The sequence below is a fragment of the Dongshaea marina genome (assembly GCF_003072645.1).
GTDB lineage: Bacteria > Pseudomonadota > Gammaproteobacteria > Enterobacterales > Aeromonadaceae > Dongshaea > Dongshaea marina.
In genome coordinates, this window is the sequence record NZ_CP028897.1 from 1,166,839 (window position 1) to 1,396,157 (window position 229,319).

Consider the following 229,319-nt stretch of genomic DNA (forward strand, 5'->3'; position numbering starts at 1 on the left):
AAGTTACACATAGGGCGTATATCAGAACAAAAGCATTTTGATAAATATGATTTAGAAGTGTTACCAATTGATACTCCTGACTCATTTCTTCCTGAAGTGATTTGGATGGCCTCATACTGTGCTGGTTGTGGTCAAAGAAAAATCGGTGCTAATAGACTTTACCTTTTAAAAGATTATATTTGGCTAAAATATAGAGCAAATATTGAAATTAACGTGGATAATTACAATATTTCATTTCTAGAGCGAACGTTCATTAAAATGAAAGCCGTATCTATTTTTTCTTTGAACAGGTTTATGGTGACACTGCTAATTTCGGCGAGATACCTCTTTTCAAGAAGAAAATACTACGATGCTGATTGAGACTTTCTTGTTTTTGTTATTGTTTTCAAAAGTTAATGTTCTTGTTTCTTCTGTAGTGCAAGCATTGTTTTTGATTACAGTAGTTATATCTTATTTTATTTTAACTCCAAAAACCACATTTAGGACACTATTATTTCAATTTTATTTGATAAGTTGTATTCTTATTGGTGTGGCTATTAATCATGCTTCTATTATATTTGCATTGAAAAATGCAGCATATATTTTACTATTACCAATTTTGAGATATATAATAAAATTAGATTTTTTTGAAAAAAAAATCATTTTTCTATTATGTATAACTGCGGTTGCTGTTATTTGGTTTTCTTTATCACCTAGTTCATATGTTTCAACTGATTTTGGTGGTCGGTCAAGAATGGTGGGCTTTGGTGTAAACCCAAATGTGTGGGGACTAGTTTGCGTATTATTACTTTGTAACTTTAGAAGTTGGTTGGCTGTAAATTTTAATTGTGGACTATTATTATCTTTTTTATTAACGATTTCGATTTTTTTGTCTGGATCTCAGACTGCGATTCTTTTTCTGCCAATTTGTTTCACTTCCAAGTTTAAATGGATTTTTTCTTATTTCATATTACTTTTCCTTTGTTTTATATATTTGTATTTCTTTGAGTTCGATATCATCGTTAGCCATGCTCCATCATTAATTGCTCGATTTGATTTGTGGAAAAAAGGTTTTGATGTTTTCACTGTTAATGATATTTTATTCGGTAAAGGATACAGTTATTTTGGAGCGGGTTTTTCTACAGTAGATAAAAACGATATAAGAATTATTGATTCATTCTATATATCGTCCTTTATATCAGGGGGGGTGTTTATTTTTGTTCCTGTTTTATTTTACTACTTTATTTATCCTCTTTTTATAGGAATAAAAAATAATAATGTACTTTTAGTTAAGATTGTCTTGATATTCATGATAGCAAACTCAACTGGAAACTTTATAGAAAATGGATTTCCTTCTAATGTAATATATTGGATCATGGTCTTGTCTATGTTAAATCGTTATACTAACCTTATTAGGTTTTAAAATAGGTGAAATGTATGATTATATTTTTTAGCTTGGGAAGTCACTTTAGTGGTGGAGGGATAGTGCTACATCAAATAGTCAGTAATCTTACGGATAAAGGTGTTAAAACTAAGATATCTCAACCACTTATATTCTCTAAGGGGGGCAGGGTTACTCGATTCATGATAAGAATAATACAGATTATCTGGTTGCTGATTTGGCCGATATTTACGTTTAGTAGCAAGAAAAAATATGTTATTACACATTCACTATTTTTATGCAATCCTTTTGTTTTCTTTATTCCAAAGAATAGGATTTATTTCCTATGCCAAGGTGAGGAGCTAAACTTAATTCAAGGGGCTATAGGGTGTATATTAAGGCGTATATATGATCTTAGTATAAAAAGATTCCTTTTTTTATCAACAAACGAGTATCTGTATTCTACAATAAAAAACAAAGGTTGCGATGTGATTAGACCATCTGTCTATCTAGGGCCAAAGGATGTGTTTTATTCAAATGAATCTCATGAAATAAAAGCTCGGAAGGTAATAGTTTTCGCTCGTAGCGGGCATAATAAAGGCCTTATTGATGCATTGGAAGTTGCTGATAACAGTGATTCAAATATTGATTTTACTTTTATTACACCAGAAAATAAGATTTATAATAATCTAACTTCAAAAGGCTACAATTGCGTTTGCTCTATAGATGCCTCAGTTATCCAGTCTATCATTTCTAAGTCGTCACTACTACTTTTGCCTAGTTTTTATGAGGGCTTGTCTCTTCCTCTTTTAGAAGCATTGGCCATGAAAGTTGAAGTTATTACTTTTTCAAAGGGATTTCCAGAGTGGTTTTCGAAGACTAATAAGCATGTTCACTTTATTTCGAATAGAAACCTAAAGGTGACAGTAGATACAATCAGAAAATTAATGAATAATAATGTGAGTTATTATGAGCCTTTTATATCAAGTAATAAGTATTGCTTCGAACGATATTGCAACGAAGTTTCAGAGATCTTATCTAGTTAATTTATATTGAGCCCATTATGAAATTCTTAATAAGCGGTGGTGCTGGATTTATTGGTTCAGCTGTTATTCGTCATATTATATTGAATACTGAAGATCTTGTTCTTAATGCAGATAAGCTTACCTATGCGGGCAATCTTAAATCATTGACTGAGATTTCACAATCAGAGCGCTATCAGTTCGCTCATCTTGATATCTGCGATCGCAATGGACTTGATACGCTTTTCGCAGAGTATCAGCCTGATGCTGTGATGCATCTAGCGGCGGAGAGTCATGTGGATCGCTCGATCTCTGGGCCTGCCGATTTTATCGAAACAAACATCATTGGTACCTATACCCTGCTGGAGGCTGCTCGCAGCTACTGGAATCAACTATCTGGCGAGCGCAAACCTAGCTTTCGTTTCCACCATATCTCGACCGATGAAGTGTATGGCGATCTCCATGGTACCGATGATCTCTTCACGGAAGAGACGTCCTATGCGCCGAGCAGTCCCTACTCTGCCTCTAAAGCATCCAGCGATCACCTGGTTCGGGCTTGGCAACGTACCTATGGGCTGCCAACCATAGTCACCAATTGCTCGAACAACTATGGACCCTATCATTTCCCTGAAAAGCTAATTCCTCTGGTGATCCTAAATGCGTTGGAGGGTAAGGCTCTGCCTATCTATGGCAAGGGTGATCAGATCCGGGATTGGCTTTATGTTGAAGATCATGCCAGAGCACTCTATCAGGTGGTGACCCAGGGTGAAATTGGTGAAACTTATAACATCGGTGGACACAATGAGAAGCGCAATCTTGAGGTGGTTGAAACCATTTGTGATCTTCTGGCTGAATTGTGTCCGCTAGCAGAGAACCCTTCAGCCCAACATCTTGATTCATACCGGGATCTCATCACCTTTGTTGCGGATCGACCCGGTCATGATCACCGTTATGCCATTGATGCCTTGAAGATTGAACGAGAATTGGGCTGGGTGCCCCAGGAGACTTTTGAGTCAGGGATCCGTAAAACCGTAGAGTGGTATCTAAGTAATCAGAAGTGGGTCGAGGATGTAAAAAGTGGCGCCTACCAGAGCTGGATTGATACAAATTATGGAGAGCGCAACTGATGCATATTCTGCTGCTGGGGTGTAATGGCCAGGTTGGTTGGGAGCTACAGCGCAGCCTGGCACCTTTTGGTCGGATGACAGCTCTGGATCATGACTCCGCTGCTGTATGTGGCGATCTAAGTGACCTGGTAGGGCTGTCACAAACCATTCGGGATTTGAAGCCAGATGTGATTGTCAATGCAGCTGCGTATACAGCCGTTGATAAAGCAGAATCTGAGCCTGAGTATGCAGTGCTATTAAATGCAGCTGCTGTTGAAGTGCTAGCAAAAGAGGCCGAGGCGATCGGGGCATGGCTGGTTCACTACTCAACCGATTATGTGTTTGATGGTAGGGGTGATAAGCCATGGGAAGAAACAGATACACCGGAGCCTCTGAATGTGTATGGTAAAACTAAGCTTGCAGGTGAGCTGGCGATTCAAAACCACTGCTCCAAATACCTGATTTTTCGTACCAGCTGGGTTTATGCTGCCAGGGGCAATAATTTTGCGAAGACAATGCTGCGTTTAGGACGGGAAAAAACAGAGCTGTCAGTGATTAATGATCAATTCGGTGCCCCGACGGGAGCTGAACTTCTGGCTGATTGTACTGCACATGCCATTGTTGTGGCTCGGGAAAACCCTAAACTAGCTGACCTCTATCATTTGACGGCATCAGGTACTACCAGCTGGTATGAGTATGCTTTACTGGTGTTCGATTGTGCCAGAAAAGCTGATGTTGAGCTCGCTATGCAAAAGCTTCATCCTGTTGCAACCAGTGCCTTTCCGATCCCAGCAACACGCCCGCACAACTCTCGTCTGAACACAGATAAGTTTCAGAAGAGCTTTGGCCTAGTGCTTCCAGCTTGGCAACAGGGAGTGAAGCGCATGCTAGATGAGATTTTAGGAGAGTAATGATGACAACACGCAAAGGGATTATTCTTGCCGGTGGCTCTGGGACAAGGCTTTATCCGGTGACCATGGCTGTTAGTAAGCAGCTATTACCTATCTATGATAAGCCGATGATCTACTACCCGCTGACGACGCTCATGCTGGCCGGAATTCAGGATATTCTGATCATCAGTACTCCCCAGGATACGCCACGTTTTGAAAAGTTGCTTGGAGATGGCAGCCAATGGGGAATTAACCTGCAATATGCGGTACAACCATCACCGGATGGGCTGGCACAGGCATTTATCATAGGTGAAGAGTTTATCGGGGATGATTCTTGTGCCCTGGTATTGGGAGATAACATTTTCTATGGCCATAACCTGCAGCAGCAGCTTGAAGAGGCTTCTAATAGTAGTGGTGCCACTGTCTTTGCCTACCATGTCAAAGATCCTGAGCGCTATGGTATTGTTGAGTTTGATGATGAAGGGAATGCGCTGTCACTTGAGGAGAAACCTGCGCAGCCGAAGAGCAACTATGCCGTCACCGGGCTCTATTTCTATGACAGCCAGGTTGTTGATATCGCTAAAAGCCTTAAACCCTCGACACGTGGGGAGCTTGAAATCACCGATGTGAATAGTACTTATCTAAAGCAGGGAGAGCTATCCGCTGCCATGATGGGGCGGGGCTATGCCTGGCTCGATACTGGAACCCATGAAAGCCTGATTGAGGCAACTAACTTTATTCAGACCATAGAGCATCGTCAGGGTCTCAAGGTGGCTTGCCCGGAGGAGGTTGCTTACCGTAAAGGGTTTATTGATGCTCAGCAGGTTCGTCAATTGGCAAAACCTCTGGCTAAGAACGCCTATGGCCAATATCTACTGGATATGATTAAGAGCTAACAAACAGATGAATATTATAAAGACAGCTATCCCAGAGGTGCTTGTTATTGAGCCTCCTATATTTGGTGATGACCGGGGATTCTTTTTTGAGAGCTTTAACCAGAAGCAGTTTGAGGATGTGGTTGGACAGTCGCTTGAATTTGTTCAGGATAATCACTCTAAATCTTCCAGAGGCGTGCTGCGGGGCTTACACTATCAATTAGCTCCGCACGCCCAGGGAAAGTTGGTACGCTGCGTTGCTGGTGAGGTGTTTGATGTTGCTGTCGACATTCGTCAGGGCTCTGTAACGTTTGGCAAGTGGATTGGAGAGCATCTTTCCGCTGAAAATAAGAAGCAGATGTGGATTCCAGCAGGCTTTGCTCATGGTTTTGTGACTTTAAGTGAATCAGCCGAGTTTTTATATAAAACAACAGACTATTATGCGCCAGTTAGTGAGCGATGCATCGCTTGGGATGATCCGACTCTTAATATTAGTTGGCCCTTTGATTTTGAGCCTCTGCTGGCTGAGAAAGATAGGCTTGCTCCAGCGCTTGATAAAGCTGAGCTTACTTAATATTTTGATATAGGTTTTACTAATGCCTCAAGTTTTTATGTCAATAATATCGCATAATCACGGCGACTTGATTTGCAAGTTAGATTGCATCTCTAAACTTTCTAATAGATTTAATATTATTGTTAAGTCAAATGTCCCTGATGATATAAGATTACAGAGCTATTGCAGAGGAGCAAAAATCACCCTCCTAGATCAGAATTATGGACTGGGGTTTGGGCATAATAACAATTATGTTTTTGATTATTGTGTTGATAATAAAGAACTAAGTGATGATGATTATTTTATTCTTTTGAATCCAGATGTGGTAGTTGATGATTTGAATTTGCATTTGTTAGTCGAAAGGATGACAGAGTCAAGCATAGATATAGCTACAATAAATCTTTATAAGGATTGTAACTACCAAGAGTATGACAAATCAATTCGTCATTTCCCTAAGCTTATCGATTTTGTGAACTCATTTCTGGGGTGGGGTAATCCTACTGAAATAGATAAGAATAGTGTTAAAGAGCAATCCGAAGTTGATTGGTGTGCGGGTTCATTTATGGCTATTAGAGCGTCTCACTACAAGAAGCTAAGAGGTTTTGATCAAGGATATTTTATGTACTGTGAAGATATCGATATATGTTATCGCTCATCTGGTTTAGGTAAGCGGGTTACATATTTCCCTGATATCCAAGCTGTTCATTTGGCAAAACATGCCAATAGAAAAATTTTTTCAAAGCACTTCTATTGGCATGTAATGAGTGTGTTTAGATTTTTGCTAAGTAGGTATGGATTAACAAAGATGAAATCAATAATTAAACCTTGATAACTTAAAACACTCTTTTGTAGGGTTTAACCGTCACATTGGCATAAACTCCGGCTTCGACATAAGGATCGGCGGCGGCCCAGCTTTTGGCTGCTTCTAATGAATCGAACTTGGCGATGACAGTGCTACCAGTGAAGCCTTGTTGAGCTGACTCAGGATCATTGCTAAAGGGCATGGGGCCAGCGGTGATCAGGCGGTCTTCTGCCTGGAGTTGTTCGAGGCGAGCAAGATGCGCTGATCGTACACTGAGGCGCTTTTCAAGGGAGTTTGGGGTGTCTTCTGCGAAAATAACGTAGTGCATTTGAAAATCCTTCTTGTCTTATTAAAAAGCCGGAGCAGTGTTGCTCCGGTTTTTTTGTTTATGCTTCGATTTTTTTGACGCCATCTTTGGTGGCGAGCAGCAGGGTATTTGCCGCACGGTGGGCAAACAGGCCATTGGTGACCACGCCTACTATGCTGTTGATCCGTGATTCCAGTCCTTTGGCATCGGTTATCTTAAGTTCGTGGACATCCAGGATGTGATTGCCGTTGTCGGTGATGGTGCCATCGCGATGGATTGGGGTACCACCTAGCTTTTTCAGTTCACGAGCCACATATTCACGAGCCATAGGGATCACCTCAACCGGCAGGGGGAATTGACCCATGACTTCTACCTGTTTGCTGGCATCGGCGATGCAGACAAATTTATCGGCGACGGCCGCAACAATCTTTTCGCGAGTCAGGGCTGCACCGCCGCCTTTAATCATCTCCATCTGGCTGTTTACCTCATCGGCGCCATCCACGTAAACACTTAGGGATTCAACTTCGTTTAGGCTGATTACTGGAATGCCGATCGCCTTGAGGCGCTCACTGGAGGCTTCTGAGCTGGATACGGCAGCCTTGATCTCATCTTTGATGGATGCCAGGGCATCGATAAAATGATTGACGGTTGAGCCGGTCCCGACGCCAATCACACTGTTGCGTGGCACATACTCCAGTGCGGCCCAGCCTACGGCTTTTTTCATTTCATCTTGGGTCATCGTCTTTCCTTTATTCACGATCAGTTATTGATATTGCTGCTGTAAAAAACTGTATAGAGCCGCCATCGCCTGGTGGTAACTGGCTATTTTTTGATAGATCTCCAGTGCCAGCTCTTCGCGGTAGGTATGGGAAGTAAGATTTCTATCTTTGAGCATGCCAAGCCACAGGGCTTCATCATCGAACCAGCCGGCTTGATAAGCGGCGCTTAGGGCCTGACGGGGTGTTGCAACCTGTTCACCTTCAGCTTCAAGGATTTTTTTCAGGACTTTCCAGGTAAGCTCAATGCAAAATTCAAAGCGCTGAATTGTCGCATCCAGGACTAATGAGTCTTTTTCTGGGGAGCGCTGGAGTGCTTCTTTGAGCCGCTCAAGTGTGAGTCCGAGAGAGGTGAAGCTGTCTGAGGCATTCGCTTGATTAAGAGTCAGTTTCATCGGCGTAGATCACCTGCATATCGTTATTGATATTTGTGCGTAACGGGCTTTCCGGAGACAGGGTATCATAGCGTACGCAATCGATAGGAAGCAAAGTATCGGCTTCTTCGATAATCTCCAGGATTTGCTGCCACTGATTCTCGGATGCCAGGGGACAATCAACGGCTATATCAATATCGGCGCGCTCGGCATGATTTTCCCGGGCTCTGGAGCCAAAGAGGAAGATGCCTCTGACGAAGGGAAGAGCCGCAATTTTTTGGACAAATTCATATTGAGTGATGGATTTTGGCATTTTTGTGAGTGCGAGGCGCGGTGGCTCTGATTGTGGGACATTATCTATTGAAGGTGGCCGCAAGGCAAACTAGAAGAGGGCCCCATCCTTATAGGGATGGGGCCTTAAAGCTATTTACGCTGGTCTGCCGGGATATGTTTGTAGAGGTAAACACCGGTACCCAGGGTGAACAGCAGTGTCAGGCCGAGCAAGCCAAACACCTTGAAGTTGACCCAAACGCTCAGTGGCAGCCAGAAGGCCACGTAGAGGTTGATGGCACCACAAAACAGGAAGAATAGCGCCCAGGCCAAATTGATCTTGTTCCATACCGGCTCGGGCAGGGTGATCTCTTTGCTTAGAAGCTGCTTGATGAGCGGCTTGTTGAAGCCGTATTGGCTAACCAGCAGGGCAATGGCAAACAGCACATTGACTGCGGTCACCTTCCATTTGATGAACACATCATCGTGGAAGAAGATGGTGAGTCCGCCAAAGAAGGCAACCAAAACAAAGGTTACCAGAAGCATCTTTTCGACCTTGCGATAGCGGATCCAGCTGATCGCCACCTGAACTGCGGTGCAGATCACCAGGGCTCCGGTTGCGTAGTAGATGTCGGCAAACTTATAGACCGCAAAAAATACGATCAAGGGGATAAAATCGTAAAACTGTTTCATCGGCTTGATTTGTTCCAAAGCTGTTAACACCGCAAGTTTAAACGTTGTGCAGTGGATCGCCAAGAAAAAGTGGTTACTAACTTAATAGTGGTAACGGCAGGAGAGGATGGTGAGATAAAGATCATCAACGATGTAAACCAGGCGATGCTCATCTGTAATACGCCGCGACCAGCAGCCACTCAGGTTTTCTTTAAGCGGCTCAGGTTTTCCGATTCCCTCAAATGGACTGCGTTTGGCTGCATCTATGAGTTTGTTGATCCGCTTGAGAGTCTTTCTATCTTGACCCTGCCAGTAGATGTATGAGTTCCAGGCTTCATCAGTCCATGCCAGTTGTCTATTCATCGTCGAGAAGATCTTTTACTTTGGCCTGACCTGACTTGTACTGAGCCAGTGAGCGTTCTAAATGAGAAGCATTGGCTGGAGACTTGAGTAGATGGACAGTTTCCATCAGGCTGTTAAATGATTCAAGAGACATAACTACGGCATCATCAGCATTACGGCGTGTTATCACTGTGTAATCAGCATCTTCGACCACATTGTCTAAGACCTGCTTGAGATTGCCTCTGGCATCTGTATATGAGACTACCCGCATAATTCCCTCCCCTCTAAAATTGTACATAATATTGTACAGGTTAGCATTTGCTACAGGAACAAGCCAACAGAAAAAAGCCCTGCTCAATGAGCAGGGCTTGCGGGAGATTACTTGATTCTCACCTCGGGCTCGATCTTGGCGTAGGTCTTTTTACCAATCCCCGGGATCTTCATCAGCTGCTCTTTACTGGTGAAGGGGCCATGTTGCTCACGATATTCGATGATCGCCATGGCGCGTGTTTTCCCAATACCGGGGAGTTGGCTGAGTTGTTTTAGGTTGGCCTGGTTAAGATCGAGTGCATTGATCTCGTTGACCGGTGCTACTTGCTTGCTGGGGCTCTTACCTACAATCTGAGGCTGTTTGGCCCAACTTTGGCTGCTCAATCCCACCAAAGCCGCTAAGACCAGGCTGATAGCACCGTACTTGAATGTTTTCATGTACAGCTCCTTGTTGTGACGTGACATCAATGTCACCTCCTGCTGAGGTCACGGGTGAGTCTTAGGGTCAACCCGTTTTTCGGCAGGTGACTTTTAGTTTAGTTGGCTGGTTTATTTTTGTGCGGATCCGAAGGTGTTTTGTGCAGCTCTCTGGGAGTATTGAGAGTAACGCCCTGAGCAGAAAAAGAAAAAATAATGATCAGCGCTTATTCGTCTCAAATAGCTTATTGGTAGATCTGTACCCAGAGGAAGCTCTCAGCCTTGGGTTAAGAGCTCCACTTAAAGCAAGCCTGGGCTGTGTTATTGGGCTAGTGCAGCTAAGCGTTATTATCCTTACCGCTTATGCTGATGATCTTGGTTTGCCTCACAGCAGCAAACCCTGTCGGGGGCGCCCGACGACGCCCTACTTTTGGATCGTCAAAAGTAGGTAAAATCTTACTTCGCGCGATGAGTCCCTCCATCGAGCTACGTGGTTCGCCATCCATGGCTCAGGGAGTTCATAGTACAGTTAAGTGGTCAAGATAATTCAGCTATGTACTATTAGGTGCTTAAGGATGAGCTTTGCTATCGCTTCGGGTTGCTCTATCGGGCTGGCATGACCGTCGGTGAGCATTTCAAACGTCGCTTCCGGAATGTGTGAAGCCAGATACTCAGACTCAAGAGGTAGAGTTAACCTATCTTCCTCGGCGCCAATCACCAGAGTTTGATTGGTTATCTCTTTCAGATAGCTTGTTGAGTCAAAGCCTTTGAGGGCTGCGAGCTGACGTTTTTGATCGATAAGGCTTTGTGGGTAAGGGTCGGAGAGTATTTTGTCCAGGTGTTCTTGTTTAAAGGCTGGATCGCTCAGAACCCGGCTGCCAAACACCCAAGCTTGAAGCGATTTAATAATAATCTCGGGAGCAAGAGTAGCTTCAACCATATTTGTGAGCGACTCGATGGCCTGTAAAGTAACCTGATTGAACTTGGCGCTGGTATTGGCAAGAACCAGTTTGCCAATCTTATGGCCGTGGTTGTGGGCAATGGTTTGGGCGATGGCGCCTCCCATGGATTGGCCGATGATGTTTGGATTTTTGAGCTTAAGAGCCTCAATGAGGGCCATGGTTTGATCGGCCATCAGCTCTATACTGAGAGGCTGGCCATCACCCTGAGTTTGCCCGACGCCTAAATTATCGAAAGTCAGGACCTGATAATGCTCGGCCAGAATAGGGGAAACAAATTGCCAGAAGCTATGGTCACAGCCATAGCCTGCAATCAGTACCAGAGGCTCGCCAGAGCCTTGGAGCTCATAGTAGAAGTTGGTTTTTTCAATTCGTAGGGTGCTCATGGATAGTGTTCTTCCTCATCAGTGATGGCGAGATTCTAAATATTCGTGCTCACTGAAACAACGAACAAGGGTGTTAGTAAATTAATGAAAGCTATTTGGTATAAGTGTGATGGCTAAACGAAATTTATCGCAGGCAAGCTCCTGTCCCTTTGAGCTGGCAATGGATCTGGTTGGAGGCAAGTGGAAGGGAGTGATTTTGTACCGGCTGATGGATAAGCCTAAGCGCTTTAGCGAGCTTAAGCAGTCGATTACAGGGATCAGTGATCGCATGCTCAGTTTGGCTCTTAAAGAGCTGGAGCTGGAGCAGGATAGATTACTGCTAAAGGATACAGAAGCCCGCTGTTATCAGCTTTCAGAACTGGCTGAGTTTTTAAGGCCCGCTTACCTTGCGATGGATGAGTGGGGGCGGCAGTATCAGCAGCGGTGCGCTGAATGCGAATAATTGTTACTATCAATCGCTTTGCTTGTGGCCTTGAGTATAAAATCGACTGAATTCATTTCAGAACAGAGAGTCGCAGATGTCTAATCGCCAGTCTTTAGAAATTGTAACCAAGCGAATTGAACAATCCGAAACCCGGGTGACCAAGGCAATTTTTCCTTCGATCAGCAATCATCATAACACCCTATTTGGTGGTGAGGCGTTGGCCTGGATGGATGAAACCGCTTTTATTGCGGCGACCCGCTTTTGCCGTAAGCCTCTGGTCACAGTGAGCAGTGATCGCATCGACTTTAAGAGGGCTATTCCACAAGGTTGCCTGGCTGAGCTGGTGGCTCGAGTGGCTGAGGTTGGAAATACTTCGCTCAAAGTTGAGGTGAATATCTATCTGGAAGATATGTATCGGGATGAGCGTGAGCATGCGATTCGCGGGATGTTTACCTTTGTTGCTTTGGATGAAGAGGGTAACTCGACCAAGGTGTGGACTGAGGATTTGAGCTGATAAGGCTCACAGCTGAATTGGAATAAGTTTATATGGCAATGGCTAATCTTTGAGTTTGCTTCATACCGCTGGCTCTTGGTGTTAAATGGTGGGGCAGTACCTAGATATGGTAGAGCCATAAAAAGCTGATAGCCAATTAAGTGTTGAGACAGGTGATATTTTTGTGAGTCCAGAGGGGCGGATAAGCCCCTCTGGCTTTCAGGTTATTTCTGAATTGTTGCCTGTTTCATCCGTTGTACAAACTTAGCTAACTCATCCAGCATAGCTGATGGATGAGCTCGGTTTCTCTCGATGATTTTCACCACCGCAGAGCCTGAGATCACTCCATCGGCGCCGGCGGCAATCGCATCCCGAACCTGCCCGGGCTCAGAGATGCCAAAACCGAGGACGCAGGGTGGGGCATCGTACTGGCGAAGGGTTTGCAGCAGGTGATTAACAGGCATCTGTGCCTTGACCTCTGCTCCTGTGACGCCGGCTCGACTCAGGAGATAGGTATAGCCTTTTCCAAGCTCAGCAACTTGCCTGAGAGTCGCTTCATCGGCATTGGGTGGCGCGATGAAAATGCTATCGATCTCAGCCTTATCTGCGGCAGCCTTGAAGGGCTGACACATCTCAATCGGCACATCGGCAACCAGCACAGAATCCACGCCCGCGGCTTTAGCCTTTTCATAGAATTGCTCAATGCCACCATGGTTCACCAGGTTTGCATAGAGCAACAGGCCGATTGGCAGCTCGGGGTACTTGTCGCGGATCGCCTTGAGCATCAGCAGGCAGCCCTCGGGAGTGGTTCCGGACTCAAGAGCGCGCAGGGTCGCGTTTTGAATGGTTGGGCCATCGGCCACAGGATCCGAGAAGGGGATCCCGAGCTCCAGGGCATCGGCGCCGGACTCAACCAGGGTGTCGATGATCTGTAAAGAGAGCTCAGGGGTTGGGTCGCCCAAGGTAACAAAGGGAATGAAGGCGCCCTGGTTTTGAGTATTCAGGCGATCGAAGCAGTTTTGATAGCGTCCCATTACAGCGCCTCCTGTGGGTTAAGAATATCGGCTACGGTGAAGATGTCCTTGTCGCCTCGCCCCGAGAGATTGACGATCAGGATCTGCTCTTTTTCAGGCTCACGCTTGGCCATTTTCAGGGCATGAGCCAGGGCATGAGCAGATTCCAGAGCTGGCAGAATACCCTCCTCTTTACAGAGCTTCTGGAAGCACTCTAACGACTCATCATCTGTGATGGAGACGTAGTCGGCGCGGCCAGTGGCTGCCAGGTGCGCATGTTGGGGGCCGACCGATGGGAAGTCGAGCCCGGCTGAAACAGAGTAGGACTCCTCAATCTGGCCATGCTCATCCTGCATCAGCGGGGCGCGCATCCCAAAGAAGATCCCGGTTTCACCATGACCCAGCGGCGCACCGTGCTCCCCGGTTTCAATTCCTTTTCCTGCAGGCTCCACGCCGATCAGGGCAACCTCTTTCTCCTCAATGAAATCGGCAAACATGCCGATGGCATTGGAGCCTCCACCCACACAAGCGATCACCGCATCGGGCAGGCGGCCTTCGGCCTCCAGCACCTGCTGCTTCGCCTCTTCCCCAATCATCTTTTGAAACTCACGAACTATGGTCGGGAAGGGGTGGGGGCCGGCGGCGGTACCCAGCAGGTAATGGGCGGTATCATAGTTGGCAGTCCAGTCGCGCAACGCCTCAGAGCAGGCATCCTTGAGAGTAGCAGAGCCATTGTGGACCGGGATCACCTCGGCACCCATCAGTTTCATCCGAAACACATTGGGTTTTTGCCGCTCACAATCCTTGGCGCCCATATAGACTCGGCATTTAAGGCCTAGCAGGGCACAGGCCAGAGCGGTGGCGGTGCCATGCTGACCGGCGCCGGTCTCGGCGATGATCTCGGTTTTACCCATCCGCTTGGCCAGCAGTGCCTGCCCTAACACCTGGTTAGTCTTGTGGGCGCCACCGTGCAGCAGATCCTCGCGTTTTAGATAGATCTTGGTTTTGGTGCCGCGAGTGATGTTCTTACATAGGGTCAGAGGAGTTGGGCGTCCGGCGTAGTTTTGCAGGAGATCATCAAACTCTTTTTGAAACTCAGGATCCTGCTGGGCCTCGACGAAGGCTTTTTCCAGCTCAAGAAGAACGGGCATCAGGATCTGCGGCACATACATGCCGCCGTATTCACCGAAAAATGGGTTCAATAGGGTCATTCTTTTATTACTCCTTTCGTTATCAGAGCGATTGGCTCTGAAAATTAATATTGGTCAAAGAGCTCCAGAAAAGAGGATGGAGTCACCGGCCCGCTCGACCTTTTGCAGCAAGGATGCTGCAATAGAGCATCCAGGGACGGACTTGCTGCGTGTCGACGGTTGGTGGCGTCAGCCTCCGGTTTTTCGATGCTCTTTATTTACGTCCTCGGGCCTTTACCCTGGCAAGCTCTGCAAAAGCCTGATTGATCTTGCCTTGATCTTTGATGCCAGGAGCGCTCTCGACACCTGAGTTGATATCAAGACCAATGCAGCCCACTTCACTTGCCTGACGAATATTCTCTGGGGCAAGGCCACCTGCCAGCATCAGGGTGCTTTTGTCTAATCCTTTTAAGAGTTCCCAGTCAAAGCTTTGGCCTGTGCCACCGGTTTGTTGACCTTTCACATCAAGCTGCTTCGCCGGCTTTTTATCCAGGACATAGCGGTCGACGGCCAGCTCAAGCTGTGGTGCTTCTTCTCCGACGAAGGCCGCTTTCCAGATTTCACAGTTTTCGCCAAGCTGTGGGCGAAGATCCCGGATATAGGTATCGTCTTCGACGCCGTGGAGCTGTACCGCGGATAATCCAAGGGTATTGGCAAGCTCAGCGACCCGCTCGGGGGCTTCATTGACAAAGACTCCGACATAGCGAAGAGGTGCTGCAGCCATCACAGATCTTGCCTGTTCTTCACTGACACAGCGGGGGCTCTTTTGGGCAAAGATGAGGCCGCCAAAGATAGCGCCTGCCTCATAAGCGGCTCTTGCATCCTCGGGGCGAGTCAGGCCACAGACCTTGTTTTCACCATAGATAAGCTTCCGGCAGGCTTCGCCAAGGTTATCTTCCGCCATCAGGGAGCTACCCACCAAAAAGCCGTTGGCATAGCTTTTTAGCTTTTTCACATGAGCGTGATTCAAAATACCTGACTCACTGATGACGATGCGATCGGCTGGGATCGCTTCAGCCAGCTGAGGAGTTCGCTCCAGGTCAATGCTGAGATCGCGAAGGTTACGGTTATTGATCCCGATGACCCTGGCATTGAGAGCGATGGCCCGGGTTAGCTCTTCCGGGGTGCTAACCTCGGTGAGGATCCCCATCTTGAGTGATTGAGCCACCTTGGCGAGGGTTTGGTACTCTTCATCGTTAAGGACAGAGAGCATCAATAGCACAGCATCGGCCTGGTAATGGCGTGCAAGATAGATCTGGTAAGAGTCGATAATGAAGTCTTTGCACAACACCGGCTGATTTAGCTCCTGGCGGACTCTTGGCAGAAACTCAAACTCGCCCTGAAAGTACTCACTATCGGTGAGCACTGAGACCACATCGGCATACTCTTTATAGGTGCGGGCGATTGCCTCGGGGCAAAAATCCTCACGGATCAGCCCCTTGGAGGGAGATGCCTTCTTACATTCCAGAATAAAGGCCGGGGTCTCTTTAGTCAGTGCCCTCTCAAAGCTACGATCAGATGGGATCAACAAATCGATAAAAGCTTCAAGGGGTTGAGCCTTTTTACGAGCCTCAATCCAGCTACGCTTGCTGGTAACAATCTTATCTAAGATGGTAGGAAGACTCATCGGCTGGCCTCCAGCATGGCATCAAAGTGACGAATGACCTGGCCGGAGCGCAGGGTTTCCAGCGCTATGCTGGCTCCCTGCTTAAGGGACTGCGCTTTTCCTGACATCAACAGAAGGGTTGCCACATTGGCGGCAATCGCAGCCTGTTGTGCCTTTGTTCCCTCACCGCGTAGCAGTGCCTTGGTGATCTCTGAGTTCTCGGCGGGGGTTCCGCCTTTGAGATCCTCCAGAGGGTATTGCTCTAATCCAAAATCTTCGGGGGTGACCTGGTAGCGGGTGATTTGACCCTCTTTAATCTCGGCTACCTCGGTTGGGCCGTGAACAGCCACCTCATCGAGCCCTGCGCCATGCACCACCATGCCGCGCTTTAGGCCAAGCTCAAGCAGGGCCTTAGCTATGGGGTCGATGAGCTCAGATGCATAGACGCCTACCAGCTGGAAGGTGGGGCGCGCCGGATTGAGAAGCGGGCCTAAGCAGTTGAACAGGGTGCGGGTCTTAAGAGCCTGACGCACAGGCGCTGCGTGCTTGAACCCCTGGTGGTAGTGGGGGGCAAACAGGAAACAGAAATTAAAGGTATCCAGGCTGTGGCGGGCCGCTTCGGGGGAGGCGGTGAGATCGATACCCAGCTCTGCCAGCAGATCGCTGGAGCCCGACTTGGAAGAGGCACTGCGGTTGCCGTGTTTGGCGACCTTGACGCCGCAGCTGGCGGCAACCAGGGCCGAAGTGGTTGAGATATTGATGGTGCCCTGACCATCGCCGCCGGTGCCGACAATATCGCAAAACTCATACTCGGGAGTCGGGAAGGGGCGAGCTGCTGCGAGCAGAGCACTCACGGCGCCGCTTATCTCTTCGGGAGTTTCACCTTTTATCTTAAGGGCGGTTAAGAGAGAGCTTAAAACTATGGGGTCCATCTCGCCCCGGATCACCCGCTCAAACAGTGAGTGCGCCTCACTGCGAGTCAGGGCCTGACCCTGGTAAAGTTTTTCGAGGAGTTCATACATTTTGGGTTACCTCCCTGGTAATAAATTCAAGGCCCTGGCGCAGCAGCTCGGAGCCGCGGGCGGTCATGATTGATTCGGGGTGAAACTGCAGTCCAAGCATTTTGTCTATCGGGTGCAGAGCCGACATCGGCATCCCCTGATATTCGGCAATCACCTCGAGTGATTTTGGCACCTGGGTGGCAACCAGGGAGTGATAGCGAGCCACCTGCATCGGGTTGGGGAGATTTGCGAAGATCGCTTCATGCTGGTGGCTGATTAAAGAAGCCTTGCCGTGAACGATAGCCTCGGCGGCGCCAACGCTTCCGCCATAGTGCTCAACGATCGCCTGGTGTCCCAGGCAGATCCCAAGTACCGGGTAGAGGCCCTGACACTTTTTGAGAAGTTCGGGCATACAGCCTGCGTCTTTGGGGTGGCCGGGTCCTGGAGAGAGAAGTAGCACGGCGGGCTTGTCAGATTGCTCCATCTGGGTCAGCAGGTAATCAGGGCAGATATCATTGCGGTAGATGGTGACCTCACAATCTAAGATCCGTAGCTGATCGACCAGGTTATAGGTAAAGGAGTCGAAATTATCCAGAAGGAAAATATGGCAGTTCATGCTGAAGCTCCCTGAGTCTGGCTTGTCTTGATTGCGCTTAGAACCGCCGCTGCCTTATGACGGGTCTCATCGGCCTCAGCCTGAGGCACTGAGTCGAGGACAACACCGCCCCCGGCTTGCACATGGGCGATGCCATCACGAACCAGCGCAGAGCGGATCACGATGCAACTGTCGAGATCGCCGCTGCCGTTGAGATAACCGACCGCCCCTCCGTAGCTGCCGCGACGCTGCTGCTCGGTTTGGCGAATCAACTCGGTTGCGCGGATCTTGGGGGCTCCGGTCAGGGTGCCCATGTTCATACAGGCCTGGTAGGCGTGCAGTGCATCCAGATCCCTTCGCAGAACTCCGGTGACTCGTGAGACCAGGTGCATCACATGGCTGTAGCGGTCTACCTTGAGTAGCTCTTTGACCTGGCGGGTGCCGGGCTCAGAGATCCGGGCGATATCATTGCGCGCCAGATCGACCAGCATCAGGTGCTCCGCCTGCTCTTTTTGATCCAAACGCAGTTCAAGCTCGATGCGCCCATCCAGATCCAGGTCGATACCGCCGTCGGCACTCTTGCCGCGGGGGCGGGTACCGGCGATGGGATACATCTCGACGGTGCGGCTGTCGGCGGTGAATTTGACCGCGCTCTCGGGGGAGGCGCCGAACAGTTCAAACTCTCTGTCTTTGAGGTAAAACATATAGGGACTTGGATTGGTGCGCTTGAGCTCCTGGTAGGCAAGGAGAGGCTCGGGGCAGGGGATGCTAAAGCAGCGCGATGGCACCACCTGGAAGATCTCCCCGGCGACGATCGCCTGCTTAAGGGTCTCTACCTTCTGTTTGAAGGCCTCATCTTCACAGCTGATACTGACCTCAGGCTCTGTGCTTAATCCCTTGGTTTGGTTAAGAGGCTGAGTAGGTTGCTGGCACTGACTGATGAGCTCGCTTAGCTGGCGGCTGGCTTCAAAGTAACGCTCGGTACTGCCTTCGCCGCCAAACACCAGGGTCATCAGGCGGCTCTGGCGACGCTTGTGGTCGATGATGAGCAGTGACTCAGCAAGATAGAAGCAGTAGTCGGGGCAGTTGTTGTCGCTCTCTTTCACCTCTGGCAGCGGCTCCACGCTTGCCAGCAGATCAAAGGCGAAGGCGCCACCGAGGAACAGCGCCTGCGGATTATCCGGGCATTTGATCTCGTTGAGTAGGCTACGCAGCAGATCCAGAACCGAGCGAGCCTTTAGGCGAGAGTCCTGATCCAGCCGGTTATCAAGGGGAGGATAGGACAGGATTAGCCGTGAGCCGGCTCTTTGCTGGTGGATCTCGATTGGTAGCTTGTCACTCAGGTAATCAATCACCGCCTGCCCATTTGGGGTGAGGGGCTCAAGAGTTACCTCCTGTCCCATACACTGAACTCGCAGGCAGGCATCGATGAGTAAAATACTCTGAGTGCCTGCCTTGCTGTCGATCTCTGCCGATTCGAGCAACATGCACTGCGCTCGCTCCTTGCTCAGGGCCGCAAAGAGCTCTAATGGTTCGCTGATATAGCTGCAGTCACGCTTGAGGGCAACTGCTTGTCCCTTGGCTACCTGCATTAGAGGGTTCTCCCGGCAGCTTCAACAAAGGGGCGTAACTCGTTTACCAGCTGGGCATACTGCTCAGGAGTCAGTGATTGGTGGCCGTCTGATAAGGCTTCTGACGGGTTGGGATGGGTCTCGACTATAACTCCATCGGCGCCAACGGCGGCAGCCGCGCGGGCCAGTGGGATCACCAGCTCGCGAATGCCGGTGCCATGGCTTGGGTCCACCAGAACCGGCAGGTGAGACTTTTGCTTGAGCAGGGCGACGGCGTTGAGGTCCAGTGTGTTGCGGGTAGCGGTCTCATAGGTACGAATGCCGCGCTCGCACAGGATGATCTGGTTGTTGCCGGCGTTACTGATATATTCGGCGGCCAGCAGAAGCTCTTCGATGGTGGCACTCATGCCGCGCTTAAGCAGCACAGGGGTGTTGGTTTTACCAACGGCTTCCAGCAGGCGGAAGTTTTGCATGTTGCGGGCCCCGACCTGCAGGCAGTCAACATAATCACACATCATCTCGACATCGTTGGCGTCAATCACCTCAGAGATGGTGGGCAGCTGATACTCGCGATTGACCTCTTTGAGGAGCTCTAGTCCTTCTTTACCCAGTCCCTGGAAGGCGTAGGGGCTGGTTCTTGGCTTGAATGCCCCGCCACGAATGGCGTGGGAGCCCTCGGCCTTGAGCAGTTTGGCAACCTCATGCATCTGCTCGCGATTCTCAACGGCGCAGGGACCGCCAATCAGGGTAAAGTGATTGCCACCCACCGTGGTGTTACCGATCCGTACCAGGGTATCGTGGGGTTGAAATTCGCGGCTGACCCGCTTGTACTTGGAGAGAATAGGCTTTAATGAGTCGACACACTCGTGGGAGTCCAGATGAAGTTTTTCCAATATCCGTTCATCGCCGAGGGCTCCCAAAACAATTCGTTCGGTGCCTGGCATGTAGAGGGGGTTAGACCGCTCTGCTCTATCTTGGCCAGAAGTTGTTTGGCATCTTGTTCGGTGGCTTGTGGCTTGAGCACGATAATCATAATTGAGTTCCTTGTGTTTAAGTGACTTGGGTTGTTATTTCGCTTCAGGTCACATTCGCCATCGTTGCTGTGTCATTTGTGGTTTCATCAAAGTCTCTTTTCACCGATAATAAAAAAGCCCGCTATCGCTAGCGGGCTTTTTTGGGTTTCGTCTGTCTGGTATTTACTTAGGACATGGCAAAACGGAGCGCCCGCAATTTTGAGGGTACCCACCACCAGAAAAATTCAGTTTTGAATTGTGAATTTGCCATATCGTTTTGCTAAAAGTCTCGTTTCAAGTTACCCCTAAAGTAGAACGATAAATTGGGTCCTGTGTCAAGAAAAAAAATAGGGAAGGCTAAATGATCATCGATCTGCATTGCCATAGTAGTGCATCCGACGGGCGGCTGGAGCCCGCAGAGCTGGCGCGTTACGCGGTCGAAAAAGGGGTTGGGATCTTGGCGCTCACTGACCATGACACCACGGATGGCATTGAGATTGCTCAATCTTGTATCCAGGATGAAAAGCTTCCTTTGACTCTGGTTCCCGGGATTGAGCTCTCGACTCGCTGGCATGGCTTTGAGATCCATGTGGTGGGATTAAATATCGCTCCTGAAAACCCGTTACTCAAGACCTTTGTGGCCGAGCAGCAGAGATTTCGAAGGCTGCGCAGTGAAAAAATTTGTGAAAAGTTGTTCAAGGCCGGCTTTACCGGTATCCATGAGGCGATGCAGCCCCTGATGGATAAGCAGATGGTGACCCGGGCCCACTTTGCTCGCTATATCAAAGAATTAGGTGTGGTGAGTAATATTCAACAGGCGTTTGATCTTTATCTGGGGCGTAAGAAGCGCTGCTGGGTATCACCACAATGGCCGGAGATCCCGGCGGCAATCGAGGCGATTCACCAGGCCGGAGGCTCTGCGGTGCTGGCGCATCCGGCAGGCTATGATCTCTCGGGCAAGTGGATTCGCCGTCTGGTTGATACTTTTAGCCAGGCCGGGGGGGATGCGATGGAGGTGGTCTCTTTGCAGCAGGCACCAAACACCCGGCAGTATCTGTGTGAGCTTAGCCAAACCTTTGGGCTCAAGGGCTCTATGGGATCGGACTTTCACTATGTTACCCCCTGGATAGACCTTGGCAAGACACTCTATTTACCGGAGAATATACCGCCCGTCTGGAATGATTGGGACGCGTATCGCGACATTTTTATGGAGGACGCATGAGCCAGTTTTTTATATACATCCGGATAATCCTCAGCAACGCCTGATCAGTCAGGCGGTGGCGATGATCCGCAATGGCGCGGTAATCGTTTACCCAACCGATTCCGGATATGCGCTGGGTTGCCTGCTGGGGGATAAGCAGGCCCTGGAGCAGATCTGCCGCATTCGTAAGATTGAAAAAGATCATAACTTTACCCTGGTGTGCCGGGATCTCTCTGAGCTCTCTTTGTATGCCCGGGTGGATAACCAGGCGTTTCGCCTGATCAAGAACGCGACCCCCGGTCCCTATACCTTTATCTTGCAGGCGACCAAAGAGGTGCCGCGGCGCCTGATGAACCCCAAGAAAAAAACCATAGGGATCCGGGTACCGGAAAACCAGATTGCCCAGGCTTTGCTGGAGGCTTTGGGTGAGCCACTGATGTCGACCTCGCTGATCCTACCGGGTAGCGAGATGGCTGAGTTTGATCCCGAAGAGATCCGCGAAAAGCTCGAGCATCAGGTGGGGTTGATTATTCATGGCGGTCACCTGGGCGAGCATCCAACGACTGTGATTGATTTCTCCGAAGGTGATGCGATTGTTCGCCGGGTGGGTGCCGGCGATCCGAGTGCGTTTGAATAATGGATGATTGCACTGCGCCATTGGCGTTAGTGGCAGGAAAGCCTTATCTCGAAACGCCCAAGGATCTGTTTATTCCCCCGAGGCCCTCAAAGTTTTTCTGGAGATCTTTGAGGGGCCCTTGGATCTGTTGCTCTATCTCATTCGCCGTCAGCACCTGGATATTCTGAATCTGCCGATCGCTAAGATCACCGAGCAGTATATGGAGTATGTCGAGCTGATGAATCAGCTCGATCTGGAGCTGGTGGCCGAATACCTGGTTATGGCGGCCTGGCTGGCGGAGATCAAATCCAGGATGCTGCTTCCCAAGCCCCCGGCCGAGGAGGATGAGGAGACAGAGGATCCCAGGCTGCTGTTAATTAAACGTCTGCAGGAGTATGAGCTCTTCAAACAGGCGGCAATGGACTTAGACGAAGTGCCACGGCTGGAGCGGGATCATTTTGTCGCCCGGGTGCAACCCTGTAAGCAGGTTGAGGGGATGGTGGTACTGGCTCCGGATGTCGCCCTCAAGGAGCTGGCTCTCGGGATGGAGCGGATGCTGGAGCGGATAGCTCAGCTTGAGACCCATCAGGTCAGTCGTGAGCAGCTCTCCACCCGGGAGAAGATGAGTGAGATCCTGTCACTCCTCAAGCCGGGCAGCCTGTTTGAGTACCAACAGGTGCTAAAACCAGAGGAAGGACGACGGGGAGTTGTGGTAACCTTGCTCGCCTTGTTAGAGCTGGTGCGCGGGGAGTTGATCCAGGTGATGCAATCGGAGCCCTTTGGTCACCTTCATTTCGGATTAGTGGATAAACATGAGTCCTGAGCTATCGAGAATCAAGGCGCTGATCGAGGCGACCCTTTTTGTCGCAACTCGTCCGATGAGTGCTGAACAACTAGCCAAAACCGTGCTGGCAGATTACTCTGTGCCGGTTAAAGCCATTGAATCTGTACTGCAGGAGCTCGGCGATGATTATCGGGATCGCGGCGTCTATCTGCAGCAAACTGCATCCGGCTACAGATTTCAGACTCAACAAGAGCTTGCCGGCGATCTCAGTCGTTTATGGCAGGAGAAGGCGCCCCGCTACTCGCGGGCGACCATTGAAACACTGGCGCTGATCGCCTATCGCCAACCCATCACCCGGGGCGAAATCGAGGCGGTGCGGGGCGTGAGTGTCAGCAGCACCATTATGACCACTCTCAAGGAACGAGGCTGGATCCGGATCGTGGGCCATAAAGAGGTGCCCGGTCGGCCGGCACTCTATGCCACCACCAAAACCTTTTTAGACTATTTTAATATGCAACAGCTGGAGCAGTTACCAGAGTTGGATTCTGAAATGCTCGCCAAGCTCTCTGCTATTGAGCAGAGCGCTGTGAGTGATAGCTGATAAACGTAGGCAAATAAACCTGATGAGTGAAAAGTTACAGAAAGTGCTGGCACGTGCCGGCCATGGCTCGCGTCGTGAGATGGAGGCCTTGATCGCTGCAGGTCGGGTCAGTATTGATGGTACGGTTGCTAAGTTGGGCGATCGGATCGAAGAGGATGCCCTGGTGCGCATCGATGGTAATAAGGTTCCTCTGCAAAGCCGCGAAGAGGTGGTTTGCCGGGTCCTCGCCTACCACAAGCCGGAAGGGGAGGTCTGTACCCGCAGCGACCCTGAGGGGCGGCCTACCGTGTTTGACCGTTTGCCTAAACTCAAAGATTCCCGCTGGGTTTCTGTGGGGCGCCTGGATATCAACACTTCAGGCCTGTTGCTTTTCACCACGGATGGTGAACTGGCAAATCGCCTGATGCACCCGAGTCATGAAGTTGAGCGTGAGTATGCGGTACGGGTGTTTGGTGAGATCACCGACCAAGACTTTAAAGGCCTGCTGAAAGGGGTTCAGCTTGAAGATGGCATGGCCTCTTTCAAGACGATCCGCGATGCCGGAGGTGAAGGTCTCAATCACTGGTACAATGTGACCCTGACCGAGGGGCGTAACCGTGAAGTGCGTCGCCTGTGGGAGTCGATTGAAGGGGTCAAGGTAAGCCGATTGATCCGGGTTCGTTACGGTGATATTGGCCTGGATCGCACCCTGCCGGTTGGTGGCTGGGGAGAGCTGACACTGGAGCAGGTCAACTACCTGCGAACCAAAGTTCAGCTGGGTAATGAGACCCGGACCAAGCTTGAGATTGATTCAGATAATAAGCGCAAGCGCTACAAGCAGGCTGCGCAGATCCGCCGCTCGGTGCGTCGCCATCAGCGCGCTCGCCAGCAGGAGCGTTCACGCACCAGCCAGCGCAAGCGGGTGCGTAAGTAATTTTGTGAGGGGGCTTTCGCCCCCTTTTCTTTGCCAGCGATTCGTCCACTTTTAAATCACGTCGACTCTCTTCCTCTCATTTACCTTTAAGGGCTTTGAGCCAATCGAGAAGGTTCACTATAAGGGGCACCATGTGTTGGTGATGGCTGCAGAGCTTAGCTGAGGCTATAGCTCGGATCCGCTATACTTCTTTTTTCTCATTTTTCAGGAAGAATCATCATGAGTCAGACCGTCGTATGTGTCGCAACTTTTATCGCAAACCAGGGGGAGGCAGCCTCCCTTCATCAGGCACTACAGGCTCTGGTTGAGCCGACCCGCAGCGAAGCAGGATGTCAGAGCTATGTTCTGCATCAGGGGATTGATAATCCCGGACTATTCACCATGATTGAGCATTTTGAAGATATGGCCGCTTTTGAGCTTCACTCAAGCCAGCCTTACCTTGAGAGCTTCAAGGCTCAGTGTGGCGAGTGGGTGGAATCAGTTTCGGTGAATCTGCACCGGATTGCAGATCCTACGTCGGCGTAAAGGCATTGGCGATATCTCGCTGATGATTTAGCGAGGCTGAATGATTTGACCTGCGGTCAGCTTTTGTGCCTATGACACAACTGTCCGGCCGCGGGCTTCGGGTCAGGGGGACTGCTCACCCAGTCCCCCTACCAACCCTGAGGGTGCCCCTCGATTCGTGGAAATCCTGAAAATCACTTACTCTTTGAAGCTCAGCATAGACACGCCGTCCTTGGCGTGGCTATGCACTCATGGCGTCCTGCCATTCGGCTTCACTCGTATTATGATTTTCAGGCACGAATCAAAAGGGGGAGAGAGCCTGTGAGTTAGCGCAGTGATGATATCTACAGATTTATTCTATTCAGGGTCTTTGCTCTGAGAACATAAATAGGCAGGAACTTCTTAATATTATCACTGATGCTGAGTCGAAGAGGGAAGTTAACTCCCCCGTGAGCGAGCCTTGGGTGAGCTATATAGGTTTGTTGTTTCATCTCGAGGCAGGATGCCGAGCCACGCAGGTCGATGTCGGGAACATCGTTCCGAAGTGAGTTTTTGATTACTTTTGGCGATACAAAAGTAATGTGCAGCCGGCACCCCGGCGAATGCAGCGCAGCTGCAAGAAAGCCATCCGTAGGATAAAGATCGACGTAGTTTGACCTACGGTCAGCAGTTTTGTGCCTATGACACAACTGTCCGGCCTCGGACTGCGGGTTAGGGGGACTGCTCACCCAGTCCCCCTAACAACCACGAGGGTGCCCCCTGATTCGCATTACTCCTCAGAATAACTGGTTCTTTGTGGTACGCAGATACGGGCGCCCCTGCCCGGTTCTGCTTTCAGGATATCCATATCCTTCACCCTTAAATCCCTGCGCGATTCTTCTGTGCGAATTAAAGGGGAAGTTAAACCCCGTGAGTGAGCGCTGAGGTGTGCTATTTTTCTGGGAATTTGTTCCTTTCGAGGCAGGATGCCGAGAGGCGCAGCTCTGCGGAGGGACTCGCAGCGCGGAGCGAACTTTTGGTTACTTTTCTTGACAGAAAAGTGACTCGCCGTTCGGGCGAGACCGACAATTGCCACGTAGTGGCAAAAAGCTATCCGCAGGATATAAATGGTTCACTTAGCTACAAGCGAACCAAGCAGCAAACTAGCCGCTCCACTGCTAAGTGGGGGGATGGGGAGTCCTCCCCATCCAAGCTTCTTACGCAGGATATGAAAATAGCTGTAGCTATGGGCGTAGCTCGTCTCATCCCAGCACGCAAGCAACGATCCTGGTGTTGAGTGGGCTAAGCGATGTTTAGTCCAAAGAGCTAAGTTTAGTCAGAGTGTCGTGTGTTTGCTTATCTAGCATAATGTTTTCAGCTGCAATATTGTCATTTAGATAGGCTAAGGTACGGCTACCCGGTATAGGGATAATATCTATAGGTTGATCTTGTAGAAGCCAGGCTAAAGCTAATTGCGCTGAGGTATGCCCTGTTTCTTTTGATTGTTTGAGCAGATGTGCTATCAGATTTTTGTGGGTCTCTAGCCTGTCTGTATACCCTGGTAGAGCTAGACGAAGGTCATCCCCATTTAGCGATTGGATGTCAGAACATTGTCCGGTGAGTGCGCCACGCCCTAATGGGCTATAGGCAACAAAGCCGATTCCCAGCTCTTTCAAACAGGGGAATAATGCTTGAGATTCAGGGGCCCAGAGTGAGTACTCATTCTGGATCACTGTGATGGGGTGGATTTCATGAGCACGCTTTAGCATATCCTCATCAAGCACGTTAGACAGCCCAATATATTTAACTTTTCCAGCTTTCACCAAGTCACTTAAAGCTTGCATGGTTTCTTCAATTGGTGTTTTGCCATCATGACTGTGTAGATAATAAATATCCAGGTAGTCAGTTTTCAAATATTGCAAGCTTTGATCACATGCTTTCTTAAGGTATTCGGGGCTGGAGTCAAAACGCCACTGTGAAAAGTCAAGTGGAGCCCTGACTGTATCATTACGGATAATGCCCCCTTTAGAGCAAAGAATCATCTTTTCACGCATATCTGTGGTAAATGCTGACAGCAAAGATTCATTGAGGCCGTTACCATAGATATCGGCAGTATCGATTAAATTGATACCACTATCTAGAGCATGGCTAATGGTTTTGAGAGCTTCTTTTTTATCTGAAGGGCGATAAAACTCTGAGAAACCAGCACAACCTAAACCGATACGCGAGACTTCTGGGCCATTTTGTCCAAGCTTAATTTTTTGCATGTTTTAGTCCTTTTAAATCGTACAAATAACTCCTTGTGGTAGGAGTTATGAAAGGGAAGGTAGGGCAATGATGTTGTCGGCAATAGGCCCGATTTCTGGGCTGCATTTACCTTTTCTTGGAGCGAGAATTCTACCAAAAGAAATGTATACCGAGTAGAGAAAGTTTGGTGACACAAGGGGGTAGTATCCCACTTGTGTCACCAAGGTTCCGGGAAGGAATGGGGAGCCCTCCCCATCAAAAAAGCTTACTTCCCCATCCAAGCTTCTTACGCAGGATATGAAAATAGCTGTAGCCATGGGGATGGAGCAGGCGCAGCTGATGCTGGGTCTTGCGAATGAGGATCTCATCACCCGGCAGCACGGTCAGGGCCACCTGGCCATCACAGCTTATCTGCATCTCATCGGCTCTTGAGTTGGGGGAGACGACCAATTTGATCTCACTGTCGGAGTCGACCGCAATCGGGCGACAGCTGAGAGTATGAGGGTGCATCGGCACCAGGGCGATGGCGTTGAGGGAAGGAGTCAGGATCGGGCCTCCTGCCGACATCGCATAGGCGGTGGAGCCGGTGGGGGTGGTCACTATGATGCCATCGGCCCGCTGGCTATACATGAAGGCCCCGTCGATATAGACCTCGAATTCGATCATCGGGCCTATCTTCCCAAGGTGCAGCGCCGCTTCATTCATCGCGCTGTTACTGGCCTTGAGCTCATCGTGGCGATAGACTTGGGCTTCAAGCAGGAATCTGTGCTCGGTCTGGTACTCTCCTCGCAAGATCTCGGTGAGCTGAGTCTCAAAGTCACAGGGGGAGAGGTCGGTCAGAAAACCCAGGTTACCCCGGTTGATCCCGACGACCGAGATATCAAAGCGTGACAGAACCCGGGCGACTCCCAGCATATTGCCATCGCCGCCGACCATGATCGCCAGATCACACTTCTGGCCTAGAGTCACGAGATCGCGGGTACTATCGGGAGAGACTCCCAATTCATCTGCAATACGCTCTTCAACCAGAACGCTCAGCTTATGCTGTTCCAGGTAGTGCATCACCTTATGCAGAGTTTGCTTGGTCTCAGGGTGATTCAGCTTACCGATCAGGGCTATTTTTTTAAAATGCTGGCTCATAGTGTCTTAGTGCTCAATTGTGAACGGGCAGTATAGCGTGTTATTTACCTGAAAATAGATGATTTGAGGCACATATGGGTCAAATTTATATTTTTCGTCCATTTTGCAACTCCTTAGCCCTTGAAACCCGATATTGGATCCCCATAATAGCCTGCAATAGCATGTGAATTTGAACGGAGAAACCATGAGCGCTGAAGAGCAAAAAGCACAGCAGCAGAATGTCGAAGCCGAGCAGGCTGCAGCCACTTCTGAACAAGAGGTTGAGCAGCCTCAGGTTGAAGTTAGCGATGAGCAGATGATGCTTGATCAGCTGGCTGCCCTGAGCAGTCAGGTAGAAACCTTGCAGCAGCAGGTATCCGAAGAGAAGGATCGTGCGCTGCGTGCTGTCGCCGAGCAGGAGAATATCCGTCGCCGGGCGGCTCAGGATGTTGAGAAGGCCAACAAGTTCGCCCTGGAGCGTTTTGCCAATGAGCTGCTGCCGGTTATCGATAGCCTGGAGCGAGCGATTGAGCTGGCCGACAAAGAGAATGATGAACTCAAGCCGATGCTTGAAGGAATCGAGCTGACCCTGAAATCGATGCAGGGCGCGGTTGGCAAGTTTGGGGTTGAGGTTGTTGATCCAACGGGACAGAGCTTTGATCCAAATCGTCACCAGGCGATGAGCATGGTTGAGAATGCAGATGTTGACCCGAACACGGTTCTGCATGTGATGCAAAAGGGCTATGAGCTCAATGGTCGGGTGATCCGCCCTGCGATGGTGATGGTCTCTAAGGCTCCCGCGACCGATAAGTCTGAGTCTTAAGCAAGACTTAGGCTCTGTTATGTCAATAGAGCCTGGGATTTAGGTTACAAGGACCGTAACCGGGGGAACCTGGTTACGGTTTTTTATTAGCCGACAGACATCCGGCTAGTGCCAATTATGAAAGAAGAGTGATCAGAATACGCTGATAATCCATGAATCATTTGCGCCACGCAGCAAGTACATCCTGTATGCTCGATGCCAGCATCCATGCTGGCAACGGGCTAAATGACTCACAGATTATCCAGATTAGTATGAGTAGCATTCTGGTCACCTATCTACTGGGATTGGTGTAACGGCTATCCGACACCTTGTGGATTCATCCCTTAAAACTCTACTGTAGCTTCCCTGCTACAGAAGGTCGGCTAGCAGGCCACCTGAATGACGGCATTCATGCGGTCAACGCGTTTGAATTGATCTCAAGCAGGCGCACAAAAGGCCCCATCCCGCCAAGTTTGTGCCAAGAGAAGAGAGATTAGGAATTTTTTTTCAATTTTTTTATCTCTAACGCTTGAAGAGCAAAAATATGCCCCCATCTACTGGGTAACGGTAAAAAAGAATCTCGCTAAGGTGCCTCGTCGGAACATTTCCCTTATACGGCATCTGCTGGCGGTAACAGTTTAGAATTGATTTTCGGAGAAATTAGCACATGGGCAAAATCATTGGTATTGACTTAGGTACAACGAACTCGTGTGTTGCTATCTTGGATGGCGACGCGCCTCGTGTAATCGAGAACGCCGAGGGCGATCGTACGACTCCTTCTATCATCGCATACACTGACGATGGTGAAACTTTGGTAGGTCAGCCTGCAAAGCGTCAGGCGGTAACCAACCCTAAAAATACTTTGTTCGCTATCAAGCGTCTGATCGGTCGGCGTTTTGAAGATGCCGAAGTTCAGCGTGATATCGAAATCATGCCTTACAGCATCGTACGTGCCGATAACGGTGATGCCTGGATTGAGGCAAAAGACAAAAAGATGGCTCCACCACAGATCTCTGCAGAAGTTCTGAAGAAGATGAAGAAGACTGCAGAAGACTATCTGGGTGAAGAAGTAACTGAAGCAGTTATCACTGTTCCTGCTTACTTCAACGACTCTCAGCGTCAGGCAACTAAAGATGCGGGCCGCATCGCGGGTCTGGACGTGAAGCGTATCATCAACGAGCCAACTGCCGCAGCCTTTGCTTACGGCGTAAACAAGACGACCGGTGACCGTAAGGTTGCGGTATATGACTTAGGTGGTGGTACTTTCGATATCTCTATCATTGAAATCGATGATATGGACGGCGAAAAGACTTTCGAAGTACTGGCGACCAACGGTAACACTCACCTGGGTGGTGAAGACTTCGATAACCGTCTGATCAACTACCTGGTTGAAGAGTTTAAGAAGGATCAAGGCTTTGACCTGCGTAACGACCAGCTGGCTCTGCAGCGTCTGAAAGAAGCCGCAGAAAAGGCGAAGATCGAGCTGTCTTCAGCTCAGCAGACAGACGTGAATCTGCCATACATCACTGCAGACGCGACCGGTCCTAAGCACCTGAACATCAAGGTGACTCGTGCCAAGCTGGAGTCTCTGGTTGAAGATATGGTCAAAGACTCTCTGGAGCCTGTTCGCATCGCACTGCAGGATTCTGGTCTGTCTGTATCTGACATCGATGATGTCATCCTGGTTGGTGGTCAGACTCGTATGCCTCTGGTACAGACCGAGGTTGCCGGCTTCTTCGGCAAAGAGCCACGTAAAGACGTGAACCCGGACGAAGCGGTTGCCATGGGTGCTGCGATTCAGGGGGCGGTTCTGTCTGGTGACAAGAACGACGTACTGCTGCTGGACGTAACTCCTCTGTCTCTGGGAATCGAGACCATGGGTAGCGTGATGACTTCTCTGATTGAGAAGAACACCACCATCCCAACTAAGAAGTCTCAGGTATTCTCAACTGCTGAGGACAACCAGTCTGCGGTAACCATTCACGTACTGCAGGGTGAGCGTAAGCGCGCTTCTGACAACAAGTCTCTGGGTCAGTTTAACCTGGAAGGCATCCGTCCTGCACCACGTGGTCTGCCACAAATCGAAGTAACCTTCGATGTAGACGCCGACGGTATCCTGAACGTATCCGCTAAGGATAAGGACACTGGGAAAGAGCAGAAGATCACCATCCAGGCATCTTCCGGTCTGTCCGACGACGAAGTCGAGCGCATGGTTCGCGAAGCGGAAGCGAATGCCGCTGAAGATAAGAAGTTTGAAGAGCTGGTTCAGACCCGCAACCAGGCTGATGCTCTGGTTCACGCCACTCGCAAGCAGGTAGAAGAAGCTGGTGAAGCACTGCCTGCAGATGAGAAGAGCAAGGTTGAAGATGCGGTATCTGCTCTGGAAACTGCCATCAAGGGTGAAGATAAGGCGGAGATCGAAGCCAAGCAACAGGCTCTGATCGAAGCATCTTCCAAGCTGATGGAGATCGCTCAGCAGCAGGCACAGGCTCAGGCAGCTCAGGGTGCCGATGCAGGTGCAGAGCAGCAGCCAGGCGCAGAAAAAGCGGCTGACGACAATGTTGTTGATGCCGAGTTTGAAGAAGTGAAGGATGACAAGAAGTAAGTTGTCCCTTCCTTAGGAGCTATACGGGCGTTGGGTGACCAACGCCCGTCTGCATATCTAAAAGATGCGTTTATCTGGTTGTTAGAGCATGTCAAAACGAGATTACTACGAAATTCTGGGCCTGGATCGTGATGCGGACGAGCGCGCCATCAAGAAGTCCTACAAGCGCTTGGCGATGAAGTATCATCCGGATCGCAATAAAAATGATGCGGGTGCAGAAGAGAAGTTTAAAGAGGTCAAGGAAGCTTACGAGATCCTCACTGACCCTCAAAAGCGCGCGGCCTACGATCAGTATGGTCATGCCGGTGTTGATCCTAACCAGGGTGCCGGCGGCTTCGGTGGAGGCGGCTTTGGTGGCGCGGATTTCGGTGACATCTTTGGCGATGTATTTGGCGATATCTTTGGTGGCGGCCGTCGTGGCGGCGGTCAGCAGCGTGCAGCCCGGGGCTCGGATCTGCGCTACAACATGGAGCTGACTCTTGAAGAGGCGGTCCGTGGCGTTAGCAAGAAGATCAAGGTTCCAACTTACGATAGTTGTGATGTCTGTCATGGTAGCGGTGCCAAGAAGGGCTCTAAGCCTCAGACTTGTCCAACTTGTCATGGTAGTGGCCAGGTGCAGATGCGCCAGGGCTTCTTCGCGGTTCAGCAGCCTTGTCCTCACTGTCACGGTAAGGGACAGATCATCTCCGATCCATGTACCAAGTGTCATGGCCAGGGACGTTATCAGACCACTAAAACCCTGTCAGTGAAGATCCCTGCGGGTGTGGATACAGGCGATCGGGTTCGCTTATCCGGTGAGGGTGAAGCGGGTGAAAATGGTGCTGCGGCGGGCGATCTGTATGTGCAGATCCATGTTAAAGATCACGATATCTTTGTCCGAGACGGCAATAACCTTTACTGCGAGGTGCCGATTAGCTTTACGGCGGCGGCTCTGGGTGGTGAAGTGGAAGTTCCAACCCTGGATGGTCGGGTGAAGCTGAAGATCCCCGGAGAAACTCAGACTGGCCGGATGTTCCGGATGCGTGGCAAAGGGGTTCACTCTGCTCGCAGCCGTGCGGTTGGCGATCTCATCTGTAAGGTGGTTCTTGAGACTCCGGTACGCCTCAATGAGCAGCAAAAAGAGCTGCTACGCCAGTTTGAGGAATCACTGGAAGGCTCTTCGCCTAAGCGTCACAAGCCAAAATCCACCGGATTTTTTGATGGTGTAAAACGCTTTTTTGATGATCTGACCAATTAAAAGATCGTGTTTTCCCTGTAAAAAGCCCACCTTGCAAGGTGGGCTTTTTTTATTTGATAAGCCGGTCGCTATTTTATAGGTCCATCATAACTCTATGTATATTAGTTGTTTATTGTAACCGTATGTTTTGATTAAGGCTTTCATGGATCTGTTATTTGAAAGGAAAAACGCGGTTTCCAAAAACTGTCGCACCGATGCGACAGGTTGGTGCATTTTTAATCGGACAAAATCTGTCCGAACCTCTTGTTAGTCTCATCATCGAGTCAGTCAAAGCTTCGCAAGCAGGAGCATTCGGAGCGACTGAATCTTTTAAAGCTGAAGGGATAGATACCCCTATCTGTATTGAAATACCTGATTTGTGAGTCCTTATCTTTTTGCTTGTGCCTTTCCGCAGGAGAGCATTTAGCTGTTTTTTATTCTATGCAGATCTTGAGCTTCAGCCCTTAAACCATCAATAGATGAGATATTGAGATGAAATCATTCAAGGTGAAAAAGTTAGCAGTGGCAATGGTTGGTTTGTCTGGTCTGGCTATGGCCAGTGGCAGCGCGTTTGCTGGCGCCCCGCAATGTATTAATGTGAGCTTTGATAATGAGTGCGTTTTTTGGTCCATCGCGATCACCCAATAAGATCGATAGCGATCACTGAATAATATCGATCGCGATCGCTCAATAATATCGATGGCGATCACTTTTGAGTTTTATATTATTGGGTGATCGGCATGAATATTATGCAGTCCCGACCGAAATGTTATTCATTTCAACTCCCGTTTCGCAGGTGTTTTTTTAACCGGCTATGCTCTCTGTTTGACCTCGAGCGGAGAGCCAGCCATGCCAACGGTGCATATCACCATGCGAAAACTCAAAGAGATCCTCAGACTCAAGTACCAAGGCGGCCTGAGTCACCGCCAGATCGCAAGCAGCCTGTCTGTGTCTCCGTCGACTGTGTCCAATTACTGCAAAAGGGCCCAACAGATGGGGCTATGCCAATGGCCTCTGCCTGCTGAGTGGGATGAAGAGCGGCTGCGCCGTGAGTTCCTTGAGACCCGGATCACGGTTCGTCAGACACCTCCTCTGCCGGATTGGGCCGTGGCCCATCAGGAGCTCAGACGCAAAGGGATGACGCTACAACTCCTGTGGGAGGAGTATGCTGAGCGACATCCCAAGAACCACTACAGCTATAACCATTACTGCATGCGTTATCGTGAGTGGCGTAAATGCCAGTCTCCCTCAATGCGTCAGAGCCATAAAGCCGGTGAAAAACTGTTTGTTGATTACTGCGGTCCAACCGTGCCCATCGTGGATCCGAGGACTGGGGAGGAGCGTCGGGCTCAGATCTTTGTCGCTGTGATGGGTGCATCCAGCTACACCTACGCCGATGCAACCTTGAGTCAGGGGCTGGAAGACTGGGTGATGAGCCATAAACGGGCCTTCGAATTTCTGGGGGGAGTACCAGAGATGATCGTTCCGGATAATCTCAAAAGCGGAGTCAGTAGAGCGTGTCGCTACGAGCCAGATCTCAATCCTACCTATCAGCAGCTGGCTGCACACTATGGTGTTGCAGTGCTTCCTGCCCGTCCTTACAAGCCCAAAGATAAAGCCAAGGCTGAGGTGGGCGTGCAGATCGTTGAGCGCTGGATCCTGGCAAAACTGCGCCATGAGACCTTCTTCAGTCTGGCTCAGCTAAACCAGCGGATCGGGGCTCTGCTCACCGAGTTGAACAATCGCCCGTTCAAGAAGCTGCCGGGAAGCCGTAAATCACAGTTTGAATTGCTAGACAAACCGGTGCTCAAATCGCTGCCTCAAAACCCCTATCAGTTCACCCGGGTGAAGGCGGTTCGGGTTCATATCGACTATCACATCGAGCTCGACAAGCACTACTACTCGGTTCCCTATACCCTGCTCAAACGCAAGCTTGAAGCGCATATCTGCGACAACCTGGTACGGATCTATCATGGTGGTCGCTGTGTCGCGACACATCCACGCAGCTATCAGCAGGGAGGGCAAACCACCCACCCCGATCATATGCCGGTCGCACACCAAAAGCAGATGCAATGGACCCCGGGACGCTTTCTGAACTGGGCTCAGGAGATAGGCCCCTCCACGCTTGCGGTGATCAAACAGCTGCTCTACCGAAAGTCCCACCCGGAGCTTGGATATCGGGCCAGCCTTGGGATCCTCAACCTGGAAAAGCGATATGGACGCCCCCGCTTAGAAGCGGCCTGCCAGCGAGCAGACCGAACGGGCGTTTACTATCAGAAAGGGATCCGCTCCATCCTGGAAAAGGGGCTGGATGGCCAGCCACTGCCCGAAACTCAGCCGGATCGTCTGGCGGAGCTCACTCACCTCAATATCCGTGGCTCAGGCTACTATCACTAAGGATCAAAGATGACAGAACAACTCAAACAGCAACTTCGGGAGCTGAAACTAAGTGGTATCCGGGATGCCCTGGAAAGGCAACATCAGCAACCCGGGCACTACCAGGAACTCGGGTTCGAAGAGCGACTCAGCCTGCTGCTGGAGCAGGAGCTGACGGATCGGTCTCAGCGGCGGATCGAGCGCCTTATCAAGCAGGCCCGATTCCGGCTGCAGGCAAATCTGGAGCAACTGGATTATCGAAGTGATCGCGGCTTGCATAGAGCCCAGATCCGCTCACTGGCAGAGGGATACTGGCTTAGCCTGGGGCAGACTCTGATCCTGACCGGGGCGACCGGGTGCGGGAAAACCTATCTGGCCTGCGCCCTGGGCCATCACTTCTGTCTGCAGGGACTCGGGGTTCGCTACTTCCGGTTTAAAGAGCTGCTGGAGCAACTGCAGCTGGCTCAGGCTGATGGCAGCTATCGAAAGCTGATGGTTCAGTTGAGAAACACGCCGCTTCTGATCCTCGATGACTGGGGACTGGAGTCGCTGAATGCGCTTCAGCGTAGCGATCTACTGGAGTTAATCGATGCTCGCCATGGTCACGGAGCCACACTGATCGGCAGCCAGCTTCCGCTGGAGCACTGGCACACAATGATCGGTGAATCAACCCATGCGGATGCGATCCTGGATCGTCTGGTTCATGGAGCGATCCGTGTAGAATTATGCGGAGAATCGATGAGAAAAATCACCGCAGAGTTGACGGATGCCGATCACTCAGGGTAAAAAATAACCCAGTCTGTGAGACGGGATGTTGAGGTGATCGACATCATATTATTCGGTGATCGCCATCGCGATAATACGCAATAATGAGTCGGGGCAGACCATGTATGCGACGCTTCCTGATACCAGTGGAACGCAAATTCAGTTACCCCAGGGGATAACTAAAAAGTGCTTATCTACTTCATCTGATTTTAAGACAGGGCGAATCTACTTTAGTGAAAAGCAGGATGGAACATCTAAAGATGATGAAGCCTTTGTTGAGATGGGCGATGGATGGAATGTGGTGTGGAATCTGACCAATGTCGATAGCTTCATTCTCCCGATGCAGCTGCAGATCAACTATGACAACGGAACCACTCAGACGGTTGGTATCAAATCCGGAAATACCCGGGATGGGATGATCCATAAATTAGAGATTGAGATGAAGGCTGCGGGCGATGATTATCCTGCTAGCTCCTTCTTTAAAGGTAACAAGGTGATTGCTCCTGGAAAGGTAAGCTATTCGGGGGATGACAAGCTCTGGAGCAGCGCTATCCAGGATGGGTTGAATAGCCTGGTGAAGCTTGGTCAGAACTTTAGCATTACCTATGGTCCGGAAACCTACAAAAACTTCCAATCCATAGGCGGAGGAAAGTACTCGGTCGATCTCTATTACAACGCAAATCTGGTGCAGACTGTAACTATCTGGGGTGTGAACAGTTATAACGCCGCGGCAGGGGAGATCCCATCCGATGAAAAAAATATCAGTGATAAAGAGAAACAGGGTCATCGATTTGCAGCACTTATAGGTTCAGCGATTAACCGTGGAGTATTGGGAACTCCATCATCCTGGAGCAATCAGGATGACTATTTCCAGGGCTCCAATCGGGGATATAATGTTTACGCTAAAGTTATTCATGAAAACTCGATTGACAAGAAAGCCTATGGCTTCTCCTACTCTGACTACTATGGACACGCGGCAGCTCTTTCTTTAGGTGATGCTAACCCAGGTAGCGTTACTCTTAGAATACTGCCCCTGAGTAATGCAAACACCGTCAGTTGGGATAATCCAAATCTAACGGTTCACTATGATCAGGCTCCCGATCAGGGCAAGGGAACGGCAAGCTTCAATGGGAATGCATCCTATCAACAGGATCATATCTCCTATAGCTGCAGCATCAGCGATGGGCAAAAAACTATAAGCTCTGCGACTTGTACGGTTAGCAGTGATAATTCGGGTCTGAGTTTTTATAGTCAGAGCGCAGAGAACCTGGCTGGTGATACCCTGAAAGTCACGGCTCGGGATGATTCTAACCCTGACATCAAGCCTGTGACGGTCGAGGCAATTATTCCCGGGAAGAAACCAACGCCTCCCGTCTCTGATACACCCTGGTATCGGATCTGGTCTCAGGGTAAGCGAGCAACTGTGGTGAAGGGAGTCCAGACCAAGACTGAGTCGGTTGGTTCAATTACTCACCAGGATATCCAGGTTGCCAATGGTCAACTGGAAGTTCAGATCCCGGGGGGGCTGTGTGCCAGTATGATTTGAACACTTACACACTAGGCACTTTTACCGATCCCGGCAAGTCAGTATGTAATGAGCTGGTGAATTCAGGCAGTGGATCCGGATCCCAAAGTGATCCGTACAACATTAACCTCGGCGGTGATATGTAACCTCCTGAAAGAGTTTTACCAATGTCAGCTGAAGCCCTGCAACGCAGGGCTTTTTCATGGTTGTTAGATAATCAATTGCAGATCTGATCAGAGCTACCCCTTGGCACAAAAATCGAATGTCACTCCCTTGCGTGTCAAAAACACATTGCTGTAGCGGGCGGTAAAGACCCATCAAACAGCAAGAGCTATCAATTTTTGGGAGAGTGTGATGACCAAGATATATAAGTTTAAGATTTGCGTAGTCGCAGCCTTAGTGCTGATCTTTTGTGGTCATGGAGCAGTTGCATCTACAGTGCAGGTAAATATTGACCTGAGTCAGGTAAACAACCAGGCGGTCAATTTAGATAGTGTGTATTTGCTGGTCAGCGGAAAGTGTTCACAGGATTCCCCTTACCCGGGGAAGCCTTGTTATATAAGCTTTGATCAATCTGGAGAACCAACTTACAAACCAGCTTCGAGCGTGAAAAGCTCTAAGGATGAGTCGGTGCTGCTGTCTAAGCTTCCTAAAGATGGCAAACAAGCTTATATCAAGGTACCTCATCTGGAGTCCGGGCGGATCTGGCTATCTATCGGTAAACCTCTGGATATGAAGACGAATAAGGACGGCTCAATAGAGCAACCCAATGTGACGCCGGATGTACTTAATGCCATGAACGCCAATAGTGCTATCTTGTACGATAAATTTGAGTTTACCTTTGGGCTAAAGGACGGTGGCTATAAGACGGTTATTAATACCACCAGTGTCGATTTTGCATCCCTTCCCTACATGATTCATCAGAAAGATACGGTGCCCGTCATGCCTGCGGCTGGCTATGGTCGGGGTGGAGATATGTTAGCACAGATGGAAAAGCTTGTTCCGGACTGGAGCAGTTCCTCCTGGGCTAAACTGGTCCAGTATGAATATATTGATAATCAGCCTCAGGTTGGTAATGGGGCAACGGATGCAGCCGCTAAAAATTTACTGAGGATCCACGCTCCGGGCCGGGACTCAATGAAGCAGTATTGGCCTAAGGACTATCTGGTTCCCTATCTTGAGAAGATTCAGCAGCATTATACCGCTCAGAATAAACAGGGCCTGAGGGTCACTATTAATACGGATCAATCGACCTGGTATGGGACTTTCAGCGGCTCGGTTCTTAGCTTCAACAAGTATTCTGCGAAAGGCAATATCATTGCAACCGAGAGCTTTGATTTCTCTGATGACTCAGGGCACTCGGTGAGTGACTCCATCTTTATGGGAGCGGAAGGTATTTTTTCGGCATCGGGCCAGAATCCTCCGACCGCCAAAGATGAGCTCGCCAAGGCATTGACCGCGACCATTCAGGCCGGACTTCTGATGCGTACTAAAAGTGTGCTACCTATTATCCCGCCGGGAAAAGATCAAATCAGTTATACGGATCTTTCTCCAGAGGTGGTGAAGCGCGTTGAGCGCAAGTATCTCTATAATCAGGGGGGAAATTTTGTCTCAGGATATACCCCGAATATTTGTGGCACCGGTGGTGAGCCCTGTACCAATATCTACGCTGCGGCAATGCATGCATTCGGCGATGCCGTTACATATCCAAACGTTTATGGCTTCGCTTATGCAGATTATCTGGGGCTCGATAGTACCGCAACATCAAGTAATTTCTCGCCAGCTACTGTGATCATTAGCTTCGGTGATATGCAGGGCAGAGTTGTTGAACACCCGGGGAAGGTCAGGATTCAATCGGCCATAGACGGTACTGTGACTCTGGTGAGAACCGAAGGGACCAGCGGTAAGATAGATGCTGAGCTCAGGGTGATTGGCGCGAATACGGCCTTAGCTTTCTCTTTTGCCGATGGAGAGGGGGGCAGGATCAGCCCAAGGTGGTGAGCTTTGGGAAGCAGGGGGACCAAATACAACTCGTTGATCTTGCACATCCGGACTATGTTGATTCGGATCCGGTGACTGAAAGTGGAGCCATACCGGCCTGGTATCAATTTACTACGGCGAGCACAGCTGCTGGCAAAAGCACATCAATCAATGGACAGAAGATTCCCGGAGCAGCCGCAAGCCCCTCTTTGATGCTAGGTGATGGAAAGTTGATGACTCTTTCTGTCACTTCAAGTGGTCTGTCATGTCAATACATTCTCGATAAGGGCCTGGTTACTTATATATCAAAAGAACCCCTCTGCTGGCAGCTCCCTGCAAAAGCTGATAGTGGCAGTGGAACCAAAGAGAGCCCATTCCACTTTGGGCTGGGTGGGGACCTATGAGCAGAGACTGATGCTCCTTTCAGCCAGATGCCAGCCCTGGGGCTGGCATCGATTTGCAAGCGTCCATGTTATCCCAGTAGCTGAAGTAGCTCGGAGTCATCAAACCCTATGGTAATCGCCTCTGCATTTGCCAACACACTGCCTTCAAACTGTGGGCCCTGAATATAATTGAGGAGCACACCTGCGACCTCCTCCAGGGCAGATGTTTCATTGGCAAAGGAGAAGCTTTCAAGGCTGAGACAGCCATTTTCCGGGGTGTAATCCTCATCACAGGCCCAGTTATCATCCGTGGGATCATAACTGGCTGAGCCCATCAGGTAGAGCTGATATCCCTGGGGGCTTTGAAACATCCCGAAATTAAAGGCGATGATGTCGGAGTCGGCTTGTTCGGTGATTTGAGCTAACCACTGGTGAATGGTCTGTTCGAGAGAGGGCATTGAGGTTCTCCTGTGTCCTGGTCTTCCACATGGTACTGGAAATAGAGGTGCATGCCCAATCATAGCTCTTGAGCTGATTACAACTGCTAAAATTACAACACGGATCAGGGATAGAGGGTAGCTTATGAGATGGCTCATCCTGCTCGGAGCAATGGCAGGCATAATCTTGGGTTCGACTGCCAGCCAAGCGGCAGCGCAAAAAGTGATTATCTATGGTGATGAAGACTACCCACCCTATAGCTTTATGGAGGGAGGAGAGGCTAAGGGGATCTATACAGAGATCGTGAAACGCGCCTTCTCCCGGATGAAAAACTATGATGTGAGTATTCGCCTGGTTCCCTGGAAGCGTGGATTGAAGATGATCGAAGATGGAACCGCTCTCGCACTGTACCCCCTTATCTTCATATCTACAAACGCCCCTATATGTGGCCCTACTCTATTCCCATCATCTACGAGCGGGTCTCGGTCTTCTGCCATGAGGATGTGCTTGCCCAATCCCTGAGAGCCCGTTGGCCGGAAGATTATTATGGACTGATTATCGGCAATAATGCTGGCTTTGCTATCGGTGGAGATAAATTCTGGAAGGCGGTGAAGAAGGGACGGATCAAGATCCAGGAGGTAGGAGGGACCCGGCAGAATATTCTAAAAATGGGGCTTAAGCGAATTGATTGCTATATCAATGACAGGATCTCTATCCTCTGGGAGCTGAAGAAGCTCAAGGCCACTGGTGAGTATCAGGAGGGAGTCCGCCACGCCAAACTGCTGGAGGGGGCAACCATCTCCATTGAGCAAGGTTTTCTTGGATTCACCGATAAAGATAAGGGCAAGTTTCCCTATAAGACAGACTTCATCAAGGAGTTTGATACAGTGATCTATAGTATGCGCCGCACCGGTGAGTTGCAGGAGATCATTGAGAGTTACGTCCGTTAATGGGGCACCATGGCTGGTGACAGGAGCACTGAATGAGAAGATTGGGCGTGTTTTTGTGCCTGATGGCGCTTTGCATCGGTTACAGTGCTCAGGCTAAGCTCCAGGAGGTCATTGTCTACGGAGATGCAAACTACCCACCCTACAGTTATCTGGAGAAGAATGAGGCGAAGGGGATCTATACTAAGCTGCTGCGCAAAATTTTTTCTCAGATGAAAGGGTACAGGGTGGAGATCAAGCTGGTACATTGGCGACAAGGCTTGGAGTTGCTGCGTCAGGGGACGGGTTTTGCTCTCTATCCGCCTTATTTGCGAGTCAAGGATCGTCCCTATATCTGGCCCTATTCTCTGCCACTACTCCAGGAAACAGTGGTGACCTACTGCCGTGAGAAGGTTCTGGAGAGCTCGTTACGACCCCGTTGGCCCAAGGATTATTACGGCTTGGTGATAGGTAATAATTCGGGTTTCTTGGTGGGAGGCCCTGAGTTTTTTGAGGCGGAACGCCAGGGAAAGCTTAAGATCACAGAGGCGCGCAGTGCCCGGGAAAACTTGTTGCTACTAGGGATGCGTAAGACCGACTGTTATATCAATGATCGCCACTCGATCTTATGGGAGCTGAAAAAGCTTAAAAGCAGTGGAGAGTATCTTCCCGGAGAAAAGGGTGTCCAGATTTTTGAGGGGGCAACCATCTCCACCGAACAGGCCTTTGTCGGCTTTACCAACCGGGATAATGGTAAGTTCTCTTTCAAGCAAGACTTTCTCCGCCAGTTTAATAGCATTCTCTATGAGATGCAGCGCAGAGGTGAGCTACAACAGCTACGTGAAGAGTTTGTTCGTTAGTTATACAGGAGACTACCGAAGAAGCTCTGCGATTGCCCTTTGATGTATTAAGCCAGCTGTCTCAGGTGAGGCATAAGCGGTCTCACCTGAGACAGCTTAGATACTTAGGCTGACGGAAATTGCATGCCAAGTTCATTTGATCGGCCTGTCCGCATTCAGCCTGAACATGAGTAAAAGGTCTGAGGGCCAACACTATTTTAGCAACACCTGAGGGGCATGAGTTAAAATATGAACTCGGTATGAAAATAAAATTATAATTTGAATGTGGATTACATGGATAAAAAAATAATATATAGCATGGGAATAAGACAGCTTGAGCTATTTCTGAGAATCTATGAAACTCAAAGTATTTCAGAAGCCGCAGTTATCTGTAACCTAACCCAGTCTGCTGTGACCAAGAGCCTCAGAAAGCTAGAAGAGCTACTAGGCTTGACTCTTTTCTATCGGCATACCAGGGATGTATCTGCAACTGAAGCGGCACATATATTATATCCTTATGCATTAAATATATTTACAGAATCATTGAGTTTTGAAGAAAAGTCGATTCAGCTTAGAGATGGAGCTGAGGGCTCTGTGAGAGTCGGATTTGGTCCTCTGGTCTCATATCTATTTAGCTCAAGATTGGCCAGGGTTATATCATCACAAAACCCTAATGTGGATGTAAATTTTCTCAGTGGTCATTTTGAAGAGCTTAAGAGCAAGTTATTCAATCATGAATTAGATTTCTTTATCTGTGACTCACGGTCTATTAATCACATTCCTGATCCGGAACGGTTCGTTACAAATAAAGTAGCAACATTTCCTCTGATATCAGTCACATCTCCAGATGCACCATTCCTAACAGCTGGGGTGGATCTATTATCATGCCCCTGGGCGCTTCCAAAGATTGGTTATCAGTATATGAATTACATTCCGGAGCGTGTATTCATGATGCTGAAACAAATTGGAAAAATCCGTTATGGGATCGATGACTTAAATACTTGCATCGAACTTGCTAAGTCTGGGCAGGCATTGACAATAACAACAAGGTTTATGGTCAAAGATGAAATAGATAATGGTGAGTTAATTGAGTTTTCTTTACCTTTAGAGCAGTTTAGAGAGCATAGTCTCTCTATTTATTCGCTACGCTCCAGGACATTGTCTCACACTGGGAAGGAGATGCAGGCTTTCCTCAAGAGTTGTATTTCATCCTGGTTTTGTGATTTGGAAAGTCAGTTATCTACAACCTGCTGATACACAGATGGGTTGTCTGATGGTGTTTTATTTATAACTGAACACGATTAATATATTCCTGGAGTTAAGGTGCTAATCCACCTTATGATAAGGCGTACATTTTTACATATTTCAGCTCCGGGGAGTTATTATGGCGGATTATGAAAATGGGTCAGAAACCCTCTCATCTTCCAATGGTGGATTCGGATGGGGAGATGCTAACATTTCAATAACAGCTCAAAATAAGTGGAGTATTTACAATGGAATAAATCAGAACCTGACAGCTGGCTTCAAGTCCATGAGCGTGTTTGGTTTGAATCATAGCCTTAATTTGGGTGGTGTCCTATCCATGGGGACTAATATAAAACTCACAATGCATGCGGGTTATAAATATACTATGGATAAATACTCCTTTGACTTGAAGGTAAAGGACGAAAGAGCGATTGCTGAAGAGTTTGAGACAAAACTACAGAGCTCCGTACTAATAAGCGAGTTGACAGAGTTTACGGCTGAGCGAAGTCAGATAGCACTTAGTGAAATAAATAGTATAACTAGTCAGGTAAATGCTGTTAATTTGAATGTTGAGACTAATTTTCAGAAAATAGAAGATGACGTCAATAGCATAAGAACTGTGGTGTCGGATATTGAAGAGGTTACCTCGTCAATTGAGAAAAAAGATATGCTAGTTCAAGAAAATATAAGTGAAATTAAAAACACTGTATCAAAGATAGAGGAGGTGACTAGTAAGATAACGACAGTTGATATGGATCTTAAAGATGCTCAAGTAATCTTAATAGCTTGATATTTTTAGTGAATATCTTCTTGAGAAAAATAATCTGCTCTCGACAGATCTCTAAATATTGAGTTGGCTATACTAGCGTTGCTACATCTGCGAGAGTTAGCTGAGTCCTATCGTTACTATTTGAATAGTCAACTCTGCTATGGCTATTGAGGCAAATTTACACCTTTAGCTGAGCAGCGATGATGTTAAGAGCCTGTATGTTGACATTAGCAATCTAAGTTTGTTTTTCTGGAGGGAGTGAAACCGAGTCGGCAAGGTTTTTTATTTGGGCAAAAAGAGAGGGCAACCGAAGCGAGCACTTCGATTGCCTTTTTATGGTTAAGCCAGCTGAACCGGGATGTCGTAGCTGGTACGCTCGATCTGGTTGTCAGCGTTGAGATAAACAAGCTTGGGCTTGTGGGTCTTGACCTGTTGCTCGTCCATGGGGGCGTATGCACAGATAATGATCCGATCGCCTACGGCGGCCTTACGGGCAGCTGCGCCGTTCAAAGAGAACATGTGTGAGCCACGCTCGCCAGAGATGGCGTAGGTTGCAAAGCGCTCACCATTTTCGATGTTATAGATTTCGATCTTCTCATACTCGACGATCCCTGCGGCATCCAGCAGATCCTGATCGATGGCACATGAGCCTTCATAGTTGAGGACGGCATGAGTAACGCGAGCCTGGTGAAGCTTGCCTTTGAGCATGATTCGTTGCATATCTGTTTCCTGTTGATTTCAACCGCAAGGCGGGACTATAGCTCATTTTGTGGACAAAGGTCCACAACCATATTATCGATGAGGCGAACCTCACCCAGGTAAGCGGCCATCAGGATTACGGCCTGCTGGCTGGTTGGCTGGAGTGGCTCAAGAGTCCGGGCATCGACGATATCGATGGCGTCGGTTTTAAAGCCGAGTGAATCCAAAGTATCTGCCGCCTGCTTTGCCAGTGGCTCAGCCTGCCGCTCAGCTGCCAGCTCTTTGCTGATATTCCGCATCACTCGGGCCAGCTGAGGCGCAAGCTCCCGCTGCTCAGCAGTGAGCAGGGTGTTGCGCGAGCTCAATGCCAGGCCATCCTCAGCCCGAACCGTAGGGACGCCGATGATCTCTATCGGCAGGGCCAGATCTTCGGTCATGGTACGGATAAGAGCCAGCTGCTGGTAATCTTTCTGGCCAAAGCAGGCGATGTCGGGTTGTACCAGGTTAAACAGCTTGGTGACTATGGTGGACACGCCGCGAAAGTGGCCGGGACGCAGCGCCCCTTCAAGGAGCTCACTTAAACCCGGGACTTCCACAAAGGTGTGGTTTTCACTGCCTTTGGGATAGATGAGGGAGGCATCGGGCGTAAACAGCAGGTCGGCCCCAGCGTCTTGCAGTTTTAGCTGATCCTGTTCGAGGGTTCTCGGGTAGTTTTCCAGATCCTGTGAGTTGTTGAACTGCATCGGGTTGACAAAGATGCTGACAACCACACGCTCGGCATTTTGACGTGCCTTTTCCACCAGGGTCAGGTGTCCCTGGTGGAGGTTTCCCATGGTCGGGACAAAGGCGATTGTGTCCCCGGCTTGTTTCCATTCCCGGATCTGCTGGCGAAGAGCGGCTGTATTTTCAGTAATAAGCAAAATTCTTCTCCTTAGAGCACTTTCATTGAATCAGAATGATGACCCTGATGAAGGTCTCGTGTTTGTCCAATCCTCGTTTTAGTTAAGTCAACTTGTTGTGGCTCTGTCACAAGGTATCACCCTGTTGCTAGTCCACAAAAATCAGATGAATCCTATGGAGGATTGGATTTTTCTGTAAGCGCTCTAACTAAAGGAGTGCTCGGCTCCGGGAAACTCTCCACTGGCGACTTGGGCGACATACAGGGAGATTGCGCTCTGGATATCACCACTTTCGGCCAGGAAGTTCTTGCTGAACTTGGGGATATAACCCGAGGTGATCCCAAGGGCATCATGCATCACCAGGATCTGGCCGTCGGTCTCTTTGCCGGCTCCGATACCGATCACCGGAATAGTGATCGCCTGGCTGATCTTTTTAGCCAGTGAAGAAGGAACACATTCGAGAACCAGCAGCTGGATCCCGGCTTGTACCAGGGCGAGGGCATCCTGGTAGATCTCTTCGGCACGTTCATCTTCACGTCCCTGGATCTTGAAGCCTCCGAATACATTCACTGATTGGGGGGTAAGGCCTAAGTGGCCACAGACAGGGATACCATTGCGCACCAGGGTTGTGACACTGTCACATAGCCAGCGTCCTCCTTCCATCTTTACCATGCCGGCGCCAGCTCGCATCATTTTGGCGGCACTCTCGCAACACTGCTCGACGTTGGAATAGCTCATGAAAGGCATATCGGCAATCACCAGGGCATTTTCTGTGTTCGCGCTGACACAGCGGGTGTGATAGGCGATCTCATCGACAGTCACTGAGAGGGTGTCCTGACCCCCTGGATCACCATGCCCGCTGAGTCACCAACTAAAATGGCATGGATCCCCTGGCGGTCAAATAATCCGGCAAAGGTGGAGTCATAGGCGGTTATCGTCGCAAATTTTTGACCTTCCTGCTTCATTTTCAGCAGTTTTGAAGTGGTTATTCTGCTCATCACTATTCCTTGGATAATCGGTGAAAAGCCAATGCTGATCACTGATAGATAACTCAGACGTTGTCTTGTGTATCGCTTAGCCCAGTGGTCCCTGTGCAGAGCTCGTAGTAAAACTCAACAAAGACTGGGGTCATGAGTAAATTACTGTCGCGTGCAGGGATTATAAGCAAATCACAACAGCAGACAATCTGATTTAGGACAAGGGCTTGGGAATTAACCAGGATATAAGCAGGCTGTTTTGCCAGAGAAACCCTGGTTGACGGGGATTGTAGGGGTTATGCGAAACGCTGAAAAGGGCTCGAAAGATGACTCGACTCGCCAGTCTTAGGGCTTATGACTCGGTGGAGTCTTGGGGCACAAATCTCTGTAGACCGCCGCGATCGCAGGCTCTGAGTAGTTCTGACAGCCGGGTGCCACAGGGGAGTGTCAGCTGTGGCGCAATATCGGCCAGGGGATAGAGGACAAAAGCGCGCTCCTTCATTCCGTAATGGGGCACGGTTAATCTTGGTTGCTCAATCAGCTCATCACCATAGAGCAGCAGATCCAGATCCAGGGTTCGCTCTCCCCAGCGACGCAGCCGCTGGCGCCCCTGAGACAGCTCGATGCTTTGCAACGCATCCAGAAGCTGCAACGGGCTGAGCCGGGTGGTTATCTTGGCCACCGCATTCAGGTAATCCGGCTGATCGCTTGGGCCCATCGGTGGACTGTGGTAGATGGGTGAGAAGCTTTCCAGAGTAGTTTCAGGCAGGCTGGAGAGGGCTTTTTGAGCCGCCTCCAGCTGCTGCAGTGGTTGCCCTAAGTTACTGCCGAGGGCGATGTAGCAGGGGATCACTGCTGGGCTGCCCCTGAGGGCTTACGGCGCGGGGTACGGCGACGGGGCCGGCGGAAGTTACGGCGTGTACCTCCGGAGACCTCCCGAACCATGGCGCCCTGTTGGCGCTTATCTGCTTCTCTGAACGTATCCCACCACTGAACTAGGGGGGTCAGCTCACCGTCGATACGGGCACGCAGTGCCAGGAAGTCAAATCCGGCGCGGAACTTGTTATGCTCCAGCAAGCGATAGGCTTTTTTACCATTGCGCTGAGGCATTCTAAGTTGCAGAGACCAGATATCGCGGACGATCGCAGTGAAGCGGCGCGGGATCGAGATGGTTGTGAGCTGGCGCTCCAGCACATCGTTCATCGCGCACTGATAGGAGTCATATTCGTTAAACTCACCCTGGGCCTGGATCGCTTTGGCGGCCAGTTGCAGGGGACCCCAGAGCAGCGCGGCAAACATGAAGGCGGGATTAACCTGCTTATCTTCTGCAACACGCTTATCCGTATCTGCCAGTGACAGGTCGACAAAGCGTTGAAAATCCGGTCCATATTCGGGGTCTTCAAAGGCGGCCTCGGTCTGGGGAAAAAGCTGGCGGAACAGGTCATAGTCGCGCAGCATCGCCAGGGTGGCCACCCCATGGCCAGACAGAAACAGCTTATTGGCTTCTTCAAACATCCGAGCCGCCGGGATCTCTCTTAGTAGCTCGCGCAGCGGGTGGATCGGGGCCCGAGTACGCTCGGTGATCTGCATATCCAGTTTGCAGGCAAAGCGGATCGCACGCAGCATCCGTACCGGATCTTCACGATAGCGGGTCTCGGGATCACCGATCAGTTCGATGCGTCGCGCTTCGAGATCATGCAGGCCACCGCAGAAATCATGGATCGAATAGTCGCTGATATCGTAATACAGGGCGTTGATGGTGAAGTCACGGCGCTGGGCATCCTCTTCGATGTCACCATATACATTGTCCCGCAGCAGCATCCCCTCATCAGACTGCTTTGAGTGCTGAGGGTTGGTACCGTTGGAGTGATGACCACGGAAGGTCGCAACTTCGATCACCTCCCGGCCAAACAGGATGTGGGCCAGGCGAAAGCGCTTACCGATCAGTCGGCAGTTACGAAACAGTTTACGAACCGTCTCGGGGCGGGCATCGGTTGCAACATCAAAATCTTTGGGGGATTTGCCAAGCAGCAGATCGCGAACACCACCACCGACCAGAAAGGCCTGGTAGCCCGAGCGATGCAGGCGGTAGAGCACCTTGAGTGCCGGTTCACAGATCTGCTTGCGCGAGACGCTATGCTGCTCGCGAGGGATCACAACACGGTGGATCTGCTCAGCTTCTGGCTGGGATTTACCCAGCAGCTTACTGCAGCACCGTTTAATACGAGAAAAAATAAGACACCTCATTGTCATGTCGGTAGATATTTTGGCAGCGGCTATGATAGCTCAGCCGCCGGCAAATGAGAAACGCTATGCTTGCCGGGAGATATCACTGAGCTCAATCTCACGCTGGCAGGGAAGTTGAGCTGGGTTCCATTTTGAGCCAGCCCACTCGAGTTGCTCCTCAACGGGGGCCTGATGAAGCTCGAGGGGGGGCTTTAATCCCAAAAACTTCAGGGCTAGCCAGAGCTGAGGCTCGGGGTTGTCCAGGTCAAGTGCAGGAGCATGGTTCTGCTTAGAGAGCTTATGGCCATGACTCTCAACGGCCAGCGGTAGATGCAGGTAATCCGGCTCGGGCCAGCGCATCAGTTGATAGAGGTGGCGCTGGCGCACCGTGGTGCTCAAGAGATCGGCTCCGCGAACCACTTCGGTGATCCCGGCCTGGTGGTCATCAACGACCACAGCCAGGTTGTAGGCATAGAGCCCATCCCGGCGGCGGATAATGAAATCCTCTTCGGCCAGGTGGGGTTCGACGGCGATCTCGCCCTGCAGCTTATCGAAGAATCCGTCGAGGGGCTGATCGACCCTGACTCGGATCGAGCTTTGATCCGCCGAATTAGTGAGCTTGCGGCAATGGCCCAGGTAGATGCCACCGATCGCCTTGATCTCTTTGCGGGTGCAGCGGCAGTAATAGGTTAGCTGTTGCTGTTTGAGGGTCTCAATGATTGCCTGGTAGCGTTCAAAATGCTGGCTCTGATAGACAATAGTCTCATCCCAGTGCAGGCCATAACGTTCCAGGGTCTTGCAGATCTGGCTGGCGGCACCTGGAACAACCCGGGGAGTATCCAGATCGTCTATCCGTAACAGCCACTTTCCCTGCTGGCTCTTCGCTTGCAGATAGCTGCCGGTGGCTGCGATCAGCGAGCCAAAATGAAGAGGTCCGGATGGAGTGGGGGCAAAACGCCCGCGATAAGAGTGAGAGATGGGGCTAGATTCTATGCTTGTCATGGATATAGGAAAAGAGTAAAGAGAGCCGAAGCTCTCTTTGAATTGGGGAGTTACACACCACCCATCTGTTTTTCTTTGATCTCTGCAAGGGTTTTGCAGTCAACACAAAGATCGGCGGTAGGTCTGGCCTCCAGGCGACGGATCCCGATTTCGATACCACAGTGCTCGCAGTAGCCAAAATCTTCGTCATCAATTTTCTGGATGGTCTTTTCAATTTTTTTGATCAGCTTACGCTCGCGATCACGGGTCCTGAGCTCCAGGGCGAACTCCTCTTCCTGAGCTGCACGATCAACCGGGTCGGGGAAGTTGGCAGCCTCATCCTTCATATGAGTCACTGTCCTGTCCACCTCTTCGCGAAGTTGGTTGCGCCAAGCCTCAAGAATCTTTCTAAAATGGCTCAGCTGTGGTTCATTCATGTACTCTTCGCCTGGCTGCTCCTGATAGGGCTCAACGCCAGCGATGGCTAGAGGACCGAGTGATTTCCTAGTTTGGCCTGTTGGCATGCTTTATCTCCTAATTAGCACGATACAGTGTGCCCTCTAAATTTAAAAAGCGAGTATCTATAACAGAAAGATGCTCGGTTTAGCAATTTTTTCAAGTTTTTTTTGCTAAATCAGTACAACTATTCACATTTTTCCGTTCAAAAGGTACTGATTGGGCTAGCTTCAGAACTCCCGGTTCAAGATGGGCCCGATAACAGAGAATTTCAACCCCTTGCTCTTCAGCTTCCCCGATAAGGGTACTATATTTTGCATCAATATGTGCGGCGGGTCTTACTTTTGTGATACCTGTGTGCTGAACAACAAAGAGTAACACGGCCCGATTTCCCTGTCTCTTGATGTGGATTAGCTCCCGCAGGTGTTTTTGTCCCCGCTCCGAGACAGCGTCAGGAAAATAGCCACAGCCGTCGGACTCGAGCAGGGTGCAGCTTTTGACTTCCACATAGCAGGGGGGGCGAGACTCATCACTGAGCAGCAGATCGATACGGGAGTTCTCCTCGCCATACTTTACTTCCCGCTGGAGCTTCGAATACCCGCTGAGTTCATGGATCACTCCCTGCTCGATCCCCTCATAGGCAAGCTGATTGGCCCGCTGGGTGTTGATACAGATCACGCCGTGTTCGTTCTCGGCCAACTCCCAGGTATGGGGGTATTTGCGCTTGGGATTATCAGACTCGGAATACCAGACCCTGGAGCCCTCTATCGCACAACCTGTCATCGCCCCGGTATTGGGGCAGTGGATGGTGAGCTGCTCTCCCTTTTCATCATAGATATCGGTCAAAAATCGTTTATAGCGTTTGATAAGGGTGCCCTGCTGCAACGGTGGGGTGAACTTCATGAATGCTCCTGTAGGGGGTAGCGGGCCAGCTCCAGGTAGCGTACACCCTCTGGAAAGCTCCTGGACTCAAACAGTGAGAAAGCGTCTATCTTGACCCGGATTGGTGGGATCTCCAGCTCAGGGAGTGCGCCTTGCCACTTGCGATACAAGGTGGCGTGGGGGCGATAGGGGGTGCGCCAGTCAACATGGATCCCAAGCTCACTAATACGCCGGGCGAGGGTGCTGGCCAGCAGCTCAAGGGGGGCGGGCAGATCACCAGGTCCTATCCACAACACGCGTGCCTTTTTAAAGTGCCCCAGGGTATCGAGTGTGATTTCAAAGGGAGTGCCAGCGAGCTGTTTCGCCAGTTGATCAAGCTCTGCAAGCCGGTTCTCCGGGGTCATTCCCAAAAATGCCAGGGTCAGGTGAAAGTTGTCCGGGTGAACCGCCCGTCCGGAGGAGACAAGTTGCTTTTGCAGCAGCTGCAGGGGCCTGGAGATTTGGGAGAGTGATAGTCCAAAAAAGAGCCGCTTAGATCCACCAAGCGTAGCATCCGTGACAGATGAGGGTAAAATACGTGCACTCCCTTGTGACATAGAGATCCAGATTTGACTGATTTACCGGTGGCTGAGATTGTACCAGCCTTGCTGAGCGCATTAAAACAACATGAGCAGGTGATATTGCAGGCGCCACCTGGTTCAGGTAAATCAACCTGGCTGCCTTTGCAACTACTGGCCGATCCAAAATTCTCTGGTAAAAAACTATTGATGCTGGAGCCTCGGCGCCTGGCTGCCCGTGCCGTTGCCCAGCGCCTTGCTGAGCAGCTCGGAGAGAAGCCCGGCCAACAGGTAGGCTATCGGGTACGGGGTGAAACCCGGGTGAGCAAAGCAACTCGGTTGGAGGTGGTCACCGAGGGGATCCTTATCCGAATGCTACAACAAGATCCCGAGCTCGAGGGGATCGGCCTGGTGATTTTCGATGAGTTCCATGAGCGAAGCCTGCAGGCCGATTTGGCACTGGCGTTTACCCTGGAAGCACAGCAGGTGTTTGCACCAGAGCTTAAGTTGCTGTTGATGTCTGCGACCCTGGATGACGCACTGCTAAGGCGTTTACTGCCCGAGGCGCAGACCCTTAGCTGTGATGGACGGCTGCACCCGGTGACTCATCACTATCGCCCCTGGAATCGTCAGCAGCCACTGATCCCGGCGATTGGAGCTGTGGTGCTGGAAGCGCTGAACGCACTGCAGGGGGACGGTCTGGTCTTTCTGCCCGGTGAACTTGAGATTCTTCGGCTGGTGGAATGGCTGGAGCCCCGGGTTTCTCAAACCATCCTGCTTTGCCCCCTGTATGGGCGACTCCCTTTCGAGAAACAACAGCAGGCGATACGTCCCTGTGTGGAAGGGCGGCGTAAAGTGGTGGTGACCACCAATATCGCAGAGACCTCCCTGACCATAGAGGGGGTACATTGGGTGGTGGATAGTGGTCTGGAGCGTCGGGAGGCCTTTTCGGCCCGGGATGGGATAGCAGCTCTGGAGCAGCGACAGATCTCCCGCTCTTCGGCCCATCAGAGAGCCGGGCGCGCCGGGCGTCTGGGGCCGGGAGATTGCTACCGGCTGTGGGAGCAGCAACAGCATCAGCGGCTTGAGGCACAGCGCCCCGCCGCGATATCACGCAATGAACTTTGCCAGCTGGTGCTGGAGGCGGCTCTGTGGGGAAGCTCTGTTTGTGAGCTGCCACTTCCTGAGCAGCCACCCGGGGCACACCTTCAACATGCCCGGCAGCTCCTTGAGCGTTTTGAGCTGCTGGATAAGCGCGGTATCTTATCCTCCCTGGGACGACGAGTCGCGGCGCTTGGAGCCCACCCAAGACTCGGCTATATGCTCATTGAAGCCCAAAGCCGGGCCTCGGAGTGTCCGGGGATCCTGGGTGATGCCTGTTATCTTTTGGCGGCACTGGAGCTTGGGATCACCGGCAGTGGTGAGCCCCTGTCCGTCAGCATAGGTAAGCAACTACCCCGCCTGACACCTTATGCCCGGCGTTGGTTTGACAAGCTCGGGGTGACGACGAAGCGATACCGAGGCGAGTGGATCGCTCTTTTATTAGCGATCGCCTACCCGGACCGGATTAGCCGCCTTGCGCAACACAGGTATCAGCTGAGCTCAGGGATCCAGGGCGAACTCAGTCGGGATAGCGCTCTTCAGGGGAGCCCTGGCTGGTGGTGGCAGAGCTGCGGCGTAGCGGTGACTCGGTCCGTATCTTTGGGGCGCAACCGGTTGAGTTGGCTCTCCTTGAGAGTGAACTGCCGGCCCTTTTTAGTGAGCACAAGGAGCTGGGGTGGGATGCTCAGGCACAGCGGGTACGGGCTGAGGTTCAGCGCCGTCTCGGGCGGATCGTATTGCAGCGCAGGCCTTTAACCGAGCTGAACCCACAGCAGAAGGCCCAGTGTTTGCTGGAGGGGGTTCGTGAACTGGGCGAGTCGGTACTGCCCTGGGACACCCAGAGTCAGCAATACTGGCAGCGGATCTGTTGCGCTGGCGAGTGGCTTAGTGATCTTGGGTTTGAGGCCATGGCTGCGGATTCCCTGATGACAAAGGCTTGTGAGTGGTTACTACCGGCCCTGGATGGGATGAGCCGTCTGGAGCAGCTTAAATCACTCAAGCTTAAATCTTTGCTGCGTGACTGGCTGGGCTGGCCGCTGAGCGCCCGTTTGGATGAGTTGCTGCCTGAGAGTCTTGAGACACCGACCGGGAGCAGGGCTCGGATTGAGTATCAGATGGGGCAGGCCCCGCTGGTGGCCGTAAAACTTCAGGAGATGCTGGGGCAGGTGGATAGCCCACGGATAGCCGAGGGACGAGTGGCCGTGGTGGTGGATCTCTTGTCACCTGCCCGCCGACCGCTGCAACGAACCTCAGATCTGCGCTCTTTCTGGCAGGGCGCCTATACTGAGGTGCGAAAAGAGATGCGGGGGCGCTACCCCAAACATTATTGGCCTGAAGATCCTCTGACTGCAGAGCCAACAAGGCGATTGAAGAAACATCTGGAGCAATCAAGTGGCCGATAGTAAGAAAAAAGCCCCGGTAAAACGAACCAAGGCTAAGGCAGCCCCGAAAAAGAGTTCTCGCCGCTCAGGCAAGGGGAAGAAAGGTAAGGGGAAGAATCCACGCAGTTTTAAGCGCCGCTTCTGGATGACCTGTCTGAAGTTAGCTGTGGTCGGGATCGCGGCGCTGGTGATCTATGGCATTTACCTGGACGGGCAGATTCGCCAGCGTTTTGATGGCGAAAAGTGGCAGTTACCGGCCCAGGTCTACAGCCGGGGGCTTGAGCTCTATCCGGGACAAAAGCTCAGTGTCCCACAGATGCTCAGGGAGCTTAAGCTTCTCAACTACCGTAAGGTTCGCACCCCGATGCGTCCCGGCGAATTCTCCGCATCCAGTACCCGGATTGAATTGTACCGGCGTCCCTTTACTTTTCCCGATGGCTATGAGCCGGGTCGGCGCTTGTTGCTGAGCTTTGATAATGATGAGTTATCGGCCATTCAGGACCCTAACAGCGGATCCCAGGTTGGCTATGCGCGATTGGATCCTGTGCTGCTGGCGCGGATCACCTTTGGTGAGCTTCAGGATCGGATCATGGTGCGCTTTAAACAGGTTCCCCCCATGTTAGTGAAAACCCTGCTAGCGGTGGAGGATCGAGACTTCTACCAGCATGGTGGGATCTCCCCCGAAGCGATCGCCCGGGCATTTTTGGCCAACCTCAGGGCCGGGCATACGGTGCAGGGGGGAGCACCCTGACCCAGCAGGTGGTTAAAAACTTCTTCCTGACCCGCCAGCGCAGCCTGTGGCGTAAATTTAATGAAGCCTACATGGCGGTATTGCTGGAGCACAGGTATAGCAAGGATGAGATCCTCGAGAGCTACCTCAATGAGGTTTACCTCGGGCAGAACTATGCACGTGGTGTCTATGGGTTTGGCCTGGCGTCCTACTTTTATTTTGGTCGCCCCCTGAGTGAGCTTGAGGTGCAGCAGATCGCGCTGCTGGTGGGATTGGTCAAAGGCCCTTCCTACTATGATCCCTGGCGTAATCCCAAGCGGGCGATTCACCGCAGGGATCTGGTGTTGCGTCTTTTGACCGAGCAGGGCGATCTGACCCCAGCTCAGTATAAGGCGGCGGTCGCCAAGCCTCTGGGGGTGATCGAGCGGGGTAAGATGGCGTTCTCCAAGACCCCGGGCTTTATCGATCTGGTCAAAGATGAGCTTTATAAATCTCTTGGGGATCGCTTCAAGGACAGCTCAGGATTGCGGGTATTTACCAGCTTGGATCCCATCGCCCAACATTCGGCCGAGCAGGCGGTGAGCAGCAAGATCAAGGCTCTGGAGAAGGCCCGGGGTCTTAAGAACCTGCAGGCAGCCATGGTGGTGAGTGATTGGCGGCGCGCCGAAGTGACGGCTGTGGTTGGGGGGCGTGATCCTCACTATGCCGGGTTTAACCGGGCACTGGATGCTCGCCGCCCCATAGGATCATTGATCAAACCTCTGGTGTATGCGACTGCACTGGAGAACGGTTATCGGTTATCTTCTCCCCTGCAGGATGAGCCCTTGGTGCTCAAGAGCAGCAGTGGGGGAGAGTGGCGTCCGCGAAATTATGATCGCAAGTTCCGTGGGCAGGTGCTGCTTTACGAGGCGCTGGCAAAGTCGCTGAATGTGCCCACGGTACGTTTGGGGATGGCGGTTGGAGTCAATAAGCTGGTGGATGTTTTGCACCAGCTTGGTGTTGAGCATTCGATCAACCCCTATCCATCCCTGCTGCTGGGTTCTTTGCCCCTGTCACCCCTTGAGATGAACCAGCTTTACCAGCCATTGCTGACCGGTGGCCTGTATCAGCCGCTGTCGGCCCTGAGGGAGGTGACCGACCGTAAGGGGAATGTGGTCTGGCAGCGCCATGATATTACCAAGCGGATCTTCTCTCCCCAGGTCTCCTTCCTGGATCTCTACAATATGACTGAGGTGATCAAAGAGGGAACGGGGCGTTATCTCAAGTGGCGTTTTCCTGGCAAGCGGCTGGCGGGGAAGACCGGGACCTCGGATAAGCTTCGAGACTCCTGGTTTGCAGGGGCGGATAATCGTGAACTAGTGAGTGTTTGGGTTGGCCATGATGATAATAAGAGTGTCAAGCTGACCGGAGCTGCGGGAGCGCTGCGTTTGTTTGCCGGTTATTTCAAGCTCAGGGGAGTGAGTTCGCTGGAGCTTAATGTTCCTCAGGGGGTGGAGTGGGCTCAGTTCTCTAAGGTGACCGGTGCCCATGTGGCTGCAGGCTGCTCGGACTCGGTGCGTTTGCCGGTGCGTAGCAGTAAGCTGGAGCCGGAAGTCAGCTGTGATGGCAGCTCGGCCCGCAGCTGGTGGAATAAGCTGTTTGGCTAACGGGCCATTCCCCGGTTTCTCGCTATAGAAACAGCCGCCAGTAGGCGGCTGTTTTTTATCCTGCGGATGGCTATCGAATGTGGCTTCGTGACAGGAGCCGGGGGGGCGGCAGCACATTACTTTTGTACCGCCAAAAGTAATCAAAAGCTGTCTGCGATGTGCTTCTGGCACAACAGTCCGCAGCTCACAAAGCTGGAATACACTTTTGATCCCGGATTAAAACGACGAAGCTTCAGGCTTGGGGAGCTTAACCCAGGCAACATCCCAGCTTGAGCCATCGGGTAAAGCGTATATACCTCCATAGCTATGTTGGCTATCTGAGCACCACTCGCTCACTATGCATTGGTAGACATTCGATTTATCACCCACATAGACATAATCCCCCGCCTTATAGGGTGCACTTCCATCGTAGGGGGTTGGGGTGAAATCACCTCGTACCGTGACCCTGCTAAAAGGGCTGCCTGTCGATTTTTCGAGATTGCTAATCGATTCATTGATCAGAGTGAACATCTGCTGGCGGCTTGCCTTATTGTTTATCTGGAACTTGTTCACCTCTGTGTCAATTAGGGCTTTTTGCGCCTGTGCGAACGCAGTCTTCGCCTGGGACTGGGTGATAAGTTGTAATTCTCCACTCGCCGGGTCTTTATAGGAGAGCTGGTCCATAACCTTGATAAAGACGCTCCGGATGTTATCCAGAGTAAATTGAATATCATTGGTCACCTTCAGGTTGTACGGGCTCAGATCTTTTCCATAGAGTTGATCGGCATAGAAAGAGACCTGACGAGTATAGCGATAGTAGGTATCTTTTCCGCGATCTTTATCTTTAGAGCCGATTGCGTCACGGTAATCCATCGGATCCAGGTTGTAATCATTCAAATGAGCCAGGGCATTGGTATTTTCGCTATCACAAACATCCAGATAGCTTTCCAGTGGAGTGCTATAGGAGCCAGCATTATAGACCACATTCATGACGACATCGGTCAGGCGATCGCCGTTGGTATTGGCCAGGGATGGGTCATTGATATTGTTAAAGCACTGAAGCCATTTCGCCTGATACTTATACCAACTATTACTTGCAAGGGTTTGCATCCGGTTAAGATCGTTAAAGTGGTAGAAGGCTGTTGCCATCGGCCCAAAATAGATATCATCCAGTGCGTCAGGACCTGTTTTATTAGTTTGAATCAAGTTGTCCTGATCATTAATGCTATAGCCCAGAGTGGTACGCACTGCATCGTAGTTAATTAAACCCAGAGAACCATCATTAGGATTATTATCGGGAAGGCGCTTGGCATAGTCATTAATTTGATAGGGGCCACCCTGACCCGAGGTCAAATAACTAGTTTTTTTAGATGGATTATTAATGGCCTGGGTTGCTGCATCCGGATTAAACTCGGTATTAATGACCTCATCACCCAAGCCGCCCTCCTGCAATAACTGTCCTAGTATGCTTCCATAGAGGTAGTCCTTATTAAATTCCAGTGTGGGGTGCTTTTCATGGAGAAGGTGGCCATACATCACACCTGCTATGAGGTTCGAGATGATGGTGGTATTTGCATACGGGGTTCCTAAATTAAACAGGTCGATGGATTTTTGATTGTCTGAATAATGGAAAGTGACATGATGAACTATCACATTCTCAGTTGGAATGGGCTGAGTTGTATTCACTGTTGCCCCCTTTGTTGCAAAGTCAAGTGTTTGATTTTCTTGGGTAGCCTGAGCACTTAAGGCAGAGGTGATACAGGCGAGACTCACCAGTGTCGGTAATAATAAACGCATTTGAATGATTCCTTTCAAAATATAATGCCATACGAGGGTTAACCAGAATGGACAAGCCCCATGTCAGATATAATGTGGTTAGAGTTTAAATTCGCACCTATAGAAAATTCACCTTGCGAATTAAGTGTTATTATTCTGTCGCACTCAGATTAAATCAATAGGGCTTGAGTTTAATTTAAGGATAGTGTGACTCATGTCAAATATATGGGAAAACCATAATTAATCTACAGTGTTGTTGTTTTTCCTCTATGGAAACATTCCCATAGATAGATACTTTCAATTTAATTGTATTTATTTTTAATGTGGTTCATCTATTATTATCAGGTTATTTTTATTGGATGATTTGGTTTATCTTTATGAGGTAATGTGGTGGATTAAAATATATCTTAATCTCCTAGTCTGTATTTTGATGAGTCACATATTAAAATTAATCTATTTAAGATTAAATAACTGTCCCAAGTAGTGGAACACTTGGGCAGCTGTTGAAGTGTGAATAAGCAGACCCTGTACGTCATGGATGACGTGGTGGAGCTTCCATGGATGGATTCATAGCGTGTCTGCGGTCACACATCAACAGATGTAGCGGTAATAGGGTCAGCTATTTAAAGCAATCTGTATTTCAGTAGGCAGCATAGCTTTTGAAACTCCGGGACAGCAACAAGCCATTGCTGCTGCGGTCCCGAATACCATTTTGCTTGTTATTTGTACTTCAATCCGGATCGCCTGAGCCATCCCCAGAGCGTGGAGATACCAACCTTCACCTGATAACTCTTTTGCAATCGTGCCTGTAGTTCGTAAAGGGTGATATCCGGCTGCTGTTGAATGAGGGCTGACAGGTAGTCATGATACTTGTCAAACTGAGAGCGTCGGTGTCCTCCCTGTTGGCGGGCTGACCACTCTCCGGTTTTAGCACGCCTTATCCACTTGACTGCCGCCGAGTGGCTGACTCCAAACCTGCGGGCTGCATCTGCTGCAGAGCTACCCCTTAGTCCGGCCTGGATGACTCTGTCCCGAAGATCCTGACTGAATGCTTTAGGCATTAATCCTTCCTTTGGTAAAGCTTCTAGGGTCTCACAAATAGGTTAGAGTTAAACTCAAATGAGTCTAATTATCCTGAAAATCTTTCAAAAATTTGAGGTCTGTTGGCCATCGATGTTTTCGAGGTGAGATACCAGGCTTGTCCAGGGTAAGGGGCAGGATAGGTTAGCTGTGTACTGGGAGGCTGATTGCCGATACATAGAACCTGGAGCAAGGGCATGCTCTGGGAGATGTGCCTTCGCATCAGCTTGCTCAGGCACATGAGTTCTTACAGAGATTTTTAGATCACATCGGCTTGAGGTTGGGAGAAATGATGAGCTCAGCCTCGGTAAGGGCCTGGATCTCCTCAATGCTGGTATCAGGGGCGATCTCAATGAGATGCATCCTTTCATCAATGATCTCAATCACTCCAAGTTCGGTGATCACTAGGTTGACCTGGCGGGCCGCGGTCAGGGGCAGGGTACAGTGCTTGAGGAGTTTTACCTTGCCCCGGGCACAATGCTCCATGGCAACGATCACCTTTCGGGCTCCAACCACCAGATCCATGGCTCCCCCATGCCCGGGACCATCTTCCCCGGAATGATCCAGTTTGCCAGGTTGCCATGCTGATCCACTTCCAGAGCGCCGAGCACGGTCACATCCACATGACCGCCACGAATAATCGCGAACGAATCGGCGCTGTTAAAAAAGCTGGCTCCCTGCCTGGCCGTGATCGGCTGACCTCCGGCATTGACTATGTGTTCATCGACATCCTCTCCCTCGGCGAGGGCATCGATGCCCAGCAGACCATTTTCAGATTGCAGCAGGATCTGGATACAGCTATCAACCTCATCGGCCACCAGGGCAGGCAGACCGATTCCAAGGTTTACTATGTCACCATCGTGGAGTTCTTTGGCCACTCGCTTTGCGATGCGCCGACGTATGAGTTGTTTATCTACTGCAGTCATAGCTCCTCTCCCTGATAGATGTGGTCGACATAGAGCCCCGGAGTGTGAACCGCTTCAGCCTGGATCCCCCCGTTTCAACTAACTCGCCCGCCTCGACAATGACCTTGTTGGCTGCGGTTGCCATCAGGGGATTAAAGTTCTGAGTGGTCCCCCGGTAAAACACGTTCCCACAGGGATCGACCTGGCTTCCCTTGATAAGAGCCAGGTCGGCAAAAAGAGGCGTCTCCAGAAGGTACTCTTTTCCCTCAACTCGCAGAGTCTGTTTTGATTCGGCGACCAGGGTGCCAAGTCCGGTCGGAGTGAGAAATCCACCTAAGCCGGCTCCGGCGCAGCGGATCCGCTCGGCCAGGGTTCCCTGGGGAACCAGTTCAACATGGAGCTCTTCGCTGTTCATCTGTCGCCCGGTTTCCGGATTCAGACCTATGTGAGAGGCGATGAGCCGGCTCACCCGCTTGGCGCTGATGAGTCGCCCCGATCCGATCTGTTCAAAGGCGGTATCCGTGCTGATCAGGGTGATCTCCCGGACTTTGGATTCGAGCAACAGATCGATCAGACCTTCCGGGGCGCCATTGCCCATGAAGCCACCGATCATCACCGTCATACCATCTTTGAAACAGGAGAATAGCTGCTCCTTATCGATTTGCTTATTCATTGCACCTCCGGGGGACAGCGTTTGATGATGAGAGCAACTCCCATTCCACCGCCGATACACAGGGAGGCGAGGCCATAATCGAGTTGGTTACGATGCAGCTGATAGACCAAAGTGGTCAGGATCCGATTACCGGACGATCCCAGGGGGTGACCCAGGGCAATGGCACCCCCGCTCAGATTGGTTCGCTCGAGGAGCCATTTTTCTTCGACCCCATGCTGCTCACTTAACTGCCTGATCACCCCGAGGGATTGGGCCGCAAATGCTTCGTTGAGCTCGAAGCAGTCGATCTCGTCGAGTTTGAGCCCGCTTTTTTCCAATGCCTTATGAATGGCAGGAACCGGACCGAGTCCCATGAGTTTGGGTGAGACACCCGCCTGGGCATAGCCCACCACCTCCGCCAGGGGAGTGAGCCCCTGCTGTCGGGTGGCGGTTTCAGAGGCCAGCACTATGGCGGAGGCACCATCACTGATAACCGAGGCATTGCCCGCGGTGATACTTCCATCCTCTTCAAAGGCGGGTCTTAGGGATTGAAGCGCCTGGAAGGTGGTTTGGGTCCTGGGTGCCTCATCGGTGGTTATCGTATGCAGCTTACGCCGGGCAGTGTAGGAAACGCTTGCCAGCTCTTGTGAAAAGTGTCCTGCCTCAATGGCGATGGCGGCTTTTTGCTGGCTTAGCAGGGCAAATCGGTCTTGCTCTGCCCGGCTTATTTGGAGTTCCCGGGCGATATTTTCTGCGGTGACTCCCATATGGTATTGATTGAACACATCGGTCAGGCCATCTTTTAACAGGCTGTCCAGGGCATTTTGGTGGCCCAGGCGAACGCCGCTGCGGATCGCAGGGCTCAGGATGAAGGGCGCCTGGGACATGCTTTCCATGCCGGCGGTGATGACCCGCTCGGCTTGTCCGCACTGGATATGGCCTGCTCCATCCATGACGGCCTTTAACCCGCTTCCGCATACCATGTTGAGGCTGTAGCTTGGAGTTTGTTCGGGGATCCCGGCGGCCATGGCTGCCTGCCGGGCAGGCCCCATGCCACTGCCGGCACTCAGCACGTGTCCGGCAATGACTTCATCAATACTTTGGGGATTAAGGCCACTTTGGGAGAGCGCCTCCTTAATGGCGACCGCTGCGAGCTCTGCTGCGCTTGGTGAGGAGAGGGCGCCGTTGAAGTTGCCCATGGGGGTGCGTTTGGCCCCCAGGATATAAACCTTTTCCATCCTGGAATCTCAATGTTAACTAAATGTTAATTCATTCTAGGTGGATAGAGTGCGCGCTGTTACCCCTAAAAATTCAAAGTCAGTTCTCAAAAATGCAAAGCACCTTATTTGTGCCGGGCGAGTAAGAACTCCTTGAAGTGGCTGGCGATGGGGAGGCCTTGGCTGGCGGGTGATAGTAAAGATTAAGGCTCCAGTCACTGGTCTCATACTCTGTGAGCAGGGGGATAAGGCTCCCGCTTTCAATCTCATCTTTGACCAGAAACTTCGGAAGGTAAGCGATGCCGGCTCCCAGCCTGGCGCTTTTCAGCAGCAGATCGCTGTCGTTGACCTCCAGTGACTTGGGAACCTTGATGATCTGAACCTCATCCTCCTGTTTGAAGATCCACTCATTGCTGCCGGTCAGGGTGCTGGCAAACAGACACTGGTGCTGAGCTAGCTGCTGCGGCGTCTTGGGAGCCCCACACCGAGCCAGATAGCTTGCAGCGGCGACCATGACAAAGGGCGAGCGCATGATCTCCCTGCGTACCAGGTGAAGATCTTTCTCCCGATAACCCTGGTAATTGGCATTGGCGCTGATCATCAGATCTGCCTCATCGGCAAGATCCAAGGCCCAGGGGGTGATCTTGAGATTGATGAGAACCTGTGGATGATCCATAAGATAGCAACTGACTTTCTCCATCAGGTAGTGGTTTGCATAGACCGGGGTGCAGATGAGGTTGAGTTGGCCTTTGTCATGGCTTTGATAGTCCTGCATGGCCCGGCAAAGCTGCTCTGATCTGTCCACCAGGGGAGAGAAGTCATCGAGCAGTTTCTGCCCGGCTGCGGTGGGAGTGAGTAAGCGGTTGCTACGCCGGCACAGGGACATCCCGAAGTGCTGCTCAAGTTCCCGGAGCCAGCGGCTTCCGGCAGAGACCGACAGCTCAAACTTACGGGCCGCGGCGGAGATGGAACCGCTGCGGATGGCGCATACAAAAAAAGCCATTTTATCTAACATCATGGAGAGACTCTTATTGAGTGACGAGCAGCTCGGTGATCATCTTGCCCGCTTTTCCCTGGGGACGGTCGTAGGGGTAGACAAGCTGAGGCGTAAAAGAGAAGCGGGAACCGGAGAGGAGGTTCAGCTCGACCAGCTCGCGGTTTCTTAGCTCCTGCTCTATGAGGTAAAGGGGCATCCAGCCAAATCCCATCCCCATCATCAGCGCCGTTTTCTTGCTCTGAAAACTGTGCATGTAAAAGACCCGATCTCCGCCAAATTGCAACTCATCGAGCTTTTGCTTGTGCGTATCGCCCGAGTCATGGATGGTGAGCTCGACATGACCCAGCAGCTGCTCCTGAGTCACTTCGGATAGCCTGGCCAATGGGTGTTCCCGGGAGACGGTTAGTACCACTGTCACCGGGGGAGAGGCAGGGCCTTAAGGTAAGGGGTCGGGTGATAATCCTTAACCAGCATCATGTCCGCTTCATCCAGGGTAAAGCGCATCTGGACGCCGCCCAGAGCCTCAACCTTGAGTTGGATTCGGGTTGGCACCTCCTGATCAGAGAGCCTCTTCAGGGCCCGCATGACGGGCTCCATGGGCAAAGACTCATCGATCACCAGCTCCAGGGTGGGCTCCCAGCCCTGGGTATAGTGTTTGGCGAGCGCTTCAAGGCGTTTGCTATGGCGGAGTATCCGCTTACTTTCATTCCAGATCGCCCTGCCGGCAGGGGTCAGCCGGGCCCGGTAACTGCTGCGATCGAAGATGGGGACATCCAGCTGCTGCTCGAGCTTTTTCATCTGGTAGCTCACGGCTGATTGTGCCTTATGCAGCGCGGTGGCAGCCTTGCCAAAACTACCTTCGCGGATCACCAGATCCAGTACTCTGAAGGCCTCGATATCAAAACGCATTTTGCTCTCCCGGCTTAAGGGCGAGGAGTAACAGCCAGAGATCTCCTCTCGTTCCAGTTTCTCGTACAAAATTCAGCTTCATCAAAGAATCAGATGAAGATATTCAAAACATTATTGTTTTTTTTGTGGGTGTTTGCAATTAGGTTAAATGCATAACAAATGATTAACATCTTGGGGCGTGATATGGATGCCCCTGGTCAACCTGGAAACACCCTATGCCCTTTTACGTGAAACAGGGAGAAATTCCCGGCAAACGTCATATCACCTTTTATAAAGAGGATGGTGAGCTATATCGCGAAGAGCTGTTTTCAACCCATGGCTTTTCCAACATTTACTCCAATAAGTACCACCATAATATGCCCACCAAGAGTCTGGCGATGGAGTCCTTCTCCATAGATCACGGGCAGGCCTGGAGCGATGCCCTGGTGCAGAACTACAAGCTCGATAGCCGGTTGGCCGATAGCGAAGGGAACTTCTTTACTGCGCGCAATAAGCAGTTTTATAACCAGGATCTGGCGATCTACACCGCCCGGGTGACAACGGATACCGAACAGTTTTATCGAAATGCCTATGCCGATGAGGTGGTGTTTGTTCATGAGGGGGAGGGGACCCTCTATAGCGAATACGGCACGTTGGAGATAAAGCGCTGGGATTATCTGGTGATCCCGAGGGGACCACCTATCAGCTTAAATTCAACAGCTATGCCAATGTCCGGTTATTGGTGATCGAATCTTTTTCCATGGTGGAGGTACCAAAGCATTTTCGCAACGAATATGGGCAGATGCTGGAGAGTGCCCCCTATTGCGAGCGGGATATCCGTACCCCAAGCCTGCAACAGGCGACGGTTGAGCAGGGGGCTTTTCAGCTGGTGCATAAGTTTGGTGACAAATACCAGGTTCAGACTCTGGAGTGGCACCCCTATGATCTGGTGGGCTGGGACGGCTACAGCTATCCCTGGGCCTTTAATATCGATGACTATGCCCCTCTGGTTGGTAAAATTCACCAGCCCCCCAGTACTCACCTGCTGTTTACCACGCAAAACTTCGTGATCTGTAACTTTGTGCCGCGCTTGTATGACTTTCACCCCGAGGCGATCCCGGCTCCCTACTATCACTCCAATATCGACAGTGATGAGGTGCTTTACTACGTCCATGGTGACTTTATGAGCCGCACCGGGATCGATGCCGGCTACCTGACCCTGCATCAAAAGGGGGTTCCTCATGGCCCTCAGCCCGGAAAGACCGAGGAGTCGGTCGGGAAAAAAGAGACCCATGAATACGCCGTGATGATCGACACCTTTGCTCCCCTTCAGTTAACCGAGCATGTCAAAAAAAGCATGGTCGCAGACTACAACCGATCCTGGCTTGAATCCCAATGAGCTTTTGGCGACTGACTTTTATGGAGAGAGACAGATGATAGAACAAGCGAATCCACTCGGGCTGTGTGGCATCGAGTTTACCGAGTTTGCGGCCCCCAAGGCTGATTTTATCCACGAGATCTTTAGCGATTTTGGCTTTTCACTGCTCAGGCAGTTTCGGGGCAAGGATATTCTCTACTATCAGCAAAACGATATTCACTTCTTGCTCAATCTGGAGCGAGAGGGGTTCTCCAGCGCCTTTGCCAAGGCCCATGGGCCAGCGATCTGCTCTATGGGATGGCGAGTAAAAGATGCCGACTATGCCTTTGAGCAGGCGGTGTTGCGTGGCGCGAAAGCTGCGGATGATTGCCGCAAGGATCTCCCTTATCCGGCCATCTATGGCATAGGGGATAGCCTCATCTACTTTATCGATAAATTTGCAGAGCGTGGAAGCATTTATGATGAGGATTTCGTGATGCTCGATGATCCCTGCCATGTTGAGGAGAAGGGATTTATCGAGGTCGATCACCTGACCAACAATGTCCATAAAGGCACCATGGATTATTGGGCGAATTTCTACAAAGAGATCTTTGGCTTTACCGAGATCCGCTATTTCGATATTCGGGGTCAGAAAACAGCGTTGGTCTCCTACGCCCTGCAATCCCCCTGTGGCAATTTCTGCATCCCGCTGAATCAGGGCAAGGATGATAAGAACAATCAGATCGATGAATATCTCGATGAGTATAAAGGCCCTGGGGTCCAGCACCTGGCGTTTCGCTCTCGGGACCTTTTGGATTCACTGGACAGGATGCAGGGAAGCAATATTGAGACCCTGGATATTCATGATGACTATTACCAGAGCGTATTCCAGAGAGTACCGAATGTGAGGCAGGACCACAGACGGATCCAGCAACATCAGGTGTTGGTGGATGGGGATGAAAAAGGTTACCTGCTGCAGATATTTACCCGCAACCTGTTTGGCCCGATCTTCATCGAGCTTATTCAACGAGAGGCGCATCAGGGGTTTGGTGAGGGGAATTTTCAGGCCCTGTTTGAATCAATCGAGCGGGATCAGGAACGGCGCGGTGTGATCTGACAAGGTTCAGCCGAAACAGAGGTTATCGATTCATTTTTGTGGTATCTCAATAAAGGAAGTCTAATGAAATTAGCCAGCTTAAAGGGAGGCCGGGATGGCCAGTTAATCCTGGTCTCCAGGGATCTTAAATCAGCAGTTCATGTCGGACAGCTGGTGCCAAACCTGCAGACCGCTCTGGATGATTGGAGCCATTATGAGCCTCAATTACAGGCGCTTTATCAGCAACTCAACACAGGCGAGCTCAGTGGTGCCTTTGCCTTTGATCCCAGGGCGTGCAGCTCTCCACTTCCCAGAGCTTATCAATGGGCCGATGGCAGTGCTTATGTTAATCATGTGGAGCTGGTGCGCCGGGCGCGTGGCGCCGAAGTTCCCGAGAGCTTTTACCAGGATCCCCTGATGTATCAGGGGGGCTCGGACAGCTTTATTGGCCCCTGTGATGATATCCCGCTGGGGAGTGAGGCGTGGGGAATCGACTTTGAGGGTGAAGTGGCTGTTATCACCGATGATGTTCCCATGGGGACGACTGCACAGCAGGCGGGCCAGCATATCAAGCTGCTGATGCTGGTCAATGATGTCTCTTTGCGCGGACTGATACCCTCTGAGCTACAAAAAGGCTTTGGCTTTTTTGTTTCTAAGCCATCGAGTGTGTTCTCCCCGGTTGCCGTGACTCCCGATGAGCTTGAGGATGCCTGGCAGGATTACAAGGTCCATCTGCCACTGAAGGTTGATTTTAACAATGAACCCTTTGGCAGGGCCGATGCCGGCAAGGATATGACTTTTGACTTTGCCGAGCTGGTATCCCATGCGGCCAAAACCCGTCCGCTGGGCGCTGGTGCCATCGTTGGCTCGGGGACAGTTTCAAATAAGCAGCCGGTCAATGCGGAGTCGGCGATCCATAATGGGGGGATTGGCTACTCCTGCATCGCAGAGGTGCGGATGATAGAAACCATCTATTCCGGCAAGCCGAGCACCCCCTTCATGCGCTATGGCGACAGGGTGCGTATTGAGATGCGCAACGCCCGGAATGAGAGCATCTTCGGGGCAATTGATCAGCAAGTGGTCTCCTATTGCGAATAATCTTCAAGGCCCTCTTTATATTCTTTGGCGTCCCCGGGGCGCCTTTTCCCGAAAGTGATAGCTATTTTGTCTTAAGGATGAGCCTGACTCGTCCCAATAAGGAAATGATTGGATGAAGACACTGTTAACCCGCTATGAAAACACCCCTTGTGAAATTGTCTTTGAATGGCATGACTCTCAGACCGAAGCCAAGGGGTGGATCGTCATCAACTCCCTGCGGGGCGGTGCCGCCGGTGGCGGCACCCGGATGCGTAAAGGGTTGGATCGCGCCGAGGTTGAGGCCCTGGCAAAGACGATGGAGATCAAGTTTACGGTGTCCGGTCCCGCCATTGGCGGGGCTAAATCAGGGATCGATTTTGATCCCAGTGATCCGCGCAAGTCCGGGGTGCTGGCGCGCTGGTATAAGGCGGTAGCGCCGATTCTTAAGGCCTACTACGGGACGGGTGGGGATCTAAATGTTGATGAACTGCATGAGGTGATCCCCCTGACCGAGCAGTACGGCCTGTGGCATCCCCAGGAGGGGGTAGTCAATGGTCATTTTAACCCGACTGCCAGTGAGCAGATCCAGAAGGTTGGCCAGCTCAGGTTAGGGGTTTCAAAGATTGTCGAGGATAGCCGCTTTACTCCGGATGCGAGCCGTAAATACAAGGTTGCCGATCTCATCACGGGTTGGGGGGTTGCCGAGTCGATTCGTCACCATTACGCCCTCTATGGAGGGGAGCTTACAGGTAAGCGGGTGATTGTGCAGGGCTGGGGGAATGTGGGAGCCGCGGCTGCTTATTATCTTGCCAAACTCGGGGCAAGTCTGGTCGGGGTGATCGATCGTGATGGGGGATCATTGAGTACCAGGGCTGCTCACAAGAGAAGGTTCAGGAGCTGTTTTTAAACAAGGACGGTAATCTCATCGCCAGTAAGGATCGCCTCGGGTTTGCCGAGATGAACGAGAAGATCTGGGGTCTGGAGGCCGACATCTTCCTGCCTTGCGCGGCTTCCAAACTGGTGACTCGTGAACAGTTGGATCGCCTGATCTCAGGAGGGCTGGAGCTCATCTCCTGTGGGGCCAATGTACCTTTTCGTGATGAGGAGATTTTCTACGGCCCTGTCTATGAATATGCCGATCAAAAGGTAAGCGTGTTACCTGATTTTATCGCCAACTGTGGGATGGCTCGCGCCTTTGCTTATCTGATGCAAAGCGACATTGATATCTCAGATGAGGGGATCTTTGGCGACGTGTCCGACACCATCTATCAGGCGCTGGCTCGTTGCGCTCGTCACTCACCCTCCAGGCAGGAGATCGCCAAGACGGCTTTTGAGCTTTCGCTGCAGTCCTTAGTCAATTACGAGCGATAAGACAGTGCCCGGGAGGCATGGGTGAGGCTTTATTGGCTGAGCTGGCCGATGGCTTCCGGGATAGGAGAGAACCTCAGAGGGGAAGAAGATGATTTTATACGGCTATTGGCGTTCCAGCGCGGCATACCGGGTGAGGATCGCCCTTAATTTAAAGGGGCTTAGTTATCAGCAGCGCAGCATCAACTTAGCTCAGGGGGAGCAGCATGATGCGGCATACAGGGAGCTTAATCCCCAGGGACTGGTTCCGGCCCTTGAGGATGGCGAGGTTCTGTTAACGCAATCGTCGGCCATCCTGGAGTACCTGGAGGAGAGCTACCCCCGGGAGCCTCTGTTACCCCGCGATCCTTTGGCCCGGGCCAGGGCCCGCGAAATCTCGGCTCTCATCGGCTGTGATATTCACCCTCTCAATAACCTCAGGGTTCTACAGTACCTGGAGGGCTCCTTAGGGATCTCTCCCGAGGGAAAGCTTGACTGGTATTTCCACTGGCTTGAAAAGGGTCTTGAGGTGATAGAGCACAAGGTCATGCCTGGCGGCCCCTATTGCCTGGGCCCACAGCTGTCACTGGCCGATCTCTATCTTATCCCTCAGCTATACAATGCGCGGCGCTTTGGTTTTGATCTTGAACGGTATCCTTATCTGACCCGGATCGAATCGAGTTGTAACCGGCTGGATGCCTTTGCCAATGCGATACCAGAGCAGCAGCAGGATGCACAGCTGGTGTCTTAAGTGGCCATCTTGTAACCCAATGATTTCAGGGAAGAGCCATATGTCTAAAGCGAGTAATTATGTTGCGAAAGAGCCGGATGAGAAGGGCCTTATCGCGTATACAGAGTCTGAAGATCAGATCTGGAGCTTTTTGATCACACGGCAGAACAGCCTGGTGGCAGAGCGGGCTTGCGATGAGTTTTTAGAGGGGTTAGATACGCTTAAGTTGCCGACTGAGCGAATTCCGCAGTTGGCTGAAATTAACCAGGTGCTGAGTCGCACCACGGGCTGGGGCGTTGCCAGAGTTCCGGCTCTCATCTCTTTTGAGTCTTTTTTTAAGCTGCTCGCCAATAAGAAATTTCCGGTTGCGACCTTCATTCGCTCCCGTGAAGAGCTCGACTATCTTCAGGAGCCGGATATATTTCATGAGATCTATGGCCACTGCCCGCTTCTGACCCATCCCTCTTTCGCTAAGTTCACTCATTGGTACGGACAACTGGGCCTGAATGCATCCCCAAAGAGCGTGCCTATCTTGCCCGTCTCTATTGGTTCACCGTTGAGTTCGGCTTGCTTAACTCCTCAAGAGGGCTAAGGATTTATGGTGGCGGGATCCTCTCCTCTGCATCCGAGACCCAGTCCTGCCTACAGAGCACTGGCGCAGTGCATCAGCCACTGGATATATTAGAAGCCCTGCGTACCCCATATCGGATCGATATTGTACAACCCGTCTATTTCGTGTTGGAGCAGTTAGCCGATCTCGAAAAATTTTGTAGTGGCGAGCTACTCTCTGAGGTCAATCGGGCGATGGCGCTTGGTTTGCGCACTCCGAGATTTGAAGCCGCCGAGCCAGTCACCAATTCATGATAAGGAGATAAAAATGTCGTTAAACACCCAAGAATGTGAAGCTTGCAGAGTCGGGGCTCCCAAGGTGGATCGCAATGAACTCGATCAGTTCCTTCAGGAGTTGCCCGAGTGGAAGCTGGTGGTAAAAGAGGGGATAGAGCAGCTTGAGCGGGTTTATCGATTTAAGAATTTTCGCCAGGCCCTGGCCTTTACCAACAGGGTTGGCGAGATGGCCGAGCAGGAGGGGCATCACCCGGGCCTTTTGACCGAGTGGGGGAAGGTCACAGTAACCTGGTGGACCCACAGCATCCAGGGGCTGCATAAGAATGATTTTATCTGTGCGGCTAAGTGTGATCTGTTATTGGATTGATGACTTCGGATGTGAGCCCACTTCGGATGAGTGTGGCTCACCGATTTGTCTGGTTTTTATCCGGAGACAATAACCTGTCTTGTGGATGGATGCTCTTGCCCATCAAATGATTCAATTAAGCCAAATTATCTGGGCTAGATCATTTTTCGAACCATCGACACTCTCATATTTGGCTCTGTTTACGTTTCAGATTTGCTTCTGTAGTTGGCAAGTGTTTCAGCCCGCAAGCCTGCTCTACTCTTCTATTTGACCTGCCTCTTCTCGCGACTAAGCTTTCTAATGGCTGCTCATCTTTGCTTTGCCAGTTTACCCCGCTCACTTCAGTGTTGCTTGAAATTAGCTCTAAAGAAACTTGAAATGAGCTTTGATAGTCTATACCATCAGTTTTCGAAAATTGATGAATCTCATGTTTTTGTCATGATCTGCTCCTGCCAAGGAGGGGATAGGAGACGACGTAGCCCGGGTGGAACAAGATAGTTGTTAGGACATCAGTCTGGAAGAAGGGTAAGTATGGCAAGGTTACCAGCCCTTTAGCTTTGTTTAAATTTTCTTGTTGGTAGCCCAATAAGGTCGCTTTTTATGCGTGAAAGGTACTTGCAAGAATACCTAAATTGAACTTAAGTGAATTTGTAAAATTACACCTATAGATAAAGGGTGAGGATGAAGATGAACAGCGTACCGAGTAAACAGCAAGAGCACTTTACTGAACACCCCGTTGTCATTGAGTTTATAAAAAGAATAGAGAAGGTCATGGATGAGGTTGTTCAGGGAAGGATGACGGTGAGTGAGGTGACTCACCGTTTTGAAACTATGAAAATGGATCTGTTCCAGCATACCTGAGACTTATAATTTGCTTATCATTTATTGAACTAACATACGACTGTACTTTAGATTATATCAGGGTGGTTGATTAAGGAAATCTAATCAATATTTGATTGGATCTAATCGATTTTTAATTCAGTGATTAAATAATGAATTGGATTAAAGAAAAAGAGTTTGGATGCATTCGCATATCCGAATCAGGACTCGTTTATACAGATATACAAGAGAACTCCCCTGATATTATAGGGGATATTCATTATGTACAGGATCTAAATGTCTATTTGTATAAACCAAAATCAGACATTCGACTTGATGCACATGAACTCAAGTGTATTCATTTCATACTGTCTAACTTAAACCAAGAAGCTAATGGATAAGGGAAATACCGATGAGTGAATTTAAAGATAAGGTAGTTGTTATTACTGGTGGTTCAAGTGGTATCGGTCTGGAGACAGCGAAATTATTTCACAAAGAAGGTGCCCAGGTTGTAATCATGAGCAGAACAGCCGAAGCGTTAGATAAAGCTGCTGCTGAAATCGGCTCTAATGTCATGGCTTTGAAGGTTGATGTTGCCAGTGTTTACGATCTGGAGCAAGCAGCCGCAACCATTAAAGAGGTTTATGGTCGTGTTGATGTCCTGTTCTCAAGCGCGGGTATTGCCCCGATGCTACCGTTTGAAATGGTTTCAGAAGAAATATTTGATGCTGTAGTCAATGCAAACTTCAAAGGCGCGTTCTTTACAGTTCAAAAGATTTCACCGCTAATGCCAGAAGGATCTTCAATCATCCTTACCAGCTCAACGGTTGCGAGCACCGGGGTTCCTAACTTCTCTGTATACTCAGCTAGCAAAGCTGCCGTCCGCTCGCTTGGTAGAACTTTGACGAGTGATTTGGCATCTAAGAAGATCCGCGTTAATACTATTAGTCCCGGCCCAATTGAAACGCCAATGCTGGACAAAACAGGGTTAACCAAGGAGCAGATGAACGGCTTCAAAGAAATGGCGGTCACGCAAACCCCAGTAGGACGATTTGGCTATCCGACCGACATTGCCGAGGCAGTCATGTTTTTTGCTTCTGAAAAGTCATCTTTCATAACTGGCGTAGAGTTGACCGTAGACGGCGGCAGAACTCAAATTTAACTATTTAGCCCCTTTTTATAAGGGGCTTTTTTAGAGGTTTTTATGAGAAAAATAGTGTTTTTTGCTGTTTGTGTTTTTGTGATTGCTGGGTTTTCATTTAATACGTTTGCGTCATCGAACAGCATTGTTTATGCTCGCTGCATTGACAAAGAGGGTCATTATATTTTCTGCCGTCAAGATAGTAGGACAAGTTATAGAAACATTCAACGCTTCATCATGCACGTCCACTGCCTTACTGGATTATGGAAAAAAGAGATAACGGTATCAATACCAGTTGGGGTTCAGAAAACATACTCCAAGACAGGCGGGTTGAATCTATGTGATTCCATGAGATTTGATTACACGCATACAACATTTGATGATGCTAACGGGGAGCAATACGACACGGGAGCTAAAGATGATTATAGTTATGCTTACCATAATGTTCTGATGATGTGGGATGAACATGCGAGAGATGGTAAAGGATGTTGGAAGGATGCTAGCCATAAAGATAATGGTCATGTTTCTTTTACTGATAAATGTGTGACCGTATTAAATAAAGGTTAATTAAAATGGAGAGGATACTTGTAAGGAGGCTGGTATTCATATGAAAATAAATTCAAGTATTCGGTAAAGTAACAATAAAAGTTGGGACATTATGTAATCTTCCATTACCCATTGTAGCATCCAAATCTGAGATTGTCAGAGCGATTAACTCAAGGGGAGAGCTCAAGTGGTGAGTGAAATAAGGACATGGGTGATGATTGATGTCCGTGCAACAGCAAAGTCTTACTATCTTACCTGAAGGCGTCATGCAGCAGAAGCGGAGAAGTTAGCTTGCCGCTAGCGATTAGTGTTGAAAAACTCCCCTATCAAGGCAAGCTCTTATAACAATCCCTGTAGTTAAGTGTTCAGGATGTAGCGAGTTCCTATTAGGATAATCTGTGAGTCATTTAGCCCGTTGGCGGCATGGATGCGGGCACCGAGCATACAGGATGTACTTGCTGTGTGGCGCATATGACTCATGGATTATTAGAGCAAACTGATCACCTTTCTTTCATGATTGATAATACAGGATGATAGCGTCTCCTGTCTGGTTTGAGTCTGCTTTTAGAGCCTTAATCGTTCTGACTTTTTGCTTAGGACTGCTTCCTGACAGGTGCCTTGATGTATCCGGATGCTACACAGGGGTTCGTGAACGATTGAGATGGAGGATTGACATACTGCTTCACTATCATGAACTTCTACTTTAGTCTGTGAGGTTTTAGGACGGTGGATTATAATTCATCGTCAAATCCTACTTTAAAATAACTTAAAATATGCAGTCTTTAGAGTGGGATTTACACCTTAGGTCAATAGAAAAACATAAAGTAGGAGTAGTAAGTGGATACTTTTTCTGACCGGTTGGCGGAAATGCTGGAGTTGCGGCACATGACACAGGCGGATCTCGCTAAAGCAGTCGGAGTGGGAACTGGGACTGTTTCGTATTGGATCAAAGGTGGGGCTAAAAAACCAGCTAAGTATCTACCTGCTATCTGTGCTGCCTTGCGTGTGACTGAGCTGTGGTTGGTTCATGGTGTGGGAGAGCCTGAAGGGGATGGAATCGAGCGAGTAGAGCAAGAGGTCCCTGTATCAGAGATAACGAATGATGGTTTTACAAGGCACGTTAGAATGCTTGATTACCAGAATTTGGAGCGGGATGGCGACTATCAGGGGTATATGCTGGTTGACTCAGAGATCCTTCAGGTAGGGTCGGTGATCATTGTTGACAGAAGGAAGACGGGGTCGGGGCTATACCTGTGTTGCAACGGCAAGGAAGTCTTTTTATCCCAACGAAAAGATAAGATCACGAGGGCTAGCTGGCATCATATTACAGATCAAAAAGTAAACCTGAACAATCTTGAGATCCTTGGTTACGTTTGCGGGCTCATTAACAATAGAGAATGGTAAATGCGGTATGCTGGAAATTATTTCAATTAAAAATGGAATAGTTCGCTGTAAGACCCAAAGTGGCAGGGAAGTTTCTTATAGAGATGTCGATGTTGTGAACAGCGGAGATATGATTTCATATTTCAATGAAGCAGACATCGAGCGGATCACTCGTTCGAGTAAGCAAACAGGCCTTGTGCTCAGAAAAGCAAATGGAAAGGCTGTCAGTTGTTACCAGTCAGATAATGTACAGCTACTCAGTGGGTTGAGTATCGCGTTCTCATTTTTTTCTCTGATTAGTGTGCTGGTCTCGTCCATGACCTCGATTACCTTGTTTGGGATCCACTTCCCTGCAGGGATCTTTATTTATCCGATCGGACTGATGCTGCTGGATGTGATTAATGAGAGTTTTGGAGCCGAACATTCAAGAAAGACGATTTACATCTCAACAGGAATCATCCTGGGAGCGGCTATTGTTATTGCTTGGCTTGTGAGCATGCCAAGGGAGTATATGAGTGACTACCAGGTGATTCAGGAAGTCTTCTCCAAGTCAGTTGGTTATCTGCTTGTGTTTTCGATCGCCTTTTTGATTTCTAACTACCTGAATGCGCTGGTATTTACTAAGCTCAAGTCGCTTTTTCTGGGCCGTTTTCTATGGCTTCGCTGTGTTCTGGCGGCGCTGGCCTGTCAGCTGATTATTTCATTATCGATAACGGTGCATCACTGGCTTGATCATGGGATCACGTATCGTTTCCTGTTGATCGTCTCGACTATGTATCTGTTAAAAATCGCTTTAGTAGCCCTGTTTTCACCCTGTACTTACCTGTTTGTTTGGTATTCGAAGGCTAAATTCAGGCAGGGAAACCCGATCCCCTCATAGAAGATTTCCGGTCACAAGGATGTGGCTGTTCGTGTTTTGGATACAGGACAAAGTGCATCAATGAGCGCTGTCTCGACTCCTGAACGTGGCATCTTTTGGTGTGATCCACCCAGGTTAGTGAGATGACCGAGTGGGGGAAGGTCACAGTAACCTGGTGGACCCACAGCATCCAGGGGCTGCATAAGAATGATTTTATCTGTGCGGTTAAGTGTGATCACCTGTTTGATTAGTCGCTGAGGGCTGTGAGTTGACTCTTTAAAGGAGGGCTCACAGCTCTATGGCCTGGCAGTGTAGCTCAGATTACTGAGAGCGTTTTAGTAGCTCTGGCAGGGTTTGCTGCAGCTCCTGGCAGGCACTAAGGTAGTGGGCTTTGAGCAGGCTTTCTGCTCTGTCTGGATCGCGTGCCAGCAGAGCATCCACCAGAGCGACATGCTCTTTTTGGTTCGCCTCAAAGACTGTGCTGCTTGCCATATTATGTTTAAGCCATAAATTTCGGTAGCGCGACGCTTTCTCATAGAGCTCCTGGTGGATGCGTAATAATGTTGGAGAAGCGCAGCCCCGAACAATCGCGTCATGAAACTCGTGATGGATCAGCTCCCAGCTCTCTATTTCCTGCTGACTTTTGCTTTGTAGATCACCGGCCTTTTTTAACCGGTGAGCCGCAGCCAGAATACCTGCCTCCCAGATATCATCACCCCGTTCGATCGCCTTACGTACGCATAGGCCTACTATATCGGCACGGATCTCATAGATATCTAGCATCTCTTTAAGACCGATGGGAGTGACCCTGAATCCCCGCTGATTTTCGACCTCGACAAGCTGCTCAGTGATTAATTGCGATAGTGCTTCGCGTAAAGGTGTGACACCTGCCTGGTAGCGTTCTTTAAGGCGAGCCATTTTAAGCTTTTCGCCGGGGGCGAAGTAGCCACTCAAAATATCTTTTTTGAGAAGCTTTAGGGCCTGACTCCCTGAGTTTTCGCTGGTGATAACCGATTGGAGTTGGGGCGTTTGCGTCATCTTATTCTCTTCATGGCTTACTTTATCGAGCGTATTTTAGCGGAATCGATGGCGCTAAGGCAAAAGGATTGTTGACAATGTGCAATAATGTCGACATTATTTTGCTCTGTCGCCATTATTGGTTTCGTATGACTCAAGGAGCAAAGTATGGATACTCTGGGTTCACCTTGTAAGCAGCTTGATGCACAAGGGTTTAAGGTTTCGACTTTTACAGATAATGAACGGTTGCAGGTCATCACTCTCAGTCACGACCTGGTTCAGAAGTTTCGTCAGGAGTGCCTGCAGTGGCCTGTCCAGGCGCTGGAATACAAGCCATTTTTACGTTTTGTCCTGGCTGAGCGGTTGGATGCTTTATCGAATTACGGCTTACGACTTACTTTGAGGGGGATCCTGGGTAGGCGTGAGCAGGGGGCTTTTCTGTTGCAGGTTGAAGAGAGTCCGTTGGAGTCTTTTGAAGGGCAAACCGAGTTTTATATCCAGCTTTCTACGGCCATCTCCCATCTTATCGGAATGCCAAATTTTGATGCCATGTATGGTAAATATTATGCGCGCTTTACGGTAAAAAACAGTGATGATAGTGATAGTTACCTGTGTCAGGCCCACCGCCCCTAGAGCTGCATAACGATGGGACCTATGTGGATGAGCGGACTGATTTTGTACTCATGATGAAGCTGGCAGAGGAAAATATGCTGGGGGGCGATTCCCGATTACTTCATCTGGATGACTGGCAGGAGCTGGAGAGGTTTTATCATCACCCCCTGGCGAAACAGGCGATTCCATGGGGAGCTCCTCCCAGTAAAAATGTAACCTGTAAGGTTGAGCATTCGGTTTTTTTTGAAGAGGACTGCCAGGGCAGGCCCCATATGTTGTATATCGATCAATTCGCGGAGCCGCAGAATTTAGCACAAGGCTTGTATCTGCACCAGCTGGGAGAGTCACTGGAGAATGATCCATATGTCTTTAATGTTCAGGTGCCGGTTGGATCTATGCTCGTGGTGCAGAATCACTGCTGGTTGCATGGTCGGGATAAGTTTATCGAAAGCCCTGGTCTACGCCGTGAGCTGTTACGGCAACGCGGACATTTTTGCTAATCAGTGAGGTGGCGGCTTGCCACCTGTTCTTTTAACGGAATAAGAAGTGGCACTCTATGGAGTTTGATTACATTATCATCGGTGGTGGCATTGTTGGGGTTTCAACGGCCTGGCAGCTTAAGCAGAAATACCCGGATAAGCGGATTCTATTACTGGAAAAAGAAGACCGATTTGCCAAACATCAGACGGGCCATAATAGTGGCGTGATCCATGCCGGGGTCTACTATGCGCCAGGAAGTCTGAAGGCCCAGTTTTGCCGTCAGGGACTGGCGGCGACCATCAACTTTTGTCAAAAGCATGAGATCCCTTATGAGCAGTGTGGCAAATTACTGGTTGCGACCAGCCCTCTTGAAGTCGAGAGGATGCAGGCTCTTTATCAGCGTTGCCTGAAAAATGGTATCGAGGCTGAGTTACTTACTTCTGATGAGCTTAAGGAGCGTGAGCCACATATTAATGGACTCGGAGCGATCTTTGTCAGACAGACCGGGATTGTTGATTATCGCAGGCTGACCACTCAAATGGCGGATTGTTTCATGGCGTTGGGAGGCGTGAGTTTTTTAAACGCGAAAGTCACCGGTCTTACTGAATGTAAGAGTCATATTGAAGTGTGTTACCAGCAGCAGGGAGAGCAAAAGCAGATCAGGGGCCGCTACCTCATTAGTTGCTCCGGCCTGATGGCGGATCGCATGACCAGAATGTTAGGGATCAAAACTGATTTTCAGATCATTCCTTTTCGGGGTGAATACTACCGTTTAGCTGCGCAGCATAATCATATTGTGAACCATCTTATTTACCCTATTCCAGATCCTGAGCTTCCTTTTCTAGGCGTTCATCTGACACGAATGATTGATGGCTCGGTGACCGTGGGGCCAAATGCGGTGCAGGGCTGGAAGCGGGAAGGCTATGGCAAGATTAATCTTAGCTTGCGAGACACCTGGGATATGCTTTGCTTCAGAGGGTTTTGGAGGGTCTTAAAGAATAACTTTTCGACAGGAGTTACCGAGACCAAAAATTCCTGGTGGAAACCCGGCTACCTCAAGCAGGTTCAAAAATACTGCCCCAGCCTCAAGCTTGAAGATCTTCGCCCTTATCCTGCGGGAGTTAGAGCGCAGGCGGTTCTCAGGGATGGTAGCCTGGTCCATGATTTTTTATTTGTGAATACCAAGCGATCACTTCATGTGTGTAATGCACCATCGCCTGCGGCGACCTCCGCGATACCGATAGGTGATTATATCTGTCGTCAGGTAGAGAAACATGGCGAGCTGCTATTTTAATTGACCAGTGAAAGGGGGACTCCTATAAGTTCTGGGAGTATTGACTCCAGTATTCTTGGGGGCCTGAGAGGGGAAAAGCGCGACTGGCACGAATGGATGGGGCTGACTAGGCTTAGTGAAGCGTTATCATCCTTCTCGATGATTGCTGTTTCGTAAGGAGTCGCTATGTCATTGCCGCTCACACAACCCAGCCTCCAGCTTCGCCAGCTGTTCGATCCTGAGTCCTGTGCCTATACCTATCTGCTGATTGACTCGGTGACAAGTGCGGCACTACTCATCGATCCTGTGCGAGAGCAGCTTGATCGTGATCTCAGGCTGATTGAGGAGCTGGGGGTTCAACTGATGTTTACTCTCGAAACCCATGTGCACGCCGATCATATTACCTCCTCGGGGCAGATCCGCCAGCAGACCGGAGCCAAGATTGGCTTTAGTGCGGCGGCGAATATTGCCGGGGCCGATATCTCTCTTAAGGAGGGCGATTCTTTGCCCCTGGGGCAGCATCAGATAAGAGCGATAGCCACCCCGGGGCATACCTCGGGGTGTACCTGCTACTATGTGGACGGCATGTTATTCAGCGGCGATACCCTGCTGATCCGGGGGTGTGGCCGAGCCGACTTCCAAGAGGGTGATCCGGGTGCCCTCTATGACAGTGTGACCAAAAAGCTCTTTACCCTGCCGGATGAAACCCGGGTGTATCCGGCCCATGATTACAATGGTCGAACCATGTCGAGTATCGGTGAAGAGAAGCGCTGGAACCTTAGGTTAGGTCAGGGGCGCTCCCGGGAAGCCTTTATCGAGATCATGAATCATCTTAACCTTCCCCTGCCAAAAAAAATCAAAGAGGCGGTGCCTGCAAATCAGCAGTGCGCCATGGATGAGCCTGCACAAGAAGGCGAGTGAGGTGCATCACCTCACTCGCTGTACCTGAGTTAATTAAAGCCTTCCAACACGATTTTGCCGATCGCCTTACCGGATTCTATATGGGCATGGGCTCGCCTGAGGCTGGTGGCATTGATGCTGCCATAATGTTCCCCCAGAGTGCTCTTGAGTATTCCCTGATCAAACATGGAGGAAACTCGGTTAAGGAGCTCCCGCTGTTTATCCATGTCGGCGGTTTGATACATGGAGCGGGTGAACATCATCTCCCAGTGCAGTGAGATCGACTTAGGTTTCAGCAACATGATATCCAGGCCGTTTTCAGGGTCGTCAATCAGGGCGAGCTTGCCACGAGGGGCCATCACTTCAACCAGCTCGGCAAAGTGTTGCTCTGTGTGGGTCAGGCTGATGACATGGGTGATCTCTCCGATACCTGCTTTCTCAAGCTCCTCACGCAGCGGGCGGCTGTGGTCTATGACATGATCGGCCCCCAGAGTCTTGACCCATTGCTGACTTTCGGGGCGGGATGCGGTTGCTATGATGGTGGCCGATGTCAGTTGAGCGGCTAATTGAGTCAGGATTGAGCCAACGCCCCCTGCGGCTCCGACGATCAATAGTCTGCACTCGGGATCTTTTGTTTGGGAGGGGTGATTTTTAAATTCCAGGCAATCAAACAGTAGCTCCCAGGCGGTAATGGCGGTTAGAGGGATCGCGGCGGCCTCTGCGTTGCTCAGTGATTTTGGTTTGTGTCCAACAATTCTTTCATCAACCAGCTGATATTCGGCATTGGAGCCGGGACGGGTCAGATCGCCTGCGTACCAAACCTTATCTCCAACCCGGTAAGCGCTGACCTCATCCCCGGTCGCGACCACCTCAGCAACCGCATCCCAGCCCAGGATCCCGGGATGAGCGAGATCAGGCTGTCGATTTTTTCGTACCTTGGTATCGACCGGATTCACCGAGACAGCTGCAACTTTTACCAGGAGATCGCGCCCGGCTGGCTGTGGGGTTGGCAGCTCAATATCGAGCAGTGACTTTAGTTCCTGGATTGGCAGGCAGTGTTGATAGGCAACGGCTTTCATTATCTTTCTCCTCGGTGAGTATGGATGACATTATCGGCCGAGCTATTTACACTAAAAAGAGGGTAATATTTAAAACACTATCAAAAAATATTTGATTATGAATGTCGAAGATCTGCAACTCTTTGTCTCTATCGCGGATACCGGCGGGATCAGCCGCTCGGCTCAGCTTCTGGATATGACTCCTGCTGCGGCCAGTGCCGCGCTCAAACGTCTGGAGCAGCAGCTCGGATGTGAGCTGTTTATTCGCTCGACCCGCCAGCTCAGGATCACCGCTCCGGGGGAGCGTTTTCTGGCACACTGCCGCACAGCTCTTGCCAGCCTGGAGCAGGCAAGAGCAGCCATTGATGAACCGGGTGGGGAAATGTCCGGTGAGATCCGCTTGTCGGTATCTTCGGATCTGGGGCGAAATTTTGTGCTGCCCTGGTTGGATCAGCTGATGGAGTTACACCCCAAGCTCTCATTGCACCTGAGCCTGGGTGATGCCCTGGTGGATTTTTATATGCAGCGAGTTGATGTGGCGCTGCGCTATGGCTGGCCGGAGGATTCATCGATGATTGCGCTGCCAATCTCTTCGATTGAGCGGGTGGTGTGTGCCTCCCCAGAGTATATCGCCCGGTATGGCGCTCCCGAGTATCCGGAGGAGCTAGAGGCCCATAATGCACTCTTGTACCAGCTGGGTAGCCGAACCCATGATCAATGGAAATTTCGTGACAACGAGGGTCACTATAAGATCAAGGTTGTGGGGAACCGGGTCAGCAATGATGGTGAGGTGGTGCACCGCTGGGCGTTGGCCGGCAAGGGGATTGCCTTTAAGTCAAAGTTGGATATCGCCGCGGATCTTAAAGCCGGGCGGCTGGTGCAGCTTTTGGGAAATTACCAGCAGGAGCCGACTCAGCTATACCTTATTTGCCCCTCAAGGGCCAAGGTGACCCCCGTGGTGTTGAAACTTCGGGATTATCTGCGTGAGCAGTGCCAGCTTTTGCTCGAATAGCTCCTGAGCACCTGCCCAGGCAGGTAGGGTTATTCGAGAAGTTGTTGCACCCGGCCGACCTCTCCGGTCTCGAGGCGAACCTTGATCCCGTGGGGGTGAGTCGGGGACTTGGTCAGCAGGGTTTGTACTACCCCTTCGGTCAGCTTGCCACTGCGTTGATCCTGTTTTTGAACAATCGCAACCCGGCTTCCGGGCTGGATCTCTTTTCTACCTGGTACGGACATAGTTACCCCTATCGTATGATGTCCGGGCATTATAGCCTAAGGATGAGGCTTTAACCGATTTTGCTTTTATCGCTGTTGTGAGTATGTGAGCTCGCCTCTTTGGTCAGCTTCAATTTAGCTATGCTAGGTGCTTGTGGCTTCATCACAGAGTCGGGGTCGAGTTGTAATTTCGAGTACGTGGTTACAGTTGAGGTGGGATGGATGCTCGGCTTAATCCAGTCCCATATTTTAAGGACTTCTAGGGAAAGAGAAAGGGCAAAACCTAAATAAGCAATGGCTCTAGTTTTGCTGAAATGATTAGCACTTATTGCGATCTGCTTTTCGGTATTGCGGTGTGCGATCAGTATTAATGAAGTTTCTAGGCCTTTCTCTGTGAGTGTGACTTTATCGACCCCAATCGTACTTACCACCTTTGCTCGCTCTCTGCTGACAAAGTCATACTCCAATAAGCGGGCTAATACACGCTCAATTGCAATCATGGTTTGTACTTCAGGCTCACTTTTACCTTTAGATGTGCAGTCAATAGCGGACTCCTCCGCAAAAAACGTCATCCGCCTGTAAACTTCAGGTCCGTGACGGTAGAAAAAATCTGTATCTTGTTGGAGCCTTAGGTTATCGGTTTGGGGGATATTGCCCTTAAGGTAGTCCCAATGTTTCTTTTCATGCCCACTTGGGAGAAACAGCTCCCCATATTTGTTTAGCGCGATCAGAGCACCATGCCACTCAATAGGTTTTAATTCATCGATGATCTTTTGCTCATCGTTCGATACGTCATCAGTCATGTTTCGCTGATCTCCTGCTAGCTATGGCCTGGTTGCGTTTGGATTCTATTAGAAGCGCTAATGTCAGGAAAGAAATTGCCGAAAATCGACAGTGCTTACAGTCGGTGGTTTGAACTGTGGTTGTCAAAGCGAGTCCTTAGAGGACACACGTTCTACGGATTTTGAAATAAAATTAGGCAACAAGGTGCCCTGGGCATGACTTTTGTATCAACTTGTGACAGAGCTCAAATTGAATAAATAGCAGTCGCCGCTGATACTGAAAGCAGCAGCCTGTATTGGGGAGCGGGGTCATGGCGCAAAAGATAATTCTGATTGTAGTGCTGTTATTGATATTTTTTGCAGTGCTATTTCCACCCTGGACGGCAAGTCCGGCGAATACCGATGCCGGAATGTTTCAGATCCATTTTGGCTTTATGCTGAGTATTCCCGAAGCAATTGAGCAGATGTGGGTGAAGATCGCCGTCAAGGTCTTGGCTCTGGAGATCATCGCGATCTGCTGCATTGGAGGAATCGCTTACTGTATTGCCAGCATGTTTGGTGGTGAGCCCAAGAAAAAGGCAGATGATGACGAAGATGATGAGGATGATCGCCGCCGCTAAAGCTGCTCAGGGCTAAGGAGTACCTCCAGAGCTTAGGGAGGTTTAGCTTGCTCCTGGCTCAAGTCATGGGGAGCTAGAGTTTCAAGCCTGGTATGTGAGTGATGACCCAGGGAGCCCCACAACTGTATCCGGGACACCGATGGAGCCACCCGATGTGTGGCTCCATCGCTTTTATCTCATCACATCAGCTGTGAGGCTTTATAAGAATTCCTGGAGCAGCCAGTAACTCACCGGGTTATCCGGACACTGATAGGGGCCGCACTCGATAAAGGTCATGATGAAGGTCAGGAGAACACTGATGATTGCCAGCAGGCATACCATCTTTGCAATCATCCCCATTTGCGGGGCGATGACCGGCTCATCGGTGGAGAGCAGGAGTAAAATGGCTGTACCCAGTATGGTCAGTGAAAAAATAACAAAGGCCCAAGTGTAATAGTGAAGGCCCAGGATGGCGCTGCCGTAAGGGGGAGTGCCTGGGATCACATGCAAAGAGATCTGGCGCAGGGCCACGGCGGCACCAAACAGGGCGGCAACCAGGATAAGACCATAGTGGCGTTTGCGGGGGCCCTCGACCACATTGAGCAGGAATCCAAACATCACGGCGGCAAATCCAACCCTCTGCAGCAGGCACAGGGGGCAGGGGAGCTCATTGAGGATAAACTGAAAGACCAAACCTGCGATGAGCACCAGGCTGAGCAAAAACAGGGCCAGAATATTCAGGGGGCGGGTCAGGATATCAAACATGATCAAGCCTCCTTAGAGCAAAATGGTCAGGGGATCGGTGGCATGATGGGCAAACCAGAACACCGCCAGGATCAGGCTCACCACAAACAGGAGGTACCCAATGCTAGTCTTTTTGCCAAAGACGGCGATCATGGCCAGGGCCTGGATCAAAAAAATTAACGACATCATGAGTCACACTCCTTGTCTCTCATCTCGTTGGGGATTTCTCTTGATTAAGTGTAGGAGTGAACTGAAAAGGTGAGGAGAATATTCCAAGATATCATGGCGATATTGGTTTGCTGTGCCCGAAACGAGTGAGGGACTCTCGTAGCAAGTCGATCAAATGGGAGCCTTCATCAAGTTTGCCATCAAACAGCCGGCTGAGTTTACCGGCTTAGGTTGCTCTCTGGAGCTGTATTTTGCTGGCAGCCTTCAGAAACTTCCAGTTCAGTATATCCGGTTTGCGGATCTGCGGCCCTGCTAAAGACAAGGTTCGAATAGCTATGGATTATCAGCTCGGCGGTGGTATCGACAATCGAACCTTCAAGCAGGTGCCCACCTAGGACCTCACCCTTTTCATTTGCCACAGAGATATGCAGATGCTGATTATGAGGGGTCAGGGTGCCCATCACAGAGACAATCTCAAGTGGGGCTGAGAGTTTGAGAGTCTGTGCGGCACCAGCCAAACGGATGTTCAGCCTGGATAAGCAGCCGGCGCATGAGGCGATGCTTCCTGCCCGGATCTGATGGCGGGTGACCAGCTGTTGAATGCTCTGTTTGAGATCTGCGCCTCTGGTCAGGCGGGTGGCAATAGGGGTGATCATGTAAAGCCTCGATGGAGTGAAGTTTCGGATTTTTTGCTACTTTTAAAACTGAGCGACTGTCGTGTCGCCCAGTTCAGTTAGGCCTGAGTCGCTATTGGCATTCGCCATGGATCAATTCGATGAAAAAGCGCATTCCGGTCTCGATCGCCGAGTCATCAAACTGATAATCCGGGGTATGTAATCCGGCACAGTTCTCGCCGTTGCCGATAAAGGCAAAGCAGCCGGGAATTTTCTCAAGATAAAATGAGAAGTCCTCGGAGAAGTTAAAGGGCTCGCTGAGCTCAATCACCTTATCTTCTCCAACAGCCCTGCGTGCAGCAGCCAGGGCGGTTTGAGCATTTTGCCGATGATTGACTGTGGGAGGGTAGCGCCGGGTGTAGCTCGCCTGAGCCTTGCAATGAAAGGCCTGGGCACTGGTATTGGCCAGCTCGATGATCCGCTGCTCCAGAATATCCCGGGTCTTTGGGGTGAAACTTCGGGCCGTACCACACAGGCTGACTTGAGATGGGATCACATTGGGGGCGTTCATATCCCCGCCATGAATATGGCCGACACTGACCACTGCTGCCTCACTGGCCGGAACATTACGGCTGGTGATGGTGTGCAGCATGGTGATGAAGTGGGCCGTTGCCAGGCTTGGGTCGGTGACCTTGTGCGGCATGGCACCATGGCCTCCACTTCCCAAAAACTCAACCTGCCAGGTATCTCCGGCGGCAGTCACGGCTCCCGAACGGGTCGCGATTTTTCCAACGACCATGCCCGGGAGATTGTGTAGCCCATAGATGGCCTGGATCGGGAAGCGCTCAAACAGACCCTCCTCTATCATCACTCGGGCTCCGGCCTCTCCCTCCTCTGCGGGTTGAAACAGAAAATAGACAGTCCCGGCAAAATCATTGTGCTCAGATAAGTAGCGGGCGGTGGCAAGCAAGATGGCGGTGTGGCCATCGTGACCACAGGCATGGCTGGCTCCCGGGATCTGAGAGCGAACACTGTGCTCAGCTGATTCTTCAATATTCAGGGCATCCATGTCGGCTCTCAGGGCGATGTTGGGACCTTCACCCCTGCTGCCTTTGAGGATGGCAACCAGCCCGGTCTGCGCAAGTCCCTGATGAACCTCAAGTCCTAACTCCTGGAGAAACTGACTCACCCGGGCACTGGTTTTATGCAGTGCAAAGCTTATCTCCGGATGTTGATGAAGCTGATGGCGAGTAAGGGTGAGTTCTGCGGCGATCGCTTTGAGACGGGAGGTATCGATAGTCATGGGGACTCCTGAATATGAAGGGCTGGAAGGAGTGTAACAGGTTCGTGATTATATCTGATGTTGATTTTAGGGCTCTTCTGCGTTGGTTTAGATTGTAGTGCCTCTATTTGTTAATAAATCTAACAAAATGGTCAGAATTAATTGATTCAAAACTAGTCAGTATACGCATAAATTACAAGGAGTTAATAGAACTGTCCCTAATGATAAATAAGGATTTTTTATGACTTCAATTACAAAACAATTGAGCTCTGATGAGACTGTACTGGCTGCCGGTTGCTTTAATGCGCTATCGGCACTGGCGATTGAGCAAGCGGGATTTTCCATGACCTATCTTTCAGGTGCCAATATCGCTTATCACCAGCTGGGACGGCCGGATGTGGGCCTGGTGAGTATGACAGAGGTTGCGGCGACCCTGGAGCGGGTTTGCGAACGGGTCGAAATTCCAGTGATTGTGGATGCCGACACTGGCTTTGGTAATGAGGTAAACACCCACAGAACGGTACGCCTGTTTGAGAAGATGGGGGCGGCGGCCATTCAGCTCGAAGACCAGGTGACTCCCAAGCGCTGCGGCCATCTTAAGGGGAAATCACTCATCTCCAGTGAAGAGATGCTCATTAAGCTTGATGCTGCGCTGCAGGCGCGGCGCAGTGAGGATACGTTGATCATTGCACGGACCGATGCGATTGCTGTTGAGGGGTTTGATGCAGCATTAGCCCGGGCTCATGCCTATGTTGAGGCGGGGCCGATATGTTGTTTGTTGAGGCGCCTGGCGATTTGGAGCAACTCAGGGAGATTGGTCGTGCCTTTTCAGGTAAGACTCGCTTGATGCTGAATCAGGTTGAAGGGGGAGTGACTCCGATTGTGTCACCCATACTCGCTCAGGAATATGGCTTTGATCTGGTGTTTTATCCCACGGCTCTGACCCGAGCATTCGGTTTTATGGCGCAGCAGTTTTTAACCACCCTCAAGGCTGAAGGGACCAGCAACTCGATGCGCGATCAGATGTTTGATATCCAGCAGCTCAACGAGATGCTGGAGACTCAGTCTTTCATGGCCTCCATTACCCCGAAACGTCAGGATATCCTGGCTCAGGGAAAGGCGGTTGAAGGGTTATAAGCGTGCTATCTCTCTCGGGCGCCATGTATCTCTTCTTCACGACTTATGAAAGTGCGATGCCGTGATTAGCGCTCTTACGCTGAAGACAGGCTGTGTTTATTCGGATCTTTTTGCTGAGGATGTGAGCAATGGATCTTGACTTCAGCTGTGTGATAACAACTTCAAACCAAATCGATTCCAAATGGAGATGAACATGGGGCAACATATAGTTGAAAAGATCCTGGCTCATGCCTCAGGTAAGAGTGAGCTTATTCCTGGGGAGATCATCGAGTGCCAGGTTGACTGCCTGATGGCGCATGACTCCAGTGGGCCGCGCCGCTGGTGGCCCAGGCTTGAGCTGCTCAATGCTCGCCCATGGGATCCCAAAAAAGTAGTTGTGATAACCGATCACTTCGTGACGCCCTATGATCGTGAGAGTGCTCAAATCGTGGCCACTGCCGGTGCTTTTGCTCGCCACTATGGCACCCGGTTACATGATCGTGAGGGTGTGTGTCACATCGTTCTTGAAGAACAGGGGTATATACAGCCAGGTATGTTTGCCGTTGGCGGTGATTCTCACTCGCCGACGGCAGGTGCTTTCGGGGCATTTATGTGTGGCTATGGTGATTTAGATACAACAGGTGTTTTGGTCAGCGGTAAAACCTGGGAGCGGGTACCTGAAGTGATCCGGCTGACGCTCAATGGCAGGTTACAACCGGGTGTATGTGCTAAGGATATCGCGCTCTACCTGGCTCGCACTCTGGAGATATCCTCAGATCAGGTCCTTGAATTTCAGGGAGCCGTTGTTGAGAGGTTACCAATGGAGGAACGCATGGTGTTAACGAATATGGCACCTGAGATAGGCGCGATGACAGCGATCATTAATCCCGATGAGGTCACTCACCACTATATGAAAGCCCAGGGGCATGATATCGATCCCTCCTATCTTGGCTGGGTGAGCGATTCTCACGCAGGCTATCACCAACAGATGGAGCTCGATCTGAGTGGACTTAAACCGCAAATTGCGCTTCCTGGCGATCCAAAAAATGCAGATGAATTGACCCATCACCTGGGGGCTCACTTGGATCAGTGTTACATCGGGGGCTGTACCGGCGCTAAGTTGGAGGATCTGAAGATGGCGGCCCGGGTGCTTGAGGGGCAGAAGGTTCATCCTGCAACCCGATTATTGGTGTGCCCGGCTTCGCAGAAGATTATGCGGCAGGCTGAGCAGCTGGGGCTGTTAAGAGTACTGCTTGCGTCCGGAGCACAGATATTACCTCCGGGGTGCGGTGCCTGTAGCGGTTATGGCGTCGGTGTGTTAGCCGATGAAGAGAGCTGCCTTTCAACCACGAACCGTAATTTCACAGGGCGGATGGGAAGCCCAAGCTCCAGGGTATGGCTTGCGTCACCCTATACGGTTGCCGCGAGTGCGATTCACGCAAAGATAAGTCCATGGGTTATTGAGCAAAGTGAGGTCAGCCATGGCTAAAGGAAGAATATGGCGCCTGGGTGCTGATATAAATACGGATCTTCTGGCTCCAGGCTATGCGATGAAATACCCCATTCCGGAGCTTGCCCGCTATTGCCTGGAAAGTCAGGTGACACGCTTTTCCGAGCGGGTTCAACCCGGCGATGTTTTGGTTGCAGATGAGAACTTTGGCTGTGGCTCGTCGCGGGCTCAGGCGGTCTATGTGCTAAAGCATTTGGGCATTCAGGCCGTGATTGCATGCTCTTTCAGCAGAATTTTTTACCGAAATGCTTTTAACTTTGGCTTGCCACTGTTGGTTTTGGAGGATAACAAGGGGCTGGAGGATGAGCTGCAAGTCAGTATCGACCTGGAACAGGCCATAATTTCTGTCCAGGGATCGGAGTTGGTATTTCAGGCTTCTCCTATTCCATCGAATCTAAAGACTTTGATCCGATCAGGTGGCTTGATGAATCTTTTGCAGCAGCAGGCTAAGGGAGCGTGATGCGTCACCAATTATCACTTTCTCTGATCCAAAGTGGATGCTGTGAACTGGATATTGATCAGCAGTGGTGTGCCCTCGAAGAGATGCTATGCATCGCAGCAGGACAGGGATCCGAGTGGGCGGTCTTTCCTGAACTATGCAATCTTCCTCTTGATTTCAGCCTGGCAGTGAACTTGGTGCAGGAGGAGGAGCTGGTGGTCTGTCGTCTGAAGAATCTTGCTAAGAGATACAATATTTGGCTGACGGGATCGTTTGGAGTGCGGGATAGAGCCTCAGGAAAAATGCGCAATCGTCTCTACTGCCTTGATCCGCAGGGGGAGCTCCGCGCCCGTTATGACAAGATTCATCAGATCCGCAGAGTCAATGAGCAGCAGTATTTTGTTGCAGGTGAACACCTGGTGATATGCCAGACACCCTGGGGCAGGGTGGGATTTGCTATTTGCTATGATATCCACTTTCCGAATATGTTTCGTGAGTATGCTTTAAATGGAACGCGCCTCATCATTGTTCCATCAGCGATTCGTCAACACAGAGTCGATAACTGGCAGCGTATCTGCCAGGTGAGGGCTTTGGAAAATCAGCAATATATGGTGATGATGAGCTCTTGTGGTCAAAGTGAGCATGGTGGCGACTTTTCATCCCTCGCCGGACGAAGCTCGATCATGACTCCCAGGGGAGAACGGCTGGTTGAGGCTGCCACATCATCTGAGATTGTCACCCAAACCATAGATCTCAGCTTGGTAGAAAAGGCGAGAGATGAGTATCCGGTTTTAGCGGCGACTGCGGGCCCTTTGGCGACTCGATTTTTTTAGCCCGCTGTCGGTTTTTGCAAATTGAACTTCCGAATCCTTATATAGATGTTCTTGACCTTATTCTTTGGTATCAATAGGTTATGGTGAAGCACTCATCTTTGCTTCGCTCTTACTTGAAATAGCGCTGTGGAAGCAGGATGCATGCTTTATCCTCTGCTACGCTCAACACAAGGGCATAGTCAGGGATGAAGCCATATGTTTGATGATCTCTCGTTACGCAAGAAGCTGCTGGGTGGTTTTTTGGCGGTGGTAGTGCTGTTTATTATTCTCAGCCTGTTTATCAGTCACCAGCTCCTGAGTATTAACCGACTCCAGCAGAGCTTTTACTCCCAATCGTTTCAGCTGACCCAGGCCCTGGGTGAGCTGGAGTCGAACCTTAAAGGAACGGCGCTGGAGATGCGGGAGCTGGATGCCGGTGTCCGCTTTGAGAGCCAGCCGCAGATTGATGGGGCAACCGCTGAGCTCAGGCGTTATGAAAAAGAGTTGCCGGATATTTTAGCCGTGATTAAGAAGCTCTCTTCGGCCGATCCTCAACTGGTCAATGACCTGATTAAGACGGCCCAGGCTTATAGTGATGCCCACCGAAACTATGCCAGGGGCGTGGAGGCAAAAGAAGATACCGGACCTATCTATTTTGAGCAGATCCTTCCGGCCCGTAAGGCGATCTGGCCACTGTTTATTCCGGTAAAGAAGCAGGCGTTTCAGGAGGCCGAAGAGATCAACCGGGCGATTGCCAAAGCAACGGCTCGCAGCAACAGTATCTTATTTAGCGCCCTGGTGGTCTTTATTGTGATCGCAGCCCTGATCGCGCTGTTTATTGCAGGAAGGATCACCACCCCCATCAATGCGGTGATGAAAACCACCCAGGATCTTGAGCAGGGGGATTTGAGTAAGACTTGCCCTATTGATCAGAAGGATGAAGCCGGACAGATGGCAAACTCTCTGAATCGGAGTATCGGCCGCCTGCAGGCGGTGGTGACCGATGTGCAGGGGATTGCGACTCAGGTGTTTGATAACACCAGTAATCTCTCCGGGGTAGTGGATACGGTTCACTCTTCAGCCGAACGCCAGCTTCAGGAGACCGATCAGGTGGCAACAGCGGTCGAGCAGATGACGGCGAGCTTGTCGCTGGTTGCAACCAATACCAATGCGGCAGCGGACTCATCGCAAAATGTGCATGACAAGGTCAATGAGGCCCTGGAGCATGCCAGCAACAGTAAAGAGGGCTACCAGCGGCTGGTGGAGGAGATGCAGGCCTCGTCCGATGCTATTGATGGTCTTAAGTCACTGAGCAACGAAATCGTCACCATCTTGGATGTGATCAAGGGAATCGCCGATCAGACCAACCTGTTGGCGCTGAATGCGGCCATTGAGGCCGCCAGGGCCGGTGAGCAGGGGCGTGGTTTTGCTGTGGTGGCTGATGAAGTTCGAAGCCTGGCCCAGAGAACCCAGCAATCAACCAATGAGATTGAGGAGATGCTCAACCAGCTCCACCAGGGGACAGATAAGGCGGTGAGCACCATTAAGAACAGCAGCCAGCAGGCGGAGCAGACCTCAACCTTTATTGAGCTCAGTAGCCAGAGCATGCAGGAGATCGCCTCTGCGATTGAGCAGGTAAACCAGATGATGGTCGAGATCTCAACCGCTACCGATGAGCAAAATACCGTCTCATCTGAGATCAACCGCTCGATCCATCAGGTGAACAGCATCGCGGGTAACACTCTGGAGCAGACCGTCAGTGCTCGTCAGTCAACGGATGAGCTGCTGGAGCAGGGCGAGAGGATGCGTCAGCAAATAGACTTTTTCCGTGTATAGCTTGTATGGCGTGAGTCGCCGGGCTCACGCCTGCCGCTTGGGCCACCCGGCCTGAGACGGGTTTTTATCTGGACTTGGCCAGTATCCTCGTGTGCCCGGAAGCTTGCTAAACTTTAAGGAACTTCACAGGATGATGATCATCTGATGATCCAGGCCAGCTTCGTTGCGTTTATTTGCCTATTATTGGTGGTTCTCTTTGTCCTCCCGGTCAGGGCCGGGCAGGATATGTGCGAGCTCCACTATGTGACCGAGCAGAGCCCGCCCTACAACTACCAGGAAGAGGGGGATCTCAAAGGGATCGCCGTTGATTTGCTGCGGGCGGCCTCACGGATTGGTTGTGATGACCCTGCAAGTTTAGATATCCGCTCCCACAGCTGGGCGCGTTCCTACAAGCTGGCGCGCAAGGTCAGACAGTATGTGGTGTTTTCGACGGTGCGAACCCCTCACAGGGAATCCCTGTTTCACTGGGTTGGCCCCATAGGCAACTCACCTAAGGTGTTGTTGGCTCTTAAACAAAATAGCATAGTGATCAATTCTCAGGTGGATATACTTCAGTATCGGATCGGGGTGGTTCGAAACGATATTGCAGAGGAGGTGTTGCTGCAGATGGGGGTTCCTCAATGGAAGCTTTATCGAAGTAATGATCCCTATAAGCTCATCGAGATGCTGAGTAAAAACAAGATCGATTTGTGGGCGGTAAACTATAACTCTGTACCTGCTTTACTTAAATCCTCAGAGCTATCACCGTCCGGGGTGACGGCGGCTTATACCCTGTTTAATAAGAAGCTGTACTTTGCCCTGAACCCCATGACACCCCCACAAATGGAGGAGAGTCTTCGTGACTCTATACACAAGATCATGAGCTCCTCGGAATATCCCCATATCCTTTCGAAATACCCAACTCTCTCTCAGGATTAAAGGTATTTTCAGCAGAGCATGATGCAGAGCAGAGTCTGAGAGTGTGATCCCCTTCCTCTGTGATGAGGTCATATCGTGAGAAAATTACCGGAGCTTAAGACTCGAACTGTGGGAAGCCAAATGTTTTTGAAATCGGGTTACATCCTGCTGCTGAGTATATTGATCAGCACCAGTGCTATGGCTCAATCTAATTGCCAAATTATCTATGATGCGGGAAGTAGCGGGACCCGGCTTTATATCTACCAGCAACAGGGAAAATCCTGGCTTGCCCACTCCGGCCCCAAGGTGGCGGCTCTTGCCGACCCGGTTCGGGAGCTCCGCGGTAAAAACTGGCAAGATGCGGATGCTGTGGTGGATGCAGTGGTGGGAGCCTTGGATGCGATTCGCCAGCCTGGCCCATTGAACTCTAAGGGCGATCCTCGCTGGAGCGCTTTTGACTGGCAAAAACTGTGTCGGGTGACCTCGGTCGAGGTTCTGGCCACCGCAGGAATGCGGATCGCCGAGCAGAGACACAGGGAGCGCAGCCGCGAGCTGTGGCAAAAGCTTAATCAAGGGCTTCAGGCAAAACTGGGAAAAGATGTTCCTATCCAAACCCGCACCCTGAGTGGCTTTGAAGAGGGGCTCTATGCCTGGATAGCGGTTCGACGCTCCCAGCCAAGTAATAGGTTTGGTATTGTCGAGATGGGAGGAGCTTCATCCCAGGTGGCGTTTCCCTGTCCGGAGTGCAAACAGGCTAAAACCGTTGAGATCCGCGGTAAATCCGTGAAATTTTATAGCTACTCTTACCTGGGGTTGGGCCAGGATGAGGCACCCAAAACCCTGGGCTTTCCTAAGATGTGTGCCTATGGGGTAGGGCTTGAACATCGGGATTGGCAGCCAGCAAACTGTCGCTCCAGGATCCGTATCAGGACCCCTCAGGGGATGTTCGATCCCTATAACCTGGGTGAGAAGGGCTATGGGACCTATCATAGTACCCCGATCGCTAAAGCGGATGTTGAGCGGTGGATCCTGACCGGGGCCTTTGAATATATGAAAAGTAGTGATATTCAGCAGTGCTGTGAGCAGCGCGGCAAGTGCTATCAGCCTCAAACGGCTTGTTACCGGGCGAACTATCTGCCTGAGTTTTTACAAAGCCTTGGGGTTCGCTCTAAAGAGATCGCCCGGGCCAGCTGGACTCTGGGGGCGGCTATCTGTAATGCAACCGATTGTCTGCGTAATAGCGGCAAGTTGCTATGCCGCTGGAGCAAGAAGGGATGCCTGAATCAACCCCTTCGGTGAGACACAGCGGCGATTATCAATGAAGCGTGCGGAATTGGTGAGACTTTGCTCCTCCATGCTCAAAAGAGGAAGTCGGTGACGGGGCCGATTCGAAAAGTAGTGGATGAAGGTGTATCTTCGAAGGTTCCTGGATCATCAAAGGACTATGAAGGAAGATATGATTTTTAAAGGACGATTTTTATTCATTGCTGCGTTGTTATTATCTATGGGGAGCATTCAAATGGCTAATGCCGCCACAGACAACAATATAGATAAGCAGGTTGTCATTAAATTTTTTGAGCAGGCTTATAATAAGCAGAACTATCAATACGTTCTGGAGCATTTTAAAAGGGACTATATTGAGCACAGCCCAAATGGTGCAAGGTCGAATCAGGATGCCGTCCATATTTTAAAAATGGCGCATAAAATATTTACCGACTTGACAGCACATGTGGATTCGGTTGTGGCTGATCACGGTGTGGTTGCAGTCAGAGTGACCTTTAGCGGGGTCAATACCGGTACCTTCTTTGGGGTTGGGCCGACCCATAAGAAAATCAGCTGGGAAGCGATGGAGTTTTTTACTCTGGAGCATGGGGTTATTGCTGAGTCATGGGGGAGCTGGCCAATCTACGATATGCTCAAAAAACTGCAGGCCTAGCTTTCATTAAAGATCTCTGCATATTCATAGAAAAACGCTCCTTAATCGGGGCGTTTTTGCTATCTTTTTTGTTTGGTAGTGACTTTACTCTCAGGGAGGGAGTCACAAGTGACAATCATGGCATCGAGTCGTTGATGCCAGCGAGGGCTATGGGTAGCGGCGGTAAGGTGCTGGAGCTGGTACCACGACCACCGGGCGAGGCGCTGGCCTTGCTACCGGGCGGCGTGGCCTGTGGACCCGGGGGGCACTGCTGCAGGCCGTGATGAATAAAGCGACACTGGCTGTGGTGAGAAGGAGACGGATACGCATTTTCTTATCCCTTGCTAGGCTTGACTCCCCCTTTGTACTGAAAACCATTCGCTGTGTCCAGCAAACCCCGGGAGCCTAGTACATCATTTCAGAGCATTTGACCTATGTTGTTTAACGATCCCTTCACGGGTGTCTGAAATATCATTTAGGCCCGTTGCCAGCATGGATGCTGGCGTCGAGCATACACGGAAGTATTCACTGCGTGGCCTCAAATGATATTCAGGCAGCGACAAACCAATTGAAACGATCTACTAGTCCTACGCCTCGTCCCGGGGCGGGATCAACACAAAGTTTCCGACATGCTTTTTCATCAGGAACTCTTTTTGCGCCTCAACAATCTCGCAAAGGGGAAAAGTTTTTGCGAGAAGAGGGATGATCTCTCCCTGCTCTATGTAGTTTACCAAATTCGGGAAAACCGCTTCATCCCAGGCTGTGGTACCGATGAGGCGGAGATCTTTCAGGTAGAGATCTCGCATATCCAGATCTACAATCGGGCCCGAGATAGCGCCCGATGAAACCAGTCTTGCACCGCGTTTGAGTAGCTTGATACGAGTAGCAAATCCATTACCCGCGACATTATCGACGATCAGATCGACCGATTGCTCTCCAAGCTCTGCCAGCAGGTTTGCTTCTCTGCCCAGCAGGAGATCGGCTCCAAGTTTAGCCATCATCGGGTGCTTGTCCCGACTGGCAATGGCGATCACCCTGGCGCCCCTGCGTTTCGCCAGCTGCAGGGTGGCCGAGCCAACTCCTCCCGAGGCTCCGGTGACGAGGACGGTTTCCCCTGAGGTTAAGCCGGCACGCTCCAGCATGTTTTCGGCGGTACCGTACGCACAGGGGATGGTTGCAAGCTCGGCATCACTCCAATCACAAGTGATGGGAAACACTTCATTGGCCGGGATCTTCAGGTATTGGGCAAAAGCGCCATTAAAGTCAGAAGCCATCCAGACGTGCTCCCAGGAATCAAATCCATAGCTTCGAATGCAGGGGCGGATCAATACCCGCTTACCCAACAAAGTTTGATCAACCCCCTGGGTGAGCTGAACCACCTCACCACAACAATCGGTTCCCTGGATGAGGGGAAACGGTGTTTTGTTATTCCAGCCACCATCCTGGGTTGTGGTGGTTTGACAAGCATCTTGTGAGCTCTGCTGGGTGGAGCTACTGACAGAGGAGGAGTACCAGCCCAAGCGAGTATTGATCTCGGTATTATTGATACCGGCAGCCAGAACCCTGACCAATACATCCCCGGGGTCAGCTCTGGGAGAGGGAGATCTGTATACAGGAGCTTATCGTAATCACCGTGACCTGTGGTCACCACGGCTTTCATCGTTGAGGAGGGCATGATCGGTTCTCTGTTAGGGCCTTGAGAGGCTTAGCTGTCTGGCAAACAAAGAAGGGTATCCCAGGGGGAGATTAAGTTCAAGTCTCAAGGTGAGGCCCGCCCGTCAGGGCGGGGGCTGTCATTGGTTACTGGCTATAGGTATGTTTCTTGTTGCGCAGATGGCGTAGCCAGCGTGAGCGAGCCAGGCGCTGCATATCCTTATGGGTATCGGTTTCATCGACGATCTCTTTGCCAAGAAGGGTTTCGATCAAATCTTCCATGGTGATGATGCCCTGTACCTCTCCATATTCGTTGACCACGGCTGCGATCAGATCATTGGCGGCGAGCAGGCGTTTATAGGCATGCAGGACACTGACACTGTCTGGCAGCATTAGTAGCTCCCGCTGATAGTTTGCCAGAGGCTGCGCCACCTCTCCTTTGAGGGCCGCATACATCAGATCCTGTTTGCGGACATAGCCGATGATGTTATCGGGATCTCCTTCATACAGAGGGATCCGGGAGAAGGGGCGCTCCATGTGCACCAGATACTGCTCAACTGTTTGTGACTGCTCCAGACGGTGAACTACGGCGCGCGGGGTCATCACCCGGGTGGCGCGGATCGTTTCAAGGTGTAGCAAATTGCACAATACCTGTGACTCTTCGGCCTTAAGAACCCCCTGTTGTTGACCCAGCTCCGCCATGGCGGCGATCTCGGCCCGGAAATTGGAGAGATCTTCCTCCTTGGCGATACGAGCGATGATGCGATCGCTCATCCATACGAAGGGGTAGAGAGCTTTGATCATCAGTGGCAGTAACCAGGATGCGAAAGGAGCGAGCTTACGCCAGTAGGTGACTCCCAGGGTTTTGGGAATGATCTCGGATAGTACCAGCACCAGTATGGTCATGATCGCCGAGGAGACCGCGAGATAGCTGTCGCCATAAAGGAAAGCGACCTGGGCGCCGACACCGGCGGCACCCGCAGTATGGGCTATGGTATTCAGGGTCAGAATCGCCGCCAGGGGCTGGTCGATACTGGCTTTAAGGCGCGCCAGCCTTCCTGCCACCTTGGGGTGGCTCTGCTGCTGGAGCTGAATGTAACTTGGGGTGACGCTCAGCAGCACTGCCTCCAGAACTGAACAGATAAAGGAGAACAGGATTGCCAGTAACAGGTAGATCAATAGTAGTAGCACGTTGGACCTTCATGTGATGTGTGTTGGCTAACGCTGAAAAAGCGTATATCGCATTTTTCGCATAGCAGAGCCGCGGTTGCAAGAGCTCTTTAAGTGCAATGAGAGCACTCCTTTGAGTGGGAGCAACTAATCACGAAAGAGCAACAGAGTTTGAGGAGGGTTTGCCCTGATTTGCGACACCGCCCTCTATTTCTCTCAAGCATCTGCCGCGGACTCTTGTCATAATGGTTCACCTGAGCTCTGGCAGGCCCTGACATAGGGCGGGTCAACAGGGCTAATAATTTGGATGAATCAGCCTTTTGGGAAAGATGGATGCAAAAGATTTTAATTATTGCCAATGGAGCGTCATACGGAACAGAGTCTCTGTTTAATGCCTTGCGTCTCGGGATTGCGCTCAAAGAGCAGGAGGAGAGGGCGGTTGAACTTAGATTGTTTCTGATGTCTGATGCGGTGACCTCGGCCTTAAGCACGCAACGTCCGGCTGAGGGGTACAATATTCAGCAGATGTTGGAGATCCTCTGTGCCCAGGATGTTCCGATCCGCTTGTGTAAAACCTGCGCCGATGCCCGGGGGATTAGTGAGCTTCCTCTGATTGAGGGAATCTCGATTGGTACCCTGCCGGAGCTTTGTGCCTGGACCCTGGAGGTGGATAAGGTACTGACCTTTTAGAGGGCGTCATACCAGTCATGAAAGAAAAGTGATCGACCTGTTCTGACAATCTATGAGTCATGTGCGCCATGCAGCAACTCCGGGCCTCTTCCATGAGGCTCCTTTCCAGCTCAGCGATACCCATCCATGGGCATCCTCCCAGTTCGGCATCCTGCCTCTCGTTCTATTGCTAAGAAGCAATTCCACCCTGCTTCGCGCGCGTTGCTCTGGATCAACTTAACCTTGTATGCTCGATGCCAGCGGCTACCATCCTGGTAGCCCTTTCCTGTTCCCAGTCCATTGCTCTCGCTACGTTGCGAAGCAACTACGCCCATGCTGGCAACGGGCTTAATGACTCACAGGCTATCCAGGTTGGAGTAAGCAACATCCAAATCACTTTACGATGAGAATAGGCGTTACTCAGGAGGCGTCTTGAGGTAGAGCTTCAGGCGCTTCTCAGGTTTTAGCTGTGCAAAGCTTTGCCGCCAGTGTTTGCGGATCAGCTGCTCCATTAAGCCGCTTTGCTTCGCTTTGAGCAGAGCCCTTTCCAGTAATCTTTGATGCTGACTCGCCTGAGGGCTCAGATAAAATTGATAGCGACGGTTGTAGATCAGCAACAGGTGTTGCTCTATCTCAAGATCCGGATGCAAGCTGGCTTCGGTAAGGATCTCGTTGAAGCCGCGGGAGAAGTAGTTGATCCCCCGGTCGATGGAGAGCATCTTGTATAGGGCGCGCCACTCGCCATCTTTGACATAGTAGGGTAGGCGGTTATAGCGCCATACCTTGATGTCATACCAGTTGGCACCAAAGCCGCCAACCAGACCACTGACTCTGAGATCGGCCAGTGAGTTGATCTTGCTGTAACTTGGCTGTGCTCCCTTAGGGATCAGAAAGATACGTTGTCCCATCATGCCATCGGTCAATGAGACAGGAATGGGGGTCAGCCGCTTATCCCGCTCCCGGGTCTGGAACTGCCAGAACAATGAGAGTTGATTATTTTCCACCATCTTGATGATGCGCTTTTGTGACAGCTTCTGGTAGGGGATCTCTATGGTCAGTGCGACATCCAACTTGGCCAGTGCTTGTGTGAGCAGCTCGTGGTAATAGAGGTGGTGTTTTTCCGCAATGGCAGGGAGCTTGAAAGTCAGCTTTGCCGGGGCGCCCAGAGCAATCGATGAGCTGAGTAACAGGCTGATCGCGATAGAGTATTTCATGGTGACTCCTGGACTCCTCTGAACTTAGGATTCGGGAGGGGTTTTAAGCTGGAGATTCAAACGTTTGTCGGGCTCTAACAGTTTAAAACTCTGCTGCCAGTATTTTTCGATGAGTTGTCGCATCAGCCCTGAGTCTTTTGCCTTTTGCAGGGCTCGCTCCAGTAACGCCTGATGGGAGCTGGCCTGTTTACTCAGGTAGAACTGAAAATCACGATCATAAACCAGCACCAGACGTTGCTCGATTTCAAGATTAGGGTGCTGCTGAGCCTCGGCAACTATCTCACTCAATCCCCTGGAGAAGTAATTGACGCCACCGGTTGCGGAGAGCATCTGATATAGGGCACGCCATTCGCCATCCTTAACATGATAGGGCAGACGGTTATAGCGCCATACCCTGATGTCATACCAGTTGGCACCAAAGCCGCCGATGAGGCCGCTATCTCTGAGGTCATCCAGGGTATGGATCCTGTTATAGGCAGGTTGCTGACCCCTGGGGATGAGGAGGATCCGCTGACCTATGAGGCTATCGGTTAAGCCTGTCCTGACCGGGGTAAAGCTTGCATCGCGCTCTGCGGTTTGGATCAGCCAGGCCAGGGATAAGCTGCCCAGCTCCAGCATCTGGACGATCCTCTTTTGCGGCAGGTGCTGGTAGGGTTGTTGAATGATCAGCCGGACGCCTTCAAGTTCCAGAGATTTCTCCAGTAACTCGTAATAGTAGCGGTGCTCCTGGCTTTTCATTGCGGGAAGCGTCAGGGTTAATGGCTGAGGCGCAGCCCAAAGCATGGGGATATAAAAAAGAAGAGGGGCAATCCTTAGCCACATGATCCTGAACTCCGGCTGAGAGCTTATGTTTAGTATAGCCCTGGAACAAATCGGCTTGTGGTTCTGTCTAGTTCAATAGGGGAAGAGGTGATAAAATCCGCCACCGGTTAGTCGATGAGAGGTTCCATGTCTCAAATTAAGCGAAGCGCGCTGGTGCTGTACAGTGCTGAGCAGATGTATCAGCTGGTCAATGATGTCCAGTCTTACCCGGAGTTTCTGCCTGGCTGTGTGGGGGCCGAGGTTCACGAGTGTACCGAGCATAGTATGACGGCATCGGTTTCGGTTGCGAAGGCGGGGATCCATAAGACCTTTACCACCACCAATGCGATGGAGAAGAACCAGCGGATCGGCATGGAGCTGCTGGATGGCCCCTTTCGTAAGCTGTGTGGAGGCTGGACCTTTACCCCTTTGGATGATGCGGCCTGCAAGGTTGAACTATCCCTGGACTTTGAATTTTCCAGCAAGCTGGTGGAGTTAGCCTTTGGCCGAGTCTTTAAGGAGCTGGTGAGCTCTATGGTTAAATCTTTTACCGAGCGGGCCCGCCAGGTCTATGGAGCCTAATGTGATCCGAGTTGAAGTGATGTATGCCCTGCCACAAGCGCAGCATAGGGAAGTATTGAGTTTGGCCGAAGGGGCAACCCTTGAGCAGGCGATTATCGCCAGTGGCTTTCTGGAACGTTTTTCTGAGCTTGAATTGGGTACGATACAGGCCGGAATTTGGGGCCGGAAGTCTGAACTGTCTCACCCATTGCAGCAGGACGATCGCGTCGAGATCTATCGCCCCCTGCTCGCTAATCCCAAGGAGCTGAGAAAGCTTCGTGCCAGCCGGGCCAAGGAGCAGGGGCGGATTGACCCCGTCACCGGTGGGCGTCTCAACCCCCTGCGTAAATCATCAAATTAGTGTTTCTGCCCCGGGCGGGAGCACAGACTTGGAGCCCGGATTATAGAAGGGCCTGGGAGGGGCTATCCCTCCCGCGGATCATCACTGCTGTTTTTGTGAGAACAGTGGACTGACAGGATAGTCTCCGGTCACCTTTTCCAGTTTGCCCTGCTTGTCGAAGTAGGCGCTCAGCTTTTTATTCAAAATCGAGCCATCTGAGCCGGATTTGCGATAGTGGATGTAATCCCAGCGGTTGGCATCAAAGGCGTTCTTGGTCATCGGAGTTCCCAGCACGAACTCCACCTGAGCTTTGGTCATCCCAAGGCGCAGCTTCTGTACCTGCTTAGCTTCGATGTAATTTCCCTGGGGAATATCGATCCGATGGACCAGGGAGCAGCCGCCCAGCAAGGTGGCGGTGACAAGAGCAATAATCAAAGATCGAATTTGCATAGTGTGGCAGTTATCTCAAGATTAACGGGCTAGGCGAAATCATAGCGACTCGCAGCAAGGATGTAAAAGCCCTTCGTGACCAAGTGTCATGCACGGGGTGACAAAGCGGTTAATCTCTTCCCTGAGGCGACTGCTATTCTTAGCAAAATTGCAGACTTTATCATCGGGCGATCTCCCGGGTGTGAAAAGTGTGATAGGGATCCTTTCATTGATTTGCCAATTCCAGGATAGTTGCCGTTTGGCCAAAAAGACCTGAAAAACACACTGTACCCGGGCTTTGGCATATAACAATAATGGTTTAATGGTGCAAATTTATAGGAGTTGCGAAATGGCGAAAATGTTCCACTTAGGTATTGATAAAGCGGATATTGGTGGTGCTACTCTGGCGATCGTTCCCGGTGATCCTAAGCGGGTTGAGCGGATTGCTAACATGCTGGATAACCCCAAGTTGTTGGCGAGTCAGCGTGAATTCACCGTTTATTCTGCCGAGATCGATGGCAAACCGATCGTCGTTTGTTCAACCGGTATCGGTGGGCCTTCGACTTCAATTGCGGTTGAGGAGCTGGCGCAGCTTGGCGTTGACACCTTCCTGCGTATTGGAACCACAGGGGCGATTCAACAGCATATCAATGTTGGTGATGTGATCGTCACCAATGCATCGGTACGCCTGGATGGAGCCAGCCTGCACTTTGCGCCTATGGAGTTTCCTGCGGTGGCTGATTATGCCTGTACCGAGGCTCTGGTCGCTGCATCACGTGAACTGGGTCTGAATACCCATATCGGGGTGACTGCATCATCCGATACCTTCTACCCGGGGCAGGAGCGTTATGATACTCACTCTGGTCGAGTGGTTCGCCGCTTCCAGGGCTCCTGTGAAGAGTGGCAGGCGATGGGAGTGCTGAACTATGAGATGGAGTCCGCGACCCTGCTGACCATGTGCACCAGCCAGAAGCTTCGTTCCGGATGTGTTGCCGGGGTTATCGTGAACCGCACTCAGCAAGAAATCCCTAACGAAGAGACCATGTCCAAGACTGAAAACAGCGCGGTCAAGGTAGTTATTGAAGCAGCACGTCGTCTGCTGAAATAAACACAGTGGGGAGCATAAGCTCCCCACTCTTTCAGGTTATTGCTGTTCGAGCTTTCCTTGCCCAGGGCGGGGCTCCATGGAACGGGTTTTCCAGAAGGATGCTCCGATAGCCAGAGTCAGGGTGACGATAATCACTGCCAACGACACCAGGGTTGGAATTGCCCAGGGAGTCTCCATCAGCAGCATCTTGACACCGATAAAGCTCAGAATAAAAGCCAGCGCCGGCTTGAGGTAGCAGAAACGCTCCAGCATCCCCTCCAGCACGAAATAGAGTGCTCTTAATCCCAGCAGCGCAAACACATTCGCACTGAATACCAGAAACGGCTCACGGGTCACCGCGAAAATCGCCGGAATCGAGTCCAGGGCAAAGATCACATCGGTAAAGGCGATGACCGGCAAGATAGCCAACAGTGGTGTAGCTAAACGCCTGCCATTGACTCGGGTAGTTAGCCTGGAGCCATCATACTCAGAGGTGGTCGGAACCACTTTCTGGACCCAGCGCATGATCCGTGAATCCTGTGGGCTTTCATCTCCGTGCTCTTTCTCTGTCGCCAGCTTATAGCCGGTATAGAGCAGGAACAGGGCAAACAGGTAGATCAGCCAGTGGAACTGATTGATCAGCTGAACGCCGACCGCAATCATGATCCCCCGCAGCACCAGGGCGCCTATGACTCCCCACAGTAGTACCTTAGGGCGAAGGGATTCAGGCATCCGAAACTGAGCAAAGATCACCGCAAATACAAACAGGTTATCGACACTTAGCGACTTTTCAAGCAGGTATCCCGTGATGTAGGCGGTCGCGGCCTGGGAGCCGTTGAGTTCACTGGTTGGTGCCAGTTGTGGCCAGAATAGGTAGACCACCAGGCCAAAGGCCAGCGCGAGAACAAACCAGCCCAGGCTCCAGTAGGCAGCCTTTTTGACCGGCATAGGGCCATCTTTGCTCTGCAGTAGATCGACCAGCAGCATCAGGGCGATAAGCCCAAGAAATATTAACCAGGTAGTGGTTGTCATTGGATTCTTCTTCCTAAAAATTAAGGCAGAAGCGTAGGACAGTACAACGGATCCTCTGCCAAACATGCCACACGAAGTGACAGCTAAGCATTGGTCTCGTCAAGTACCCAAAAGCCGGAGTGGCGAAGGTGGGACCCATGGTGCCGGAAGCGAAGCTTCGAAGTGACGACAGCCATGCCAGAGGTGACTACTCCCCAAAACAGCTCCAGTTTAACGCGATTTCGTGCAGATTCAACCCAAAATTTGTCAACGTTTGCTGATTGGTGGTCGGGACAGTGGGAGTTTATCGGGTGGGATGTGACCTGAATTGACGCTTCAGGTGATCAAAGATCCGGATTTTTTAAGTTGTCTTCGTCTGGCGCTGAGCCTTTCTGTGCGTGGGTATTCGCTGTTTTACATTGTGAAACCTGTTCATCTTGTCAGGTAGGAAAGCCTGTTAAGCACTCTAAGCTGAATCGAGCCTGAACAGGCTTTTTTCTCAAGGAGCGCGTGAGGTGCACTATGAAAATGAATGGTATACGGCGAGTTGTGATTTTAGGAACACTGTTTGCTTCCTCCGGAGCCCTGGCCTATCACACGGCTAATGGCAAAATCTATACGGAGCAGGGGGAGGAAGTTGTGATCAATGGGGTCTCCTGGTCGGGCTTGCAGGATGACTCAAAGCTAAACGGCCTGGCAGGCAATCCTTTCTATCAGGTGCTGCTCGGCCCCCAAACTCAGGGCAAGCTTGGGATGATGGAGACCCTGACTCATCCCTGGGATTATCCTGAAACCGGGATCACTAAAGAGCAGGGGGTTCAGTTTAAGACCATTCGATTGCCAATTCAGCCTGCGGTGATAGCTGATCCGGATGATTCGCCCTATGTGGTTCCAGCCAATTTCCAGGGGAATTATGCAGATAAGAACCACCCACAGCAGGGAAGTGGGGTGTTTTGCAAAACCTGGCAGCAGGATGGGGTGCATTGTGCGGTGCAGATGAATAATCGCGAGATGTTCTGGCAGACCCTTGAGGAGTTCAAAAAGAATAATATCCGGGTACTGATCGACTTTCATCATCATAGAGCCCTGGGGGATCAGCGAGATGGAAAGGTCTATGATCTCAGCCAATATCAGCAAGATGTGGCGACCCTGGCAAGAGAGATCAAGGCGCGTAATCTCAGCAATGTGCTGGGAATTGATATCTATAATGAGCCCTATAAGCTCTGGTGGTTTAAAGATCGCGGCTCAGTTGAGGAAGGGTATGCGGCCTGGGGCAAGGTGATTGCCGTTGCGGCCAAAGCTGTCTACGAAAATAATCCTGATCTATTGCTGTTTGTTGAGGGAACCGATACCGGCAGTAGCGGCGATCCGGCCCTTCATTCCAGCGATGGGCTCAAGATCTGTGTGGCGGGAGAGGTGCCGGTCGACCCCAATGGCTATAGCATCTCAACGGATCCCGCCTGTGTCGATGGCCAGAGGGTAGACTTCAAGGCTAACTGGGGAGAGGATTTTAGACCACTTCTCGATAAGCGCAAGGCGTTGCAGGGAATCGCATCTTTTGACCGTGCCGGCTTTAGTCAGTATTTAACAACGACACTCACCCAGACGGGAACCAGCACAGAGCGGGCGCAAGCCATTATTCATTGGCTACTGGGGGAGGCGGATGCCTCTCAAAGCCACCTGGTGATCTCTCCTCATGTCTATCCCAAGCAGATAGGTGGTTGGGAGACTGCACCGGGAAAACCCAGTCAGCTCAGATTTGACTGGAACTGGGGATTTCTTGGAAAGGCGGGTTATCCGGTGGTGCTCGGAGAAGCGGCCTGGAACAGAAACGGAGGGGTGGACTTTGTGACCAAGACCTTGCTGCCCTATATGAAAACCATTGGCTCCTCAGCCAGTAACTATTTTTACTGGGCGATCGGCTATCTTGGTGACACAACCAGTCTGATCGGCATGTCCGATGGAAAACTCGATCCCGGTGTTTATGCCGAGCTACACAAGGTTTTTGCGCCGGCTACCCCTTCGGGAGAGTTGGAGCTCAGATTCAACAGTAGCGGCGAACTTTCGGGGAGCCTTGAGATAAAGCTTAATGGCCAGCCTTATGAGTGTAGTTTGAGCAAGGGATGCCAGATAAGCCTGACTCCGGGAGAGTATTCGCTGACAGCCACTCCTGCTTATCAGATAGACAGGGGTAAAAAACAGATCATTGAGCTGACGGTGTCCCCTTCGGGATCACAAGTTGATATTGTGAAAGATAGAGTCACGGAACATAGCCTGGATCTGCTGGTGGCGCCATCGCAAGACCTGAAGCCGGTGAGCTATAGCTATAAGCTCAATTTTGTTGATGAGCAGGGCTCAGGTGTGGATACCGGGGTTAAACAGCCATTGACCCTTGAGCTTAGTTCCAAAGCAGAACCGTCCAATCACTATAGCTGTGTGGTGGCCAAGGGGGCGGATAGCTGCCAGACCCAACTCTACAACATGAACCTGGACCCTTCGAGCGGGAAGCTCAAGGCCGAGGACTTTGAGCTGAACTTACCCGAAACCCTCAATGCCAATGATGATAACTCCTATCAGCTGCAGGCAGTACAGTCCGATTTGAGCCTTGAATTGCAACCCGCAACGACCGGATCTATCTCTCAGCAGGGGATTTACCAATACAGCGCTGCTCCACCGGTGACGGATGGCTCAGTCACCCCGGTCTCTGGTGGTGGCTGGGCGGATATTCAGCAGTGGAAGCTGACCCTCAATAGCGAATCCTTAAAAGAGAAACCTTCAATCGAGCTCCATATAGTCGCCACTTTTGATGGGGCAGTTACAGGATGTTGGAGTCACTTTGGCGGAGCTGTGAGTTTTAGTGGTTCGCAATGTACCATTGAGGGGACTTACTGGAGTAATAGCGAGGCTGCCCTTGGGGTTCAGGCTAAAGGGAAACTCACGGCTCTGACGGTCAATGGTAAACCTTTCACGATTAACCCGGGAGTTTAAGTTGAAGGATAATTACCGGGAGCTGAGTTTTGCCTTTGTGAGAAACACTCAAATCCTGTAGCTAACAAAGATGCTTGATGTGACTTGGGTTCAGGCGCACAGATAGAGATTAAAGGCCTTCGCCACTGGTGAAGGCCTTTTTAGTGGGATATAAACGGCTCAGTGTTAAACAGTGAGCCAGGCATCAGATCAGACTCTTTTTTGTAAATTAGAATAATTTTCATTCGAATTCACTTAACTCATCCGCTATGCTTGCTGCTCTTATCGAGCAACAAGGAGATTGAAACGATGAGGCGAACCTCCCGGTTATGTGGGACATTTACGGCTTTTTTCGGAGCCCTGCTGTCTGCGGCGGCTCAGGCTGAGCCCGAGCAACTTAATGCCTGCATAGGGAATTTTAGTAAAAACTATACGCTGACCTCCCACCAGGGACCCGAATTAAAACCAACCGATGGCTATCAGCCGATGATTATTAAGCCGTTTAAAGGCCAGGGGGATGATGGATATCATGTGTTATCGGTACGCAGTAAGTATGGCGGAAACCTGGCGCATATGAACCTGGTTCCAACTCAGGCGAGTTGCAGCTCTCCCCTGGGAGTCAAGGGAGAAAGCTATAAACTCTATATTGGATCCGATGGCAAGATGCAGCGACGCCAGCTGTGCTTGTTTGATGATCTACAGGAGGGGAAAGTGAACCAGATAGAGTTTCTGGTAGAGAACAACAAGATGGAGATCCGAACCTTTCATTCCCACCGTTTGACCGGGGAGCAGGTGGTGGTTAATCGAGAGACTTTTACCCTGTAATCATGAGTTAAGCTGCTAAGCGTTTCGAAGTATCTCTCTTGGCAGGCAGAAAAAAGCACGCATCAATGCGTGCTTTTTTTGTTATATGAAGGGGCAATTTCGCTTTAATCAGGCGCTGGCTTCAGCCTGTTTTTGCTCCTGACTATTATTGATCAGACGGCGCAGCAGTGGGATCAGGATACCCAGTACAACCGCCAGGGCGACCGCGCTCCATCCCAGGTGGCCAAACACAGTGCTGTAGCCTGGGTTGGTCTCAAGGACGGTCTGACCCGCAGTGTGTTGTGGCATCAGTCCCGAGAAGTAGGAGGAGAGCACGGAGGCAACCCCTGTCACCATCATCCAGCTTCCCATCATCAAGCCCTGGTAGCGGCTTGGAGCGAGACGACCAATCATAGCGTAGCCGATGGGGGAGATCAGTAGCTCACCAAAGGACTGCAGTACATAGCTCCAGGCGATCCAGGAGAAGGCTACCATGCCGGTTGGTCCGGCCAGGGAGATCCCCATAGGCAGCAGCAGAAAGCCTGCACCGATCAGCAGCAAAGAGAGAGAGAACTGCAGCGGGATATCGATACGCCAGCCGCGCTCGCGCAGCTTGTTAAACAGAATCGTCATCAGCGGGCCACCGATGACGATCACTATGGTATTGATGTTCTGGATCCACTGAGGTGCTATGGTGATGCCCATTACGTGGCGATCAATGTTGTATTCGGCGAATAGCTCCAGTCCCATTGGCGCAAGCTGATAGAGGGACCAGAAAAGAAGCGAGCCCAGCGCCAGGATCAGGTAGGCCGCCATGCGCTTTTTCTCATCCAGAGGCTTGTGGCGCACGGTCAGGAAGATCAAAAACAGCAGTACCAGGATCCCCAGGCTAATCACAAAGGAGTTACTGAAATCTGCATGCTGGAGCAAAGAGCGGATCACCGGAACCAGCACGATCAGGATCAGGATGGCGATCCCAAAGCGGATACGGAATCCTGCCGATGATTGCTGTAGCAGGGGAGTGTCGGTATCTGCGATGACTTTCCAGCGCAGCAGAGCCAGTACTGTGGCGATCACGTTACCAATGGCCGCAAACATGAACAGGGCATGGTAGTTCTCACTAAGCTGATAGTAACCGGCCACGGCAAACCCGATAAAGAATCCGAGATTCATTCCGGCGTAGTTCCAGATGAAGGCGGTTTCCCGGCGTGGGTCTTCCGGGGTAAAGCGCTGGGTCAGCATCATATTGATGCAGGTGACGTTCAGGCCGCTACCGGTGAGAAACATCCCCAGTCCCCAGTAGAGGTTGGCCACCGTTCCGCTGGCGATCAGGGCACAACCGATCCCCTGGAGGATCATCCCAAAGATAAACAGGTTTCGGTTACTGAGAAAACGTCCGCCGAGGCAGCCTCCAAACAGATGCAGCCCGTAGTTGAAGGCGCCGAACACCCCCATGATCGCGGTGGCCTCTTTGGCGGTGAATCCGAGTTTTTTTGTGGTGTAGAGGACCAGGGTTGAATAGAGAACGGCGAACGCCAGGGTGGCAAAGATCTGAATAAAGAAAAGCGCTGCCGCGCCTTGAGGTATCCGCTCCTTAAGAGGGGGGCGGTTTGCTGTTGAAGCTAAGGACATAGAAGTACTACCTGTTTCCAGTAATCTGTCAAATGAAAAGAAAGAGTTGTTTGTTTTCTGTTGCGCTCTCGGATCAGCTTATGAATATGAATCGCAAATGCTACCTTGCTGTAAATCATCTGTATAAATTGCCTGAAGATCCGAACACAATTCGCTCACTTTGCCCTGCTGGCCAATGGCGAGCATTTATCAATAACAACTCCCTGAACTAAAATCAATATTCATTTTTTGTTTGGGACTATTCAGTTGTTGTGGTGCTGGGGAGAATATAGAAATAGAGCTGTCTTTTCGAAATTAAGCTCAAACGTAAAAGACCGGCATTAAAAGCCGGCCTTCGGAGTGATAGGTTTTATTGGTTTACTGTGGATAGAATCTCTTCTTTAATCGCGATCAGGCCGCATGGATCACCTTGTCTTTGGCCAGTGAGTCGGCTGGTTCTATCTCAACTGCATACTCTTCGAGCTTCTTGCTCAGGCGTTGATAGAACTCGCGTAGCGTCCGGTTCACCTCAAGTTGGTGCTTCTTGGGAATGGCAGCCTCTTTCCATTCACCAATTTCCGTGAGCTGGCCGAGCTTATAGTGATAGCTAAAGTGCTCCGGGGTTTGCTCCAAAATGAGCCACCATCCCCAGAATTCACGCTTATCCGGGGCTTTTTTGGCGCTTACACAGCAGGCAAGGCAATCAAAAAAGAACTTTTGTGGCTCACAATGCTCTTCCCTAAGGTAGGGCCCGAGCGCCATGAATTGACGTATCAGGCGATTATATGGCAAGTGTTCTGTCGACATCTCGACCTCCCTGTATCAGGCGCACAATAGTGCAGATGCTCCTGGATGATTGGATCATTCTTATTCGGGCATAAGATATAATTTAAGCCATTCTACGGTTTCACTCAAAGCTTTATCGTACAGATAAAACATGGGTAGCTTGTCAAAGACCAGTGCTTTCCCGCCCTGACTGGCTCTGGAGAGGCTCTGAATATCCTGCTCCGGACAGATAAAATCTTTGCGATGGCCGATGCTCAGTAGCGGAACCGTGGTCTTATTGCGTCCCATCAGGCCCTGGCGTTTCAAAGAGAAGGCGGTGCACTTGGTTTGCAGTAGGTGATGATCGGCGGCATCCTGCCCCATGCGGTTTGCAATGCTGTCCAGTAGCATCTGTGGCGCCTGCTCAAAGAGCTCAGGATGGGTGAAGAAGCTATCGATACCGCCACCAATACTCACGGCGGCTTTAAGCTTAAAGGGTTCCAGAAAAGCTAGTCTGGCGGCTACATTTCCGGCAATCCGAAAGCCAACCATGGCGATACGGCTGTCATCAACCCAGGGGACATGACGCATATGCTCCAGGGCGGCCTGATGGAGGCGGCTGGTATCCTGTACCAGCGGCCAGTTGGATGAGTAACCGATGCCCGGAATATCCAGGGTTAGCATGGCGATTTTTGCCGGTGCAAGGTAATCTTTATAAAAGCGGAAAAAATCGACCTGCAGTGACTCGATACTGCCGCTAACGATCACCAGAGGCACTATATGCTCCGTTGTCGGCAGGTGCAGATAGCCGCTGATGGTCTTTCCGCGAAACGGGATCTCTATCTCCTTGAGAGGAACCGGCAGCTGAGCCCCCAGCAGTTTGTAGTTGGTGTTAGCCAGTACCTGGGCCTGCTCCGCCAGATCATCTCGCTTGAGATGTGGGTAGCTGGCGATGGAGTAATAGCAGACGGAGCGCCACAGGGCGTCTATGCCATGCTTTTTATCTCCCTGATCCAGCATCTGCTGGCCGGCGAGGGACTCTTTGCCACCGAGTTGGCTCCATTCAAAGGTCCAGTTGCCCGGGATGAAGCCTTTGACCGTGTCCAGTAACAGTGGGTTGCTTCGCTGATGTTCGGAGGTTGCAATGCGTGCCAGTGTCTCCTCGACCACCACGGGATCCACGCCCTGCCAGGCCCACATCGGACGGCGCAGGGTCCTGTACCAGCTGGGATGGGATTGTCCATCGACCTGGAAGCACTCCGTATCACAGTGTTGCTCCAGGGGTTGTGAATTTGAGATTGTTGAGGTTTCGCGGATGCGGGCCTGGGGGATCTGGTTAAAGAGTTTCTCAGATAGATTTTCTTTGGGGATCTTTGCAGAGCTTGTCATCGTATCCTGTTACCGGTCTCATCAGCATCTATCTTTCCATTGTATGCAGCCGATAATAAAAAACCACCCGTTGTCGGGTGGTTTTTACCAGAGTTTGAGCTGTGTTCAGCTTAACTACAGGGAGTTTTCATCCATTTCACACAGAGGGGTCAGGAATTCCAGTGCCATATCCCAGGGTTGCTCGATCCAAGTGTCCTGTGGGATGGAGACTTCAAAGTCATCAACCAGGGGCTCCCCCTGAGGCTTGGCAAAGATGGTGATCATCTTAGCCTTAGGGTACATTTCACGTAGTACCTTGGCGGTTTCACCAGTGTCCACCAGATCGTCGACAATCAAATAGCCTTCGCCGTCCCCTTCGCAGCGCTTGAGAACTTTCAGGCTGGTACGATTATCATGTTCGTAGCTGGAGATACAAACCGTGTCTACGTTACGGATACCCAGCTCCCGGGCCATGATCGCAGCCGGAACCAGGCCGCCACGGCTGACGGCAATAATTCCTTTCCACTGAGATGCAGGCAGTTGGCGTGCGGCCAGGCGGCGGGCTTCTCTTTGCAGGTTATCCCAGGAAACATAGAACTTTTTCGGTGTCATGTGTAAAACCCCTATTGCGGATATGACTCATGGCCTATGACGGCAGGCGCATGGGCTTTATGTTTAATATCTGTGCTTCGGAAAATATATCGTTGACAGCGGGGTGTGGGGTATATACCATTGCAAGGTTGTCTTGGTGAAACTGTCTTGGCGGACATCTTTAGTTTCACCGATTGCATATACAACACACCATCGGGCTGCTTCTTGTCAGCTCGATGTCCACGACTATCTTCTCTTATTGAATCTCTGTTGCGCTCACGCCTTGGCGGGTTGCACTTTTGCGACGCAATTGTAGTGATTTTATCTGGGGCTGGCGAGCCTTTTCTGAGGTTTTTTATCTGGTCGGATGAGCTGGGCTGATTTCTCTGTGGCCTGAGTTGCTCGTGACGATTTTGTGGTTTTATAGGCTAATCTGTGCGAAAACATGCTTGCTTGGATCAACTATGGTGCCGAGTCAAGGAGGGGATGGCTGAGTGATTGTGGCTGGGGAGTGTCACTCTCAGTCAAAAGGGGTTTCACTCGGGTGAAACTCTTTCGACTGTGAGCTGGGATTGGCTTAGCGAGTGTAGCCAAAGAATGTTGGATAGTTAAAGCGATCTTGCTGCTTGTAGCTGTTCCAAACGATAGATGATGAACGAAACATAGGTTCCTCCAGTTCTTCTGTAGTTAAGAATTACTGCTCCCGGTTCCTTGGGGAAATCTCGATTCCTTGGAGGCTGCGACGACGAGCTTTTGCTGTCGATAGTGTGTATTTTACTCAATTTTGCCAGTGGGTCAATATTTTTGTGAGCTGCATCACATAAATTTGGGTGGGATGTCGGCCTATCAAAGCTGCATTGGCTATCAACCGGCGATCATTTGCCATCTTTTGGTAAGAGGATTTGAAAGCCGTCGCTCTTTTTTAAAGAGGCAGGTGTAACCCGGTGACAGGTTTGCTAACATCCCCGGGTCGAGGCGCCGGCAGCGCGGCGCTTCTCATCATCTCAAACATAACAATTAGGAGCTCTCACGTGACACAATTGAGCGAACTTTCCCCTAAGCTAATCTGGACCTTCTTCGACAAGATCTGTTCTCTGCCTCACCCCTCAAAGCATGAAGAGCCTCTGCGTGGCTGGATCATGGAGTGGGCCCGCGAGCAGGGGCTGGATATCAGCACTGATGGCGTGGGTAACCTTATTATTCGCAAGCCGGCGACCGCGGGTATGGAGGATCGTAAAGGGGTGATCCTGCAGGCTCATATCGATATGGTCCCTCAGGCCAATGCAGATACCCAGCATGACTTCACTAAGGACCCGATTAAGGCCTATATCGACGGTGATTGGGTGACTGCCGATGGCACCACACTGGGAGCAGATAATGGGGTTGGGATGGCAGCCTGTCTGGCGGTCCTGGCGGACAAAGAGATCAAGCATGGTCCCCTTGAGGTCCTGTTGACCATGGACGAAGAGGCTGGGATGACCGGGGCCTTTGGTCTGGAGCCCGGAGCCTTGCAGGGTGAAATTCTTCTTAATACAGACTCAGAAGAGGATGGTGAAGTCTATATGGGCTGCGCCGGAGGAATCGATGCCAATATCTATTTTGATTACAGTGCCGAGCCGACATCGGCTGGCGATAAAGCGTATCGGCTGAGCATTAAGGGCCTCAAAGGGGGACACTCGGGGGAGACGTTCACCTCGAGCTGGGTAACGCCAATAAACTGATGACTCGCCTGTTGAGCCGGGCTGCATCGGCAACGGGTCTGAGGGTTGCTGAGCTATCCGGTGGAACACTGCGTAATGCGATCCCGCGGGAAGCCGAGGCCATGGTGGTGGTGGCACAGAAGGATGTGGCCGCTCTCAATGCCACAATTGATGAGCTGGGCGCGGTTTTCCATGCGGAGCTCGGTGGCATTGAGCCCGACCTTAAGCTGCAAATCAGCGAAGAAGCACTGCCTGCCCAGGTGATGGATCTTCCGACTCAGCAAAAGCTATTGATGGCTCTGTCTGGCTGCCCGAACGGCGTGATTCGGATGAGCCGTGAGATTGAGGGTGTGGTTGAGAGCTCGACCAACCTTGGAGTGATCCGTAGCGAAAATGGTCAGGTCTATATCCAGTGCCTGATCCGCTCTCTTATCGACTCGGGTCGTGATTATGTTGAGCAGATGACCCGCAGTATCTTTGAACTTGCCGGGGCACGCTGTGAATTCACCGGAGCCTATCCTGGGTGGGCGCCGAACAATGATTCAGCAATCATGCAGACGGTGCGGGATTGTCATGAGGAGCTGTTTGGTACGCGTCCCAACATCATGGTGATCCATGCTGGTCTTGAGTGTGGTCTGTTTAAAAATGCCTATCCAAACTGGGATATGGTCTCTTTCGGACCAACGATTCGTGGGGCACACTCACCGGACGAGCGGGTACACATCGAGTCGGTTGGCCGCTTCTGGACTCTGTTACTCAAAGTCCTTGAGCAGATCCCGGTAAAATAATCATTCTTGCGGGTGAGCAATAAACCAACGGGAGCATTTGCTCCCGTTTTGTTGTCACCCCCCACCGCCTAAGGTGAGGGGGGTCAGGCTCAGCAGCCTATACCTTGAACTGGGCCATCAGTTGCTGCAGGCGATCGGCCAACTGGGTCAGTTTCTCACCTATCTCGGTGGAGCTGGCGGTTTCTCCCAGGATTGATTCGCTGATGTCACGGATGTTGGCGACATTGCGATTGACCTTATCTACCACTATGCTCTGCTCTTCAGAGGCCTTGGCTATCTGATCATTCATGTCATGGATGGTGCCAACGGCATAGATGATCTTCTCAAGGGATTTGACCGCTTCCCTGACATGCTCTGCGGTTTCGCCCACCTGATCATTACTGCGGTTGATAGCGGAAACCACCCCTGAAGTTCCGGACTGGAGCTTTTCTATCAGCTCACGGATCTGAATAATCGAATCCTGCGTCCGATGGGCCAGGTTGCGGACCTCATCGGCCACCACGGAAAATCCCCGGCCATGCTCCCCGGCCCGGGCGGCCTCGATGGAGGCGTTGAGTGCCAGCAGGTTGGTCTGTTCGGCGATTGATTGGATCACCTCAAGAATCGAGTTGATATTACCGCTATCCTCTTCGAGTCTCTGAACCACGGGAACGGCCCCGGTCAGGTGTTCAACCAGCAGGTTCATCGAAGTCTGAGAGGCTTCGGCAATCGACTTACCGCCCTGAGCGGCGAGATCGGCGCTTTCGGCGGCCTCAACGGCCCTGGCTGCGTTCTCAACGACCTCCTTGGCGGAGTAGCTCATCTCTTCTGAGGCGGTTGCGACCAGGTCAACCTCCTGAAACTGGGTATCCATTCCCTGACTGGTATTTTGGGCGATCTGCACTGCGTTATTGGCGGTCTCCCGGGTGGTATCTACTGAGTCAATCACTTCGCTAATGGTTCCCCTGAGCTTTTCGAGGAAGCTATTGAACCAGTGGGCGAGGTGCCCCACCTCATCGCGCTGCTGGATCACTATGCTCTGGGTCAGATCCCCTTCACCTTTGGCGATATCCTTGAGGCGTTCTGCGACCTGGCGGATCGGGGTGACGATACGGCGCGCGACTAAACCAATCACACTAAGACCCAGCAGGGTGACCAAGATACTGACCAGGAGCTGAGTCCACAGGTTCTGTTGCTGCTGTTTTAACATGATCTGTTCAAGTTCACTGGCAGACTTGAGGATCTGGGCTTTAGGTACCTGGAGCAGGGCACTCCAGTGAGCGGTGTTGGGCCCGAAATTGATGGGAGTGTAGACCTGCAGCATCTGCTGGTGCCACCCGGACTTTGGACTATCCTGGCTTTGCCAGCGGCTAAACTCATCCCCGAGCTCGGCGGAGAATTCACTGAAAGGTTGACCGATACGTTCACTCTGCCCATCCCAGGCTGCGACGATCCCCTTATGGCTGAACAGTATCACCTGGCCCTGTCCGGAAAAGAGTTGCTGATCGGCTTTATCGATAAATTGCTGGAGTGTCGCCAGGGCGATGTCGACTCCAAGCATGCCGATAACTTCTCCCTGTTCGATGAGGGGCAGGGTGATGGAGGTCATCAGCAGCTCCTGATCGCCCACATCATCCAGATAGGGTTCAAGAATACAGACCCCTCTTTTATCGATGGCACACTGATACCAGGCATTTGCGGGAATGCCGTTTTCATCGAGCTCGGTATCACTGAGATCTTCTTCAACCAGGACCTCTGAAACTATGCCCTCGGCGGGATCCCGTGCCCAGTAGACGGCAAAGCGTCCCTGTTCATTGGAGCCCAGCTCTTCTTTATCAACAAAGGAGTGATCATCTTTATCCAGAGCATTGGGGAGAAAGGCGACATAGATCCCAAGCAGGTTCTGGTATTGGGTTATAGACTGTTCGAGCAGTTCATTGACTGATATCCGGAGCAACTGGTTATCCAGGTAGTGCTGTTCCGCCTGAGACTTGAGAAACAACACATCCTGAGCGATGACTTCGGCCCGGTAGCGTGCCTCATCAAAATAGCGCAGCACCTGGGAGGCTTCACTTCTGGCCTGAGCCTGGATCTGCAGTGTTGCTGAGCGCTCCAGGTCCGCGACAGAGCGCTGGTAGACCAGCTTTTGCATTTTATCTGTGGTGAAAATGGAGTAGCCGACCAGAACGATGGCGGTGATGATGAGACACAGGCCTGCAAAGGTGATGATCTTCCATTGAATCGATAGTGATCGCATCTTAACCTTCCTATGGTTACCCTTGTGGATCTTGCCAGGTTCCACCTTGGCCGGATGACTTTCCAAGCTGCTGATAACTCAAAGTATAAACAGCTTTGGTAAGCTTGCACCGGCCTGTGGGAAGTGTGAGACTCAAGATGGGTCTTGCCGCTTTTTTGTTCACATCTGTGCAACTGTCAAGTCATCATTCGAGCGATACACAACAGAGATCACAATCTCTACAATAGACGCAGTTTTAAAAGAGGTCGGTTATAACCCCGATATTTATTCCGGTTTATTCTCAGCGCTTTATTTCGTGATTTTAATGTCACCTGCGGCTAACTGTTAAATCGCTACTTCTCTTTTTATATTGCTAGTTTGTATTTCTTCAGACCGACTTACTATTGTTCGCTGAAGATCTATATAGGTGTGTTGTTATTTCGATGAAATACTTGAGACATGCTTCTATTGTTTCCAAAATGGAAAAATAGAAATTCCATTTCTCTCATTTATCATTTGTTGCCTCAAGGTTTAAGATAGCATCAGCCCTTTGAAACGCTTTTTATTTTTAATTTTCTCTTTATTACAGGAGGGTTTATGTCAGTTCTCGAATCCGAATATCAGTCAGCCTTAGATTCATCGGTATCTCTGACGTCTCCACAAGCTTCAAATGTTGTTACCTCGGGCATGGTTCAGCCGGTACAGGATAACTGGACCAGAATGGCAACTGAGCTCCTGGCTAAGGCCGATATTCAGATCAATGGTACTCGCCCATGGGATATCATTGTTAAAGATCAACGCTTAATGAAGCGTGTATTTCAGGAAGGCTCTCTGGGATTGGGTGAGAGTTATATGGATGGCTGGTGGGATTGCCGGGATCTTTCACAATTCTTTACCCGTGTATTAACTCATGACTTAGATAATCAATTGCCAAATCACTTTAGGGATATAATGCGTGTTGCCGCGGCTCGCTGTTTTAATATGCAAACTAAAAAGCGAGCCTGGATTGTTGGTGAAGAGCATTATGATATCGGAAACGATCTATTTGAAATGATGCTTGATCCTTATATGCAATATTCCTGTGGGTATTGGAAAACAGCTGAAGATCTTCAGCAGGCTCAACAAAATAAATTGCGTCTTATCTGTGAAAAGCTTCAGCTTAAGCCGGGAATGCGTCTTTTGGATATCGGCTGTGGTTGGGGTGGGTTGTCTGAGTTTGCCGCACGTCATTATGGTGCCTCTGTGGTTGGGGTTACCATCTCTAAAGAGCAGCAAAAACTGGCACAACAGCGTTGTGAGGGGCTGGATGTTGAGATCCGCCTGTGTGATTACCGTGATTTGAACGAGACCTTTGATCGGATCGCATCGGTCGGCATGTTTGAGCATGTGGGCCCTAAGAACTATGCGACCTATTTTGAGGTGGCTTCGCGTAATCTGCGTCCGGATGGATTGTTCCTGCTGCATACCATAGGTTCAAATCGGACCGGAATGAACTGTGATGCCTGGATTGATAAATATATCTTCCCCAATGGTGTGTTGCCTTCGGTGAAGCAGATAGCTCAGGCTTCAGAGGAACACTTTGTGATGGAGGACTGGCATAACTTCGGCCCTGACTATGATCGTACCCTGATGGCCTGGGGTAAGCGCTTTGAAGCGGCCTGGCCATCACTGCCATCTCACTATACCGAACGTTTTTACCGGATGTTCCGTTACTACCTGTATGCCTGTGCCGGAGCTTTTCGCTCGCGCAATATCCAGCTGTGGCAGGTCCTGCTGAGCCCGAAAGGGGTTGTGGGTGGAATTCGCGTTCCCCGCTAATATGGTGTCACTAAGCCGACCCACAAAAAAAGCTGCATTATGCAGCTTTTTTTTGTGGGTCTAACGGATAACCATGGGATTCAATAGTTGATTTTATATTGCTACAGCTGCCGGGCTGCTCCCGCAGACACGCGATAAATCCCTCCATGGAGGCTCCGCTGCGTCGTCCCTGACGCAGAGGGTCTGCTTGAGTACAGCCTGACAGCTGTTATATGAGCTCCACTTATTAGCTCTTTTTGTAAGCATTAAGTTGGTAGCCATGACTTTACATCTTATTAGGCCTGGCTGGAAAAACGCTTTAGCGGTATAGCTCACCCATCATCTGTTGGTACTGCTCAAAGTTAAGCTGCTGCTCGGCATCTGAGAGTGCTTTATCCGGATCAGGATGTACCTCGACTATGATGCCGTGAGCGCCGACCGCCTTGGCGGCCTTGGCCATTGGCAATACCAGATCGCGTTTACCGACGGCATGACTGGGATCTATGATGATCGGCAGGTGGGTCATCTGCTTGAGCAGGGGCACGGCACTGAGATCCAGGGTGTTGCGCGTTGCGGTCTCAAAGGTGCGGATCCCCCGCTCACACAGCATCACCTGTTGATTTCCATGGGCCAGGATATACTCGGCTGCTCCCAGCAGCTCATCCAGGGATGACATCAGGCCGCGCTTGAGCAGAATCGGGCGGGTAGTTTTCCCCACCTCCTTGAGCAGGGCGAAATTCTGCATATTGCGGGCTCCGATCTGCAGAACATCCGCCTGCAGGGCCACCTTGTGAACATCCTCGCGGTCCATCACCTCAGTGATAATAGGGAGCCGGGCACTTTGGCCGGCTTGCTGCATATAATCCAGTCCCTGGTAGCCGAGTCCCTGGAAGCTGTAGGGGTTGGTGCGGGGCTTGAAGCAACCGCCACGCAGCATATGCCCTCCGAACTCCTTGACGATAAGTGCTGTCTCATGGATCTGCTCGCAGGACTCCACGGAGCAGGGGCCGGCCATGGTGATGAACTGATCGCCTCCGATCTCAAGTTGGCCGATCTGGATCCGGGTATCCTGCGCCTTATGTTCCCGACTGACCAGAGGTGGCTTTTTGGTACTCTTGTTCGCCGAAGTTTTGGCCGGTGCCTGTGCCGGTTTACTCTCCGCTGCCGGCTGGGCCGCGATCTTTGGCTCAGCCTGGGGCTGTAGTGCTTCAGTGGGGAGCTCAGTAGGCTGGATCGTCTCACTTGGGTAGCAGCCTAACACCTTGATGTGTCGGGTGACCCGGGTCAGCTCATTGAGGGCTTGCTGCATTGGCTCACTCTGCAGATGAGACTCAACATCGATGTAGAATAGCTCCTCCCAGGGACTGGTCGGAACGGGGCGAGACTCCAGCTTACTCATGTTGATGTTGTGCTCTCTTAAGATCAGCAGAACTTCAGCCAGGGATCCTGCTTTTTGCCCGGTCGAGAGCACCAGGGTGCATTTGGCCGGGATCTGGGAGGAAACCTCAACAGGCTTGCGTGAGGTGATGATGAAGCGGGTATAGTTTTCACTGTGATTGGCAATCTGCTGATGGAGATTTTTCAGCTGATAGATATCTGCCCCATCGGCGTTACCGATAGCTGCGACGTCAGGGCGGTTCATCTCTTGCACCTTTTGCATCGCCGCAGAGGTACTGTCACAGTACTCAAGTCGGATCTGTGGATAGTTAGCGAAGAAATCTGAGCACTGTTGAATCGCCTGGGGATGACTATAGACAGTGGTCAATTTGTTGAGCTCGGCGCCTTCAGGGGCCAGCAGGCAGTGCTCAATCGGCAGGCTTAGCTCTCCAATGATCGAGAGCTGTGTATGCTGCATCAGATCATAGACTTCATTGATTGATCCCGAGCAGGTATTTTCGATGGGGAGGATCCCATATTCGGCCTGGCCGTTTTCGACGGCACGGATCACATCGGCAAAGGTACGACAGCAGCACTCGACCAGTTGTTGTTCATTTCGAGCCAGGTGACGGCGGGCGGCAAGATGCGAGTAAGAGCCTTTGTCCCCGAGGAATGCGATGGTGGCACTTGGAAGCTTGAGCTCGGGGTTTTGAATGTTCTGGATATAGGCATGCTGGGCCAGAACCGAGTTTTCCATGATGAGCTGGTAGAGGCGGCTGATATAGTGAGCTTCCAGTCCCTGCTCCCTGGCCTGGTGTACCAGTGAGGTGAGTATCGAACGCTCACGCTCGCTATCACGAACCGGTTTGGGTACTTTGAGCTTATTCTTAGCAACGTCCAGACTAAGCTGTTTGCGCTTAGAGAGGATTGAGAGTAGCTCGTGATCCAGTTGGTTTATCTCTTGTCGTATTGTGTCTAATTCACTCATATTGCCGCCTGTTCGCTGATTTTTTGCTAAAAAAAAGGCCTCCCGTTTGGGAGGCCTGTCAGTTCGTCTTTAGTTTCTCTTTACACGACGATTCCGCCTCCCGACTCTGGGGTGGTAAAAAAGAAGCTAAAGAAGAACTGTTGCTGTTGCATCACTTGAAATCTTATACCTAGTTTGGAACTGCTTTTTATCTTTGCCTGAATTGAGCGGCTGTGGCAAGCAATTAATTTAAAAAATTTTTCTGATCAGAGTAAAGACGAATCGAGTAGGGGGTGGTTGTTTTTTATTAGGGATGGCGGATAAAAATCGGAACAAAAAATGTGCCCCCTTGGGGGCACAGGATGAGGTTACTCCATGATAGCTTCTTTTTGCTCCCGGACCTCTCGGGCCTGATAGTGCTGCGCTCCGGGCTTGTTATTGTGGCGCTTGATCTGACGTGCCAGCTTTTGGCCGAGAGCTCCGATGGCACCGTAGAGATCCTGTGATGTGGCCTGAGCGAACAGCTTGTTATTTGGCAGCAGCGCCGTGGCCTCAATCGTATAGAGTTGCCGCTCCTTGCTGATGATGACATGTGGTTTTAGCAAGGCCAGTTGATAGCGACGCAGTTTTTCAAATTGGGCTTCGATCTGTTCACGGATGGCTGGGGTGACCTCCATCTGCTTGCTGGTGATATCGATTTGCATAACCCCCTCCTAATGATGATTCTGTTTTTTGGAACGCCTTCAGATTACCTGTCTGAGGCAAAAAAAGCGTGATGGAGATCACCTTTAGCTGAGCTCAAAACACGGGGCTTTATTTTTTGTGAGCCACCGATAAATCCTACTTTTTTTTCGTAAAAATTGGTTGTGCTTGGCTGCTGTTCAAGGCATTGTTTAAGAGGGCTGAGCGGATGTGTAGGGCATTGGTAAAGGCCTGATTTTAACCATTAGTTAGTTAATTCTCATTTTTCCTTTTAAAATCATAGATTTTCCAATCTTTACTCTTCGATGACCGGCTTCGATACACCCGGTTTTATGGTGCAGTTTCAGGGGCTGGGAGACTTATCGAGCCGCCGAATCTACGAGGTCTTCAGATCGGGCAGGGAGTTCGCCTGGTTTATGCCCGATGGTTATAAATCTCAAATCCAATTTAGTTTCTTTATTGGGCCTCACTCAGCTCTATCGATGAGGGAAGGGGAGTGGCCTCGAGCTGGCGATGAGCAAAGCGGCCCCAAGCGTTATTTCCGAAAATCCATCAGCAATCAATTTTCCTGCCGATAAAAGGGGTGAGAGCCAGGTGCGACAACTGCTGACAAGGCATGGTTCCTGCTTTACTAAAACCTCGGAGTCAGGGCGTCAATTTCACAGCTTTTTATGAAATATTTTGGCAGAAAAACTGTTCTTTCTTCATAGGTAAGTTCAGAGAAAACAACCAGATAGAAGTTGTTATCGGGTAAGCTAGTATTTTTAGCGGTTTTGCTGTCAAAAAAATTGGATCATTAGGCCTGTATAAAAGACTAAACCTAAAGGGAAGAGGTGGAGGAACGGGTATGCTGCAGATTCGATGGATGATGGTGATCATCCCCCTTTGGGTGGGAACGGCTTTTGGGGGTGAAAATCTTCAGCATCAGCGTCAAATCTACAAACAGGCCCTGTCTGCGGTCGGCCAGGGAGAGTCTCAGAAGTTTCAGCAGCTCAGGCTGATTCTGGAGGACTACCCGCTGGCTCCCTATCTGGATTATTACTGGATGCGCCGCAACCCGGCTAAGCTGAGCGTAGCCAGCGTCAGACAGTTCATGCTGCAAAATAATGAATTGCCTCTGGCTCTTTGGATGGAGCGCTTTTATCTCAACTACCTGGCGAGCCAACGTCGTTGGGCTGACTTTCTGGAATTTTATCCCAAGGAGCCGTTCTCGACCTCCCTGCGCTGTTATTACTTCAGGGCCCAATGGCAGCGAGGAGACAGGGGGCTGGCGATGCGAGGTGCCAAAAAGCTTTGGCTGTCCGGCCGCTCTCAGCCTAAGGCCTGTGATCCCCTGTTTACACAGCTTGAGCAATCAGGTGGAATCACTCAGTCTCTGATCTGGCAACGGATGCAGCTTGCCTATGAGGCGCGACAATGGTCGCTGGTGCGTTACCTGGCCTCCCGTCAGCAAGGCCCCTGGAAGCAAGCAGGTCAGATCCTTCTGCAGGGGATCAGCCACACCGAAAAAGCGATCGCCCGGGCCACTGCCTATTGGGGCGTTGTCCCTTCTCAGCAGTTGCTCAAAAGTTTGCTGATCAAGCATCAGAGAAAAGATCCCACGGAGGCCCTGATCTTGTGGCTGTCTCTTGGGATGGAGTTCACCTTCAGCTCAGCGGATAAACGCAAGATTGAACGGGCCATCGTTTACCGGATGCTGATCAGGAATGTGACCAGTCAAAGGTTGTGGATGGATCAGGCTCTGCTGGAGCTTGGGGATGAGTCTCTCTATGAATTAAGGATTCGCATGGCCCTTTCTGAGCAGAGGTGGTTGGATGTGCTGCGCTGGATCGCCATGTTACCCGAGGATGAGCAGCAGATCAGCCGTTGGCGCTACTGGCGAGCCAGGGCGCTGGACAATCTTGATGAGCCTGAGCAGGCCCGCCAGCTTTGGCTGCAGCTCGCTCAGCTGCGTAATTTTTATGGTTTCCTGGCTGCTGAGTGGACCGGCAGTCAGTATCCCCTGCAGCAGCAAGATAACCCTCACTCCACCAGTTGGGAGTCAGCCCGCTCTCGCTGGCAGGCTTTGGCGCGAATTGATGAATTAACCAAGCTGGGTCGCAGCGATCTGGTTCGCTCAGAGTGGAATGGGCTACTGAGCCGGCAAAATCACAGCAACAAATTGCTGCTCGCCTCGATAGCCCTCGATCGACAATGGCAGCACCTGGCGGTTCAGGCAACCATTAAGGCTCATGCCTGGGATCTCCTGGAGTTTCGTTTTCCTAAGCCGATGCCGGGCATGTTTTCCCGATTTGCCAAGATGCGCGATCTCGATGTGACTCTGCTCTATGCGATGGCGCGTCAGGAGAGTGCTCTATACCAAAGAGCCCGCTCTCATGCCGGGGCTCGGGGACTGATGCAACTCATGCCCGCAACTGCGAAGCAGGTTGCCAGAAAAATCGGCTTCCCCTATCGCGGGGTTTCGCAGCTGTACCACCCCGAAGCGAATGTTCGCCTGGGAAGTGCTTACCTCAAAGAGTTGCTCAATACCTTTGGCGGTAATCGGATCTTTGCTGCGGCGGCCTATAATGCTGGTCCGCACCGGGTGAAGAAGTGGTTGCACCGTTATTCAGATATGCCTCTGGATCTGTGGGTTGAATCGATCCCGTTTCGTGAGACTCGGCACTATGTGCAGAATGTCCTCTCATATAACCTTATCTATCAGCACCTGATGGATCGTCCATTGCAATTTTTTAACCCGGGTGAACGAAAGCTGTTCTTTAAGGCGGAGTCAGCTGTAGCCCTTTGAAACATCAGGCTGTTTTCTCGAAAGGGGAGTCGCTATTTGTTAGCCTGTCCTGGGGCAAGCTGTGTTACAATGACCGGGTTTGGGATAAGGCTGTTAGAAAAGGGATTTCAAAAGTGGCTACCATAAGAGATGTATCCAAGCTGGCGAACGTGTCTATCTCTACCGTTTCCAGAGTGATCAATAATACGGCCCAGGTCGCGCCGCAAAAGCGTGAAGCTGTCCTCAAGGCGATGCACGAGCTTAATTTCAGACCTAACAGTTTTGCTCAGGCGCTGGTGAGCAAGCGCTCAAACTGTATCGGTGTACTGGTGGGGGATCTGTGTGGTGGCCACTTCTTTGCCCAGATGATGAGTGGTATAGAGCAGGTCGTCGAAGGGGAAGATAAATACACAGTCGTGGTCTCTGGTCGGCATGACAGGCGCCGAGAACGTCATGCCATCGATATTCTTCTCCAGCGCCAGTGTGACGCCCTTATTCTGCATACCAAGGCACTTTCTGATGATGAGCTGCGTGAAATAGCCAGTGTAGACACGCCGGTAGTGATTGTGAACCGCCAGGTTGAAGGTTTGGAAGATCGCTGTATCTGGTTTGATAACTATCATGGGGCGGAGTTGGCACTATCTCACCTGATCCAGCTTGGACACAGACGCATCGCCTTTGTGACCTATGATGATGATAGTTTTGTGGATGCTCAGGAGCGCCTGGAAGGCTATAAGAAGACCCTCGATGACTATGGCATTGAGTTTGAACCCGCCCTGGTCAGCCGGGCATTCGGAGATGAGATTGGAGGCTATATAGCAACCTCTGAGCTTCTCAAACGTAAGGTCGATTTTACAGCCCTGTTCTGTTTTAACGATTCGATGCTGGCGGGGGCCATCTCCTGTCTTTCAGAGCGCTCGATTCAGATCCCGGAGCAGCTCTCTGTGGTTGGTTTTGACGATATTCCTTATACGCGGTTCTTTCACCCGAAATTAACCACAGTGCGTTATCCGATCGCCGAGATGGGAGCGTGCGCCGCCAAGCTGGCCCTGTGTCTGCTTGAGGAGAAACCAACGGATCAGTTTGAGCTTTGCTTCAAGCCTGAACTTGTATGTCGGGAGTCTGTGAGCAAGCAGCAGGTCGAAGTGGAGCTTGATCCGGTTTAAAGGTTTCGTGAGCTAGAATGAATCTGGAGGGTTCGGAAAAAGGAATGTTTCCGATTTGTTAATTGCTGGTGTTTTTATTGTGTCTGTTTTGGGGTATGATGCCGTCCACATATAGATGACAGGCCAGCTCGAAGAGGAATAGTATGACTGACACTAGCCCTAAACCTGAAGGAACAATGTTGCTTCGGACCATTGCCATGCCAGCTGATACCAACCCAAATGGTGATATCTTTGGGGGATGGATCATGTCGCAAATGGATATTGGGGGAGGGATCCTTGCTAAAGAGATCTCAAGAGGGCGCACCTGCACAGTTTCAGTGGAGGGAATGACCTTTCATCGCCCCGTCCAGGTGGGAGATGTGGTCTGTTGTTATGGCCGTTGCGAGCGGATCGGTAACTCCTCGATGCGGATCCGGGTTGAGGTATGGGTTAAACCCCTGCTGCGGGATAATGAATCTGATCGCTACTGTGTGACAGAAGCGATTTTCACCTATGTTGCCATCGACGGCGAAGGTCGCCCCCGTAAGATTGAGCTCAGCGAATCTGAGCATCCCCTTCCTGTGTCCAGTCGAGTCAGCTAAACACTTTGTGCGCCTCCTGAGTGAGGCGCATCCTGTACACCAGCCAAATCATCATTTTGTCGTGAAGCCTGAATAGGCTACACTCGACAGATGGTATCTAAGCTCTCATGTTGACGATGAATGCAAAGCTTAAGATCAGAGGTCGCTGGCTGTGGTCCCTGGTAATGATTGGTGGACTCAGTGGCTGTCTTGAGATCGATAAGCAGCCCCATCAGCAGCAGGGCGAACCTTTAGGCAGGGTAAAACAGATCGTGTCCAGTTGTTCTTCCGCTCTCTCTCACTCTCCGGCCCATCCGGATGAAGCTATTCTTCCCGGACGCTTCTCTATCGTTGTCTGGAATATCTACAAACAGAAAGCACCACTGTGGCAACAGGAGCTGGAGCGCTTTGCTCATCATGCAGATATCCTGCTACTGCAGGAGGCGGTCAATAAGCCGGGTCTGCTGGAGTGGCTTCGAAAACACCACTACCACTGGGAGCTTGCCGAGGCATTTCGCTATCGGCGTCATAGTGCGGGTGTGCTCAGTGCGGCGCGGATCCCTTCACTTTACAGCTGTCACCAAAAAGCGCCAGAGCCTTTTTTGAGGATCCCCAAGACGGCAATGGTGACCCGGTATCCACTTGAGGAAGGGACACATAGCCTGTTGGTGGTGAACATTCACTCGGTAAATTTTGATCTCAGTGTGTCTGCCTATCGAGAGCAGCTACAAAAGCTCACCCGCCTGATCAGGCATCATGAGGGGCCGGTGATTTTGGCGGGAGATCTTAATAGCTGGAGTGAGAAGCGCCAGCTTCTGCTTGAGCATGAGGCGGCTCAGTTAAAGTTAAAGCCCGCCCGAATCGCTCCCGATCAGAGGATGCGGGTGATGGGGCGGCCTTTGGATCATCTTTATTATCGGGGTCTATCTTTGGTCTCGGCCACCGCAGTGGCCACCGAGGGCTCGGATCATCACCCGATCCTTGCCTCTTTCAAGTGGCCTGCGGTTTCCCATTCCGGTTAACTGTTAAGACGGGTGACATCTACAAACAGTTTGAGGTTTATCCCCGGCTTCAGATAGCGCTGGCGCTTGAGCTGATTCCAGTGGTAGATGTCTGAGGTTGTGACCTTGAACTTATTAGCGATAGATTCAAGAGAGTCGCCTCGTCTCACCTTATAGATCACCTTGCGGATCACCCCTTTACTCTTGATGGTCTGCCAGATCTTGAGTTTTTTGCCCGGTGATAGCACCGCCCCGGATTTAAGGTTATTCCACTCGGCGATATCCTTGTAAGACACCTTGAACTTATGACCAATTCGCCACAGTGAGTCTCCCGGCTTGACGGTATAGCTGAGCTGATAGCTGCGCTGATTTTTGACCCCGGCCTTACTCTGCGCCGGTTTGGCGGTTTCGTAGGGAATGACAGGGATCAGCAGGTGATGACCCACCTGAATCGTGTTTGATTTGAGGTGATTGAGGGCTTTGAGGTAGCGAATCGAAGTGCGATTCTTATGAGCAATCACACTCAGGCTATCGCCAGATTTGATCTGGTAGCGGGTCCAGCGCAGCAGATCCTGCGGCTCTTTGAGCTTAGCAAGTTTGTGCTTAAAGCCATCAATCTTATCGACGGGCAGCAGCAGGGTGTAGGGGCCATCCGGAGAGCTGGCCCAGTGGTTGAATCCCGGGTTATAGCGGCGCAACTGGCTTTCGGTGATCCCGGCCATTTTGGAAACTATGCTCAGATCAAACTGGCTCTTGAGAGTGACCTCTTCAAGGACCGGGCGATTGGGGAGCTCAGGAAGCTTTACCCCATAGTGGTGAGGCTCCCGGACAATTTGTGCCAGTGCCAGTAGCTTGGGTACATAGACCTCGGTCTGGCTGGGAAGATCCAGAGACCAGAAATCCGTTGGGCGATGATGCTTTTTGTTATAGCGGATCGCGTTGAGGACGGTACCCTCACCCGAGTTGTAAGCGGCGATCGCATTGAGCCAGTTGCCATCAAAGAAGCGATGAAGATATTCAAGGTAGTCCAGGGCTGCATTTGTCGAGGCGGTCACGTCGCGCCGGCCGTTATACCACCAGTCCTCTTTCAGGCCAAAGCGTTTGCTGGTGACCGGAATGATCTGCCACAGACCGGAGGCGCTGCCCCAGGAATAGGCAAAGGGATCAAAGGCACTCTCGACGGCCGGAAGCAGGGCAAGCTCCAGCGGCATGTTGCGCTTTTCAACCTCCTGAACAATCTGATACAGGAAGGGGCGAGCCCGTTCGGAGATCACATCCAGGTATTGTGGATGGCGAAGATACCAGTCTCTTTGTTGCTGGATCCTGTGATTATTGGGGGTGGGGATCTCCAGTTGTTTGCTGATCCGCTCCCAGATATTTTTTGCGTGGGTGGCTTGACGATGAAGCGTTGCTTGATCGACCTGTTTTTCCGGCTTGTTGGGCTTGACTGCTACAGGCACCGGACTCTTGATGGGCTGAGCGAGATCTGCCGAACTCTGACACCCCGCCAATAGTAATGTCATTAATAGTGATGTGCGTAACTTCATGGATGATCGCAAACGTCAGGCAAAAAGAGCCTATGTTATGGGCCTTATGTTGAGTTATCAAGGATGAAAGCTGGTTTGATCGAATCTAAAACCTATCTTTCCACTGGCGAAGTGCTGCAAAAACCGCGCAAGGCTCCGGCAAGGGTTGCATCTGGTGTTGCTCAGCCCGTTGGCGGATCTCAGGAAGGTGCGTTCTGAGAAAAACATTGACAGCCTTTTCCTGACCTATGGTCGAAGGTAGGGTGGGTAAGCCCTGTTGGCGTTTTTTAGCTACCTGTTGGATATAGTTCAGGAGTTCAGGGTTATCCGGCTCGACCTGGCTGCAGAAGCTCAGGTTAGCCAGGGTGTACTCATGAGCGCAATAGATCTTTGTTGCGTCTCCAAGTTTGGCAAAGCGCTCCAGGGCCTGAAACATCTGGGAGGCGCTTCCCTCAAACAGGCGGCCACAGCCTCCTGAAAACAGGGTATCACCGCAAAACAGTATATTGTCATCATAAAATGCAAGGTGATCCAGGGTATGGCCGGGGACCGCCATGACCTTGAGGTGCAGCTCCAGATCTTCTAAGTGGATGACATCACCCTCGTCCAAAGGGTAATGCACAGGTACGGGTAGCTCACTCTGGCTTGAAGCGAAGAGCTTAGCATCCGGATACTGCTTGAGCAGTTTGACCACTCCGCCACTATGATCCTGGTGGTGGTGAGTTAACAGGATCATTCCCAGTTGGAGATCCTGCTCCTCTAGACGTTCGATCACCACATCAGCATCTCCGGGATCGACAACGGCGGCAATAGATGCATGGGGGTGCGTAATTAACCAGATATAGTTATCATGGAATGCAGGGATGAAGCTAACATTTGCCATTCTTGGCTTCCTTTGGTCAGGCTGGGTTTCTAATATAGCTTTTCTTTCGCATAGACAACAGGATATTGGGGTCAGGATGAGACGAGCGAAGTCCGAGGGCGTATTCCATGCTCCCCTGAGTTGGGATGAGTTCCCGATGGGAGACTGGCTGGCAGGCGAGTTGCAAAAGCACCTGGATCTCTGGTGTCCACGCCTGTTTGGCTACCACCTTCTCAAGGTAGGCGAGCTTAGTGCTAGCCTGTGTTGTTCCAATAGCTCGGTTCGTCATCAGCTGTCGGTAGGCAGTGAACTGAGCCACTGCTCGGTGCAGGCCGACCTGCTGCATCTGCCTTTTTTGTCGACCTCAATTGATGCCTGTGTCCTGACTCACACCCTGGACTTTAGCCAGGATCCCCACCAGTTGCTACGAGAAATCGAGAGAGTTCTGACCCATGACGGCTATCTGGTAATTAGTGGCTTTAACCCTTTTAGCCTGGTGGGGCTGGGCAAGCTTGTCTGGCCATTGACCCGGCGCCTGCCGTGGCGTGCCCGGATGTTCACTCCGTCGAGGATCAAAGACTGGCTTAATCTGCTGCAGTTTGAGGTGCTCGAAGAGAGTCACTTTGGATACTCATTTCTGGGGCGGCACAGCCATGTCAGCTGGTCCACCGAGGGGATGGGGCGGCGTTATCTCCCCTGTTTTTCCGGGGTCTATGTAATGTTGGCCCGAAAACGCCGGATGCGCCTGACCCCGGTGGGGCGTGTCAAAATTGTGACTCGCCCGGTCGCGGTTCCCGGGATGGTGAAAACTAATGTGGTTCGGGATATCCCTCATCCTCTAACAGATTGGATGAGGTTGCCGCCTGACGCGCCAGCTCATCGCAACGCTCATTTTCTGGATGACCCGAGTGTCCCTTTACCCAGTGCCACTGCACCTGGTGGCGGTTACTTTCCTGATCCAGAAGCTGCCACAGATCGCGATTCTTAACCGGCTCCTTGTTGCTGGTTTTCCATCCATTGCGTTTCCAACCCGTGATCCACTGGGTGATCCCCTGGCGAAGGTACTGACTGTCCGAGTAGAGATCGATCTGGCAGGGCTCCTTGAGGGTTTGCAAGCCAACCAAAGCGGCCAGCAGCTCCATCCGGTTGTTGGTGGTCAGGCGATATCCCTGAGAAAGTTCTTTAGTGTGTTGTTGGTAGCGCATCAGAACGCCATAGCCACCTGGGCCCGGATTACCGAGGCAGGAGCCATCGGTATATAATTCAACCTGCTTTAACATAGGGATTAGGATAAAATACATAGTAGAGTAAAAGTCCGCTATAGCATGAATGATGACAGAGCAACAAGCAACAAGATTGGTGGTTCTCGATACCGAAACCACGGGTATGAACCAGGACATCGGGCCCCATTACCAGGGGCATAGGATTATTGAAATTGGCTGTGTCGAGGTGGTCAACCGCCGCCTGACCGGTCGCCACTACCACGTTTATATCAAGCCGGATCGCCTGGTCGATGAAGAAGCGATCCAGGTTCACGGTATTACCGATGAGTTTTTGGCAGATAAACCGGACTTTCGCGAGATCTCCCAGGAGTTTATCGAGTTTATTCGCGGCGCTGAGCTGGTGATCCACAATGCGCCCTTCGATATCGGCTTCATGGATCATGAATTTAGATTGATGGGACTGGATCTTGCTACAGAGCAGATCTGTACCGTGACCGATACCCTGGTGATGGCGCGGCAGAAGTTTCCGGGTAAGCGTAATAACCTGGATGTGCTGTGTGATCGCTACGGAATCGATAACTCTCACCGGACCCTGCACGGCGCCTTGCTGGATGCCGAGATCCTGGCAGATGTGTATTTGTTGATGACCGGGGGCAGACCCGCCTCGATCTGAGTCTGGGACAGGATGCGTCACAGGGTGATGCGAATGATTCGGAGCACCTGCAATTCCAACCGCGTGCCTTGCGGGTGATCTCAGCCAATGAACAAGAGTTGACCGCCCACGAAGAGCGACTCGATCTGGTACAAAAAGAGGGGAGTTGCTGCTTGTGGCGTGAGTAACTGAGGAGGAGATATGAGCAGAGGATGGTTAGGATTGATCTTCTTTTGGATCGTTTCTGCTACGGCCAATGAGGTTTTTGCGCCCAGTGACATTCCTCTGTTAAATAACCGCTTTCGCCTCGATTATGGGATAACGGAGATCACCTTCTTTATCGCCCGCAAGCCCGGGAGTAATCCGGCGATCCTGGTTCGTCCCAACGGAAGTAAAATTTACGCCAACCAAACTCCGAAAAATGTTCGCTGGCTACAGCTTGATGATCGCGACATCATCACCATCACCTCGCCGATGGCGGGTCCCTGGCAGGCACTGGGGGAGATCGACCAGGATAATCGTATTCGCCTGATCTCGGATCTTAGCCTAAAGGTGGACCCTATTCCCCGCAAGGTGTATCAGGGAGAGCAGATCAAGCTGACCGGTCGCCTGTTCCATAAAGGTAAGCTGGTGACAGATAAATATTACCTGAGTGATGTTGGGATGACGATTCGGGCAGCCAGCTCTGCCGTTGAGGGGGTTGAAGATCTGGGACGGGTCGATAAGGTTCTGGGGCGCTATAAGGATGATGGTAAGGGAATCGATGAACGTCCGGCCGATGGTGTCGTGACCACTCAGGCTATTTTAGCGATTCCCGGAGGAAAATACCGGGTATTTATCTCCACGGGAAATGAAGTCTTCACCCGTGCCGTGCATCAGGAGCTGCTGGTCTATCCGGCACCGGCAGCGATAGATATACTTCCCATCGCGGAGGGGCAGGATCCAGTCATCAAGGTGGCGATTGATGAGGATGAGATAAAACCCGGCTCCGCTGTGCTGCAGGGGCAGGTGCTGGATAGTCAGGGCAAGGTGATTGCAAGGCTCGATGGGCGCAATCCAGCTCCGGAGCTGGAGATGAGCCTTCCCAGGCCTCAGGAGTACGGACAATACTCCGTCAGGATGACCATGTATGCCTCAACCCTTGATCAACGGGAGATAGTGGTCTCACTTCCTGAAAAGAGCTTCTATCTGGTTGAGCCATTCAAGGCTCTTGCCAGTGATGCTGTTGCAACCGATGGTGTGCTTGCGGGCGAAGCGCCAGATCAGGAGAAAGAACCCTTTACCATCAGTATCTGGGTGTGGATGAGTTTAGCTGCAGTGGTTGCGATAGGGGTTATCTTAACCCTGATCGTATTGCTCAAGCGTCGGGCGCTGAAGCGGCTTCTGGAGGAGCAGCGTCTTGAGGAGCAAAAACAGCAGGAGAGTGAGGCCGAGGAAGAGAAAAAAGATGACCAGAGCCTGGAGTCCATCGATCTCAACATCCCGGAGCAGTAGCTATTGTTGATGATCTGCATTGAATTAGTGATGTACTGACTTACGCCTGCTTTTCTCCGAAGATAGGCTCTTTTTATATGGTGTTTTAGAAGATTTGGCATTCTTTGCCCGGAGGTCACAGCTTTGTTTGATCTCATGTAGATATAAACGTGGCTGTATAAGAGGAAATAACTTCATTCCTGAGGTAATCATACCTGAGGTGATTAAGAGGGAAGTTGCGGCTATATGTAGAGATCCGGAGGCGAAATCACTCGATATTCACCTGAATGATAGCTAACGATTCACCCCGCTTATGCTTCGAATGTAGGGCCCGGGAATCACTGAAGCATGGATGCCCACCCTACCACATAGCTCACCACCTTGATGATATAACTTTGATCCGGTCTTTAGAAAGCTTACTAAAGCCCACTCGTGCCTCAAGCGTTATGCCCGGCAAGTCAGGTCTGTGATCATCCCGGTTTGACTTAATGGGGGGAGACCTGCCTCTCTGGATAGCTCTATGGCTGTCACACATTCGGGATTAAATAACCAAGGCCCCGCAGGGCCTTGGGCGAGAATAAAACATGTTGGTTTCGTGGCGCTAATCGTCCCCGAGATACTCATCCTTATAGGTATCACGGATCTCAAGGAATTGATCCAGGTTATCCAGCATCAGGTCCACCAGGGTTGGATCGAACTGGCGTCCCTTCTCCTCCTTGATCAGTCCCAGGATCTTGTCGAGTGGCCAAGCTTTCTTATAACAGCGGTCTGAGCCCAGGGCATCGAATACGTCTGCCAGAGCGGTGATCCGCCCCTCAAGAGGGATCTGATCGCCGGAGAGGCCGTTGGGGTAGCCGGTACCATCCATCTTTTCATGGTGGGTCAGGGCGATGCTGGCACCCATCCGGAACAGTTCGATATCCGAACCACACAGCATATCGTTTCCAAGCTGGGCATGGGTCTTCATGATCTCCCACTCTTCCGGTGTCAGCTTGCCGGGTTTATTCAATACAGCGTCTGGGATCCCCACCTTACCAATATCATGCAGCGGCGAGGCCTGTTTTATCATTTCACACTGTTTCTCTGACTGTCCCATTAACTGGGCTAGTAGCTCTGAGTAGAGAGCGACACGCTTAACGTGGAGTCCGGATTCCTTGGAGCGGGTTTCAACAATTTCGCCGATGCGGTAGATGATTTCACGCTGGTTATCGACGATGAGCTCATTGAGCCGGATATTCTCCAGAGCGACCACAATGTTCTCGGTAAACAGGTTCAGCAGATAGGTGTCGACCTCATTAAGCTCGTGAGCGCCTTCTCCCTCCAGATGAAACAGCAAATTATGTCGAGCATTTTTACAAAACAGCACCACATTGTGCTCTTCGAAGAGGTTCTGCCGGTTCTCCATTGCCCTGAGTACGATCTCAGGAGTTTCAGCTTCTTCCGACTCGGGGAAGATGGGCAGGGGGGCTTCATCCTTGATCTCATAGGCGCTATTGCGCTTGGATGAGTAGAGAGTTGTCTCGTCAAAGTTAAGGAGTGCGCCAAGCTGCTCCAGGGCTCCCTCGACAAAGGAGCGCAATGCCTGCTGTTCGAAGATCCCCCTGGAAGCCTCGATCACTTTCTCGAGTCCCTGCTTGTTGTGCTCGAGAGTCACAATATCGCGATAGGAGCGCAGACTGGCGCGGATCAGGGTTCTGAGTTTTTGTGAGGTAAGCTCGGTCTTATCCTTATAGTCGTTGATATCATAGTTCTCAACGACATCATCTTCCGGTGCCTGGCCGGGTTGACCGGTCCGCAGGACGATCCGCACCATCTGGTTGTGTAGTTCATTGCGGGTATAGTTCGCAACGTCGAGACCTGCATCGTCTGTTTCCATCACCACATCAAGCAGCAATAGCGCAATATCTTTGTGCTGCTGAAGCATCGCTTTGGCTTCGGCACCAGAGTAGGCGTGCAGAAATTCGATAGGCTTGCCATCAAATTGAAACTGGGTGAGGGTGATTTTGGTAATACGATGAACCTCGGGCTCATCATCGACGATGAGAACCTTCCAACCGAGCTTAGTCTCCTGCTCTGGTGTCTGGTCATCTTCAATTATCAGGATATCGTCATCCATGTCTGCTCTGCTGCTCCCAAACTTAACTGAGCTTGCACCGGGTGCTTGCTCTGTTGTAAGCCCTGAGAATATCTGACATATCCTATTTGCTCTCAGGGCCCGACAGGATCTGATTAAGCGGATACCTTCCGTCTTTTCTAGCATAGTCAGTTTCTGATCACATTGCACACTTGAACTGCGAGCAGGGAGTCAAGTTGGGGATGTAAGGAGCAAAGGATCGAGGTTTGGGCTGACCTGCACTGATGGCTGTGTCACAATAGCGGTCCATTTGAGTTTTCGGGATAGAAGGATCCTCATGGCAGATTATCAGTCACTGATTGAGCAGCAGTTGCAAGAAGCTCAGCTTGTATTACAAAACTTTCTCGCCGATGCTGAGCAGATCAAAAATATCGAAGCAGCGGCCAAACTTATTGCTAATTCACTCAAAACCCAGGGGAAAGTGATCTCTTGTGGCAATGGGGGATCTCAGTGCGATTCGATGCATTTTGCCGAGGAGCTGACCGGTCGCTACCGGGATGATCGTCCCTCCTATGGCGCCATCGCTATCTCAGATCCGAGCCACATGTCGTGTGTGGGGAATGATTATGGCTATGAATATGTGTTCTCCCGCTATATCGAAGGGGTTGGCCGTGAAGGTGATGTGTTGCTGGGGATCTCAACCAGTGGCAACTCGGGTAACATTTTGAAGGCGATCGAGGCGGCCAGGGCACAGGGAATGAAGGTTATCTGCCTGACCGGTAAAGATGGTGGCAAGATGGCGGGCCTGGCGGATGTTGAGATCCGGGTACCTCACTTTGGATATGCGGATCGAATCCAGGAAATTCACATCAAGGTGATCCATATTCTGATCCAGTTGATTGAAAAAGAGATGGCCTAACCCGCATCTGTAATAAAAGGAGAGCCGAGGCTCTCCTTTTTTTGCTCTGCGACTCAATCCTCGCTATTGGCATAGCCGGATGGGGGGAGCATCTGGTCATCCAGGTAGCTCTTACCATCTTGCATGGTTAGCCGCTCCTGGCAGAACCATTGAACCACCAGGGGGTAGATCTGATGCTCTTGGTAGTGAACCCGTTCGGTCAGGGCCTCCAGATCATCTTCATCAAACACCGGAACCTTAGCCTGGAGGATCACTGGCCCTCCGTCGACCTCATCGGTCACGAAATGGACGCTGGCACCATGCTCCTGCTCTCCAGCCTCCAGAGCTCGCTGAATACTATTTAAGCCTGGATAGGCAGGGAGCAGAGATGGGTGGATGTTGAGTAGCCGCCCCTGGTAATGGTGGACGAATTCAGCAGAGAGGATCCGCATAAATCCAGCCAGAACCACAAGATCCGGTTGATAGCGATCGATGGCTTCGATGAGTGCCTGATCATACTGCTCGCGGTTCTCATACTGGGTATGGGGGAGTGCGACTGCCGGGATCTGGTGCTGCTTGGCCCGGGTCAGGCCGTAGGCATCTTCACGGTTGCTGATCACGGCGGCGATCGACCCGTTAATGCGGCCCTGCTCACAGCTATCGATCAGGGCTTGCAGATTGCTGCCATTGCCTGAGATCAGGACGAGGATCTTCTTGTTCATCGGATCTCTACCTCAGCGGCGCCGGATCCACTTTCGCAGTAGCCGATCTGCCAGGCGGTCTCCCCCTGCTGTGTAAGAGTGGCCAGGGTCTGCTCTACCTCATCTTGAGGAACGATCAGCACCATGCCGACACCACAGTTAAAGGTACGGTACATCTCTTCACGCTGGATGTTGCCCTGCTGTTGTAGCCAGTTGAAGATGGTGGGCCATTGCCAACTGGATTCATCGATCACCGCACGAACCCCCTGGGGAAGGACGCGGGGAATATTCTCCAGAAAGCCACCGCCCGTGATGTGCGACATGGCGTGAACCGGAGAGTTTTCAAGGAGCTTTAGCAAAGAGCGAACATAGATTCGGGTGGGTTCCAGCAGGTGATCGAGGAGGGTCTTGCCTTCCAGCTCATCACTGGGGTTACAGCCACTGACCTCCAGTACTTTACGGATCAGTGAATAACCGTTGGAGTGAGGTCCGGAGGAGGCCAGCGCGATGATCGCATCGCCGGGAGAAACATTAGAGCCATCGATGATTTGAGATTTTTCAACAACACCGACACAGAAACCGGCGACATCATAATCATCACCATGATACATGCCGGGCATTTCGGCCGTTTCACCACCGATCAAGGCACAGCCCGCCTGCTCACATCCCTGACCTATGCCGTAGACGACCTGCTCGGCAACATCGGGGTCCAGTTTGGCAGTGGCGTAGTAGTCCAGAAAGAACAGGGGCTCACCGCCCTGGACTAGCAGATCGTTGACACACATGGCGACCAGATCGATGCCGATGCTGTTGTGACGATTGCTATCGATTGCCAATCTTAATTTAGTGCCAACGCCATCGGTTCCGGATACCAGGACCGGCTCTTTATATTTCCCGGGGAGCTGGCACAGAGCACCAAAGCCTCCCAGGCCACCCATGACCTCGGGACGGGTGGTTTTCTTGCTGATACCCTTGATTCGTTCGACGAGTTGATTGCCTGCATCAATACTTACGCCGGCATCCTGATAACTAAGAGAGATTGATTGTTCGTCCACTGCTGATCTCACTCTTTGATGTGGGGGGAGCCGTATTGTAGCAGCGTCTGGGCAGTGCGAAAACTGAACTAATTTTTTTGAGATAACGAAAATCCAGCCGCTTTTTATGATAGGATCAGCCGATTTTGCTTTTTGTTGAGACCGTAAATTAGGAGAGAGCGATGAAGGTTGTCGAGGTCAAACATCCACTGGTTCGTCACAAGCTTGGACTGATGCGTGAAAAAGAGATCAGCACCAAACGTTTTCGCGAGCTGGCCAAGGAGGTAGGAAGTCTGCTCACATATGAGGCAACTTCTGACTTCGAAACAGAAAAGGTTACCATAGAGTGCTGGAACGGCTCAACAGAAATCGATCAGATCAAGGGAAAAAAGGTCACTGTGGTGCCGATTCTACGTGCCGGCCTTGGGATGATGGATGGAGTCTTGGAGCATATTCCGAGTGCCCGGGTGAGCGTGGTTGGTATGTATCGGGATGAGGAGACCTTCGAGGCGGTTCCCTACTTTGATAAGGTGGTTGGAAATATCAGCGAGCGTTTAGCCCTGGTGGTTGACCCCATGCTGGCAACCGGAGGCTCAATGATCGCAACCATAGATCTTCTCAAGAAGAAGGGGTGCTCCCAGTTTAAGGTGTTGGTTCTTGTCGCAGCTCCGGAGGGGCTCAAGGCATTGGAAGAGGCGCATCCGGATGTGGAGGTCTACTGTGCGTCGGTCGATGAAGGGCTCAATGAGCAGGGCTATATCATCCCAGGGCTGGGCGATGCCGGCGATAAAATTTTTGGAACTAAGTAACCAAAAATACAGTTATTTATTTTTTCCTATGTATAAAAGACAGGCGCTTGGTAGCCTGTCTTTGTGTTTATGGGCCAGAGATCATGACAAGCAGCGGCGCTTCTTGTAGGCTTGGCTGGAGTGATAATGAAAGGATCCAGATGGTGATGAGATACTCTTGGTTGTTGCTTTGCACGCTCAGCCTGCTGCTCACAAGTGCGGCGCAAGCTGTTGAGGTCAGCAAACTTTATACAGTGCAAACGGATGAGAGCGGGTTGACTCAGCAACAGGCTAAGCAACAGGCATTTTCCCAGATGTTGCTCCGATTAAGTGGCAACCCTGATGTGTTGAAGAGCCAGGTTGTCAACCAAGCCAAGCGAAATGTGGATGATTATCTGCTTGGGTTTGGACGGCGCAATGAACAGGGGAGCTCTTTTCTGGTGACTCACTTTGATGGCCACCTGATGCGTCAATTGGTGGCTGAGGCGGGTTACCCTGTGCTGGGTGAGCTTCGCCCGCGAACCGCCATCTGGATTGCTCAGCGTGGGCCTCAGGGGCAGCAGACGATTATCTCGGATCAGAGTACAGATGATTGGCCGCAACAGATCACCAGTCAGGCCGGAGCCCTGGCGCTTCCGGTGATCCTGCCGTTGCTCGATCTCGAAGATCTGCAACAGGTGAAATTCTCCGATGTGTGGGGCATGTTCATTGAGCCTGTGGCTCAGGCAAGCCAGCGCTACCGGGCGGATAACATAGTGATGGGTCGCCTTCAGTCATTGGGCAGTGGAGTTTGGCAGCTTAATTGGGAGCTTTACTCCCGAAGTGATCAGCAGTTTATCCAGGTGAGTCAGGGCACCCTGGGTGACAGTTCATCCTCAGGATTGATGCATCAGTTGATGCTACAGCTGGCTGGTTACTACGCCAAGGATTTTGGAGCCCAGACCTCAACGGATCTGGATACCCTGGATATATCAGTGGATGGTTTGACCACCATGGAGCAACTCATTCAGGCCGAGCGCCTGCTTAAGGGATTGCCGACGGTGGCCAGTGTTGGTGTTGTGCAGCTGTCTGGTGATAAAGTACTGTTTCATCTGGGGCTTTCTGGCAGCAAACCGGAGCTGATCCAGGCGCTGGCTCTTGATCGGCGTTTCAGTGAGGAGCCGTTTGCCGGAAAGAACCTTAGTTATCAATGGCAGCCCTGAGGGATGAGGTTCGGTTGACTCGTATCCTGACGGGTTAGATGTTACTATTTTCTTTATAATGATCTGGGTTTGGAAAAACGCGTGAAGCAGCATTCGTCATCACAGTTGGCACTTGCAGTTCAGCTGCCCGATGATGAGACATTTAGCAGTTTTTATCCTGGTAGCAACCAGCAGCTCATTAGTGAGCTAAAATCGGTTGCCGCCTCCAGCTCGCCTGCTTTTTACTATATCTGGGGGCACCATGGTGCCGGTCGGACTCACCTGCTGCACGCGACTTGTGGCGAAATAAATCAGCGGGATGGCACCTCGGTATTTATCCCTCTGTCACGGGTGATGTCGATGGGGACCGCCGTATTGGAGGGGTTGGAACAGCTCGATCTGATCTGCCTGGATGATCTGCAGGAAGTGATCGGCGATCCTCAGTGGGAGGAGGCTATCTTTGATCTGTTTAACCGTTGGAATGAACGGGGTGAACAGCGTGGGATGCTGATTGTGACCGCAAGCAGTGCACCACGAAACCTGGGGATCAAGTTAGCCGATCTGGCGTCCCGGCTGGATTGGGGAACCTCATATCAACTCAACGAGCTCAGTGATGAAGAGAAGCTAGCCGCTTTGCAGCTGCGGGCAGAGATCAGAGGATTTCACCTGACAGAGGATGTGGGGCACTTTCTTCTCAAACGCCTTTCACGAGATATGTCGACCCTGGTCGAAACCCTGGATCAACTGGATAATGCGTCCCTTCATGCAAGACGCAAGATCACTATTCCCTTTGTCAAAGAGATCCTTGAACTGTAGGCTCTACCGTTCTGTGCAAAGTTGAAAGAGCAGCAGAGCCTCGGTTAAGTCTCAGGGAAAATCCTGTTATTCAAAAAGCTTCAGAACCTGCTCCGGGGGACGGCCTATGGCGGCCCGCTCTCCATAAACAACCACCGGACGCTCCATCAATTTTGGGTTATTCTCAACCGCGAGTAGCAGTTGCTGCTCGCTTTGCTCCCGGGCGAGCTCAAGCTCTTGATAGATAGACTCCTTGGTTCGCATCAACTCGCGCACCGAGCTTAAGCCCAGTTTACTCACCACAAGCCTGAGCTCATCCGAGCTTAGAGGCGTCTCAAGATATGGGACTATGGTCGGGGTGATTCCACGCTGCTCCAGTAGCTCAAGGGTTTGCCGGCTCTTTGAGCAGCGAGGGTTATGATAGATTACAACCTCAGTCATTTAATACTCCATCGGGCGGGTTAAAAACCGCATGTTATCAAATAACTAACAAGGTTATAACCTTGAGTGTGCCTGTCGGAGATCTTCTGGTCTGCCCTGTATGCACGACGCCAGCGGCTACCATCCTGGTAGCTCGTTCCAGTTCGCAGTCCATTGCTCTCGCTACCTTGCTAAACAACTAGGCCCATGCTGGCAACGGGCCTAAATGATATGTCAGACATCCGGGCAGCGATCGTTAAGCAACATAGATCAAATGCTCTGAAATGATCTACTGGTATGAGTCTGCTCTCACTATCCAAAGAGCCGCTTACATAATGGCTGAGAAGCTGGCGATTAGTGGTGGCTGGTTATTAGAGCGCTGCAGGCAGGTAGCGGCCGCTATGCTTATTCAGCACTTTTGGCGGTGTGTATAGCTTAGGGGCGTGGCCAGACAAAAGAGACAGGTAATATTTACCGGTTTGGAGATTGAGCTTGTATTGAAGTTGACATGATTTAACCATATTTGAATCCTCGTAATTGTATCTCGTCCGAGTCTTTTCGAGAGGCTGCTGGATGATGAGCGTAAGATTTTCAAAAACGCCAGCGCACAATCCATTGTTCAAAAAACGCCCGAGCCTGTCAAGAATTTATATTCAATTATATCGATTATGTTTTCTTTTATTGGCTTACCGAACGCTTGTGCTACTTGTTTATATAGGTGTTGAATTATCAGTTAGGAATAAATATGCAAGTATTATTCTTGGTGGCGTTTGATTTGCCAGATGATTTGGCTGGCAGGAAAGGGATTGCGTTTTGAAGGGTGATAATCCCGGATAAAGTTCACCCCCTCAGTGAGGGGGGCTGAAGAGCCAGGGCCCTGATTGGTATCACTGCTCCTGAGAGAGCACTAACCCTTGATTAGTTGTAACCAGTTGGTTTTTTCGACCTGAAGCTGGCGAATTCTGGCATCGATACGGGCGATCTCCAGCTTACTGGGGGTTTTCAGGCGTGCCATCTTAAGGTTGGTGATCGCATCATCAAAGCTGGCTTGCAGGGCCAGGTATTGCCCCTGAGCCAGGTAGAGATGAAATGCATCTCCCTGCTGTTGAGCGGCCTGGCTCATTAGCTGCCAGCCAAGAACATCATTTTGATGATTGCGCAGGTAGCGCTCCAGCAGGGTGATCGCCTTGTCTGCCTGATCGCTTTGGATATAGGCACTGGCCAGATTGATGACAATCACCTGGTTGTAGGGAAGTTGCTGATTGAGGGCTTCCAGCCGTTGGATCGCTTGCTTGTTCTGTTTCAGGGCCAAATCTGCATCTGTGATGGCATCGATATAGAAAAGATTATCCGGTGATGCCTTGAGGAGCTTACTCAGGATGGTGAGTGCTTGCTGATTTTTACTGTTGCGCATCAGGGCCAGCGCTTGCCCGTAGAGGGCCGCATCCTTGAGCTTGTAGCTCTTCTCCTTAAGTTGTTTATCGAAGTAGCTGAGCACCTGCTCCTTACTCTTGGGGCTATAGCGAGCTTCAATTCGCGCCTTCGCTAACTGAAATGCCAGACTTGGCTTGAGGTGACGCACCGGGTAGTTTTCGGCCCTGGCCCGCGCCTCAGCGATCCGGGTGTTGGTGAGCGGGTGAGTCAGCAGATACTGGGGGGGAGTGCTGGAGTAGCGGCTCTGATCTTTGAGCTTTTCGAAAAACTGCATCATGCCTCTGGGATCAAACCCTGCGCGATACAAAAGCTGCATCCCGATCCGGTCGGCTTCATATTCATTTTCCCGGGTGTAGTTGATCCCGGACTGGATCTTGAGCCCGACCGTGGTCGACATAGCTGCGACACCGGCTGCCGGGTTGATGATCCCAAGGGCCAGTGAGCCAATGACGCCTGCGAGGGTCGCGGCATTGGTCTTGGACTGATCCTCCAGGTAGCGGGCGATATGGCGCTGGGTTTCGTGGGAGATCTCATGGGCCAGCACCGATGCGAGCTGGCTTTCATCGCTGGCATAGAGGAAGAGCCCGGTATGGACCTTAATGTACCCTCCGAGGAAGGCGGCAGCATTGACACTATTATCCTGGATCAGGAAAAAATGGAAGGGGAAGGGGACTGAGTCTGCATGGCTGAGAAGACGGTTACCCAGCTGATTGATGTAGACCTCGAGTACGGGATCATTGAGCACAGGGAGCTGAGCCCTGGCGAGCAACATGAAGGCTTCGCCATAACGCTGCTCTTGTTCAATCGACAAGGTGGAAACGGCAGCTGTTCCTATATCGGGAAGCTGATTATTAGCCTGAGCAAACCCGCTCAGGGAGAGCATCACAAACAACGTCAGGGCAGCGGGACGCAACCGAACAAAAGCCAGCAACAGGATAGCACCTTGTGTAATTTGAGTTGCTTGCAGCATAGCGCCTTGGCGGCGCTCCGACAACCATTGTATCGGCCTTGATTCAACGCGATAATAGTCGGGTGAGGCTGTATTCCGATGTTGCAGATGATTGCCAGGGATGCGTGACCTGTCCGGGTCGTACTAATGAGGGAGAAAGATCGTTCATGTTGAATGTGCTTAGCCGCTGGTACCAACAGCGTTTTTCAGATCCAAACGCAGTGACTCTGTTTTTATTGCTGGTGTTTGGATTTGGAGTGATCTACTTCATCGGAGATATTATCGGCCCGCTGTTGGTGGCGATCGTGCTGGCCTATCTTCTTGAGTGGCCGGTCGCCCGGCTGGAGCGATTCGGAGTGAGGCGCTCCCTGGGTGTCACCCTGATCGTGGTGCTGTTTATCTCTTTGATGGTGATGGCTCTGGGAGGCTTGCTACCCATTGTGATCAAGCAGGGGATTAACCTTGGCAAGGAGGCGCCTGCTATGTTCAATGAGGCCCAGGCTTACATTAAGGCGCTACCGACCCGCTATCCGGAGCTGGTGGATATCAGTGTGATGGAGCGTTTTCTTGTGACAATTCAGTCTAAGCTGCTGTCAACCGGGGAGCTGATTGTGAAGTTTTCACTGGGCTCACTGCTGAACATGTTTGCGGTACTGATCTATCTGGTACTGGTGCCCCTGCTATTGTTCTTTTTACTCAAAGACAAGCAGGTTCTACTGAGCGCTATCTCTAAATTTATGCCGCGTAACCGCGCCCTGGCCGATCGGGTTTGGGCGGAAATGTATGAGCAGATCGCCAACTATATTCGGGGTAAGGTGATTGAGATTATCATTGTTGGGGTCGCCACCTATCTGGCGCTGTTCTTCTTTGGTCTTAACTATGCGGTGCTACTGAGTGTCTGTGTGGGCCTGTCGGTGTTGATCCCCTATGTGGGGGCGGTGGCTGTCACCATTCCGGTTGCTTTGGTGGGGCTCTTCCAGTGGGGACTGACACCACACTTTTTCTATATGATGCTCGCTTACCTGGTGGTGCAGGGGCTTGATGGTAACCTGCTGGTGCCGATCCTGTTCTCCGAGGCGGTCAATCTGCATCCGGTGATCATTATCATGGCTGTGCTGCTTTTCGGGGGCTTGTGGGGTTTTTGGGGGGTCTTTTTTGCGATTCCACTGGCGACTCTGATCAAGGCGGTGATCAATGTCTGGCCCAAGCGAGAGTACTTTACTCCTCTGAGCCTTGATTAGATAAGAGTAAATCACCCGCTCTTCTCAGGGAAGAGCGGGTTCGCTGTCTTAACCGGGAAGGGCTCCCAGAGCGATCCTGTTTGTCTTATCCCGGCTCCACTGGAGCCAGCCGCCATCGTAGACGCTTTCTTCAGGGTAACCGATGAGGTTGGCATAGAACCAGGTGAGGCTTGCCCGCCAGCCGGTACCACAGTAAAAGATCAAATGCTTATCCGGAGTGAGACCAGCTCTGGACCAGGCTCTGTGGATAAAGCTATCGGTGCGAAGGGTTCCATCCGGATTTAGAAAGTCGACCACATTATCCTTATTGGTGCCTGAGTGTCCCCAAATTGCACCTGGAATATGCCCCTTGCCCTTGATATAGCTATAGCCACTGATCTCACCCAGGTATTCGGGCCAGGATCGAACCGAAACCAGGCGCATATTCCCGGGATCTCGCTGCAATTTCTTGAGCTCATCGAGGGTGATATAGCTCTGGTGTTTGAGGGTAATCTTCCCAAAGCTGGTGACGGGATTTGGCTCTACGGCACCGATATCTGTCGCGAAGCCGGCAGCCTCCCAGGCCTTCAGTCCGCCGTTGAGCAGCCGTACATCTTTGGCGCCAATATAGTGCAGGGCAAATAGCACCCGGGCTGCCGCTTCAACCGGTTGACCGTAGAGCACTATGGTACGGTCGCGGCTTAGGCCTGCCTTGGCCATATTTTCTGCGAGCTTTTGTGGGGGAAGCAGATTCCACTCAGGCCCACTCTCCACACTGTCTGTGTTCAGATGAATCGCTCCTGGAATATGTGCCAGCAGATATTTAAGGCCTTTGCCATAGGATGCTTCCACAATAAGGGGTCGCTGTTCGGCTGGCTTTTTCAGCTCCCGGTGTAACCAGGCGGCTGAGACCAGGGCCTGATAGTTGGCAAGGTGAGTCAGGGGCAGGGAGGGGGTCTCGGCCCAGACCGAAAAGGGATCTCGGTAGATATGTAGCTGCTTAATCGGAAAGCCCTGTTGATGAAGGAGTTTCACTGCCTCACGGGACTGGGCTGGTGTTGAGCCATAGATAAGCAGGGGGCTTCCCGGTTTGATATTGCTGGATGCCAGGCGTTTAGCAAGCTCATCCGTGTCCTCTTTAAGCCAGCTCAGGGGGAGGTTTTCAGCTCCCGGCAGGTGGCCGCCGCGAAGCTCCCCGGGGGCGGGCCAGCCGTTGTACAGGTTGGAGTCGCGAACATCGATGATGACTCCCTTGTCCTGGTAAAGCCACTGCATGGTGGCTGAGTTATCTAAAACCTGAGGCGTCGGGCTTGCCTGAGTCAGGGGGGAGATGAGGAGCAGTGAGGTACAGAGCAGCTTTATATAGCGTTGAAACATGAGAGTCCGTCGGTGAAGTATCGATGGATTGTGACTCTATGTGATGTGAGATCCAGACTCAAGAGTAAGAGTGAGCAGATATGCTTGGGATCAAAAAATTGGCAGGATAGACCCGCAGCAGGAGCTGCGGGTAGACAGGCTAGCTAGTACATCAGGCTATAGATCTTGCGCCGGTAGGCTGAAGCCACAGGATCGGCCTCCATGGTGGCCAGGATATCCAGGAAATGCTTACGCGCATCGCCAAATCCCATCTCTTTTTGCAAAATAGAGAACAGTAGCTCCAGGGCCTCAGGTTTACGACCGGCCTGGCTATATTGAATCGCCAGCTCCTGCTTGAGCGCAAAATCATCCGGCTCAGAGGCGAGCTTCTCTTCCAGGGCCCGGATCTCAGGGGTGTCTGCGGCTTTTTTAGCCAGATCCAGTTGTGCCTGCAGGGATTGATACTGAGAGTCCTGATCGACCATGGGGATCGTGGCCAGCAGGGCTTCGGCCTCTTCAATTTTAGCCAGTTCCAGACAGGCCTGGGTCAGTAATAGCTTAATGTCAGAGCGCTCAGCTGCCAGTCCATAGGCCTGATGCAGAGTCTTATAGGCCTGAGCGGTGGCTTGCTCGGCAAGTTGCTGCTTTGCTTCAATTAACAGCAGATCTTCCGGTGCCGGTTGATGCTTGCTCAGAAACTCCTTGATCCCGGCTTCGTCCTGAGGGCCCATCAACGCATCCAGGGGACGGCCATCTTTAAACAGGACAATGGCGGGCACGCTCTGCAATCCCAACTGGACGGCCAGAGATTGAAGTTGGGGATCGGCGACATTCACCCGGGCCAGATCCAACATAGGGTTATCCTGACCGATCTGCTGCTCAAGGGTTGGTCCCATGGTCTGACACTCTGGGATCTGATCAGCATAGAAGTAGATGGCGACAATTTTTTCGCGAGAAGCTTCGATTAGGCTTTGCTGAAAGTTTTCGGCACTAATATCGACAATCATGACTGTCCTGTTTAGGTAGTTGTTTGTTAGGAATATGGGGGCAATATGTCTTTTATCAAGGCTGTGGGCCAAAGTGCCTCCAGCTCTTCATGTCCTGTCTTGTGGTCAGGGAGCATTATGCATCACAATTTTCCCGACGGTTCGCTGACGGCGGAGGCTCTCCAGAGCATCGGCGACCTCTTCAATCGAGATCACCTGGCTTAGGGGGACCTGGATCTTTCCCTGCTCTAGTTGCTGATTAAAGGCGGCGCCGGCATGGATCATGGCTGAGGCGGACTCGGGACCATGGCGGTGTCCCGAGCCCAGACTGAGCTGATGAAAAGTCAGTCCCCGCAGGAAGCTATCGCGATAGCGCTCCGGACGTACCAGCTGCACCAATTCGACCATGGCTCCCTCATAGGCCAGGCTGTTGGCAACCAGAATATCATTGTCGCCGCCCACCGCATCAATACCCTTGGTCACCCCCTGCTGCTCGGTGAGCTGCATCACCTCCTGAACCAGATCCTGGGTGTGATAATCTATGGTGTGTGTGGCGCCGAGGCTTAATACATGATCGCGGTTTTTTTCACTGCAGCTGGCGATAACAGTTCGGACCCCCTGCAGCCTGGCTAGCTGTAGGGCGAAGCTTCCTACCCCCCTGAGCCTCCGGCGATTAGTAAGCTGTCGCAGGCATCGATCTTTAGTTTATCCATGAGTGCCCGCCAGGCGGTCCATCCCGCACAGGGGGTCGCAGCAGCCTTGATGGGATCTATGTTGGGGTGGGGAAGTAGGGTTTGGGCGTTGTGCACTGCATACTCACTGAAACCACCATGGGGTTTTAACATATCGCCATGATAGAGGATCCGATCACCAACCTTCCACTGTTCGACTTCCTCTCCAAGCTCAGTGATCACTCCTGAGACATCCAGCCCGGGGACCCAGTTATCATCCATGTCGGGGGCCAGAGACTTCCACTCACGGATTTTGCTATCCACCGGGTTTAACCCACAGGCCACCACTTTTAACTGGACCTCTGTGGGCCCAGGCGTGGGAAGAGGCTGCTTTTTTAGGGTAAATCGATCGCGGTTCGGATCAAAAGTGAGGGCTTGCATCTGTTTCTCCTCCATGAAATGAGCCTGGGTAGCAGTATAGGTTGTTCCGGGATAACCAGGTCATTTAACTGGTTTCAAGCTCTTTATTGAGTGCTTCAAGCACCCGGGATCCAGGCAGGCAAAGATCACCCGCTCTATCTGAGTATTGCTTAGCTGCTGCCTGAGCGTTGTCAGGGCGATATGGCAGGCCTGGGGGATTGGGAAACCATAGATACCACAACTAATCGCCGGGAAGGCGAGCGTGCGCAGCTGATGCTGTTCAGCCAGAGCCATAGCGTTGCGATAGCAGCGGCTCAGGATCTCTGCTTCCTGGTGAGTATCGCCCTGCCAAATCGGCCCAACGGTATGGATCACATACCTGGCTGGTAACCGATAGCCCCCGTTAGTTTTGCTTCTCCCGGCCGGCATCCCCCGAGAGATTGACACTCCTTTAATAGCTGGGGGCCCGCGGCACGGTGAATCGCTCCATCAACACCGCCACCACCGAGCAGGCTGGTATTGGCGGCATTGACAATGGCATCGACGGCAAGGGTCGTAATATCAAGTTGGCGGATCTCAATTATTGTCATGCTGTCCCTGCTTATAATGACATCTTGTCGGATTTTGTTTCCAAAGCATACCGGATAGGCGCAAGAGGGTAAATTTGCCATTAGCTGAATGTACTGTGATCAATCGTGCATAACTTGCTGTTTTACAAAGATTCCACACAGCTCAGCAGATATAGCAGCAGGAGCATAGGAGCTGGCTAGTTGAGAGAAGGGGAGTCATTGCTGATTTTGCGAGCAGCCTTGCGCTATTTTTTTGAGCCGGATCGCAAACTGGTAGTTTACTGCCGATGCCGGGGGATGGCTTTGTTAGAATGATCGCGCCGAGATGGCAACCCCCTAAAAGCGACGGTTAGTCGCAATTCCGTAGCACCTTTGGAGCAGCCCATCCTGCGAGTCAGGAATGGGCTTTTTTTTATCAGTCATGCAGGGCGATGTACTTGTGATCTAGGTAGTCATTGAGCCCCTCGGTGCCTCCCTCCTTGCCATAACCAGACTCCTTGAGTCCGCCAAAGGGGGCCTGAGCCGCAGAGAATAGTCCCGAATTGATGCTGACAATCCCGGACTCAAGTTGCAGCGAGAGGCGCTTGGCGCGTGCCAGGTTCTGGGTAAAACAGTAGCTGGCAAGCCCATAGGGGGTATCATTGGCTCGCCGGATGACCTCAGCCTCATCATCAAACTGCTGAATGGCCACTACAGGGCCGAAGATCTCCTGATGACAGATATCCATGCTTTCATCGATATCGAGTAGCACCGTAGGTTCAAAGAAGTTTCCGGAACCCTCGAGCCTGTGGCCGCCGGTCAGGCAACGAGCGCCTTTTGTCAATGCATCCTCAATGAGTTGCTCTACCTTATCGATGGCGGCCTGGTTAATCAGTGGACCCTGATTCGATTCAGTCTTCATCCCAAAGCCGGGGGTGAGAGAGCCAAGCTTTTCTTCGAGTTGTTTAATAAATTCAGAGGCGATGGAGCGCTGCAGGTAGATACGGTTGGCACAGACGCAGGTCTGACCTGAATTTCGAAACTTGCTGACCATCAATCCCTGGAGCGCGGCACTGAGATCCGCATCTTCAAATACGATGAAGGGGGCATTGCCTCCGAGTTCGAGTGAGAGCCGCTTGAGGCTGGGAGCACTCTGGGCCGCCAGTAGTTTTCCCACCCGGGTAGAACCGGTGAAGCTCAGCTTTCGGACCCTGGGGTCTGTGGTCAGGGTCTCCCCTATGCTGACGGGATCGCCACACAGGATATTGAGGAGCCCGGCAGGAAGCTTGGCTTGCTCGGCGAGCCTGGCAAGGGCTAGCGCCGTCAGGGGGGTCTCTTCGGAGGGTTTTACCACCAGGGAGCAGCCCGCTATCAGGGCGGGGGCAGCCTTGCGGACGATCATCGCCATCGGAAAGTTCCAGGGAGTGATCGCGGCGCAGACGCCGATTCCCTGAGATATTACCTGTAGCTGCTGATGGGGATCTGCTGAGGGGATGAGCCGTCCATAGCTGCGTTTGCCCTCTTCAATAAACCACTCAAGATAGGAGAGGCCATAGTCCACTTCTCCCAGAGCCTCGTTAAGAGGTTTCCCCTGTTCGAACACCATTAATTCAGCCAGAGCCTCGCGGTGGCTCTTGATCTCTTCTGCCCAGTCCCTTAATCGGGTGCCACGTTGATACATGGTCATTCTTTGCCAGGCACTCAGGGAACGGTGGGCGGCGGTGATCGCAAGTTCCGCTTCTCTGGCGCCGGCGGCAGCGATTGAGGCAAGAGGGGCACCTGTGGCCGGGTTATAGATTGTCAGGGTGTCAGGGGAGTCGAGCCAGCGGCCATCAATGTAGTGGGAGCGGCAGATTAGTTGCCGGGCGCCGGGGCTGAGTTGTGAATCCATCTTGATCTCCTGCTGGGGGGCAAAATACCATCCTAGCAGGATTCAAGTGTTGAGGTTAACCGATATCCGGGCGGCGACTGCAGCCGTGCATCGGGATGCATACCGGGGTAAAGCCCTTGATCGCTTCGTAGCAAAAATCCCCGACGGCCTGATGCAGAGAGTCCGGGTGATGATTGGTGATCAGTATAACGCTCTTGCCCAGGTTGTTGCGACGGCGCAGCAGGTGCCCAAGAAAGTTTGCCTGACTTTCATTGAGGCGGGAGCGGTTGGCAGCGATCTCATCGAGGATCAGCAGATCCACCTGCTCCAGGGCTTTACGATAGCGATTGCGCTCTGTTGGGTCTTCGATGAGCCCGAAGAACAAGCGGTTAATGATCGACTCCCACTGCTGAAAGATCACCGAACGTTGATGGTTTTCAATCAGTTCATGGGCGATCGCACCGGCCAGGGTTGATTTTCCGGTTCCGTAATCCCCATGGATCAGGACACAGCGCCCCCCTGCTTCTCCCACAGCTCAAACCCGTTGATAAAGGCGTAGGCGATCTGCAGGGGCTCAAGCATGCTTGGATCAGTCATATCAATGGCATCGAAGCGCCAGTGGGTATTGATATCCGCCTGATTGAGCAGTGATTGAGTGCGGTGCTGGCAGGCTTCATGTTGCAGGCGTTTCACATCCTGGTTTGCCTGCTGCTCATATTGCTGGCGAAGCTCTTCATAATCAGCCATCCGGCCGCCTGTCTGCTGCTGCAGGCGCTGGATCCGGTTGAGCAGCTTATTGACCGGCATATCGGTTGCCTCATGCTCAGGTAGGTTTGATTGATGGGGGTTAGCTTTCTTCATCATCAGCTCTTGGATTAAATTGTTGGGCTGCCGCGATCATCTCTTTGGCCCGGGTATTATCTTTGGCGGGCTTAGGGGGCGATGGCTTGAGACTCTTTTGATAACCAGGCTGTGGTGCCGTGGGCGATCTTCGAACATAGCGATTATTTTTCAAAGAGCGAATAAACTGAATCATCCACTGATGCTGATTCTTGAAGACGTCGGGTCTTCCCAGCCAGAATGCGATAAATTCACCCAGTTCCTCCTCAGCAAAGTTTGGATCGCTCAGACCACAGAGTTTAGCCAGGGTTGCGAAGCCACTATCGGGACGCCACTCCAGGTGGATGGCAAACTGCTGCTGGGGCACGGGTGACTGTGGGCTTTGGCGCAGCAGGGGAAGCTCAAAGCTCGCCCCATGGTAGTGCTCGACGGGGGACTCTCCGGCCAGGATCAATAGCCCGCTGCTCATCAGCTGCTCAAATAGCTCGGTGAGCTGGGAGGCATTGATCTGAAAGCTAAATTCCTGGGAGTTTTTCTCACGAACCGCCAGCGCCTTACCGATTTCCGGATAGAGGATGGGGCCGACCCGGCCAGAGCCATCGGCATGGCGACGCAGCTGCATGCAATAGAGGGTGCGCGCCGCATGTGGCAGAGTTGGATCATCGAGGGCTTGGTATTCTGCTGGGGTCATAGGCCGGAGCGTCAGGGATAAAGAGAGGGTATTATCGGGTGCCATCATCCAAGATGCAAGGCACCCGCAAGCTTTAGTCGGCCGTGCTCTGTGTGGTCAGTTCGCGGCACAGGTGCAGTAGGTAGTCCCGGTACTCGTCCGCAATCTCATTATGCCGTAGGGCGTATTCGGTGTTGGCCTTGAGATAGCCAAGCTTGGAGCCGCAGTCGTGACTCTTGCCCTTCATGTAGTAGGCACAGACCCGCTCCTGCTCCAGCAGGGCTGCGATGGCGTCGGTGAGCTGGATCTCATCGCCGGCCCCCGGGGGAGTTTTTGCCAGCAGTGGCCAGATATTGGCTGAGAGCACATAGCGACCCACCACCGCCAGGTTGGAGGGGGCCTCTTCGCGTTTAGGTTTCTCAACAATGGTGCGGATTGGGGCGGATTCTCCGGCGGTGATCACACTGCCATTGATATCGGCAATACCATATTTTTCCACCTCGTCTTCGGGCACCGGCTCTACCATGATCTGTGAGCTGCTGTCTTGGTTAAACGTTTGGATCATCTGGGCCAGGTTATCCTGCTCAAGATCGCAGGAGGCGTCATCAATCAGTACATCCGGCAGCAAAACAGCGAAGGGGTTATCTCCCACCAGGGGGCGGGCACACAGAATGGCGTGGCCAAGTCCTTTGGCTTCCCCCTGGCGCACATGCATGATGGTTACATCCTTGGGGCAGATGGAGCGCACTTCGTCGAGGAGCTGACGCTTGACCCGGCGCTCCAGGGTGGTTTCCAGCTCAAAGCTCTTATCGAAGTGATTTTCGATGGAGTTTTTACTGGAGTGAGTGACCAGAACGATCTCCTTGATGCCAGCGGCGATCGCCTCGTTCACCACGTACTGGATCAGAGGCTTGTCAACGATCGGCAGCATCTCCTTGGGGATCGCCTTGGTGGCGGGAAGCATGCGGGTTCCCAGGCCGGCAACGGGCAGAACTGCTTTGCGCACACCCATTAACTGTTGTTTCATCTGCGATTCCTTCTTTTGGACGGCGCCATGGTAGCCCAATTGTGGTGATAAATCAGCATTAGACCCTGCCGTTTATCCGGGGTTGTGATGGGTAAGACTCAGACTTACCCATCTGGTTCAACCTCGAGTGATTTGAGCCAGGTCTTACTACTTTGGCCGTGGTGTTCAAACTCTGAACAGATGATAACCAAGAGAGCGGCCAGCACAAATTTTTGATTATTTAGCCTCGATTGGTACAAGGCTATTGCGATACTGTTCGACCCACATGGCGGTGGCACCACAGACGGCGACCGGCATGATAAAGAGATTTAGAACAGGGATTGCCGAGAGCAGCATGGTCAGGGCCCCGAAGCTCAGGCATTTACCTTTACGGCGGGCCAGGGCCTCGCGCATATCCGGGAAGTCCACCTTGTGATTATCAAAGGGGTAGTCACAGTACTGGATCGCCATCATCCAGGCGTTAAACACAAACCACACCACCGGTCCCAGGGTCTGTCCCAGCAGTGGGATGAAGGAGAGGATCAGGCAGCCCAGCAGGCGCGGCAGATAGTAGAGGAGCTTCTTCCATTCCCGCTTGAGGGTGCGGGGCACTTCGGCTATCAATTCGGCGATCGATGCATCCGGGGTCGGCTGGCCGGTGAGCATCAGTTCGACCCGTTCGGCCAGCAGGCCGTTGAAGGGGGCGGCAATCCAGTTGGCGACCGCACTGAAGATAAAAGAGAACACCACCAGGATAGTGATCACCGCCAGCGGGATCAGCAGGTAATTGAGCCAGGTGAGCCAGCTGGGAAGGAAGCTGTCAATCCATTGCAGCAGTCCCTCAAACTGGAGGAACAGCCAGTAAAAGGCACCGATAAACAGCAGCAGGTTGACCAGCAGTGGGATCAGCACAAAGCGGCGGATCCCGGGCTTTCGCACCAGAGAAAAACCGCGCAGCAGGTACTCAGCTCCGCTGACTGAATCATTGACCATAGAGGTAGATTGACGCATGGGTTGTTTTATCCTTAACCTAGGGCTGAAGGCAGATATTACAAACTTGCTGCGCATCTGGTAAAGTCGCGGCCTTTATTTATTGTGAACCCCGAAGCTTAATGCGTCTGAAACTGATCAAACTGGCTGGATTCAAATCCTTTGTCGAGCCGACTAAAATCCCCTTTCCGGCAGCGGTCACCGCCATTGTCGGCCCCAATGGCTGTGGTAAATCCAATGTGATTGACGCGGTACGCTGGGTGTTGGGGGAGAGTACGGCTCGCCAGCTGCGCGGGGGAGCGATGACAGATGTGATTTTTAATGGCTCGACCCGGCGCGCCCCCAACTCCAAGGCGGTGGTGGAGCTGGTATTTGATAACAGCCTGGGACGGATCCAGGGAGCCTTTGCCAAGTACCAGGAGATCGCGGTGCGCCGCGAGGTGAATCGGGATGGCAAGAATCAGTATTTTATCAACCAGACCCGTTGTCGGCGACGGGATGTGGTGGATCTATTCAGTGGCACCGGCCTGGGCCCACGCAGCTACTCCATCATTGAGCAGGGGATGATCTCAAGGCTGATTGAATCGCGTCCCGAGGAGCTCAGGGTGTTTCTCGAAGAGGCGGCCGGGATCTCTCGCTACAAGGAGCGGCGTAAAGAGACCGAATCACGAATTAGCCATACCCGGGAGAATCTGGAGCGGCTGGGAGATCTTCGCCTGCAACTGGGGGAGCGGTTGCAAAAACTGCGGCAGCAGGCCGAAGCGGCACAGCAGTACCGGGATCTCAAGTCTAGGCAGCGCACCTTGCAGGGAGAGCTGCTGGGGCTTGAGTATTGCCAGGCAGAGGTGAAGGCATCCAGGGCAAAATCTGAGGTGGATAAACTTAGCCTGGCTCAGGAGCAGCAGCAGGCAGGCCTGACCCGGTTTGAGCGTGACAAACAGCAGCTCCTGGCCCGGCGTGGTGAGCTTGCAGAGCAGCAGAGCTATCTGCAGCAGCAGTTTTACCTGACCGGACAGGAGCTCACCCGGCTCGAGCAACAGCGCAAGCATCAGCAAGCGATGGCCAAAGAGCGCGAGGAGCAGCAGCAACGCCTGAGCCAGCGCCAGCGGGAGCTAGAGCAGGAGCTGGCTCAGCAGGCAGAGCAACTTGCTGTTCAGCAGCGGTTGAGTCAGCAGCTCGAAAGCGACCTTGAGCAGCAAAATCAAGCCCTGGAGTGTTCAAAGTCCGGCGCTCAGGCCAAGGAGCAGCAGTTGCAGCAGGCCCGGGAGAGCTTCTACCGCAGTGAAAGCGCTCTGCAACAGCTGCATCATCAGCGTCAGCAGTGGCAGCAGCAAACCCAGGCTTTGCAGGCTCTGCTGGATAAGTCCCTGCAGCGACAGCCCCAACTCAAAGAGGAGCAGTCAAGGCTAAAGAAGCAGCTTACTGAGGATGCCAGGCAGACCGAGGAGCCCCTGTTGCTGGCAAAGCAGCGGCTTTCTCAGCAGCAGGGGAAGCTTGAGGCGGCCCATCAGCAACTGATGGCAGGTCAGCCACAGATCGCCTCGGATGAACAAAAGCTCAGTGAGCTGCAATCTCGGGAGGTAGCCCTGCGCTCCCGGAAAGAGGCGCTGGCACCGTTGGTTGAGGGGCCTAAGAGTGAGCTATTCGAAGAGCTTGCCCGGCAGGGGATCACGGCGAGCTCCCTGAGTGACTCCCTGAATATGGAGCCTGAGTGGTTACCGGCCCTACAGAAGGTGATGGGCCAGTGGTTATCGGCGGCCTGTGTCGACTCGGTAGCCGAGCATCCAGGGCGCTATCTGCTCGCAGATACTCAGCCCCCTCGAGAGGGGAGTCTGGCGCAGAAACTATCGGCTGAAGTGATTCCGGGTTTCCTGAACCAGATCTATTGCGTCGATTCTCGTGACGAGGCGCAGCATAAGCTTGGGCTTCTCGGGGCGGGGGAGTCGGTGATCACCGCTGAAGGCCACTGGTTTGGTCAGAACTGGGCCGATCTCAGTGAGCCGGACTCCGGGGATTCGGCTCTGTTATGGTTTGAAGAGCTCAGAGAGCTTGAAGCAAACCTTGCGGAAAATGCTGAGCAGCAGACACAGCAGCGCAAACAACTTGAGGATGGTTATCAGGCGTTAAGACTCAGTGAGGAGGAGCACCAGACTCTGGAGAGCGAGCTTGGCCGCATTCAGGGCGAGGTCCGTGAGGCTGAGTTAAGCTGGCGAGAGATCCAGGGACGTCGTCAGCATACTCAGGATCGTCTGGAAGCGCTCACCCATGAGCTTGATCAATTGGCCCTGGAGACCCAAAATGAGCGGCAGCAGCTGGCTGAAAGTGCGCAAAAGGGTGAGCAGTTTGATGATGAGAGGCTTAAGGCTCAGCAGGCTCTTGAACAGGCAGAAGCTAAGCTGAATCTGGCTCGCAGCGATCATCAGCAGCAGCTTAAGCAGGTCAGTGAGTTGCAGCAGCAACGCGAGCAGCAACAGCTTGCTCTATCCGAGGCCAGGGGAGCAGAGCAGCGCCTCAATAGCCTGCAGGAGAGATACTCTCAGGACAGGGCTGAACTCATCGCCAGTATGGAGGCTTTGAGCCAGCGAGCTGAGAGCAGCGAACCTCTGGTGAGTGAGGTACGTCTCAAAGAGCTATTTGACCTGCAGCTTGAACAGGAGCAGGAGCAACAGAAACTCGCCACTGAGGTGAAGGGGCTGGATGAGAAGGTCAGTACCCTGAGTGAGCAGCAAAAGAGAGTGCAAAAGGAGCTAAATCAGGGGCAACAACAACTCATTGACAAGCAGCTGCAGGCCCAGAAGCTCCTGACCCAGCTGGAGCTTCTGGAGCAGCAGCTCAGGGAGCAGCAATTTGAGTTAGATGATGAGGCGAGACAGGCTCTGGAGAAGCGCTCAATCGGAGGGCTGCAAAAAGAGCTTAAACAGATAGCCACCCAGCTTGAGTTGCTGGGGCGGTTAACCTCAGTGCCCTGGAGGAGTATGAGACAGAGCGCGAGCGCTGGAACTATATGGAGCAGCAGATGCAGGATCTGCAGCAGGCGCTGGAGACTCTTGAGGGCGCGATTCGTCGCATCGATCGGGAAACCCGGGCACGCTTCAGGGAAACCTATGAGGCGGTCAATGCCGATCTGCAGGGGCTTTTCCCCAAGGTCTTTGGTGGAGGAAAAGCCTGGCTCGAACTCACTTCTGACGATCTGCTGCAGTCGGGGGTGCAGATCATGGCTCAGCCTCCAGGCAAGAAGAACTCCAGTATCGCCTTGCTTTCGGGAGGAGAGAAGGCTTTGACCGCCCTGGCGCTGGTGTTTGCTATCTTTCGCCTCAACCCGGCACCATTTTGTATGCTCGATGAGGTGGACGCACCGCTGGATGAAGTCAATGTCGGGCGCTTCTGCACACTTGTCAAAGAGATGTCGGAAGCAGTACAGTTTATCTGTATCAGTCACAATAAAGTCTCGATGGAGATGGCTGATCAGCTCACAGGAGTCACGATGCAGGAACCAGGAGTTTCTCGGGTGGTCTCAGTGGATATCAGGGAAGCGGTTTCCCTGATTGAATCTTAACCGGTAAGAGATGCAGTGATGCAGGATTTGCGAATCGTTTTAATTATCGTTGGAATTGTGGTGATCGTGGCTATCATGGCGCATGGTTTGTGGAAAAGTAAAAAAGGAAAATACCGTCCACTCAAAGAGAAGCCCTTGCGCAAGATGCCCGAAACACGCCCGGAATCTGGCTCAGAGCCCGCACTGGACTCGGAGCCTCAATTTGATGCCGATGGTATCGGCGAGGTGCGGGTCGTCGGGCGCGACCAGCCAGAGGCTGAGCCTGGTTTACGTAAAGAGCCACAGCTAGGGCCTGTTACAGCTCCCCAGGGGGAGTTAGCGAAAGAGGTTACGCCTCCTGCCATGGAGGTTGAGACTAAACTCTCTGAGCCGGTTGTGGCCACGGAGCCTGCACTCCAGGTGGCGGATGAAGAGGAGAGTCAGGCCGAACCTGAGGCTGTAACGCAAGCCCAAGTGGAGACCCGACCCAGTGGGGAGGAGCCAGCACCTTCGGTGAAAAGCTGGCAGGATATCTATGTGATCAATGTGATGGCCCTGGATAACCGAGAGCTTGAGGGGGCGAAGCTCCTGCCATCTCTGACCCGGCTCGGTTTTAAATATGGTGAGATGGAGATCTTTCATCGCCACGAAGATAGTGCGGGTAAGGGACAGGTTCTGTTTAGCCTGGCCAATATGGTCAACCCAGGAACTTTTCGGCCGGAGAAGATGGAGCAGTTCTCGACTCCCGGGATCTCTCTTTTTATGCAGCTTCCCAGGCAGGGCTATGGGGAAAGGGTGTATAAGTTGATGAGCTCTGCTGCCGATCGCTTAGCCGGTGAGCTTGGCGGGGTGTTGATGGATGCACAGCGTCAACCCCTGAGTGAGGAGCAGCTCGATGAGAATCTTGATGGTTTGCGAGCCTATGACAGCCAGAAAGTCGGTTAATCGATTTTAAATTGTGACAAAGAGGCACGCTCTGCGTGCCTCTTTTTTGTCAGTTCCCTGATGCAGGAGGTGCCATGTCAGACAGAGTGATAGAAGTAGTTGCGTTTGACGAGGGCTGGTCAAGGGTTTTTAGGGAAGAGCGTCAGCAGCTCAGACAGGTGCTTGGGAGTGACAATCTGCTTGCTGTCCATCATATTGGCAGCACATCGGTTGCAGGATTATCGGCAAAACCTGTCATTGATATGCTGCTCGAAGTAGCCAGCCTTGAAAAGCTCGATGCAGATACGCCCAGGCTCGAAAGCCTTGGTTATCACTCCAGGGGGGAGTTTGGGATCACCGGGCGACGCTTTTTTCAAAAGGGTGATCCCAACAGAACCCATCACCTGCACGCTTTTGTGCGCAATGATCCTAATATTGAGCGACACCTGGCGTTTCGCGATTATCTGGCCCGGTTTTCCGAGGTAAGAGAGCAGTATCAGGCGCTGAAACTCGAGGGTGCAGCACTATGTGAGAACGACATCGAGCGCTATTGCGACCATAAGCATGACTTCATTCAGCAGCATGAGAAGCTGGCGATCGCCTGGAAGAGGGCCAGGGGCTCGTTTGGCTGAACGACTATTTACACTGCTTGACGGGCTCCAGACCTGAGCCTTTTGGAAGGTAGCGGGTATAGTAGCCTTCATATTTGCATTCCTGGCGCAGCCTCTTTAGCCCCTGATTGATGATCTCTACCAGTTTTTGCGCCCGGGGTGACTGGCGGGAGACCCACATGTGAAAGTTATGCTGGGGAACCGGCAGTGCCCGGTATTTAATGGCCTTGGGTAGCTTAAAACGTCCCAGGGATTCGGAGCCGACAACGGGCTCAATCTGCGAAAGCACCAGCTCACAACGACGTGACATCATCTTGAGCAGGGCCTGGTGGGTGGTGTGAGCTCCGGTATCCAGGCGTTTTTTCAAGCCTGCCTGGTAGAAATGAGCGTAGTTATAGCCTGCGACGCCACAGATGGTGTAGCGATTGAGATCCTCGATACTGCTGATCTGGATCCCCTGGGGATAGCGTTCGCCATCATAGAAGTAGCCAGGGCGGGTCGTATAAAATGCCTCGGTAGCAACAAAGACGTTATGCCGATGTGGGTTGGCACTACCGTTTGCCAGCATCTCAAATTGACCACTGGTGCCAAACAACTCGACCTCTTTCATGCAGCGTTTCCAGGGGAGCAGACGGATCTGCATCCGGTAGCCTGCCTGTTCAAGAATATCCTTGAGCGCCGTTACCGAGGCACCGCTGATCAGGCGATTGGTGGTTCCCTCTTTGACCGGCTCATAGAAGGCGTAGGGAGGCCACTCGGCCGCATCGTCGCAGACCCGGATCAGTTTATCGTCGGCGAATGCTCCGGGTAAGAGTGCAAGGAGTCCAATACTAATCCCAATCAAACTTAATATTCGGAGCATGAAACAATCTCATATCGTATTGATATAAAAGAGTATAAGCCACCCATCAAAAGCTGTTTTTATACCATTCATGAAAGAAATGTGATCGGCTTGCTGATAATCCATGAGTCATTTGAGCCACGCAGCAAGTACATCCATGTATGCTCGATGCCAGAATCCATGCTGACAACGGGCTAAATCACTCACAGATTATCCAAATCAGTGCAGTCACATCCTGATCACCTAACTATTGGGATTGGTATTAGTCCGCGGTTGAGGGTGAATACTCGCCTCGCTTGATAGCAAGCAGCAGTGGATCCGGGTTAAAGGGCGTGGAAAGACTCTGGCTTTGCGCGAGAAGCTTGATTTTTTGCAGTGAGATCCCCTGAGCCCCCCGGGCAATTTTGTTTGTCATCAGGGACTTTTTGAAAGTGAGCCACTCATCGAGGTAACTTCTGTCATCGCTGGCGGCCGTGTAATTGAGCATGCTACTGGTATAGTCCAGCTCTTGCTGGTGAAAACAGGCGTTCATCGCGAGTTGATCCATGACCAAAACCACAGCGGTCATCTGAAGTTTACTTAGCTGGTTAAACCAGGGATCCAGGATTGATGTGAGCGAGTTTTGCGCTTTTTGCTCCAGGCAGCTTGCGACCTTTTGATCCAAAGCCAGGTAATCTGCCTCCATCTGCTGCTTGATGTCGCTGATAAATGGTGATTTTGGTGAGGTAGCGGCTGTGGTGGTGAATAGCACGGTCAACAATAGGATCCATCTCATAGCGATACCTTGGGCTGAAAAAATGCTCTTTGCTTGAGCATAGTTCGCTGCGGCGGGCTTTCAATCTGAGTAGCATTGCGGATCAGAGAAGTGCGATGAGCATGGATGCTGGAGTACAGAGGTCGCCAGGGATGGCATAAGCTGCCGACAGTTCCAGGGCTCAATGGCTAAACTTATGTATGGGAAACGTACTGGAGTTAACGGAGTGACTTTAAAAGAGCATGGCACATTTACCCTGGAGATCCGCCAGGAGATCCTGCTGATCAATCCGATCGGTGCCTGGAATCTGGAGATGGCGCAGCATTTTTGTGCAGACTACCGGGAGTTCTGCCGTGAGCTTATTGAGCAACCCTGGGGAAGCTTGCTGGATTTTGGGCAGTGGCAACTGGGGCCTCCGGATATGTGGCAGCCGATCGAGGAGCTTGCGGTGTGGCTCTCGCATCGACACCATAGTTTTGAGGCGGTGATCTGCCCCTTGTCGATTCAAAAACAGCTTATCAAGCGGCGCTTTGAGATCACTCCCGGACTTATCACCGAGTTTTTTGATGACTGGGACAAGGCCTTTGCCTGGTGCCTGCAGCAGACTCAACAACTTCGCGCATCGACTTGAATATGATTTATCCTGCTGATGGCTGGTTTGCCGCTCTGCTGCATTACTACCTGGGTGCGATATACAAGTAAGTACGGAGGCAGCGATAATCAGGAGGATGTTAGCTGCCGACGGCACATTACGCTTGTATCACCAAGAGTAATCAAAAAATCACTTCGCGCCTTGGGTTTATCATCCCAGACAAACTTCCCCGGTTTGATATTGACAGTACGGAGTGTGCGAATGCCGTGAAAGGCAGGAAGCCTGAGAGCGGCAGCCACGAAATGAAACAACAACTCTATATTGTACGACTCAGGGCTTGTTCACGGGTCTTTAGCTCCTCTCTGATTGGGCTAAAAGGGATGGCTTTCGGAAGACTGAGGGAATCTGCCTGTTTTGGCGAAAAAGTGGAGGGACTATTTTTGTCATATGAGTTTCAGGGGCTGTTATCGTGAGAGGACTAATATGAGTACAATATGTAGTTCCTGCCATCACTATTGATGATGAGAAGATGTGGGAATAGCATCTCGTTGTGATTCATTCAGGCCTTAAATAACTGTTTAACCCAGGTTAACTGCGGTTATGGTTTTTGTAACCAAAAGCTTCATCAAACATTAAAAGTTACTCTAAAGATAGGGTTTGAAACACTTTGAAACTAACAAAGTCTGCGGATTGGGTTAAAATGTTCAAGGCTGGGCGTAATTATAATTAAGCTATTGATTTTGCTCATGTTTTCTGTTTTGTGATCCACTCCTAATATTTGTCTCAAAGTTGATCAAATCACTAGTCAGTGTTTACAACCTCAAGCTATATTCACCCCCGCTTACTTTATCTTCAATAAATTTTGGATAGAAGTTGAGCATGTTTTCGATAACGCGGTGTAATAGTAATTTTTTCATGCAAAATCTCCTGGGTTGAGGTAACGAGAAAATTCTACTTTTGGCTGCTGTTGTTTTTAGGGGGATTACCCCCATGGTGCGTTGTTTAAAACCTGGCTAGCCTACCAGAGCAGATGCTCCTGGTTTTGATAGGGAGCTATCGATAGTTCCGGCTTTTAGCCCCAGCTTTGCAGCGAAACCCTTAACGCTCATATCGTTGAGTCGTTCGAATACTAATACAGTGAGATCCCCTGATATTTTCACAGGGATCATTAATCACCAGCTTGTTATACCGCGGGATAGGAAATGAACCTGCGTGAGTCTTTCTGCTGGGCCGGGGATTACCCCAGATTACTTAAATCGCAAACCTAAATGGAGTATGTTGCAATGGTGCAAAAAAGTAATGTGTCTGCTGCTGAGGCCATCATTGATGGCTTGGGTGGTCCAAGCAATATCAAGTTCATGACGTGCTGTGCTACGCGCCTACGTTTTGAACTGAAGGATGGTTCATTACCTGATAAGGCCAAGCTGGATGCGATTCCTGAGGTCATGGGGTGTGTTCCGCAAGCCGGTGATCGTTACCAGGTCATCATCGGTGGTGCAGTGATGACTGTATACAACCAGATTAAAGCACTGCCATCTATGCAGGGAACCACAGGCGAAGATGATTCGGCCGAGAGCTCTGCTCAGTCTAATGATGACATCAAGGCATCCATTCGCTCCTCCGGCCCGCGTGGCAAGGTTGCATGGGTTGATGGCTTCTTCGAGTACCTGTCTGACTCCTTCCGCCCGATTCTGGGGGTTCTGCTTGGTGCATCGCTGATCATTGCCTTGTGTGCGATGCTGGATGCCCTGCACATCGTTGATTTCCGTGGTGACAAGTCTGCGGGCTGGGTGTTTGTCGACTCCATGTGGCACACTGTGTTCTACTTCCTGCCGATCATGATCGCCTATAATGCTTCGAAGAAGCTTAAGATCGACCCATGGGTTGGTGCTGCCATCATGGGCGCCCTGATGACTCCAGACTTCCAGAAGCTGATGACTATGGCTTCTACGGTTGCGACTAAGGATCAGGTGCTGGGTACTACCTCTTACATGGCGCACATCTTCGGTCTGCCGATGCAGCTCAATGACTACTCAGGCCAAGTGTTTGTACCGCTGATCATGGTTGCTGTTCTTGCGCTGGTGTATCGTGGCCTGCAGCGTATCTTCCCACAGAACGTTCACATGGTGTTTGTTCCTTTCTTCTCCCTGGTCATCATGGTTCCGCTGACAGCGTTCCTGATTGGTCCTCTGGGTGTTTGGGCGGGTACTAACCTGGGTATTGGCCTGGCGTGGATGAACAATCATGCGCCTTTCCTATTCGCGATTCTGATCCCTCTGCTGTATCCATTCCTGGTTCCACTGGGACTACACTGGCCACTCAACGCCCTGATGCTGATGAACATCCAGTCTCTTGGCTACGACTTCATCCAGGGTCCAATGGGTGTGTGGAACTTCGCATGTTTCGGTGCAACTGCCGGCGTACTGTTCCTCTCCTGGCGTGAGCGTGATTCCTCCATGCGTCAGATCTCTCTGGGCGCTCTGGCTGCGGGTCTGTTCGGTGGTATCTCTGAGCCATCACTGTACGGTATCCACCTGCGCTTCAAGAAGGTTTACTCACGCATGCTGCCTGGCTGTTTCGCTGGTGGTGTTGTGATTGCTATCCTGGGCGCGGCCTACGGCGGTGTTAAAACCAAGGCGTTTGCCTTCACCTCACTGCTGACCATCCCTGTGTTCAACCCAATGTGGGTGTACGGGGTTGCGATCCTGGTTGCCTTCTGCGTACCTTTCTTCCTGATTGCCTTCATGGATTATCGTACTCCTGAAGAGAAGGCTGCAGCAAAAGCCCGGGTTCAGGCTGAGCTGGCTAAAGAGAAGAACGCTGAGATCGGTGGCGCAGTAGCAGCAAAAGTTGAAACTACGGCATAACAATCGCGTTATCTGTTGATTTTCCGGGGACTGATAGTCCCCGCCAAATCGCCCAACGAACTCCTTGCGGAGCCTCTGAGGGCGATTTTTCATTTCTGACTCCCGGCCATACCTTATAAAGATTCAACAACTTCTCTTTTCCCTGAACTCTCCTTTGACTCAGCTCATAGTTATCTTCATTCGAACCCTCTTGCCGGGGAATGTCGGTGTGCGGTTTGTTAGACTATCGGTTCAAAGCTGCTGTTTGAGGCGCAGGGGAGCCGTAACTTCGGGGCGGTAGCATGCGGGTTTTTGATTGCCCTGCGGGCTGGATTTCAGCTTTGCAAGCTGATGCCCTGACAGGCTGGGTTTGTGCCTGCGGCACACAGACGCCGGTGCCGACCGGCAGCGGCCAGAAGGGATTGCTTGTCCAATCCCCTCTGGACTCCCAAGGACACCCCACGATTTGCTTAATCCTCGCATTTCAAAATCGCAAAAGTACAGGCAAACAGTGCGTCCATGCACTGGTTGTCTTTTCGTCGCTTCTGCCGCACAGGGATTGTGTCAATGGAACGTGAGCCAAGGATGGCGGCAGTTCCCTGCGACTCACCTTTTGCTCTTTTTTGAAATGCTCGGCGCAAATCGACGGTGCCCATCAAACCTGTGTTGAGAGTCACAGTGTAATTCCAGTAGCTCGACATCTGCTGTATTGATTGTGCGAATGCTGCGAAAGGCGAGAAGCCTTAAAGCGATCCGGCTCGAAACAATAGAACCTCTAACGACTAAGGCTGTATGTGCCATAGGTGGATATGAGTGAGTTAAATAAAGACTCTAAAATGGAGTGTGCTCGTCATGGGCTACGTAGACCAGCTTTCATTTGTCAGCATCTTTTGCATGAAGAAAATCTCAGCTTTTATGAGTCCGATGAAGCACCAGATCTCGAGTGGCCCTTTAAGAGTGCCTGGTGCGCCAAGTGTGAAGCGGTTGCCATTGAATAAGGTGGTTGGAAGGATGTGCCTGAAAGCTTTGCACAGGTGACGGCGATTTGTGAAGGCTGCTACGAGAAGCTAAAAGAGCGTCGTAGGTGAGCAGATTTTTACCTGTGCCTGTGTGATCTGAGAGTGGATGAATCAGGGAATAGGCTTGCGGAGTTAAGGGCAAACATGGAGGAAAAGATGGCTGATAAGAGGTTTGGCAAGGCGTCGTGCCTGTGTGGCTCTGTAACAATTACGGCCAATGATATTAGTGATAAGGTCACTGCTTGCCACTGTGATATGTGCCGCAAATGGAGCGGTGGGCCAGCATTAGCCATTGAGTGTGGTAGTGAGGTGACAATTGATGGCGAAGAGCATCTTTCTATCTATGACTCATCCGCTTGGGCAGAGCGGGGGTTCTGTAAGGCGTGTGGGACACATCTCTTTTATCGAATTAAACAGAGCAATGAATATATGATCCCGGCGGGATTTTTCCAGGAGAAGGATGGCCTTGCGTATTATCGCGATGGCGATCACCGAATAATATGATGTCGATCACCTCAACATCCCGTCTCACAGACTGGGTTATTTTTTACCCTGAGTGATCGGCATCCGTCAACTCTGCGGTGATTTTTCTCATCGATTCTCCGCATAATTCTACACGGATCGCTCCATGAACCAGACGATCCAGGATCGCATCCGCATGGGTTGATTCACCGATCATTGTGTGCCAGTGCTCCAGCGGAAGCTGGCTGCCGATCAGTGTGGCTCCGTGACCATGGCGAGCATCGATTAACTCCAGTAGATCGCTACGCTGAAGCGCATTCAGCGACTCCAGTCCCCAGTCATCGAGGATCAGAAGCGGCGTGTTTCTCAACTGAACCATCAGCTTTCGATAGCTGCCATCAGCCTGAGCCAGCTGCAGTTGCTCCAGCAGCTCTTTAAACCGGAAGTAGCGAACCCCGAGTCCCTGCAGACAGAAGTGATGGCCCAGGGCGCAGGCCAGATAGGTTTTCCCGCACCCGGTCGCCCCGGTCAGGATCAGAGTCTGCCCCAGGCTAAGCCAGTATCCCTCTGCCAGTGAGCGGATCTGGGCTCTATGCAAGCCGCGATCACTTCGATAATCCAGTTGCTCCAGATTTGCCTGCAGCCGGAATCGGGCCTGCTTGATAAGGCGCTCGATCCGCCGCTGAGACCGATCCGTCAGCTCCTGCTCCAGCAGCAGGCTGAGTCGCTCTTCGAACCCGAGTTCCTGGTAGTGCCCGGGTTGCTGATGTTGCCTTTCCAGGGCATCCCGGATACCACTTAGTTTCAGCTCCCGAAGTTGCTGTTTGAGTTGTTCTGTCATCTTTGATCCTTAGTGATAGTAGCCTGAGCCACGGATATTGAGGTGAGTGAGCTCCGCCAGACGATCCGGCTGAGTTTCGGGCAGTGGCTGGCCATCCAGCCCTTTTCCAGGATGGAGCGGATCCCTTTCTGATAGTAAACGCCCGTTCGGTCTGCTCGCTGGCAGGCCGCTTCTAAGCGGGGGCGTCCATATCGCTTTTCCAGGTTGAGGATCCCAAGGCTGGCCCGATATCCAAGCTCCGGGTGGGACTTTCGGTAGAGCAGCTGTTTGATCACCGCAAGCGTGGAGGGGCCTATCTCCTGAGCCCAGTTCAGAAAGCGTCCCGGGGTCCATTGCATCTGCTTTTGGTGTGCGACCGGCATATGATCGGGGTGGGTGGTTTGCCCTCCCTGCTGATAGCTGCGTGGATGTGTCGCGACACAGCGACCACCATGATAGATCCGTACCAGGTTGTCGCAGATATGCGCTTCAAGCTTGCGTTTGAGCAGGGTATAGGGAACCGAGTAGTAGTGCTTGTCGAGCTCGATGTGATAGTCGATATGAACCCGAACCGCCTTCACCCGGGTGAACTGATAGGGGTTTTGAGGCAGCGATTTGAGCACCGGTTTGTCTAGCAATTCAAACTGTGATTTACGGCTTCCCGGCAGCTTCTTGAACGGGCGATTGTTCAACTCGGTGAGCAGAGCCCCGATCCGCTGGTTTAGCTGAGCCAGACTGAAGAAGGTCTCATGGCGCAGTTTTGCCAGGATCCAGCGCTCAACGATCTGCACGCCCACCTCAGCCTTGGCTTTATCTTTGGGCTTGTAAGGACGGGCAGGAAGCACTGCAACACCATAGTGTGCAGCCAGCTGCTGATAGGTAGGATTGAGATCTGGCTCGTAGCGACACGCTCTACTGACTCCGCTTTTGAGATTATCCGGAACGATCATCTCTGGTACTCCCCCCAGAAATTCGAAGGCCCGTTTATGGCTCATCACCCAGTCTTCCAGCCCCTGACTCAAGGTTGCATCGGCGTAGGTGTAGCTGGATGCACCCATCACAGCGACAAAGATCTGAGCCCGACGCTCCTCCCCAGTCCTCGGATCCACGATGGGCACGGTTGGACCGCAGTAATCAACAAACAGTTTTTCACCGGCTTTATGGCTCTGACGCATTGAGGGAGACTGGCATTTACGCCACTCACGATAACGCATGCAGTAATGGTTATAGCTGTAGTGGTTCTTGGGATGTCGCTCAGCATACTCCTCCCACAGGAGTTGTAGCGTCATCCCTTTGCGTCTGAGCTCCTGATGGGCCACGGCCCAATCCGGCAGAGGAGGTGTCTGACGAACCGTGATCCGGGTCTCAAGGAACTCACGGCGCAGCCGCTCTTCATCCCACTCAGCAGGCAGAGGCCATTGGCATAGCCCCATCTGTTGGGCCCTTTTGCAGTAATTGGACACAGTCGACGGAGACACAGACAGGCTGCTTGCGATCTGGCGGTGACTCAGGCCGCCTTGGTACTTGAGTCTGAGGATCTCTTTGAGTTTTCGCATGGTGATATGCACCGTTGGCATGGCTGGCTCTCCGCTCGAGGTCAAACAGAGAGCATAGCCGGTTAAAAAAACACCTGCGAAACGGGAGTTGAAATGAATAACATTTCGGTCGGGACTGCATAATATTCATGCCGATCACCCAATAATATAAAACTCAAAAGTGATCGCCATCGATATTATTGAGCGATCGCGATCGATATTATTCAGTGATCGCTATCGATCTTATTGGGTGATCGCGATGGACCAAAAAACGCAGGCCTTCTTTTTGAGAAACAGTACTTTATAGACAAGAAGCCAGACTACTACAGCTTTGCAAACGAAACCGAGAACTTAACTAAGGCTGAGGTTTTTGCTTTGTATGCGCCTGATGAGTAGCTATGGATTGAAGCCCTGTGTATAGCTACACATGGTTGGAGCCATGAATCCTTAATTAACTAGTCAAGGAAGAAGCGATGAAACATGATGATAATCCATTCAGAAGAGTCGGCGTCGTATTTCTTACCATAGGTATCATTGATCTTGGGGTCATGGTGTACTGCATTACCAACAGTATCGGCTACTCCTCGAGTTTCAACATCTTCGCGATTATTGCTGGCGCTTTTTTACTCAAAGGAAATGTTAAAACTGCTCGCATCGTACGATGGCTGAGTGCATTTTTTGCCTCATGCTTCATTATTATGTTGCTCACTATGCCAATAGCTGTGCCCCCGAGCCTCCTATTGGTGCAGCTAAAAACGAACGCACTGGATGTGGTTGGGACTTTGTTGGCCTCTTTGGTATCCATTGCCGTTTTGATCTGGGGTCACACTCAGTTATCGAGTACCGAATCATTTAAGCTTTTTGCTCAGGCTGGCTATAGAGTTCGCAGCTCTATGTCCGCCTATCTCTGGGTGTGATCCTGATGGGGCTGATGGTGAGTATTACCACCATCTCTCTTCATGGGGAGTCAGCGAGCAGGGCCAAGCTTCTGGCGAAAGAGCAGTTAGGGCCGGGATATCAGTATTATGTTTCCAGTCTTTCAACCTCGGGGAAATCGGGTAGTGCCTCTGTCACCGCGTATACAGACCGGGAGATCAAGCAGGTGAAGGTGCAGTGGTAGGGTTTGTATGACCTGCGGTCGGCTTGGTTTTCAACCCTGTGGGTTGATGTCCTGACGGGCTGGTTTTGTGCCTGCGGCACATAGACGCCGGTGCCGACCTGCAACGGCCAGAAGGGATTGCTTGTCCAATCCCCTCTGGCCTCCCAAGGACACCCCGCGATTTGCTTGGTCCTCGCATTTCAAAATCGCAAAAGTACAGGCAAACAGTGCGTCCATGCACTGGTTGTCTTTTCGTCGCGTCCCTGCGACTCACCTTTTGCTCTTTTTTGAAATGCTCAGCGCAAATCAACGGGGCCCATCAAATCAATGTCGCGAGTCTCTCAAGAGACTCGGTATCTGCTGCAGAGGTCTCTCCCAAACATCCTGTTATTCGTGACATTTATGTATCCATGCATGGCAGATATGCGAATGCCGTGAAAGGCAGGGTGAAGTTGTGAAGCAACAGAACGAGAGGCTGGATACCGAACTGGGGAAGATGGCCAGGGAAGGGTATAGCGAACTGGAAAAGGCCATCAGGATAGTAGCCGCCTGGAGCGGCCTTACTCGAAAATAGTTATAAATCTTTATTTTAATTGCATGCTGTTCTATAAGGATTTTTAGAGGGAGTGTATAAAGAATTAACAGTTAGTTTTCTAATAACATCAAATAGTTTTATTTATAGCCACTTTCATTATATATCTTGTGCCAGAGGTTGATTTTGGAAATTGCACTCTTTAAAGAAATAATATCTTCGTTTGATACGGTTGGATTTGGTTTGATTGTTGGTGGTGTTGCCATATTTTTAATTATGAAGTTTTTCTTTCCTAATTATGTAAAGGAAAAAGCAAAGAATCTTGCAACAAAAGAAGATATTGGTGGTATAACTAGAGAAGTTGAATTAATTAGGTCTTTATATTCAAGTTCTTTAGAGGAATTAAAGGCCTCTCATCAAATTCAATTTGATTCAATTAAGAGAGAGCGAGATATAAAAAAGAAACATATATTGAGCTTGTTGGATGCATTATTCAGCGGTTAAATATTATAACAGCGATGTGTAATTTGGGGTTGACCGATTCGGAAATAAGTAAGTCATTAATTGAAGGTGAATCAAAACTGGCCCAGCTATATATTGTTGGCAACTCAGAATCAATAGAAAGTGTGTCTGATATGATGACTGAGATTGGTACAGTTATCACAGTTCTTATTATAAAAAGAAAAGAGTTAATTCGTAACTCGTCTCAGATTGATACATTATCAGGATTAAGAGATAAATCAAGTGATAGAATTGACACATATATAAAAATGATGGAAGAAATTAGCATTAAAAATGAGAGCAATCAGGATAAATTTGATTCAATAAAAAGATTCTGTGACTTTGAAAGTGAGCGTGTCAGTAGTTTCAAAAAGGAGATTGATGAGCTGATACAAGCTCAAGATGTTAAAATGAAGGCTTTTGCGAAGGATTCATTATTTGAGTTTTTTAGAGTGTCTGAGTTAACACCAAGAGTTATCTGCAGTATTAGGAAAGAGCTCAACATACCAACAGACATTGAATTTATAGCTCGTGTTATAAATGAATCAAACAATAAAGTCAAAGAGTCTCTTCGGGGGGTGTTAATGACTTTTCATTACTGAGATAGGGTTGTATTAGGGAACGTCTATTTCAATTATGGTGCAGTGATATAGAAAAGCGGCCAATAATTACCCAAGTTCTTTTAAAAGGAACAAGTAGATATTTTTATGAAAACAAGTTTTGAATGATGGATATCAAAATATTACTACTTTATGGGCTGCAGGTCGGAGTCTATTACATGGAGGTAAGTGAATGAAACACTATTCAACGGATGATGCGACTAATCAGGATTTTAAGCCCCATGGGAAGATTAGTTTTAATGTGATTGATGACAATGTCATCCTGTATCGGCCCGTCGGGCCCTTTAACCAGGAATTGGCTAAGGCCCTTGCCGAGGTGGAGTCGAGGTTTCTTCATGAGAAGTACTCATCAAACTGCGAGTGGGTTGAGGTGGTGCTGTTTGAGGGGCCTTGTGTGGCTTTAGGGGAGTTTTTCAGCGAGTTTTCAAGTTATCTTCTTAAAATGAAAAAGAAAGAGCTGCTGCCTCTGGCATCTGCATTTGTTTTTTCACAGGATGCGGAATCGCCGGATTTTATGAAGAAAAGATATGCCCAATCCTATCATGATGCAGGGATCCCTTTTTCTGTGTTTAATAACGCCGATAAAGCACTATCCTGGGCAAAGCAGCACCTGAATCAATAATCTGAGTGGCTCTCTCTGGGGCCGCTGATTTGTGGCTGCTGTTTATTTTGGAGATGAGCGCTTCGGGGAAGAGTTCTGTTGTTCGTGATGCGTCGGGGGATTTTTATGCTTAAGGAGTTTGCACGGCGTTGTTTCCTAAATCCGAGTCTGATAATTGACTTGTACCCATTCAGGCAGCTTGCTGCCTGACAGGCATACCAAGCCCGATCACTTTGTTTAAAGCTTTAACTCCGGCCAAGGCTTCCCCAACCTGACCGTTATAACAACGTAAGCTCAGCTGTGGAGAATTGAGCTGTTTGTAGCGAGACATTGCTGTTTCTGCTAACGAGCGCTGATGGTAGTCGTTGTCATGCTTCCATTGTGAAAGCTGCCCATTTTTAAGCGCTTCGACAGCTTCATTTCTGGGATGATCTCCTTTCCAGTAAGCTGCATTACTGCGGGGAGGAATCGTTGGTTTACAACCCTTTCTCTGTAACAGTGCATAGCAAGCCTCTGTATCGTATGCACCATCTGCTGAGACTTGCTGTATCTTGCGTCGTAGTGGGTTTAATAAGGTCGGCAACACCTCGTTATCTCCAACACTATCAAGGCTGACCTCGGCTGCTATGATTTCATGAGTTTGAGCATCAACAGCCAGGTGGAGCTTGCGCCAAACTCGGCGCTTTTCTTTTCCGTGCTTGCGCATTTTCCACTCTCCCTCACCGTGGATTTTGAGCCCTGTCCCATCAACGACCACGTGAGCAACAGGGCCTCGGCTGGGGCGGCGATATTTTATCTCAACGGTCTTCGCTCGTTTGCTGATACAGCTATAAGTCGGTGACTTAAGAGGAACATTCATGAGCTGAAAGACCGAATCAAGGAATCCTTGCAACCCCCTCAGTGGAAGGCTGAATACTCCTTTGAGCATCAACGCGGTTTCGATAGCGGTATCACTGAACGTGAAGCCTCTTCCTCTGTCGCCATGGTGCTCCTGACAATGCCAGTTTTTGACTGCATTCTCATCCAACCAGAAGGTGATCGAGCCACGCTTTACCAATGCTTTATTGTATTGAGACCAGTTCTTGATTTTGCCGTTGGATTTACCCATTTGAAGCTTCCCATCATGACGATGGGAGATCAGATCTTGCTCAAACCAAAAGGTTCCATCGATTTAGGAAACAACGCCAGTTTGCACCATCACTGTATGTGGCTGAGGGGCCGGTCGTGTCGTTTTATGGTTTTCCCTATCCAACCCGGATGGCTATCGTGCGCCTCGCCGATGGCGGGCTGTGGGTCTGGTCGCCGGTTGCTCTGACCGATGAGCTGGCCTGCGCTGTCGAGGCGCTCGGCCCGGTTAACCACATAGTCTCTCCCAACAAGATTCATCACCTGTTCCTCAAGGAGTGGGCCGACAGATGGCCCGAGGCGCGTTTGTATGCACCGCCCGGCCTTGCTCGCAGAAAGCCTGAGCTAAGTTTTACTGCTGAGCTTGGAGATGGGGCGGAACCTGCTTGGGCCGGGGAAATTGATCAGCTGATATTTCATGGCTCGTTTGCCATGGAGGAGGTGGTGTTTTTTCATCGCCCCTCCCAAACAGCGATCATCTGTGATCTGATCCAGCGTCACGACTCAGAGAAGATGCGGGGTTGGAAAGGAATGCTGATGAAGCTTGATGGTTTGGTCGGTGAGAAGGGGAGTACCCCGCGAGAGTGGCGGCTGAGCTTTATCCGCAAAGAGCCCGCCCGGACGGCCCGGCAGAAACTGATTGAATGGCAGCCGCAGCGGCTACTGATCGCCCATGGTGAGTGTGCCCAAACCGGTGCGACACCGATTATCCAGAGTGCCCTGAGCTGGATCTGATACCCTGTGATGGAACTGTTTGGCTGAGGGGTTTGGTGATCTCCAGGCCGGTCGCGGCCAATAAAAAACCAGCCAGGTGTCTTGGCTGGTTTTTTAGATCCTGGTAAGTCGGAGATCATTCTTGCGCTTGCTTCACCCGGATTTTGCTTTTAGCGACCTTGGTCTGATTCAGGCTGTCGATTGCAGCTTTTGCTTCACTTTCATCTAGCATCTCCACAAATGCAAACCCTTTCGATTTGCCGGTTTCCTGGTCTAGCACCAGGTTGCACTCAGCGACAGTGCCATGAGTCGAGAACAGATCACAGATTTCATCTTCGGTCATGGTGCGTGCGAGGTTGAGAACTAAAAGTTTCATAATGAACCGTTTGGTACAGGAAGTCGGGCGCGGATTGTCTCAGGTTCACGCTGACAAATCCATTAGTGGGTGAGGATTTCACTTCCAATAAGTAATTCTTCTGCATGCCTCAGTAACTGTGAGCATTATTAGCTGTGGCAGGTCAACCTTGTGACGGAGAAACAAAATTCTCATCAGGAGGATAAAACCATCCATTTTTGCCGCCGAGTTGGTAATATTCACTCTTTCGGCTGACTAGCAGATAACAACAGCGAAGAATCCACAGAATGAATGAGCTACAGACCCGGGTAGACGCCCTGCGTTCCCAGATTGAAGATTACAACTATCAGTATTATGTGCTGGATAACCCGACGGTTCCGGATGCTGAATATGACCGCTTGATGCGTGAGCTGCAGCAGATAGAGCAGGAGCATCCCGAGCTGCGTTCGGCCGACTCCCCGAGCCAGAAGGTTGGCGATGTGGCCCTGGATGCCTTTTCATCGGTGGAGCATGAGATGCCGATGCTGTCGCTGGATAACGTATTTGATGCTGAGGAGCTTGAAGCCTTTGGCAAGCGGATCGCCGATCGCCTGCTGGACCCTGAGCCTCTGACCTTCTGCTGTGAGCCTAAGCTCGATGGCCTGGCGGTGAGCCTCATTTATGAAAATGGCCAGCTGGTGCGGGCGGCGACCCGGGGTGATGGGCGCAGCGGTGAGGATATTACAGTTAATGTGCGTACCATCCGGTCGATTCCGCTACGGCTTCGGGGTGAGGGCTATCCTGAGCGCCTTGAAGTGCGCGGTGAAGTCTTTATGCCCAAGGCGGGCTTTGAGAAGCTTAATGAGCGCGCCCTTGCCAAGGGGGAGAAACCCTTTGCCAATCCACGGAATGCGGCGGCCGGTAGCTTGCGTCAGTTGGATTCTAAGATCACTGCGACTCGTCCGCTGGCATTTTATGCCTACTCGACCGGGATCATCGAGGGAGGGGAGCTTGCTGACAGCCACTACCAGAGATTGCAACAGCTAAAGGGCTGGGGTCTGCCGGTGACCGCCCTGATTGAAGAGGTTAAGGGTATTGAGGGCTGTCAGTCCTATCACGATCGCCTGCTGGTCGAGCGCGATTCCCTTCCTTTTGAAATTGATGGCCTGGTGTATAAGGTCGATGATATCGCCTTGCAGGAGCAACTCGGATTTGTCTCCCGGGCACCTCGTTGGGCGATTGCCCACAAGTTCCCGGCTCAGGAAGAGCTCACCGAGTTACTCAATGTGGAGTTTCAGGTGGGGCGGACCGGTGCGATCACCCCAGTGGCAAAGCTGGAGCCCGTGTTTGTGGGGGGAGTAACCGTCTCCAATGCGACCCTGCATAACCGTGATGAGATTGAACGATTAGGTCTGATGATCGGCGATACCGTGGTGATCCGCCGCGCCGGGGATGTGATCCCTCAGGTGGTCTCTGTGGTAACGGCGCGCCGTCCCGATGATGCCCGGGCCATCGAGTTCCCTGAAACCTGCCCGGTGTGTGGCTCTGAAATAGAGCAGCTTCCTGATGAGGTAGTGGCCCGCTGTAGCGGCGGTCTTTTCTGCGGCGCCCAACGCAAAGAGGCGCTGCGTCACTTTGCATCACGCAAGGCGCTGGATATCGACGGCTGTGGTACCAAGCTGGTGGAGCAGCTGGTGGATCGGGAGCTGGTGCATACGGTGGCGGATCTCTTTTCACTGAACCAGATTGAGCTGCAATCTCTGGAGCGGATGGGACCAAAGTCCGCCCAGAAGTTACTGGCGGCTTTTGAGAAGGCTAAAGAGACCACACTGGCGCGTTTTATCTATGCCCTGGGTATTCGTGAAGTGGGCGAGGCCACAGCGGCTAATCTGGCGACTCATTTCCAGAGCCTGGAGGCGATCATGGGCGCTGAGGTAGAGGCCCTGTGTGAGGTCTCGGATGTAGGGGAGGTGGTTGCCAAGCATATCTGGCTGTTCTTCCGCCAGCCTCATAATCTTGAGGTGATCGAGTCGCTACGCTCAGCGGGGATCCACTGGCCAACTCCTGAGGCTCCCTCTGTGGACGCACAGCCTCTTGCCGGTGAAACCTATGTACTCACTGGGACTCTGAGCCTGATGGGGCGCAGTGATGCCAAGGCTAAGCTGGTAGCACTGGGGGCCAAGGTGGCAGGTTCGGTCTCCAAGAAGACCAGCTGTGTGGTTGCCGGAGAGGCGGCAGGCTCCAAGCTTGCTAAGGCGACCGAGCTGGGGGTGCCAGTTATCGATGAGCAGGGGCTGGTAGATCTCCTGGCTCAACATGGAGTTGTGGAGTAATAAGACAGCCAGTGGCCCCTTTTCGGGGCTATTGGCTAAATTGATACGAAGCATTTGTTGAGACAAAGTCGATATGTGGAATTTGACGTCCCATCCCTATCCCAAAGTGAACTCCGTTTACTCCCTCATTGAGTGGGCTATTTAGCTGCCAATTCAGCTCCCTGGAGTGCCTCTGGCCACAGCCAAACGCAAATTCCAGGATCTCCGTTCCTCGCTCCTTTCCCTGGCATAACCCCATCAATTCAGATGTTCTATCCCGATCAGCAATCACCAAACGGGTGATGGCGCTGTGTTCTATTTCCAGATACCCCCCTGACTCTGCAACTTCCTGTTGCCAGGCTTGCATGGTTGCATGATGCCTGGTTGCATCCGGGTGGGTGTAAAGATGGATTATTCCATCAAACTGAAAGCGTCCCTTAACACTAAAGCTTGACTCCTTATGCTCCTGATTAAAGATAGCTGCTTCGAGAAACTCAGCCATGGTATAGAGCCAGCCCTGGGTCAGCTCTTGATCAAAATTAGCAGCCTCAATTTCATCTTTTAATCTGATCTCTGCTCTGTGGCCCTCGCCACTTTGCACCAGGCAACCTGAGCTTTGCAAAATCTCTTGGTATATTTTGTCACGCTTGGTAACGCTCGGGATGAGTCTGGTGTTTAATAACGAACTAAGGCTATAGCTTGCTTCGTCCGGGGTGCTTAAAAACTTATTGAGCAATATGTTTGCTGAGAAGATACCGAGGTCTTCTTTGTTGAGAAGAGCCTGCTGATTAATGAGTTTGGTGATAAGAAACAAGCAATTAGAATCAAACGAAAATTGGTTAAAGTCGCTTGTTTTAAATCCCTGAGCTGAGGCTTGTGAGAGTAGGTCTGCGGCATCGCTCACCAGGGTTAGATCGTGAGTCTCTATGGCGCGCAGGAATTCAAGATGATTCATTGTATTACCAGGTATGGTTGGTTGGACATATAAAAGCACAGCCCGGAGGGCCGTGCTTTTAATTAGCCTGTCGGCTTACCAGTAGAGTTGAGCTGTCTTACGGCGGGTATTTTTGGAGAAGCTCTTAACGATTTTTTTCTGATTCATTGGAATGTCCTTTTTATCCATTTAGAAGATATTGTGTTAACGCTACCTCGCACTTTTAAATAACGAATAAATTATCGGGAATCGGTAGCACGGGATCTATTTGAGTCTGAAATTAACCTAAGTGCAACATAATATTAACCAAGACCAGTTTGCTGCGACAACTAATGGCGCTGGATGCGCAAGGATAAAGATTTGGGGTGTCTATTTTTCAGTAGATTATCTTATGAGGAAAGGCCGCTAAATTAGCCTCAGGTTTCATCGGCACTGGTTTTCGCAGGAGAGTTGTGGGTATTACTTTGGCGGATATTTTGGATACATATCTGAAGGAGCAGTTGAAAAAGCAGAAGGTTTACCTATCTCAGCGAGCTTGCCTATCACGATAAGCGAAAGCTGTGAGGGGGAGGCTCAAGGGGCTTTGCCCCCTGAGTGAAGCCCTACCACATCAGATCATCTGGGATCACATAGTCGGCGTAAGGATCATCCTCATCCACCGGCTCGCTGGATGCACTATTATCGTGAAGCGAGGCGATGAGGGTGTCGTCGATTTCGGCCAGGCGCTGGGCGATATTGGCGGGCAGGATATAGAACTTATCTTCCAGCACACAGATGGCCGCGGTACCACGGGTCAGGGCGCGTTGCACCAGCTCTTTGACGTAGAGGGTCTTGACCTTGTTGTCGAAGCTGAAGTTGTAGGCGATATCCCCGGCATAAGACTTGTCGCTATGGTGCTCGATCAGTTGCTTGACCCGGGCCCGCTCTTCTCGCAATGCCAGGATCTGCTGCTGTTTCTTGTTCAGCTCCAGATCACGCTCTTTACGCTCCTGCTGTTGACGCTGGATCTCCTGCTGCAACTCGCTGACCTCTACATGGCCTTTTTTCTTTTTGGGCTGCTTCTTGATGCGGGCGTGTTTTTCAGCCTTGGTTTTTTTCAGCTTTTTCTCATTGGTCAGCCCTGCCTTGAGAAGCTGCTCCTGTAATGAACTCATGGTGATCTCGAATGTGACAAAGATGCGGCTATTTTAACGAAAATAGCCGCCAAGTCACCCTTTGCGATTAGGCTTGGTGATGTCAGCAGAGCCTATGACTCCGGCTCGCTTTTATCGCCGCTATTGCCGTTCTTTCCATTGTTGTCACTATCCGGGTGAGGCACAAACAGGCCGTTGCCCGATTCCCAGGCCTGGTGGAGAAGTTGCATCAGCCGCTCCAGAAGTTTCGGCTCACTGGCCAGCAGTTTTTTCAGCTTATCCATAGGGATCCACAGGGCATCGACCGGGGTCTGGGCACGGATGGTGCTACTGTAGATCCCGGTGAGCAGGGCTTCGATGCCGAGTAGGGCTCCGGGAGTTTCGGTTCCGACGAGCTCGGTCTGGCCATTTTTGGTCTGATAGAACTCCACCTGACCCCGGACTATCATCAACAACCCGTCGGCGCTGGCGCCCTCCTGGGTGATTCGGTCTTCCGGTCCGTAGACCCTGTGGCCGGCAAAGGAGATCATCTGCTCCAGGGCCGGTATCTGCAGATCCTGACTCCAGTCTGAATCCTGTAACAGATGCATGGGATCGGGGGCGCGACCTGAATCGGGGTTTGTGACAGGTCGTGCATCTTCTGCTCCACCTGCTCCAGCAGTTTTTCGGCCTCGGGTTTGGCCAGGATGGCATTTTCATGCATCTTCTTGAGCAGGTGACGCTCGCGGTTGAGTAGGATTCTCAGGGTACAGCCGGTCTCCAGGGAGCGGATCACTTCGGGGAAACATTGACGCAACTGCTCGATATGGCCAAAGGTATCACGCTTGTTGGCCAGAATATCCTCCCGGACTTTTTCATCGACCGCCTTGGAGGGGGCCAGCTCGTGGACATGGCTGAGCATCTCGTCCTGAGCCTGGACAAAGCCGCGGGCGATATCGTATCCCAGGGTCATCCGGCGAAATGCCATGTGGGCTGCAAGCTTGCTACAGCCTGGCATCTTACGCAGCCATATCAGCATCGGAGGGGTATTCCATAGCTGCTGCAGCTGATCCCGGGGGAACAGGGTGGGGTCCCATCCAGGGCATGCTCCACGGCGTCCACCAGATGCTGGGTAGCGCTGCGTCCCAGAGTTCCCTGGCGGAATAGCGTCCAGTAGTATTGGCGCTCTGTTTCGAGTAAGCGTCTGCGAAACGCGATCTCTACATCTTCATCCGCGGCCTTGGTCGGCTCTGCCTTGGGATCAAAGCTGATGAACTCATCGATTTTGTCCCAGTCTGCGCCGGCCAGGAAACGGTTCTTTTGCAGCTCAGGGAGCATCTCCTGCATCTCGCCACTGATCAATGCCTGAGCCTTGTCTACGGTGGCCTGCTTACCTGAGGGGAGCCTGTCCAAACCGAGCCGGGCCAGCAGCCAGCTCATGGTGGTACCATTAATCACTATGGTCAGAACCACCATGCCGGCACACAGGAACAGCACCTGATCGGATAGCTCTGCCGGGAACAACTCGAGCTGGACCACGGTTAGCGCCAGGGCCAGAGAGACGGCACCACGCAGTCCACCCCACCACAGCACGATCGCTTTTTCCTTGGTGATGCCGATGCCGATCCGTGCCAGTAGTGGCATGAATAGAAATATGGTACCACCGCGGATCACCATCACCGCGATATAGAGGCCCAGCAGCGCCAGCCAGGCAACGGGATCGTTGAGTGCGACCCGGAACGCCACCAGGACACCCACCATCAGGAAGATCAAGGTGTTGGCAAAGTGGGCGAGCATCTCCCAGAAGTGGTGGAGGAATCCGGCTACTTCGGGAGAGATCCGGGTCCTCCCGATTCCGGCAAACAGCAGCGCCAGTGCGACCACGGCGACCACGCCGGAGACATGCAGTACCCCTTCGGCGACATAAAACACCAGGTAGGCTGATGCGACCGACAGGGTTATTTCAATCAGTGGATCGTTGAAGACCCGGCCAATCCAGCCAAGGATCACTCCTCCGATGGCGGCCCCCACGATGAGACCCAGGCACACCACCAACAGGAAGTCGACTACCACCTGGGGAGGCGTGGTTCCGGCCGAGCCAGCCGCCAGGGTCAGGAACAGGGTAAACAGAACTATGGCGGTTCCATCGTTGAGCAGCGACTCTCCTTCCAGCAGGGTTTCCAGACGTTTTCGAGAGCTGACCTCCTTGAGCAGGGCGACCACGGCAACCGGGTCGGTGGCGCTAATCAGGGCGCCAAACAGCAATGCCAGTGGCCAACTCCAGTCCCAGGGAGGGCGTAGTGAACCACGGCGGCGGTGGCCAGGGTGCAGATCAAAAGACCTGGGACCGCCAACAGGGCGATCTGCGAAAAGATCCGTCGAAACAGGTGGACCTCCAGGGAGGAGGCGGATTCAAAGATCAGGGTCGGCAGGAACAGAAATAGCAGAATGTGTGGATCGATATCCGAGATGATCGCCAGCGACTGGCCAAAGTGTGGGGAGAAAGAGGAGATGAAACCGTGTCGCTCCGCCAGTCCCAGGACCAGGCCGATCAGCAACAGGGCGACCGTATAGGGGATCTTAGTGCCCTTTTGCAGGTAACGGGTCCCGGCGCCAATCAGCAGTGCGCTGATGATGAAAACCAAGATCTGGATACCATAACCCTCTTCCATGACGTTACTTCCTTTCCATCCCTGTTGATCCAAGTTTAGACTCGCTTGAAGAAGTCGCCCGGGAACTTGTGGTGGGCAAGGGGCCTCTTGTATGGTGCGTGGGAATTGGTTAGCCTTGGCGCAGATTTTTTATTGGTGATCTCAGCGTGTTTGGAGAGAGAATGACAAAGTATATTGGTGCCCATGTGTCAGCATCGGGTGGGGTGTGGAACGCACCTAAAAATGCCCACGAGCTGGGAGCCACAGCCTTTGGCCTGTTTACCAAAAATCAGCGACGCTGGGAGGCTAAGCCCCTGGGTGAGGATGATATCCGCAAGTTCAAGGCCAGCTGCGACAAGTATGGCTACAAGCCGGAGCAGATCCTGCCTCATGATTCCTATCTCATCAATCTGGGACACCCTGAGCCTGAGGCGCTGGAGAAATCGCGGCGCGCCTTTATTGATGAGATGAGTCGCTGCCGGCAGCTTGGGCTGACGCTACTGAATTTTCATCCTGGCAGTCATCTTAGAAAGATTTCAGAGTCAGAGAGCCTGGCGCTGGTGGCCGAGTCGATCAACATTGCCCTCGAGCAGGTACCCGGGGTGAAGGCTGTGATTGAAAATACCGCCGGTCAGGGGAGTAATCTAGGCTACCGGTTCGAGCAGCTGGCGGAAATCATCGAGGGGGTTGAGGATAAGTCCAGAGTTGGGGTCTGTATCGATACCTGCCACACCTTTGTTGCCGGTTATGATCTCAGAATCTTTGAAGCCTGTGAACAGACTTTTGCTGAGTTTTCCAAAGTGGTGGGCTTTGAGTATCTGGCGGGGATGCATATCAATGACAGCAAGGCTGAGCTGGGCTCCCGGGTCGATCGTCATCATAGCCTGGGGCAGGGGTATATCGGCGAAGCTGCGTTTCGATATATCATGGAGGACACCCGGTTTGATGGGATCCCTCTCATTCTCGAAACCATCGATGATACCATTTGGGCTCAGGAGATCGCCTGGCTCAAGGGGTTGGCATGTCAGACTGAAGCGGCCGTTTGAGCCGCGTGTATGCATTCAGAGCAGACCTTCATTTTTCGCACGAAGGCCTCTTAACTTTTTTAGACGGGAAACATGATGGCAAGTTGGAAAGATGTGATCGGTGAGCAGAAACAGCAAACCTATTTTCAGGAGACCTTGGCTCAGGTTCAGCGCGAACGCGATGCCGGACAGATCATCTATCCTCCGGCCAAGGATGTGTTTAATGCGTTTAAATTTACCGAGTTTGCGGATGTGAAGGTGGTGATCCTGGGTCAGGATCCCTACCATGGTCCGGGGCAGGCGCATGGCCTGTGCTTTTCGGTATTGCCCGGGGTGCGCACGCCTCCTTCGCTGGTCAATATCTATAAGGAGATGGTCCAGGATATCCCGGGTTTTACTATTCCTGAACATGGTTATCTTGAGAGCTGGGCACGTCAGGGAGTCCTGCTGCTGAATACGGTTCTGACGGTTCAGGCGGGAAAGGCGCACTCCCATGCCCGGCTTGGCTGGGAGCAATTTACCGATGAGGTGATTGCTCAGCTCAATGCACACCGGGAAGGGGTTGTCTTCCTGTTGTGGGGGGCCCATGCCCAGAAAAAAGGGCGAATGATCGACAGGCAACGCCACCATGTGTTGTGCGCACCTCATCCCAGCCCATTGTCGGCACACCGAGGCTTTTTTGGTTGTAAACACTTCTCCCAGACTAACGAGCTGCTGATTTCTCAGGGCAAGCAGGCGATCGACTGGCAGCCTCAACTGGTAACACAGGAGACAGTTGAACCAATCTCTGGTTGAGTTAACAGCTTTTAATAAAGATGTTATCGCTTATGGATCCTGAGCTGTATAATGGCGCCATTTTGTTGCAGGCTTTCAAGGAGAGTATATGCTGGCCGCGCTGCGTCAGGAACACAGAAATATCGGTAAGTTGCTGGATGTTCTTGAAGAGAAATTGTTTTTACTGAAACAGGAAAAGCGTATCCGCTACCGGCTGATCCGCGATATCATTGGTTATCTGCATGATGTGTCTGACAAGACCCATCATCCCCGTGAAGATCTGATTTACGACTATTACCTGGAATATCGCTGCCAGGATCCCAGGTTGGTGAACCGGGTGAAGCAGGAACATCAGCTATTTATTTCGGCGAGCGAGGAGCTCAGTGCGCTGGTGGAGATGATCTTGCTGGATGCGGTGATCCCGCAGCAGCAGTTTATTGAGCAGCTTGCCCGTTTCATTGAGCTGCAGCGCGGGCATATTCAGCGCGAAGAGCAGGAGTTGTTTCCCCTCTTAAGTGAACAATTGACCGAGGATGACTGGCGATTGGTGGAGCAGAGCTGGCAACATGGCCAGGCTGAGGATCCCCTGTTTGGTAAAGAGGTTGCCGAACGTTACCGGGAGCTTGCTAAGCGGCTCGGTCTGGTGGAATAAGAAAAGCCTGCTGGATGCAGGCTTTTTTAACTCAGAATTCGAGGTCGTCAATTGGCCCATCAAAGGCAAAATCGATGGAGCGTAGCTCCTCCTGTAATCGATATCTGTCTTTTAAAGCTTCAATCTCTCTCCATCTCCTCTTCTTTTTTGAAGCAGTGTCGCGGCGCCCAGTTTGCTCATCAGCACGTTCTGTGGTTTCGAACCTGTCCATGGTTCCTCCTCCTTGCTGCGGACTGTCACGCCCTGTTTAACATGGCTCATAACAAAATGAAACATATTAATGCATTCTGGCAAACTGTTTGCTTACTTCCTGTTCATTGTGGTTGTTGTTTGCGCTTTTTTATGGTTTCAGAAGCTAAGCTGAGTTAACAAGCGGTAATAAAAAAGCCCATCGCGGTGGCGATGGGCTCTGTTTCATCTGGGGCTTTTTGAGTTAAGCCAGGCGGCTTTTCAGCATGGTTTCGAGCTTGCCCTGATCGATTGCAAAGTTGCGGATCCCCTCTGCAAGCTTTTCAACGGCCATTGGGTCCTGGCCATGCTCCCAGCGGAACTCTGCCTCGGTCAGGGGAGTGGGCCTGGTCTTAGGGGCCGCTGTGGTTTTAACCAGCTTGCGTGGCAGTTCACCCTGGGCCTGATTCAGATCTTCTAAGAGATTTGGACCTATGGTCAGGCGGTCGCAGCCCGCTAGCTCCAGGATCTCATCGGTATTACGGAAGCTGGCCCCCATCACTATGGTGTTGTAGCCATGCTCTTTGTAGTAGTTGTATATCTTGGTTACAGAGATCACGCCCGGATCTTCGGCTGGCGCATAACTTTCGGTGCCTGTGCTCTTTTTGTACCAGTCGAGGATCCGGCCAACGAAGGGAGAGATCAGGAACACCCCTGCCTCGGCACAGGCTCGGGCCTGGGCAAAGCTGAACAGCAGGGTCAGGTTACAGTTGATTCCCTCTTTTTCCAGTTGCTCTCCGGCGCGGATCCCTTCCCAGGTCGATGCCAGTTTGATCAGGATGCGATCGTTGGGGATGCCTGCCTCATTATAAAGACGTATCAACTTGTGAGCCTTCTCAATGCTGCTACGGCTGTCATAGGATAGACGAGCATCGACTTCAGTCGAGATGCGTCCCGGAACAATTTTCAGGATTTCGACACCTATGTTGACGGCAAGCTTGTCACTGGCATCAGTCAATTGTTGTGCCGGGTCACTGCTCTGTTGCTTGGCCCATTGCACAGCCTCATCAATCAAGGGGGCATACTCAGGGATCTGGGCTGCCTTGAGAACCAGGGATGGGTTGGTAGTTGCATCCTGAGGCTGGTAGCGCTTGATCGCCTCGATATCCCCGGTGTCCGCAACCACTGTGGTGAGCGCTTTGAGTTGAGTAAGTTTATCGATCATCACTATCTATTCCTTGTAGATTCGGGTACTTGGGCTCTGTTGAGGTTTCCAATCTTGAACCTGTTGCCCCTGAAAATGTTGTGCCCGTGATAGCAATCATCAAGTATCGCTGCATCTAAACAGATGCTGAGCAACAATGAACTGGGCTTTTTCAGGCGCAACCCGAGGGCAGTGGCAACTTTTCCTCCCCGCAGCGTTATCAGATGCTCATGTAGAGTTACTACACTACACATCTTCTGCCTTGCTGGTTGAAAAAATTGCCAACTGCAGAACCAAATCAGAAACCTCAACAGAGCCTAGTCCTGTAGGGGCAAGACTCTTTTTTTAATCAGCTCATCTTAGCATGGCGGACGGGTTATCCCAGAGGCCTTGTAGATCTAATTGGGTCACAGCGGTAATCGTTATCATTATGTAATTAAATTACACATAAAGAGGTTAAAACCTGAATCCAGATCAATTTTTTTAATGGTTACGGCTTGACGCTGGGTCTTATGTGTAATTTAATTACAGAAAATATCCGGGGGAGAGTGCTTATGAATATTGCCATCTTTAGTAGTAAAAGCTATGACCGTCAGTGGTTCCAGCAGGCAAATCAGCAGTTTGAGCATCAACTTGAGTTTTTTGATACTCAGCTGGATCATCGAACTTCGATCCTGGCCCGGGAGCATGAGGTAGTCTGTGCCTTCGTTAATGACACTTTGAATCGTCGGGTTCTGGAGTGTCTGGCACAGGGTAAAACCCGCTTGATCGCCCTGCGTTGCGCTGGCTTTAATAATGTCGATTTGGTTGCGGCACGTGAGCTTGGGATCAAGGTCGTGCGAGTTCCGGCATACTCTCCCGAGGCTGTTGCCGAGCACACTGTGGGCCTGATGATGACCCTCAACCGGCGGATCCACAAGGCGTATCAACGAACCCGGGATGCTAACTTCTCACTGGAGGGGCTGGTTGGCTTTAATATGCACGGGCGAACGGTCGGGATTGTGGGGACCGGCAAGATTGGTCAGGCGACGGCGCGGATCCTCAAGGGCTTTGGGATGAATATCCTGGCTTATGATCCCTATCCGAATCAGCAGATGTTGGATCTCGGAGCCGACTACACGGATCTGGATACCCTGCTGCGTCGCTCCGATGTGATCTCTTTGCACTGCCCCTTGTTTGAAGAGAATCATCACCTGCTCAATAGCGATGCTTTCGACAAGATGAAGGATGGGGTGATGATCATCAATACCAGTCGCGGGGGCTGTTAGACTCTGTGGCGGCGATCGAGGCTCTGAAGGCGGGGCGGATCGGTGCCCTGGGCCTGGATGTTTATGAGGATGAAAAGCATCTTTTCTTCGAAGATAAATCCAGTGAAGTGATTCGGGATGATACCTTCCGCCGACTCTCAGCCTGTCACAATGTATTGTTTACCGGGCATCAGGCGTTTTTGACCGGGGAGGCGCTGCTGTCGATCGCTCAGACGACCCTCGGAAATATAGAGGCCTTTATGCGAGGCGAGCCTCTGGTCAATGAGGTGAGTTGAGGCAAGCTCTGTTTCATCAAACAAAAAGCGCTGCATTTGCAGCGCTTTTTGTTATCGATTGAAAACTACTTCCTATGGAGGTGGTGATCTTTTACAGCTCCAGGGTGGTCAGTGATGGCTTTTTTTGCCAGGTCAAAACTGCCGCCGGGAACATATTAAACAAAACCCAGCGGACCCGGATCAGCGGACCGAACTTCTCCTCCATCTGGGCACGAAACTCCTTGGCATTTTTAAATTGATAGGCGTGCAGGTATTGGAACGTGGTGAAAGTGGCCTTGGTGGTGGTGGCATCTGCGACCGCCTCCACGATCTGGGTGGTCACCTCTTTGGGCAGGGAGGCAAAGGGGAGTCCGGAGATCAGGTGATCGATCATGGGGCGTTGGTGGAGCTTAAGAATTGTCTCAAGCTGCTCAGCCTGGCCACAGGCAAACTCAGCATAGGGAAATTGCTGCTTTAGCTCCTGGGTAAATTTTGGGTTGAGCTCTACACCCAGATACTGTTTTGGTGAAGCGAGTTTTGCCAGTATATAGCGGGTAAAGCTACCGGTTCCCGGCCCGAGTTCTACCACATGATCGTGCGGGAAAAATGTCAGGTGCTTGGTCATACCGTAGGCAAGAGCGGGTGCGCTGGGAAAGAGAGCACCAACCGATTTTGGGTTGGCGGCGAAGGCGCGCAAAAAAAGAGCATAGGATTGTAAAGACATCTTGCTTCTCTTAGGTTATGAGTCCGAGAGTCGAGTATAACAGCAACTATGGTCAAAAAGTGTCACAAGATGTGTCAGAGGCAAGGTCGCTATTTTGCGACAGATAAAATTCAATACAATCAATGAATTAAAAAGTTGTGTTGCGCTGTCTTCGTTGCAAAGGCCAGCGCAACAGCGAGTATTAGATGATGCTTGCCACTTCTAGGGCTTCGCGGATGTCGATCAACTCTTCGACTATATCCGGATTGGCCAGGGTCGAGGTGTCACCGAAACTCTTACCATCCATGGCGGCGATCTGTCGCAGAATGCGTCGCATGATCTTACCGGAGCGGGTCTTTGGAAGCTCGGGAACGATCAGGATCCCATCCGGGGTAGCGATTGGACCTATGTGATGGCGTACCTCATTTTTCAGCTCACCCAGCAGACTCTCGCTCTCCTCATAGCCCTCTTTGAGGATCACAAAGGCAAACAGGCCCTGCCCCTTGATCTCATGGGGGATATCGACCACGGCAGCTTCGGCACAGGCCGGATGGTTGACCAGGGCACTTTCCACCTCGGCACTGCCGATGCGGTGGCCCGAAACATTGATCACATCATCCACCCGCCCGGTTAGCCAGTAGTAACCGTCCTCATCACGGTGGACACCATCACCGGTATAAAAATAGCCGGGCCAGATGCTGAGGTAACTATCGGTAAAGCGCTCATGATCCCCATAGATGGTGCGGGCGATCCCGGGCCAGCTCTGTTTGATCGCCAGTTGTCCCGAGACATTGTTATCGGTCAGTTCTGCCCCTTCACTGTCAAGCACCACGGGCTCGATGCCGAAGAAGGGTCGGGTTGCCGAGCCGGGTTTTGTTTCGGTGACCCCGGGTAGTGGGGTGATCATCACACCTCCGGTTTCGGTTTGCCACCAGGTGTCGACTATGCTGCAGCGGCCCTCACCAACCACCTCGTGATACCAGCGCCAGGCCTCCGGGTTGATAGGCTCACCGACACTTCCCAGGACTCGCAGCGAGGAGCGATCGTACTTTTTAACCCACTCATCACCCTGTTTGGCGATGGCCCGAATGGCGGTGGGGGAGGTGTAGAAAATATTGATCTTATGGCGTTCCACCATCTCCCAGTAACGGCCCGCATCGGGATAGGTGGGGACGCTTTCAAACATCACTGTGGTGGCACCATTGGCCAGCGGGCCATAAACCACGTAGCTGTGGCCGGTGATCCAGCCAATATCGGCGACGCAGGCGTAGATATCGTCGGGGCGGTAATCAAATACATATTGGTGGGTCAGGGAGGCGTACAGCAGGTAGCCTGCGGTGGTGTGCATGATCCCTTTGGGACTGCCGGTGCTTCCTGAGGTATAGAGCAGAAACAGCGGATCTTCGCTATCCATCGGTTCACAGGGGCAGTAGGGGCGTTCGGCGCGCATCACATCTCGCAGCTTAAAGTCCCGATCATAGACCATCTTAACCTTACGACCAGTTCGCTCGGCAACAAATACCGTATGCACATTGGGGCAGGCGGCAACGGCTTCATCGACGGTGCGCTTGAGGGGGATCAACTTGCGTCCGCGCAGCCCCTCATCTGCGGTGATCACCAGTTTGGCATTAGCGTTCTGGATGCGATCGCGCAGGGCGTCGGCGCTAAATCCGGCAAAGACTACCGTATGGATGGCACCGATACGCGCACAGGCCAGCATCGCAATTGCGGCCTCCGGGATCATCGGCATGTAGATAGCGACGCTGTCACCCTTACGGATCCCGCGTTTTTTCAGGGCATTGGCCAGGCGGCACACATCCCGATGTAGCTTGAGATAGCTAAGGGTACGGGTTTGACCGGGCTCATCCCCCTCCCAGATGATGGCGGTCTGCTCTGCCTTGTCATGCAGGTGGCGATCGACGCAGTTGTAGCAGACATTGAGCTGACCCTCGAGAAACCAGGCAAACAGGCCTCGCTCCAGGTGTTGATCCCGAACCTGCTTGAACGGGTGGATCCAGTCCAGGCGGTTGCGTGCCAGGGTCCCCCAAAAGGTTTCTGGATCCTGGATACTTTCCTGGTACATCTGCTGATACTCGGCCAGGCTGGTGAGGTGGGCGCCCTTGCGCACGGCTTCGGGGATCGGGTAACGCTCCATGTAGCACTCCAAATGTAAACAAAAGAGACAAGATGTTACATCTGATTTACATTTGAACGCAACTAGTGCCGCATAGCTTACCCACCTCTACTGTTAAGTATTTGAGCCATGGATGGCGAGTCACATAGCTCGATGGAGGGGCGGAAATATGCAGCAATGGAGCGAGAAGCAGGATGCTGAACTGGGAAGGCCTATAGGGACATGGGCTCATCGCGCGAAGTAAGGCTTTGCCTACTTTTGACGCTCCAAAGCTAGGGGTAGTCGGGCACTCCCGACAAGGTTTGTAGCTGTGAATCCAGCCCAGGCTCATCAGCTAAGCGGTAAGGATAATAACGCTTAGCTGCATTCTCGGTGTTTAACTCAGCCAATGACAACACTCACGGATCCCTGTATCAGAGTCGACAGCTGTTTCGGGGTGATCACAAAGGGTGGCATGGTGTAGAGCAGCTTGCCAAAGGGGCGCAGCCAGATCCCGCGCTCGACCAGAAACTCCTGGACCCGTGCCACATCCAGGGATTGTTTCATCTCGATCACACCGATCGCTCCCAGAACGCGTACGTCTGTCACGGCCGCATATTCCCGGCAGGGCTCAAGTTCGCCCCGAAGCTGCTCCTCTATCTGGCTTACCCTCTGCTGCCAGTTGGATTTTTGTAAAAGTTCGATACTGGCGCAAGCGACGGCACAGGCCAGGGGATTACCCATGAAGGTCGGGCCATGCATCAGCACGCTGGCATCGCTTTGCCCGATCACCCGTGCTACATCTGCGCTGGTCAGGGTGGCCGACAGGGTCAGGTAGCCGCCGGTCAATGCCTTGCCAAGACAGAGGATGTCTGGAGTGATCCCGGCCCATTCACAGGCAAAAAGTTTACCGCTTCGGCCAAACCCTGTCGCGATCTCATCGGCAATTAGCAGGATCTGGTAGCGATCACAGAGGTTTCTCAGCTCCCTGAGGTAGTCGGGATGATAGAGACGCATGCCGCCGGCTCCCTGCACTATCGGCTCGATAATCACCGCCGCGATTTCCTGTTGATGACTGTCAAGCATCCGGGCCAGAGGCTCAATATCCCTGGGATCCCAAGGCTCACCAAAGCGGGTTTGCGGGGCGGGGGCAAACAGCTGGCTGGCCAGCATCTCATGGTAGAGAGAGTGCATGCCGCCCACCGGGTCACAGACACTCATGGCGCCAAATGTATCGCCATGGTAGCCGTTACGCACCGTAAGAAACTTATGGCGATTTTGTCCCATCCCGTTGCTGTACTGGATCGCCATCTTGAGGGCGACCTCCACTGCAACCGAGCCTGAATCGGCGAGGAATACTTTATCGAGCTCGGTGGGAGTGAGCTCAATCAGTTTCCTGCAAAGCTCCTGGGCGGGTTTATGGGTGATGCCACCGAACATCACATGAGACATCTTCTCGAGTTGGGTCTGTGCTGCCTGGTTCAGTTCGGGAACGTTATAGCCGTGAATACAGGCCCACCAGGAGGACATGCCATCGATCAGTGAGCGTCCATCCTCGAGGTTCAGATAGACTCCATTGGCACTTTCTACCTCATAGCAGGGCAGGGGTTTTGATAGCGAGGTATAGGGATGCCAGATATGCTCAGAATCAAAATTGCTCATAATATAATCTAATGTAAATGGTTGAATTTTATTTATATTGACATGCTACCTTGCAAACGGAGATGATCCAAGAAATGAAGTGACTCGATAGCAAAGGAATTTTTTATGGAGACGGCGATTCGCCACGACTGGACCCACCAGGAAGTTCAGAGCCTGTATGAGCTGCCCTTTAATGAATTGATGTTCCGCGCCCAGATGGTTCATCGGCAAAATTTTGATCCTAATGCGGTGCAGATCAGCACTCTGCTCTCCATCAAGACCGGAGCCTGCCCGAGGATTGTAAGTATTGTCCTCAGAGTGCCCGTCATCAGGGAGATGAGGTGGCTCCGGAGCAACTGATGGAGGTGCAGAAGGTTCTGGACAGGGCCAGGGAAGCTAAGCAGGCAGGGGCCAGTCGCTTCTGCATGGGGGCGGCCTGGCGTAACCCTAAAGCACGGGACATGCCTCAGGTCGTGGCGATGATCCGCGGGGTTAAGGCGATGGGACTTGAAACCTGTATGACCCTTGGCATGTTAACGGCGGAGCAGGCCGAGGAGCTCGCCGAAGCCGGGCTTGATTATTACAACCACAACCTGGATACCTCTCCCGAATACTATCAGCAGATCATCACTACCCGAACCTACCAGAACCGTCTCGATACCCTGGCCCATGTGCGTCGAGCCGGAATGAAGGTGTGCTCCGGTGGAATCGTCGGGATGGGCGAGCAGCAACAGGATCGCATCGGCCTGTTGGTGGCCCTGGCCAATCTTCCGCAGCAACCTGAGAGTGTGCCTATCAATATGCTGGTGCGGGTTGCTGGAACCCCTCTCGAAGATTGCGAGCCGATGGATGATTTTGATTTTATCCGTACCATTGCGATGGCGAGGATCATGATGCCGGCTTCCCATGTGCGGCTATCCGCCGGTCGTGAAAAGATGAATGAGCAGCTTCAGGCTCTGTGTTTTATGGCAGGAGCAAACTCGATTTTTTATGGCTGTAAACTGCTGACTACCAAAAATGCTGCAGAGGATCGGGATGCTCAGCTGTTTGCCAAGCTTGGGCTCTATCCTGAACCCTGCTCTTCGAAGCCGGATCTGGTGCAGGAGCAGCAGATCTATCAGGCGATCGCATCGGCGCGTATCGATGCACTGACTCATGATGCAGCGAGCTAACCCATGAGCCTTTTTGAGCATATTGAGCAGAAGCTTGATGAGTGTCGGCTGCAGGGATTGTGGCGTGAGCGCCGGGTGGTGGGAGCGACAGCCTCGGGCGATCTGGTTCGAGACGATCAGGTCTACCTTAACTTTTCAAGTAATGATTACCTTGGATTGTCACAGCATCCCCGGGTCATCGAGGCTCTGAAACGTGGGGCGGAGCGCCATGGTACCGGCAGCCGAGCCGCGTCTGTGGTGACTGGGTACAGTGATAGCCATGCCCGGTTGGAACAGACATTAGCTCAAATCCTGGGTTGTGAAGCGGCACTGCTTTTTTGCTCAGGCTTCAGTGCCAATCAGGCGGTGATCAAGGCTTTGCTGGGAGCTGAGCACAAGCTTTGGCAGGATAAGCTTAACCATGCCTCTTTGCAGGAGGCGGGAATGCTGAGCCCGGCCAAGATGCTGCGCTTTCGTCACAATGATATGGCGCACCTTGAGAAGCTGCTGACTAAGAAACAGGGGCTGGTGGTGAGTGAAGGGGTGTTCAGCATGGATGGGGATGAAGCACCTGTTAAGACCCTTGCCCGGCTGTGTCACGACAGTGGCAACTGGCTGATGATTGATGATGCCCATGGGTTTGGCGTTTTGGGACCTCGGGGAGAGGGGACGGTGGCAGCCCATGGGGTGAGTCCGGATCGGGTTGCTTTGCAAACCGTGACCTTTGGCAAGGCTCTCGGGGTGATGGGGGCTGCGATCGTCGGGTCCCGTCAGCTCATCGATTACCTGGTGAACTTTTCACGAAACTACCTCTATTCCACCGCGATGCCAGCCGCGCAGTGTGAGGCCGTGCTTCAGTCTTTGACCCTGAGCCGTGAGGGAGAGTATCGCCAGCAGTTGAAACAACGAATTGCTCTGTTTCGGCGTGAGGCGGCTCTGTTGGGGTTACCCGTTGGTGAGTCTCGAACACCCATTCAGCCACTGCTCCTCAAAGAGGTGGCTTTGACTCAGAGAGTGAGCGAGGCGCTGCGCCGGCGCGGGATCTGGCTGTATGGGATCCGCCCACCAACGGTACCCGCGGGTCAGGCGAGGCTTAGGATCGCCCTGAATGCATGTCATCAACCCGGGGATATTGAGCGCCTGCTTACGGAGTTACACGCAATTCTGAAGGCGGAGGGATATGATGCAGTGTGAACCCAGGGTCAACAAATCCTCACTGGCGCGACGCTTTGCTCGTGCCGCCCACAATTATGATGACTGGTCCGAGTTACAGTGCCGGACGGGCCAAAAACTTCTACAGCTTCTGCCAAGCGATCAACACTGGCCTTGTGCCCTGGATCTTGGGTGCGGCACCGGCTATTTTCTTCCCGAGCTCCATAGGCGCTGCCACAGATTGGCGGGGCTGGATCTTTGCCCCGAGATGCTGCTTCAGGCCCGAAGACGCTCTCCTACGACAGAGCTATGCAGAGGTGATGCCGAGAATTTGCCATACGCATCACAAAGCTTTGACTTGGTCTTTTCTAATCTGATGCTTCAGTGGTGTAATCAATTGGATCGCGCCTTTAGCGAGATAAAGGCGATCATGAAACCCGGGGGATTATGTGTGTTCAGTACACTCCTTCAAGGAACCCTGGGTGAACTTGATCACGTGTGGCAACAGCAGGGAAGAGAGCCGTGTGTAAATCGGTTTATCAGTCGGGAGCAGCTTGAGCAGGCACTGATCCGCAGCGGATTACAACTGGTCCAGGGGATTGAGCAAGCCGAGGTGATCCACCGGGCCGATTTTAAAGAGTTATTGATGACCATCAAGGGGATTGGGGCGAGTGAGGTAAACCGAAGCCCGGGATGTGGGCTGATGGGACGCCAAACCCTGGTACGCCTTGAGAGGAGTTATCAGCAGTTTCGTGAGCAAAACGGTTTACTCCCTGCGACTTATCAACTGTTTTATGGAGTCGTTACCAATGAGTAAGGCATTTTTTGTCACTGGAACAGATACGGATGCAGGGAAGACCTTTGCCTGCCGGGCTCTGTTACAGCAGGCTAGAAGCCAGGGATTTCGTACCCTGGCGATGAAGCCGATTGCCAGTGGCTGCAGCGTGACCCCACAGGGGCTGCGTAATGCGGATGCGCTTGCATTACAGCAGGCGATCACCGAGCCACTGGAGTATGAGTTGTTAAACCCCTTTGCCTATGTTCCGGCCATTGCACCTCATATTGCTGCCGGGTTGGCTGGCAGACAGATCCAGACTCAGTGCCTGCATGATAATCTTGTTAAGCTTAGGGAAAGAGGTGATCTGGTATTGATCGAGGGAGCCGGAGGGTGGCGCCTGCCGATCTCTGAAGAGCTCTACCTGTCGGATTGGGTCGCCGATGAGCGGTTACCGGTGATCCTGGTGGTTGGGGCAAAACTAGGCTGTATTAACCATGCGATTTTGACCTATGAGGCGATACGGCGTGATGGCCTGGAAGTTGCCGGTTGGATTATGAATCGGATCGATCCCGGGATGCGCCATTACCGTGAGAACCTGGATTCACTCAAGCGCCGCCTGCCTGTCCCCCTGCTGGGTGAGCTGCCCTGGTTGGGGGATGGTGTGGACTCGAGGCACCTGGAGGGCTATCTGGATCTCCGGCCTCTGTTTCAGTCGAGCTTTTCGCAAATGAGAATGAATACTAATATTTTTTAGCGAGGGGAACTTGATTTTGCACAAGCTGCCTATATAAACGATATAGATAGACGTATCACTGTGATACAGCCTCAAAAGGAGAGTACATGAAGCGGGTATTCCTGTTTGTTTTGACCAACCTGGCCGTCATTGTGGTGTTGGGGATCGTCCTCAATGTCATATTTGCGGTATTGGGGATCAATCCATCTGGTATCTCGGGATTACTGGTATTGGCGTTGGTATTTGGTTTTGGCGGATCCTTTATCTCGCTGGCCATATCCAAGTGGATGGCTAAGCGTAGCTATGGGGTACAGGTGATTGAATCACCCCGGACCCAGGAGGAGCACTGGCTCCTGTCTACTGTGCAGCGACTCAGTGAGCAGGCGGGTATCGGAATGCCGGAGGTGGGGATCTACCATTCACCTGATATGAACGCATTTGCTACCGGGATGAAGCGTAACGATGCGCTGGTTGCCGTGAGCTCAGGCCTGTTACAGACCATGAATCGGGATGAGGCTGAGGCGGTGCTGGCCCATGAGGTCAGTCACGTTGCCAATGGTGATATGGTGACCCTGACTCTGATCCAGGGGGTATTGAACACCTTTGTGATCTTCCTGTCACGACTGATCGCCGGAGTGGTCAGTAATGTTGGCAGCAACAGCGATGAAGAGGGCAGTAGCTTTGGTGGTGGAATGCTCTACTTCGTGGTCGCCATGGTGCTGGATATCCTGTTTGGTATTCTGGCCTCGGTGGTGGTGATGTGGTTCTCCCGTCAGCGAGAATATCGTGCCGATGCCGGCTCAGCCAATCTGGTTGGACGGCAGAAGATGATCGCGGCGCTTGAGCGTTTGCAGCGGGGCCATGAGTCCGAGATGGAGGGCTCATTTGCAGCCTTTGGCATCAGTGGTCGCAAGAAGGCTTCCGAGTGGTGGATGAGTCATCCCCCCATCGAGAAGCGGATCGCCGCTCTTAGAAACGAAGAGTATACTCGTCGCGGTACCATCTGATCCCATCTGGGGATGATCGAAAAAGCCAGTCCTGTGTGACTGGCTTTTTTTCATAGCCTGATTCTGTTGGCAATTAGTAGTGTACCAATACATAAATTGATGCACTGAACCCTTTAATTAACGCAGTTACTGTGGCCCCCCTATGTTCTTACCGCTTATTTTTCCATCTTTCGACACTGCTACGTTGGATGTTTTTGAGCTGCTCCATTTGGCACCAGTTATTATTCTTTTCTCTCCATTAGAAAATGTTGCTAGTACCTCCAATTGCCTTGGGAACCACCGAAGTTTAATGTCTTGGTTTCCTCCAACAATTTCAATTCCAGTTATAATTTCAGGTTTAATTATTAGTGATGAGTCCTTACTACACAGATGATCTGAGCATGCTTTGATTATAGCTTTACCTTGGTGTGCTTTGATTGCAGTCGCCATACCATCCATGGTGATTGTTGCTGCTTCAGGGTTTTCACTGATCCAATTCACATTTTTCGTTACATCCTGAATGGTGTTATCACTGTAGGTTGCCTCTGCTTTGTATTGATAATTTAACCTGAGCTGCGCATAAGAGGGGAACTAAAAGCCCAAGCTGCGATCTGATCGTTTGTCCAGAACCATCAATCGCCAAGGAGCTTGGGCATGATCAATTTAGAAGCTATTTTCGTTGATGTCGATGATTTCTGTCAGGTCTTTCTACCCGCTTGGCAAAAACAGCAGATCTCCTTAGGTGTGAAGCAGCGGAACAGACCTTCTCGCCTGGCTGTCAGTGAAGTGATGACCATCGTCATCGCATTTCATCGCTTGGGCTTCCGAGACTTTAAATCCTATTATCTTCAGTTTGTCTGTAAGTACTGGAAAAGTGAGTTCCCCGGCCTGGTGAGTTACAGTCGGATGTTGAAATTGATGCAAGCGACCCTGATCCCTTTGTGCTCCTATCTCACCCACAGACAAGCAAAACCTACTGGGATTGCATTCGTCGACTCAACAAAACTTCAGGTTTGCCATAACCTTCGCATCCCTCGGCATCAAGTATTTGAAGGTGCAGCCAAGCGTGGCAAAGGAACCATGGGGTGGTTTTATGGATTTAAATTGCACCTTATTATCAATGATCAAGGTGGTGTTATCTCGGTCAAATTAACCCCAGCCAATGTTGATGACAGAACTCCTCTTCCTGAAATGTGCGAGCAGCTCTGGGGTTCACTCTATGGAGATAAAGGCTATATTTCAGGACCACTTGCAGAAGAGCTGGCAGACCAAGGGGTCACATTAATTACCAGCATCAGGAAGAATATGAAACCAAAGTTGATGCGGCTATGGGATAAGCTGATGCTTCGCAAACGCTTCATCATTGAAACCGTCTTTGATCAGCTGAAGAACATCTCTCAGATAGAACACTCACGGCATCGTAGCTGCGTCAGCTTTATGGTGAATCTCCTTGCTGGCCTCATTGCATATACCTTCCAGGAAAAGAAGCCGAGCATCCGAATGTCTCGGCTTGAAAAGGAAGCGCTTATGCAGATCTGAGGTTAATTTAAACCAACTTCAAGCCAGTAGATGAATGGTGTTACTGTAATTTGAGTGATAACAGCGTCAGTCACCTCCAGGGAAACCGGATTGCTGGTGACCCCCTCCAATTGAGCGGTTATCTGGGTGAAGTCAGCGTTCACGCCTGTGGCGATGCCTTTCAGGCTTATGGTGGCGGCAGTTGGATTTGAGCTAATCCAGCTGACCTCTTGGGTTACATCCTGAGTGGTGTTGTCACTGTAGGTGGCCTTTGCTTCGAACTGCTGCTGGTGTCCTTTGGGAATTGATGTGTTATGTGCCGTTATCTCTAAACGCTTGATGACAGCGGCAGTCACCTGCAGGGAAATCGGATTGCTGGTGACCCCCTCCAATTGAGCGGTTATCTGGGTGACGTCAGCGTTCACGCCTGTGGCGATGCCTTTCAGGCTTATGGTGGCGGCAGTTGGATTTGAGCTAATCCAGCTGACCTCTTGGGTTACATCCTGAGTGGTGTTGTCACTGTAGGTGGCCTTTGCTTCGAACTGCTGCTGGTGTCCTTTGGGAATTGATGTGTTATGTGCCGTTATCTCTAAACGCTTGATGACAGCGGCAGTCACCTGCAGGGAAATCGGATTGCTGGTGACCCCCTCCAATTGAGCGGTTATCTGGGTGATGTCAGCATTCACGCCTGTGGCGATGCCTTTCAGGCTTATGGTGGCGGCAGTTGGATTTGAGCTAATCCAGCTGACCTCCTGGGTTACATCCTGAGTGGTGTTGTCACTGTAGGTGGCCTTTGCTTCGAACTGCTGCTGGTGTCCTTTGGGAATTGATGTGTTATGTGCCGTTATCTCTAAACGCTTGATGACAGCGGCAGTCACCTGCAGGGAAATCGGATTGCTGGTGACCCCCTCCAATTGAGCGGTTATCTGGGTGAAGTCAGCATTCACGCCTGTGGCGATGCCTTTCAGGCTTATGGTGGCGGCAGTTGGATTTGAGCTAATCCAGCTGACCTCCTGGGTTACATCCTGAGTGGTGTTGTCACTGTAGGTGGCCTTTGCTTCGAACTGCTGCTGGTGTCCTTTGGGAATTGATGTGTTATGTGCCGTTATCTCTAAACGCTTGATGACAGCATCAGTCACCTGCAGGGAAATCGGATTGCTGGTGACCCCCTCCAGCTGAGCGGTTATCTGGGTGAAGTCAGCATTCACGCCTGTGGCGATGCCTTTCAGGCTTATGGTGGCGGCAGTTGGATTTGAGCTAATCCAGCTGACCTCCTGGGTTACATCCTGAGTGGTGTTGTCACTGTAGGTGGCCTTTGCTTCGAACTGCTGCTGGTGTCCTTTGGGAATTGATGTGTTATGTGCCGTTATCTCTAAACGCTTGATGACAGCGGCAGTCACCTGCAGGGAAACCGGATTGCTTGTGACGTTATTCAGCCGAGCACTAATCTGAGCCATTCCCTTGCTAACGGCTGTAGCTAAGCCATCTTTTGTTATTGAGGCCACAGCTGAATCTGAACTAGACCATCTAGCCGTTTTGGTTATGTCTTGGCTCGTTTCATTACTGTAGATAGCTTTCGCTGTGTATTGTACATGGTTGCCTTTAGCTGACTTTTTCATTGAAGGTGCTACTTCGATACTCGAGATAACAGATTCATGAACAGTAATCTCAATGGGGGTACTATCTATACCATCGAAGCTAGCTTGAATATAACTAACTCCAGTGCTGATACCTGTTACCAGACCAGACTTGGATATAGTAGCAACATTGGGGTTGCTAGTTGACCAGTTAGCAAGAGTTGTTATTTCTTTTGTTGTTTTATTATTTGTAAGTACAGCTATATATTGAATTTTCCCCAGTGTGTATAATTTGTGTCCCGTAATTCCCTTTATCGGATTATCAGGGGTTATTGTGATGAATTTGCTAATTACTTGTGTGGAGTCGCGATTATTAATTGGTGTTTTATTATTAGATGCATTTTCTGAATTACAGGCAAGCAGAAAAAAAGCACATAGGCTAATTATTAACTTTTGTATAATCTTCGTCATATACTGTCCATTTTTATATTTCTGGTATTATATAAGTCACTAACTAGCTGATCCTATTACTGCTACATCTGTTGATGTGTGCTAGCAGACACGCTATGAATCCATCCATGGAAGCTCCACCGCGTCATCCATGACGCAGAGGGTCTGTTAATTCACAATTCAACAGTTGATCTACTATTTGGAACAGTTATTTAGAAACTATCGGTATATAAAAATATATATCTACAAACTATCCTTGTTTTCCTTATATTTGTTTTTCATATACGGTTATCATACTTAGGTGTAGGTAATTGCTATGTGTTTTTTTGTGTGAGTTATGTGACGAGATGTGTTGTTAGAGGTGTCTATGAAGATTTTTGCTCACGATTATAGTGTATCTGGTCAGTGTGTAATATTTTTTCGTACGATTGTCTTTTGAAAAAAAACATTGTTTTCAAAATTATATAACGTATAGAGATTCTATATATTGCTTTTTTGAAGAGAAGGCCCTGTTCATTGTTGCTCATCACTCATTTAGAATAACTAAACTTCATGACTCGCGTCGCGAACAGAGCATTTTCAGGGGCAACAGGTTCAAAATCGGAAACATCAACGGAGCCTAAAGTACCTCGGCTTTATTTTTCAGCTCGAACAGTTGCAGGACCTGGGCGCGAACTTTCAGTGCCTGCTCGTGGGCCTTCTGGTAGTGGCTGTCACTGCGGCCAACCCAATAATTGCGGCGAGCTTTGAGTTCAGCCAGACGGCGTGCCAGTGCTTCGATTTGTAGCTCAAGACCTTCCATAATAACCTCCAGCAATTCTCTATGGTTGGGATGCCGTTGCACCCCGATGGAGTTGCTATCTTAGGCCCGGGGCAAGCCAGGGATTGGCGCACAGTTTTTATGGCTTTATGTCGCTAAATACCGACACTTTGCACTCTTTTAGGCTAAATCGGCTTACGACGAATCCCTTGGGCTATTGGGCGCTATATCACTGGATCTTTGTCAGCGATCTCGGTATGGTTCGCAGCCTTATTTTTGATCTGGATCAATTAATTTGAGTTGGAAGGCTGCGTGAACGAATTTATCCATCTGCTGGTGTTTGATCTCCTGAATCAACCGGCGATTTTTCTCGGACTGGTAACAGTGCTGGGGCTCAGCCTTGGCAAGCACTCCTTCGCTAAAGTGCTGGAGGGGGGCTCAAAGTGGTGATAGGGATCCTGGCGATCGGTATTGGTGCCCAGATCCTGCTCAAGGCCCTTGAGCCCCTGAGTGAGCTTCTCAATCATCGCTTTGGTATCCAGGGAGTGATTCCGGCTAATGAGGCAGCCTTTGCGCTGGGGATGAAGCATGCGGGGAACAGCATAGTTCTCACCTTTCTATGTGGCTTTGCCCTGCATCTGTTGCTGGTACGGCTGTTGCCGCGGCGTTTTTACCGCAATATCTATCTGACCGCTAACATGATGCTGTTTCTGGCAAGCTTTATGGTGATGGTTTTGCCAACCCTTTGGCCTCTTAAGGGGGCTGAGTTGGTTGGGGTGGGTTCGCTGCTGTGTGCCCTTTACTGGACCTTCTCGCCCTCTTTGGTGCGGGGGATCACCAAACGGTTGATGCATCAGCCCCTGACCCTGGGGCACTGTAATCAGCTGGCGGCCTATTTGGGGGCACAGATCGGACGTTGGGTCGGAGATCCCAAGCAGGATGCCGAAAAGCTAAAGCTCCCCGGGGGCTTTGAAATATTCCGGGATAGCACGGTCACCACTGCGACCCTGATGCCATTGCTGTTTCTGGTATCTGCAGTGGTCGCAGGTAAGGCTGCGATCATCCCCTATAGCCAGGATCAAAATTGGCTGATCTGGTGCATCATGCAGGGGTTCTCTTTTGCTGCTGGTATGTTTGTACTTTTAAGCGGGGTCAGGCTCTTTATCGGCTCGATGATCCCTGCTTTTGAGGGGATCACCCGGGTATTGATCCCGGGGGCGGTTCCGGCGCTTGATTGCACCACGTTTTTTCCCTTTTCACCTGTGGCATCCCTGCTGGGTTTTATCGCGGCGATTGGTGGAGCCCTGGCTTCGATGGGGCTGCTTATGCTCTGCCATTCCAAGATTATCGTCTTCCCGAGTCCGATCATCATGTTTTTTGATGGCGGATTGATCGGGGTGTTTGCCAACCGCAGCGGCGGAGTTCGCGGCACCCTGGTGGCGGGTTTTGTGATGAGTCTTATCGGTCACCTGGGTTATCTTTTGGTCTACCCAATGACCGGGGTCCTGGTGGGATCTGGGATCACCTTCTCTAACATCGATGACACCCTGCTATGGATGCCGCTCTACTACCTGGCAAAATGGCTAACAACGCTGTTTTAGTTACCTTGACTGTATGCAGAATGAGCAAACAAACCACTATATATTGATCTTAATCAATTATTAAACCACTATATGTGACATACGGTTCCCCAACGGGATCAAAAGGGAATGCGGTGAAAATCCGCAGCTGCCCCCGCAACTGTCAATGTGAGTCACCCCCAACAGCCACTGGATTTTCCGGGAAGGCGGGATGTGATGCTGAGCATGAGCCAGGAGACCTGCCGTGACCGCGCCTATGGCGCAATCTTCTATAGTCAAACATCGGGCGGGGCGATCCGGTGGTGACCTTAACGTGGACGCATGTTGCGTTGACGTGTCTGTGTCATAGCCTTCCCCTGCCTTGTCGATGAGGTGCACGACAAGGTGAACGCACAAACCATTCATGTTACCAAACGAGACGGCCATCAAGAGCTGCTGGATTTGGATAAGATCCACCGGGTTTTAAACTGGGCTGCTGAAGGGCTTGATGCCGTTTCTGTCTCCCAGGTTGAGCTTAGGGCTCATCTGCAGCTACATGATGGGATCTCAACTTGTGATATCCATGAAACCCTGATCAAGTCCGCCGCCGATCTCATCAGTGAGCAAGCCCCGGACTATCAATACCTGGCCGCCAGGCTCAATATCTTTCATCTTCGCAAGAGGGCCTATGGTGAGTTCACTCCACCTCCTCTGTATCAACATGTGGCCAGGCTGGTGGATCTCAAGCGCTACGACCCGGCGCTACTCATCGATTACAGCATGGATGAATTCCAAGAGATGGAGCTGTTTTTAGATCATAACAGAGATCTTAATTTTGCCTATGCGGCGGTTAAGCAGCTGGAGGGTAAATACCTGGTACAGGATAGGGTCAGCGGTACCTACTATGAGAGTCCGCAGTTTCTCTATCTGCTGATCGGCGCCTGCCTTTTTGCAAGCTATGACAGGGCGGTAAGACTTGATTATATTCGGCGCTTTTATGATGCGGTTTCTACCTTTAAGCTCTCCTTGCCGACGCCTATCATGGCCGGGGTACGGACCCCGACCCGGCAGTTTAGCTCTTGTGTGTTGATCGAGTGTGGTGATTCCCTGGATTCGATCAATGCGACCAGCTCGGCGATCGTCCGTTATGTCAGCCAGCGGGCCGGAATCGGCATCAATGCCGGGAGGATTCGTGCCCAGGGCTCAGCGATCCGTGGCGGTGAGGCTTACCACACCGGATGTATCCCATTTTTCAAGCATTTTCAGAGCGCGGTGAAGTGTTGCTCTCAGGGGGAGTCCGTGGCGGAGCTGCCACCTTATTTTATCCCCTGTGGCATCTGGAGGCCCCTGAGCTTTTAGTGCTTAAGAATAATCGGGGAGTGGAAGAGAACCGGGTTCGCCACATGGACTATGGGGTACAACTGAACCGATTGATGTACCAAAGACTATTGAGCAATGGGGAGATCACCCTGTTTAGCCCATCTGATGTACCCGATCTCTATGAGGCTTTTTTTTCAGATCAGAACGAATTCGAGCGTCTTTATCTTGGCTATGAACAGGACCTATCGATTCGAAGCCGCAAGATTAAGGCACTGGATCTTTTCTCCAGCTTGCTCCAGGAGCGAGCTTCGACGGGGCGTGTCTATATTCAAAATGTCGATCACTGCAACACTCATAGTCCCTTTGATCCGACAAAAGCTCCGGTGCGCCAGTCCAACCTGTGCCTTGAGATCGCTCTGCCGACCCGCCCCTTAGAGAATATTAACGACGAGCAGGGAGAGATCGCCCTGTGCACCCTGGCAGCCTTTAACTTAGGGGCCATTGAAAGCCTTGAAGAGCTGGAGCCCCTGGCCGATTTGATCGTCAGGGCTCTGGATAGCTTGTTGGATTATCAGGACTACCCGGTTGCAGCGGCCAGGCGTGCCTCATTGGAGCGCCGGGCCCTGGGGGTTGGGGTGATCAATTATGCCTATTATCTGGCGAAACGCGGTGCTCGCTACTCGGATGGTTCGGCACTGGAGCTGACCCACCAAACTTTTGAGGCCATTCAATTCTCCCTACTCAGGGCTTCAAACCGCCTTGCCCGGGAACGGGGTGCCTGTGAAGGCTTTGCCGATACCCGCTATGCGGCCGGTGAGTTACCGATTGATCACTATAAATCGGATATAGACAGCTATTGTGCCCCATCCTATCACTGTGATTGGGAGAGCCTGCGACTGGATATTCTTCAGCATGGGCTACGTAACTCAACACTGACGGCCCTGATGCCCTCTGAGACTTCATCGCAAATCAGTAATGCCACCAATGGTATTGAGCCTCCGCGGGGTTATGTCAGTGTCAAGGCTTCCAAGGATGGGATCTTAAAGCAGGTAGTGCCCGAGCTCTCCAGGCTGCGCCCGGCTTATGAACTGCTGTGGCAGATCCCGAATAACCAGGGCTATCTGCAGCTGGTGGGGGTGATGCAAAAATTTGTTGATCAGGCGATCTCGGCTAACACCAACTATGATCCCGGGCGCTTTGCCGAAGGGAAGGTTCCGATGCAGCAACTGATGGAGGATCTGCTGCTCGCCTATAAATATGGGCTCAAGGCCCTTTATTACCATAACACCCGGGACGGCGCGGGCCAGCAACCTGAAGCTGATGATGGCTGCAGTGGTGGGGCTTGTAAGATTTAGCGGCATCTTAATCTTTGTATAGAGCAGGATATTCTGGTGGCTGCATGTCGACACGCAACTAGCCGTCCTTGGGGCTCTGCTGCTGCGTCCGTGCAGCAGAAGGTCGACTTAGCATCTCCCCTGAATATCTTTTCTTCAATCTTTTTAAGTTGCCGCTTATTTTAATTAGAGGGATAAATATGAGTTACCAAAGTTTTAATCAGAATCGTTTTTCAACCTTCGAACAGCCGTTATTTTTCGGTGAAAATGTCAATGTGTCGCGCTATGATCGCCAAAGATACCCGATCTTCGAGCAGTTAATCGAAAAACAGCTCTCGTTTTTCTGGCGCCCCGAGGAGGTCGACCTGAGCCGGGATCGTCAGGATTTTCGGGCGTTGCCTGAGCATGAGCAGCATATTTTCCTGAGTAATCTTAAGTACCAGACTCTGCTCGATAGCGTGCAGGGGCGCTCTCCCAATATGGCATTTCTGCCGATCGTTTCCCTGCCTGAGCTGGAGACCTGGATTGAGACCTGGAGTTTTAGTGAGACCATCCATTCGCGCTCCTATACTCACATCATTCGCAATATCATCACCGAGCCTGGAGAGGTGTTCGATGACATAGTCGAGAATCCGGAGATCGTGAAACGGGCCGAGGCGGTGACCTGTCATTACGACAAACTGATTGAACTGGCCCAGCGCTACTTGCTTGCCAAGGAGAGTGTCGAGCTCAGAGAGCTTAAAAAATCTCTTTATCTCACCCTGGCTTCGGTGAATGTTTTGGAGGCGATCCGCTTTTATGTGAGTTTTGCCTGCAGCTTTGCTTTTGCCGAGCGGGCCACCATGGAGGGTAATGCGAAAATCATTAAGCTGATTGCCCGGGATGAGGCGCTGCACCTGACCGGGACCCAGCATCTTCTGAATATTCTGGCGACCAGTGATGATGATCCGCAGATGTGCCAGATTGCCCGGGAGTATGAGGGGGAGGTGAGGGCCCTGTTTGCAGAGGCGGCCATTCAGGAGAAGCAGTGGGCGGAGTATCTTTTCAAGGATGGCTCAATGATCGGGCTTAATAGCGAGATCCTGGGTCAATACATTGAGTTTATTACCAATCAGCGGCTGCAGGCTCTCGGTTTGGACTCACTGTTTGAGTCTAAACCTAACCCCTTGCCCTGGATGGATGCCTGGCTTGCCAGTGATAATGTGCAGGTGGCTCCTCAGGAGGCGGAGATCAGCTCCTATCTGGTGGGAGCCATCGACAGCGATGTCAACACCAGTGCCCTGGCAGGCTTTGAGCTCTGATGCCTGAGGAAACTTCTATGATAGAGCTTCAGCCCTCAGATCGGGGCTGTTGCCGGCCTGTGTTGGAGCGGCTTGAGGCTCAGGATATTCGACTGCCATTTCAGTGTCGCTCTGGGTATTGTGGTGCCTGTCGGGTTAAGCGTGTTTCAGGTGAAGTGGAGTATCTGCTGGAGCCGTTGGCGTTTTTCCGGGAAGATGAGATCCTCCCATGTTGCTGCGTGGCGAAAGGAAAGCTCACTCTCAAGCGGTGGAGGTGAGATGATTTACTAGGCTTTTACCCGGGTATTTTAGCCAGTATTATCATAACTTTGCCGAAGATGGCCGCTATTTCTCATTTTTTGCTGTGAGATCTAGTGCCTTAGATGAGTGAGCCGGTAAAGTAATTGAACCCTCCCGGGATCTATGAGAGAGTTTCGGGACAATTTGCCTCATCTAGTGGGCAAACTGACTACTTTTCTGGGTTAATTTGATTACGATAGCAACAGCTATCCGGCTTTTCGTTCAAGAGGTAGCTCATTTCGACGATGAACGTTTCCACTCTCGCGGTTTTTGTGCCGACATTCTTTTTTGTATCCCTGACTCCGGGGCTTTGCATGACTCTGGCTTTAACCATGGGGATGACGATGGGGGTTCGGCGTACCCTATGGATGATGGTTGGAGAGCTCCTCGGTGTCGCCCTGGTTGGAGTTGCGGCTGTAATCGGTGTTGCGGCCGTGATGCTGCAATATCCTTTGCTCTTTACCCTGATCAAGTTTGCCGGTGGTGTCTACCTTTGTTATCTCGGGGTGCAGATGTGGCTCTCCAAGGGAAAGATGGCCTTCTCAGCAGAGCGCTCTGAGCAATCAACTCAGCCCGGATTGGCTCTCGCCGGTCAGGGATTTATGACGGCGGTAACCAACCCTAAGGGCTGGGCTTTTTTTGTCTCCTTACTGCCTCCTTTCATCAATCCACATCAGTCGATGGCGCCTCAGATCGTCATGTTGCTGTCGATCATTTTGCTACTGGAGTTCTCCTGCCTGATGCTTTATGCCACGGGGGGAGTCGGTTGAGTTACTTTTTAAGTAAGAGCGGCAATGTCAGGCTGATGAACCGGATCGCCGGGACTTTGATGCTTGGGGTCGGGATCTGGCTGGCTGCTGGATAGGCTGGTTATGCATTTTGATGTTTCAATAAACCAGGAGACTTTTTGGGCCTCCTGGGTGTTTATTCTGGTGGCTTTGAGCTGGCTTCCCAATATTCGTGTCAGGCGATGGCTGGGGGGACTGCATGCTTTCTTGGTTGCGGTATTTGTATGCCACTTGATGGACAACCACCTTCTGATAGGAGGTGCTGCCTTTATTGGAGCTGGGGCGGTGAACTACTTTGTCCCGCTATGGCTGCGAAGATTCAGCAAACCTAAACAGCCCAAAGGGAAGTGAGAGCACGTCTGCTACTTTTCTTCCTTCTGCTAGCGGCACTTCCCATTGCTGACAGCCTGCGTCAATTCAAGTAGACTCGAAGCGCTTTCACAAAATTTACAAATCTTTAAAAAACCATTCTTAAGGTAGGGAACTTATGAAGTTTTCATTGACACAAACTGCGCTGGAGCAGACCAAAGGCGATTGTCTGGTGGTTGCTGTTTTTGAGGATAAAGAGCTTAGCAATGCGGCGGCTACTATCGATAAGGCGACCAAGGGACTCATTAGCCGATTGCTTGAGCGGGGTGATCTTCCGGGCAAGATTGGACAAAACCTGTTGATCCCTGAGGTTGAGGGTATTGATGCCGAGCGGCTGTTGTTGGTGGGGGCTGGAGCCAAAGATAAGCTGACCGATCTTAAATTTAAGGGACTTCATCAAAAGGCGATTGCCAGCATCAAAGAGCTGCCCTTGACCCGAGTTGTGTTTGACACCCTGGATCTTGCACTTTCCAATAATCCCAATGCCGATAAACTCTCCCTGGCGATGCAGGCTGTCGATGCGGGTTACTACCGGGTTGATGGGCTCAAGAGCAGCAAAAAAGCACAACTGACTCCTGAGGTGGTTGAGTTTGTGGGTGGGGAGAATCGGTCAGGGCTTGAGCAGGCTACCGCTCTGCTGGCCGGGATGAATCTCACCCGGGATCTTGGCAATGCCCCGGGGAACATCTGTACTCCCAGTTATTTCGCCAAGACCGCTCTGGAGCTGGCATCTGAGTACGACTCAATCAAGACACAAATCATCGATGAAGAGGAAGGGCGAGAGCTTGGCTTTAATGCTTTTCTGGCGGTGGGACAGGGCAGTGAAGAGCCTTCTAAATTTATCATCATGCAATATCAGGGCGCCGATGATAAAGAGGAAGCGCCGATTGGCCTGGTCGGTAAGGGGATAAGCTTTGATTCCGGCGGGGTGAGCATCAAGCCCAGCGAAGGCATGGAGGGGATGAAATATGACATGTGTGGCGCCGCCAGCGTATTTGGTGTCATCAAGGCTGCAGCTGAGATGGGGCTTAAAAAGAATATCGTTGCCATCGTCGTCTCTGCCGAGAACATGCCCGATGGCAAGGCCCTCAAGCCGGGAGATATTCTCACCTCCTATAGCGGCCTGACCATAGAGGTTATCAACACGGATGCTGAGGGTCGCCTGGCCCTGTGTGATGGCCTGGGTTACATCGGCAAGTTCAATCCGAAAGTGGTGATCGATATGGCGACTCTGACCGGGGCCTGTGTCGTTGCCCTGGGAGAGCACAACACAGGTTTAATGAGCAACGATGATGAGCTGGCTCAGACCCTGTTACAGGCGGGTAAAGATGCAGCAGACAAGGCCTGGCAGCTGCCTCTGGATGAGGAGTACCAAGAGCAGATCGACAGCCCATTTGCCGATATAGCAAATACCGGCGGCAAGCCCGCGGGTAGCATTACTGCTGGCTGCTTCCTGTCGCGCTTTGCCAAGGAGTATGCTTGGGCTCACCTGGATATCGCTGGCAGTGCCGGTGGGGTCTTTGATAAGAAAAAAGGGGCGACGGCTCGGCCGGTTCCTTTGCTGATGCGTTATCTGACCAGCCTTAAATAAACTGGCAGCTTTGGCTGGCAGAGGTTGTCAGCCAGTTTTCAGCTTGGGGCTAATACCATGGGGGATGCGGTTGCTTTGGCAACTTCATCCCCTTTAAGTTGGCGGATGATTTCAACTGCGAACTCTATGCTGCAACCGGGCCCCTGGCTGGTGATGAGTTTATGTCTCTGGTCTACCACCACCCGGCTGTCGGAGTCCAGACCGGATTGCGCCTGGGGTTGTAGGCTGGGATGGCAGGTAAAGTGAGCCTCGCTGAGGAGCTGATGGTGCTGTAGGACCACCACGGGAGCGGCGCAGATCGCGGCTATCCAGCCTTTGCGCTGTTGCTGGTTTTTCAGCATCCTGATGAGTGACGGGCAGTCCCTCAGGTGGTTAGCCCCGGGTTGGCCTCCGGGCAGGACGATACAATCATAGCTTTGATCCAGGAGCTCATCGAGCAGAGCATCGCACTGGATTTTAATCCCACGGGAACCCGTGATAGTCAGGCTTTGGGTGTTGCTGGCCGCGGAGGTGGCTTTTATTCCGGCGCGGATCAGGGTATCCAGGGTGGTGACGGTTTCAATCTCTTCACTGCCTTCGGCAACGGCAACCAGTACCCTACACATAGCTGGACTCTTTTTCCTTGATATCTATATACAGCTGGTGGTTAACCGGCGTCCTCAGGCCATGGCGCTGGGCCCGGCTAAGCACAAAGCCGGTGATCTGCTCAATTTCGCTGCGCCGCTGTAGCATCAAATCCCGGTTCATCGAGGAGTAGTTTTCGGCGGTACACTGAATCGCCATCTCAACCTGGCGTTTTATTTGCTGACGCGGGATGGTCAGCCCTTCACTCTTCATTACCTCAAACAACTCGTCATAGAGCTGTTCCAGGGTGTCATGAAAGCGATCTTCAAGCAGATCCCCGTTGCGGCAACGATGTAGGGCGGTCAGGGGATTGATGACGCAGTTGATCGCAAGCTTACTCCAGAGACGCTCCTCGATCTGATCGCTCCAATCCAGATGAGGCAGTGCGCTTCCCAAAGATTCAAGAATATCTTCGGCGCAGTCTCGTGCCTTGGCATTAGCCGCTCCAATCCAGGTTTCACCGCCACCGGTCTGGCGGACGATGAAGGGTCCGCTTCGCAAGGCGCCATTGGTGGTGGTGGCTTGCAGGATTGGGTTATCGGGAAAGAGCCGGCTCACTGTCTCCACAGAGCCCATCCCATTGTGCATCAGGATGATTGGGACCTCTGGACAGATACGTCCAACCAGGGGGCTGAGTGCTTCTTCAATCTGGAACACCTTAGTGGTAACCAGCAAGCGCTGGATCTTGTCATGCTGGCCCATTAGATCACAGGCAAAGAGTCGCCGGGTATGGATCAGGTGGCCACGTCCCTTGAGATCGGTAAAGTCGATCCCCGGGTGAAATCGCCCCCGGTAGTGATCACGCATTAACAGGCTGACACCCTGTCCACTCTGGACAAGTAAAGAGGCAAACGTACAACCGAGCGCTCCTGCGCCAACTATGGTCCAACTGGTCATAAGCACACTACTTTTAAGAATTATTTACCGGAAGGTAAGCGGGTTTGGCTCACTTTACCGTGGGTATTTACTCTGGGTAGATTAAAGTGTATCAGAGTCATCGGAAGTTGTGCTTTGAAAAATGACTCTAACAGGTCCGATATCTTCGAAGCTATTGTCTCAACAAGAATTATACTCAAGTCGGATCTCGGGGGTATAATAGTCGGCTAAATCTTTATGGGCCGGAAGTAGTTCCAAGCCGGTACCAACCCCAATGATTGAAGGAGTGTGAGATGCCATCATTTGACATCGTGACCGAGATTGAGATGAATGAAGTGCTCAATGCGGTCGATAATGCGAACCGAGAGTTGCAGACCCGATTTGACTTTCGAAATGTTGAAGCGGCTTTTGAACTGAATAATGAAGTAACCAAGATGAAAGCTGAGGCTGATTTCCAGCTGCAGCAGATGCTGGATATTCTTCGCTCAAAACTGGTGAAGCGTGGTATCGAGGCGGGCTCTATGGATGTGGCCGATGTGGTGCATTCGGGCAAGAGCTTCTCACAGGAGGTCAAGTTTAAGCAGGGGATCGATAGTGCGACCGCCAAGAAGATCGTTAAGCTTATCAAGGATAAGAAGATGAAGGTTCAGGCTCAGATCCAGGGCGATCAGGTGCGAGTCACAGGTAAAAAACGCGATGATCTCCAGGCTGTGATGGCCCTGGTGAAAGAGTCTGATATTGATCAGCCGTTTCAGTTTAAGAATTTTCGCGATTGATACTCACGGCCTGAGCTCGGGAGAGGCGAAAATAAAAAAGCCACCTTACAAAGGTGGCTTTTTTGATCAGCTTTCCCGGATTAGCCCGCTGTTATGAGTTGTTTCAGGGCTGGGTTGATAGCGCTTGTAGATTGCGACACCCACCAGGGCGATGACCACCGAGCCCAGCATGTAGTAGGGGTGGGCAAAGAAGGCGCCGTAGACTGCGTAGGCTGAGCCCAGGATTGCCAGGGTTGCCAATATGGGCAGCAGTGGCGCTCTGAAGTTACGCTTTGCCTCGGGGCGGGTGTGGCGCAGACGCCAGATCCCGGCGATGATCAGCAGGTAAAAGATGTAGAACAGGGCGATCGGCACATCGCCGAACACATCAAAGACCTGGGTCTGACCCGCCGCGTATAGGGCAAAACCTATGCTGATCAGCAGCAGGGTCCAGATATTCATGAACAGGGCGGAGTAGGTCGGGATATTCGAGCGCTTAGATACCTTAGTTAGCGCCTTTGAGCCCGGAAATGAGGCGCGCAGCGCCAGGGAGTAGGGCATGCGAATCGAATACAGCGAAAAGGCGTTGAGTACCCCGAGGGCCGAGATCACTATGAAGCCCTGAATTACCTTACCTGCCTGAGGGCCAAACAGCACATTCGCTGCACTAAAGACATTTACCTCCCCTGAGTTATAGGCGTATTCCGCCCCGGGAGCGACATGTAGCAAACCAATGGTGAACAGGACATACACCAGAGCAATCACCACGATTCCACCTATGATGGCGATCGGCAGGTTACGCTGGGGATTTTTGATCTCTTTGGCAACGGTCGCGGCAAAGATCCAGCCCTCGAAGGCAAACAGCACAGGGATCATCGCGGTTGAGATGGCGATAAAGGCGGGTAAGTGCTGCATGCTGGCACCACTGAAATTGAGGCTCCCTGAGCTATCACCGCTGAAAAAGAAACCGGTGATGGCGATACCCAGCAGGGGGATCAGCTTAAGCAGGGTCATCAGTTTTTGCAGGTGTCCCGCCAGTGAGGCCGAGACAAAGTTAATAGCGTTTACTGCGATGTAGTAGCCGTAGGTAAACAGCATCAGGTTGGTTAAAGTGATGGGCCAACCCAGAAACATCAGGGTGAAGGTTGCCGAGTAGAAGGCGATGATGCTGAGGATCAGCGGGGTATAGAGGACCGACTGACTCCAGCCAATCATAAAGCCAAAGGTTTTTCCCCAGGTTTGCTCACCAAAGGATTGGAGGCCCCCGGTATCCTTGGTCATGCTGGCCAGCTCTGAGACCACTATGCCGGCGATGATCGCCAGCAGGGCGCCACCGCTCCAGGCGATGAGGGCATAGCTCTCAGACCCCCCGGTATTGACCAGCACCGGGGTGGCCTTGAAGTAGATACCTATGCCAACCACGGTACCCACCACCATAGCCAACGCGGTAAACAGGCCAAATTTTGGCTTGAGGGAGTCTTTCATACGGCTCAATCCTCCGAGTGCATCTTATATCCATCTGGAAAGAAAAGTGCTCAAGCTTTCCAGATCACCTGACGATTTGGATCGGAGTCAGGTGTCGTGGTGTCTAAAAGAGATGCAGATTAGCAGCTTTAAAAAAGGTTTAAAACTATCGAAAACCCCTATTTTTTGTCTTTTTGATCGTGCATTCCGCAGATTAGCCTGGCTGTTAATCGATTAACGAGCAGGAGGAGTATTATTGAATATTATTTGGTGTTCTGGCTGTTTTTTGAGCAAGAAAATCGGGCTGCTATTTAGAGGGGCTGATCTTAGGTGCTGTCGTCATGAACGGACCAGTTTGAGTACAATACATTCTTTCATCATTAATCTGGAACCGCACAATGAAGAGCCCAGCCCACCGACGCCATGACATATCAGACCGAGTATGGAGCCTAATCGAACCCCATATATTGGGAAGAAAAGGTGATTGGGGAAAGGCGGGTCGAGATAACCGACTCTTTATCAATGCTGTTTTTTGGATTTTAAGGACAGGCTCACCTTGGAGAGACCTTCCTCCCGATTATGGCGACTGGAAAAATACCCATCGACGCTTCAGTCGCTGGCGTGATAAGGGAGTTTGGGCTCGCCTCCAGGAACGTTTAATCCATGAGCCTGATTTTGAGTGGCTGATGATCGACGCCAGCCATATCAAAGTCCACCCAGATGCCAGCGGTGCTCAGGGAGGTAATCAGGATATGGGGATAACAAAAGGGGGCTAAACAGTAAAATCCACTTGGCTGTAGACTCTCATGGCATGCCTGTTAAGTGCTTTGTTACCTCAGGTACAACGGCAGACTGTTCTCAGGCCTTGGCTCTGATTGATAGTGTCGATGCTGAGTATTTACTGGCTGACAGAGGCTACGATACCAATGCCTTGGTCTCCCAAGCCGAGTTTCTGGGAATGAAAGTGGTTATTCCATCGAGGAGAAACCGGAAGGTGCTACGGGAGCATGATAAAGGTCTCTATAGAGTTAGGTATTTGGTAGAAAATGCTTTTCTTCATCTGAAGAGGTGGCGAGGAATCGCGACACGATATGCAAAAAATACCGCTTCATTTGAAGCGGCGGTTCAAATACGTTGTGTAGCACTATGGGCTGCCATCTTATGACGACAGCCCCTAGAGAGATCAGCCCTTGCCCGCTGCTATGTCCGGAGGTGCTTTAGAAGATCCGTTGATTGTCCTGTTGCTTACGGATCACCACGGCGATTGATTTAGAGGTGGGGGTTCCGGTTTCATCTCCAACCGACTCCAGAGGCACCAGAGGATTGGTTTCAGGGTAGTAGGCTGCCAGGTTCCCTTCGGGGATATCGTAACTGACCAGCTTAAAGCCGCCGACCTTACGCTCGATGCCATCGGGCCACAGGGCCTCAATCTCCACCAGTTCGCCTTCGCTCAGGCCGCGTTTTTGCAGATCCTCAGGGCTGATGAACAGTACCATCCGCTGACCGTAGACCCCACGGTAGCGATCATCCATGCCATAAATGGTGGTGTTGTATTGATCATGTGAGCGCAGGGTTTGCAGGGTGGCCACCGGCTCATCAGAGTGTAGTTGCGGCACTATGGCATCCGGCAGGGAGGAGGCACAGAACTCTGCTTTTTGACTGGGGGTTGCGAAACAGTAATCGGCTGCTGCATTGCCCAGATAAAAGCCTCCCGGAATATCTAGCTTTTGGCCGAAGCTTTCAAATCCCGGGATGGTTCTGGCAATCAGCTCGCGGATCTTGTTGTAATCGGCGGCCAGAGCCAGCCAATCGATGGGGGTGTCCCCCATGCTGGCATGAGCGATCCCAGCAATGATGGCGGTCTCGGATCTCTGGAGCTCTGAGTGGGGCTCGTTGACCCCCTCGGAGGCGTGCACCATGCTAAAGGAGTCTTCAACTGTGATAAATTGTGGCCTGGTGGCCTGGCGATCGACCTGGGTGCGCCCCAGGGTCGGCAGGATGAGGGCCTCTTTTCCAATTTCAAGGTGACTACGATTGAGCTTGGTACTGATCTGTACTGTGAGCTCACAGTTGCGAAGAGCCCGGGCGGTGCGCTCGGTATCCGGGGTGGCGGCAGCAAAGTTGCCACCCAGTGCGATAAACACTTTGGCTTGCCCCTTTGACATGGCGTGAATCGCCTCGACCGTGTTGTGGCCAGGCTTGCGGGGCATGGGGATCCCAAGTTTAGACTCAAGGTTTGTCAGCCACTGTTCGCTGGGGCGCTCATTGATCCCCATGGTGCGATTGCCCTGGACATTAGAGTGCCCGCGTACCGGACAGAGTCCGGCACCGGGACGTCCCAGGTTGGCTCGCAGCAATTGCAGGTTGACGATTTCACGAACCGAGGCGACCGAGTGCTTGTGCTGGGTGATCCCCATCGCCCAGGTGCAGATCACCGCCTCCGACTGCCAGTAGATCTCTGCGGCCTCTGCGAGCTGCTCGCGGCTCAATCCTGACTGCTGCTCAATCTGCTCCCAGCTGGTGGCATCGACCACCCTGAGATAGTCTTCAACTCCCTGGGTGTGTTGGTTGAGAAAAGCATCGTTGAGCAGGGGGAAAGCGCCCTCGGCGCGGGCTTTGCGGTCAGCTGCCAGCAGGTGCTTGACCATGCCACGAATCGCCGCCATGTCTCCCCCTAAGTTCGGGCAGTAATAGGCCGAGCTGATTCTGGATGTCTTAGGGGTGAGCATCTCCAGCGGACTTTGGGGGTTGGAAAAGCGCTCCAGTCCCCGCTCGCGCAGGGTATTAAAGCTGACGATGCGGGTGCCTTTACGCGAGGCGCTACGCAGACTGTGCAGCATTCGGGGGTGATTGGTCCCCGGGTTCTGGCCGAATACGAAGATCGCATCGGCTTTTTCAAAGTCCTCGAGGCGAACGGTTCCTTTGCCGACTCCCAGGCTTTGTCCCAGACCAACGCCACTTGCTTCATGGCACATGTTGGAGCAGTCTGGAAAATTATTGGTTCCGAGCACCCGGCCAAACAGCTGATAGATGTAAGAGGCTTCGTTGCTGGCTCGACCCGAGGTGTAGAGCTCAAGCTGGTTAATATCATCCAGCCCCTGGATTTTGTCGGCGATGAGAGCAAAGGCATCTTCCCAGCTGACAGGCTCATAGTGATCGGTTTTGGGGTTATAGCGCATCGGCTCGGTCAGGCGACCCTGATATTCCAGGTAGTAGTCGCTCTGCTTTCTCAGAGCGGTGATACTGTGCTGGGCAAAGAACTCCCGATCAACTGTCCTGGAGGTCGCCTCCCAGGTGACCGCCTTGGCCCCATTTTCACAAAAACCAAAGGGATGACCTATCTGATCGCCCCAGGCGCAACCCGGGCAATCAAACCCCTTTACCTGGTTGACCTTGAGCAGGTTACGAATGTTTGAGGCGGTTTTTTTACTCTGTAGAACAGACTTGGTGGTCGCTTTGAGTGAGCCCCAGCCGCCAGCGGCGCCCTTGTATGGTTTGATCTTATCATTCATGAGGATACTCCTGGACAGAGCTTCACTGCTCTGCCTGCAAAAGGGATAACTTTATATTCGGGGAATGGAAGTCAGGCTGGTTAGCCTGCGTGGAGATAGTACGCAACCCCAATAGCTATTGGTGGGTATCTTACTGATCCTCGCAGCTTACTACCAGAGAGATTGTGGGTATTGGGAAACCTATGACTTCTTTTGAAAGGTATCACTCACTTACAACAGGTTGCTTCCGATCCGGATCCGGGCATAGGTAGTACACAGGCACAATAGGCCAAACACACCGGCCAGATAGGGGAAATAAGCTGGCCACAGGCAAAAAGCGATAAAAAACAAAATGGTTTCGGTTCCCTCGGTCAGGCCTCCTAAATAAAACAGGGATTTACTGGTGTTTGGCTGTGGGATACCGCGACGCTCGGCCATGATCGCAAAGGCCAGGAAGCTTGACGCTGTGCCCATGAAGCAGAAGATCAAAAAAGCGGCCGCCAGGGCGTTGTGGGCAGGATTGGCCAGGGCAAAGCCAAACACCACCCCGGCATAGAAGATAAAATCAAGCACTATATCCAGGAATCCACCCCGATCGCTCTTTTGCTGTGATCTGCGGGCCCAGGCCCCATCCAGCCCATCAATGATCCGGTTAAGCACAATACAACCCAGCGCAGGCAGGTAGAGCTTAAACCCAAGTAGCGGGATGGTCAGCATCCCGATGATAAACCCGCTCAGAGTCAGTTGATTGGGGGTGATGCGGGTGTAGGACAAAGGTTTGGTTAAAAGCAGCAGTGGATAGTGGATTAAACGGCTGCTGTAGCGATCGAGCATGGTTTTCCCTGAGTTGATGAATGATTTACGCCCTGTAATAGCAGGGCGTAAATTGTCACTTGATGTTACTCGGACTGCAAGTCAGAGGCAGCTTTTTTCTGTGAGCCATTACGCATCCAGTGGTGATAACGCTCAAGTAGTCTAAGGATCCACCCGGGTTTATGGGCCTGTTTCCATTGCCCCGCCGCATATTTATTGGCCTCCATCAGGGTTGGGTAGGCATGAATTGTCCCCAGGATCTTATTCAGCCCCAGCTTATAGCGCATCGCCAGCACAAATTCTGCCAGCAACTCACCGGCGTGATTCCCTACTATAGTGACTCCCAGGATCCGATCCTTGCCGGGAACGGTCAGAACTCGTACAAATCCTTGAGTCCCACCATCACAGATGGCTCTGTCCAGATCATCAAGATCATACTGAGTCAGTTCGTAGGCAATGCCCTGCTGTTTTGCCTCTTTTTCATTGAGTCCGACCCGGGCGACCTCGGGGCTGGTATAGGTGACCGCCGGGATCACCCGGTAGTCGGCCCTGAAGGACTTGATTGCTCCAAACAGGGCATTGACCGTGGCATACCAGGCCTGATGCGCCGCAAAGTGGGTAAATTGCATGGGGCCTGCGACATCACCTACTGCAAAGATATTGGGATAGCAGGTCTGGAGCTTGTGGTTGACCTCTATGGTGCCCTGGGCTGTTGTCTCTATCCCAAGCTCCTTAAGGCCAAAGCCAATGGTGTTGGCGCGTCGCCCCAGCGCCAGCAGCACCTTATCGAATTCCAGAGTTTTGCGGGAGTCATCAGACTCAAGTTCGGCCTGGAAGTTCTCTCCTGCAACTGCAAAGCGAACCGCTTTGTGATGGGTCAGAACTTCAACACCCTCGTGCTTGAGTTGCTGCTCCAGCAGGGCCGCAACATCGGCCTCTTCCCGGGGCAGGAGCTGAGGTGCCAGCTCCACCAGAGTAACCTTTACTCCGAGGCGGGCAAAGCTTTGGGCAAGCTCGCAGCCGATGGGCCCCCACCCAGAACCAGCAAGTGATTCGGCGGGGTACGTAACTCCCAGATGGTATCCGAGGTGAGGTAGTCAACCTCATCCAGCCCGGGGATCGGCGGAACCAGGGGCTTGGCACCGGTGGCGATAATGATGTTACGGCTGGTAATGCGTTTGCCATTGACCTCGACCTCCCAGGGAGTGCGGATCACCGCTTCTCCCTGCAGACATTCAACCCCCAGTGACTGGTAGCGCTCGACGGAGTCGTGAGGGGCAATTTTTGCAATCACCTGTTGGACTCGCTCCATGACCGCGGCAAAGTCGATGCCAGGCTCGGTGCTGTGCACTCCATAGGAGGCGGCTTGCCTTATCTCCTCGACAACCCGAGCCGAGCGGATGAGAGCCTTGGAGGGGACGCAGCCGTAGTTGAGGCAATCGCCACCCATCTTCTCTTTTTCGACCAGGGTGACTCTGGCATTAACGGCCGCCGCGATATAACTACTGACCAGTCCTCCGGCGCCGGCACCAATCACCAGCAAATTATTGTCAAATTGTGTTGGCTTACTGAACCGGCCGTAGCGCTTTTTCATCTGAATGTGGCGAATGGCAAAGCGAGCCAGGTAGGGAAAAATTCCGAGAAGTACCAGTGAGCCAATAAGTGGCGCAGAAAACAGATCGGAAGTGGACTGGATTGAGGCGAGCTGGGTTCCGGCATTGACATAGACAAAGGTTCCGGCGAGCATGCCCAGCTGACTGACCCAGTAGAAGGTTCGAAGCCGCAGGGCGGTCAGGGCCATCACGATATTGATCACAAAGAAGGGGAACAGTGGGATCAATCTCAGGGTAAAGAGATAGAAGGCTCCATCCTTGCGGATCCCCTGGTTGAAGCTCTGTAGTGAGCTGCCCCAGCGCGTCTCGATGAGATCGCGAAACAGAAAGCGAGCGATGATAAAGGCCAGTGACGCGCCTATGGTACTGGCAAATGAAGCCAGCAGCAGTCCGTAACCTAAGCCAAACAGGGCTCCCGCCAGCAGGGTCAGCACAGCGGCTCCCGGCAGGGAGAAGGCGGTGATCAGTACATAGGTGATGAAAAAGATCACGCTGGCTTGTAGAAAATTAGCCTGAATACTTTCATTGAGCTCCTGCTGATGGTGCTGGATAAATTCCAGGGTAAAGTAGTGATCCAGCCCCAGGGCAAAGAAGCCCAGGATCAGGATGGCGATCACCAGAAGTATCAGCCACTGGCTTTTTTTCATAGGCTCCCTCCTTGGGATTGATACCAAATGGCACCATAATCGGCATATTTCTGATGATATCCGAGTTGAGATGTAATGAATACGTAAAAAAAATAACCTTTTTATATCGATTGTCCCTGGTGGGACAAAATTGCTTACTATGTGTAATAAAGAGTTGAGAATTTGGGAGTGGATGTGAGAAGAGCTGCGTTGCGTTTGCCAGGACGTATCGTTTTACTGATGGGGTTGCTATGGGGAGTGTCAAGCTATGCTCATGCAACCGATCTGGAGCTCCAGGTCAGGGGAGTTAAGGGAGCCCTGGCCGAAAATGTGACAGCATATCTCTCATCTCTGGAGCCTGTCGAGCTGGCTCGATGGGCTGGCTTACAACCTCAGCTTGAGAAAAAATCCCGTCAGGCGATGGAGGCTCTGGGCTATTTTCATGCGAAAATCGACCTCAGTCATACGGATCGGCAGTATTTTGTGACGGTTGCAAAGGGAGCGCCGGTACGGGTTTCTAAAGTACAGATCACCCTTGAGGGAGAGGCGAAACAGGATAGTGCCTTTGAAAAGTATCTTGCCAATTTGCCGGTGAAGGTGGGCGATATCCTCGATCAGGGGAAATACCGGACGATAAAGAACAAGCTGGTTGCGCTTGCCTCAAATCGTGGTTATCCGGATGCACAGTTCAGCAAGGCGCAGCTTATCGTTAATCCGCAATCCAACCAGGCACAGCTGCTCCTGACTTTTGATTCCGGGGTGCGCTATCAGTTTGGTGAAATCCGGCTGGACTCACCCTATGACAAACTCCCCTTCATGCAGCAGCTCATCACCATCCGTAGTGGTGAGCCCTATCTTGCCTCTAAGTTGTCGAACCTTGGAGCTGAGCTCTCCCGTACCCAATATTTCCAGCGTACCGAAGTGGTGCCTTTATGGGGGAAGGCCAAGGGCAGGAGAGTGCCGATCCAGATCCACCTTACTCCGAAATCAGCCAATACTGTCGCCGTGGGGGCGGGGTATTCGACCGATGAAGGGCCCAGAATGAAGCTTGAATGGAAAAAGCCCTGGGTAAACGATTATGGGCACAGCTTCAGTAGTGCCATGTCTGTCTCTGCGCCAAAGCAGAAACTGAGCTTCGATTATCAGATCCCGGATGGTAATCCTCTCAATCGCTTCTATAGCTTGCAATCTGGCTATCAACACCTGGATCAGAATGACACCTTCAGCTCCAAGTTTACCGTCGCGGTCAATCATCAGAACCGTCAGGAGCGGGGATGGAGCCGAAATCTTTTTGTCCGCTTGGATCGGGAGATCTATACCCAGGGTGAGGATACTGGTGATTCACTGCTGGTGATCCCCGGAGTGACCTACAGTCGTACCCGATTGCGGGGAGGGATGGATCCCTACTGGGGGGACCGCATGCGCCTGACGGTGGAGGCTGCGCCTCCCGGATGGGGAGCCAATGTGTGGTTGACCAAGGTCTATGGAGAAACCAAGTGGCTACGCCGGCTGGGAGAGAAAAACTATTTCATTACCCGGCTGGAGCAGGGGGCGATTTTTGTGGACGATCCCTCCGAAGTTCCGGCCTCAATGCGCTTTTTCGCCGGGGGGGATCAGAGCGTTCGTGGATTTAGCTATAACAGTATCTCTCCCACCGACTCGACGGGACAACTCAGCGGTGCCCGTTATCTGACAACGGCCAGCCTGGAGTATCAGTATCAGTTTGCCCCCAAGTGGCGGGTGGCGCTATTTGCGGATACCGGAACCGCAACCAACGACTATGAAGAGCCTTTTAAGGTAGGGGTTGGGCCGGGATTGCGCTGGATGACGCCTGTAGGGCCGATTAGTATCGACCTGGCGTTTGGGGTGAGTGAGACAGAGGTACCGGTGCGGATCCACTTTTCGATGGGGCCAGAGCTATGATTCGGTGGCTATGCAAAGGGGTTGCCGTTTTACTCGGACTCATGGTTATTGGTGTTTTTTTGATGCTGGTGACGGCTACCGGGAGCCAGCTGATTTGGAAAACGGCCCGATGGGCGCTCCCTGAACTTAAGGGGGAGTTGGTTCAGGGGAGTGTAATATCAGGTTGGCAGCTCAGGGATCTGAGCTTTGATTCACCGAAGGTGCAACTCAACCTGGGAAAGGTTCAGCTCGAATGGCAGCTATCCCGGTTATTTGAAGGCAAGCTGACGATTCACAAGCTGGCCCTGCAGGGGCTCAATCTTGAGTTGAAAACGGCCCAAAAGCAGGATAAACCTGTTCAGCAGAGCGAGTCTTCCGGCTCTTTCAGTATGCCTATTGAGGTTGAGTTACAAAGGTTTAGCCTCAAGAATGCGGCTCTTAAGCTGCCGGGTCAGCAGGTTAATTTGGATCATCTGTCAATTCAGGCCAGGCTGGACCGGCAGGGCCTCAGGATCATCTCCCTCATGGGGCAGGATCTGAAAATTCATCTGGCTGCTGCCACAGGGGGAGATAGTGTTGAAACTTACCCAAGGCCAGAGGGTGGTTTGAGCCGGCTACAGCTGCCCTGGTTGCAGGCGCCGCTTCCCATTGAGCTTGAACGATTGCAGCTGGATCGGGTGTCTTTGTGGCAGGGGGCGCAGCAGCAGTTTTGGCAACAGGTAGGGCTGGTGGCCAGCTGGCGGGGAAGTGAGATCTCGGTTCCTCAGTTATGGGTGTGGCACGGGGCCCAAAAATTACGCCTCGAAGGGCGGGCTTTGCTGTTGCCTCCCTATATGGTTAATCTGAAGCTCACGGCCCGGAATATGCTGCCTGACCTTCAGGGGTGACGGGGAGAGTTCGTCTGGCGGGAACACTTTCCGATCTCAGGCTGGATCTTGGGTTATCCGGAGCTTTGAAGGCGGCTTTGCGGGGACATGCTGACCTGGAGAGTGCCGACAAATCCTTTGATATGAAGGCGACATGGCAGCCCTTCTCCTGGCCCCTTTCAGGACAGGAGCAGTTATCGATGCAAGGGGGGGAACTCAGTGCGGGGGGCAGCCTTGAGCGGTTCCAGCTTCAGGGCCACAGTGAGTTGTCGACCCCGGTGGTGCAGGGGCTAAAATTTGCACTTAAGGCGGATGGCTCCCCCCGCAAACTGACTTTGTCATCTCTTAAGCTCACTCTTGGGAAGGGGGAGCTTGTGACCCGGGGAGATCTACAGCTAGCTCCCCACTTAAGCTGGAGTGGAGAAACCGAACTCAAACAACTGGATCCGGCTCATTTTGACCCTCAGCTTCCCGGCGCCATCTCGGGGACAGTTAAGAGTCGGTTTGACCTTATCCAGGGCCACTGGCAGCTGGCCATTGCGGATTTAGCGCTCAACGGGGAGCTTCGTGGCTACCCGCTGCGCAGCAGTGGAGGAGCGAGCCTCAATGAGCGTTTTCAGTGGCAGGCAGATGCTCTGAACCTTGAGACGGGTGATAACCGGGTGCGCCTCGATGGCTCGCCCTTTAAGGGCAGGGGCTGAACATCCAGATCTATGCTCCGAATCTGGATGAGCTCTATCCCTCTGCAGGGGGAGGACTGCTTGGCGAGCTTAAACTTCGTCAGGGGCAAGAGAGCTTGCTGGAGTACCGGCTCAGGGGCAGTAAGCTAAAATTTCAGAGCTGGCAGCTATCATCCCTGAAAATAGCTGGTTCTCAGAAGTTATCGGGAGATTACCAGGGGCACTCAAGTGTTGAGTTGGAGCAGCTCAGGCAGGCAGATACCCTGCTTGAAACTCTTCAGCTCAGGGGCGATGGAAATCTCAGACATCAGCAGCTAAGCCTGGATATTCAGGGTAAACCCATAAGTGGTCACCTGAGCCTGAAGGGGGATTACAGTAAACCACTTTGGCACGGAGAGCTTGCCAAAGGTTGGCTGAATACTCAGGTCGGTCGCTGGCAATTGGAAAAACCTCTGACCATCACGTTGGATCTTCTATCCAGGCAGTTAAAACTGTCTGCTCAGTGCTGGAGATCCAATCCATCCTCCTTGTGTTTGGAGCCTGTGGTTGCCTCTCCTAAACAGGGGCAGCTCCAATTTAAACTCAGTAACTTTTCACTTAAGCGCCTTGGATTTGCTCTTCCGGAAAAGGTGAGTATTGAGAGTGTGTTAGGAGCCTCGGGGCGTTTTCAATGGCAACAAGGCCTGTCACCCTCAGGAGGGCTCAAGCTGGCGCTCTCCTCAGGAAAATTGCAGGCTCAGAACTTTGAAGCTGCGTTTAAGGGACTGAACCTGGATGTAGCTCTTGCTCAGGATCGTTTGAACTCAAGGCTCGATTTTGAGTCGGACCAGCTGGGTAAGGCTAGAGTGGATCTGCTGATAAGTCAGCTCCAGAGTGAACGCAATCTTCAGGGCGAGTTCAAACTCTCCGGGGTGGAGCTGGAAGCTCTCAAACCATTTATCCCTGGACTCAGTGAGCTTTCAGGAGCAGTCGATGCTCAAACTCGTATCGGCGGGACACTTAAGCAGCCCCTGGTTTACGGGGCGATTCACCTCAAGCAGGGAGAACTGATCCAGGCGCAACATATGGTGAGCTTAAGTGACTGGCAGGCCACCCTTAAACTTGACGGGAGCAGTGCTTCCCTTGAGAGCCGAATGAAAGCGGGTCAGGGTTCACTTGCACTCAGTGGTGATGCAAGTTTTGAGGAGCAGCAGCTTTCGGGAGAGCTTCGAATCAAGGGAGACAATGCGCAGGTACAGTACCCGGGAATGGCATCGGCGAAAATCTCTCCAGATCTAAGGCTCGAACTGGGTAAAGAGATCAAGCTCACCGGGCAGCTGACGATCCCATGGGCCCGGATTGCGATCAAGACGTTACCTAAGAGTGCGGTGCCTGTTTCTAACGATTTGATGATCGTAAAAAATGGCAGACTGGTTAAAGAAGATCAGCCAGAAGTGCCGCTATCGATGCGGTTGAAAATAGTGCTGGGAGATGATGTTCGTCTTGAGGCGATGGGGCTTAAGAGTAATCTCGGGGGAGCGCTGACCCTGAGACAGCAGCCGAACAAGCCGATGACAGGTAGTGGTGAAATTGAGATCATTGATGGAACCTATAAAGCCTACGGCCAGGATCTGCAGATCGATGATGGTAAGCTATTTTTTGCGGGGCCCCTGGATGATCCCAATGTGCAGATCAAGGCCCAGCGTCCTGCAAGCTCGATTGAGGGGGATGTTCAGGTATGGATCGAGCTTTCGGGATCTGCCAATGATCTTCAGGCAAAACTGATGTCTGATCCTGATATGAGCGATGCTGAAAAGCTCTCTTATCTTTTGAGGGGCCGGGGTTTTGATCAGGAAGACAGCGGGCAGCAAAATGCGATGCTGGGTGCCCTTTTGGTAAACCAGGGGATCGATCGGGCCGGGGGCCTGGTTGAGGGGATCGTCGGTAAATTCGGGGTCTCGGATGTAGGGGTGGATACCATGGGGACCGGGGACAACACCCAGGTTGCGATCAGTGGCTATCTCTCTCCGAAACTTCGTTTGAGCTATGGTATGGGTGTTTTCTCGACCTTCAGTGAGCTGCAGCTTCGCTATGAGCTTTTGCCTAAGCTGTATCTGCAGGCGGCCAGTGGTGTGGCCCAGGCCCTTGATCTCCTGTATCAGTTTGACTTTTAGGCTGAGCCTAATCAACCTCAGATCTGCATAAGCGCTTCCTTTTCAAGCCGAGACATTCGGATGCTCGGCTTCTTTTCCTGGAAGATATATGCAATGAGGCCAGCAAGGAGATTCACCATAAAGCTGATGCAGCTACGATGCCGTGAGTGTTCTATCTGAGAGATGTTCTTCAGCTGATCAAAGACGGTTTCAATGATGAAGCGTTTGCGGAGCATCAGCTTATCCCATAGCCGCATCAACTTTGGTTTCATATTCTTCCTGATGCTGGTAATTAATGTGACCCCTTGGTCTGCCAGCTCTTCTGCAAGTGGTCCTGAAATATAGCCTTTATCTCCATAGAGTGAACCCCAGAGCTGCTCGCACATTTCAGGAAGAGGAGTTCTGTCATCAACATTGGCTGGGGTTAATTTGACCGAGATAACACCACCTTGATCATTGATGATAAGGTGCAATTTAAATCCATAAAACCACCCCATGGTTCCTTTGCCACGCTTGGCAGCACCTTGAAATACTTGATGTCGAGGGATGCGAAGGTTATGGCAAACCTGAAGTTTTGTTGAGTCGACGAATGCAATCCCAGTAGGTTTTGCTTGTCTGTGGGTGAGATAGGAGCACAAAGGGACAAGGGTCGTTTGCATCAATTTCAACATCCGGGTGTAACTCACCAGGCCGGGGAACTCGCTTTTCCAGTACTTACATACGAACTGAAGATAATAGGATTTAAAGTCTCGGAATCCCAAGCGATGGAATGCGATGACGATGGTCATCACTTCACTGACAGCCAGGCGAGAGGGTCTGTTCCGCTGCTTCACACCTAAGGAGATCTGCTGTTTTTGCCAAGCGGGTAGAAAGACCTGACAGAAATCATCGACATCAACGAAAATAGCTTCTAAATTGATCATGCCCAAGCTCCTTGGCGATTGATGGTTCTGGACAAACGATCAGATCGCAGCTTGGGCTTTTAGTTCCCCTCTTATGCGCAGCTCAGGTTAATCAGGCTGGTAACTCTGGAGAAACTCCTCCAGCTCTCTGGAGGGAAGGGGGTAGCTTCCCAGATACCCCTGGAAATTATGGCAGCCTAGTTTCTTCAGGGTGGCTAGCTGCTCCGGGGTTTCGACGCCTTCTGCGGTGATCTCAAAACCAAATGCCTCCCCAAGTGAGAGGATGGCACTCACCATCACCTCATCCTGGGGATTTTCTAACAGGGTTTTAATAAAGGCCTGATCCAGTTTGACCTCATCGGCCGGGAGCTCTTTGAGATAGACAAGTGAGGAGTGACCCGTGCCAAAATCATCGATAGATAGCATGAAACCCAGCTCCTTAAGCTGAGAAAGCTTATGCTGTGCCTCCAGGTGATCTTCGAGGATCACATTTTCGGTGATCTCCAGCTTGACTGTTTTCGGATCGATTTCGGCATCGGCAAAAACATCCTGAAGCTCTTTGATAAAGCCCGGCATATGAAAGTGACGAGTGCTGATATTGATCGCCATGCTGGGGATGTGAAGGCCAAGGTGTTGCCAATAGGCGAGCTGTGCTGCAGATTTTTTGAGGACCCACTGGCTGATGTCACAGATCTGATTGGTCTCTTCGGCGATGGGGATGAAGTATCCGGGAGAGATGGCCTCATTGTCTTTCGAAAACCAACGCAGTAATACTTCAATCCCGACCAGTTGCCGCTCACCCACGGTGAATTGAGGCTGGAAATAGAGTTCCAGCTCCTCCTGGAGCAGGGCCTGGCGCAGCTGACTACGAAGCGTCATCCGCTGGTGGGTATCCTGGCTAATGTTGGGCTCAAAATAGCTGAACTTCCCCCGGTGGACGCCCTGTTTGGCGTGGTGAAGAGCGGCGTCGGCGAACTGCATTAACTCCTGAGGGTTTTGGGTTTGCTCGGGATACAGAGCAATTCCTATGGTGGCGCTGACATGGATCTGTGATTCAAACAGCTGAAAGGGTTTTTCGAGCAAAGAGAGTAACTCGGTTGCATGATGTTTGGTTTTTAGTCGGGTTGCAAGCTTCTGCTGGCTTGGCTCTTCGATAACCAGAGCGAAGAGATCGCTTGAGATTCGGGCCGAGAGTATCTGCTCATTGCTGTGCTCGCGGATCCGACTTGCCAGCTGTTGCAGCAATTGATCACCTGCACTATGCCCCAGAGAGTTGTTGATGCTCTGAAAGTGGTCGATATCCAGTAGCAGTAATCCTCCATGGGCGGAGCTCTTCTCCAGCTTTTGATGCAGTGTTGCCAATAGGGCATTGCGGTTATAAAAACCTGTGAGCGGATCAAGTGTACTCAGTTGCTCTATCTGTTTTTGGTGTTTGGTTTGTTCGCTGATATCTGCCATGTTGCAGATATAGGACTGGAGTTGCAGCTCATTATCATAGATGGGGGTCACAGTCATGAACTGAGGATAAAGATAGCCATCCTGGTAGGTACATTGAACTTCTCCCTGCCAGTAGCCATGAATTTCAATCGACTCTTTAACGCTTTCGTAGAAGATATCGCCATAGAAGCCGGGACGGATCTCCCGAAAATGTTTATCCAGCAAGGCCCTGGGAGGATAACCGCTGATCCGGCTCCAGGCTTTGTTGGAGAGCTGAATGATAAACTCTTTATCCAGGATGATCATCGCATTGAGGCTCTCGAAGGCCGCAGCTCCAATCTGCAGGGCCCTGTGTTGCTGGAAGTAGTAGAGTTCACTACTGGCGTGCTCCGAGGCCAGCTCCAGAAGATTGCGCAGCGCAATAGGATCGGCAATGGGCTCATCAAACAGCAGTGAGATAAGACCTATAACCTGGTTGTGCGGGGTATACAGAGAGATCCCGGCATAGGCAGTAAAGGCTTTGCTCCCCTCCAATAGTTGTCCGGGAAACTCCAGCTCACCACCATCTTCGATGAGTAGCCAATGCTGTTGCTGCTGCAGTGTGAGCAGATGATCAGTTCCTGTGATGCAAAATGCCGGCTGCAGCTCCTGGTGGCCTGCATGGGCCAGGGACTGAAGCTGTGGGGGCTCTGAGAGCTCCAGGTACTCACTGACGACGACCCGGCAGGCCCCGGTCAGGCCATTGAGTAAGATCGCCAGGTTTTCAAAATAGAGTTGACCCCGTTTATCTGCCAGCAGGGTCAGCAGCTCTGGTGTCGACTCCCTGGACGGAGGTGTATCCAGGGAGTCGAGAGTCATCAAGCGGTGGGTGATGGGAGCTAGACGATTTGAGATCTCCTTTGCCAGGGTGCGTTCACTCGAATCAAAATTTTTTTTATGCAGGTAATCCAGTGTAAGAAAAAGTTGTGGGAGCTGGGTGTCAGAATCACCGATTTCAATATCCATTCGGCTGGCAAGGGGTGGATTATCCAGATAGTCAAACCCCTTGAGCAGGGGTTGGCTTGCGGGTTCACTAAAGGTCATCAGACTCCTTTGATGAAGTCCTTTGAGGTAACGGGGCTTACTCTCCATGGAGCCCAGAGAAGGCAGTTGCCCCAGCTGATAGATGGGGTGAAATAGTTCATGCTGCTCTTGATGTTGCCAGAGCACCAGGCGATCGGGTCCCAGAAAGTAGTTCAGATATTGGATCAGGTATTGGGCCATGATGAGTTGTTGGGCGGCCGGGGCCTGGGCTGGGATCTCGGGAAGCAGACAGGCCAGGCCATTTTGCTGCTGTTGTGCTTTTTCGAGGCTTTGAGATTGAATCTGGACCAACCAGCGGTGATTGGACAGAGGATGCCACATCAGGCTAAACAGCAGATCGCTTCGCTCCATCAGCCAACATCCGGGCCGCATGGTCCGGTTTAATTGCTGCCAGTGACTCACCTCATCTGGGGTTAAGCTGTTTAACCAGCTTGCCAGATCCGATTGAAAGCCCAAATCTTCAGTCACACATAAGGGGCTGGATCCGAGATCGTTCATCTGTTGCAGTTCGGTATCGATGAGCCAGAAACTTTGGGAGTCTTGTGAGGCAGAAGAGATTGCAGGCAGTGTATCCATACGAGAGCCATTTTTGATTTTCTTCACATACAGCATAGCCCTTGTATTTATAAATCGGCGGCAAAAATCTGACTTGTGGAATTTGACCTGCAGTCAGCTTTTTGTGCCTGTGGCACAATTGTCCGGCCGCGGATGCTGCACATGGATGTGCGAATGTAGCGATAGCCATGGATGGTGTTAGCTACCTTCGGGTTAGGCCGTTCTCAGGCATCCTGCCTTCCTCGGCATTGATACATCCTGTATGGCAGAGATGCTCACCCAGTCCCCCTAACAACCCCGAGGGAGCCCCTCGATTCGCGTTGATCCTCAGAGCCACTGGTTTTATGAGATACGCAGAAACGAGCCATTCATGGCTCGACCCTGCTTTCAGGATATTCATATCCTTCAATCTCAAACACCAACGTGACCCTTCGGTGCGAATCAAAGGGGAGTTTAAACCCCGTGAGCAAGCTCCGAGGCGAACTATAAACCCACTATTGTTGTTTTCGAGACAGGGTGGAATTGCTCCCGGAGCAATGAAACGCGAGGAATGGATACCGAGCTGGTAGGATTATCAGGGATGATAATCGCCGAGCCACGCAGGTCGATGTCGGGAACATCGTTCCGAAGTGAGTTTTTGATTACTTTTGGCGATACAAAGTAATGTGCTGCCGGCACCCCGGCATATGCAGCGTAGCTGCAAAAAGGCTATCCGTAGGATAAAAATGCAGTTTGACCTGCGGTCAGCAGTTTTGTGCCTGTGGCACAACTGTCCGGCCGCGGATGCTACACAAGGATGTGCGAATGTAGCGGTAGCCATGGATGGCGCTAGCGATCTACGGGTAAGGGGGAGATAGCTCCCCTTACCCGTCAGCCTTGCTGACGCAGTGGCCCCAGTCGGGTGAAGAAGTGCTGGCAGCGTTTGCGGTTGTTAAAATGGGTCTTTTTGATCGCATGAAAACGTAACCTTGGATCATCGGCCCGGGTCTGCTGCTGATGTTGCTCCAGGATGTGGATCATCGGGGCGGCGGCCAGTGGGGTACTGAGAATGGTGGTCAGGGTAAATTCACAGGTCTCTGGCCCAAAGAACAGCTCCAGCTGATCGACACTGCGATAAAAGGCGGTCAGTTGCTCCGGGTGGGCGTAGCCCCGACGCAGTGATTTTAGAAGCTCTGAGAGGGTTTGATGCAGCTGGCGGATCCCTTGTCGGTATCCATGGTGGCTACGCAGGGCCAGTAGGTCATCAAAGTCGATCTGTGCCAGATCACGGGGTAGCTTAAGATGGATATCCATATGAAAGCTATCGAAACCGGTGCGGTTGTGATAGCTGGACTCCGAGAGGTGGAGCAGCCGGTCCAGGTAATCATGATCAGTAATTAGGCAGTGGCCCGACTCAAGAGACCATTCATGGGCAAGACGCATCGACAATAAGTTGGCCAGGCGTTTGGGAAGCAGGATCCCCTCGGGATGAATGGAAGCAAACCCTTTCTCAATGCAGAACTGTTGCAGAGGTTCCAGCCCGGGTTGCGAGGGCCACAGATAGTCATGATTGTCAGCTTGTTGCCAGCGAGCGATGAGTTCAGGGTTGCCAAATACCTTGTGACGACGAAACTGAGGGCTCAGCAGAGAGCTGAGCTGCTGGATCAATGGCTGACTGTATCTATTGAACTGCTCGGGTTCGGGAAGCTCTCCCAGGAGATCGGTATTTTGGGTGAGAGACTCGACTCTCTGACTGAGGGACAGGGGCTCAGTGGTACGTGAGGTAAAACTCAGTTTGTCCAGGTAGAGGAGGGCAAACTTGAGCCAGAGATCGTCGCGAACTTCGAGACCCGGATAATAGATAAAATGATTCATAAGTCGAGCTAGTGTCTTAGAGCGGCTTTTTGAGCTAAAGGTGGGAATATACTGGCTATTTGGTGTGGGAGCAACTGAGCATATTTTGGG

The 229,319-nt window shown here is 51.5% G+C and carries 208 protein-coding genes, 20 pseudogenes, 1 riboswitch and 1 other annotated feature (1 of these 230 running past the window's edge); of the genes and pseudogenes, 119 read left to right on the forward strand and 109 right to left on the reverse strand.

Going from position 1 to position 229,319, the window contains the following annotated elements; genetic code table 11:
- The 8 genes in view from DB847_RS05790 to DB847_RS05825 are tightly spaced (at most 22 nt apart) and all read left to right on the forward strand, a layout consistent with a single transcriptional unit that may run on beyond the window.
- On the forward strand, positions 1-360 hold the end of the coding sequence (locus tag DB847_RS05790; RefSeq protein ID WP_108649839.1) for a glycosyltransferase family 2 protein. Its footprint begins 717 nt before the window's first position; only the last 360 of its 1,077 coding nucleotides appear in the window; its start codon lies beyond the left edge, outside the window; it ends in the stop codon at positions 358-360.
- Positions 350-1,402: a hypothetical protein gene (locus DB847_RS05795; protein ID WP_108649840.1), complete on the forward strand. Its 1,053-nt coding sequence runs from the start codon at positions 350-352 to the stop codon at positions 1,400-1,402. The genes DB847_RS05790 and DB847_RS05795 overlap by 11 nt, the downstream gene beginning before the upstream one ends.
- A 14-nt stretch (positions 1,403-1,416) precedes the next feature.
- The gene (locus DB847_RS05800) at positions 1,417-2,406 is read left to right on the forward strand and encodes a glycosyltransferase (RefSeq protein ID WP_108649841.1); all 990 of its coding nucleotides are present in this window, start codon (positions 1,417-1,419) and stop codon (positions 2,404-2,406) included.
- Between the two features lie 17 nt (positions 2,407-2,423).
- The gene (rfbB, locus tag DB847_RS05805) at positions 2,424-3,509 is read left to right on the forward strand and encodes a dTDP-glucose 4,6-dehydratase (protein WP_108649842.1); all 1,086 of its coding nucleotides are present in this window, start codon (positions 2,424-2,426) and stop codon (positions 3,507-3,509) included.
- A complete protein-coding gene (gene rfbD / locus DB847_RS05810) occupies positions 3,509-4,399 on the forward strand; it encodes a dTDP-4-dehydrorhamnose reductase (RefSeq protein WP_108649843.1) in 891 nt (296 codons plus the stop codon). Before rfbB ends, rfbD begins: the two co-directional genes overlap by 1 nt.
- A 2-nt stretch (positions 4,400-4,401) precedes the next feature.
- A complete protein-coding gene (gene rfbA / locus DB847_RS05815; protein WP_108649844.1) occupies positions 4,402-5,274 on the forward strand; it encodes a glucose-1-phosphate thymidylyltransferase RfbA in 873 nt (290 codons plus the stop codon).
- Positions 5,275-5,281: 7 nt separating this feature from the next.
- Entirely contained in the window at positions 5,282-5,827 is a 546-nt protein-coding gene (gene rfbC, locus DB847_RS05820; protein WP_108649845.1) for a dTDP-4-dehydrorhamnose 3,5-epimerase, read from the forward strand.
- Positions 5,828-5,849: 22 nt separating this feature from the next.
- Positions 5,850-6,635 carry a glycosyltransferase family protein gene (locus DB847_RS05825; RefSeq protein WP_108649846.1) on the forward strand — a complete coding sequence of 262 codons (786 nt, stop codon included), beginning with the start codon at positions 5,850-5,852 and terminating at the stop codon, positions 6,633-6,635.
- A 4-nt stretch (positions 6,636-6,639) separates the two neighbouring features.
- Here DB847_RS05825 and DB847_RS05830 read toward each other — a convergent pair whose 3' ends face one another.
- From DB847_RS05830 to DB847_RS05875, 9 genes are all read right to left on the reverse strand, one after another.
- On the reverse strand, positions 6,640-6,936 hold the full coding sequence (locus tag DB847_RS05830; protein WP_108649847.1) for a YciI family protein: 297 nt from the start codon (positions 6,934-6,936) through the stop codon (positions 6,640-6,642).
- Positions 6,937-6,994: 58 nt separating this feature from the next.
- On the reverse strand, positions 6,995-7,654 hold the full coding sequence (gene rpiA / locus DB847_RS05835) for a ribose-5-phosphate isomerase RpiA (RefSeq protein WP_108649848.1): 660 nt from the start codon (positions 7,652-7,654) through the stop codon (positions 6,995-6,997).
- Between the two features lie 24 nt (positions 7,655-7,678).
- Complete coding sequence (locus tag DB847_RS05840) at positions 7,679-8,086, reverse strand: HI0074 family nucleotidyltransferase substrate-binding subunit (RefSeq protein ID WP_108649849.1); 408 nt, start codon at positions 8,084-8,086, stop codon at positions 7,679-7,681.
- Positions 8,070-8,378: a nucleotidyltransferase family protein gene (locus DB847_RS05845; protein WP_108649850.1), complete on the reverse strand. Its 309-nt coding sequence runs from the start codon at positions 8,376-8,378 to the stop codon at positions 8,070-8,072. The genes DB847_RS05840 and DB847_RS05845 overlap by 17 nt, the downstream gene beginning before the upstream one ends.
- Before the next feature lie 110 nt (positions 8,379-8,488).
- Positions 8,489-9,028, reverse strand: coding sequence for a septation protein A (locus DB847_RS05850; RefSeq protein ID WP_108649851.1), 540 nt, complete (start codon positions 9,026-9,028; stop codon positions 8,489-8,491).
- 81 nt (positions 9,029-9,109) lie between these two features.
- Positions 9,110-9,370 carry a Txe/YoeB family addiction module toxin gene (locus DB847_RS05855; protein ID WP_108649852.1) on the reverse strand — a complete coding sequence of 87 codons (261 nt, stop codon included), beginning with the start codon at positions 9,368-9,370 and terminating at the stop codon, positions 9,110-9,112.
- Positions 9,363-9,620: a type II toxin-antitoxin system Phd/YefM family antitoxin gene (locus tag DB847_RS05860; RefSeq protein WP_108649853.1), complete on the reverse strand. Its 258-nt coding sequence runs from the start codon at positions 9,618-9,620 to the stop codon at positions 9,363-9,365. The genes DB847_RS05855 and DB847_RS05860 overlap by 8 nt, the downstream gene beginning before the upstream one ends.
- Before the next feature lie 107 nt (positions 9,621-9,727).
- Positions 9,728-10,057 (reverse strand): ComEA family DNA-binding protein, encoded by a 330-nt coding sequence (locus tag DB847_RS05865; RefSeq protein ID WP_159084420.1) that lies wholly within the window; start codon positions 10,055-10,057, stop codon positions 9,728-9,730.
- Between the two features lie 526 nt (positions 10,058-10,583).
- Positions 10,584-11,381 carry an alpha/beta fold hydrolase gene (locus DB847_RS05875; RefSeq protein WP_108649856.1) on the reverse strand — a complete coding sequence of 266 codons (798 nt, stop codon included), beginning with the start codon at positions 11,379-11,381 and terminating at the stop codon, positions 10,584-10,586.
- Between the two features lie 109 nt (positions 11,382-11,490).
- Here DB847_RS05875 and DB847_RS05880 point away from each other — a divergent pair, with 109 nt between their 5' ends.
- The gene (locus tag DB847_RS05880) at positions 11,491-11,823 is read left to right on the forward strand and encodes a winged helix-turn-helix transcriptional regulator (RefSeq protein ID WP_108649857.1); all 333 of its coding nucleotides are present in this window, start codon (positions 11,491-11,493) and stop codon (positions 11,821-11,823) included.
- Between the two features lie 76 nt (positions 11,824-11,899).
- Positions 11,900-12,319, forward strand: a complete 420-nt coding sequence (locus DB847_RS05885) for an acyl-CoA thioesterase (RefSeq protein ID WP_108649858.1) — start codon at positions 11,900-11,902, stop codon at positions 12,317-12,319.
- Between the two features lie 203 nt (positions 12,320-12,522).
- Here DB847_RS05885 and trpA read toward each other — a convergent pair whose 3' ends face one another.
- The 8 genes from trpA to DB847_RS26555 form a co-directional block, all read right to left on the reverse strand.
- Entirely contained in the window at positions 12,523-13,332 is an 810-nt protein-coding gene (gene trpA / locus DB847_RS05890; protein ID WP_108649859.1) for a tryptophan synthase subunit alpha, read from the reverse strand.
- Positions 13,332-14,522 (reverse strand): tryptophan synthase subunit beta, encoded by a 1,191-nt coding sequence (gene trpB, locus DB847_RS05895; RefSeq protein ID WP_108649860.1) that lies wholly within the window; start codon positions 14,520-14,522, stop codon positions 13,332-13,334. The genes trpA and trpB overlap by 1 nt, the downstream gene beginning before the upstream one ends.
- A gap of 193 nt (positions 14,523-14,715) precedes the next feature.
- Entirely contained in the window at positions 14,716-16,128 is a 1,413-nt protein-coding gene (trpCF, locus tag DB847_RS05900) for a bifunctional indole-3-glycerol-phosphate synthase TrpC/phosphoribosylanthranilate isomerase TrpF (protein WP_108649861.1), read from the reverse strand.
- Positions 16,125-17,129, reverse strand: a complete 1,005-nt coding sequence (trpD, locus tag DB847_RS05905) for an anthranilate phosphoribosyltransferase (RefSeq protein ID WP_108649862.1) — start codon at positions 17,127-17,129, stop codon at positions 16,125-16,127. The genes trpCF and trpD overlap by 4 nt, the downstream gene beginning before the upstream one ends.
- Positions 17,122-17,724 carry an aminodeoxychorismate/anthranilate synthase component II gene (locus DB847_RS05910; RefSeq protein WP_108649863.1) on the reverse strand — a complete coding sequence of 201 codons (603 nt, stop codon included), beginning with the start codon at positions 17,722-17,724 and terminating at the stop codon, positions 17,122-17,124. The genes trpD and DB847_RS05910 overlap by 8 nt, the downstream gene beginning before the upstream one ends.
- Positions 17,721-19,295 carry an anthranilate synthase component 1 gene (locus tag DB847_RS05915; RefSeq protein ID WP_108649864.1) on the reverse strand — a complete coding sequence of 525 codons (1,575 nt, stop codon included), beginning with the start codon at positions 19,293-19,295 and terminating at the stop codon, positions 17,721-17,723. Before DB847_RS05915 ends, DB847_RS05910 begins: the two co-directional genes overlap by 4 nt.
- A complete protein-coding gene (locus DB847_RS05920) occupies positions 19,295-20,194 on the reverse strand; it encodes a bifunctional 3-deoxy-7-phosphoheptulonate synthase/chorismate mutase (RefSeq protein WP_407644438.1) in 900 nt (299 codons plus the stop codon). The genes DB847_RS05915 and DB847_RS05920 overlap by 1 nt, the downstream gene beginning before the upstream one ends.
- Positions 20,122-20,307 (reverse strand): hypothetical protein, encoded by a 186-nt coding sequence (locus DB847_RS26555; RefSeq protein ID WP_407644439.1) that lies wholly within the window; start codon positions 20,305-20,307, stop codon positions 20,122-20,124. Before DB847_RS26555 ends, DB847_RS05920 begins: the two co-directional genes overlap by 73 nt.
- Before the next feature lie 341 nt (positions 20,308-20,648).
- Here DB847_RS26555 and DB847_RS05925 point away from each other — a divergent pair, with 341 nt between their 5' ends.
- The 6 genes and pseudogenes from DB847_RS05925 (at position 20,649) to DB847_RS05950 (ending at position 24,927) form a co-directional block, all read left to right on the forward strand.
- Entirely contained in the window at positions 20,649-21,509 is an 861-nt protein-coding gene (locus DB847_RS05925; RefSeq protein ID WP_108649865.1) for a PHP domain-containing protein, read from the forward strand.
- Positions 21,466-22,125, forward strand: coding sequence for an L-threonylcarbamoyladenylate synthase (locus DB847_RS05930; RefSeq protein ID WP_108649866.1), 660 nt, complete (start codon positions 21,466-21,468; stop codon positions 22,123-22,125). Before DB847_RS05925 ends, DB847_RS05930 begins: the two co-directional genes overlap by 44 nt.
- A pseudogene (locus tag DB847_RS05935) lies at positions 22,125-22,927 on the forward strand (segregation and condensation protein A). The gene DB847_RS05930 and the pseudogene DB847_RS05935 overlap by 1 nt, the downstream one beginning before the upstream one ends.
- Positions 22,917-23,489, forward strand: a complete 573-nt coding sequence (gene scpB, locus DB847_RS05940) for an SMC-Scp complex subunit ScpB (protein WP_108649867.1) — start codon at positions 22,917-22,919, stop codon at positions 23,487-23,489. Before DB847_RS05935 ends, scpB begins: the two are co-directional and overlap by 11 nt.
- A 22-nt stretch (positions 23,490-23,511) precedes the next feature.
- Complete coding sequence (gene rluB / locus DB847_RS05945; protein ID WP_108649868.1) at positions 23,512-24,402, forward strand: 23S rRNA pseudouridine(2605) synthase RluB; 891 nt, start codon at positions 23,512-23,514, stop codon at positions 24,400-24,402.
- A gap of 219 nt (positions 24,403-24,621) precedes the next feature.
- A complete protein-coding gene (locus DB847_RS05950) occupies positions 24,622-24,927 on the forward strand; it encodes a putative quinol monooxygenase (RefSeq protein ID WP_108649869.1) in 306 nt (101 codons plus the stop codon).
- A 1,271-nt stretch (positions 24,928-26,198) separates the two neighbouring features.
- Here the strand turns inward: DB847_RS05950 and DB847_RS05960 are convergent.
- Together DB847_RS05960 and nadK are read right to left on the reverse strand one after the other, a co-directional pair.
- Positions 26,199-27,152: an aldo/keto reductase gene (locus tag DB847_RS05960; RefSeq protein WP_108649871.1), complete on the reverse strand. Its 954-nt coding sequence runs from the start codon at positions 27,150-27,152 to the stop codon at positions 26,199-26,201.
- A gap of 235 nt (positions 27,153-27,387) precedes the next feature.
- Positions 27,388-28,272, reverse strand: coding sequence for an NAD(+) kinase (gene nadK / locus DB847_RS05965; protein ID WP_108649872.1), 885 nt, complete (start codon positions 28,270-28,272; stop codon positions 27,388-27,390).
- A 184-nt stretch (positions 28,273-28,456) separates the two neighbouring features.
- Between nadK and grpE the strand changes: the two genes are divergently transcribed.
- The 9 genes from grpE to DB847_RS06000 all read left to right on the forward strand — a co-directional run bounded on the left by grpE (position 28,457) and on the right by DB847_RS06000 (position 39,541).
- Entirely contained in the window at positions 28,457-29,074 is a 618-nt protein-coding gene (gene grpE / locus DB847_RS05970) for a nucleotide exchange factor GrpE (RefSeq protein ID WP_108649873.1), read from the forward strand.
- Positions 29,075-29,720: 646 nt separating this feature from the next.
- Positions 29,721-31,658, forward strand: a complete 1,938-nt coding sequence (dnaK, locus tag DB847_RS05975) for a molecular chaperone DnaK (protein ID WP_108649874.1) — start codon at positions 29,721-29,723, stop codon at positions 31,656-31,658.
- An 88-nt stretch (positions 31,659-31,746) separates the two neighbouring features.
- Positions 31,747-32,895, forward strand: a complete 1,149-nt coding sequence (gene dnaJ, locus DB847_RS05980; RefSeq protein WP_108649875.1) for a molecular chaperone DnaJ — start codon at positions 31,747-31,749, stop codon at positions 32,893-32,895.
- A gap of 155 nt (positions 32,896-33,050) precedes the next feature.
- Positions 33,051-33,257, forward strand: a complete 207-nt coding sequence (locus DB847_RS24255; protein WP_159084421.1) for a hypothetical protein — start codon at positions 33,051-33,053, stop codon at positions 33,255-33,257.
- Positions 33,258-33,366: 109 nt separating this feature from the next.
- A complete protein-coding gene (locus tag DB847_RS24260; protein ID WP_159084422.1) occupies positions 33,367-33,522 on the forward strand; it encodes a hypothetical protein in 156 nt (51 codons plus the stop codon).
- 201 nt (positions 33,523-33,723) lie between these two features.
- Entirely contained in the window at positions 33,724-35,271 is a 1,548-nt protein-coding gene (gene istA, locus DB847_RS05985; RefSeq protein WP_108649425.1) for an IS21 family transposase, read from the forward strand.
- A 9-nt stretch (positions 35,272-35,280) separates the two neighbouring features.
- Positions 35,281-36,036, forward strand: coding sequence for an IS21-like element helper ATPase IstB (istB, locus tag DB847_RS05990; RefSeq protein ID WP_108649424.1), 756 nt, complete (start codon positions 35,281-35,283; stop codon positions 36,034-36,036).
- Between the two features lie 55 nt (positions 36,037-36,091).
- Positions 36,092-37,561: a beta-1,3-glucanase family protein gene (locus tag DB847_RS05995; RefSeq protein WP_159084423.1), complete on the forward strand. Its 1,470-nt coding sequence runs from the start codon at positions 36,092-36,094 to the stop codon at positions 37,559-37,561.
- Positions 37,562-37,894: 333 nt separating this feature from the next.
- A complete protein-coding gene (locus DB847_RS06000; RefSeq protein ID WP_108649877.1) occupies positions 37,895-39,541 on the forward strand; it encodes a beta-1,3-glucanase family protein in 1,647 nt (548 codons plus the stop codon).
- A 451-nt stretch (positions 39,542-39,992) separates the two neighbouring features.
- Here DB847_RS06000 and DB847_RS06010 read toward each other — a convergent pair whose 3' ends face one another.
- Positions 39,993-40,361, reverse strand: coding sequence for a hypothetical protein (locus DB847_RS06010; RefSeq protein ID WP_108649879.1), 369 nt, complete (start codon positions 40,359-40,361; stop codon positions 39,993-39,995).
- 423 nt (positions 40,362-40,784) lie between these two features.
- On the opposite strand from DB847_RS06010, the gene DB847_RS06015 reads away from it, so the two are divergent.
- The 4 genes from DB847_RS06015 to DB847_RS06030 all read left to right on the forward strand — a co-directional run bounded on the left by DB847_RS06015 (position 40,785) and on the right by DB847_RS06030 (position 44,141).
- A complete protein-coding gene (locus tag DB847_RS06015) occupies positions 40,785-41,291 on the forward strand; it encodes a type 2 periplasmic-binding domain-containing protein (RefSeq protein WP_199911738.1) in 507 nt (168 codons plus the stop codon).
- 32 nt (positions 41,292-41,323) lie between these two features.
- Positions 41,324-42,127 (forward strand): substrate-binding periplasmic protein, encoded by an 804-nt coding sequence (locus tag DB847_RS06020; RefSeq protein WP_199911739.1) that lies wholly within the window; start codon positions 41,324-41,326, stop codon positions 42,125-42,127.
- Positions 42,128-42,400: 273 nt separating this feature from the next.
- Entirely contained in the window at positions 42,401-43,360 is a 960-nt protein-coding gene (locus DB847_RS06025) for a LysR family transcriptional regulator (protein ID WP_108649880.1), read from the forward strand.
- Positions 43,361-43,490: 130 nt separating this feature from the next.
- Positions 43,491-44,141, forward strand: a complete 651-nt coding sequence (locus DB847_RS06030) for a hypothetical protein (protein WP_108649881.1) — start codon at positions 43,491-43,493, stop codon at positions 44,139-44,141.
- 318 nt (positions 44,142-44,459) lie between these two features.
- On the opposite strand, the gene panD is transcribed toward DB847_RS06030, so the two are convergent.
- From panD to thpR, 9 genes and pseudogenes are all read right to left on the reverse strand, one after another.
- Positions 44,460-44,840 carry an aspartate 1-decarboxylase gene (panD, locus tag DB847_RS06035; RefSeq protein ID WP_108649882.1) on the reverse strand — a complete coding sequence of 127 codons (381 nt, stop codon included), beginning with the start codon at positions 44,838-44,840 and terminating at the stop codon, positions 44,460-44,462.
- 35 nt (positions 44,841-44,875) lie between these two features.
- Positions 44,876-45,739 (reverse strand): pantoate--beta-alanine ligase, encoded by an 864-nt coding sequence (panC, locus tag DB847_RS06040; protein WP_108649883.1) that lies wholly within the window; start codon positions 45,737-45,739, stop codon positions 44,876-44,878.
- A 183-nt stretch (positions 45,740-45,922) separates the two neighbouring features.
- Positions 45,923-46,716 (reverse strand): annotated as a pseudogene (panB, locus tag DB847_RS06045) (3-methyl-2-oxobutanoate hydroxymethyltransferase).
- Positions 46,717-47,047: 331 nt separating this feature from the next.
- Positions 47,048-47,548, reverse strand: coding sequence for a 2-amino-4-hydroxy-6-hydroxymethyldihydropteridine diphosphokinase (folK, locus tag DB847_RS06050; protein ID WP_108649884.1), 501 nt, complete (start codon positions 47,546-47,548; stop codon positions 47,048-47,050).
- Positions 47,545-48,942, reverse strand: coding sequence for a polynucleotide adenylyltransferase PcnB (pcnB, locus tag DB847_RS06055; protein WP_108652915.1), 1,398 nt, complete (start codon positions 48,940-48,942; stop codon positions 47,545-47,547). The genes folK and pcnB overlap by 4 nt, the downstream gene beginning before the upstream one ends.
- A gap of 63 nt (positions 48,943-49,005) precedes the next feature.
- Entirely contained in the window at positions 49,006-49,923 is a 918-nt protein-coding gene (gene gluQRS / locus DB847_RS06060; protein ID WP_108649885.1) for a tRNA glutamyl-Q(34) synthetase GluQRS, read from the reverse strand.
- A gap of 50 nt (positions 49,924-49,973) precedes the next feature.
- Entirely contained in the window at positions 49,974-50,426 is a 453-nt protein-coding gene (gene dksA / locus DB847_RS06065; protein ID WP_108649886.1) for an RNA polymerase-binding protein DksA, read from the reverse strand.
- A gap of 91 nt (positions 50,427-50,517) precedes the next feature.
- Complete coding sequence (gene sfsA, locus DB847_RS06070; protein ID WP_108649887.1) at positions 50,518-51,261, reverse strand: DNA/RNA nuclease SfsA; 744 nt, start codon at positions 51,259-51,261, stop codon at positions 50,518-50,520.
- Positions 51,258-51,836 (reverse strand): RNA 2',3'-cyclic phosphodiesterase, encoded by a 579-nt coding sequence (thpR, locus tag DB847_RS06075; protein ID WP_108649888.1) that lies wholly within the window; start codon positions 51,834-51,836, stop codon positions 51,258-51,260. The genes sfsA and thpR overlap by 4 nt, the downstream gene beginning before the upstream one ends.
- 12 nt (positions 51,837-51,848) lie before the next feature.
- On the opposite strand from thpR, the gene hrpB reads away from it, so the two are divergent.
- The 4 genes and pseudogenes from hrpB to mrcB all read left to right on the forward strand — a co-directional run bounded on the left by hrpB (position 51,849) and on the right by mrcB (position 56,656).
- The gene (gene hrpB / locus DB847_RS06080; protein ID WP_325049148.1) at positions 51,849-53,654 is read left to right on the forward strand and encodes an ATP-dependent helicase HrpB; all 1,806 of its coding nucleotides are present in this window, start codon (positions 51,849-51,851) and stop codon (positions 53,652-53,654) included.
- Positions 53,570-54,301, forward strand: a complete 732-nt coding sequence (locus DB847_RS26305; protein WP_456073089.1) for an ATP-dependent helicase C-terminal domain-containing protein — start codon at positions 53,570-53,572, stop codon at positions 54,299-54,301. Before hrpB ends, DB847_RS26305 begins: the two co-directional genes overlap by 85 nt.
- A 295-nt stretch (positions 54,302-54,596) precedes the next feature.
- Positions 54,597-54,758 (forward strand): annotated as a pseudogene (locus DB847_RS26560) (hypothetical protein); the annotation flags it as partial.
- A 66-nt stretch (positions 54,759-54,824) separates the two neighbouring features.
- A pseudogene (gene mrcB / locus DB847_RS26565) lies at positions 54,825-56,656 on the forward strand (penicillin-binding protein 1B).
- Positions 56,657-56,872: 216 nt separating this feature from the next.
- On the opposite strand, the gene DB847_RS06090 reads toward mrcB, so the two are convergent.
- From DB847_RS06090 to DB847_RS24790, 9 genes are all read right to left on the reverse strand, one after another.
- Entirely contained in the window at positions 56,873-58,432 is a 1,560-nt protein-coding gene (locus tag DB847_RS06090; protein WP_108649889.1) for a chitin-binding protein, read from the reverse strand.
- Between the two features lie 698 nt (positions 58,433-59,130).
- Positions 59,131-59,472, reverse strand: coding sequence for an IS630 transposase-related protein (locus tag DB847_RS06095; protein WP_108649890.1), 342 nt, complete (start codon positions 59,470-59,472; stop codon positions 59,131-59,133).
- A 283-nt stretch (positions 59,473-59,755) separates the two neighbouring features.
- A complete protein-coding gene (locus DB847_RS26310) occupies positions 59,756-60,016 on the reverse strand; it encodes a sugar phosphate isomerase family (protein WP_325049150.1) in 261 nt (86 codons plus the stop codon).
- A complete protein-coding gene (locus DB847_RS06100) occupies positions 59,986-60,417 on the reverse strand; it encodes a CoA-transferase (protein WP_325049151.1) in 432 nt (143 codons plus the stop codon). The genes DB847_RS26310 and DB847_RS06100 overlap by 31 nt, the downstream gene beginning before the upstream one ends.
- Positions 60,401-61,069 (reverse strand): 3-oxoacid CoA-transferase subunit A, encoded by a 669-nt coding sequence (locus DB847_RS06105; RefSeq protein WP_199911740.1) that lies wholly within the window; start codon positions 61,067-61,069, stop codon positions 60,401-60,403. The genes DB847_RS06100 and DB847_RS06105 overlap by 17 nt, the downstream gene beginning before the upstream one ends.
- A complete protein-coding gene (locus DB847_RS06110; RefSeq protein ID WP_108649891.1) occupies positions 61,066-62,286 on the reverse strand; it encodes an acetyl-CoA C-acetyltransferase in 1,221 nt (406 codons plus the stop codon). The genes DB847_RS06105 and DB847_RS06110 overlap by 4 nt, the downstream gene beginning before the upstream one ends.
- A 79-nt stretch (positions 62,287-62,365) precedes the next feature.
- Positions 62,366-63,283 (reverse strand): LysR family transcriptional regulator, encoded by a 918-nt coding sequence (locus DB847_RS06115; protein WP_199911741.1) that lies wholly within the window; start codon positions 63,281-63,283, stop codon positions 62,366-62,368.
- 10 nt (positions 63,284-63,293) lie between these two features.
- A complete protein-coding gene (locus DB847_RS24785; protein ID WP_199911742.1) occupies positions 63,294-63,644 on the reverse strand; it encodes a LysR substrate-binding domain-containing protein in 351 nt (116 codons plus the stop codon).
- A 32-nt stretch (positions 63,645-63,676) separates the two neighbouring features.
- Positions 63,677-64,171 (reverse strand): LysR family transcriptional regulator, encoded by a 495-nt coding sequence (locus tag DB847_RS24790; protein ID WP_199911743.1) that lies wholly within the window; start codon positions 64,169-64,171, stop codon positions 63,677-63,679.
- A 215-nt stretch (positions 64,172-64,386) separates the two neighbouring features.
- Here DB847_RS24790 and DB847_RS24795 point away from each other — a divergent pair, with 215 nt between their 5' ends.
- The 14 genes and pseudogenes from DB847_RS24795 to DB847_RS06190 form a co-directional block, all read left to right on the forward strand.
- Complete coding sequence (locus tag DB847_RS24795; protein ID WP_199911744.1) at positions 64,387-64,896, forward strand: hypothetical protein; 510 nt, start codon at positions 64,387-64,389, stop codon at positions 64,894-64,896.
- Positions 64,893-65,549, forward strand: a complete 657-nt coding sequence (locus DB847_RS24800; RefSeq protein WP_199911745.1) for a homogentisate 1,2-dioxygenase domain-containing protein — start codon at positions 64,893-64,895, stop codon at positions 65,547-65,549. Before DB847_RS24795 ends, DB847_RS24800 begins: the two co-directional genes overlap by 4 nt.
- Positions 65,550-65,583: 34 nt before the next feature.
- Positions 65,584-66,624, forward strand: coding sequence for a 4-hydroxyphenylpyruvate dioxygenase (hppD, locus tag DB847_RS06130; RefSeq protein ID WP_108649892.1), 1,041 nt, complete (start codon positions 65,584-65,586; stop codon positions 66,622-66,624).
- A 63-nt stretch (positions 66,625-66,687) separates the two neighbouring features.
- On the forward strand, positions 66,688-67,701 hold the full coding sequence (locus tag DB847_RS06135) for a fumarylacetoacetate hydrolase family protein (protein ID WP_108649893.1): 1,014 nt from the start codon (positions 66,688-66,690) through the stop codon (positions 67,699-67,701).
- Positions 67,702-67,813: 112 nt separating this feature from the next.
- Positions 67,814-69,051: pseudogene (locus DB847_RS25430) on the forward strand (Glu/Leu/Phe/Val dehydrogenase dimerization domain-containing protein).
- Positions 69,052-69,139: 88 nt separating this feature from the next.
- Positions 69,140-69,778, forward strand: coding sequence for a maleylacetoacetate isomerase (maiA, locus tag DB847_RS06145; RefSeq protein WP_108649894.1), 639 nt, complete (start codon positions 69,140-69,142; stop codon positions 69,776-69,778).
- A 40-nt stretch (positions 69,779-69,818) separates the two neighbouring features.
- Positions 69,819-70,621, forward strand: a pseudogene (gene phhA / locus DB847_RS06150) (phenylalanine 4-monooxygenase).
- 13 nt (positions 70,622-70,634) lie between these two features.
- Positions 70,635-70,970 (forward strand): 4a-hydroxytetrahydrobiopterin dehydratase, encoded by a 336-nt coding sequence (locus tag DB847_RS06155; RefSeq protein ID WP_108649895.1) that lies wholly within the window; start codon positions 70,635-70,637, stop codon positions 70,968-70,970.
- A 666-nt stretch (positions 70,971-71,636) separates the two neighbouring features.
- Entirely contained in the window at positions 71,637-71,810 is a 174-nt protein-coding gene (locus DB847_RS06160; RefSeq protein WP_159084424.1) for a hypothetical protein, read from the forward strand.
- A gap of 370 nt (positions 71,811-72,180) precedes the next feature.
- Positions 72,181-72,930 (forward strand): SDR family oxidoreductase, encoded by a 750-nt coding sequence (locus DB847_RS06170; protein ID WP_108649898.1) that lies wholly within the window; start codon positions 72,181-72,183, stop codon positions 72,928-72,930.
- 42 nt (positions 72,931-72,972) lie between these two features.
- The gene (locus DB847_RS06175) at positions 72,973-73,476 is read left to right on the forward strand and encodes a hypothetical protein (protein ID WP_108649899.1); all 504 of its coding nucleotides are present in this window, start codon (positions 72,973-72,975) and stop codon (positions 73,474-73,476) included.
- Between the two features lie 816 nt (positions 73,477-74,292).
- Positions 74,293-74,859, forward strand: a complete 567-nt coding sequence (locus DB847_RS06180) for a helix-turn-helix domain-containing protein (RefSeq protein WP_108649900.1) — start codon at positions 74,293-74,295, stop codon at positions 74,857-74,859.
- Between the two features lie 7 nt (positions 74,860-74,866).
- Positions 74,867-75,718, forward strand: coding sequence for a queuosine precursor transporter (locus tag DB847_RS06185; protein WP_108649901.1), 852 nt, complete (start codon positions 74,867-74,869; stop codon positions 75,716-75,718).
- A 122-nt stretch (positions 75,719-75,840) separates the two neighbouring features.
- Positions 75,841-75,948: pseudogene (locus DB847_RS06190) on the forward strand (4a-hydroxytetrahydrobiopterin dehydratase); the annotation flags it as partial.
- 70 nt (positions 75,949-76,018) lie between these two features.
- On the opposite strand, the gene csiR reads toward DB847_RS06190, so the two are convergent.
- Positions 76,019-76,735, reverse strand: a complete 717-nt coding sequence (gene csiR / locus DB847_RS06195; RefSeq protein WP_108649902.1) for a DNA-binding transcriptional regulator CsiR — start codon at positions 76,733-76,735, stop codon at positions 76,019-76,021.
- Positions 76,736-76,882: 147 nt separating this feature from the next.
- Between csiR and DB847_RS25950 the strand changes: the two genes are divergently transcribed.
- The 4 genes from DB847_RS25950 to DB847_RS06210 all read left to right on the forward strand — a co-directional run bounded on the left by DB847_RS25950 (position 76,883) and on the right by DB847_RS06210 (position 80,000).
- Complete coding sequence (locus tag DB847_RS25950; RefSeq protein ID WP_267897743.1) at positions 76,883-77,347, forward strand: carbon starvation induced protein CsiD; 465 nt, start codon at positions 76,883-76,885, stop codon at positions 77,345-77,347.
- The gene (locus DB847_RS25955; RefSeq protein ID WP_267897744.1) at positions 77,326-77,826 is read left to right on the forward strand and encodes a carbon starvation induced protein CsiD; all 501 of its coding nucleotides are present in this window, start codon (positions 77,326-77,328) and stop codon (positions 77,824-77,826) included. Before DB847_RS25950 ends, DB847_RS25955 begins: the two co-directional genes overlap by 22 nt.
- A gap of 56 nt (positions 77,827-77,882) precedes the next feature.
- Positions 77,883-79,100, forward strand: coding sequence for an L-2-hydroxyglutarate oxidase (gene lhgO / locus DB847_RS06205; protein WP_108649903.1), 1,218 nt, complete (start codon positions 77,883-77,885; stop codon positions 79,098-79,100).
- A gap of 165 nt (positions 79,101-79,265) precedes the next feature.
- Complete coding sequence (locus tag DB847_RS06210) at positions 79,266-80,000, forward strand: MBL fold metallo-hydrolase (protein ID WP_108649904.1); 735 nt, start codon at positions 79,266-79,268, stop codon at positions 79,998-80,000.
- Between the two features lie 29 nt (positions 80,001-80,029).
- Here DB847_RS06210 and DB847_RS06215 read toward each other — a convergent pair whose 3' ends face one another.
- Entirely contained in the window at positions 80,030-81,058 is a 1,029-nt protein-coding gene (locus DB847_RS06215; RefSeq protein ID WP_108649905.1) for a zinc-binding alcohol dehydrogenase family protein, read from the reverse strand.
- 97 nt (positions 81,059-81,155) lie between these two features.
- Between DB847_RS06215 and DB847_RS06220 the strand changes: the two genes are divergently transcribed.
- Positions 81,156-82,049 carry a LysR family transcriptional regulator gene (locus DB847_RS06220; protein WP_108649906.1) on the forward strand — a complete coding sequence of 298 codons (894 nt, stop codon included), beginning with the start codon at positions 81,156-81,158 and terminating at the stop codon, positions 82,047-82,049.
- Positions 82,050-82,078: 29 nt separating this feature from the next.
- On the opposite strand, the gene DB847_RS06225 is transcribed toward DB847_RS06220, so the two are convergent.
- Both DB847_RS06225 and DB847_RS06230 read right to left on the reverse strand, forming a co-directional pair.
- The gene (locus tag DB847_RS06225) at positions 82,079-82,273 is read right to left on the reverse strand and encodes a YwbE family protein (RefSeq protein ID WP_108649907.1); all 195 of its coding nucleotides are present in this window, start codon (positions 82,271-82,273) and stop codon (positions 82,079-82,081) included.
- 50 nt (positions 82,274-82,323) lie between these two features.
- Positions 82,324-83,055, reverse strand: coding sequence for a hypothetical protein (locus tag DB847_RS06230; RefSeq protein WP_108649908.1), 732 nt, complete (start codon positions 83,053-83,055; stop codon positions 82,324-82,326).
- Between the two features lie 290 nt (positions 83,056-83,345).
- Between DB847_RS06230 and DB847_RS06235 the strand changes: the two genes are divergently transcribed.
- Positions 83,346-83,654 (forward strand): hypothetical protein, encoded by a 309-nt coding sequence (locus DB847_RS06235; RefSeq protein ID WP_108649909.1) that lies wholly within the window; start codon positions 83,346-83,348, stop codon positions 83,652-83,654.
- A 198-nt stretch (positions 83,655-83,852) separates the two neighbouring features.
- On the opposite strand, the gene DB847_RS06240 is transcribed toward DB847_RS06235, so the two are convergent.
- From DB847_RS06240 to DB847_RS06250, 4 genes are all read right to left on the reverse strand, one after another.
- Positions 83,853-84,398 (reverse strand): disulfide bond formation protein B, encoded by a 546-nt coding sequence (locus DB847_RS06240; protein ID WP_108649910.1) that lies wholly within the window; start codon positions 84,396-84,398, stop codon positions 83,853-83,855.
- A gap of 12 nt (positions 84,399-84,410) precedes the next feature.
- Positions 84,411-84,566, reverse strand: a complete 156-nt coding sequence (locus DB847_RS24815) for a DUF5993 family protein (RefSeq protein WP_199911748.1) — start codon at positions 84,564-84,566, stop codon at positions 84,411-84,413.
- 197 nt (positions 84,567-84,763) lie between these two features.
- Entirely contained in the window at positions 84,764-85,201 is a 438-nt protein-coding gene (locus DB847_RS06245; protein ID WP_108649911.1) for a PPC domain-containing DNA-binding protein, read from the reverse strand.
- Between the two features lie 91 nt (positions 85,202-85,292).
- A complete protein-coding gene (locus DB847_RS06250; protein ID WP_108649912.1) occupies positions 85,293-86,462 on the reverse strand; it encodes an amidohydrolase in 1,170 nt (389 codons plus the stop codon).
- Between the two features lie 220 nt (positions 86,463-86,682).
- On the opposite strand from DB847_RS06250, the gene DB847_RS06255 reads away from it, so the two are divergent.
- The 9 genes from DB847_RS06255 to DB847_RS06290 all read left to right on the forward strand — a co-directional run bounded on the left by DB847_RS06255 (position 86,683) and on the right by DB847_RS06290 (position 94,987).
- The gene (locus DB847_RS06255; RefSeq protein WP_199911749.1) at positions 86,683-87,288 is read left to right on the forward strand and encodes an isocitrate lyase/PEP mutase family protein; all 606 of its coding nucleotides are present in this window, start codon (positions 86,683-86,685) and stop codon (positions 87,286-87,288) included.
- The gene (locus DB847_RS24820; protein WP_199911750.1) at positions 87,288-87,578 is read left to right on the forward strand and encodes a hypothetical protein; all 291 of its coding nucleotides are present in this window, start codon (positions 87,288-87,290) and stop codon (positions 87,576-87,578) included. Before DB847_RS06255 ends, DB847_RS24820 begins: the two co-directional genes overlap by 1 nt.
- Before the next feature lie 193 nt (positions 87,579-87,771).
- Entirely contained in the window at positions 87,772-89,046 is a 1,275-nt protein-coding gene (locus DB847_RS06260) for an aconitase/3-isopropylmalate dehydratase large subunit family protein (protein WP_199911751.1), read from the forward strand.
- Positions 89,039-89,527 carry a LeuD/DmdB family oxidoreductase small subunit gene (locus DB847_RS06265; protein WP_108649914.1) on the forward strand — a complete coding sequence of 163 codons (489 nt, stop codon included), beginning with the start codon at positions 89,039-89,041 and terminating at the stop codon, positions 89,525-89,527. The genes DB847_RS06260 and DB847_RS06265 overlap by 8 nt, the downstream gene beginning before the upstream one ends.
- Positions 89,527-90,339, forward strand: coding sequence for a carbon-nitrogen hydrolase family protein (locus tag DB847_RS06270; protein WP_108649915.1), 813 nt, complete (start codon positions 89,527-89,529; stop codon positions 90,337-90,339). The genes DB847_RS06265 and DB847_RS06270 overlap by 1 nt, the downstream gene beginning before the upstream one ends.
- A gap of 195 nt (positions 90,340-90,534) precedes the next feature.
- Positions 90,535-92,154, forward strand: coding sequence for a methyl-accepting chemotaxis protein (locus DB847_RS06275; protein ID WP_108649916.1), 1,620 nt, complete (start codon positions 90,535-90,537; stop codon positions 92,152-92,154).
- 144 nt (positions 92,155-92,298) lie between these two features.
- On the forward strand, positions 92,299-93,072 hold the full coding sequence (locus tag DB847_RS06280; RefSeq protein ID WP_108649917.1) for a substrate-binding periplasmic protein: 774 nt from the start codon (positions 92,299-92,301) through the stop codon (positions 93,070-93,072).
- A 120-nt stretch (positions 93,073-93,192) separates the two neighbouring features.
- Positions 93,193-94,350, forward strand: coding sequence for a nucleoside phosphatase (locus tag DB847_RS06285; RefSeq protein ID WP_108649918.1), 1,158 nt, complete (start codon positions 93,193-93,195; stop codon positions 94,348-94,350).
- 145 nt (positions 94,351-94,495) lie between these two features.
- Positions 94,496-94,987: an ester cyclase gene (locus DB847_RS06290; protein ID WP_159084425.1), complete on the forward strand. Its 492-nt coding sequence runs from the start codon at positions 94,496-94,498 to the stop codon at positions 94,985-94,987.
- A 147-nt stretch (positions 94,988-95,134) separates the two neighbouring features.
- Here the strand turns inward: DB847_RS06290 and DB847_RS24265 are convergent, their stop codons facing one another.
- The 3 genes from DB847_RS24265 to DB847_RS06300 all read right to left on the reverse strand — a co-directional run bounded on the left by DB847_RS24265 (position 95,135) and on the right by DB847_RS06300 (position 97,810).
- Positions 95,135-95,296 carry a hypothetical protein gene (locus DB847_RS24265; protein ID WP_159084426.1) on the reverse strand — a complete coding sequence of 54 codons (162 nt, stop codon included), beginning with the start codon at positions 95,294-95,296 and terminating at the stop codon, positions 95,135-95,137.
- 257 nt (positions 95,297-95,553) lie between these two features.
- Positions 95,554-96,537, reverse strand: a complete 984-nt coding sequence (locus tag DB847_RS06295; RefSeq protein WP_199911752.1) for a zinc-binding dehydrogenase — start codon at positions 96,535-96,537, stop codon at positions 95,554-95,556.
- A 229-nt stretch (positions 96,538-96,766) separates the two neighbouring features.
- Entirely contained in the window at positions 96,767-97,810 is a 1,044-nt protein-coding gene (locus tag DB847_RS06300; protein ID WP_108649920.1) for a CNNM domain-containing protein, read from the reverse strand.
- Positions 97,811-98,122: 312 nt separating this feature from the next.
- Here DB847_RS06300 and DB847_RS06305 point away from each other — a divergent pair, with 312 nt between their 5' ends.
- Positions 98,123-98,479, forward strand: a complete 357-nt coding sequence (locus tag DB847_RS06305) for a DsrE/DsrF/TusD sulfur relay family protein (RefSeq protein WP_108649921.1) — start codon at positions 98,123-98,125, stop codon at positions 98,477-98,479.
- A gap of 395 nt (positions 98,480-98,874) precedes the next feature.
- Here the strand turns inward: DB847_RS06305 and DB847_RS06310 are convergent, their stop codons facing one another.
- The gene (locus tag DB847_RS06310; protein WP_108649922.1) at positions 98,875-99,672 is read right to left on the reverse strand and encodes a hypothetical protein; all 798 of its coding nucleotides are present in this window, start codon (positions 99,670-99,672) and stop codon (positions 98,875-98,877) included.
- Between the two features lie 24 nt (positions 99,673-99,696).
- On the reverse strand, positions 99,697-100,494 hold the full coding sequence (locus tag DB847_RS06315) for a hypothetical protein (protein ID WP_199911753.1): 798 nt from the start codon (positions 100,492-100,494) through the stop codon (positions 99,697-99,699).
- A gap of 126 nt (positions 100,495-100,620) precedes the next feature.
- Here DB847_RS06315 and DB847_RS06320 point away from each other — a divergent pair, with 126 nt between their 5' ends.
- Entirely contained in the window at positions 100,621-101,055 is a 435-nt protein-coding gene (locus DB847_RS06320) for an SRPBCC family protein (RefSeq protein WP_108649924.1), read from the forward strand.
- Between the two features lies 1 nt (position 101,056).
- Complete coding sequence (locus DB847_RS06325; protein ID WP_234418525.1) at positions 101,057-101,395, forward strand: RnfH family protein; 339 nt, start codon at positions 101,057-101,059, stop codon at positions 101,393-101,395.
- Between the two features lie 81 nt (positions 101,396-101,476).
- On the opposite strand, the gene DB847_RS06330 is transcribed toward DB847_RS06325, so the two are convergent.
- Positions 101,477-101,824, reverse strand: coding sequence for an outer membrane protein assembly factor BamE (locus tag DB847_RS06330; RefSeq protein WP_108649926.1), 348 nt, complete (start codon positions 101,822-101,824; stop codon positions 101,477-101,479).
- Between the two features lie 328 nt (positions 101,825-102,152).
- On the opposite strand from DB847_RS06330, the gene udp reads away from it, so the two are divergent.
- Positions 102,153-102,911 (forward strand): uridine phosphorylase, encoded by a 759-nt coding sequence (gene udp / locus DB847_RS06335; RefSeq protein WP_108649927.1) that lies wholly within the window; start codon positions 102,153-102,155, stop codon positions 102,909-102,911.
- A 36-nt stretch (positions 102,912-102,947) separates the two neighbouring features.
- Here the strand turns inward: udp and DB847_RS06340 are convergent, their stop codons facing one another.
- On the reverse strand, positions 102,948-103,922 hold the full coding sequence (locus tag DB847_RS06340) for a TerC family protein (RefSeq protein ID WP_108649928.1): 975 nt from the start codon (positions 103,920-103,922) through the stop codon (positions 102,948-102,950).
- 501 nt (positions 103,923-104,423) lie between these two features.
- Here DB847_RS06340 and DB847_RS06345 point away from each other — a divergent pair.
- On the forward strand, positions 104,424-106,889 hold the full coding sequence (locus tag DB847_RS06345) for a cellulase family glycosylhydrolase (RefSeq protein ID WP_199911754.1): 2,466 nt from the start codon (positions 104,424-104,426) through the stop codon (positions 106,887-106,889).
- 288 nt (positions 106,890-107,177) lie between these two features.
- The gene (locus DB847_RS06350; RefSeq protein ID WP_108649930.1) at positions 107,178-107,693 is read left to right on the forward strand and encodes a hypothetical protein; all 516 of its coding nucleotides are present in this window, start codon (positions 107,178-107,180) and stop codon (positions 107,691-107,693) included.
- A gap of 108 nt (positions 107,694-107,801) precedes the next feature.
- Here the strand turns inward: DB847_RS06350 and DB847_RS06355 are convergent, their stop codons facing one another.
- The 4 genes from DB847_RS06355 to gpt all read right to left on the reverse strand — a co-directional run bounded on the left by DB847_RS06355 (position 107,802) and on the right by gpt (position 112,028).
- Complete coding sequence (locus DB847_RS06355; RefSeq protein WP_108649931.1) at positions 107,802-109,304, reverse strand: peptide MFS transporter; 1,503 nt, start codon at positions 109,302-109,304, stop codon at positions 107,802-107,804.
- Positions 109,305-109,694: 390 nt separating this feature from the next.
- A complete protein-coding gene (crl, locus tag DB847_RS06360; RefSeq protein ID WP_108649932.1) occupies positions 109,695-110,090 on the reverse strand; it encodes a sigma factor-binding protein Crl in 396 nt (131 codons plus the stop codon).
- A gap of 60 nt (positions 110,091-110,150) precedes the next feature.
- Positions 110,151-111,437: an esterase FrsA gene (frsA, locus tag DB847_RS06365; protein WP_108649933.1), complete on the reverse strand. Its 1,287-nt coding sequence runs from the start codon at positions 111,435-111,437 to the stop codon at positions 110,151-110,153.
- 114 nt (positions 111,438-111,551) lie between these two features.
- Positions 111,552-112,028, reverse strand: a complete 477-nt coding sequence (gene gpt / locus DB847_RS06370; RefSeq protein WP_108649934.1) for a xanthine phosphoribosyltransferase — start codon at positions 112,026-112,028, stop codon at positions 111,552-111,554.
- 1,010 nt (positions 112,029-113,038) lie between these two features.
- Between gpt and DB847_RS06375 the strand changes: the two are divergent.
- A pseudogene (locus DB847_RS06375) lies at positions 113,039-114,495 on the forward strand (aminoacyl-histidine dipeptidase).
- A 97-nt stretch (positions 114,496-114,592) separates the two neighbouring features.
- Here the strand turns inward: DB847_RS06375 and DB847_RS06380 are convergent.
- Positions 114,593-116,731, reverse strand: coding sequence for a methyl-accepting chemotaxis protein (locus DB847_RS06380; RefSeq protein WP_108649935.1), 2,139 nt, complete (start codon positions 116,729-116,731; stop codon positions 114,593-114,595).
- Positions 116,732-117,307: 576 nt separating this feature from the next.
- On the opposite strand from DB847_RS06380, the gene cfa reads away from it, so the two are divergent.
- Positions 117,308-118,528: a cyclopropane fatty acyl phospholipid synthase gene (cfa, locus tag DB847_RS06385; protein WP_199911755.1), complete on the forward strand. Its 1,221-nt coding sequence runs from the start codon at positions 117,308-117,310 to the stop codon at positions 118,526-118,528.
- A 298-nt stretch (positions 118,529-118,826) separates the two neighbouring features.
- On the opposite strand, the gene aroF is transcribed toward cfa, so the two are convergent.
- From aroF to hpf, 3 genes and pseudogenes are all read right to left on the reverse strand, one after another.
- On the reverse strand, positions 118,827-119,741 hold the full coding sequence (gene aroF, locus DB847_RS25435) for a 3-deoxy-7-phosphoheptulonate synthase (RefSeq protein ID WP_234418597.1): 915 nt from the start codon (positions 119,739-119,741) through the stop codon (positions 118,827-118,829).
- Positions 119,721-120,872, reverse strand: a pseudogene (gene pheA, locus DB847_RS25440) (prephenate dehydratase); the annotation flags it as partial. The gene aroF and the pseudogene pheA, both read right to left, overlap by 21 nt.
- 28 nt (positions 120,873-120,900) lie before the next feature.
- Positions 120,901-121,025: a sequence feature (Phe leader region), on the reverse strand.
- A gap of 194 nt (positions 121,026-121,219) precedes the next feature.
- The gene (gene hpf, locus DB847_RS06395) at positions 121,220-121,555 is read right to left on the reverse strand and encodes a ribosome hibernation-promoting factor, HPF/YfiA family (protein WP_108649937.1); all 336 of its coding nucleotides are present in this window, start codon (positions 121,553-121,555) and stop codon (positions 121,220-121,222) included.
- An 845-nt stretch (positions 121,556-122,400) separates the two neighbouring features.
- Here hpf and DB847_RS06405 point away from each other — a divergent pair.
- The 4 genes from DB847_RS06405 (at position 122,401) to DB847_RS06420 (ending at position 127,068) form a co-directional block, all read left to right on the forward strand.
- Complete coding sequence (locus tag DB847_RS06405; RefSeq protein ID WP_108649939.1) at positions 122,401-124,341, forward strand: transglycosylase SLT domain-containing protein; 1,941 nt, start codon at positions 122,401-122,403, stop codon at positions 124,339-124,341.
- A 113-nt stretch (positions 124,342-124,454) separates the two neighbouring features.
- Positions 124,455-125,486 carry a LacI family DNA-binding transcriptional regulator gene (locus DB847_RS06410; RefSeq protein WP_108652918.1) on the forward strand — a complete coding sequence of 344 codons (1,032 nt, stop codon included), beginning with the start codon at positions 124,455-124,457 and terminating at the stop codon, positions 125,484-125,486.
- 143 nt (positions 125,487-125,629) lie between these two features.
- The gene (gene yciA / locus DB847_RS06415; RefSeq protein WP_108649940.1) at positions 125,630-126,067 is read left to right on the forward strand and encodes an acyl-CoA thioester hydrolase YciA; all 438 of its coding nucleotides are present in this window, start codon (positions 125,630-125,632) and stop codon (positions 126,065-126,067) included.
- 107 nt (positions 126,068-126,174) lie between these two features.
- A complete protein-coding gene (locus DB847_RS06420; protein ID WP_108649941.1) occupies positions 126,175-127,068 on the forward strand; it encodes an endonuclease/exonuclease/phosphatase family protein in 894 nt (297 codons plus the stop codon).
- Here the strand turns inward: DB847_RS06420 and DB847_RS06425 are convergent.
- Together DB847_RS06425 and gloB are read right to left on the reverse strand one after the other, a co-directional pair.
- Positions 127,065-128,594: a lytic transglycosylase gene (locus DB847_RS06425; protein WP_108649942.1), complete on the reverse strand. Its 1,530-nt coding sequence runs from the start codon at positions 128,592-128,594 to the stop codon at positions 127,065-127,067. The two genes, DB847_RS06420 and DB847_RS06425, sit on opposite strands and share 4 nt — an antisense overlap.
- Before the next feature lie 85 nt (positions 128,595-128,679).
- Positions 128,680-129,456 carry a hydroxyacylglutathione hydrolase gene (gloB, locus tag DB847_RS06430; RefSeq protein WP_108649943.1) on the reverse strand — a complete coding sequence of 259 codons (777 nt, stop codon included), beginning with the start codon at positions 129,454-129,456 and terminating at the stop codon, positions 128,680-128,682.
- A 76-nt stretch (positions 129,457-129,532) separates the two neighbouring features.
- Here gloB and DB847_RS26570 point away from each other — a divergent pair.
- Positions 129,533-130,243, forward strand: a pseudogene (locus DB847_RS26570) (class I SAM-dependent methyltransferase); the annotation flags it as partial.
- A 1-nt stretch (position 130,244) separates the two neighbouring features.
- On the opposite strand, the gene rnhA reads toward DB847_RS26570, so the two are convergent.
- Complete coding sequence (rnhA, locus tag DB847_RS06440; protein ID WP_108652919.1) at positions 130,245-130,715, reverse strand: ribonuclease HI; 471 nt, start codon at positions 130,713-130,715, stop codon at positions 130,245-130,247.
- Between the two features lie 52 nt (positions 130,716-130,767).
- On the opposite strand from rnhA, the pseudogene dnaQ reads away from it, so the two are divergent.
- Together dnaQ and DB847_RS06450 are read left to right on the forward strand one after the other, a co-directional pair.
- Positions 130,768-131,498: pseudogene (gene dnaQ / locus DB847_RS06445) on the forward strand (DNA polymerase III subunit epsilon).
- Positions 131,499-131,511: 13 nt separating this feature from the next.
- Positions 131,512-132,804, forward strand: coding sequence for a TIGR03503 family protein (locus DB847_RS06450; RefSeq protein ID WP_108649944.1), 1,293 nt, complete (start codon positions 131,512-131,514; stop codon positions 132,802-132,804).
- Between the two features lie 580 nt (positions 132,805-133,384).
- Here DB847_RS06450 and DB847_RS06455 read toward each other — a convergent pair.
- Positions 133,385-134,899, reverse strand: a complete 1,515-nt coding sequence (locus DB847_RS06455; RefSeq protein WP_108649945.1) for a response regulator — start codon at positions 134,897-134,899, stop codon at positions 133,385-133,387.
- A 295-nt stretch (positions 134,900-135,194) separates the two neighbouring features.
- Between DB847_RS06455 and lpcA the strand changes: the two genes are divergently transcribed.
- Positions 135,195-135,776, forward strand: coding sequence for a D-sedoheptulose 7-phosphate isomerase (lpcA, locus tag DB847_RS06460; RefSeq protein WP_108649946.1), 582 nt, complete (start codon positions 135,195-135,197; stop codon positions 135,774-135,776).
- A 53-nt stretch (positions 135,777-135,829) separates the two neighbouring features.
- On the opposite strand, the gene purN is transcribed toward lpcA, so the two are convergent.
- Positions 135,830-136,477, reverse strand: a complete 648-nt coding sequence (gene purN, locus DB847_RS06465) for a phosphoribosylglycinamide formyltransferase (protein ID WP_108649947.1) — start codon at positions 136,475-136,477, stop codon at positions 135,830-135,832.
- Positions 136,474-137,511: a phosphoribosylformylglycinamidine cyclo-ligase gene (gene purM / locus DB847_RS06470; protein ID WP_108649948.1), complete on the reverse strand. Its 1,038-nt coding sequence runs from the start codon at positions 137,509-137,511 to the stop codon at positions 136,474-136,476. Before purM ends, purN begins: the two co-directional genes overlap by 4 nt.
- A 161-nt stretch (positions 137,512-137,672) precedes the next feature.
- Here purM and upp point away from each other — a divergent pair, with 161 nt between their 5' ends.
- The 3 genes from upp (at position 137,673) to hda (ending at position 140,275) form a co-directional block, all read left to right on the forward strand.
- Positions 137,673-138,299: a uracil phosphoribosyltransferase gene (gene upp / locus DB847_RS06475; RefSeq protein ID WP_108649949.1), complete on the forward strand. Its 627-nt coding sequence runs from the start codon at positions 137,673-137,675 to the stop codon at positions 138,297-138,299.
- A gap of 146 nt (positions 138,300-138,445) precedes the next feature.
- Entirely contained in the window at positions 138,446-139,480 is a 1,035-nt protein-coding gene (locus DB847_RS06480) for a DUF2066 domain-containing protein (RefSeq protein WP_159084427.1), read from the forward strand.
- 69 nt (positions 139,481-139,549) lie between these two features.
- Positions 139,550-140,275 (forward strand): DnaA inactivator Hda, encoded by a 726-nt coding sequence (gene hda, locus DB847_RS06485; RefSeq protein WP_108649951.1) that lies wholly within the window; start codon positions 139,550-139,552, stop codon positions 140,273-140,275.
- Between the two features lie 66 nt (positions 140,276-140,341).
- On the opposite strand, the gene arsC is transcribed toward hda, so the two are convergent.
- From arsC to bepA, 3 genes are all read right to left on the reverse strand, one after another.
- Positions 140,342-140,695, reverse strand: a complete 354-nt coding sequence (gene arsC, locus DB847_RS06490) for an arsenate reductase (glutaredoxin) (RefSeq protein ID WP_108649952.1) — start codon at positions 140,693-140,695, stop codon at positions 140,342-140,344.
- A gap of 350 nt (positions 140,696-141,045) precedes the next feature.
- The gene (locus DB847_RS24270) at positions 141,046-141,195 is read right to left on the reverse strand and encodes a hypothetical protein (protein WP_159084428.1); all 150 of its coding nucleotides are present in this window, start codon (positions 141,193-141,195) and stop codon (positions 141,046-141,048) included.
- 386 nt (positions 141,196-141,581) lie between these two features.
- Positions 141,582-143,039 carry a beta-barrel assembly-enhancing protease gene (gene bepA / locus DB847_RS06495; protein ID WP_407644440.1) on the reverse strand — a complete coding sequence of 486 codons (1,458 nt, stop codon included), beginning with the start codon at positions 143,037-143,039 and terminating at the stop codon, positions 141,582-141,584.
- A 185-nt stretch (positions 143,040-143,224) separates the two neighbouring features.
- On the opposite strand from bepA, the gene DB847_RS06500 reads away from it, so the two are divergent.
- A complete protein-coding gene (locus DB847_RS06500) occupies positions 143,225-144,298 on the forward strand; it encodes an AI-2E family transporter (RefSeq protein WP_108649953.1) in 1,074 nt (357 codons plus the stop codon).
- A 48-nt stretch (positions 144,299-144,346) separates the two neighbouring features.
- Here DB847_RS06500 and DB847_RS06505 read toward each other — a convergent pair whose 3' ends face one another.
- The 10 genes and pseudogenes from DB847_RS06505 to cysZ all read right to left on the reverse strand — a co-directional run bounded on the left by DB847_RS06505 (position 144,347) and on the right by cysZ (position 153,655).
- Positions 144,347-145,654: a rhodanese-like domain-containing protein gene (locus DB847_RS06505; protein ID WP_108649954.1), complete on the reverse strand. Its 1,308-nt coding sequence runs from the start codon at positions 145,652-145,654 to the stop codon at positions 144,347-144,349.
- 143 nt (positions 145,655-145,797) lie between these two features.
- Entirely contained in the window at positions 145,798-146,640 is an 843-nt protein-coding gene (locus DB847_RS06510; protein WP_108649955.1) for a tetratricopeptide repeat protein, read from the reverse strand.
- A 105-nt stretch (positions 146,641-146,745) separates the two neighbouring features.
- Positions 146,746-147,309, reverse strand: a complete 564-nt coding sequence (locus DB847_RS24825; RefSeq protein WP_199911839.1) for a zinc-binding dehydrogenase — start codon at positions 147,307-147,309, stop codon at positions 146,746-146,748.
- The gene (locus tag DB847_RS24830; protein ID WP_199911756.1) at positions 147,270-147,731 is read right to left on the reverse strand and encodes an alcohol dehydrogenase catalytic domain-containing protein; all 462 of its coding nucleotides are present in this window, start codon (positions 147,729-147,731) and stop codon (positions 147,270-147,272) included. The genes DB847_RS24825 and DB847_RS24830 overlap by 40 nt, the downstream gene beginning before the upstream one ends.
- A gap of 60 nt (positions 147,732-147,791) precedes the next feature.
- Positions 147,792-148,381 (reverse strand): annotated as a pseudogene (locus DB847_RS26575) (O-acetyl-ADP-ribose deacetylase).
- 313 nt (positions 148,382-148,694) lie between these two features.
- A complete protein-coding gene (locus DB847_RS06525) occupies positions 148,695-150,149 on the reverse strand; it encodes an NAD-dependent succinate-semialdehyde dehydrogenase (RefSeq protein ID WP_108649956.1) in 1,455 nt (484 codons plus the stop codon).
- Between the two features lie 55 nt (positions 150,150-150,204).
- Positions 150,205-150,992 (reverse strand): annotated as a pseudogene (locus DB847_RS06530) (ATP-binding protein).
- Positions 150,976-151,659 (reverse strand): DnaT-like ssDNA-binding domain-containing protein, encoded by a 684-nt coding sequence (locus DB847_RS06535; protein ID WP_108652921.1) that lies wholly within the window; start codon positions 151,657-151,659, stop codon positions 150,976-150,978. The pseudogene DB847_RS06530 and the gene DB847_RS06535 overlap by 17 nt, the downstream one beginning before the upstream one ends.
- Before the next feature lie 73 nt (positions 151,660-151,732).
- Entirely contained in the window at positions 151,733-152,665 is a 933-nt protein-coding gene (galU, locus tag DB847_RS06540) for a UTP--glucose-1-phosphate uridylyltransferase GalU (protein WP_108649957.1), read from the reverse strand.
- A 216-nt stretch (positions 152,666-152,881) separates the two neighbouring features.
- A complete protein-coding gene (gene cysZ, locus DB847_RS06545) occupies positions 152,882-153,655 on the reverse strand; it encodes a sulfate transporter CysZ (RefSeq protein ID WP_108649958.1) in 774 nt (257 codons plus the stop codon).
- A gap of 101 nt (positions 153,656-153,756) precedes the next feature.
- On the opposite strand from cysZ, the pseudogene DB847_RS06550 reads away from it, so the two are divergent.
- The 4 genes and pseudogenes from DB847_RS06550 to DB847_RS06565 form a co-directional block, all read left to right on the forward strand.
- Positions 153,757-156,342 (forward strand): annotated as a pseudogene (locus tag DB847_RS06550) (AAA family ATPase); the annotation flags it as partial.
- 308 nt (positions 156,343-156,650) lie between these two features.
- A complete protein-coding gene (locus DB847_RS25455) occupies positions 156,651-157,190 on the forward strand; it encodes a hypothetical protein (protein ID WP_234418528.1) in 540 nt (179 codons plus the stop codon).
- Between the two features lie 18 nt (positions 157,191-157,208).
- On the forward strand, positions 157,209-158,114 hold the full coding sequence (gene zipA / locus DB847_RS06560; RefSeq protein WP_108649961.1) for a cell division protein ZipA: 906 nt from the start codon (positions 157,209-157,211) through the stop codon (positions 158,112-158,114).
- Positions 158,115-158,188: 74 nt separating this feature from the next.
- Complete coding sequence (locus DB847_RS06565) at positions 158,189-158,725, forward strand: GrpB family protein (protein WP_108649962.1); 537 nt, start codon at positions 158,189-158,191, stop codon at positions 158,723-158,725.
- A 4-nt stretch (positions 158,726-158,729) separates the two neighbouring features.
- Here DB847_RS06565 and DB847_RS06570 read toward each other — a convergent pair whose 3' ends face one another.
- On the reverse strand, positions 158,730-159,566 hold the full coding sequence (locus DB847_RS06570) for a substrate-binding periplasmic protein (protein ID WP_108649963.1): 837 nt from the start codon (positions 159,564-159,566) through the stop codon (positions 158,730-158,732).
- 241 nt (positions 159,567-159,807) lie between these two features.
- The gene (locus DB847_RS06575) at positions 159,808-160,320 is read right to left on the reverse strand and encodes a hypothetical protein (protein ID WP_108649964.1); all 513 of its coding nucleotides are present in this window, start codon (positions 160,318-160,320) and stop codon (positions 159,808-159,810) included.
- A 205-nt stretch (positions 160,321-160,525) separates the two neighbouring features.
- On the opposite strand from DB847_RS06575, the gene DB847_RS06580 reads away from it, so the two are divergent.
- The 3 genes from DB847_RS06580 to DB847_RS06600 all read left to right on the forward strand — a co-directional run bounded on the left by DB847_RS06580 (position 160,526) and on the right by DB847_RS06600 (position 165,260).
- The gene (locus tag DB847_RS06580) at positions 160,526-160,930 is read left to right on the forward strand and encodes a hypothetical protein (protein WP_108649965.1); all 405 of its coding nucleotides are present in this window, start codon (positions 160,526-160,528) and stop codon (positions 160,928-160,930) included.
- 1,244 nt (positions 160,931-162,174) lie between these two features.
- Complete coding sequence (locus DB847_RS06585) at positions 162,175-163,758, forward strand: PTS transporter subunit EIIC (RefSeq protein WP_108649966.1); 1,584 nt, start codon at positions 162,175-162,177, stop codon at positions 163,756-163,758.
- A 1,154-nt stretch (positions 163,759-164,912) separates the two neighbouring features.
- Positions 164,913-165,260 (forward strand): GFA family protein, encoded by a 348-nt coding sequence (locus DB847_RS06600; RefSeq protein ID WP_108649969.1) that lies wholly within the window; start codon positions 164,913-164,915, stop codon positions 165,258-165,260.
- A gap of 43 nt (positions 165,261-165,303) precedes the next feature.
- Here the strand turns inward: DB847_RS06600 and istB (DB847_RS06605) are convergent, their stop codons facing one another.
- Positions 165,304-166,059: an IS21-like element helper ATPase IstB gene (gene istB, locus DB847_RS06605; RefSeq protein WP_108649424.1), complete on the reverse strand. Its 756-nt coding sequence runs from the start codon at positions 166,057-166,059 to the stop codon at positions 165,304-165,306.
- Positions 166,060-166,068: 9 nt separating this feature from the next.
- Positions 166,069-167,615, reverse strand: a pseudogene (gene istA, locus DB847_RS06610) (IS21 family transposase).
- A gap of 431 nt (positions 167,616-168,046) precedes the next feature.
- On the opposite strand from istA (DB847_RS06610), the gene DB847_RS06620 reads away from it, so the two are divergent.
- The 5 genes from DB847_RS06620 (at position 168,047) to DB847_RS06640 (ending at position 170,947) form a co-directional block, all read left to right on the forward strand.
- Positions 168,047-168,490 (forward strand): hypothetical protein, encoded by a 444-nt coding sequence (locus DB847_RS06620; protein ID WP_108649970.1) that lies wholly within the window; start codon positions 168,047-168,049, stop codon positions 168,488-168,490.
- A gap of 5 nt (positions 168,491-168,495) precedes the next feature.
- A complete protein-coding gene (locus tag DB847_RS06625; RefSeq protein WP_159084429.1) occupies positions 168,496-168,693 on the forward strand; it encodes a hypothetical protein in 198 nt (65 codons plus the stop codon).
- Positions 168,694-169,390: 697 nt separating this feature from the next.
- Complete coding sequence (locus DB847_RS06630; protein WP_108649972.1) at positions 169,391-169,708, forward strand: hypothetical protein; 318 nt, start codon at positions 169,391-169,393, stop codon at positions 169,706-169,708.
- Positions 169,709-169,731: 23 nt separating this feature from the next.
- Entirely contained in the window at positions 169,732-170,307 is a 576-nt protein-coding gene (locus DB847_RS06635; RefSeq protein ID WP_234418529.1) for a hypothetical protein, read from the forward strand.
- Positions 170,308-170,497: 190 nt separating this feature from the next.
- Positions 170,498-170,947: a hypothetical protein gene (locus DB847_RS06640; RefSeq protein WP_108649974.1), complete on the forward strand. Its 450-nt coding sequence runs from the start codon at positions 170,498-170,500 to the stop codon at positions 170,945-170,947.
- Between the two features lie 169 nt (positions 170,948-171,116).
- On the opposite strand, the gene DB847_RS06645 is transcribed toward DB847_RS06640, so the two are convergent.
- Positions 171,117-172,034 carry an IS5 family transposase gene (locus tag DB847_RS06645; RefSeq protein WP_108648954.1) on the reverse strand — a complete coding sequence of 306 codons (918 nt, stop codon included), beginning with the start codon at positions 172,032-172,034 and terminating at the stop codon, positions 171,117-171,119.
- 116 nt (positions 172,035-172,150) lie between these two features.
- Here DB847_RS06645 and DB847_RS06650 point away from each other — a divergent pair, with 116 nt between their 5' ends.
- The gene (locus tag DB847_RS06650) at positions 172,151-172,786 is read left to right on the forward strand and encodes a DUF4336 domain-containing protein (RefSeq protein ID WP_199911758.1); all 636 of its coding nucleotides are present in this window, start codon (positions 172,151-172,153) and stop codon (positions 172,784-172,786) included.
- 115 nt (positions 172,787-172,901) lie between these two features.
- Here the strand turns inward: DB847_RS06650 and DB847_RS06655 are convergent, their stop codons facing one another.
- Positions 172,902-173,141: an RNA recognition motif domain-containing protein gene (locus tag DB847_RS06655; protein WP_108649975.1), complete on the reverse strand. Its 240-nt coding sequence runs from the start codon at positions 173,139-173,141 to the stop codon at positions 172,902-172,904.
- 266 nt (positions 173,142-173,407) lie between these two features.
- Here DB847_RS06655 and ligA point away from each other — a divergent pair, with 266 nt between their 5' ends.
- Positions 173,408-175,432, forward strand: a complete 2,025-nt coding sequence (gene ligA / locus DB847_RS06660) for an NAD-dependent DNA ligase LigA (protein ID WP_108649976.1) — start codon at positions 173,408-173,410, stop codon at positions 175,430-175,432.
- Positions 175,433-175,460: 28 nt separating this feature from the next.
- On the opposite strand, the gene DB847_RS06665 is transcribed toward ligA, so the two are convergent.
- From DB847_RS06665 to DB847_RS24855, 6 genes are all read right to left on the reverse strand, one after another.
- Positions 175,461-176,366 carry a hypothetical protein gene (locus DB847_RS06665; RefSeq protein WP_108649977.1) on the reverse strand — a complete coding sequence of 302 codons (906 nt, stop codon included), beginning with the start codon at positions 176,364-176,366 and terminating at the stop codon, positions 175,461-175,463.
- A 581-nt stretch (positions 176,367-176,947) separates the two neighbouring features.
- Entirely contained in the window at positions 176,948-177,499 is a 552-nt protein-coding gene (locus tag DB847_RS06670; protein ID WP_108649978.1) for a DUF2058 domain-containing protein, read from the reverse strand.
- 92 nt (positions 177,500-177,591) lie between these two features.
- Positions 177,592-178,008, reverse strand: coding sequence for a Crp/Fnr family transcriptional regulator (locus tag DB847_RS24840; protein WP_199911759.1), 417 nt, complete (start codon positions 178,006-178,008; stop codon positions 177,592-177,594).
- The gene (locus tag DB847_RS24845; protein ID WP_199911760.1) at positions 178,005-178,496 is read right to left on the reverse strand and encodes a hypothetical protein; all 492 of its coding nucleotides are present in this window, start codon (positions 178,494-178,496) and stop codon (positions 178,005-178,007) included. The genes DB847_RS24840 and DB847_RS24845 overlap by 4 nt, the downstream gene beginning before the upstream one ends.
- A complete protein-coding gene (locus tag DB847_RS24850) occupies positions 178,490-179,722 on the reverse strand; it encodes a cation:proton antiporter (protein WP_199911761.1) in 1,233 nt (410 codons plus the stop codon). The genes DB847_RS24845 and DB847_RS24850 overlap by 7 nt, the downstream gene beginning before the upstream one ends.
- A complete protein-coding gene (locus tag DB847_RS24855) occupies positions 179,704-180,129 on the reverse strand; it encodes a cation:proton antiporter domain-containing protein (protein WP_199911762.1) in 426 nt (141 codons plus the stop codon). Before DB847_RS24855 ends, DB847_RS24850 begins: the two co-directional genes overlap by 19 nt.
- A gap of 161 nt (positions 180,130-180,290) precedes the next feature.
- Here DB847_RS24855 and nfo point away from each other — a divergent pair, with 161 nt between their 5' ends.
- From nfo to DB847_RS06690, 3 genes are all read left to right on the forward strand, one after another.
- Positions 180,291-181,154, forward strand: a complete 864-nt coding sequence (nfo, locus tag DB847_RS06680; protein ID WP_108649979.1) for a deoxyribonuclease IV — start codon at positions 180,291-180,293, stop codon at positions 181,152-181,154.
- Positions 181,155-181,229: 75 nt separating this feature from the next.
- Positions 181,230-181,928, forward strand: a complete 699-nt coding sequence (gene ung / locus DB847_RS06685) for a uracil-DNA glycosylase (protein ID WP_108649980.1) — start codon at positions 181,230-181,232, stop codon at positions 181,926-181,928.
- An 88-nt stretch (positions 181,929-182,016) separates the two neighbouring features.
- On the forward strand, positions 182,017-182,559 hold the full coding sequence (locus tag DB847_RS06690; RefSeq protein WP_108649981.1) for a hemerythrin domain-containing protein: 543 nt from the start codon (positions 182,017-182,019) through the stop codon (positions 182,557-182,559).
- Positions 182,560-182,590: 31 nt separating this feature from the next.
- Here DB847_RS06690 and DB847_RS06695 read toward each other — a convergent pair whose 3' ends face one another.
- On the reverse strand, positions 182,591-182,770 hold the full coding sequence (locus DB847_RS06695) for a DUF3545 family protein (protein ID WP_108649982.1): 180 nt from the start codon (positions 182,768-182,770) through the stop codon (positions 182,591-182,593).
- Positions 182,771-182,992: 222 nt separating this feature from the next.
- Complete coding sequence (gene tal, locus DB847_RS06700; RefSeq protein ID WP_108649983.1) at positions 182,993-183,952, reverse strand: transaldolase; 960 nt, start codon at positions 183,950-183,952, stop codon at positions 182,993-182,995.
- A 533-nt stretch (positions 183,953-184,485) separates the two neighbouring features.
- Here tal and DB847_RS06705 point away from each other — a divergent pair.
- A pseudogene (locus DB847_RS06705) lies at positions 184,486-185,474 on the forward strand (2-hydroxyacid dehydrogenase).
- A 91-nt stretch (positions 185,475-185,565) separates the two neighbouring features.
- On the opposite strand, the gene DB847_RS06710 reads toward DB847_RS06705, so the two are convergent.
- The 3 genes from DB847_RS06710 to bioA form a co-directional block, all read right to left on the reverse strand.
- Positions 185,566-186,177: a class I SAM-dependent methyltransferase gene (locus DB847_RS06710; RefSeq protein WP_108649984.1), complete on the reverse strand. Its 612-nt coding sequence runs from the start codon at positions 186,175-186,177 to the stop codon at positions 185,566-185,568.
- 181 nt (positions 186,178-186,358) lie between these two features.
- Positions 186,359-188,311: an acetate--CoA ligase gene (acs, locus tag DB847_RS06715; RefSeq protein WP_108649985.1), complete on the reverse strand. Its 1,953-nt coding sequence runs from the start codon at positions 188,309-188,311 to the stop codon at positions 186,359-186,361.
- A gap of 360 nt (positions 188,312-188,671) precedes the next feature.
- Entirely contained in the window at positions 188,672-189,931 is a 1,260-nt protein-coding gene (bioA, locus tag DB847_RS06720) for an adenosylmethionine--8-amino-7-oxononanoate transaminase (RefSeq protein ID WP_108649986.1), read from the reverse strand.
- A 105-nt stretch (positions 189,932-190,036) separates the two neighbouring features.
- On the opposite strand from bioA, the pseudogene bioB reads away from it, so the two are divergent.
- The 5 genes and pseudogenes from bioB (at position 190,037) to htpX (ending at position 194,731) form a co-directional block, all read left to right on the forward strand.
- A pseudogene (bioB, locus tag DB847_RS06725) lies at positions 190,037-191,082 on the forward strand (biotin synthase BioB).
- Between the two features lie 3 nt (positions 191,083-191,085).
- On the forward strand, positions 191,086-192,255 hold the full coding sequence (bioF, locus tag DB847_RS06730) for an 8-amino-7-oxononanoate synthase (RefSeq protein ID WP_108649987.1): 1,170 nt from the start codon (positions 191,086-191,088) through the stop codon (positions 192,253-192,255).
- A complete protein-coding gene (gene bioC / locus DB847_RS06735; RefSeq protein WP_108649988.1) occupies positions 192,242-193,030 on the forward strand; it encodes a malonyl-ACP O-methyltransferase BioC in 789 nt (262 codons plus the stop codon). Before bioF ends, bioC begins: the two co-directional genes overlap by 14 nt.
- Positions 193,023-193,745: a dethiobiotin synthase gene (bioD, locus tag DB847_RS06740; RefSeq protein ID WP_108649989.1), complete on the forward strand. Its 723-nt coding sequence runs from the start codon at positions 193,023-193,025 to the stop codon at positions 193,743-193,745. The genes bioC and bioD overlap by 8 nt, the downstream gene beginning before the upstream one ends.
- Before the next feature lie 86 nt (positions 193,746-193,831).
- Positions 193,832-194,731 (forward strand): protease HtpX, encoded by a 900-nt coding sequence (htpX, locus tag DB847_RS06745; RefSeq protein WP_108649990.1) that lies wholly within the window; start codon positions 193,832-193,834, stop codon positions 194,729-194,731.
- A gap of 126 nt (positions 194,732-194,857) precedes the next feature.
- On the opposite strand, the gene DB847_RS06750 is transcribed toward htpX, so the two are convergent.
- Complete coding sequence (locus tag DB847_RS06750) at positions 194,858-195,232, reverse strand: hypothetical protein (protein WP_108649991.1); 375 nt, start codon at positions 195,230-195,232, stop codon at positions 194,858-194,860.
- A 132-nt stretch (positions 195,233-195,364) separates the two neighbouring features.
- On the opposite strand from DB847_RS06750, the gene DB847_RS06755 reads away from it, so the two are divergent.
- Entirely contained in the window at positions 195,365-196,249 is an 885-nt protein-coding gene (locus DB847_RS06755) for an IS982 family transposase (RefSeq protein ID WP_108649992.1), read from the forward strand.
- A 2-nt stretch (positions 196,250-196,251) separates the two neighbouring features.
- On the opposite strand, the gene DB847_RS06760 is transcribed toward DB847_RS06755, so the two are convergent.
- On the reverse strand, positions 196,252-198,276 hold the full coding sequence (locus DB847_RS06760) for an Ig-like domain-containing protein (RefSeq protein ID WP_108649993.1): 2,025 nt from the start codon (positions 198,274-198,276) through the stop codon (positions 196,252-196,254).
- A gap of 598 nt (positions 198,277-198,874) precedes the next feature.
- Positions 198,875-199,057, reverse strand: a complete 183-nt coding sequence (locus DB847_RS06765) for a hypothetical protein (RefSeq protein ID WP_108649994.1) — start codon at positions 199,055-199,057, stop codon at positions 198,875-198,877.
- Between the two features lie 270 nt (positions 199,058-199,327).
- Here DB847_RS06765 and DB847_RS24275 point away from each other — a divergent pair, with 270 nt between their 5' ends.
- From DB847_RS24275 to DB847_RS06800, 7 genes and pseudogenes are all read left to right on the forward strand, one after another.
- Positions 199,328-199,465: a hypothetical protein gene (locus DB847_RS24275; RefSeq protein WP_159084431.1), complete on the forward strand. Its 138-nt coding sequence runs from the start codon at positions 199,328-199,330 to the stop codon at positions 199,463-199,465.
- Positions 199,459-200,616 carry a PTS transporter subunit IIC gene (locus DB847_RS06770; protein WP_108649995.1) on the forward strand — a complete coding sequence of 386 codons (1,158 nt, stop codon included), beginning with the start codon at positions 199,459-199,461 and terminating at the stop codon, positions 200,614-200,616. The genes DB847_RS24275 and DB847_RS06770 overlap by 7 nt, the downstream gene beginning before the upstream one ends.
- 66 nt (positions 200,617-200,682) lie before the next feature.
- A riboswitch (cobalamin riboswitch) is annotated at positions 200,683-200,856 on the forward strand.
- A gap of 123 nt (positions 200,857-200,979) precedes the next feature.
- Positions 200,980-203,249: pseudogene (nrdA, locus tag DB847_RS06775) on the forward strand (class 1a ribonucleoside-diphosphate reductase subunit alpha).
- A gap of 179 nt (positions 203,250-203,428) precedes the next feature.
- The gene (gene nrdB, locus DB847_RS06780; RefSeq protein ID WP_108649996.1) at positions 203,429-204,529 is read left to right on the forward strand and encodes a class Ia ribonucleoside-diphosphate reductase subunit beta; all 1,101 of its coding nucleotides are present in this window, start codon (positions 203,429-203,431) and stop codon (positions 204,527-204,529) included.
- Positions 204,530-204,546: 17 nt separating this feature from the next.
- The gene (gene yfaE / locus DB847_RS06785) at positions 204,547-204,786 is read left to right on the forward strand and encodes a class I ribonucleotide reductase maintenance protein YfaE (RefSeq protein WP_199911763.1); all 240 of its coding nucleotides are present in this window, start codon (positions 204,547-204,549) and stop codon (positions 204,784-204,786) included.
- A gap of 267 nt (positions 204,787-205,053) precedes the next feature.
- Positions 205,054-205,673, forward strand: a pseudogene (locus DB847_RS06790) (LysE family translocator).
- 410 nt (positions 205,674-206,083) lie between these two features.
- Complete coding sequence (locus tag DB847_RS06800) at positions 206,084-207,556, forward strand: leucyl aminopeptidase (protein ID WP_108649998.1); 1,473 nt, start codon at positions 206,084-206,086, stop codon at positions 207,554-207,556.
- A 38-nt stretch (positions 207,557-207,594) separates the two neighbouring features.
- Here the strand turns inward: DB847_RS06800 and DB847_RS06805 are convergent, their stop codons facing one another.
- Positions 207,595-208,161, reverse strand: a complete 567-nt coding sequence (locus tag DB847_RS06805) for a DJ-1 family glyoxalase III (RefSeq protein ID WP_108649999.1) — start codon at positions 208,159-208,161, stop codon at positions 207,595-207,597.
- Positions 208,154-209,077, reverse strand: a complete 924-nt coding sequence (locus DB847_RS06810; RefSeq protein ID WP_108650000.1) for a ketopantoate reductase family protein — start codon at positions 209,075-209,077, stop codon at positions 208,154-208,156. Before DB847_RS06810 ends, DB847_RS06805 begins: the two co-directional genes overlap by 8 nt.
- Before the next feature lie 272 nt (positions 209,078-209,349).
- Between DB847_RS06810 and DB847_RS06815 the strand changes: the two genes are divergently transcribed.
- Positions 209,350-209,832, forward strand: coding sequence for a YajQ family cyclic di-GMP-binding protein (locus DB847_RS06815; RefSeq protein ID WP_108650001.1), 483 nt, complete (start codon positions 209,350-209,352; stop codon positions 209,830-209,832).
- Positions 209,833-209,898: 66 nt separating this feature from the next.
- Here the strand turns inward: DB847_RS06815 and DB847_RS06820 are convergent, their stop codons facing one another.
- A complete protein-coding gene (locus DB847_RS06820; RefSeq protein ID WP_108650002.1) occupies positions 209,899-211,296 on the reverse strand; it encodes an APC family permease in 1,398 nt (465 codons plus the stop codon).
- Between the two features lie 377 nt (positions 211,297-211,673).
- On the opposite strand from DB847_RS06820, the gene DB847_RS06825 reads away from it, so the two are divergent.
- Positions 211,674-212,440 (forward strand): IS5 family transposase gene (locus DB847_RS06825; protein ID WP_108650003.1). Its coding sequence is split into 2 segments (ribosomal slippage): positions 211,674-212,049 and positions 212,049-212,440, totalling 768 coding nucleotides; the frame shifts between segments, so codons are not numbered across the junction.
- Positions 212,441-212,492: 52 nt separating this feature from the next.
- On the opposite strand, the gene DB847_RS06830 is transcribed toward DB847_RS06825, so the two are convergent.
- The 3 genes and pseudogenes from DB847_RS06830 to DB847_RS06840 form a co-directional block, all read right to left on the reverse strand.
- Positions 212,493-214,787, reverse strand: coding sequence for an FdhF/YdeP family oxidoreductase (locus DB847_RS06830; protein ID WP_108650004.1), 2,295 nt, complete (start codon positions 214,785-214,787; stop codon positions 212,493-212,495).
- 210 nt (positions 214,788-214,997) lie between these two features.
- Positions 214,998-215,600: a CDP-alcohol phosphatidyltransferase family protein gene (locus DB847_RS06835; RefSeq protein WP_108650005.1), complete on the reverse strand. Its 603-nt coding sequence runs from the start codon at positions 215,598-215,600 to the stop codon at positions 214,998-215,000.
- Positions 215,601-215,665: 65 nt separating this feature from the next.
- Positions 215,666-217,839: pseudogene (locus DB847_RS06840) on the reverse strand (FAD-dependent oxidoreductase).
- Between the two features lie 174 nt (positions 217,840-218,013).
- Here DB847_RS06840 and tamA point away from each other — a divergent pair.
- From tamA to DB847_RS06860, 4 genes are all read left to right on the forward strand, one after another.
- The gene (tamA, locus tag DB847_RS06845) at positions 218,014-219,741 is read left to right on the forward strand and encodes an autotransporter assembly complex protein TamA (protein ID WP_159084432.1); all 1,728 of its coding nucleotides are present in this window, start codon (positions 218,014-218,016) and stop codon (positions 219,739-219,741) included.
- Positions 219,738-220,607, forward strand: coding sequence for a hypothetical protein (locus DB847_RS06850; protein WP_108650007.1), 870 nt, complete (start codon positions 219,738-219,740; stop codon positions 220,605-220,607). Before tamA ends, DB847_RS06850 begins: the two co-directional genes overlap by 4 nt.
- A complete protein-coding gene (locus DB847_RS06855) occupies positions 220,604-221,287 on the forward strand; it encodes a hypothetical protein (protein ID WP_108650008.1) in 684 nt (227 codons plus the stop codon). The genes DB847_RS06850 and DB847_RS06855 overlap by 4 nt, the downstream gene beginning before the upstream one ends.
- A 95-nt stretch (positions 221,288-221,382) precedes the next feature.
- A complete protein-coding gene (locus tag DB847_RS06860; protein WP_108650009.1) occupies positions 221,383-223,419 on the forward strand; it encodes a translocation/assembly module TamB domain-containing protein in 2,037 nt (678 codons plus the stop codon).
- A gap of 17 nt (positions 223,420-223,436) precedes the next feature.
- On the opposite strand, the gene DB847_RS06865 is transcribed toward DB847_RS06860, so the two are convergent.
- The 3 genes from DB847_RS06865 to DB847_RS06875 all read right to left on the reverse strand — a co-directional run bounded on the left by DB847_RS06865 (position 223,437) and on the right by DB847_RS06875 (position 229,229).
- On the reverse strand, positions 223,437-224,321 hold the full coding sequence (locus DB847_RS06865) for an IS982 family transposase (RefSeq protein ID WP_108650010.1): 885 nt from the start codon (positions 224,319-224,321) through the stop codon (positions 223,437-223,439).
- A gap of 87 nt (positions 224,322-224,408) precedes the next feature.
- Entirely contained in the window at positions 224,409-227,396 is a 2,988-nt protein-coding gene (locus tag DB847_RS06870; protein WP_159084433.1) for a putative bifunctional diguanylate cyclase/phosphodiesterase, read from the reverse strand.
- A gap of 849 nt (positions 227,397-228,245) precedes the next feature.
- Positions 228,246-229,229, reverse strand: a complete 984-nt coding sequence (locus DB847_RS06875) for a hypothetical protein (protein ID WP_108650012.1) — start codon at positions 229,227-229,229, stop codon at positions 228,246-228,248.
- Between the last annotated feature and the right edge of the window lie 90 nt (positions 229,230-229,319).

Bases quoted from the DNA above. Each gene is read 5' to 3' on its own strand.
- DB847_RS06210 (WP_108649904.1), top strand. From the start codon at position 79,266: ATGTCATTGCCGCTCACACAACCCAGCCTCCAGCTTCGCCAGCTGTTC.
- DB847_RS24845 (WP_199911760.1), bottom strand. From the start codon at position 178,496: ATGCTGATATGGCTGCGTAAGATGCCAGGCTGTAGCAAGCTTGCAGCC.
- DB847_RS06655 (WP_108649975.1), bottom strand. From the start codon at position 173,141: ATGAAACTTTTAGTTCTCAACCTCGCACGCACCATGACCGAAGATGAA.
- DB847_RS06425 (WP_108649942.1), bottom strand. From the start codon at position 128,594: ATGAAGTTACGCACATCACTATTAATGACATTACTATTGGCGGGGTGT.
- DB847_RS24270 (WP_159084428.1), bottom strand. From the start codon at position 141,195: ATGGTTAAATCATGTCAACTTCAATACAAGCTCAATCTCCAAACCGGT.
- DB847_RS24830 (WP_199911756.1), bottom strand. From the start codon at position 147,731: ATGCAAGCCCTCACTTTTGATCCGAACCGCGATCGATTTACCCTAAAA.
- DB847_RS06865 (WP_108650010.1), bottom strand. From the start codon at position 224,321: ATGATCAATTTAGAAGCTATTTTCGTTGATGTCGATGATTTCTGTCAG.
- pcnB (WP_108652915.1), bottom strand. From the start codon at position 48,942: ATGAGGTGTCTTATTTTTTCTCGTATTAAACGGTGCTGCAGTAAGCTG.
- DB847_RS06755 (WP_108649992.1), top strand. From the start codon at position 195,365: ATGATCAATTTAGAAGCTATTTTCGTTGATGTCGATGATTTCTGTCAG.
- DB847_RS06355 (WP_108649931.1), bottom strand. From the start codon at position 109,304: ATGTCCTTAGCTTCAACAGCAAACCGCCCCCCTCTTAAGGAGCGGATA.
- DB847_RS06815 (WP_108650001.1), top strand. From the start codon at position 209,350: ATGCCATCATTTGACATCGTGACCGAGATTGAGATGAATGAAGTGCTC.
- gluQRS (WP_108649885.1), bottom strand. From the start codon at position 49,923: ATGACAAGCATAGAATCTAGCCCCATCTCTCACTCTTATCGCGGGCGT.
- DB847_RS06275 (WP_108649916.1), top strand. From the start codon at position 90,535: ATGTTTGATGATCTCTCGTTACGCAAGAAGCTGCTGGGTGGTTTTTTG.
- DB847_RS06805 (WP_108649999.1), bottom strand. From the start codon at position 208,161: ATGTGTAGGGTACTGGTTGCCGTTGCCGAAGGCAGTGAAGAGATTGAA.
- DB847_RS06020 (WP_199911739.1), top strand. From the start codon at position 41,324: ATGAGAAGATTGGGCGTGTTTTTGTGCCTGATGGCGCTTTGCATCGGT.
- rfbC (WP_108649845.1), top strand. From the start codon at position 5,282: ATGAATATTATAAAGACAGCTATCCCAGAGGTGCTTGTTATTGAGCCT.
- DB847_RS06835 (WP_108650005.1), bottom strand. From the start codon at position 215,600: ATGCTCGATCGCTACAGCAGCCGTTTAATCCACTATCCACTGCTGCTT.
- DB847_RS05850 (WP_108649851.1), bottom strand. From the start codon at position 9,028: ATGAAACAGTTTTACGATTTTATCCCCTTGATCGTATTTTTTGCGGTC.
- hpf (WP_108649937.1), bottom strand. From the start codon at position 121,555: ATGCAAATCGATATCACCAGCAAGCAGATGGAGGTCACCCCAGCCATC.
- DB847_RS06695 (WP_108649982.1), bottom strand. From the start codon at position 182,770: ATGGACAGGTTCGAAACCACAGAACGTGCTGATGAGCAAACTGGGCGC.
- DB847_RS06235 (WP_108649909.1), top strand. From the start codon at position 83,346: ATGGCGCAAAAGATAATTCTGATTGTAGTGCTGTTATTGATATTTTTT.
- cysZ (WP_108649958.1), bottom strand. From the start codon at position 153,655: ATGCGTCAATCTACCTCTATGGTCAATGATTCAGTCAGCGGAGCTGAG.
- DB847_RS06405 (WP_108649939.1), top strand. From the start codon at position 122,401: ATGCTGCAGATTCGATGGATGATGGTGATCATCCCCCTTTGGGTGGGA.
- csiR (WP_108649902.1), bottom strand. From the start codon at position 76,735: ATGACGCAAACGCCCCAACTCCAATCGGTTATCACCAGCGAAAACTCA.
- DB847_RS06760 (WP_108649993.1), bottom strand. From the start codon at position 198,276: ATGACGAAGATTATACAAAAGTTAATAATTAGCCTATGTGCTTTTTTT.
- rfbB (WP_108649842.1), top strand. From the start codon at position 2,424: ATGAAATTCTTAATAAGCGGTGGTGCTGGATTTATTGGTTCAGCTGTT.
- DB847_RS26555 (WP_407644439.1), bottom strand. From the start codon at position 20,307: ATGATTATCGTGCTCAAGCCACAAGCCACCGAACAAGATGCCAAACAA.
- bioC (WP_108649988.1), top strand. From the start codon at position 192,242: ATGATGCAGTGTGAACCCAGGGTCAACAAATCCTCACTGGCGCGACGC.
- DB847_RS06010 (WP_108649879.1), bottom strand. From the start codon at position 40,361: ATGCCCTCTCTCGAACAGACCATTCACCAGTGGTTAGCTCAAATCACC.
- trpD (WP_108649862.1), bottom strand. From the start codon at position 17,129: ATGTATGAACTCCTCGAAAAACTTTACCAGGGTCAGGCCCTGACTCGC.
- DB847_RS06110 (WP_108649891.1), bottom strand. From the start codon at position 62,286: ATGGAAAAGGTTTATATCCTGGGGGCCAAACGCACCCCCATGGGCAAC.
- rluB (WP_108649868.1), top strand. From the start codon at position 23,512: ATGAGTGAAAAGTTACAGAAAGTGCTGGCACGTGCCGGCCATGGCTCG.
- trpB (WP_108649860.1), bottom strand. From the start codon at position 14,522: ATGACCCTATTGAACCCATTTTTCGGTGAATACGGCGGCATGTATGTG.
- ung (WP_108649980.1), top strand. From the start codon at position 181,230: ATGGCAAGTTGGAAAGATGTGATCGGTGAGCAGAAACAGCAAACCTAT.
- DB847_RS06800 (WP_108649998.1), top strand. From the start codon at position 206,084: ATGAAGTTTTCATTGACACAAACTGCGCTGGAGCAGACCAAAGGCGAT.
- DB847_RS05910 (WP_108649863.1), bottom strand. From the start codon at position 17,724: ATGAACTGCCATATTTTCCTTCTGGATAATTTCGACTCCTTTACCTAT.
- DB847_RS24820 (WP_199911750.1), top strand. From the start codon at position 87,288: ATGCTGAATCAGGTTGAAGGGGGAGTGACTCCGATTGTGTCACCCATA.
- DB847_RS24815 (WP_199911748.1), bottom strand. From the start codon at position 84,566: ATGATGTCGTTAATTTTTTTGATCCAGGCCCTGGCCATGATCGCCGTC.
- lpcA (WP_108649946.1), top strand. From the start codon at position 135,195: ATGGCAGATTATCAGTCACTGATTGAGCAGCAGTTGCAAGAAGCTCAG.
- DB847_RS06670 (WP_108649978.1), bottom strand. From the start codon at position 177,499: ATGAGTTCATTACAGGAGCAGCTTCTCAAGGCAGGGCTGACCAATGAG.
- DB847_RS05795 (WP_108649840.1), top strand. From the start codon at position 350: ATGCTGATTGAGACTTTCTTGTTTTTGTTATTGTTTTCAAAAGTTAAT.
- DB847_RS05960 (WP_108649871.1), bottom strand. From the start codon at position 27,152: ATGCAAAAAATTAAGCTTGGACAAAATGGCCCAGAAGTCTCGCGTATC.
- DB847_RS05860 (WP_108649853.1), bottom strand. From the start codon at position 9,620: ATGCGGGTAGTCTCATATACAGATGCCAGAGGCAATCTCAAGCAGGTC.
- bioF (WP_108649987.1), top strand. From the start codon at position 191,086: ATGAGCCTTTTTGAGCATATTGAGCAGAAGCTTGATGAGTGTCGGCTG.
- DB847_RS06090 (WP_108649889.1), bottom strand. From the start codon at position 58,432: ATGCGTTTATTATTACCGACACTGGTGAGTCTCGCCTGTATCACCTCT.
- DB847_RS06225 (WP_108649907.1), bottom strand. From the start codon at position 82,273: ATGTCCGTACCAGGTAGAAAAGAGATCCAGCCCGGAAGCCGGGTTGCG.
- tal (WP_108649983.1), bottom strand. From the start codon at position 183,952: ATGATCGATAAACTTACTCAACTCAAAGCGCTCACCACAGTGGTTGCG.
- DB847_RS06240 (WP_108649910.1), bottom strand. From the start codon at position 84,398: ATGTTTGATATCCTGACCCGCCCCCTGAATATTCTGGCCCTGTTTTTG.
- DB847_RS06115 (WP_199911741.1), bottom strand. From the start codon at position 63,283: ATGATGTTAGATAAAATGGCTTTTTTTGTATGCGCCATCCGCAGCGGT.
- DB847_RS06245 (WP_108649911.1), bottom strand. From the start codon at position 85,201: ATGATCACCCCTATTGCCACCCGCCTGACCAGAGGCGCAGATCTCAAA.
- DB847_RS06870 (WP_159084433.1), bottom strand. From the start codon at position 227,396: ATGGATACACTGCCTGCAATCTCTTCTGCCTCACAAGACTCCCAAAGT.
- DB847_RS06270 (WP_108649915.1), top strand. From the start codon at position 89,527: ATGCGTCACCAATTATCACTTTCTCTGATCCAAAGTGGATGCTGTGAA.
- ligA (WP_108649976.1), top strand. From the start codon at position 173,408: ATGAATGAGCTACAGACCCGGGTAGACGCCCTGCGTTCCCAGATTGAA.
- DB847_RS06350 (WP_108649930.1), top strand. From the start codon at position 107,178: ATGAGGCGAACCTCCCGGTTATGTGGGACATTTACGGCTTTTTTCGGA.
- rfbA (WP_108649844.1), top strand. From the start codon at position 4,402: ATGACAACACGCAAAGGGATTATTCTTGCCGGTGGCTCTGGGACAAGG.
- DB847_RS06220 (WP_108649906.1), top strand. From the start codon at position 81,156: ATGAATGTCGAAGATCTGCAACTCTTTGTCTCTATCGCGGATACCGGC.
- DB847_RS06305 (WP_108649921.1), top strand. From the start codon at position 98,123: ATGCAAAAGATTTTAATTATTGCCAATGGAGCGTCATACGGAACAGAG.
- DB847_RS06625 (WP_159084429.1), top strand. From the start codon at position 168,496: ATGGGGCTGATGGTGAGTATTACCACCATCTCTCTTCATGGGGAGTCA.
- trpA (WP_108649859.1), bottom strand. From the start codon at position 13,332: ATGGGACGCTATCAAAACTGCTTCGATCGCCTGAATACTCAAAACCAG.
- DB847_RS05885 (WP_108649858.1), top strand. From the start codon at position 11,900: ATGTCTAATCGCCAGTCTTTAGAAATTGTAACCAAGCGAATTGAACAA.
- DB847_RS06340 (WP_108649928.1), bottom strand. From the start codon at position 103,922: ATGACAACCACTACCTGGTTAATATTTCTTGGGCTTATCGCCCTGATG.
- DB847_RS06810 (WP_108650000.1), bottom strand. From the start codon at position 209,077: ATGACCAGTTGGACCATAGTTGGCGCAGGAGCGCTCGGTTGTACGTTT.
- DB847_RS06575 (WP_108649964.1), bottom strand. From the start codon at position 160,320: ATGAGATGGATCCTATTGTTGACCGTGCTATTCACCACCACAGCCGCT.
- DB847_RS06765 (WP_108649994.1), bottom strand. From the start codon at position 199,057: ATGGAAGGTCTTGAGCTACAAATCGAAGCACTGGCACGCCGTCTGGCT.
- DB847_RS06175 (WP_108649899.1), top strand. From the start codon at position 72,973: ATGAGAAAAATAGTGTTTTTTGCTGTTTGTGTTTTTGTGATTGCTGGG.
- zipA (WP_108649961.1), top strand. From the start codon at position 157,209: ATGCAGGATTTGCGAATCGTTTTAATTATCGTTGGAATTGTGGTGATC.
- DB847_RS06105 (WP_199911740.1), bottom strand. From the start codon at position 61,069: ATGAATAAGCAAATCGATAAGGAGCAGCTATTCTCCTGTTTCAAAGAT.
- DB847_RS06665 (WP_108649977.1), bottom strand. From the start codon at position 176,366: ATGAATCATCTTGAATTCCTGCGCGCCATAGAGACTCACGATCTAACC.
- DB847_RS05855 (WP_108649852.1), bottom strand. From the start codon at position 9,370: ATGAATAGACAACTGGCATGGACTGATGAAGCCTGGAACTCATACATC.
- DB847_RS06535 (WP_108652921.1), bottom strand. From the start codon at position 151,659: ATGACCCCAGCAGAATACCAAGCCCTCGATGATCCAACTCTGCCACAT.
- DB847_RS05915 (WP_108649864.1), bottom strand. From the start codon at position 19,295: ATGCAGGTAGCCAAGGGACAAGCAGTTGCCCTCAAGCGTGACTGCAGC.
- gloB (WP_108649943.1), bottom strand. From the start codon at position 129,456: ATGGCAAATGTTAGCTTCATCCCTGCATTCCATGATAACTATATCTGG.
- cfa (WP_199911755.1), top strand. From the start codon at position 117,308: ATGTCAGTTCTCGAATCCGAATATCAGTCAGCCTTAGATTCATCGGTA.
- DB847_RS25950 (WP_267897743.1), top strand. From the start codon at position 76,883: ATGGATACTCTGGGTTCACCTTGTAAGCAGCTTGATGCACAAGGGTTT.
- arsC (WP_108649952.1), bottom strand. From the start codon at position 140,695: ATGACTGAGGTTGTAATCTATCATAACCCTCGCTGCTCAAAGAGCCGG.
- galU (WP_108649957.1), bottom strand. From the start codon at position 152,665: ATGAAACAACAGTTAATGGGTGTGCGCAAAGCAGTTCTGCCCGTTGCC.
- DB847_RS06500 (WP_108649953.1), top strand. From the start codon at position 143,225: ATGTTGAATGTGCTTAGCCGCTGGTACCAACAGCGTTTTTCAGATCCA.
- DB847_RS05825 (WP_108649846.1), top strand. From the start codon at position 5,850: ATGCCTCAAGTTTTTATGTCAATAATATCGCATAATCACGGCGACTTG.
- DB847_RS06290 (WP_159084425.1), top strand. From the start codon at position 94,496: ATGAAGGAAGATATGATTTTTAAAGGACGATTTTTATTCATTGCTGCG.
- sfsA (WP_108649887.1), bottom strand. From the start codon at position 51,261: ATGAAGTTCACCCCACCGTTGCAGCAGGGCACCCTTATCAAACGCTAT.
- lhgO (WP_108649903.1), top strand. From the start codon at position 77,883: ATGGAGTTTGATTACATTATCATCGGTGGTGGCATTGTTGGGGTTTCA.
- DB847_RS06480 (WP_159084427.1), top strand. From the start codon at position 138,446: ATGAGATACTCTTGGTTGTTGCTTTGCACGCTCAGCCTGCTGCTCACA.
- DB847_RS06310 (WP_108649922.1), bottom strand. From the start codon at position 99,672: ATGAAATACTCTATCGCGATCAGCCTGTTACTCAGCTCATCGATTGCT.
- DB847_RS24840 (WP_199911759.1), bottom strand. From the start codon at position 178,008: ATGATCTCCTTTGCCGGCCACAGGGTCTACGGACCGGAAGACCGAATC.
- DB847_RS05880 (WP_108649857.1), top strand. From the start codon at position 11,491: ATGGCTAAACGAAATTTATCGCAGGCAAGCTCCTGTCCCTTTGAGCTG.
- dksA (WP_108649886.1), bottom strand. From the start codon at position 50,426: ATGCCAACAGGCCAAACTAGGAAATCACTCGGTCCTCTAGCCATCGCT.
- DB847_RS06265 (WP_108649914.1), top strand. From the start codon at position 89,039: ATGGCTAAAGGAAGAATATGGCGCCTGGGTGCTGATATAAATACGGAT.
- udp (WP_108649927.1), top strand. From the start codon at position 102,153: ATGGCGAAAATGTTCCACTTAGGTATTGATAAAGCGGATATTGGTGGT.
- DB847_RS06820 (WP_108650002.1), bottom strand. From the start codon at position 211,296: ATGAAAGACTCCCTCAAGCCAAAATTTGGCCTGTTTACCGCGTTGGCT.
- htpX (WP_108649990.1), top strand. From the start codon at position 193,832: ATGAAGCGGGTATTCCTGTTTGTTTTGACCAACCTGGCCGTCATTGTG.
- thpR (WP_108649888.1), bottom strand. From the start codon at position 51,836: ATGTCACAAGGGAGTGCACGTATTTTACCCTCATCTGTCACGGATGCT.
- istA (WP_108649425.1), top strand. From the start codon at position 33,724: ATGCCAACGGTGCATATCACCATGCGAAAACTCAAAGAGATCCTCAGA.
- DB847_RS24260 (WP_159084422.1), top strand. From the start codon at position 33,367: ATGAAATCATTCAAGGTGAAAAAGTTAGCAGTGGCAATGGTTGGTTTG.
- DB847_RS06875 (WP_108650012.1), bottom strand. From the start codon at position 229,229: ATGAATCATTTTATCTATTATCCGGGTCTCGAAGTTCGCGACGATCTC.
- DB847_RS06030 (WP_108649881.1), top strand. From the start codon at position 43,491: ATGGCGGATTATGAAAATGGGTCAGAAACCCTCTCATCTTCCAATGGT.
- DB847_RS06255 (WP_199911749.1), top strand. From the start codon at position 86,683: ATGACTTCAATTACAAAACAATTGAGCTCTGATGAGACTGTACTGGCT.
- rpiA (WP_108649848.1), bottom strand. From the start codon at position 7,654: ATGACCCAAGATGAAATGAAAAAAGCCGTAGGCTGGGCCGCACTGGAG.
- DB847_RS24795 (WP_199911744.1), top strand. From the start codon at position 64,387: ATGCCCTTTTACGTGAAACAGGGAGAAATTCCCGGCAAACGTCATATC.
- DB847_RS06170 (WP_108649898.1), top strand. From the start codon at position 72,181: ATGAGTGAATTTAAAGATAAGGTAGTTGTTATTACTGGTGGTTCAAGT.
- DB847_RS06690 (WP_108649981.1), top strand. From the start codon at position 182,017: ATGCTGGCCGCGCTGCGTCAGGAACACAGAAATATCGGTAAGTTGCTG.
- DB847_RS06345 (WP_199911754.1), top strand. From the start codon at position 104,424: ATGAAAATGAATGGTATACGGCGAGTTGTGATTTTAGGAACACTGTTT.
- DB847_RS25455 (WP_234418528.1), top strand. From the start codon at position 156,651: ATGCAGGATCTGCAGCAGGCGCTGGAGACTCTTGAGGGCGCGATTCGT.
- DB847_RS05925 (WP_108649865.1), top strand. From the start codon at position 20,649: ATGATCATCGATCTGCATTGCCATAGTAGTGCATCCGACGGGCGGCTG.
- nfo (WP_108649979.1), top strand. From the start codon at position 180,291: ATGACAAAGTATATTGGTGCCCATGTGTCAGCATCGGGTGGGGTGTGG.
- DB847_RS06185 (WP_108649901.1), top strand. From the start codon at position 74,867: ATGCTGGAAATTATTTCAATTAAAAATGGAATAGTTCGCTGTAAGACC.
- DB847_RS06135 (WP_108649893.1), top strand. From the start codon at position 66,688: ATGAAATTAGCCAGCTTAAAGGGAGGCCGGGATGGCCAGTTAATCCTG.
- DB847_RS24265 (WP_159084426.1), bottom strand. From the start codon at position 95,296: ATGCGTATCCGTCTCCTTCTCACCACAGCCAGTGTCGCTTTATTCATC.
- dnaK (WP_108649874.1), top strand. From the start codon at position 29,721: ATGGGCAAAATCATTGGTATTGACTTAGGTACAACGAACTCGTGTGTT.
- DB847_RS06585 (WP_108649966.1), top strand. From the start codon at position 162,175: ATGGTGCAAAAAAGTAATGTGTCTGCTGCTGAGGCCATCATTGATGGC.
- acs (WP_108649985.1), bottom strand. From the start codon at position 188,311: ATGGAGCGTTACCCGATCCCCGAAGCCGTGCGCAAGGGCGCCCACCTC.
- crl (WP_108649932.1), bottom strand. From the start codon at position 110,090: ATGTCGACAGAACACTTGCCATATAATCGCCTGATACGTCAATTCATG.
- DB847_RS06095 (WP_108649890.1), bottom strand. From the start codon at position 59,472: ATGCCTAAAGCATTCAGTCAGGATCTTCGGGACAGAGTCATCCAGGCC.
- upp (WP_108649949.1), top strand. From the start codon at position 137,673: ATGAAGGTTGTCGAGGTCAAACATCCACTGGTTCGTCACAAGCTTGGA.
- DB847_RS06155 (WP_108649895.1), top strand. From the start codon at position 70,635: ATGTCGTTAAACACCCAAGAATGTGAAGCTTGCAGAGTCGGGGCTCCC.
- DB847_RS06100 (WP_325049151.1), bottom strand. From the start codon at position 60,417: ATGACTGCAGTAGATAAACAACTCATACGTCGGCGCATCGCAAAGCGA.
- DB847_RS05830 (WP_108649847.1), bottom strand. From the start codon at position 6,936: ATGCACTACGTTATTTTCGCAGAAGACACCCCAAACTCCCTTGAAAAG.
- DB847_RS05800 (WP_108649841.1), top strand. From the start codon at position 1,417: ATGATTATATTTTTTAGCTTGGGAAGTCACTTTAGTGGTGGAGGGATA.
- DB847_RS06620 (WP_108649970.1), top strand. From the start codon at position 168,047: ATGAAACATGATGATAATCCATTCAGAAGAGTCGGCGTCGTATTTCTT.
- DB847_RS05950 (WP_108649869.1), top strand. From the start codon at position 24,622: ATGAGTCAGACCGTCGTATGTGTCGCAACTTTTATCGCAAACCAGGGG.
- DB847_RS06510 (WP_108649955.1), bottom strand. From the start codon at position 146,640: ATGATTGTCGATATTAGTGCCGAAAACTTTCAGCAAAGCCTAATCGAA.
- DB847_RS24855 (WP_199911762.1), bottom strand. From the start codon at position 180,129: ATGGAAGAGGGTTATGGTATCCAGATCTTGGTTTTCATCATCAGCGCA.
- DB847_RS06285 (WP_108649918.1), top strand. From the start codon at position 93,193: ATGTTTTTGAAATCGGGTTACATCCTGCTGCTGAGTATATTGATCAGC.
- DB847_RS05865 (WP_159084420.1), bottom strand. From the start codon at position 10,057: ATGAAAACATTCAAGTACGGTGCTATCAGCCTGGTCTTAGCGGCTTTG.
- DB847_RS06570 (WP_108649963.1), bottom strand. From the start codon at position 159,566: ATGCTCCGAATATTAAGTTTGATTGGGATTAGTATTGGACTCCTTGCA.
- DB847_RS06330 (WP_108649926.1), bottom strand. From the start codon at position 101,824: ATGCAAATTCGATCTTTGATTATTGCTCTTGTCACCGCCACCTTGCTG.
- DB847_RS06830 (WP_108650004.1), bottom strand. From the start codon at position 214,787: ATGAATGATAAGATCAAACCATACAAGGGCGCCGCTGGCGGCTGGGGC.
- DB847_RS06015 (WP_199911738.1), top strand. From the start codon at position 40,785: ATGTGGCCCTACTCTATTCCCATCATCTACGAGCGGGTCTCGGTCTTC.
- DB847_RS06315 (WP_199911753.1), bottom strand. From the start codon at position 100,494: ATGTGGCTAAGGATTGCCCCTCTTCTTTTTTATATCCCCATGCTTTGG.
- nrdB (WP_108649996.1), top strand. From the start codon at position 203,429: ATGAGTTACCAAAGTTTTAATCAGAATCGTTTTTCAACCTTCGAACAG.
- DB847_RS06850 (WP_108650007.1), top strand. From the start codon at position 219,738: ATGATTCGGTGGCTATGCAAAGGGGTTGCCGTTTTACTCGGACTCATG.
- nadK (WP_108649872.1), bottom strand. From the start codon at position 28,272: ATGAGCCAGCATTTTAAAAAAATAGCCCTGATCGGTAAGCTGAATCAC.
- DB847_RS06525 (WP_108649956.1), bottom strand. From the start codon at position 150,149: ATGGATTCACAACTCAGCCCCGGCGCCCGGCAACTAATCTGCCGCTCC.
- DB847_RS05840 (WP_108649849.1), bottom strand. From the start codon at position 8,086: ATGAAACTGACTCTTAATCAAGCGAATGCCTCAGACAGCTTCACCTCT.
- DB847_RS05930 (WP_108649866.1), top strand. From the start codon at position 21,466: ATGATTGGGACGCGTATCGCGACATTTTTATGGAGGACGCATGAGCCA.
- DB847_RS06160 (WP_159084424.1), top strand. From the start codon at position 71,637: ATGAACAGCGTACCGAGTAAACAGCAAGAGCACTTTACTGAACACCCC.
- DB847_RS06600 (WP_108649969.1), top strand. From the start codon at position 164,913: ATGGCTGATAAGAGGTTTGGCAAGGCGTCGTGCCTGTGTGGCTCTGTA.
- DB847_RS06250 (WP_108649912.1), bottom strand. From the start codon at position 86,462: ATGACTATCGATACCTCCCGTCTCAAAGCGATCGCCGCAGAACTCACC.
- hppD (WP_108649892.1), top strand. From the start codon at position 65,584: ATGATAGAACAAGCGAATCCACTCGGGCTGTGTGGCATCGAGTTTACC.
- gpt (WP_108649934.1), bottom strand. From the start codon at position 112,028: ATGACACCGAAAAAGTTCTATGTTTCCTGGGATAACCTGCAAAGAGAA.
- DB847_RS06640 (WP_108649974.1), top strand. From the start codon at position 170,498: ATGAAACACTATTCAACGGATGATGCGACTAATCAGGATTTTAAGCCC.
- DB847_RS06000 (WP_108649877.1), top strand. From the start codon at position 37,895: ATGACCAAGATATATAAGTTTAAGATTTGCGTAGTCGCAGCCTTAGTG.
- DB847_RS05875 (WP_108649856.1), bottom strand. From the start codon at position 11,381: ATGAGCACCCTACGAATTGAAAAAACCAACTTCTACTATGAGCTCCAA.
- rfbD (WP_108649843.1), top strand. From the start codon at position 3,509: ATGCATATTCTGCTGCTGGGGTGTAATGGCCAGGTTGGTTGGGAGCTA.
- DB847_RS06450 (WP_108649944.1), top strand. From the start codon at position 131,512: ATGAGCAGAGGATGGTTAGGATTGATCTTCTTTTGGATCGTTTCTGCT.
- trpCF (WP_108649861.1), bottom strand. From the start codon at position 16,128: ATGAGTCTTCCTACCATCTTAGATAAGATTGTTACCAGCAAGCGTAGC.
- bioD (WP_108649989.1), top strand. From the start codon at position 193,023: ATGAGTAAGGCATTTTTTGTCACTGGAACAGATACGGATGCAGGGAAG.
- DB847_RS06710 (WP_108649984.1), bottom strand. From the start codon at position 186,177: ATGTCTTTACAATCCTATGCTCTTTTTTTGCGCGCCTTCGCCGCCAAC.
- DB847_RS06280 (WP_108649917.1), top strand. From the start codon at position 92,299: ATGATCCAGGCCAGCTTCGTTGCGTTTATTTGCCTATTATTGGTGGTT.
- DB847_RS06320 (WP_108649924.1), top strand. From the start codon at position 100,621: ATGTCTCAAATTAAGCGAAGCGCGCTGGTGCTGTACAGTGCTGAGCAG.
- DB847_RS06505 (WP_108649954.1), bottom strand. From the start codon at position 145,654: ATGTTTCAACGCTATATAAAGCTGCTCTGTACCTCACTGCTCCTCATC.
- DB847_RS06420 (WP_108649941.1), top strand. From the start codon at position 126,175: ATGTTGACGATGAATGCAAAGCTTAAGATCAGAGGTCGCTGGCTGTGG.
- DB847_RS06380 (WP_108649935.1), bottom strand. From the start codon at position 116,731: ATGCGATCACTATCGATTCAATGGAAGATCATCACCTTTGCAGGCCTG.
- DB847_RS06455 (WP_108649945.1), bottom strand. From the start codon at position 134,899: ATGGATGACGATATCCTGATAATTGAAGATGACCAGACACCAGAGCAG.
- DB847_RS24790 (WP_199911743.1), bottom strand. From the start codon at position 64,171: ATGCGTTTTGATATCGAGGCCTTCAGAGTACTGGATCTGGTGATCCGC.
- scpB (WP_108649867.1), top strand. From the start codon at position 22,917: ATGAGTCCTGAGCTATCGAGAATCAAGGCGCTGATCGAGGCGACCCTT.
- istB (WP_108649424.1), top strand. From the start codon at position 35,281: ATGACAGAACAACTCAAACAGCAACTTCGGGAGCTGAAACTAAGTGGT.
- istB (WP_108649424.1), bottom strand. From the start codon at position 166,059: ATGACAGAACAACTCAAACAGCAACTTCGGGAGCTGAAACTAAGTGGT.
- DB847_RS06230 (WP_108649908.1), bottom strand. From the start codon at position 83,055: ATGACTGATGACGTATCGAACGATGAGCAAAAGATCATCGATGAATTA.
- panD (WP_108649882.1), bottom strand. From the start codon at position 44,840: ATGCAACGAATCATGCTCAAAGGCAAGCTTCACCAGGCTCGCGTTACT.
- bioA (WP_108649986.1), bottom strand. From the start codon at position 189,931: ATGAGCAATTTTGATTCTGAGCATATCTGGCATCCCTATACCTCGCTA.
- yfaE (WP_199911763.1), top strand. From the start codon at position 204,547: ATGATAGAGCTTCAGCCCTCAGATCGGGGCTGTTGCCGGCCTGTGTTG.
- DB847_RS05845 (WP_108649850.1), bottom strand. From the start codon at position 8,378: ATGCCAAAATCCATCACTCAATATGAATTTGTCCAAAAAATTGCGGCT.
- maiA (WP_108649894.1), top strand. From the start codon at position 69,140: ATGATTTTATACGGCTATTGGCGTTCCAGCGCGGCATACCGGGTGAGG.
- rnhA (WP_108652919.1), bottom strand. From the start codon at position 130,715: ATGTTAAAGCAGGTTGAATTATATACCGATGGCTCCTGCCTCGGTAAT.
- frsA (WP_108649933.1), bottom strand. From the start codon at position 111,437: ATGACAAGCTCTGCAAAGATCCCCAAAGAAAATCTATCTGAGAAACTC.
- DB847_RS26310 (WP_325049150.1), bottom strand. From the start codon at position 60,016: ATGGATCTGGTGGTTGGAGCCCGAAAGGTGATCGTTGCCATGGAGCAT.
- yciA (WP_108649940.1), top strand. From the start codon at position 125,630: ATGACTGACACTAGCCCTAAACCTGAAGGAACAATGTTGCTTCGGACC.
- DB847_RS06025 (WP_108649880.1), top strand. From the start codon at position 42,401: ATGGATAAAAAAATAATATATAGCATGGGAATAAGACAGCTTGAGCTA.
- grpE (WP_108649873.1), top strand. From the start codon at position 28,457: ATGAGCGCTGAAGAGCAAAAAGCACAGCAGCAGAATGTCGAAGCCGAG.
- dnaJ (WP_108649875.1), top strand. From the start codon at position 31,747: ATGTCAAAACGAGATTACTACGAAATTCTGGGCCTGGATCGTGATGCG.
- purN (WP_108649947.1), bottom strand. From the start codon at position 136,477: ATGAACAAGAAGATCCTCGTCCTGATCTCAGGCAATGGCAGCAATCTG.
- DB847_RS06565 (WP_108649962.1), top strand. From the start codon at position 158,189: ATGTCAGACAGAGTGATAGAAGTAGTTGCGTTTGACGAGGGCTGGTCA.
- DB847_RS06645 (WP_108648954.1), bottom strand. From the start codon at position 172,034: ATGGGTAAATCCAACGGCAAAATCAAGAACTGGTCTCAATACAATAAA.
- DB847_RS06260 (WP_199911751.1), top strand. From the start codon at position 87,772: ATGGGGCAACATATAGTTGAAAAGATCCTGGCTCATGCCTCAGGTAAG.
- DB847_RS06215 (WP_108649905.1), bottom strand. From the start codon at position 81,058: ATGAAAGCCGTTGCCTATCAACACTGCCTGCCAATCCAGGAACTAAAG.